Origin of the sequence: Pseudomonas sp. B21-015, assembly GCF_024749285.1 — a bacterium.
Lineage (GTDB): Bacteria > Pseudomonadota > Gammaproteobacteria > Pseudomonadales > Pseudomonadaceae > Aquipseudomonas.
The window spans coordinates 5,434,691-5,665,376 of sequence record NZ_CP087196.1; the positions used below are offsets into that span (position 1 = coordinate 5,434,691).

Sequence of the window (230,686 nt, forward strand, 5' to 3'; positions counted from 1 at the left end):
GCGCCGTGGCCACCGACTCGGCGGCGAAGGCCTGTTGCTTGTCCATCGACTCGCGGCGGATCAACTGGTCGGAGATGTTCTTCAGCGCGTTGACCAGGGTCTGGTTGTACCTGGCCACGGCGATGTCGTAACCGGCCGAGGCCTCGCCCAGTTCTGAACGCAAGCGGCCGCCGTCGAAGATCGGCAATGAAATCGCAGGTCCCACGCTGTAGTTGAGCTTCTTGCCCGTGAGGAACTCCAGCGCCCCGCCGCCGGTGGCCATGTAGCCGAGGCTGCCGACCAGATCGACGTTGGGGTAGAAACCGGCGTGAGCGACATCTATGCCTCGCGCCTGGGCCGCCACTTGCCAGCGACTGGCAACCACGTCCGGGCGTTGACCGAGCAATTGCGCCGGCAGCGACGACGGCAACTTCAGCGCCGCGCCCAACGACAGCGTCGGCCGTTGCAACTGCGCGCCCTCCCCCGGGCCCTTACCGGCCAAGGCCGCGAGCTGGTTGCGGCTGAGGGCGATTTCTTCGTCCAGCGCATCGAGTTGGCGATGGGTTTCCGGTAGCGGCGTTTCGGCCTGACTGACTTCGAAATGCGTGCCGATGCCACCGTCCAGACGTTTTTGCGCCAGATCGAGGATTTGCTGTTGCTGCTTCAAGGTCGCGGCGACGATGTCCCGTTGCGCGTAATGCAACGAGAGTTCGATATAGGCGCGCACGATGTTGTTCTGCAGTTCGAGCCGGGCCTGCCGCGCCTCGGCGGCGCTCATGTGGGCCATGTCCACGGCGCGTTCGGTGGCGTTGCTTTCGCGACCCCACAGGTCGAGGGCATAGCTGAAGCCCAGCGCGGCGTTATTGTCCCAGGTGGTGGTGTTGGCCAACTCGCCGGGGCCGTAGAACTGATCGGTGGGCCAGTTGTGGCGCTTGAGGGTGGATTGGCCGTTGATCTGCAACGACTCGGCGGACTCGGCAACGCCAGCCATGGACCGGGCCTGATGCACTCGCGCGGCGGCCATGGCCATGCTCGGGCTGCCTTGCAGGGCGAGGTCGATCCAGCGGTTCAGTTGTGGGTCGCCGTAGGCTTGCCACCATTGGGCGGTGGGCCAGTGAGCGTCCTGGGCGGCGTTCTGGATGGCTTCGTCGGTGGCCAATGAATTAACCTCCAGTGCCTTGCCCTGTGGGGCAATGCCGCCGGTTCCGATGCAGCCGCTGATTGCCAGGGTTAAAGCCAAAACACTGAGCGTCTTGAGCGCTCTGTTGATGCGACGCGGCACTGCTGCGATTTCCTGAGATGAGGGAGATCCCCTGTAGGTGGGCGCAATTCTAGGGGTGGGCTCTGTTGGCGATAAGCCGGGAATCCTGTGAATCTTTGTTACCGTTAACGCGATAATCCCTTGGTCGCGTCTTTAGTCGCCTGTAAAAAAGCAGAAACTTCGTGTCACAATTTGCCATTCGCCTAGAGAGCACCCCATGGACACTTTGCAAAACATGCGCGCCTTCAGTTACGTGGCCGAGGCCGGCAGCTTCACCGCCGCCGCCGTGCAACTCGACACCACCACGGCCAACGTCTCGCGCGCGGTCTCCAACCTGGAGGCCCACCTGCAAACCCGTCTGCTCAACCGCACCACCCGCCGTATCGCTTTGACCGAAGCCGGCAAGCGCTACTTATTGCGCTGCGAGCAGATCCTGGCCTACGTCGAAGAAGCCGAAGCCGAGGCCAGCGACGCCCACGCGCGCCCGGCCGGGCAACTCAAGGTGCACACCATGACCGGCATCGGTCAGCACTTCGTGATCGACGCCATCGCCGGCTACCGCAAAACCCACCCGGACGTAACCTTCGACCTGACCATGGCCAACCGCGTGCCGGATTTGCTCGACGAGGGCTACGACGTGTCCATCGTGCTCGCCAGCGAACTGCCGGATTCGGGCTTCGTCTCCCAGCGTTTGGGCATCACCTACAGCATCGTTTGCGCATCGCCGGCCTATGTAAAAGCCAACGGCTGTGCGCACAAACCCAGCGACCTGCTCAACCACGCCTGCCTGCGCCTGGTGAGCCCGGTGATCCCGCTGGAGAAGTGGGCCTTCGACGGCCCCGACGGCCAGGAAATGGTCACCATCAACAGCTCACCGTTTTTGGTGAACTCGGCTGATGCGATGAAGACGGCGATCACCAGTGGCATGGGGGTTGGGGTGTTGCCGGTGTACGCGGCGATCGAAGGGCTGCGCAACGGCACGCTGGTGCGGGTGATGCCGAAGTACCGCTCGCAGGAATTGAACCTGTACGCGATTTATCCGTCGCGGCAGTATCTGGATGCGAAGATCAAGACGTGGGTGGAGTACTTGCGCGGGTCGTTGCCGGAGATATTGGCGGCGCATCAGGCGGAATTGGCGGCGTATGAGTTGAGTGGGAGTTTGGGTGGGGTTCGGTTGGCGAATTGAGCTACAGACGGTCCTACAAATCGCCAATGTTCGGGGATGCTTCCCACGTGTTTTGACGGTTGGTGTGTGGGACGGGAGATGGGTAGGCTTTGGGGGTCGCTGACGCATCAGCGATCAGGTCTGGAAAACCTGGATCAATCTTTACCTCAGCACATGGCATACTGCGGCGCTTTTTTCTGCTCGCAATGTTATGGCGGCTGTGCGCGGGAGACCTTCGGGTCTGCCGGGTTGTGGTTGGGATTGACCGGTTTTTCCAGTCCGCGCACGGCTGCCACCTTTTGTCTGGAAAACAAAAAGTGGCAGCTCCATCAATCCCAGCATGGAGTAATGCACTTATGTTCAAGCCGACGCCAAATCCCCCTCACATACCCAGCCACTTGTTCCAGGTTGCCCCCGACGCCACCACCGAAACCTTATTGGTCTACGCCTGCGAATCCCTCGCCTCGGCCAGCGTCATGGCCAGTGACTTCGCCGGGTTTCTCGAAGGCACTCATCGCAACACCATGCTGGGCATCCAGCAGGTCATCATGCTGGGCGAACTGGCGGTGAATCGAGTACTGGACAACATCGACCCACAAGACTGACCCGTACCTGTAGGAGCTGCCGAAGGCTGCTCCTACGCACAACAGCGAAAAAGAATGTTAGCGTGCTTGGCATTCTCCAAGCCCGACGAGCCGCCTCCAATGAAAAAAACCGTCCTCGCCTTCAGCCGCATCACCCCACCGATGATCGAACGTCTGCAACAAGACTTCGACGTGATCGTGCCGAACCCGAAAAACGGCGACATCAACGCCCAATTCAACGAAGCCCTGCCTCACGCCCACGGCCTGATCGGCGTAGGTCGCAAACTCGGTCGTGCGCAACTGGAAAACGCCAGCAAACTGGAAGTGGTCTCCAGCGTCTCGGTCGGCTACGACAATTACGACCTCGCCTACTTCAACGAACGCGGGATCATGCTCACCAACACACCCGACGTACTCACCGAAAGCACTGCCGACCTGGCCTTCGCCTTGCTCATGAGCAGTGCCCGCCGTGTCGCCGAACTGGACGCCTGGACCAAGGCCGGCCAATGGCAGGCCACCGTCGGCGCACCGTTGTTCGGCAGCGATGTGCATGGCAAAACCTTAGGGATCGTCGGCATGGGCAACATCGGCGCGGCCATCGCACGGCGTGGTCGGCTGGGCTTCAACATGCCGATTATTTACAGCGGTAACAGCCGCAAGACCGAACTGGAACAGGAGCTCGGCGCGCAGTTGCGCAGCCTCGACCAATTGCTGGCCGAAGCCGATTTCGTCTGCCTGGTGGTGCCGCTCAGCGAAAAAACCAGGCACCTGATCAGTCACCGTGAACTGGCGTTGATGAAACCGAGCGCCATTCTGGTGAACATCGCCCGCGGCCCCGTAGTGGACGAACCGGCGCTGATCGAAGCCCTGCAAAACAACCGGATTCGCGGCGCCGGCCTGGACGTCTATGAGAAAGAACCGCTGGCCGAGTCGCCATTGTTCCTACTGAAAAACGCGGTGACATTGCCGCACATCGGCTCCGCGACTCACGAAACCCGCGAGGCCATGGCCAACCGCGCACTGGCCAACTTGCGCAGCGCCTTGTTGGGTGAGCGGCCGCAGGATCTGGTGAACCCGCAAGTGTGGAAAGGCTGATCAAAACGGGCAGGCGTTTTAAACGCCTGCCCGACTGAAGATCGAGCGCCGAGGCAGACCGCGCTCGATCATTATTCAGCTCAAGCCAACTTGCCGTTCCCCTGCACCATCGGGGCCTTGGGTTTACGAAACACCAACACGTTACCCAACATCACCAACACCAACCCCACCAGTGCCGGCGCGGTCCATTGATAACCCTCGGCAAACGCCGACACATTCAGCGCCACCACCGGGAACAACACGGTGCAATACGCCGCCCGCTCCGGCCCCATGCGTCCGACCAGCGTCAGGTAGGCGGTGAAGCCGATCACCGAGCCCGGGATCACCAGATACAGCAACGAGCCGATGTAACGGGCATTCCATTCCATATCGAACGGGACACCTTTGACCAGGCACCACACCGACAACATCGCCGCGCCGTAAGCCATGCCCCAGGCGTTGGTGGTCAGGGGTTTGAGGCCTGCTTTCTGTTGCAGACTCGACAGCATGTTGCCCGCCGAGAAGCACAAGGTTCCGAGTAACGCCAAACCCAATCCGAGCAAGGTTTCCGGGCTCGCGGTATGGCCGGCCAGCTCTGGCCAGAACAGCAGGCCAAGTCCGAGCAAGCCCAACGCGCCGCCCATCAGCACGTTACGGGCAATTTTCTGACCGAAGAACACCCGCGCATTAAAGGCGTTCCACAGCGTGGCGGTGGAAAACACCACGGCGACCAGACCGCTGGGGATCCACTGGCTGGCCGTGAGGAAGCACATGAAATTGATGCAGAACAGGCACAGACCCTGCGCCAGGCAAATCAGATGCCCGCGACGGTTCATCACTTGCAGGCGCCGGCTGAGCAACAGCATCACGAACAGCACCAGCGCGGCGAGGCCAAAGCGGTAGACGATCGATACTGGAATGGCCACAACGCCCAGTTGCCATTTCAAGGCGATCCAGGTGGTGCCCCAGATCAGCACGGTCAGCAGGTATAACGAGAGATTCATGACCAGACTCCTGAATAGGCCTTCAGTGTCCAACGTGCCCCCCTTTTGCACTTGCATAAACTTGCGCTTTTGTCGGCCGCCGGGCTGGCAGGCCAACGTCTACGGAGTAGGATGCAAGGCGTTGGAGAGAACCGATCATGGCCGCACTGGAAACGCTGCAAGTCTTTCAAGCCCTCAACCGCTCGCCCAATGCTCGCCTGGAGCACAGCGCCGAGCTCGGTGACGGTATGGCTGCAGCCTTGTGGAACAACCACCACGACGCCCAGGACTACGAAGCGCCGAGCCATCACACCTTGTCGTGCTACATCGCCGGCGGCACCGGCACCTTTCGCCGCGATCAGCCCGGCAACAAGGGCGGCCCGGACAAGCTGTGCATTCTGCCGGCCGACCATCAGTCCGGCTGGGTGATCAACGGCGACATTCGCCTGGCCCACCTGTATTTCAGCGCCGAACAATATGCCCTTGGTTGCGTCACGCTACTGGATCGCGAACCCCGGGAATTACAGTTGCACGAGCGCACGTTCCTCGAAGACCCGCAGCAGGCCCGGCGCTTTCGGCAGTTGATCGCCCTCAACTGGGACGAACCGGGCGAACGCCTGCTCACCAGCAGCCTGGCCCACGAGATGCTCAGCCATACGTTGCTCAGCCAGGTCGGCGTGCGTCAGGGCTTGCGCCTCAAGGGCGGATTGGCCGCGCACCAGCGGCGGCGGTTGGTGGAGTTCATCGACAGTCAGTTGGCCGAAGCGATCAGCCTCGGACAGTTGGCGGCGTTGTGTGCGCTGTCGGAATATCATTTTGCGCGGATGTTTCGTGTGAGCTTCGGGCTGCCGCCGCATCAGTATGTGTTGGCGCGGCGACTGAGTCGGGCGCGGGAGTTATTGCGCGGGACGTCGCGGCCATTGGGGGAGATTGCATTGGCCTGCGGGTTTGCCAGTGCGAGTCATTTCACCAACCGGTTTCGGCAGGCTTTGGGAGGAGCGCCGGGAGAATATCGGCAGGCGTTTTTGCGGTAGCGCGGCAGTCCTGAGGTTTTTCGGTGCCTGTACAGCCGCCTTCGCGAGCAAGCCCGCTCCCACAGGTTCCGTACCTGTTGACTGGCATTGGAACACGCCCAGGAATCACTAAATCCAGAAACAAGAACGGGCCTGCAATGCAGGCCCGTTTTTTTAGTGGGAAGGTAAAAGCAGCCTCAGGCCTCAGCCGTTGAGCGCAGCCTGTTCGTTCTCGAGAAATTCTTCTTCCAGCAGGACGTCAGCATGAGCGCCCCTCTCGAACGGCACGACAGCGGCACGTGGTTTGCCGCGTAATTTGCCAAACATATGCTCCAGCGCATGTTCAAGTTTTTCGGCCGCCCCGTCGATCGCCAGTTCCAGGGAGTCGGCTTTATGGGTAACGGAAATCGGCTGGTGGCCTTTTGGCCGCGCTTCCAGCTGGCAGCGTATGTCATGGGGGCCCGGCTTGTCGCCGTTCTCGTCCCGCAGATGGACCTCGACGCGGGTCAGGTCCTCTTCATAACGTTCGAGCGTGCTCTCAATGGTAGTACGTACCCACTCCTCCAGTCGTTTACTGCTTTGAATATGGTTATCGCTATTGACTTGGATTTGCATAGTTCATCCCTTATTTCAGCTAGCTCGCGAGAGGCCGGTCAGTTAGCCCTTGGGCGTCATCACCGTGACCTCTTGGTTACACAATCGGTGTGTACGCTGGATAATTCAACCCCTAAAAAAAGATAAATATTCATACGTAAAAAAAGCCGGACAACGGGCAAAAGCGCTGTTAATGTCGGGAGTTCGGTCGCCCCTGCTTGATGTCTTAGCTGCTCACATCTGCCGCTCCGCCAGCGGGTGCAGACTACGAAATATCCCCGCCTCCTCCACCAGCCAGTCATGCACCGCGCGTACGCTCGGATGGCTCAGCGCGCCCGGTGCATAGAGCAGCACGTAACGCTTGTGATTCGGCACCGCCAAGCCAAACGGCACGATCAACGTCCCGCGTTCCAGTTCGTCATTGAGCAGCGTGCGCCGCGCAATCGCCACGCCCATCCCGGCAATTGCCGCTTCGATGGTCAGGTGATTGCGATTGAAGGTATGCCCGCGCCGTACATCCGCGCCTTCGAAGCCGATGGCGTTGAGATAAAACTCCCATTCCGCGTACTCGTAACTGCCGCGCCAGGCGGTGATGTCGTGCAGTAGCGGAAAATGCATCAGGTCTGCCGGGCCGTGCAGCGGCGGGCGCCCGCGCAACAGGCTCGGGGCACACACCGGAAAGATTTGTTCGTCCAGCAAGGCTGTGGATAACAATCCGGGATAACTGCCGTCGTTCAGATCGATCGCCAGATCGAAGTCGCCTTCGTGCAACGAGACGCTGCTGTCCTCAGCCACCAAACGCAGTTGGATATCCGGAAAACGCTGCTGCAAACGTGGCAGGCGCGGAGTCAGCCATTTGCTCAGGAACGACGGGATCGAGCGCACCCGCAGAATCCCGCTGATCATTCCCGCATCCAATCGTCGCAATTCTGCGTCGATGCTGCCGTAGGCCTCGTTGACAGTGATGGCCAGTCGCTGGCCTTCAGCGCTCAATTCCACGCCACGGGCGCGCCGATGAAACAGGCGAAAACCCAGCCGCTCTTCCAGTTGCCGAATTTGCTGACTGACCGCCCCCGGCGTGATGTGCAGTTCTTCGGCGCAGCGGGTGAAGGACAAGTGCCGCGCGGCACAGGAAAACACGTGCAGCCAGACGTAAGTCTGGGCATGCAATTGGCGACTCATCGTTTAGTCCTGCTAAAGGCTTTCTTAGGAAGTTTCGTTGGTCACGTAGGACCGAGGTAGGCAGTATCGCCGACATTGCGCTTGTCCTACAAAAATGGCAGCGATTTCTCTTCCATTGCTTGTATAGGCTTTAGCATGGCTATCAGTGTTTTCGATCTCTTCAAAGTCGGCATCGGTCCGTCCAGTTCCCACACCGTCGGCCCGATGCGCGCCGCCGCGACCTTCGCCCAAGCCCTGATCGATCAAGCTTTGCTGGACGACGTACGGCGGGTAGAAATCCGACTCTATGGTTCGCTTTCGGCCACCGGCGTCGGCCATGCCACCGACCGTGCCTGTATCATGGGCCTGATGGGCGAATGGCCGGACAGCATCGATCCCACGTCCATCGACAGCCGAATCCAAACCTTGCGTGAGACCGGCGAACTGAGTCTGGCAGGTCAATCGATCATCCCCTTCAACTGGAAGAGCGATCTCCTGCTGCTCGACGAGAGCCTGCCCTACCACCCTAACGCCATGTCCCTGACAGCCTTCGGTGAAACCGGTGAGCTGTTCGAGCAGACGTATTACTCGGTGGGCGGCGGTTTCATCATCGAAGCGGCCGAAGCCGAGTCAGGCATGGCACCGGCTAGCGACGTGGTGCTGCCGTACGATTTCTCCAGTGCCGCCGAATTGCTCATGCTGTGCAAGCAGCACGGCCTGCGGGTTTCCGAGCTGATGATGGCCAATGAACGGGTCTGGCGCAGCGACGCCGAGATCCGCCAGGGGCTGCTGCACATCTGGTCGGTGATGCGCGAGTGCGTCGAGCAAGGGTTGCGTCACGAAGGCATCCTGCCGGGCGGGCTGAATGTTCCGCGCCGCGCCGCGAAATTGCACCGCAGCCTGTTGGAAATCGGCAAACCGAATGTCATCAGCTCCACCCTGTCGGCCATGGAGTGGGTCAACCTGTTCGCCCTTGCCGTGAACGAAGAAAACGCGGCGGGCGGGCGCATGGTCACCGCGCCTACAAACGGGGCGGCGGGGATCATTCCCGCCGTGCTGCACTACTACATGAAATTCAACCCGGACGCATCGGACGATGATGTCGTCGCGTTCTTTTTGGGCGCCGCCGCTGTAGGCATTCTCTGTAAGAAAAACGCTTCGATCTCCGGCGCCGAAGTCGGCTGCCAGGGTGAGGTCGGCTCGGCATGCGCCATGGCCGCCGCCGGTCTGGCGGATGTGCTCGGCGCCACCCCGGAGCAACTGGAAAACGCCGCCGAAATCGGCCTGGAACACAACCTCGGCCTGACCTGCGACCCAGTCGGCGGCCTGGTGCAAGTGCCGTGCATCGAGCGCAACGCGATTGCCGCCGTCAAGGCGATCAACGCCACGCAAATGGCCCTGCGCGGTGATGGCAAACACTTCATTTCCCTGGACCGGGTGATCCGCACCATGCGCGATACCGGCGCCGACATGCACGACAAATACAAAGAAACTTCACGGGGCGGCCTGGCGGTGAGCTGGGTGGAATGCTGAGGCGCATTTTCTGACCGTTTCGCGTGAGCCCGAGCAAAAATAATAACGAGGCGATACCGATGACCGAAATACATACACCTGCCGCCGATAATCCTGCTGTAGACCTGACACGTAATCGCGAAATAACCCACAAGGGCTGGAGCAAGCACGACACCACATGGATGCTCGGCCTCTATGGCACGGCGATTGGCGCCGGCACGCTGTTCCTGCCGATCAACGCCGGCGTGGGTGGTTTCTGGCCACTGCTGATTCTGGCTGTGCTGGCATTTCCGATGACATTCTTTGCCCACCGCGGCCTGACGCGTTTCGTGTTATCCGGTCGTTCCGGGGACATCACCGAAGTGGTGGAAGAACACTTCGGCATCGGCGCCGGCAAGCTGATCACGCTGCTGTATTTCTTCGCGATCTTCCCGATTCTGCTGGTGTACAGCGTGGCGCTGACCAACACCCTGAGCAGCCTGATGGAGCACCAGTTGCACATGACGCCACCGCCTCGGGCGATTCTATCGCTGGGGCTGATTCTCGGCCTGATGGCCATCGTCCGTTGCGGTCAGGGCGTCATCGTCAAATGCATGAGCGTGCTGGTTTACCCGTTCGTCGCGGCGTTGTTGCTGCTCGGTATCAGCCTGATTCCAAACTGGAACGGCGCGTTCTTCGCCACCGCCAGTGAAGGCATGCCCATGCCGTTGTTCTTCCAGACGCTGTGGCTGGCGATCCCGGTAATGGTGTTCTCGTTCAACCATTCGCCGATCATCTCCGCCTTCGCCGTCGATCAGAAACAGCGTTACGGCGAGCAAGCCGAACGCAAAAGCAGCGGAATTCTGGCGATCGCGCACGCCATGATGGTCGTCACGGTGATGTTCTTCTGCTTCAGCTGCGTGCTGGCGTTGTCCCCGGCGGATCTGGCCGCTGCGAAGGCACAGAACATTTCGATCCTGTCGTACCTGGCCAACCATTTCCAGACACCCATCATCGCTTACGCCGCGCCGCTGATTGCGCTGGTGGCAATCACCAAATCCTTCCTCGGCCATTACATCGGCGCCAGCGAAGGCTTTCAGGGCCTGATCGTGAAAAGCCTGCGTGGCCGTGGTCGAGTCATGTCCGCCCGTTGGCTGAACCGCATCACTGCGCTGTTCATGATCCTCAGCTGCTGGGCCGTGGCGACTTTCAATCCGAGCATCCTGGGCATGATCGAAACCCTCGGCGGGCCGATCATCGCGTGCCTGTTGTTCCTGATGCCGATGTACGCCATCCGCCGCGTGCCGGCCTTGCGCCAGTACTCGGGCCAGGCCTCGAACGTGTTCGTGGTGTTGATCGGCTTGATTGCACTGTCTGCGATCATCTACTCATTCATGCCCTGAAACGGGCAGGCAAAAAGAAGGCGGGCCAGAGTGCCCGCCTTCTTTTTGCCGTGTTCACTACCCCATCGTTTTCCCGGCATGCCCCTTGCTTTGCCTCCTACGTTGCACGGATGGAAGTACATGAACATGGAAGGCCGGTGGTCTGGTGTCGCGAACTAATCCCGATCACGGCCGTCAACAACTGCACGTTCAATCAGGCGGTGACGCATTATGGACAACCCTTTTCAGATCATTACCGATGCCTTTGCTCCGGAGTATCAAATCAACCTGAGCATTCAGGGTCTGGACGGCAGCATCATGCTGACCCTCTCCAAAAGTGGCCGCGTGGCGGCCAAACGGATGATCAGCGCCGAACAGCGCAATGACCCCAAGCGCCTGAAACGCCTGGTGCAGAGCATTCAGTTCGGCATCGCCATCGAACAAGGCCACAGCGCCGTGGCCATCCTCGAAGCCATGACCGACGGCGACAATCGCAACCCGCCGCCGCCCTTGGTCAAATCCCGGCCCTGGCCCGCCATGGGGCTTTAAAGCTCGCCCTTCTCCACTTCAGGATGTTCACCGGAACCCGCACCGATCTTGCGCTGCGGGTGTTCGATCTTCACCGAAGGGAACTGCGACGAGGCGTAACGCACCACCAGAATCGAAAACGCCAGCAGCAGAATCCCGCCGCACAGGTAGATGATCCCCAGGTCCGGCGGATTGTGGTGCGAGACGTTGGAGATCAGCAGCCGCGTCAGCGCGGTGATCGCCACATAGATCAGGAAACGCACCGGCATGTGGTTGGTCTTGAAGTAAATCCCGACCATCGCCCCCAGTTCCAGGTAGATGAACAGCAGCAAGATGTCATCGATCTTGATGTTCCCTTTCTCCAGCATCCCGAGGAATTCCATGACCGCAGCCCAAGCGGTCACCGCACCGATGGCGAACAGCGCCAGGTAGTGGAAGGTCTCGACGAACAGGTTGCCCAGGGACTCGGCCAGTTGGTGCACGTTCTGCCGCAGGTTCTCGGCCCAGTTGATTTTCACGATGATTTTTCCTTAGCTCGGTTCGAGCGGATGATGCGGGTTGGACGTGACGGTTGTTCTGCATGCAGAAAAAAGGCCAGAGGCTGTGGGGTGAGATGGCGATGGGCTGCTACTGGACACTTCTGTGGTGTCTGCTCGCGATGGCTGCGCCACGGTTCACCTGACAAACGCCGATTACGGTCTACATTAAAAAGCCACTACCCAAAGCGCAGGGATTCGCTTATCCTTTTCGCTGTATATAGATACAGTAGTCGCAAAGACAACTAAATGTGAAGGCATGTGAGGTGGTGAATGGCCGTCGAAGTGGTATACCGCAGCAGCCGAGATCTGGAGCGCTTGTTCATGGATAAAGCCGAAGCTGACCGTCATGACAAAATGCTCGAACTGGCCGAATTGCTGGCTGAAGTGTTGCAAAAAGCCGTTCCGTCCCTGACCGAACAGCAAGTGGAAGAAGCCGGGATCTACATGGCGAAGAACCGTGATGTGTTCGCCAAGGCATTCAAGAGCCAGCCGGACGCGCTGTCCGAACTGCTGAATGTGCCGGCTGAAGTCGTTGAAAAGGCTGCACCCGTTGAAGTCGCTGCACCTGTTGAAGTGGCGCCCGCTGAGCCGACCAAGCCAGCCAAAGCCGCCAAGACGCCAAAGTAAGCAATGCCCGAATTGAATAGGCCCTGAGTCCAATGGCTCAGGGCCTTTTTCATGCCCGCAAAACGTCAGGCCTCGGGTTGTTCCAGCGCCGTCACCAGAGCCTTGAAGAACCGCGCAGCCTCGCCGCCAGTCACTACACGGTGATCGAAGGTCAGGGACAGCGGCAGGATCGGATGCACCGCCACCGCGCCCTCGACCGCCACCGGTTCATCGCGGATCGCCCCGGCGGCGAGGATCGCCACTTGCGGCGGCACCACCACCGGGTTGGCATAGCGGCCGAACAAGGTGCCGAAATTCGACAGGGTCAGCGTCGCGCCCATCATCTCCTTGGGCGGGATCGAGCGCGCCTGCACATCGGCCCGCAGGCGCATCACGCCTTCTTTCAAGTCTGCTGACGTGCGATTGCCGACATCGCGCAACACCGGCACGAACAAACCGTCCGGCGTATCCACAGCAATGCCCAGATCGAGCCGTTGGTGTTGTTTGAGCGACAGGGTTTTGCCATCGAAGGCGCTGTTGAGTACCGGCTCCACCGCACAGGCCGCCGCCATGGCCTTGGCCAGACGAATCAGTGGTTCTCGCGCCAGCCCCCAGCGATGCAGATCGGCATCGCCGAAAATCGTCACCGGCACCACTTCGGCATGGGACCTGGCCATGTTCAGCGCCATGCTGCGTCGCACACCGCGCAGCTTCTCACCGCCGAAGCGCTCACGTTCCGTCTGAGCCGCATTTTCCACATCGCTGCGGGTGATCTGGCCGTCCTGGCCGGAGCCGACCAATGCGCTCAGTTCAACGCCAAGCTGCCGAGCCAGTTGACGCACTGCCGGCGTGGCACGGCTGGCCAGGTGTTCGCGGGTCGAAGGCGCGGCGCCGATAAAAAATGCATCCTCCTGATTCGTACCGCCGCCCTCAAGGCGTCCCACCACGGTGCCCGCATCCGCTTCACCTTCGTAACCGAGCAGCGGCTCTCCAACGTGCAGAATGTCGCCCTCGCCGCCGAAGGTTTTCGCCACCACGCCGTCGTAGGGCGCGGGAATGTCCACCAGCGCCTTGGCGGTTTCCACCGACACCAGCAATTGGTCAGCCTTGACGGTATCGCCGACCTTGACGTGCCAGCGGACAATTTCCGCCTCCTGCAAGCCTTCGCCCAGATCCGGCAGTTTGAAATATTTCATCACAACCTCCTCGGCCTCTGGCGTCTCTTCAGGGGTGATGCAGCACGGTGTTGCAGGCGTGCAGAATGTCTTCGACGCTGGGCATGTACAGCGATTCCAGCCGATACAGCGGCGGTGGAATGTCTGGCGCGGTGACTCGCAGGATCGGTGCCTGCAACTCCAGCAACACCCGTTCGTAGAGACTGGCGGCGATTTCCGCGCCGACCCCGCAGGAGCGCGGCGCCTCATGCACAATCACGCAGCGACCGGTCTTGCGCACCGAGGCCTCCATTGTGTCGAGGTCCAGCGGCTTGATACTGGCGACATCGATCACTTCCGCCGAAACGCCCTGTTCAGCCAACACCGTCGCGGCCTGCAGGGTTTCCATCACACTGGCGCCCCAACTGATCAAGGTAAGGTCGCTGCCTTCGCGCAGGGTGAAACAGCTGTCCAGCGGCAGGCGCTTGCCATCATCCAACAGCGGTTGCGGGTTCATTCGATAGAGTCGGGTCGGTTCGAGAAAGATCACCGGATCCGGGTCATCGATGGCCGCAAGCAACAAGCCATAGGCCCGGGCCGGCGAGGACGGGATCACCACCCGCAGCCCCGGAATGTGCGCGAACAGTGCTTCGGTGCTTTCACTGTGGTGCTCCGGCGCGCGAATCCCGGCGCCCATCGGCGAGCGCAGCACCATCGGGCAGGTGATCCGCCCGCGCGTACGATTGCGCATGCGGCTGGCGTGGGACACCAGGTGTTCCATGGTGGCGTAGATGAACCCCATGAACTGGATTTCCACCACTGGTTTCAGGCCTTGGGCCGCCATGCCCACCGCCAGCCCGCCGAGCATGGTTTCGGCCAGCGGCGAGTCGATCACCCGCTTGAAACCAAAGCTGTCGCGCAGGCCCAGCGTGGCGCGAAATACCCCACCGTTCACCCCGACGTCTTCACCCAGGACGATGACGTTCTCGTCTTCGCGCATGGCCCGATGCAACGCCAGATTCACTGCTTCCAGCAGCGTCACCTTACCGTTACTCATGGACCGAACCTCCCGTCCGGCGCGCCACTCGTTCGAGGAACTCTTCGCGCTGTTCGGCCAGAGCCTGCGGCCACTGCGCGTAAACATGATCGATCACCGATTCCGGCGCCTGCAAACCCGCCGCGTCAAAGTTATCCACAGCACTTTGCACCAGCGCCTGGCATTCGCCGATCAGCGCCTGTTCGCGGCCTTCGTCCCATACACCTTGCCCGGCCATGAACCGTTGCAGGCGTTTGATCGGTTCTTCGAGCCAGGCCTGCTTGACCTCGTCCGCCGAGCGGTAGCGCGTGGCATCGTCGGCCGTGGTGTGATCGCCGAGGCGATAACTCAGGCATTCGAGCAACACCGGGCCTTTACCGTGGCGCGCCCGTTCGAGGGCCGCTAGCACGCGGTCATAAACGGCGAGTATGTCGTTGCCGTCGACCTGCTCGCCGTGGAAGCCCGCGCCAATGGCTTTCTGCGCCAAAGTGGGGGCACCGCACTGAATTCGCCGCGGTACCGAAATCGCCCATTGGTTGTTGTTGACTATAAACACCACCGGCAACTGCCAGGCGCCTGCGACATTGAGGGCTTCCAGGAAGTCACCTTTGCTGGTGCCGCCATCGCCGCAGGTGGTGACGGCGACCCGATGCTCACCGCGGATTTTAAACGCGCTGGCCACGCCGCAGGCATGCAGAGCCTGAGTAGCGATCGGTACGCAGATCGGGAAATCCTGAGCCACCGCCGGGTCGACAAAGTCGCTGCCACGCTCGTCGCCGCCCCAATACAGCAGGATTTCTTCCATGCGCACGCCACGCATCAACTGCACGGCGGTGTCACGGTAATACGGGATCAGCACATCTTCGGCGTGCATCAGGCTGCCGACCGCCACGCCAATGGCTTCCTGGCCCAGGGTCGGCGCATAGGTGCCGATGCGTCCGGTGCGTTGCAGGGCGACAGCTTTCTGATCGAAAAGGCGGGTCAGGACCATCTGCCGATACAGGCGCGTCAGCAGATTGAAATCGTCGGCCCAGGCGGGAAGATCGCCAAGCAACTGGCCATCAGGGGATAAAAAACGGGTGTAAGGCAGCTCAACCTTGTGAAGCATCACAGGGCTCCTGGCACGCGGGGTCGGCGTGCAATGATCAGGCCCGACGCTTGTGGCGCAGGGCTTGGGGAGCAAGTGGGCCGGATAGGCGCTCACTCCCTTGTCGATTCAAACTTTTCACCCGTACAGCATCACCGGTACAGCACTTTCTCCGCCAACTCATCCGCCACCCGGGCCGGGGAACGTTTTTCTGCCTGGGCATGGGCGAAGACTTCGGTCAGTCGTGAACTGATTTTCGACAGGTGCGCGGTGATGGTTGTCAGCTCTTCCCCGCGGTGCTTGAGCGACACGTAGATCAGCCCGCCGGCATTGATCACGTAATCCGGCGCATACAAAATGCCCCGGCGTTCCAGCTGATCGGCGATTTCCAGATGGATCAACTGGTTGTTGGCCGAACCTGCGACCGCCGCGCAGCGCAATTGCGACACACTATTGCTGTTAAGCACACCACCCAGGCCGCAGGGCGCGAGTATGTCGCACGGTGTGCTGAGCAGCGCATCGTTGGCAATTGGATGAGCGCCCAACTGCTCCATGGCCAGTTGCACCTTGCCATGATCGATGTCGCTGACCAACAACTCGGCCCCAGCCGCGTGCAACTGTTCGGCCAAGGCATAACCGACATTGCCCAGGCCTTGAATGGCGATGCGCAGTCCTTCGAGATTGTCGCTGCCCAAGCGGGCCATCGCGGTGCTGCGGATGCCGGCGAACACGCCCATGGCCGCGTGGGGTGCAGGGTCGCCCGCGGCGGTGGTACTGGTGACGAATTGCGTCTGCTGGGCGATGCAATCCATGTCCGCCACTGAGGTGCCGGCGTCGATGGCGGTGATGTAGCGACCGTCGAGCTCGTTAATGCAGCGCCCGAACGCTTCGAATAGCGCGGCGCGACTCTCCACATGGGCCGGGCGAATAATCACCGCAACGCCACCGCCCTGGGCCAGGCCGGCCAAGGCCGCCTTGTAACTCATGCCTTGGGCGAGGCGCGCAGCATCCTCGATCGCGGATTCATCGCTGGGGTAGGCAAGGTAACGACAACCGCCCAAGGCAGGCCCCAGACGGCTGTTATGGATGGCAATCACCGCCTTCAATCCGGTGACCGGATCGACGCTCAGGTGCAGCGATTCAAGGCGAGTGCTTTGCATGAGAGCGAACATCGTAGGGCTCCCGAATCACTTCTTGTAGTCGCCAGTATAGGCTTGCGCACAAAAATTGCAGAAGCGCGCCGGAATAAGCGGCACCGCTTTCGAAGTTTTCGGACATAACCTGTTACCGCCTGTGTGCGGTACTGGACGAAAGCGTGGGACGGGGCTAAAACGAGGGCATTCCCCGGAGATTTTGATGACCCCGCGCCAACGCTTTTTCGACTGTCTGCAACGATCACCGCCCGCGCTGTTCGAGGCGGCGCTGTGGATTGCCGCCGAACACGATAATGAACTCAATCCCGAGGCGGTACTGGCAGACTTCAAGGACCTGCAACAGCGAGTCAGCTACGGGTTGCCGATGCTGCCGGTAAATGAGTTGGCGCAACCGTTGTTGCGGCGGATGAATGACCTGGGGTTTGCCCAGGACGACTTCACGCCCTTGCGCCCGCAAGTGGCGTTACTCCATAAAGTGCTGGAACGCCGAAGAGGCCAGCCACTGGCACTGGGCCTGATCGCGCTGGAACTGGCCAGAAGGCTGGAGATTCCTATGGTCGGGGTCAACTTCCCCGGGCATTTCCTGCTGCGGGTGCAAGGCGCCGACCACCTGCTCGACCCGTGCGGTGGGCGCCGGCTGTACCCCAACGATTGTCGTGAACTGCTGCAACGCCAGTACGGCCCGAACATGAAGCTCAGCGCCGAGCATTTGCAGACCGCAGAACCTACGCAGATGCTGCAACGGCTGTCACGCAACCTGCGCCAGTTGCACCTCACGAACGATGACTACATCGACGCCCTGGTCGACGCCGAGCGCGTGCTGGAACTGGGCAACGCCAGTGCCTCCGACTACCTGGCCCGGGCCAGCCTCTATCAACGGCTGGACTGCCCGAATGCCGAGCGCTTTGACCTGGAACACGCGCTGCTGCTCTGCGACGACCCGATCCAGCGGATTCGCCTGACCGAACGGCTGGGGCATTTGCCACCCAATTCGGTGGTGCACTGATCCCTTGTGGGAGCGGTGTGAAGCTTCAAGGGATGTCTGGCTGGTTCGCCGGATGCGCCTTGATGAACGCTGGATGCTGCACCGCCAACGCTGCCACTCGACGAATTCGCGGGTAGGCTTGCAGTGAAATATTGAAGCGCTCGGCCGCATACAACTGCGGGATCAAATAGACGTCCGCCAGCCCCGGTTGATCGCCAAAGCAGTAACCGGCGTCACCGATCAATTGCTCCACCGTCGCCAACCCTTGGCTGATCCAGTGCCCGATCCACTCCACCACCTGCGGCTCATCGTGCCCCAACTGCCGCAGCTTATTGAGCACGCTGACGTTGTGCAGCGGGTGAACATCGCAACCGATCACCGCCGCCACGCCACGCTCATGGGCGCGGGCGGCGAGGTCTTTCGAGAGCAACGGCACCTGTGGATAACGTTCCTCCAGATACTCGATGATCGCCGGTGACTGGATCAGCAATTCGCCTTCGTCGGTGCGCAAGGCTGGCACCCGGCCTTGCGGGTTGATGCCCAGATACGCCGGTTGCCGATGTTCGCCACCTTGCGGCGCGATCAGGTTGATCGGTAGCGCCTGGTAATCCAACCCCTTCAGCGCCAGTGCAATGCGCACCCGGAAAGACGAGGTCGAACGGTAGTAGGTATAGAGTTCCATGACCCGATCCTCTTAGCGTGCCGGCAACACTTTGCCACGGCATTCGCCGAAACCGATGGAAGCAAAACCCTCGCGGCTGCAACGCGCCCGCAGGATGATTTCGTCGCCGTCCTCGAGGAATTTACGCACCTCGCCCGAGGCCAGTTCGATCGGCTTTTTACCGCCCTCGGTGATTTCCAGCAGGCTGCCGAACTGACCGTTTTCAGGGCCGGACAACGTGCCCGAGCCAAACAGATCACCGGCCTGCAACTGACAGCCGTTGACGCTGTGGTGCGCTACCATCTGCGCGACAGTCCAGTACATGTGTTGGGTATTGCTCAGGGTCAGACGATGGGCCGGCAAATTCTGCTCGCGCAGCCCTTCGGTGAGCAGCAGCACTTCCAATTCGATGTCGAAGGCACCGGCGGCCTGATCGCGTTTGTCGAACAGGTACGGCAACGGCTGTGGATCGCCTTCAGGGCGCGCAGGCTGTGCACGACGGAACGGCTCCAGCGCTTCGGCCGTCACCACCCACGGCGAAATGCTGGTGATGAAACTCTTGGACAGGAACGGCCCCAGTGGCTGGTATTCCCAAGCTTGGATATCCCGCGCCGACCAGTCGTTGAGCAGGCAGAAACCGGCGATGTGATCGGCGGCGTCACCGATGGCGATCGAGTCGCCCATGGCGTTGCCCTGACCGATCCAGATACCCAGTTCCAGTTCGTAGTCCAGACGTGCGCACGGGCCAAACGTCGGCTCGGTCTGGCCGGCCGGCAAGGTCTGACCTTTCGGACGCCGCACGTCGGTGCCGGACGGGCGGATGGTCGAGGCGCGGCCGTGGTAACCGATCGGCACATACTTGTAGTTCGGCAGCAACGGGTTATCCGGGCGGAACAGTTTGCCGACATTCTGCGCGTGCTCGATGCCGACGTAGAAGTCGGTGTAGTCGTTGATCTTTGCCGGCAGGTGCATCTGGCAATCCGCCGCCAGTGGCAGCAGTTTTGCGCCTTGGGCTTCGATCTTGCCGTGCAGGGTGCTGCCTTCCTTGAACAACTCGATCAAGCGTTCACGCAAGGCGACACGTGCCTCGCGCCCCAACTCGAAAAACGCATTCAACTGACCGCCACGGGTGGCTTCGACTGCTGTCCGCGCGGCACCGTCGTCGAACAGCCCGGCATCGAGTGCCGCTCCCAGATCAAAGATATGGTCGCCGATGGCCACGCCACTGCGCGGCGCGGCGCCCTTCACGCTGAACACGCCCAACGGCAGGTTTTGCAGCGGAAAATCCGCGTGGCCGTTGGCGGAGGCAACCCAGCTACGAGTGATGGAAGTCTGAGTCATGGGTTATCTCCGGGTCGGGTCGAAAGTGGCGGGCAGCGTGGCCCAGCAAGCGTCGTAATCGTTTTGCAGTTGCGGGCAATCCAGGGCGAATCGGCTCGGACGCAGCACCTGGCTGGTTTCGAACATGAAAGCCATGGTGTTGTCGATTTTAGCCGGCGCCAGTTCAGCGTTGATCGCCTTGGTGCAGGTCTCGCCGTCGGGGCCGTGAGCGCTCATGCAGCTGTGCAACGAGGCGCCGCCGGGCACGAAACCCTCGGCCTTGGCATCGTAGGCGCCCTGGATCAAGCCCATGTATTCATTCATCAGGTTGCGGTGGAACCACGGTGGGCGGAAGGTTTTCTCGGCCACCATCCAGCGTGGCGGGAAGATCACGAAGTCGAGGTTGGCCAGACCGTGCACGCTGGTCGGCGAGGTCAGGACGGTGAAAATCGATGGGTCAGGGTGATCGAAACTGACGGTGCCGATGGTGTTGAAGCGGCGCAGGTCATATTTGTACGGCACGTTGTTGCCGTGCCAGGCGACCACGTTCAGCGGCGAATGATCGAGCTCGCAACCCCACAACTGGCCGAGGAATTTCTGTACCAGGGTGGTCGGTTGCTTGAGGTGTTCGTAATGGGCCACCGGGGTCAGGAAGTCCCGCGCATTGGCAAGACCGTTGCTGCCGATGGGGCCCAGATCCGGCAGGCGCAATGGCGCGCCGTGGTTCTCGGTAATGTAACCGCGCGCTTGCGGGTCGAGCAGTTCGACGCGGAATTTCAGCCCGCGAGGCAGGACGGCGATTTCCAGTGGTTCCAGTTCCAGCACGCCCAGCTCGGTGGCGATGCGCAGGCGGCCCAGTTCCGGCACCAGCAGCAGTTCGCCGTCGGCGTTGAAGAACACCCGCTCCATGGAACGGTTGGCGCGGTAGTTATAAATGCTGATCCCGGCCGGTTTATCCGCGCCTGAATTGGCGGCCATGCTCACCAGCCCGTCGATGAAATCGGTGGGCTCGGTCGGAATGTCCAAAGGGTTCCAGCGCAGGCGATTGGGGGTCACTTCACCCAACGGGCCGCCGGCCAGTTGCCGATCCAGTTTGACGAATGCCGGGTGATTGGCCGACGGCTGAATGCGGTACATCCAGGTCCGCCGCGCTTCACTGCGGGGCATGGTAAAGGCCGTGCCGGAGAACAGTTCGGTGTACAGGCCATACGGCGCTTTTTGTGGGGAGTTCTGGCCAACGGGCAGTGCGCCGGGCAACGCTTCGCTGCTGAATTCGTTGCCAAAGCCTGACTGATAAGCCAGCGCTGGCGCCGTTGAATCGAGGTTCATGGAGCCTCCTGAACGGGAAGTTATTTTTATCGTAATTCAATTACGCATAACGTAATTTGATTGGTATTGACCGTCAAGCTATAAAGACGCCCATTCGTCCCGGGATCACACCGCCTCCATGACCAGCGAAAGCAACGGTAAACAGAAAGTCCGCTCGGCCGAGGTCGGCACCGACATCCTCAAGGCACTCGCCGAGCTGTCGCCCTCCACCTCGTTGTCGCGCCTGGCCGAACACGTGCAGATGCCGGCAAGCAAGGTTCACCGCTATTTACAGGCGCTGATCGCCAGCGGTTTTGCCGAGCAGAACCCCGCCACCAACCATTACGGTCTGGGCCGTGAAGCGTTGCGCGTAGGCCTTGCTGCGCTGAACAGTATGGACGTGCTGAAAGTCGCCGCCCTGCCCCTGGCCGAGTTGCGCGATGAACTGAACGAAACCTGTTTTCTGGCGGTGTGGGGCAATCAGGGTGCAACGGTGGTACACATCGAACCGGCGGTGCGCGCGGTGACGGTGGTGACGCAATTGGGCTCGGTGTTACCGCTGCTCAGCTCCTCCACCGGTCTGGTATTTGGTGCGTTTCTGCCCAAGCGCGAAACCATCGATTTACGCGAGCAGGAACTGCAAATCGGCACCGCTCATGCCTTGGCCGACGATCAGGCCTACGCGATGTTGTGCGAACAAATCCGCGAACGCGGCCTGCATCATGTGCATGGCTTATTGATGCCGGGAGTGGATGCATTATCGGCCCCGGTGTTTAACGCAGTCGGTCAAGTGGCGGCAGTGATGACCATCGTCGGCCCGACCTCATTGTTCCACGCCGACGAAAACGGCCCGGCGGCGCAACAATTGCTGGCGGCAACCCGAGCCGTGAGCTGGCGGATGGGTTATCAGAGCGAAGACGCCTGTCGTTAATGCGATTGACGTCGATACCACGTCTTACACGTTACTCCCACAATCCCAACAGCTTGGCTTTGGCTACCGCCTGGGTTCTGCGCTCGACGCCCAACTTTCCATGTATGCGTCGGGCATGGGTTTTCACTGTATGCAATGAAATGAACAATGTATCGGCAATCTGCTGATTGGAATTACCCAGGGCAATCAACTTCAGCACTTCCAGCTCACGCTGGCTGAGTGGATTGGACTGTTGCGGGGTTACATCACTTCCAGCGGGCGATCCCGACGCAGTCAATGCCTCGAGCAATGGTGCCTGACGCAGACGTAACTCGTGCAACACCTGATGCCCCTGAAAACGCGCGACCATGCGCAAGCCTTCGCGCAGTGCCTCAATGGCCTGCAGGGTGTCGCCACTCAGCCATAACACCTCCGCCATGACCAACTGCAGTTCGGTATCGAGCGCATGCATCCCGCGTTCCCGGGCATGCGCCAACAGAGACTGAAGGGAGGCCAGCGCCAGGGCATTGGCCGGTCCGCTCTGAACCTCGGCCAATATCAACAAGTACTCGATCCGCGGAATCAACTCCAGTGTCGCCGGTGGTGCTTGCCGCGCCCCAGGTCCACGATAGTGTTTGAGCACTCGGCCCAATGCCTCATGCGCCAATTCCGGGCGGCCTTGTTGCAACCAGAAATGGCTACTGACTTGCAGCAGAACGCTACGGTAGACGGTGTCGGGAATGTGCCGCTGTTGCATCAAACGCTCAGCGTCGCGCAACCGGACAAACGCCTGGGCGTAATCGCCCTTGTTTGCAGCCAGTTGCGCCTGACCGAGAAACCCATACAGCACCCGCTTGTCGTGGTTGCGCAAGCAATCGTCCAGGCCTGCCTGAAAGAACTCGGCAGCGCGCTCGTCTGCGCCCAGGCACAGGGCCAGCCGCCCACGACGCAACGCAATTCGTCCCAGCAAGGGTGCAGGTAGATCCGATCGCTGACGAAGCAACTCATCGATATTGCAGAGCAGACTTTCAGCACGCGTCGCCGCGCCCCGTTGTTCCAGCAATTGCGCATGATCTAGTTCCATCAGGCCCTCAAACACCAGCGAACCTTGCGCCCGCGCCAGGCACAACGCCTCGCGGTTATGGGCTTGCGCTACGTCGAGTTCGCCCCTTAGCAGGGCCTGTTGCGTCAGACCGGACAAACACATCAGCCGCGCCGTCCAGCATTCGGGATCGAGTGCGCTCAACGCGTCAAGAAAGTGCGCGCGCGAAGTCTCCATGCCCCCCTGCAAATGCAGTAACCAACCCTGCAGGGACTGCCAGCGTGCAATCAATTGACACTGAAGCACTGCCGAGGGTTGGGGCGTGAAATGCGCCAAACGAGCGATGCAGGCGCTCGCCTGTTCGAAACGTCCGGCGAACAACAGCGCGGCCGTAATCAATCCGACCAACTGCGGACTGCCCAGCGTCAGCTCCTCGCCTTGCTGCTCATGCAAACGCAACAGCAGCACCACCGTCTGCTCCTCGAACAACTGCTCGAAGCTGAAGTGCTGCAACAGGCTGACTGCCACTTCGTACTCCTCGGCGAGCAAGGCCTGTTCGAAGGCCAACTTCCAGTCCTGTTCGGCACAGAACCACTGGCAGGCACGCCGATGCCAGGAGCGTCCCGCCGGCCATTGCTCATCGCGCAACAACTGGGTGAAGGGGGTGAAAATCTGTAGCCAGTCGGTGGAGTCGCGCCAGGGTTCGATAAAACAGCCCAGTGCCTGCAAGGTCCTCAGGTACTGCGCGCCCTCCCCGGCCCCAAACAGGTGGTCGCACAGCCGGGCATTGAAGCGCGGCAAATGGGCCAGCACGCGCCAGGCCTCGCTCAACTCAGGCGTCAGTGAGCTGAATAATTCGTGCTCCAGATAATCGAGCAAGGTCTTCGTCCGTCCCTGGGGGTTGTCCTGACGCGACCAATCGCATTTTTGCAGCAGCGCTATCCGCACGCCGGCACACCAGCCACCGGTGCGCTGCAAAATATTTCCGGCCACCTTGTCGGCCTGTACCGAAGGCAGGTGAAACAAAAACTGTGCAATCTCTCCCTGCGTGAGCGCCAGCGTCGCGCCTTCGCACTCATATAACTCGTCATCGAGCAGCAACCTTGGCCAGTTGCAGGGCGGCCGGCGGCGGGCCCCCAGCCACCAGGTCAGCATCGGACTGCTGATCGCCAGCATGCGATCCAGTAGCTGATCCAGTTCCGGGTTCGGGAGACGGCAGTAGTCATCGAGAAACAGCCAGGTCGGTGTCTGCAACCGCGCCAGACAACCAAGCAACTCGGCTTCGTCCGTCGAAGCCAACCCCAACGTCCCTGCCAGGCGATGACGAAAATCCGCCGCGCTCGACGCCACGCCAGACAACGGCAACCAATGCACCCGGCATTGGGTTGGCGCCTGCAACAGGCATTCGGCGAGCAGCGCAGTCTTGCCACTGCCGGCGGGCGCGCAGAGCAATTTCACCCGTGCCGTGGAGGCCAGTAACGGCTCGATCAAGCGAGCCCGTGACAGGTGATGGGAGGAAAGTCTGGGCAAGAATCCGGGGCGATCCAGACATGCAGTCATGGCGGTCATCGGGTGAGCCTTTTTATAGTTGTGAGATCACCCTAGCCCTCTCCAGCCAGCTTGTTGACGAGTATTCAGCGTGCTGATTGGCAGCTATAAAAAAGGCGACCGTGTGGTCGCCTTTCGCTCAGCCAATGTATCAAAACCCTTACCGAACACCCTCGGCGCGCAGGGCCGACGGGGTGTAGTCGGCAGCCTTGGCATCGAAGCCGAATTCGAAACTGTGCTTCTCTTCGTTCTTCATTCCCAGGGCAATGTATCGGCCAGCAATGATGTCGTAGAGCGCCTCGAGGGTGTAGGCCGGAGTCTGGTGATCGTAGTAGTACTGGGCGTGACCTTCGGCCACTCGCCACAGTTGGCCACGACCGTCGTAGTGATCCACCAGCGCCACTTGCCAGCTGTCTTCGTCGAGGTACATGTGGCGTTTGGCGTAGATATGCCGCTCGCTCGGCTTGACCGTGCCGACCACTTCCCAGACCCGGTGCAACTCGTAGCGGGTCAGGTCCTGGTTGATGTGCCCGGCCTTTACCACGTCATCGTACTTGAGGCTCGGCGAGTCGAGTTTGTAGCTGTTGTAGGGGATGTACATTTCCTTTTTGCCGATCAGTTTCCAGTCGTAGCGATCCGGCGCGCCGGAAAACATGTCGAAGTTGTCCGACGTGCGCAAGCCGTCAGCGGCGGTGCCCGGCCCGTCGTAAGCCACTTGCGGCGCACGACGCACACGGCGTTGACCGGCATTGTAGATCCACGCCAGACGCGGCTCTTTCACCTGGTCGAGGGTTTCGTGTACCAGCAGTACGTTACCCGCCAGCCGCGCCGGAGCGGTCACCGACTGTTTGAAGAAGGTCAGTACGTTGGCGGCTTTGTCCGGGTCCAGTTCCTTCATCAGTTGCGGTACGGCGATCTCTTCCTCGAAGCGGATCGGCGTGTAGCTGCCGTTGGTTTGCGGGGTCACCTGGGTGATGATGCGTCGCAGGTTGCCGCCGTGGTAGCGCGTGATGTGGTTCCACAGCACCTCGACGCCATTCTTCGGAATCGGGAACGCGTAGTAGCGGTTACCGGTGAAATTGGCCAGGCCGTTACCGTCGTTGATGCTGGTCACGTTCAGCGCACTGCGCTTGGCCGACTCGTAGATTTCCGGCGGTACGGCCACGGTACGGTGGGTCGGATAGACCGGGATCCTGTAGGTTTCCGGGTAGCGTTTGAACATCGCCACCTGACCGTCCGAGAGCTTGTCCTTGTACTTGTCGACGGTCGCGGCGGTGATGGTGAACAGCGGTTTTTCACTGGCGAACGGGTCGGCCAGAAAGCCTTTGCTGTCGACAGCGCCGGCGTTTTTCGGGATGCCACCGGTCCACGCCGGGATCGAGCCATCGGCGTTACCGGCCTTCTCGGCGCCCAGCGGCGTGAGGGTGGTGCCGAGCTTGTTGGCTTCTTCCGGCGAGACCGCAGCCATTACGTTGGCGGCCAGCAGGCTCAGGGCCAGGGCGCCGCATTGCAGAATCATCTTGCGCATTTAAATCATCCTTCTCAGCCAGATCAGAAGTTCACGCCGAAGCTCAAGGCCACGAAGTCGCGGTCAGTCAGGGTGTTGTAGTCCCCGCCAAAAAAGTCGGTGTAACTCAAGCTCGCGGTATAAGTGTTGCGGTAGTCGGCATCGACACCGACGCTGACCGCCTTGGCGCCTTCGTTGAACAGCCCGTTGGGGCCGTAGCCGGCGACGTCATGGGACCAGGACAGGTTGGGTTTGAGGTTGATCCCGCCGATCACGTTGGCGTAATCGAGGATCGCCCGGGCACGGTAGCCCCAGGAGGTCGAGGTGACGAAGCCGTCGGTATCGCCGCCAAAACCGTACTGGCCGTAGACCGAGTCACGGCCGTAACGCAGCTTGGTCTTCGACTCCAGACCACCGACCCGCACCACCGCCGCTTCACCGACCAGGGTCAGGCGTTCGGCGCCCAGCACTTGATCGAAGAAGTGCGTCAGGGTGCTTTGCACCTGAGTCACTTCCTTGCGGCGGTAACCGGTGTTGTTGGCACCTGCCGTGGTGGCGATAGGCGATGCGGCGCCGCCGGCGATCGGGTTAAGCAATGCCAGGGTCAGGTCGTTGGTGTTGACCTGCACCGGAGCGTTGGGCCGGTAGCTGATTTCGCCAGTCCACGCCGTACCGGTGGGCAGGGTGGTGGAGAAACTCGCACCGTACAGGCGAATGTCTTCCGGGTATTCGAGGTAGTACTGGCCGCGCCCGAGCATCACGCTTTGGGCCAGACCCGAACCGCTGCCCGGCGCCAGACGGTTGGCGGTGCTGACCATGCCCGGCAGGCTGGCCAGTGTCGACAGCCCGGCGGTGGTGGTGCCGACGGTCGGTGTGCGACTGTGGTAGTTCATGAAGTAGAGGCCATATTCGGTGTCGTCACCGAGCCAGCGCAAGGCCGTGCCCCATTGCCCCGAGTCCCGTGCATCACGGTCGCCACCACGGGGCACGATCACACCCTCACGGGTGACCTGGATAGGTTGGCCAAAGGCTGCCGCCAGCGGCGCCAACGGGGCGATCGCCGGGCTGCCGACGGTGTAACCGGTGGTGCAACCATCCGCCGCCACGTCACCGCCGAAGAAGGTGCCGCAATTGTCGAGAACCGTCTGATCCCACTCCAGTTGGTAGAAACCTTCCACCGTGAGTTGATCGGTCAAGCCCTGGGAAGCGAACAGCATGTTGACCGGAATCAGACCTTCCTTGATCTCCGCGCCAGGACGCCGGAACGCCGAAACGTCGATCGGGTTGATGCTGTTGATCGAGTTGCCGATGAAAGTACTTTCACCCCAACTGACCACCTGCTTGCCAGCGCGCACGGTGCCCGGCAGATCGGCAATGGAATAGTTGTGATAGACGAACGCATCGAGGATCTGCGCGCCCGAAGACTTGGCGCCTTCCTTACGACCGCTGTCGCTGATCTGTTTGAACTCGCGGTCTTCGTCCTTGAGCTCGAAGTCGTACCAGTACTTGCCACGGACAAACACACCCGTGTCGCCGTACTTCAATTCGAGGTCGTGGATGCCCTTGAAGATCTTGGAGAAGGTTTCGCCTTTCTTGAAGTTCAGGCGTCCGTCATCACCGGTCGAAGACTGGCCGGTGCCGCCGTTGACGGTGCCCACCAGAGACTTGTCGGCATCGCGCATGCCCCAGCTCGCGCCGACGGACAACGAAGAATCGAACTGCCCCTCGATTTCGCCGATGTTGAATGAAACAGCCTGCGCCTGGGCACAGCAGCCCAAGGCCACCGCAGCGGCCAGCGCTTGCGGTTTGAAGATGGCGCGCATTGTTGTTTTTGTCATGCGTCTTCCCCGGTGAGTGACAGAAGGCCCCACCCTACTGCCGCACGCAGGGAGCGATAAGCGCACCAAGGAGGTATTCGTGGTGTACCTCTAAAGGATGAATGCCCGCATGGGATGGCGGTTTGCGCGGGGTATGGATGAGCTGGATGGGGGGTTATCAATGCAGCGCATGGGACTGGGTGAAGCCGGGGGGTGTAGCCGCTACCGAAGGCGGCTACAGGGGTCAACCCGAGACTGTTGCTCAGCCTGCAACAGTGCATGTCTGGAATCGCTATTTTTCCTTTGTACTCAAGGCCTTATTCTTGCCGGGCTTTCACGGCAAACGGCCGAAAGCACGAAGCGATGGAAATGATAGACACGCCCCATCGGCAACAGAATCCAGATGATTTGAAGTGTATTTTTCGACTCATCGCCCGGTGTTCACTGACGTTGATCTATTGCTCCTTGATCCACGTCTTGCTTTGGCCGCTGCGTTTGCAGCGGCCTTTTTTATGGGCGAAAGATTTTAGGAGAGAGTCATCAAGGGGCAGATGGCAGGATGTCGCGCAATCAGATGGAATACTTCTGCAAGTTCTCCATCATTTCCTTCAACGCCTCAATATTGTCCTTCGGATGCGCCGCACCTTCGAAATCACAAATCTGCTGCCATTGCGCCGCGACATCTTCCGGCGAAAACCCCACCCGTGGATCAAACCCGGCGCCCAGGCTGCGCTCCCAGCGCACCTTGCCCATCCAGCCGCCACCCACTTCGAACAACCCGGACGTTTCCTGACAATGCTCACTCGCCAGGTACACCACCAGCGGGCTGACCAGTTCCGGTTTGAGTTGTTCGAACATGTGCGGCGGGATCAGGCCTTCAGTCATGCGGGTGCCGCCCGTGGGGGCGATGGCGTTGACCAGGATGTTGTTCTTGCGGCCTTCGATAGCCAGTGTGCGGGTCAGGCCGTAGAGGCCGAGTTTGGCCATGCCGTAGTTGGACTGGCCGAAGTTGCCGTAAATGCCCGAGGTCGACGCAGTGAAGATCACGCGGCCATAGTTTTGCTCGCGCATGTGTGGCCAGGCGGCGCGGGTGACTTTGTAGGCGCCTCCGACGTGAACGCGGTAAACAAGGTCCCAGTCGCTGTCGTCCATTTTGTGAAAGGTCTTGTCGCGCAGGATGCCGGCGTTGTTCACCACGACATCGATACGACCGAACGTATCAAGGGCGTGCTGGACGATTTTGTCACCGTCGGTGACAGAGTCATGGTTAGCCTCGGCGGTGCCGCCCGCTTCGCGAATTTCCGCCACCACTCGATCGGCCGCCGACGCATTGGCGCCTTCACCTTGAGCCGAACCGCCGAGATCATTGACCAGCACTTTGGCGCCCTGTTTTGCGAACAGCAGCGCGTGCGCCCGCCCCAGACCGCCGCCCGCACCAGTGACGATCACGACTTTATCTTCGAAGCGCACAGACTCATTCATGGGGAATTCCAGCAGGCCAAGGGACAGTAAGTGCGAGTGTCAGGTACAGGGCTGCTGGTCACAATAAACACGGAGGAAGCTGAATGGTGTGCAATAAGGCAGCGCGATAGTCAGGAACACGCCACCTTGCGCGGCGGTGAAAACAGCTGATCGCGAAACTCCAGATAGTGCTTGAGCACCTGCGCCGGCGCTTCGATCTGTGGGTAATGGCCGATCTCGGACAGCAGGACGGTGTCCGGGGCAGGAATCAGTTGCCGATAGCGCGCCACCATGTGCGCGCCGGAAACCGGATCGACCTCGCCATCGATGACGCGCAGCGGCACCTCGCCACGCTGCATGGCGCTGACCCAACGCTCACGTTGGACCCGCCGCTGCGGGATATAACCGATCAACTTGTGCATGATCCGCTGCCCGTGATTGCTATCGACCAGGCTCCAGAAATCATCCAGCTCACTTTCGGTAGGCCGGGTCTGCGGCCCGAAGACCTGCTTGAAACTCTTCACCAGCGCGTCACGGGTAAAGGCTAGCCCGATCATCCAGCCCAAGGGGCTGAGCAGGAGTTTTTGCATCAACACCGGGCGATGGGTTTCGGGAAACAGTCCACCATTGAGGAACACGCAACTGGCGATATGAGCGCGCGCTTCATAGTGCCGGGCCAACAGTTCCTGAGCCACGCTGTCGCCATAATCGTGTGCCAATACATGAACGGGTTGCTCGACGCTCAGATGCGCCAGTAAGGCCTGTTGCAGATCGGCCTGTTCCAGCAGGCTGTAGTCATGATTCAGCGGTTTGGCCGAATCGCCGAAACCAAGCATGTCGCAGGCAATCACCCGATAGCGCTGCGCCAACGGCTGCCACAGGTAATGCCAGTCCCAACTGGCCGTCGGAAAGCCATGGATCAGCAACAGCGGCTCGCCCTGCCCCGCAGTCCAATAGCGGATACTCTGACCGCGAAATACGAACGTCTGGCCGCGTTTGCGCCAGACACACAGGGGAATCTCGGCGAGTGCCATTTAGAGTTTATAACCCGGGTCTTGTTTATCGAGTTTGCGCAGCAGCGCCGGCCAGGCCAGCGCGCCACCCATCCCTTGAGCACTTTTGGTGACGCCGGCGATCATCGCCTTGGCACCCGCCAGAATCTGCGGTTCGATGGCAATCAGTTCCGCACCACCGTTTTGCGCCAGCACCTGAATTTCGCAGGCACGCTGGAAGGTAAACATCATCAGGAATGTGTCGGCGATGGTGCCGCCACAGGTCAGCAGACCGTGGTTGTGCAGCATCAGGAAATTGTTTTCTCCAAGGTCGGCTTGCAGCCGCGCCTTCTCGTCATGGTTCAGTGCAACACCTTCGTAGGCGTGATAAGCCAGGCTGGAGAGGACGAACAATGACTGCTGGCTGATCGGCAAGATGCCCTGCCTCTGCGCTGATACCGCCACCCCTGCCGCCGTATGAGTGTGCAGCACACACACGACGTCATGACGGACTTCATGCACGGCGCTGTGGATGGTGTAACCCGCCGGGTTGATCTCGTAAGGGCTGTCCATCAACTTGTGGCCGGCCTGATCGACCTTCACCAGGCTCGAGGCGGTGATTTCGTGGAACATCAGCCCAAACGGGTTGATCAGGAAATCTTCAGTGCCCGGCACCTTGGCCGAAATGTGCGTGAAGATCAGATCGTCCCAGCCGTGCAGGGCGACCAGACGATAACAGGCAGCCAGGTCGACGCGGGTCTGCCACTCGGCGGCACTGACCTGGCCTTTTACACTGTGTGGCGATTGGGCGGGGGCTACGCTCACGGCAAGACCTCTGATTTTTATTTTTCTGGGTTCTTATCGTTTTACCGACGTTACAGCAGTCTAGTCAGCCCCCGGACTTCGTGTAGTTGCATTGGCAGCCAGCTTGATGGCCGAGCGAGTCAGTGCGCGGGTGAGCCTGGATCCATGTCAAGGCACCCGCCCAATAAAGGCGCGTAGGCCTTAATGCCCGTAAGTTAAGTTAAGCCGCGCAAACTTGTGGGAGCGAGCCTGCTCGCGATGACGGCGGCACCTTCAGCATCAATGTTGCCTGACCCGCCGCTATCGCGAGCAGGCTCGCTCCCACAAGTCAGCCCCGCAGAGCGCTGACGAGGTTCGCCAGCCAAGGTTCGGCGTCGGTTTCCGGGGTCACGGTTTCACTGGCGTCCAGGCGCAGCATCGGCAGGACTTCGCGCACGCCCAATTCGCCGAACAACTCGCGCATTTGCTCGCCGCCGCCGCAGAACGTATCGCCATAACTCGAGTCGCCCAAACCGATCACCGCACCTGGCAAACCGCGCCAGCCGGCGGGCAATTGATCGCGGATCATTGAATACAGTGGTTGCAGGTTGTCTGGCAACTCGCCCATGCCAGTGGTCGAGGTCACCGCCAGAAATGCTTCGGGGCCAAACGCCAGAACATCAGCGAGTGTCGCGCGCGGGTTGTGCCAGGTTTCAAAACCGGCGACGTTCAAAATGCTTGCAGCGTGGCGGGCAACTTCTTCAGCCGTGCCGTACACCGAGCCGGAAAGGATGGCGACTTTCATCAATCTGATCCTGAAGCTGAGTAAAAGATCGAGATATTAACAGCACCGCCTTCATTGATCTTTTAGAATGCAGCGCATCAATCAATACGCAAAGGACGCTGCGATGATCAATGCCCAACTGCTGCAAATGGTGATCAACGCCTCCAACGACGGCATCGTGATTGCCGAAAAGGAAGGCGAGCAGGACAACATCCTGATTTACGTAAACCCGGCATTCGAACGCCTGACGGGTTATACCAGCGAAGAAATCCTCTACCAGGATTGCCGTTTTTTGCAGGCAGGAGACCGGGATCAGTCCGCCCTCGCCTTGATTCGCCAAGCGTTGGATAATGACGGTTCCTGCCGGGAAATCCTCAGGAATTACCGCAAGGACGGCACACCGTTCTGGAACGAACTGTCGCTTTCCACGGTAAAAAACCCGCACGACGGACAGACCTATTTCGTCGGGGTGCAGAAAGACGTCACCGGGCAGGTCAAGACTCAGCGGCGAGTCGCGCAACTGGAGGCGCAATTGGCCGAGGTACAGGCTGAACTTTGCGCACTCAAACGACGAACGGCTCAAACCAATCTGCGAATTAACGGTCATTTACTACAATCACCGATGACTTTGTGACTATTCCTTTCGAGCAAATCATGCAGCGCGACGCACTCCTGACCCAGGATGAGCTGGATTTTATCCAGACCATGCAACACAACCCGCAACTCAATGTACGGGATGCGACGTCGAGCCTGCTCGTCAACGGTGGTTCGCAGATTCGTGACTTGCTCACTCGCCTGGCCGCTCATGAACAAGTCACCATCCAGGCCAATTTCGAAAATCAGCAAATGACCTTCCCGCTGCACCTGGTGGAAGATGAATTCCATGCGATGCATCTGCGCCTCGGTGTCCCCAGTATTTATGAAGACGGGCCGATGATTCGGCCATGGCGCCTGGCGCTCGAAGAACCCGTGGCGCTGGAAAATGCCAAAGGCCAACCCGGCACGATGTGGGTGCATGAAATATCGTTCAAAGGGGTCTTGCTGGAGGTTCGTAACAAGACCAAGGCACCAAAACATTTCGCGTTGTGGTTCAGTCCGTCAGGCTATGAACGAATTGCGTTGCGCGGCACCTTCGAGCGCGAAACCGAGCAGGGTTTCTACGCCTATGAGTTGAGCCAGAGCGACACGGATGAAACCGAACGTCTGCGTCAGTACATTCTTCAGCAACATCGCCTGACCCATCCCGCACTGCATCTCTGAATCTCAGGTATCCAGATTCCCCGCCAGGAACTGTTTCAGACGCTGGCGCATCAACACTCCCTCGTTTCCCAGGCAACCGATCGACGATCCGGCCAGGCTCTCCTGCGCCAGGTCCGATGCATCCCCGGCCAGCAACACCTGACAATCCAGGCTCATGGCCAGACGGTTCAAACGTCGAGGCAGTTCGGCGGCAGGTGCGTGATTGGAAACCAGCACCAGTGCCTTGGGCTTGATCTTCTCGCAGACCAGGATCAACTCGTCGAAGGGCTGACCGATCGCCAACAGCTGAATAGCCGAATCGACGCTGCTCAGATACAGCGCCGTGACCAGTACATCAAGTTCACGACATTGATCGGCCAGGGTGCAGACAAGCACTCGTCGCGGTTCCATGACACGTACCAGCAGCAAGCGTTGCAACACTCGAGCACGCAGAAAACCATCCAGAAAAAGCCACTCGCTGGCCTGACCGAACGCTTCATGGCGTTGTAGCAGTTGCTTCCAGATCGGAATCAGAATGTCCTGAAACAGCACCGTCAGCGGGTACCTGGAAAAAATCTGACCGTAGACTTGCTCCAGTCGAACTTCGTCAAAAACGCTCACCGCCGCCTTGACCTGCTGCTGCCATTGGTCGCAGTCAGCCTGAGCGAGTTCGTTGGGAGAGGTCTGCACCAGCACCTTGAGCGGTTCGGTCTTGGCCAGTATCTTGCCGACCTTGCTGACTGCGACACCGCGTTCGATCCAGCCAACGATGCTGCGAACCCGCTCGATATCGGTCAACGAATACAAACGATGCCCACTTTCGGTGCGAGTGGGCTGTATCAACCCGTACCGTCGCTCCCATGCTCTTAGTGTGACCGGGTTGACTCCCGTCAAGCGCGCAACCTCACGAATCGGAAACAGCTCTTCTCGAATCAGGGAGGTACTGGTGGGAAAGCTAGGCGCAAGGTTGCTCAGCACAGGCATCTTTGAATCTACATCCATGTATAAATTTGGATATATTATAACTCTCCTGCCGCGACAGCATTCAACACGTTGTTGAAAGAAGCAGGTACTGATGTCCATGACATAATCAGGAATAATCCTTGCTTGTCCCGAGATGCAGCCCACCACCCCGGCGCTGTGTCTGGCGAAGCTCTTATCCGGAGCGACGCGTTAGTAATATGGAGATACACAATGTCTACTTCACCCGTCACGCTGATGGTTGCGCGCCGCGTCGCCGATGGGCGTTATCAGGACCTGATGGCCTGGTTGCGCGAAGGCGAACAACTGGCCACCGACTTCCCCGGTTATCTCGGCTCTGGCGTGCTCGCTCCGCCGCCCGACGATGACGAATTCCAGATTATCTTCCGCTTCGCCAACGAGCAGACCATGCACGCCTGGGAGCATTCCGCGTCGCGTACCGCCTGGTTGGGGCGCGGCAGCGATCTGTTTGCCCATCCCTTGGAGCATCGGGTCAGTGGCATCGATGGCTGGTTTGGTGCGGTCGGCCAACGCCCACCACGCTGGAAACAGGCCGTGGCAATCTGGCTGGCATTCTTCCCGGTGTCCCTGTTGTTCAACTTCGTCCTGGGGCCGCTATTGGCTGAAACGGGTTTGCTGACCCGAGTATTCGTCAGCACCCTGTGCCTGACGCCACTGATGGTTTACTTCTTCATTCCGCTATCGACCCGTCTATTGGCTAACTGGCTGCACAGTACACCGGCACATCCGTTGCCCGCCGAACCCTCAACCGAGCATCACTGATCCCCCTGTGGCAGCGGGCTTGCTCGCGAAGACGGCGGCACAGTCAACATAGATGTCGCCTGACACACCGCTTTCGCGAGCAAGCCCGCTCCCACAATAGGTGTACGCCTCCCGTCGCTGGTATAGTTTTGCTCTAACCGCGACGCGAGCCGTTCATGACCTCTTCCGCAGCCCCAATCCTCATCACCGGTGCCGGCCAGCGTGTCGGCCTGTACTGTGCGCAGCGTTTGCTCGAAGACGGCCATCCGGTAATCTTCAGCTACCGCAGCGAACGCCCCGGCGTAAAGACTCTGCGCGACTTGGGAGCGATTGCGGTGTTCGCGGACTTTTCCAGCGAGGCCGGAATCTTCGCGTTCATCGGCGAACTTAAGAACCACACCGACAGCTTGCGGGCGATTGTCCATAACGCCTCCGAATGGCTGGCCGAAACCCCAGGTGCCGAAGTCGAAGCCTTCACCCGCATGTTCAGCGTGCACATGCTGGCACCCTACCTGATCAACCTGCACTGTGCCGACCTGCTACGGCGTTCAAGCCCCGCCGACATCATCCACATCAGCGATGACGTGACCCGCAAGGGCAGCAGCAAACACATCGGCTACTGCGCCAGCAAAGCCGGGCTCGACAGCCTGACCCTGTCCTTTGCCGCCAAGTTCGCGCCGGGCATCAAGGTCAACGGTATCGCGCCAGCCCTGCTACTGTTCAATCCCGACGACGACGCGGCGTACCGCGCCAGGGTCCTGGCCAAATCCGCACTGGGCATCGAACCGGGCAGCGAAGTGATCTACCAGAGCCTGCGCTATTTGCTCGACAACCCTTATGTCACCGGCACGACCCTGACCGTCAACGGCGGACGGCACGTCAAATAAGCCGCCCCCGCGAGGATGTCCCATGACGTTATCCCTGCCCCGGAACACGCTGTCCCAGAGCTATCGCGAGATCCTCGTCGGCCTCGGTGAAAACCCCGACCGCGAAGGCCTGCTCGATACGCCGGTGCGCGCCGCGAAAGCCATGCAGTACCTGTGTCATGGTTACGAACAGAGTGTCGAAGAGATCGTCAACGGCGCGCTGTTCGCCTCCGACAACGATGAAATGATCATTGTCGACAACATCGAGTTGTACTCACTGTGTGAACATCACATGTTGCCCTTCATCGGCAAGGCGCATGTGGCATATATTCCAACGGGCAAAGTGCTGGGCCTGTCGAAGATTGCGCGGCTTGTGGATATGTTCGCCCGCCGCCTGCAAATCCAGGAAAACCTCACCCGGCAAATCGCCGACGCCGTGCAGCAAGTGACCGACGCCGCCGGTGTCGCGGTGGTCATCGAAGCCCAGCACATGTGCATGATGATGCGCGGCGTCGAGAAACAGAATTCGACCATGAACACCTCGGTGATGCTCGGTGCCTTCCGCGAGTCGAGCAACACCCGTCAGGAGTTCCTGCAATTGATTGGACGGAGCAAGTAGCAATGCCACAACTTCAACCAGGAATGGCACGCATCCGGGTCAAGAACCTGTGTTTGCGAACTTTCATCGGGATCAACGAGGACGAAATCCTCAACAAGCAGGATGTGCTGATCAACCTGACCATCCTGTATGCCGCCCAGGAGGCAGTGCGTGACAACGATATCGATCACGCGTTGAATTACCGCACCATCACCAAGGCGATCATCGCCCACGTGGAGGGCAATCGCTTTGCCTTGCTCGAGCGCCTGACCCAGGAGTTACTGGACCTGATCATGGCCAATGAGTCGGTGCTGTACGCCGAAGTCGAAGTCGACAAGCCCCACGCCCTGCGCTTCGCCGAGTCGGTGTCAATCACCCTGGCCGCAAGCCGCTGACAGCGTCTGGCGCATCGCTCGCCAGGCTTTTATCATCCGCGCCACGATTTGATTGCACAGAGCCCATCATGAACGATCAACAACGCCTGGAACTTGAAGCCGCCGCCTTTCGCCGGCTGGTTGCCCACCTGGACAGCCGCAAGGACGTGCAGAACATCGACCTGATGAACCTCTCGGGTTTCTGCCGCAACTGCCTGTCCAAGTGGTACAAGGCCGCCGCCGACGAACGCCAGATCGACGTCAGCCTCGACGAAGCCCGCGAAGTGGTTTACGGCATGCCGTACGCCGAGTGGAAAGCCCAATACCAGAAAGAAGCCAGCGCCGACCAACAAGCGGCGTTCGCCAAAGGAAAACCCAATGAGTGATTTGAACACCCTGCGCGCCAGCCTCAAGAGCGGCGAGCATGCTTTCGCCGACACCCTGGCGTTCATTGCCGCCGGTTACGACTATCAGCCTCAGTCGTTCAATAACGGCGGCGTGGAAAACGCGGCAGGGCAGAACGAAGGTTCGTGCAAGACCTTGGGCCTGGCATTGCTGGAAGGTCTGAGCAATGAAGAAGCACTGTTGGCGTTCGGCGAGCATTACCGTTCGGTGGTGGCCACACCTGAAGGCAGCGACCACGGCAATATCCGCGCGCTGATTGCCCATGGGTTGGCGGGTGTGAAGTTCGCGCAGCAGCCGCTGACTCGCCGCTAAAAAGCTTTTTGCAGGAGCACGGCTTGCCGGCGAAGGCGATCTCAAGAACGCCATCGCCGGCAAGCCGTGCTCCTACAGGTATTAGCGGCACATCCCGACTTTTAAGATTGACCCGGCAACTTTATTTCGTTTGCCGGGTACCACTGCTCGCGGCTTAGATAAAAAGAAGCATCCCTTCTTCTGAGTCCGGTATCCATGAGCAGCGAAAACATCAGTCGGTCGATCAACATCGTTCATCCCGTCACGCTCAGCCACGGCAAAAATGCCGAGGTCTGGGACACTGACGGCAAACGCTACATCGATTTTGTCGGTGGGATCGGCGTGCTGAACCTCGGCCATTGCCATCCGCGCATCGTCGAGGCCATTCGCGAACAGGCCACCCGCCTGACCCACTACGCGTTCAACGCCGCCCCGCATGTGCCTTACCTCGAACTGATGGATCGCCTCACTGCGTTTATTCCGGTGGACTATCCGGTCAGCGGCATGCTCACCAACAGCGGTGCGGAAGCGGCGGAAAACGCCCTGAAGATCGTCCGTGGCGCCACCGGTCGCACCGCAGTCATCGCCTTCGATGGTGCCTTCCACGGTCGCACGCTCGCCACTCTGAACCTCAACGGCAAAGTCGCGCCCTACAAACAGAAAGTCGGTGTGCTGCCGGGGCCGGTATTTCATCTGCCATTCCCCAGCAAAGACAACGGCGTGACCTGTGCCGAGGCCCTGAAAGCCATGGACCGTCTGTTCAGCGTCGAAATCGACGTTGATGACGTGGCCTGTTTTATCGTCGAACCGGTGCAGGGCGAAGCGGGCTTCCTGGCGATGGACGTGGAGTTTGCCCAGGCGCTGCGACGTTTCTGTGATGACAAAGGCATCCTGCTGATCGCCGATGAAGTCCAGTCCGGCTTCGGCCGTACCGGCCAGCGGTTTGCGTTCTCGCGATTGGGCATTGAGCCGGACCTGATCCTGCTGGGTAAAAGCATTGCCGGCGGCGTGCCGTTGGGTGCGGTTGTCGGGCGCAAGTCGCTGCTCGATAACTTGCCCAAGGGCGGATTGGGCGGCACCTATTCGGGTAACCCCATCGCCTGCGCCGCCGCGTTGGCGACACTGGACGAAATGAGTGATGCACACCTGCACGCCTGGGGCACGCAACAGGAAGAAGCGATTGTCGGCCGTTATGAATCCTGGCGAGCCCGCGAACTGTCACCGTATCTGGGTCGCTTGACCGGCGTCGGTGCAATGCGCGGCATCGAGCTGATCAATGCCGACGGCACACCGGCTTCGGCACAACTGACGCAGCTACTGGCACTGGCGCGAGATTCGGGCTTGCTGCTGATGCCCAGCGGCAAGTCGCGCCACATCATTCGTCTGCTGGCGCCACTGACCACCGAGGCCGCCGTGCTGGAGGAAGGGCTGGATATCCTCGAGGCGTGCCTGAAGAAATTGGCCTGAGCGTTGAAGTCGACGCACATCCTGTGGGAGCGGGCTTGCCCGCGATAGCGATTTATCATTCAACATTAATGTCGCCTGACCCACCGCCATCGCGGGCAAGCCCGCTCCCACAGGTTTACTGCACTTTTCTGAAGGCACAAAAAAACCGGCCGAAGCCGGTTTTTTGCTTTCTACAGAATCAGAATCAAGCGTTCTGCAGATCATCGAGGTAGCGCTCGGCATCCAGTGCCGCCATGCAACCGGCACCGGCCGAGGTAATAGCCTGACGGTAAACGTGGTCAGCCACGTCACCGGCGGCAAAGATACCTTCGACACTGGTGGCGGTGGCGTTGCCATCACGGCCACCCTTCACAACCAGGTAGCCGTCTTTCAACGTCAACTGACCTTCGAACAACGAAGTGTTCGGGGTGTGGCCGATGGCGATGAACACGCCGTCGACTTTCAGCTCGTCGAAGCTGCCGTCGTTGTTCTTCAGGCGAGCACCGGTCACGCCCATGTTGTCGCCCAGCACTTCGTCCAGGGTCGAGTTCAGCTTCAGGATGATCTTGCCTTCGGCAACCCGGGCATTGAGCTTGTCGATCAGGATCTTCTCGGCACGGAAGGTTTCGCGACGGTGGATCAAGGTTACGGTGCTGGCGATGTTGGCCAGATACAGGGCTTCTTCTACAGCAGTGTTACCACCACCCACCACAGCCACTGGCTTGTTGCGATAGAAGAAACCGTCGCAGGTCGCGCAGGCCGACACGCCTTTGCCCATGAACGTTTCTTCCGACGGCAGGCCCAGGTAACGGGCGCTGGCACCGGTGGCGATGATCAGTGCATCGCAGGTGTAAGTCGCGCTGTCGCCAATCAAGGTGTATGGCTTGGCGGCGAAGTCCACGGCATTGATGTGATCGAACACGATCTCGGTTTCAAAGCGCTCGGCGTGCTCTTTCATGCGTTCCATCAGCGCCGGGCCGGTCAGGCCATGGACGTCGCCCGGCCAGTTGTCGACTTCGGTGGTGGTGGTCAGTTGACCGCCCGCCTGCATGCCGGTGATCAGCAGTGGCTTGAGGTTGGCACGGGCGGCATAGACCGCTGCGCTGTAACCGGCAGGGCCGGAACCGAGAATAATCACTCGCGAATGACGAACTTCAGACATGACCTGCTCCTGTTGACCGGCCCGAAACACTGGGCGCGGAACGCCGGATTGCCGGCGGGAATAAAAAAGGACCGTTGAAAGCACTTGGGAAAGGGTTGAGCTCGACAGTCCTGTAAAAAGAATGGGTGCAGCGTATCGAGGGGACGAAGATTAAGGAAATACGGTTTAACAATCCAGCTCATAGGCGGTCTCTATTCCGTTGCAGTGAATGTATAGACGCCTTTGTTACAGTTAATGTCGATGCCGCTACCGCGCTTTCGCCCGTCAGGCAAAGCCGGTAAGGTCGGCGCGTTTTCCTCTTGCTCGGAGCACGTTATGCCCGCCCCTGTTCTGTCCGGCCCGCAATATTTGCGCGAGGGCCTCAAGCTGGTCCTGAGCCCAAGCCTGCGCTTGTTCGTGTTGTTACCGCTGGCGATCAACCTGGTGCTGTTCGTCGGATTGATCTATCTGGCCGGTCATCAGTTCAGCCTGTGGGTCGATACGCTGATGCCGTCCCTGCCCGACTGGCTGAGTTTTCTCAGTTACATCCTCTGGCCACTGTTCGTCGTGCTGGTGGTGCTGATGGTGTTCTTCACCTTCACCATGCTCGCCAACGTCATCGCCGCGCCGTTCAATGGCTTCCTCGCGGAGAAAGTCGAAGTGGTGGTGCGCGGCACCGACGACTTCCCGACCTTCAGCTGGGGCGAACTGATCGCCATGATCCCCCGCACCCTGGCCCGGGAAATGCGCAAACTCGGCTACTTCCTGCCAAGAGCCATCGGGCTGTTCATCCTGTCGTTCATCCCGGTGGTCAACATCATCGCCGCGCCGCTGTGGCTGCTGTTCGGGGTGTGGATGATGGCGATCCAGTACATCGACTACCCGGCGGATAACCACAAACTGGGCTGGAACGAGATGCTCGCCTGGCTGCGCCAGAAGCGCTGGCAGAGCATGAGCTTCGGCGGGATCGTTTATCTGGTGCTGCTGATTCCGGTGGTCAACATCCTGATGATGCCAGCGGCGGTGGCTGGCGCGACGCTGTTTTGGGTGCGTGAGCGTGGCGCGGAACACCTGGTGGCACAGCGCAGTTAATCGCGTCACAAATCCATCATCCCAACGTCACAATGACGACATGGCCTCAGCCGACACTGAGGTCATGACGACAGCTCTGCATATCACTCTGATCACCGAAACCTTCCCACCGGAAATCAACGGCGTGGCCAATACCCTGGGTCGCTTGTTCGATGGTTTGCGCGCACGCGGGCATCAGGTCGAGTTGGTGCGGCCACGTCAGGATTGCGACCCGCTCATAGGCAACAATGATGAGTTGCTGCTGTGTCGGGGCTGGCCGCTGCCGGGTTATCCCGGCCTGCAATGGGGTCAGTCGTCGATGCACAAGCTGCTGCGGCGCTGGAAGCGCCATCGCCCGGATGTGTTGTACATCGCCACCGAAGGACCGCTGGGGTTGTCCGCGTTGCGCGCCGCACGGCGTTTGGGGATTTCGGTGGTCAGTGGCTTTCATACCAACTTCCAGCAGTACTCCAGACAGTACGGCCTGGGACTGCTGACGCGCTTGCTGACCCACTACCTGCGCTGGTTTCACAATCGCTCGACCCTGACCCTGGTGCCCAGCGCCAGCCAGCGACTGGAGCTGGAGCGTCGCAGTTTCGAGCGCCTGGCGTTGCTCTCTCGAGGCGTCGACAGCCAGTTGTTTCATCCGGCCAAACGGCTGAAGCCGCTGCGCGAGCAATGGGGGCTGGCCGAGGATGATATTGCCTTCATCCACGTAGGACGCCTGGCCCAGGAGAAGAATCTTGGCCTGCTCAAGCGCAGTTTCGACACGTTGAAAACTACTTATCCACAGCGGAACATGAAATTGATTGTGGTCGGTGACGGTCCGCTACGAGCGACGCTGGAAAAGGAATTGCCCGAGGCGATTTTTTGCGGCTCACAACGCGGCGAAGCGCTGGCCAATCACTATGCGTCGGGGGATGTGTTTCTGTTTCCGAGCCTGACCGAAACCTTTGGCAATGTAGTGCTTGAGGCATTGGCCTCGGGGCTGGGGGTAGTGGCGTACGATCAGGCGGCAGCAGCCCAGCATATTCGCCATGGCTACAACGGCGTACTGGCCATGCCCGGGGATGAAGAGGCGTTCTGCGATGCGGCGCGTTGGCTGCTGGAGGAGCGCGAAACCTTGCGTTGCGTGCGCCTTAATGCGCGCCAGCATGCGAGCCGTCAGGGCTGGGCGGCGATTATCGAGCAGTTCGAGGGGCAGTTGCGCGGGGCTTGCGTTGGGGAGCAGGTGGTTCCTAATGCTCAGACATTACCCTGAATCTTTGCTGACCTTGAGGCCATCATCGCGGGCGAGCCCGCTCCCACAGGATTTGTGTGTGACGCAGAACACTGTGGGAGCGGGCTTGCCCGCGATGGGGCCCTTCCAGACGCTACTTAAACCAACGTCATCAACGCTTCACGGCTAAACGGCAGGATGTCTTCCTCACGTCCGTCCCGCACTTTCTGCGCCCAGTCCGGGTCCACCAGCAACGCACGGCCTACCGCCACCAGATCGAACTCATCGTTGTTCAAACGCTCCAGCAGTTTTTCCAGGCTGGCCGGTTGTGCGATCTTGTCGGTGTTGACCATGAACTGCAGGAACTCGCCGTCCAGGCCAACGCTGCCCACGGTGATGGTCGGTTTGCCGGTGAGCTTGCGGGTCCAGCCCGCCAGGTTCAGTTCGGAACCGTCGAACTCAGGCTCCCAGAAACGCCGCGTCGAGCAGTGGAAAATGTCCACGCCGGCGTCGGACAACGGCTTGAGGAACTCGCCCAACGCCTCTGGCGTCTGCACCAGGCGGGCGGTGTAGTCCTGCTGCTTCCACTGGGAGAAACGGAAGATGATCGGGAAACCCTCGCCGACCGCTGCACGCACCGCCTCAATCAGTTCGATGGCGAAGCGCGAGCGGTTAGCCAGGCTGCCACCGTATTCGTCGGTACGCTGGTTGCTGCCTTCCCAGAAGAACTGATCCACCAGATAACCGTGAGCACCGTGGATTTCCACGCCGTCCATGCCGATGCTCTGGGCGTCTTCGGCCGCTTGGGCGAACGCGGCGATCACGTCCTGGATGTCCTGGCGGGTCATGCCGTGAACCACCACCTGACCGTCCTTCAATTTATCCGACGGGCCGTAACCCGGCACGCTGGCATCCGGCTCGGTGCCGATGCGCCGCACGCTGCCCACATGCCACAGTTGCGGAACGATCTTGCCGCCTTCGGCATGCACCGCGTCGACGACTTTTTTCCAGCCAGCCAACGCGGCTTCACCGTAGAAATGCGGCACATTCGGGTAGCCGTTGGACGCCTTGTGACCGACGGTGGTGCCTTCGGTGATGATCAGGCCAACCCCGGCGGCGGCACGGCGACGGTAGTATTCGATCACTTTGGAGTTGGGCACACCGCCCGGCGAAAACGAGCGGGTCATCGGCGCCATGACGACACGGGTCGGCAGTTCGAGAGCGCCGAGTTGAAAAGGTTTGAACAGGGCTTTGACGGGCACGGGACGCTCCACGGGACATAGGCTTTATGACGGCGATAATATGGAGAGCAACCAGCCTTGAACAGCACTATTGATTTAAGTGATTAAGGATTAGAAACGAAAAGATCACAGCCTTCGGCAGCTCCTACAGAGGAATGTGAACACCTGTAGGAGCTGCCGAAGGCTGCGATCTTTTGATCTTGATCTTCGCTTTTAACTCAGAGCTTTTTCAATCGCCTGAATCACAGCCGGATCATCCGGCGCCGTACGAGGCGAGAACCGCGCCAATACACGACCGTCCTTGCCCAGCAGGAATTTTTCGAAGTTCCAGGTGATGTCGCCCGGGAATTCCGCCCCCTCGCCCGCCAGCAGACGGTACAGCTGATGACGCTCATGACCGTTGACCTCCAGCTTGCTGGACAACGGAAAGGTCACGCCATAGTTGAGGCTGCAAAACTCCTGGATCTCTTTCTCTGTGCCCGGTTCCTGCCCGGCAAACTGGTTGCACGGCAGGCCCAGCACACTGAAACCCTTGTCCTTGTATTGCTGGTAGAGGTTTTCCAGCGCCGCGTATTGTGGGGTCAAGCCACATTTGGAGGCGACGTTGACCACCAGCACGACGTGCCCTTTGAAGGGCGCCAGAGGTAACTCCTGGCCATCCAAAGTTTTCAATGTAAGGTCGTGAAAAGCACTCATGACGGACTCCAAATTTCCCGTGTTCTTCTCGAAACAGCCACTTGGTCATGTCGCCAAGGACAGCCGCGGACTAAAAAGGCGCCCTCGGGCGCCTCTCCAGTTCTCGAAAGCTTAGCGCAGAAAATCAGTGGTGATGGCCACCTTCGCCATGGACGTGACCATGAGCGATTTCTTCCTGGCTGGCGTCACGGATGGCGACGATCTTGACCTGGAAATTCAGGCGCTGACCGGCCAACGGGTGGTTGCCGTCGACGGTGACATCATCGCCGTCCAGATCGCGAATGGTGACGATCTGCATCTGGCCGTCCGGAGCGGAAGCGTGGAACTGCATGCCCACTTCCAGTTCGTCGACGCCTTCGAACATGCTGCGGCTCAGGGTGCTGACCAGTTCGGCAGCGTATTCGCCGTAGGCATCTTCAGGTTCTACGGCGACAGTCAGTTCTTCACCGACGGCTTTGCCTTCCAGTGCCTTTTCCAGGCCCGGGATGATGTTACCTGCGCCTTGCAGGTAGACCAGCGGCGCGCCGCCGGCGGAGCTGTCGATGACCTCACCAGCGTCGTTGGTCAGGGTATAGTCGATGGAGACAGCCTTATTGGCGGCGATCAGCATGGGGCGAGACCTTTTGCATAAGAATGATGAATGTCCAAGTTTAGCGAAGCAATCGTCCGAAAGCGAACACAACCCGGACAGACGGATTGCGGCGAAAGGCTCGACGGTCACAGGCTTTCATCAGGACGAGGACGGGCACTGGGTGGCCGAGCTTTCCTGCGACCATACCCAACACCTGCGGCACCAGCCACCGTGGCAATCCCGGGCCTGGGTGCTGGACCCTTTGCTGCGCAATGAAAAAATAGGCCAGCCCTTTGATTGCGGTTGGTGCGCACAGGGCTCGGTTAGCGATAACCTTGGCGACTGAATATCGGTAGAGCGCCAGCCATAGGCGTTCACCATTGCAGAGAATCCGCATGCAAACTTTTTTTATCGCGCCCACCGATTTTGGTGTGGGTCTGACCTCCATCAGCCTCGGGCTGGTGCGTACCCTCGAGCGGGCCGGCCTCAAAGTCGGCTTTTTCAAACCGATTGCCCAGCCACACCCGGGTGACACGGGCCCTGAACGCTCCACCGAACTGGTGGCCCGCACTCACGGTTTGAAACCGCCACAGCCGTTGGGCCTGGCCCACGTCGAGCGGATGCTCGGCGACGGTCAGCTGGACGAGTTGCTCGAAGAAATCATCACCCTCTATCAGCAAGCCGCTGTCGGCAAAGATGTGCTGATTGTCGAAGGCATGGTCCCCACCCGCAGCGCCAGCTACGCCGCGCGGGTCAACCTGCATTTGGCCAAGAGCCTCGACGCCGAAGTGATTCTGGTCTCGGCGCCGGAAAACGAAGTGCTGACCGAACTCTCTGGTCGGGTGGAATTGCAGGCGCAATTGTTCGGCGGGCCGAAAGACCCGAAAGTCCTTGGCGTGATCCTCAACAAGGTCAAAACCGACGAGAGCATGGAGGCCTTCGCCTCGCGCCTGAAAGAACATTCGCCATTGCTGCGCAGTGGCGACTTCCGCCTGCTCGGCTGTATCCCGTTTCAACCGGAACTGAACGCCCCTCGCACTCGCGACGTGGCCGATCTGATGGGCGCTCAGGTGCTCAACGCCGGCGACTACGAAACCCGGCGCATGACCAAAATCATCATTTGCGCCCGCACCGTGCGCAACACCGTGGAGCTGCTCAAGCCCGGCGTGCTGGTGGTGACCCCTGGCGATCGCGACGACATCATCCTCGCGGTCAGCCTCGCGGCAATGAACGGCGTGCCCCTGGCCGGCCTGTTGCTGACCAGCGACACCCTGCCAGACCCGCGCATCATGGACCTGTGCCGTGGCGCCTTGCAGGCCGGTTTGCCGGTGTTGTCGGTCAGCACCGGTTCCTACGAAACCGCCAACCAGTTGAACGGTTTGAACAAGGAAATCCCGATCGACGACCGCGAACGTGCAGAGATCATCACCGATTTCGTCGCCAGCCACCTCGACGCCAACTGGCTGCACCAGCGCTGCGGCACGCCACGGGAAATGCGCCTGTCGCCAGCGGTGTTCCGCTATCAACTGATCCAGCGCGCCCAGTCCGCCAACAAGCGCATCGTGTTGCCTGAAGGCAGCGAGCCGTTGACCGTACAAGCCGCCGCGATCTGCCAGGCACGGGGCATTGCCCGTTGCGTGTTGCTGGCCAAACCGGCGGACGTCGAAGCCGTGGCCCGCGCCCAAGGCATCGAGTTGCCGCCGGGGCTGGAAATCCTCGACCCGGACCTGATCCGCGAGCGTTACGTAGAGCCAATGGTCGCCCTGCGCAAAAGCAAAAGCCTCAATGCACCCATGGCCGAGCAGCAACTGGAAGACACCGTGGTGATCGGCACCATGATGCTGGCGCTGGATGAAGTCGACGGGCTGGTGTCCGGGGTCATTCACTCCACCGCCAACACCATCCGCCCGGCCCTGCAACTGATCAAGACCGCGCCGGGCTGCACCCTGGTGTCGTCGGTATTTTTCATGCTGTTTCCGGAAGAAGTGCTGGTTTACGGCGACTGCGTGATGAACCCGCACCCGAGCGCCAGCGAACTGGCCGAGATCGCGTTGCAAAGCGCCGATTCGGCAGCGGCGTTCGGCATCACTCCGCGGGTGGCGATGATCAGCTACTCCAGCGGTGAATCGGCCAGCGGCGAAGAAGTCGAGAAGGTTCGCGAGGCCACCTTGCTCGCCCACGAACAGCAAAACGCTCTGTTGATCGACGGCCCGTTGCAGTACGACGCCGCCGCCAACGAAACCGTGGCCCGGCAACTGGCGCCGAACAGTCAGGTGGCCGGTCGTGCCACGGTGTTCGTGTTCCCCGACCTGAACACCGGCAACACCACCCACAAAGCCGTGCAGCGCAGCGCCGACTGCGTCAGCCTCGGGCCGATGCTGCAAGGCCTGCGCAAACCGGTGAACGACCTGCCGCGTGGCGCGCAAGTCGACGACATCGTCTACACCATCGCGTTGACCGCGATCCAGGCTGCCAACCGACCTATGGATGTTTAAATGCTGGATTTTCTACCTGCCCCCGTGCGCGGCGTGATCGCCTCGCTGCTGTTGGCGCTGAACACGATTGCCTGCTGCACCCCGCTGTTCGTGGTGGCGATCTTCAAACTGCTGCTGCCCTTCCCCGCCGCCCAGCGTCTCACCAACTGGCTGATGGGCCATATCCACGAAACCTGGATCAGCAACAACAAAGCCTGGATGGACTTGCTCGGGCACACGCGCTGGCAACTCAGCGGGCTGGAAGGTCTGGACTATCAGCACTCGTACCTGATCACCAGCAACCACCAGAGCTGGGTCGACATCATGGTGTTGCAGTACGTGCTCAACCGTCGCATCCGCCCGCTGAAGTTCTTTCTCAAACAGGAACTGATCTGGGTCCCGGTGATTGGTCTGGCGTGGTGGGCGCTCGGTTTTCCGTTCATGAAGCGTTACTCCAAGGCCTATCTGGAAAAGCACCCGGAGAAGAAAGGCAAAGACCTGGAAACCACCCGCAAGACCTGCGACAAGTTCCGCAATAACCCGGTGGGGATTTTCAACTTCGTCGAAGGCACGCGCTTCACCGAGGGCAAACACGTACAGCAGAGCTCACCGTTCCGCTACCTGCTCAAGCCGAAAGCGGGCGGCATTGCGTTCGTGCTGGATGCCATGGGGGACCAGCTGGAAGGCATCATCAACGTGACCATCCACTACCCGGCGGGGCGCCCGGGTTACTGGGATTTGCTCTGCGGTAATGTAAAAGACGTGGTGGTGCACTTTCAGGAGCTGAAGATTCCACCGCAGTTCATCGGCAAGAACTACGACCAGGATGGGGTGTATCGCCTGGAGTTTCAGGGCTGGATCAATCAGCTGTGGAATGACAAGGATGCGCTGCTGGGGCAGATGCACCGTGAGCACACCGCCAAGGTTTGAGGCGCTTGTACCGGCCTCTTCGCGGGCAAGCCCGCTCCCACAGTGGTTCTCTGTGAAACGCAAATTCTGTATCCGCTAAAGATCCCTGTGGGAGCGGGCTTGCCCGCGATGGCGATCTCAAGGACACAAAAAAACCCGCAGACGATCACTCATCTGCGGGTTTTTTATTTGCAGCTAACGCTTAGATCGCACCACGCTTACGCAGCAGATCCAGCACTTGCTTGACGCTTTCTTCCAGCGACAGCGACTGGGTGTCGATCACCAGATCGGCATTCAGCGGCACGTCGTACGGGAAGGATTCGCCCGGGATGTTATCGCCACCCGCCGCGTACAGACCTTGCGGATCACGCTCGGCACAGACCGTCGGAGAGGCCTGGACGTAAACCGTCAGCAGACGCTCCTTGCCGATCAGCTCCCTGGCCTGCTCACGACCTTCGGCACTCGGGGCAACAAACGCCGCCAGTGTCAGCAAACCGGCTTCGTTGAACTGACGCGCAACGTGCGCCGCACGACGCCAGTTTTCGGTACGCCCGGCGCGATCATTTGGCAGACCTTTGTTCAGGTCATGACGCAGGTTCTGGCCATCGAGCACAAACACCGCACGGCCCAGGTCGAACAGCTTGCGTTCAACCGCGTAGGCCAGGGTGCTTTTGCCAGCACCGGACAGGCCGCTGAACAACACAGTGGCCGGTTGCTGGCCGAAGCGCTGAGCGCGTTCTTCGGTGGCCACGTGCGCCAGTTTGCCGTGGTGGGTGCTGCTGCCATGGCTCAACGGCTGGGCGATGATCATGCCGGCCGCGACCGTGCCGTTGGTCAGTCGATCGATGACGATGAACGAACCAGTGGTGCGGTTGCTGTCGTAACCGTCCAGCGCGATAGCCGCGTCGAGGCTGATCTTGACCCGACCGATCTCGTTCAGTTGCAGCGAGCTGGCTGGCCCTTCGGCCAAGGTGTTCACGTCCACGCGATTAACGATGCTGGTGATCGAACCCGGCACGTAAGTCGTGGCACGCTTGATGTCGTATTTCTTGCCCGGCAGCATCGGCTCTTCGGCCATCCACACCAGCATGGCGTCGAAGGCGTCAGTCACTTGCGGCTTGTTGTCGGCGTGCACCAGCAAGTCGCCGCGGGAGATGTCGATCTCGTCTTCCATGGTCAGCGTCACCGCTTGACCAGGGCCTGCATGCTCCAGCTCACCTTCGAAGGTGACAATGGATTTCACGCGGCTGCTCTTGCCCGACGGCAGCACAACGACTTCGTCGCCCTTGTGCACGATGCCGCTGGCCAGGGTGCCGGCGAAACCACGGAAGTTCAGGTTCGGACGGTTGACGTACTGCACCGGGAAACGCAGGTCGGTGTAGTTGCGGTCGCTGGCGATTTCGACGGTTTCGAGGATTTCCATCAGCGACTGGCCGGTGTACCACGGCGAGCGCTCGGACTTGTTCACCACGTTGTCGCCCTTGAGCGCGGACATCGGCACGAACGCCATGGTGCTCGGCTTGAACGCGATGCCTTCGGCGAACTTCAGGTAATCGGCCTTGATCGACTCGAACACGCTTTCGTCGAAGCCGTTGAGGTCCATCTTGTTGATGGCGACCACGATGTGCTTGATGCCCAGCAACGAGGCGATAAAGCTGTGGCGACGGGTCTGGGTCTGCACGCCGTAACGGGCGTCGACCAGGATGATCGCCAGGTCACAGGTGGACGCACCGGTGGCCATGTTGCGGGTGTACTGCTCATGGCCGGGGGTATCGGCGATGATGAATTTGCGCTTGGCGGTAGAGAAATAGCGGTAGGCGACATCGATGGTGATGCCCTGCTCACGCTCGGCCTGCAAGCCGTCGACCAGCAACGCCAGGTCGATGTCTTCGCCGGTGGTGCCGACTTTTTTCGAGTCGCGGGTAATGGCTTCCAGGTGATCTTCGTAGATCATTTTGGAGTCGTGCAGCAGGCGCCCGATCAGGGTGCTCTTGCCGTCGTCGACGTTGCCACAAGTCAGAAAGCGCAGCATTTCCTTGCGTTCGTGCTGGCCCAGGTAGGCGAGGATGTCCTCGCTGATCAAATCAGATGCGTGCGACATGACAACCCCTTAGAAATAACCCTGACGTTTCTTTTCTTCCATGGAACCGGCGCCATCGTGATCGATGACTCGGCCCTGGCGTTCGGAAGTTCGCGTCAGGAGCATTTCCTGAATGATGTCGGTCAGGCTGGTGGCCTCGGACTCGACAGCACCGGTCAACGGGTAGTCGCCCAGTGTACGGAAACGGACCTTTTTCTTGACGATGCGCGCCTTGTCTTCGTCGCTCAGGTGATTGAGCAGGCGCTCGTCGTCGATCATGATCCAGGTGCCGTTCATCTCGATGACATCACGCTCGGCAGCGAAATACAGCGGCACGATCGGGATGCCTTCGAGGTAGATGTACTGCCAGATGTCCAGCTCGGTCCAGTTCGACAACGGGAATACGCGGATCGATTCGCCCTTGTTGACCTTGCCGTTGTAGACGTTCCACAGCTCCGGGCGCTGGTTTTTCGGGTCCCAGCGGTGCTTGCTGTCACGGAAGGAATACACGCGCTCTTTGGCCCGGGACTTCTCTTCGTCGCGACGGGCGCCACCGAATGCGGCATCGAAGCCATACTTGTCGAGGGCCTGTTTGAGGCCTTCGGTCTTCATGATGTCGGTGTGCTTGGCACTGCCGTGGGTGAGCGGGTTGATACCCTGCGCAACACCCTCGGGGTTGACGTGTACCAGCAGGTCCAGGCCGAGCTCTTCGACCATGCGGTCGCGGAACGCGTACATTTCCTTGAACTTCCACTGGGTGTCGACGTGCATCACCGGAAACGGAAGTTTGCCCGGGAAGAATGCCTTGCGCGCAAGATGCAGCATTACGGCGGAGTCTTTACCGACGGAGTACAGCATCACCGGGTTATCGAACTCGGCGGCGACCTCGCGGATGATGTGGATGCTTTCGGCCTCCAGCTGTTTCAGATGCGTCAGTTTGTCGACCATGGCTACTCACGAAAACGATCTTATGGACGGCCTTCGGGCCGTGTTCGAGCGGGGAATCCTAGCACAGCGCCCCCTTCTAATCAGGACGGCGGCTAGATCGAAAGAGTATATGAATATACCTGCCCGTTCGGGTGTATGAGCACCTGTGGGAGCGAGCCTGCTCGCGATAGCGGTGTGTCAGTGACATGAATGTCGAATGTGACGCAGCCATCGCGAGCAGGCTCGCTCCCACAGTTGAATTGCGGTGTTAAGTGAAAATCTGTACAGCATCAAATAGGGTTCGGGCAATCGATGAAGATGTGCTCGAGGGCAAAACGTCGCGCCAGGTAATCGCCCAACGCCTGCACACCGTAACGCTCGGTGGCATGGTGGCCGGCGGCGATGAAGCTGATGTCGTTTTCCCGGGCGCTGTGGAACGTCTGCTCGGAGGCTTCGCCGCTGAGGTACAGATCGACGCCAGCCAACACTGCCTGATCAATGTAACCCTGGCCGCCACCGGTGCACCAGCCGACCCGACGAATCATCTCGCTGCCTTCGATCAGCAACGGCTCGCGCCCCATGACTTCCTGCACGCGGCGGGCGAAATCGCGGGGGGTCATCGGTTCGCTCAACGAGCCGACCAGCCCGACGACTTTCAGATTGTCCGGATCCAGCGGGCCTTCGACGGTGATGTCCAGTTGCCGGGCAAGCTGCACGTTGTTCCCGACTTCCGGGTGCAGGTCCAGCGGCAAGTGATAAGACAGCAGACTGATGTCGTGCTTGAGCAGGGTTTTCAACCGGCGCTGCTTCATGCCGGTGATGCACGGGTTCTCGCCTTTCCAGAAATAGCCGTGATGCACCAGCACCAGATCGGCCTGGGCCTCGACCGCGGCGTCCAGCAGCGCCTGGCTGGCGGTGACACCGCTGACGATGCGCATCACTTGCGGCCGGCCTTCGACCTGCAAGCCGTTGGGGCAGTAATCGGCGATCTTCGCACTTGCCAGGTAACGGTCGGCTTCTTCGACCAGGGTGCTCAGGGCGACGGCCATAAAAGACTCCTAAATATCCCGTTCAGAGGCACGCGCGGCCTCGTATAATGCGCCACATTATGGGCGGTCTCATACCGCCTGCAACCTCTCAGGACGTGCTTAATGCTCAAGGCGCTGCGTTTTTCCGGCTGGCCGCTGTTGGCCGGCGTGCTTGTCGCTCTACTGATTATTCAGCGTTACCCGCAGTGGGTCGGGCTGCCAAGCCTCGACGTCAATCTGCAACAAGCCCCGCAAACCATCGGCCTGCAACAGGGCCCGGTGTCCTACGCCGACGCAGTGACCACGGCCGCGCCGTCGGTGGTCAACCTGTACACCACCAAAGTGGTCAACAAACCCAGCCATCCGCTGTTCGAAGATCCGCAGTTCCGCCGCTTCTTCGGCGACAACTCGCCCAAGCAGAAGCGCATGGAGTCGAGCCTCGGTTCGGGCGTGATCATGAGCCCGGAAGGTTACCTGCTGACCAACAACCACGTGACCAGCGGTGCCGACCAGATCGTGGTGGCACTCAAGGATGGCCGTGAAACCCTGGCCAGGGTCATCGGCAGCGACCCGGAAACCGACCTCGCGGTGTTGAAGATCGACCTGAAAAACCTGCCGTCGATCACCGTCGGCCGCTCCGACAACCTGCGCATCGGCGATGTGGCCCTGGCCATCGGCAATCCGTTCGGCGTCGGCCAGACCGTGACCATGGGCATCATCAGTGCCACGGGGCGCAATCAGTTGGGCCTGAACAACTACGAAGACTTCATCCAGACTGACGCCGCGATCAACCCCGGCAACTCCGGCGGGGCGCTGGTGGATGCCAATGGCAACCTGACCGGGATCAACACGGCGATCTTCTCCAAGTCCGGCGGTTCTCAGGGCATCGGCTTCGCGATCCCGGTCAAACTGGCGATGGAAGTGATGAAGTCGATCATCGAACACGGCCAGGTGATTCGTGGCTGGCTCGGCATCGAAGTGCAACCGTTGAGTCAGGAGCTGGCGGAGTCGTTTGGCCTGTCGGGACGCCCGGGGATTGTGGTCGCGGGGATTTTTCGTGATGGCCCGGCGCAGAAGGCTGGCCTGCAACTGGGCGACGTGATCCTCAGCATTGATGGCGAACCGGCTGGCGATGGTCGCAAGTCAATGAACCAGGTTGCGCGAATCAAGCCGACCGACAAGGTCACGATTCAAGTCATGCGCAACGGCAAAGAGCTCAAGCTCACGGCAGAAATCGGCCTGCGCCCGCCTCCCGCGCCAGTCAAGGAAAAAGAAGAAGAGTAAGCCCGTAGGCGCTGCCGAAGGCTGCGATCTTTTTACGCCTTCAGCAGCCCTATAACGCCCGAACTGTTAACAGCATACATTCTCATTAAGCATGTTATATTGTTTCAATATCACTATTGGGAACAACATAACATGTCGTCTCGAACAATGGCTTCCCTGGCCGGTTTGGCCCTCGGTCTGCTGGGGGATCCAGTCTTCGCCGAAGAACCCCAAACCGTTGAACTGGACGCCATCAGCGTCACCTCCGATTACGAGTCCTCCACCGGCCCGGTCAAGGGCTATCGTGCAACACGCTCTTCCAGCGCGACCAAAACCGACACCGCCCTTCGCGACATCCCGCAATCGATCAGCGTGATTCCCGTCAGCGTGCTCAAGGACCTGGGCAGCACCCATGTCGAGCGCGCGCTGGATTTTGCCGGCGGTGTGTCGAAGCAGAACAACTTCGGCGGCCTGACGCTCTACGAATACAGCGTACGCGGCTTCACCACCTCGGAGTTCTACAAGGACGGCTTCAGCGCCAACCGCGGCTATCCAAGTACGCCGGACGTGGCCAACATCGAACGCATCGAAGTGCTCAAAGGCCCGGCCGCCAGCCTCTATGGGCGCGGCGATCCGGGCGGTACGGTGAACATCGTCACCAAGAAACCCCAGCCCGAGGCATTCACCACGCTGCAAACCAGTGCTGGCAGTTGGGATCGTTATCGCACCGCCGTGGACGTCAACACACCGCTGGATGATGCCGGCAACGTTCTGTCCCGGGTGAACCTGGCTGTCGAGGACAACCACAGCTTTCGCGATCACGTCGACAGCCAGCGCGTGTTCGTTGCACCTTCGTTCAGCTGGCAGCTGAACCCGGACACCAGCCTGTTGGTCGAGAGCGAGTTCGTCCGCCACAGCTCGACATTCGATCGTGGCATCGTCGCGCCAGACAATAAGTGGAGCGGCGTCTCCCGCTCGACCTTCCTCGGCGAACCCAACGACGGCAACATCGACAACCACAACAACCTGCTGCAAGCCGCGCTCGAACATCAGCTCGACGACAGCTGGAAGCTGCGCCTGGCCAGCCATTACAAGGAAGGCAAGCTCTGGGGCTTCGCTTCCGAAAATCGTCCATTGAACGCCGACGGCCACACCCTCAACCGCCGCTACCGCGAGCGCGATACCAACTGGCATGACAGCATTACGCAACTCGAACTGCGCGGCCTGTTCGACATCGGCAGCTGGCAACACGAACTGCTGATCGGCAGCGAGTACGAGAATTTCCGCAAGAACGAACGGGTCACGACCATTGCCGGCGGCCCCTACGCCATCGATATCTATCAGCCGATCTACGGCCAGCCGAAACCCAATGGCGTGCGCTCGGGGAGCGACTTCTTCGAGCATGTCGAAAGTCAGGCGCTGAATCTTCAAGACCAGATCGTTTTCACCGACAAACTGCGCGGCATGCTCGGTGTGCGCTTTGAACATTTCGAACAAAGCATCGACGATCACAGCCGCAATGCGACCAGCCGCCAGCGCCACGATGCGCTGACTCAACGGGCTGGCCTGCTCTACCAACTGACGCCCGAAGTGGGGTTGTTCGCCAACGCTTCCACCTCGTTCAAACCGAACAATGGCCTGGATGCCGCCGGCAAATCCTTCGATCCGGAAGAAGGCGTCGGCTATGAAGTCGGGATCAAGAGCGAGCTGTTCGACGATCGCTTGAGCAGCACCCTCGCCGTCTTCCATATCGACAAGGAAAACGTCCTGGCCCTCGACCCGGGCACCGACTCCAGCCGTGCCATGGGCAAGGCCCGCAGCCAGGGCGTCGACCTGCAAGTCACCGGGCAAGTGACCGACGCCGTGCGAGTGATCGGTGCCTTCGCTTACATCGACGCCGAAGTCACCCAAGGTGACAAAGTCATTCCCACCGGCAGCCGGATTCTCGGCGTGGCTAAGCGCAGCGGCAGCTTGCTGGGGGTTTATGAATTTCAGGATGGTCATTTGCGCGGCTCGGACCTCGGCGCCGCGTTCACCTATGTCGGCGATCGCTCGGGGGAAGCCGGCAGCGATTTCGAACTGCCGGCCTACCACACCGTCGACCTGCTGGCCCATTACAAGGCCAGCGAAAACGTCACCGTGGGCCTGAACCTGAACAACCTTTTCGACGAGAAATACTTCGAGCGCTCCTACAGCAACTACTGGGTCAACCCCGGCGAGCCGCGCAATTTCACCGTCAGCCTGACACTCAACCTGTAAAAGGAAAAATCACCATGCAACAAGCTAAATCACTGGTTCTGCTGGGGCTGCTCGGCACGATGTTTGCGACTCACGTCGCGGCCCATGGCCTGTGGACAGAACAACGTCGCGGCAATATCGAAGCCATCTATGGTGATGGCGCCGAGGACGACGCCTTCAACGCGCAGAAAATCAGCGGTGCCTGGGCCTATGACGTCAACGGCAAAATGATCCCGGTGAGCGTGCAGCGCCTGGCCGACCACGCCCGCCTGCAACCGTTGAAACCACCGGCAGTGATGGCCGTGGCGCTGAACAACGGCATGTGGTCGCAGACCGCCGACAAAAAGTGGATCAACGAAGGGCGCAGCAAGGTGCCGGGGGCCATTGAGTCGACCCATACCTTCAAATACAGCCTGGCGATTTACCAGCCGGGGGCGAAGCTGCCGAAGCTCGATCAGATGAAATTGCTGATTCTGCCGGAGGTCGATCCGCTGACCGTTGGGCCGGGTAAGTCGTTGCCGGTTCGAGTGCTATTGGACGGTAAGCCGGCGGCGGGTGTAAAGCTGGTGGGCGACTATCGCAGCGCGCCCAATACCTTGAGCACAGAGACCGACGCAGAGGGTCGGGCGCAAGTATTGGTGCGTAATGAGGGGTTGAATGTGATTGCGGCGCAGATAGAAGTGCAGCTCAAGGACAATCCGGATGTGGCGACGCGCGGGCTCTTCAGCTCGTTGACGTTCCTGGGCGAACCGCATCACGAGTAACCCACAAAACCTTGTGGGAGCGAGCCTGCTCGCGATAGCGGTTTTGCATTCAACATCAATGCTGAATGTTATGGCCTCATCGCGAGCAGGCTCGCTCCAACAGGATCGGGGAAGCCTTACAGGTCGCCGAGGCCGTCGATCAGTGCCTGGTTCTGCTCCGGTGCGCCAATGGAGATCCGCAGGAACTGGGCAATCCGCTCCTGCTTGAAGTGCCGAACGATCACGCCCTGTTCACGCAACTTCGCCGCCAGCCCTGCCGCATCGTGCTTCGGGTGACGGGCGAAAATGAAGTTCGCCGCCGACGGCAACACCTCAAACCCCTTCGCTTCCAACTGCGCGACCACCTGCTCGCGACTCTCGATGACCAACCGGCAGGTCTTGTCGAAATACTCGCGATCTTCGAACGCCGCCGCAGCCCCGACAATCGCCAGGCGATCCAGCGGGTAGGAGTTGAAGCTGTTCTTGATCCGCTCCAGCGCCTCGATCAGGTCCGGGTGCCCCACCGCCAGGCCAACCCGCAGGCCCGCCAGCGAACGGGACTTGGACAGGGTCTGAGTCACCAACAGGTTCGGATAACGGTCCACCAGCGTGATCGCCGTTTCGCCACCGAAATCGATGTAAGCCTCATCCACCACGACCACTGAATCCGGGCTGGCCTTGAGGATTTGCTCGACAGCGTCCAGCGCCAGCAGGCAACCGGTCGGTGCGTTCGGGTTAGGGAAAATGATCCCGCCATTCGGCTTGGCGTAGTCCGCCGGGTTGATCTGGAACTGCTCGTCCAGCGGCACCGCGTCGAACGCAATGCCGTACAGCCCGCAGTAAACCGGATAGAAGCTGTAGCTGATGTCCGGGAACAGCAGTGGTTTATCGTGTTGCAGCAAACCGTGAAAGATGTGCGCCAGGACTTCATCGGAACCGTTGCCGAGGAACACCTGATTGCTTTGCACGCCGTAGTATTTGGCAACGGCTTGTTTGAGCACGTCGCTGTTCGGGTCCGGGTACAGACGCAGGTTGTCGTTCAGCTCGGTTTGCATCGCCGCCAAGGCTTTAGGCGATGGGCCGTACGGATTTTCGTTGGTGTTGAGTTTCACCAGTTTCGCCAGTTTCGGCTGCTCGCCCGGCACGTAAGGCACCAGATTCTTGACGAACGGGCTCCAGAATTTACTCATGTTCAGTTCCCCTGCCCTTGAAGAAAGTCTTCGTCAACGATGCGGTATTCGGCGCTACGCGCGTGAGCGGTCAACGACTCGCCACGGGCCAGCACGGAAGCAGTCTTGCCCAGTTCGGAGGCACCCTGCTCGGAGCAGAAGATGATCGACGAACGCTTCTGGAAGTCATACACACCCAGCGGCGAAGAGAAGCGCGCGGTGCCGGACGTCGGCAGCACATGGTTCGGGCCTGCACAGTAGTCTCCCAGGGCCTCGGAGGTGTGACGGCCCATGAAGATCGCCCCGGCGTGGCGGATCTGCGGCAGCCAGGCCTGCGGGTCGGCGACCGACAACTCCAGGTGCTCCGGCGCGATGCGGTTGGCCACTTCGATGGCTTGTTCCATGTCGCGAACCTTGATCAGCGCGCCACGGCCATTGATCGAAGTTTCGATGATCTCGGCGCGTTCCATGGTTGGCAGCAGTTTGGCGATGCTCGCCGCGACCTTGTCGAGGAACTCGGCGTCCGGGCTGACCAGAATCGCCTGGGCATCTTCGTCGTGCTCGGCCTGGGAGAACAGGTCCATGGCAATCCAGTCCGGGTCGGTCTGGCCGTCGCACACCACCAGAATCTCCGATGGACCGGCGATCATGTCGATACCGACCTGGCCGAACACATGGCGCTTGGCAGTGGCGACATAGATGTTGCCCGGGCCGACCACTTTGTCGACTTTCGGCACGCTTTCGGTGCCATAAGCCAGCGCCGCAACCGCTTGGGCGCCGCCGATGGTGAACACCCGGTCGACGCCGGCGATGCAGGCCGCGGCCAGCACCAGTTCGTTGACTTCACCGCGCGGGGTTGGCACGACCATGACCACTTCGGTCACGCCCGCCACCTTGGCTGGAATCGCGTTCATCAGCACCGACGACGGGTAGGACGCCTTGCCGCCCGGTACGTACAGACCGGCGCGGTCCAGCGGTGTGACCTTCTGGCCCAGCACCGTGCCATCGGCTTCGGTGTAGCTCCAGGAATCCTGCTTCTGTTTTTCGTGGTAGCTGCGCACACGGGCCGCTGCCTTCTCCAACGCTTCACGCTGAGGCGCGGTGATGCGGGTCAATGCCAGTTCCAGGCGTTCACGAGGCAGGATCAAATCCGCCATGGATGCTACTTGCAGGCCATCGAACTTCTGGGTGAACTCGACCACCGCCGCGTCGCCACGCTCGCGTACAGCCTTGATGATGTCCAGCACCCGCTGATTGACCGAGTCGTCAGACACACTTTCCCAGCTCAGCAGATGATCCAGATGATGTGCGAAATCCGGATCAGCAGCATTGAGTCGGCGAATTGCAGTCGGTGCGGTCATAGCGAGAGCCTCATAGGATTGGCAAAAACTCAGGCGCCCTAACTTAGCAGTCGTTTCCGCTTGGGCACCTGAGAATTCTGGCTATGAGGCGGATAGACGGGCGCGACTCAAGGTCGCGCAGGTGAATCAGCCGCGGTGTCGAGACTCCACTGCCTTGCGCAGGGTGTCGATCAACGCCTGGATACGGGCGTGTTGCATTTTCATCGAAGCTTTGTTGACGATCAGCCGGGAGCTGATGTCGGCAATGAAATCCTGGGGTTCCAGGCCATTGGCACGCAGGGTGTTACCGGTGTCGACCACGTCGATGATCTTGTCCGCCAGACCGATCAGCGGCGCCAGCTCCATCGAGCCGTAGAGCTTGATGATGTCGACCTGACGGCCCTGCTCGGCGTAGTAACGCTTGGCGACGTTGACGAATTTGGTCGCCACCCGCAGACGGCCCTTGGGCTCGACATCGCCGACACGGCCGGCGGTCATCAGCTTGCAGAGGGCAATTCGCAGATCCAGAGGCTCGTACAGACCCTGGCCACCATATTCCATCAGCACATCTTTACCGGCGACGCCGAGGTCCGCGGCACCATGCTCGACATAAGTCGGCACATCGGTGGCGCGCACGATCAGCAAGCGCACATCGGCCTGGGTCGTGGGGATGATCAGCTTGCGGCTCTTGTCCGGATTCTCGGTCGGCACAATGCCCGCTTCAGCCAGAAGCGGCAGGGTGTCGTCAAGGATGCGGCCCTTGGACAGTGCGATAGTCAACATGGGAAACGTCAGTCCTTATCAAGGTACTCATGCCCGGTCGCAAACGGCGCCGGACACACATCGAGCCGGAAACCGGCTCGACTTCAACAAATCAACGGGCAGCGTCCTTGCGCCCATGCAGCAGAAACTAGCCCGGTACGCGGCGGATCTTGGCGCCGAGCATCTGCAGTTTCTCTTCGATGCACTCGTAACCACGGTCGATGTGGTAGATGCGGTCGATCAAGGTATCACCTTCGGCGATCAGCGCCGAAATCACCAGGCTGGCCGAAGCACGCAGGTCGGTGGCCATGACTGGCGCGCCCTTGAGCTTTTCGATGCCGGTAACGATGGCGGTGTTACCTTCGACCTGGATGTGAGCCCCCATACGGTGCAGTTCGTAAACGTGCATGAAGCGGTTTTCGAAGATCGTCTCGATCACCGCACCGGTGCCTTCGGCAATGGCGTTGAGAGAGATGAACTGTGCTTGCATGTCGGTCGGGAACGCCGGGTATGGAGCGGTCCGCACGTTAACGGCTTTCGGCCGCTTGCCGTGCATGTTCAGCTCGATCCAGTCTTCACCGCAGGTGATTTCAGCACCCGACTCGCGGAGTTTCTCCAGAACAGCTTCGAGGATGGTCGGATCGGTGTCCTTGACCTTCACACGCCCGCCGGTGACCGCTGCCGCCACCAGGTAGGTGCCGGTTTCGATACGGTCAGGCATCACTTTGTAAGTGGTGGTGTGCAGACGCTCGACGCCATCGATGGTGATGGTGTCGGTGCCGGCACCGGAAACCTTCGCGCCCATGGCGTTCAGGAAGTTCGCCAGGTCGACGACTTCAGGCTCGCGAGCGGCGTTTGCCAGCACGCTGCGGCCCTTGGCCAGAGCGGCGGCCATCATGATGTTCTCGGTACCGGTCACGCTGACGGTGTCGAAGAAGAAGTGCGCACCGCGCAGGCCGCCTTCAGGGGCCTTGGCCTTGATGTAGCCGCCTTCGACGTCGATGACCGCGCCCATGGCTTCAAGGCCACGGATGTGCAGGTCGACTGGACGCGAACCGATGGCGCAACCGCCAGGCAGTGCGACTTCGGCTTCACCGAAACGGGCAACCATCGGGCCCAGCACCAGGATCGAGGCACGCATGGTTTTCACCAGTTCGTACGGCGCGATCAGGGTCTTGATGGTGCGCGGGTCGATTTCGACGCTGAGTTTCTCGTCGATCACCGGCTCAATGCCCATGCGACCGAACAGCTCGATCATGGTGGTGATGTCGTGCAGGTGCGGCAAGTTGGCCACGGTCACCGGGCCATCGCACAGCAAGGTGGCAGCCAGGATCGGCAGGGCAGAGTTCTTTGCCCCGGAGATGCGGATCTCGCCATCAAGACGAGCGCCACCGGTAATAATCAATTTATCCATAAGAATCTCGACGCCCTTGGGCTCAGGTGCGCTCGGCCCAGGCCGCGCTGCTGAAAAATTTCATAGTGACCGCATGGATGCTGCCATCGGTGATCCATGGGTTCAAATGGGCATAGATCTGCTGCTGACGCTTGACCGGGCTTAACGCCGCCAGTTCATCGCTAATCACGTTCAGCTGGAAATTGCAGCCTTCGCCCTCAACTTCTACCAGCGTTCCGGGCAGCTTTCCTTCAAGGAAGCTCTTCACTTCTACGGCCTGCATGCTCAACCTCAATCGGCGCCCTGTGCGCGCGGGTCGGACATCATACAAAAAAGCCCCGCGCCTGCGAACCCCGCGAAGCAGGACTCTGACGGGGGGCTTCTTTATAGATGTGGTTCAGGGATGCGCCAACAGCTCGGTCAATTCGCTGACCTGAGCGATTTCACGCATGTCTTCGGGCATCGCGCGAATGCTCAAGGCCTTGCCGGCCGCCTGAGCATCGCGCATGAAGCACAGCAGCAGCGACAAGCCGACGCTGCTGGACTTCTCCACCGCGGAGCAATCGACCACCAGCGCAGCCGCTTTGCTGGACTTGATCAGCGCCTGACCCTGCTTGCGCAGGCTCGGACCCGTGCGGTAATCCAGCACGCCGCTGAGCAACAGCTCGCTGGCTTCGCTCATGCGAATGGCCGACTCACTCATTGGGCTTGTTTCTCGGTGGATTTTTCGGTGGCTTCCTTGGCTTTGGCGACTTCCCCGGCCCAACCGTTGATGGTCTTGTCCAGGTCGTTGCCATTGCGCTGCATCGCGTCAGCGAACTGATCGCGGAACAGCTTGCCGATGTTGATGCCATTGATGATCACGTTGCGCAGCTTCCACTCGCCATTGATCTTTTCGAGTGTGTAAGACACAGGATAGATCGCGCCGCTGCTGCCTTTGACCGACATGCCAACGCTGGTACGGTCTCCCGACTCATCCTTGGCAGGCTCGACGACGATACCCTGGTTGTCGTATTCCAGCAGGGCATTGCCATAGAACTGAAACAGGCCTCTTTTGAAGTTTTCTTCAAACGTGCGCATTTGCTCAGGAGTGGCTTTGCGCGAATACTTGACCGTCATGATGCTCTTGGAAATGCCCTCGGCATCGACTACAGGGCCAACGATGGTGTTCAGCGCCGAATAAAAGTCTTGCGGATCCTGCTTGTACTTTGCTTTGTTGGCGGAAAGATCCGCCAGCAGCCGGGAGGTGGTGTCCTGTACCAGATCGTGCGCGGAAGGCGCCGCCACGGCGTTAGCCATCAACGGCAAGGCCGCGAGTATTACCAACAGGCCACGTCGCAAGATAGAGATCATTCAAAAGCTCCTCATTTGGCGTCTTTGCTAACGGTATTGAGCAGAAATTTACCGATCAGGTCCTCGAGCACCAGCGACGACTGCGTGTCGTGGATGGTTCCACCATCCTTGAGCAGGGTTGCTTCCCCGCCCACGCTGATACCGATGTATTTCTCACCCAACAGACCAGCGGTCAGGATAGATGCAGTGGAGTCAGTCGGCAGATTATCTACGCGCTTTTCCAGTTGCATGGTCACCCGACCGGTGAAGCTGTCGCGGTCCAGATCGATCGCCGTGACCTTGCCGATGGTCACACCGGCCATGGTCACTTTAGCTCTGACCGTCAAACCGGCGATATTGTCGAAATACGCATAAAGTTTATAAGTATCGGTGGTTGCGCTCGGGGACAGACCACTGACCCGCAACGCAAGCAACAGCAAAGCCAGGATGCCAGCCAGCAAGAAAAGGCCGACACCGATTTCCAGGGTGCGGTTTTGCATCAGAAATCTCCAAACATCAAGGCGGTCAGAATAAAGTCCAGGCCGAGTACCGCCAAAGAGGCGTACACCACGGTCTTGGTAGTGGCACGACTGATCCCCTCGGAAGTGGGCTCGCAGTCATAGCCTTGGAATACGGCGATCCAGGTCACGACGAAGGCAAAAACGATGCTTTTGATAATACCGTTGAGCACATCGTCGACAAACGTCACGCTGTTTTGCATGTTCGACCAGTAAGAGCCTTCATAAACCCCCAGCCAGTCGACGGCCACCCACGAACCGCCCCAGATACCCACCACGCTGAAAATCATTGCCAGCACTGGCAGGGAAATGAAGCCGGCCCACAGGCGCGGGGCAATGATGTACTTGAGCGGGTCGACCCCGATCATTTCCAGGCTGGACAACTGCTCGGTGGACTTCATGTTGCCGATTTCGGCGGTCAGCGCCGAACCCGCACGCCCGGCGAACAACAACGCAGTGACCACCGGCCCCAGTTCCCGCAACAGCGTCAGCGCAACCATCTGCCCGACCGCCTGCTCCGAACCGTAGCTGGACAGAATGTTGAAGCCCTGCAGTGCCAGCACCATGCCGATGAACACCCCGGAGACCACAATGATCACCAGGGACATCACGCCCACCGAATGCAGTTGCTTGACCAGCAGGCCAAAACCGCCACCGATGCCGCCACGACCGAGCAAGGCATGAAACAGGAACAGCGCCGAACGCCCGAACACCGCCAGCACTTCGATGCCGGCATAACCGAACCGACGTACTCTTTCTATCAGTGAAATCTTGCGCATCAGCGCGTCCCCAGAAGATCTGCGCGGTAATCCGTCGCTGGAAAGTGGTATGCGACCGGGCCGTCGGGTTCGCCTGTCATGAATTGACGAATACGTGGCTCGTCGGAGCTCATCAATTCCTTGGGCGTGCCCTGCCCCAACACTTGTCCGTCGCCCACCACAATGAGGTAATCGGCGATGCTCGCGGTCTCGGCCAGATCGTGGGAGACCACGATGCTGGTGATGCCCAGCGCATCGTTGAGCAGGCGGATCAGGCGCACCAGCACGCCCATGGCGATCGGGTCCTGACCGACAAAGGGCTCGTCATACATGAGAATTTGCGGATCGAGGGCAATCGCCCGGGCCAGCGCGACGCGACGCTTCATACCGCCGGATAATTCGTCGGGCATCAGGTCGATGGCACCACGCAAGCCCACGGCCTGCAATTTGAGCAGGACAATGTCGCGAATCATTTCTTCCGGCAGCGCGGTATGAACGCGCAACGGAAAGGCGACGTTCTCGAACACATCGAGATCGGTAAACAGTGCGCCGCTCTGAAACAGCACGCCCATATGCTTGCGCGCATCGAACAAATCGCTGCGCGACAACGTAGGCAGGTTCTGGCCGTTGACCCAGACTTCGCCGCTGGTGGGACGCAATTGTGCGCCCATCAGCCGCAACAGCGTGGTCTTGCCACACCCGGAAGGCCCCATGATGCCGGTGACCTTGCCGCGCGGGATGCGGATATCGACGTTATTGAGAATGCTGCGCGAACCGCGCTTGAAGGTCAGTCCCTTCAGCTCGACCGCGTAGGCGTTATCGGCACTCATCTAAACTCCTTGCGATGCAGCCTCTCACTCGGACGCCTGGCTTTCTGGCGAAAGCACATACCTCCCCGGGCAGGCCGAACTGGCGGCGAACTATATCACTGCAAAGGCCAAGCGCCCAAGGCCCAAGCCGGGCACGTTCAGCAACATGACGGCCTGAAATCATCTATTTAGAGGGATTCGGTAACAAGGAATGACAAACCGCGACGAACTTGCGTGAGGGTTTCGATCATTACCGCTATAATCGCCGCCTTTTCATCAGGCTATATGATTTCCGACATGAACCAATCCAGCGACCTGATTCAATCAGCACAACGTACCATCCGCCTCGAACTGGAAGCCGTACAAGGCTTGCTACCCCATATCGACGCAGATTTCGTACGCGCTTGCGAGATGATTCTGGCCAGCAAAGGCCGTGTGGTCGTGGTCGGCATGGGCAAATCGGGGCACATTGGCAACAAGATTGCCGCCACCCTGGCCAGTACCGGCACCACAGCCTTTTTCGTGCACCCGGCCGAGGCCAGCCACGGCGACATGGGCATGATTACCCGTGACGACATCATTCTGGCGCTGTCGAACTCCGGGTCTACCAACGAAATCGTCACCTTGCTGCCGCTGATCAAGCGCCTGGGCATTCAAATGATCAGCCTGACCGGTAACCCCGAGTCGCCGCTGGCCAAGGCAGCGGAAGTCAACCTCAATGTAAGCGTCGAACACGAAGCCTGCCCGTTGAATCTGGCACCCACCTCATCGACCACCGCTGCGCTGGTCATGGGTGACGCCCTCGCCGTTGCCTTGCTTGAAGCTCGCGGTTTTACCGCTGAAGATTTCGCTTTTTCCCACCCGGGTGGCGCCCTTGGCCGCCGCTTGTTACTGAAAGTGGAAAACGTCATGCATGCCGGCGCCGAGTTACCGCAAGTGGTGTGCGGTACGCTGCTCAAGGATGCCTTGATGGAAATGACCCGCAAGGGGCTGGGCATGACCGTCGTACTGAACACCGATGGAAAGCTCGCCGGGATCTTCACTGATGGCGATCTGCGCCGCACTCTGGACCGCACCATTGATATCCACAGTACGACCATTGACGAAGTGATGACTGCCCACGGCAAGACCGCCCGCGCCGAGATGCTCGCCGCCGAGGCGTTGAAAATCATGGAAGACCACAAGATCAACGCGCTGGTAGTGGTCGACAGCGAAGACCGCCCGGTCGGCGCCTTGAACATGCACGACTTGCTGCGTGCGGGAGTAATGTAATGAGCACGGACCTGCTGCAACGCGGCAAACAGATCAAACTGGCGGTATTCGACGTCGACGGCGTGCTGACCGACGGGCGCCTGTACTTCCTCGAAGACGGTAGCGAGTTCAAGACCTTCAACACCCTCGACGGCCAGGGCATCAAGATGTTGATGGCCGCCGGCGTGCAGACCGCTATCATCAGCGGCCGCAAGACGCCGGTGGTCGAGCGGCGTGCGAAGAACCTCGGCATTCCACATCTGTTCCAGGGCCGGGAAGACAAACTGGTGGTGCTCGACGGGCTTCTTGCCCAGCTCAACCTAAGCTATGAACAAGTGGCCTACCTCGGCGACGACCTGCCAGACCTGCCGGTGATTCGCCGTGTTGGCCTGGGCATGGCGGTGGCCAACGCTGCCAGCTTCGTGCGCGAACATGCCCATGGCATCACCCAGGCCCGTGGTGGCGAAGGCGCCGCTCGTGAATTCTGCGAATTGATCCTGCGCGCCCAAGGCCATCTCGATGCGGCCAACGCCGCATACCTGTGAGCCCATCATGCTGAGCAAAAAGATTCGCAACATTCTGATATTCGGTTGCATCGCAGCGCTGTTCGCCGCGGTCGGCTACTGGAACATCAGCCCGGAACGCTTCCTCGACAAGCCGGTGGCGCCTGTCGATGAAGCGGCGATCGACTATTACGCGATCCACGCCCACAGCGTGCAGTACTTGCCGGACGGCAAATTGCAGTACGAAATGACGTCCGACAAGGTCGAACACCTGAAAGCGACCGAAGTGACGTTGCTGACCAATCCTGACCTGAACATGTTTCGCGGCACCGAGTTCCCCTGGCACGTCCAGAGCGAGCGCGGCGAAGTCAACCCGGACGGCACTCAGGTCGAGCTGATTGACTCGGTACGTATCACGCGCTTCGACGAAAAAAACCGCAAAACCCTGATTACCAGCACCCGTATGACCGTGTTCCCGCAGCAGCAATATGCGCAGACCGATCAACCCGTTAGAATCGACGGCGCCGGCGGTGTATCGACAGGCAACGGAATGAAAGCGTACTTGAAAGAAAGCAGGATACACCTGCTATCGAACGTAAGAGGACAGTATGAGGCTCGTTAAAACTCTCCCTATTTTGCTCAGTCTGGGCGCAGCACTGGGAAGCGTGAGCGCCTGGGCTCTGCCGAACGATCAAGAGCAGCCTATCCGCATTCAGGCCGACGACGCCCAACTGGACGACAAGAATGGCGTTGCCACCTATAAAGGTGACGTGATCATCACCCAGGGCTCGATGAAGGTCACCGGCAACACCGTGACCATCACCCGCACCCCGACCGGCGACATCGACGTGGTGACTTCGGTGGGCAACCTCGCCTACTTCGAGCAACTCCAGACCCAGGGCGACACCAAGCCTGTTCAGGGCTGGGGTGTGACTATCCAGTACCACGCTTCGCAGAACCGCGTCGTGCTGATCGATCGCGCGAAAGTCATCGATAAGGACAACAACACCACTCAGGGCGAGAAAATCGTCTACGACACGGTCAAGAAGCTTGCGAGCGCCGGCCGCGCCACCGGCAACAAGGTCACCGAGCAGCGTCCGCGCATCGATATGGTGATCCAGCCGAAGAAGAAAACCGACGAGCAGAAGGCCCAGTAATGGCAACTCTGAAAGCTCAGCATCTGGCCAAGAGCTACAAGAACCGCCAGGTCGTGCGTGACGTCAGCCTGTCCATCGACAGCGGTCAGATTGTCGGCCTGCTTGGCCCCAACGGCGCCGGCAAGACGACTTGCTTCTACATGATCGTCGGCCTGGTACAGGCCGACCAGGGCCGCGTACTGATCGACGACCTGGACGTCAGCCACCAGCCTATGCACGGCCGTGCGAAGGCCGGTATCGGCTATCTTCCGCAAGAAGCGTCGATCTTCCGCAAGCTTTCGGTGGCCGACAACATCATGGCCATCCTCGAAACCCGCAAGGAACTCGACAAGGCCGGTCGCCGCAAAGAGCTGGAAAGCCTGCTGCAGGAATTCCACATCCACCACATCCGCGACAACCTCGGCATGAGCCTGTCCGGTGGTGAACGCCGCCGTGTGGAAATCGCCCGGGCATTGGCCACCAACCCGAAATTCATCCTCCTCGACGAACCCTTCGCCGGCGTGGACCCGATTTCGGTCGGCGACATCAAGCAGATCATCCATCACCTCAAGGCCAAAGGCATTGGCGTACTGATCACTGACCACAACGTCCGTGAAACCCTGGATATCTGCGAAACCGCCTACATCGTCAACGATGGTCAGCTGATCGCTGAAGGTGACTCCGCCACCATCCTGGCCAACCAACTGGTCAAGGAAGTGTATCTGGGCCACGAGTTCCGCCTGTAAGCACTGAGGTGTCTGGCTGATTGTCCGAGCGCTTGTCTCGATAAAAAATCAATAGGTTTTTATTGTTACAGCGCTCTAGGCAAACGCTGCAGTTTCGGGCATATAATTTGCTTAAGTTTGGCGCTTCGGCGCCCTGTAGTGGATGGCGCATGTGCGCCGGCGAATAAGGTGTTAAGCCCCTGCCATGAAACCATCGCTAGTCTTGAGAATGGGCCAGCAGCTGACGATGACACCGCAGCTGCAACAGGCCATCCGCCTGCTCCAATTGTCGACCCTGGACCTGCAACAGGAAATCCAGGAGGCCCTGGAGTCCAATCCGATGCTCGAACGCCAGGAAGAAGGCGACGACTTCGATAACGCCGATCCCTTGGCCGACAAAGCCGAACAGCAACCCAACGCTGACATTCAGGAACCCTCCTATCAGGAAACCGCCCCGACGGTGGATAACCTCGAGGAAGGCGACTGGAACGAGCGCATTCCCAACGAACTGCCCGTCGACACGGCCTGGGAAGACGTCTACCAGACCAGCGCCAGCAGCCTGCCGAGCAACGATGACGACGAGTGGGATTTCACCACCCGCACATCGGCCGGTGAAAGCCTGCAAAGCCATTTGCTCTGGCAACTGAACCTGGCACCGATGTCTGACACCGATCGCCTCATCGCCGTAACCCTGATCGACTGCATCAACAATCAGGGCTACCTGGACGAAACCCTCGAGGAAATCCTCGAAGCCTTCGATCCGGAACTGGATATCGAACTGGACGAAATCGAAGCCGTCCTGCACCGCATCCAGCAATTCGAACCCGCCGGCATCGGCGCCCGCAACCTCGGCGAATGCCTGCTGCTGCAACTGCGCCAACTGCCCGCCAAGACCCCTTGGCTGGCCGAGGCCAAGCGCCTGATCACCGATTACATCGACCTGCTCGGCAGCCGCGACTACAGCCAGCTGATGCGCCGCATGAAGCTTAAGGAAGATGAACTGCGCCAGGTGATCGAACTGGTCCAGAGCCTCAACCCGCGCCCGGGCTCGCAAATCGAGTCCACCGAAGCCGAATACGTCGTTCCTGACGTGATCGTGCGCAAGGACAACGAGCGCTGGCTGGTGGAGCTGAACCAGGAATCGGTACCACGCCTGCGGGTCAACGCCCAATACGCCGGTTTCGTGCGCCGCGCCGACACCAGCGCCGACAACACCTTCATGCGTAATCAGTTGCAGGAAGCTCGCTGGTTCATCAAGAGCCTGCAAAGCCGCAACGAAACCCTGATGAAAGTAGCCACCCAGATCGTCGAGCATCAACGCGGCTTTCTGGAGTACGGCGATGAAGCCATGAAGCCGTTGGTGCTGCATGACATCGCCGAAGCGGTGGGCATGCACGAATCGACGATTTCACGGGTGACCACGCAAAAATTCATGCATACCCCACGGGGCATCTATGAACTGAAATACTTTTTCTCCAGCCACGTCAGTACCTCCGAAGGCGGTGAATGCTCGTCCACAGCGATCCGCGCGATCATCAAAAAACTGGTTGCCGCGGAAAATCAGAAAAAGCCGTTGAGTGACAGCAAGATCGCTGGTTTACTGGAGGCACAAGGCATTCAGGTAGCCCGTCGCACCGTCGCCAAGTACCGCGAATCCCTGGGGATCGCGCCTTCCAGCGAACGGAAGCGGTTGATGTAGCCGCCGGGCTCGCCACAGCGTTCCAGTGGCAGGTATTTCTGCCTGCCGCTTTATGCACTGGCAACGAAGGAGAAGCTGTATGCAAGTCAACATCAGTGGACACCAACTGGAAGTGACCGAACCTCTGCGCACCTACATCGGCGAAAAACTCGACCGATTAGAGAGGCATTTCGACAAGATCACCAACGTGCAAATCACGCTGAACGTCGAAAAGCTGCTGCAAAAGATCGAAGCCACGCTGCATATCCCCGGCGGAGAAGTGGTCGCCAATGCCGAGCATACGGACATGTATGCCGCCATCGACCTGTTGACCGACAAGCTGGATCGCCAACTCAAAAAGCATAAGGAAAAGACCCAGAGCCTCCTCCAGGGCGCAACCGGTCGTTAACACCCCCAATCCATGATCCGACTTGAAAACATCCTGACCCCCGGCCGTTCCCAGGTGAACGTGCCGGGCGGCAGTAAAAAGAAAGCCCTCGAGCAAATTGCCAACCTGATCGCCCGGGAAGTGCCGGATCTGGAGATGCAAGATGTCTTCGAGGCTCTTATTGCCCGTGAAAAACTCGGTTCGACCGGTTTTGGCAACGGCATTGCCATACCCCACTGTCGCCTGAAGGGCTGCAACTCGCCCATCAGTGCCTTGATGCACCTAGATGCACCCATCGATTTCGACGCCATCGACGGCGCCCCGGTTGACCTGCTGTTCGTGCTGCTGGTCCCGGAAGCCGCCACCGATGCACACCTGGAATTGCTGCGCCAGATCGCCAGCATGCTTGACCGCAAGGAAGTGCGCGAAAAACTGCGCAGCGCCCCGAGCAACGAAGCCTTGTATCAGGTTGTCCTGGACGAGCAAAACGGTCACTAATCATGCGCTTGATCATTGTCAGCGGCCGCTCCGGCTCAGGTAAAAGCACCGCCCTCGATGTTCTCGAGGACAACGGCTATTACTGCATCGACAACCTGCCTGCCGGCCTGCTACCGGAACTGGCCGAGCGAGCGCTGATTCACACCGAACTGGCACAACCGCTGGTGGCCGTGTCCATCGATGCGCGTAACTTGCCAAGCCACCTGTCACGGTTTCCCGAGCTGTTGGAAGAGGTCCGCAGCCGGCATATCCAGTGCGATGTGCTGTATCTGGACGCCGATGAAGAAACCCTGCTCAAACGCTTCTCGGAAACACGCCGTCGTCACCCGCTCAGCAGCGCCAATCGCTCGCTGGCGGAAGCGATAGAGGACGAAACCAATCTGCTGGGGCCTATCGCCGATCTGGCCGACCTCAAGGTCAACACCACCAATCTGAACCTGTATCAGCTGCGCGATACCATCAAGCTGCGCTTGCTGAATCAGCCGGAGCCCGGCACTGCGTTCCTGGTCGAGTCTTTCGGGTTCAAGCGTGGCATGCCGGTGGATGCCGATCTGGTGTTCGACGTGCGCTGCCTGCCCAACCCTTACTGGAAGCCGGAGCTGCGCGCGCAGTCCGGGCTCGATCAACCGGTGGCCGAGTACCTGGCGGCACAGCCGGACGTCGAAGAGATGTTCCAGGACATTTCCTCGTACCTGCTCAAGTGGCTGCCCCGCTTTGCCGCCAGCAACCGCGCCTATGTCACCATTGCCATTGGTTGCACCGGCGGGCATCACCGCTCTGTCTACCTGACCGAACGTCTGGGTCAGGTCCTGCAACAATCCCTGAAGAACGTCCAGGTTCGCCACCGCGACCTCAGCTAAAGGATTCAAATCGCGATGCCTGCTCTGGAAATCGAAATTATCAACAAGCTGGGCCTGCATGCCCGCGCGTCTGCCAAATTTGTCGGAGTCGCCGGTCAGTTCAAGGATTGCACGATCAGGGTAGGACGCACGCCAGAATCCGCGGTCGACGGCAAAAGCATCATGGCCATGATGATGCTGGCCGCTGGCAAGGGCACCAAAATCCACCTGAGTACCGAAGGCGAACAGGAACAGGAAGCGCTGGATGCATTGGTGGCGCTGATCAACAACTTCTTTGACGAAGGCGAATGAACATCAAAAGATCGCAGCCTTCGGCAGCTCCTACATGGGATTGCGGACACCTGTAGGCGCTGCGATCTTTTTTCTCAAGCGAGCGCTGTATCCATCACCATCATCAAGCAAAACCCGATCAGCAGTCCGAGGCTGGCCAGTTTGTCGTGACCATGGCGTCGCGACTCGGGAATGACTTCGTGAGTCACCACCAACAGCATCGCCCCGGCTGCCAGCGCCAAGCCCAAAGGCAACAGCAGTTCAGCCAGGCTCACCAGCCAGGCGCACAGCAGTGCAAAGACCGGCTCGACCACCCCTGACGCGGCACCGATCAGGAATGCCTTGATCCGCGACATCTCTGCTCCGGCCAACACCAACGCGATCACCAGCCCTTCGGGTACATCCTGCAAGGCGATGCCCATGGCCAGGCTATCGGCGTCAGGCATGCCACCACCGGCCGAGACGCCGACTGCCATGCCTTCGGGAATGTTGTGGGCGATGATGGCAAATACAAACAACCAGACTCGCGGTGGAATCAACGGCCGCTCCAGCGTCCCCACATGCATTTCAGGCGTGGCGCCAGACACCTTGCGATCCACCAGAAACAGCCCGAATGCGCCCAACATAATGCCGAAGCTGATCAGACCACTGGCCGCCCAAGGCGTCAGCCCGAGGTTTTCGGCCGCCGCAATGCCTGGCACGATCAGCGAAAACGCCGTCGCCGCGAGCATCACTCCGGCCCCGAAACCCAGTAGCGTGTCGCTGACAGCCTGAGGCATCCGCCGAATCACCAGCACCGGCACCGCACCCAAGGCTGTGCCCAAGGCGCAAATGGCCCCGCCTTGCAGGGCGCGCAACAGTTTCGGTTCGAGGTCCAGCCACATCAGCCCCTGGGCCACCAATAACGTCATGCCTGCCAGCAGCAACAGCGATCCCAGTGCGTAACGAAACATCCGCCCGCTTCCGATCGCCAGTGTTTCAGTGCCCATAGTCAGCCTTGAATTGTTTTAAGCCAGTGCAGCCTGATAGCGCGCAGCGACTTCGGGCCAATTGATCACGTTGTAGAACGCATTGATGTATTCCGGGCGGCGGTTCTGATAGCGCAGGTAATAAGCGTGCTCCCAGACATCCAGGCCGAGAATTGGCGTATTGCCGTTCATCAGCGGGCTGTCCTGGTTGCCGCTGCTTTCAACGACCAACGTCTTTTGCGGCGTCACGCTCAACCAGGCCCAACCGCTACCGAAACGGGTCAACGCGGCTTTGGTGAAGGCTTCCTTGAAGCTGCCGAGACCACCCAGTTGCTCGTCGATCGCCTTGGCCAGCGCACCTTCAGGCTGGCCGCCGCCGTTGGGCGCCATGACTTCCCAGAACAGTGAATGGTTGGCATGCCCACCACCCTGATTGATCACCGCCGCACGGAGTTTTTCCGGCAATTGCTGGACAGCCGCCACCAGTTTTTCCACGGGCCATTCGGCGAATTCGGTGCCTTCGACTGCAGCGTTGAGGTTATTGATGTAGGTCTGGTGGTGTTTGGTGTAGTGAATTTCCATGGTCTGCGCATCGATGTGTGGTTCCAGGGCGTCGTAGGCGTACGGCAAGGCAGGCAAGGTAAAAGCCATTTCAATGAATTCCATGTTGTAGGGGTGCAGGCTGATGCGCGGGCGACGTCTTGGTGTGCAGCAATCGCTGAGTGCGCGGATACTCGCCGTGCTCGCTGATGAAATTCAGCAGTTCGACATAGGTTTTGCTGCTCTGGCGCAGCGCGGCTTCACGCAAGGCCGGTGACAGCCGTGGGTCCTGCATGGTCTGCAACAGCCGTTGATGGATTGCGCACAGGTACTCGACGCTCTCCTCGGGCTGGTTCAGACGCAAGTGCAGGTCTGCCAGGTTGTGGTGAGAAATCACGCAGGCCGCCACCGCTTCGTCGGCATCCGCCCAGCGCTCGAACAACACCTGGGCCAAGGCCAATGCCTGTAAGTAAGCCTCGCGGGCATCGACCAGTTCGCCCAGCATGAAACAGCGATTTGCTCTTTCGATCGTGCGTTTCCAGTGCTCCATGGTGAGCCTCCAAAGCGCTAGCAGTGATTACACGCCACCTGCGGTGAGCTTTTCCGGATCAAGCAAAACCTCAAGCTGGCTGCGTGTCAGGTCGGTGTGTTCCAGGGCGACATCGATCACCGGCCGCCCCTGCTGATAAGCCTTCTTGGCAATTTCAGCAGCTTTTTGGTAACCAATGATCGGGTTGAGTGCGGTGACCAGAATCGGGTTGCGCGACAGCGCTTCCTTGAGCCGGGCCTCGTTGACCTTGAAGCTGGCAATGGCCTTGTCGCCCAGCAGACGACTGGCGTTGGCCAGCAATTCGATACTGCTCAGCAGGTTCTGGGCGATGATCGGCAGCATGACGTTCAATTCGAAATTGCCCGACTGACCGGCGACAGTGATGACCGTGTCGTTGCCAATCACCTGAGCGGCGACCATCGCGGTGGCCTCCGGGATTACCGGGTTGACCTTGCCGGGCATGATCGATGAGCCCGGCTGCAAAGCTTCGAGTTCGATTTCACCGAGGCCGGCCAACGGGCCGGAATTCATCCAGCGCAGGTCGTTGGCGATTTTCATCAGGGAAACCGCCGTGGCCTTGAGCTGCCCGGAAACGCTGACCGCCGTGTCCTGCGAGCCAATCAGCGCAAACAGGTCCTTGCCCGGTGTGAACTGCACCTGAGTCAGTTGACTGAGCTGCTGACTGAAACGCGCCGCAAACTCTGGATGGGCATTGATCCCGGTGCCCACTGCAGTGCCGCCCTGGGCCAGGGATTGCAGGCTCGGCAGCAGATCCTGCAAGTGACCGATATTGGCCTTGAGCTGTTGCGCCCAACCGTTGAGCACCTGGCTCATGCGCACCGGCATGGCGTCCATCAAATGGGTACGCCCGGTTTTGACGAACGGATGAACCTGCCCGGCCTTGCGCTCGATCACCTGCACCAGATGCACCAGCGCCGGCAGCAATTGCTCATGCAAAGTCAATGCAGCGCTGACGTGAATGGTGGTCGGGATGATGTCGTTGCTGCTCTGGCCGCAATTGACGTGATCATTGGGATTCACCGGCTCGCCCAACAAACGACTGGCCAGGGTGGCGATCACTTCGTTGGCGTTCATGTTGGAACTGGTGCCGGAACCGGTCTGGAAGATATCGACCGGGAAGTGCTGCATGAAGTCACCTTCGAGCAGGCCTTGAGCGGCGTCGACGATGGCTTTGCCCTGGGATTCGCTGATCTGCTTGAGCTCGACGTTGGCTCGGGCAGCGGCGGCCTTGGCCAGGATCAGCGCCCGGATGAATTGCACGGGCATCGGCTTGCCACTGATCGGGAAGTTATCCACCGCGCGTTGGGTTTGCGCGCCATACAAAGCATCAATCGGGACCTGTAGCTCGCCCATGCTGTCGCGTTCGATACGAGTGTTATTCATCAGGAAATCCTTGCACCAGTTCTATGAGAGGGATGGAGGGTTGCAATTCGCAGGTCGCCAGTTGCCAGGCGTAGCTCCGCCAGCGCTTGAGGCGGCATTTGCAGAGTGATTGCCGTTCGAGATCACGCAGCGGTCGCCAGGCCTGGTCGAGACACAGGCTGCGCCAGTGCCAGGGCAGCGCGACGTCGGCAGCTGTGTCGAGCAATAAACGCAAGGAGGTTTCGGCGATGGTCCAGGGTGAGGTCGCCGTGCAACAAGCCAGGTATCGGCCCTCGGCCAGATAATGCTCGATCAGGCGCGGCTCGTCGGGGTCCATGGCGCAGCGGATCTGGCGACTCATCCAGCGCCAGCTTTCGAGGTAAGGCTGCTCGTGCAAGGCAGAACTCATAATCCGGGCTCATTCGGTAATGAGATTTATTATTAGATGATAATGAGAACCAAAACAAGTACAGCAAAGCATTGAGCATTTTGTGGGAGCGGGCTTGCCCGCGATGACGATAGAAGATTCAACATCGATGTCGACTGAAATGACGCTATCGCGGGCAAGCCCGCTCCCACAGGATCTGGGTTGCGACCAATAAAAAAGGCGCGCCATCCGATAGATGACGCGCCTTTTTGTGCAGCGGTCGGAGTTTAGCTACCCGCCACCGTCATTCGCTCGATCAACACCGAACCGGTGCGAATGTTGCTACGCAGCTCCAGGTCATTACCGACCGCCACGATCTGCTTGAACATGTCGCGCATGTTGCCAGCGATGGTCACTTCCTGGACCGCGAACTGGATTTCGCCGTTCTCGACCCAGAAACCCGCCGCACCACGGGAATAATCGCCAGTGACCATGTTCAGGCCCTGCCCCATCAGTTCGGTAACCAGCAGGCCGCGGCCCATGCGGCGCAGCAAGGCGGCCTGATCTTCGTCGCCATGGGTGACGAACAGGTTGTGCACGCCGCCGGCGTTGGCGGTGCTCGGCATGCCCAGCTTGCGGCCGGAGTAGGTGCCGAGTATGTAGGACACCAACTCGCCCTTCTCCACGAACGGCTTGGCGTACGTCGCCAGGCCGTCACCGTCGAAGGCCGAGCTGCCCAGGGCGCGCATCAAGTGCGGACGTTCATCGATGGTCAGCCATTCCGGGAACAGCTTCTGCCCCAGGGTGCCTTCGAGGAACGACGATTTTCGATACAGGCTGCCGCCGGAAATCGCCGAGAGGAAACTGCCGAACAAGCCACCGGCCAGTTCCGCGGAAAACAGCACCGGCACTTCGCAGGTCGGCACCGGGCGGGCGCCCAGACGGCTCGCCGCCCGCTGCGCGGCACGTTGGCCGATGCTCTCCGGAGAAGCCAGCAAGTTGCCCTGACGGTTCACGTCATACCAGTAATCGCGCTGCATCTGGCCTTCGGCTTCGGCAATCATCACGCAACTGAGGCTGTGACGGGTCGACGCATAACCACCGATAAAACCGTGGCTGTTGCCGTAAACCCGGCAGCCCTGGTGAGTGCTGAGGGTGGTACCGTCGGCGTTCTTGATCCGGCTGTCGGTGGCAAACGCTGCTGCTTCACAAGCCAGGGCCTGCTCAATGGCTTGCTCCGGGGTGATGCCCCATTGGTGGAACAAATCGAAATCCTGCAGATCCTTGGCCATCAGCGCGGCATCCGCCAGGCCTGAGGCTTCGTCTTCGGAGGTGTGCTTGGCAATGGCCAGCGCGGCGGCAACGGTTTCGCGAATCGCCTCCGAACCGCTGGCCGAGGTGCTGGCCGAACCCTTGCGCTGCCCTACATACAAGGTGATGCCAAAGCCCTGGTCGCGGTTGAACTCAACGGTTTCGACTTCCCGCTGACGCACCGTGGTCGACAAGCCCTGCTCCAGCGACACGGCCACTTCACAGGCACTGGCGCCCTGGCGCCTGGCTTCAGCGATGATCTGCTCGACTTGTTCTTGCAGTGCCGGCAACGCTTGTGGGCCGACGCTTTCAACTGCACTCATGCTGTTCTCCACTCAAATTCTGCTTTCGGTAACGGTCATCGAGCGACCGGGCCGGACAAGCGGCCCCCGACTGGTTATCATGGCGGCGTTTCTTTGCGGACGGCCACCATGGTTGATTCTTACGACGACTCCCTCGATACGGGAGAAAAAAGCAAATCCCAGGTCAAACGCGAGCTGCATGCTCTGGTTGACCTCGGCGAGCGCCTTACAACACTCAAGCCTGACCTGCTGGCAAAACTGCCCTTGACCGACGCTTTGCGCCGGGCTCTGGCCGATGCGCCCAAGCACACCGCGAACATCGCGCGTAAACGGCACCTTCAGTTCATCGGCAAGCTGATGCGCGATCAGGACACTGACGCCATTCTCACCCTGCTCGATCAACTCGATGCCTCCACCCGGCAGTACAACGAACGTTTCCACGGCCTGGAACGCTGGCGCGATCGCTTGATCGCGGGCGACGACGCCGTCCTGGAGAAATTCGTCGTCGATTACCCGGAGGCCGATCGTCAACAATTGCGCTCCCTGATCCGTCAGGCCCAGCACGAACTGGCGACCAACAAGCCACCGGCTTCGAGCCGTAAAATCTTCAAGTACATCCGTGAGCTGGACGAGACTCAACGCGGTTTGCGTTAAGTCCCGAATCGGGTGAGCCACCTAGCGGCTCACCCGAAGCTCCATTTCTTACGCGCCCGTGCCACCCACGGTAATCGCATCGATTTTCAGCGTTGGCTGGCCGACACCCACCGGCACCGACTGCCCATCCTTGCCACACGTTCCCACACCGCTGTCCAGCGCCAGATCGTTACCGACCATCGACACCCGACTCATGGCTTCCGGCCCGTTGCCGATCAACGTCGCGCCTTTGACCGGGGCGGTAATCTTGCCGTCTTCGATCAGGTACGCCTCGCTGGTGGAGAACACGAACTTGCCGCTGGTGATGTCCACCTGACCGCCGCCGAGGTTGGCGCAGTAGATGCCTTTTTTCACCGAGGCGATGATTTCCGCCGGGTCGCTTTCGCCACCGAGCATGTAGGTGTTGGTCATGCGCGGCATCGGCAGGTGCGCGTAAGACTCGCGACGACCGTTGCCGGTGCGGGCCACGCCCATCAGGCGCGCGTTGAGCTTGTCCTGCATATAACCTTTGAGCACACCGTTTTCGATTAGCGTGGTGCACTCGGTCGGGGTGCCTTCGTCGTCGACGCTCAGCGAACCACGGCGCCCGGCGAGGGTGCCGTCATCGACGATAGTGCAGAGCTTCGATGCAACCATCTCGCCCATGCGCCCGCTGTAGGCCGAACTGCCCTTGCGGTTGAAATCGCCTTCCAGACCATGGCCGACCGCTTCGTGCAGCAGCACACCGGACCACCCCGAACCCAACACCACCGGCAACGTACCGGCCGGGGCCGGAATGGCTTCCAGGTTTACCAGCGCCTGACGCAACGCTTCACGGGCATAGCCCATGGCGCGGTCGTCGCTGAGGAAATAGCGGTAGTCGGTACGACCGCCGCCGCCATGACCGCCGCGTTCACGGCGACCGTTCTGCTCGACGATCACACTGACGTTGAAACGCACCAGCGGCCGCACATCCGCCGCCAGGCCGCCATCAGTGGAGGCTATCAAAATCCGCTCCCAAACCCCGGCCATGCTCACGGTGACTTGCTGGATACGCGGGTCGAGGGCGCGGGTCGCCACGTCGATACGCTTGAGCAGCTCGACTTTCTCGGCACGGGTCATCACTTCCAGCGGGTTGTCTGGCCCATACAACTGGGTAACATCCTGGGTGGTGAACGCCTGCACGGTGCCGTTCTGCCCGGCCCGGGAGATCGAACGGGCCGCACCGGCTGCCGCCCCCAACGCTTCGAGGGTGATCGCATTGCTGTAGGCGAAACCGGTTTTTTCACCCGATTGCGCACGCACACCAACACCCTGGTCGAGGTTGAAGCTGCCTTCCTTGACGATCCCGTCTTCCAGTGCCCAGGACTCGGAAATCTGCCCCTGAAAATACAGGTCGGCGGCATCGATGCCCGGGCCGGCCAGATCACCGAGCACACCTTGCAGGCTCTCGATCGTTACGCCGCCGGGCGCCAGGAGGTGTTCACTGACTGAGGACAACAACTCGCTCATATGCTTTACGCCTTAAATTCGTCGTTCTGATGCAGGTCGCTGGGCGCCCTGCGAGAAAAAGCGCCGGTGAGTGGACACCGGCATCCGCGCCCTGATGGACGCCTGTTCGCTGCTGTCGCGTTCGGCCAGCAGCACGGCCTCGCCCTGATCCTGTTGTGCCAGCACACGCCCCCAGGGGTCAACGATGGCGGCATGACCAAACGTTTCTCGTGGCCCTGGATGCGTCCCACCCTGGGCGGCCGCGAGCACGTAACACTGAGTCTCGATGGCCCGAGCGCGAATCAGCACGTCCCAATGCGCCGCACCCGTCACCGCGGTAAAAGCCGACGGTGCGGTAATCAATTCCGCGCCGGTTGCACGCAGTTCGCTGTACAGCTCCGGAAATCGCAAGTCGTAACAGACGGTCAGGCCAACTCGACCGACCGGCGTATCAGCAACCACCACACCACTGCCATAAGCATAGTCATCGGATTCGCGATAACGCCCGCGATTGTCCGCCACGTCCACGTCGAACAGGTGCAGCTTGTCGTAACGCGCCACAGTCTCGCCCTGGTCATCGACCAGCAACGAACACGCATGCGATTTGGCCATCGGTTGATCCACCGGCGGCAACGGTAACGTACCGGCCACTATCCATAACTTGAGGTCGCGGGCGGTCTGTTTCAACCACGGCAGGATCGGGCCTTCGCCCAAGGCTTCGGCGCGGCCGATGTCGGCAATGTCGCGACGGCCCATGGCGGCGAAGTTTTCCGGCAGCACAGCAAGTCGCGCACCACCGGTCGCCGCCTGCTCCAGCAGACGACGGGCCTGGGCCAGATTGGCCAGCACGTCGCTCTGGCTGACCATTTGAATCACCGCTACAGACATGGCCATTTCCTTATCTGGAATCAACACATACCTGTAGGAGCAGCCTGCGGCAGCTCCTACAGGGGGCTTACGGCCATGCTACTCCATAGGCCTGGAAAGTGGCTTTTCAAAAAGGCTTGTCGAAGGTGATTTTCGGTTCTTTCCATGGGCCTTTGACGGTGTATTTGACGCTGGCGAAACGCGCCACGCGGTCACCGATCAGCTTATCGATCAGGAACAGCGCCCCGCCGACAGCCGGTGCTCCGACGATCAGCGCGGCAATTGGCAGATTGTTGGTCACCGGCAAGGTCACCAGCAACCTGGCATCGACCTGATCCGCCACCAGGTCCAGTTTGCCGTTGAGTTCCAGGTTGCTCGACGGGCCGGTCAGCAAGATCGGCTCACGGGTCACGTACACCCCGTTGGTCGCGACCAGCAGGCCTTTGACCCGGTCATAGCTCAAGCCTTTGCCAAACAGGTCGGAAAAGTCCAGGCGCAAGCGGCGGCCGATGGAGTTGAAGTTGAGCAGGCCGAATACCCGTAGAGCCTGGGCGCTGCCCTCGATTTCAACGAACTGACCTTTATTGAGCGATGCGTCAAGAGTGCCGGAGAAGCGTTTGGTAGCCAGCCACGCCGGTGAGCCGGGCCAGCGACCGTCGACATCCATGTGAAACTCTTCACTGGTGACGCTCGGCGCAAAACCCCAGCCCTTGAGCACGTCGGCGAGGTTCTTGCCACTGACCCGCCCCTTGTACCAACTGCTGGAATTACCCGGCATGCCTTCCCAACCGCCGCTGCCTTGCAAGAGGATGCCCTTGAGGCCCAGATCCAGGGTATTGAGGGCAATGCCTTTGGCGGTCGGGCGGACTTTCAACTGCCAGCCACCCACCAGATCCTGCCCCTGGAACAGCTGATTGATGGTGATATCCAGCGCCGGGATCTTCGTCGGGTCTACGGTGGCCAGCGGATCCGGCGAGTTCTCGTCGGCCAGCGCCGTCGGGGCGGGTGCCGGTAAACGTACGTATTGCAGATTGACCGCAATCGGTGCCGCTTTCGCATCGGGGATGCCGACGGTGCCCTTGGCCTGCTGACTGTCGAGTTGCAAGGCCCATGCGGTTGGCTTGCGCGTCAACTGCACCGACGCCTGATCGAGGGTGGTGCCGAAACCGCTGAGCTTGCCAACCTTGATATCCGCGCCACTGAGCAACTGCTTGGCACTGCCGCCCGGATTCTGCCCGGCATACCTGGTCACCAGATCCTGCCAGGGTGCGACATCCAGCTCGGACAGTACACCGCGCACTCGCAAGCCTTTGGCGCCGGGCAACACGGCATTGCTGCCACCGAGAAACAGCTCGCCGCGACCGTCGACGAAATTGCCGGTCGGGGCCGCAAACGTGAAGTTCGCCAGTTCACCGTAGTTGACCCAGTAACGCCGCTCCGGTCCTTGCAGGGTCATGCGGAACACGGTGTCGCGCCCGACATCGGCCGCCATGCCGAACGGCGCCGGCAAATCCACCGCCACACCTTTGAGACTGGAGCTGACCATCAATTGGCTGTCGGCGCCATCAAGGTTCAGTTGCAACTGATAAGGGATCAAGCCCGTCACCGGCAACGGCTGAGTGACGTTCAACCATTCAGTGAGCTTCTTGACCTCGACTTCCCCCGATGCGGCGACCCGAGTATTGAGCTTGCCCGCACCGCCATCGGCGAAAATCTGTGCGGTCACTGGCTTGTCGAACGCGCGCGCCGTGATCTTTTGCCCGCTCAAACCCTTGATACTGTCGAAACGGAAATCGCCCTTGAGTTGCGTCAGTTCCAGGGGAGGCTCGCTGAGCTTCAAGCGGGCCTTGTCGGTCTTGAAGTCGACGAGAATTTTCGGCCGCTCGCCTTTGACCAGCGGGATATCGAGTTTGAGCTTGCCTTGCAGGTCGCCATCGCCTTCCCAACCGGCGAACGTGTCGGCGGTGCCGATCGGCGCTTCCTGCAGAATTTTCAGGCCATCGCCCAACCCGCCAGCGAACCCGCCGCCGAGGAACAAATGAGTGCTCTGCCCGACAGGCGCATGGGGAATATCGACGTAGATGTTGCTGACCTGTGTATCGAGCAATTGCCCCTTGCTGGCCAGAATCCTCACGCCGCTGTCTTCGACGAACACATCGCCGGTGACCTTGCGGACATGTGGCCACCCTGGCTGAAACGCCAGCTCGGCATCGTGAACCTTGAAAAACAGGCTGATGCTGCGAGCCGTTTCGGCGGCGCCATGGTTCAGCGAACCCTGGTACTGGAAGAAACCTTCATCCACCGCGCCTTTGAGAATCGCCGTGCGCAGCCATTCGTCCAGCGCCGGGCTCAACATTTGCGGCAGGTATTTGGCGGTGTAACGGCCGTCGCCGTCGACCAGACCGACCCGCAGGTCCATGTAGTCTTCCTGGGTGTGATCGAAATGCAGGCGAATCAGGAAGTCGCCGGCAATCTTGCCCTCTTCGCCCAGCACCTTCAGGTACGGCGCGATCAGGGTGAAACCTTCTTTGTCGAGTTTCCAGGTCAGCCGGGCGTTGGCCTGAATGTACTGCCATGGTTTGGCGAAAATCGGGTCCAGGTGCAGGGAAAAATCCTTGCTGTCCATCCGCAACTCACCCTGCCCGAGGTCGCCGCTGATGCTGCCGCTGACATTTCGCGCCGCCGGCGCACCGTGATAAGCGTCGAAGCCGACCCGTTCCAGATTGGCGGCAAAGCTGAATTTGCTGTCATCGGTAGCCGCGGGGCGGAGGTCGATCAGTACATTGCGCAATACCCCGGTGACCTTGAGCCGCTCGACCGCCGTAGCGACACCTTCCGGAAGTGGCCCCAAGGCATTCAGCAACGGAGTGAGCGGTGTGAGGTCGATGCGGTCGGCTTGCAGATGCAAGAACTCTGGCGCCTTGTCGGTCGCCGCCATTTGTTGAAATTGCAGCTTCGATTCCCAGCGGGTTTCTCCCAGGTTCATGGCCAGAGAATCCAGGGTCACCAGGACGCCTGTGGAGCTGCGCTGGAAATACCCGTTAAGCGCCAGATTGTTGATCTGGATCGGCTTGCGCTCGGCGTAGGCACCCTTGAGTTGCGGCGCGTTCAAACGGATCGCGGCGCTTTGCAGGGCGCCCTCGCTCCAGTTCAGCCATAGCTCGCCACCGGCCTTGATCTCGGAGAAATTCCATTGTTGGGTCAGGCGCTCAGGCAACCATTTCGACCAATCGCTTTGCGGCAGGCTCAGGTAAGCCTCGGCCTCGCCGTTCTGCCACTGACTGGCGTGGATACGGGTGCGCACACTCATCGCAACCGGCTGACCATCGGGCAGGTTCAGGCGCACATCGAGTCGCTGACGCGACACGCCGGTTCTCAGGTTCAGGCCGACGTAAGTCAGGGTCAGCGGTTGCTGTTCCAGAGGCTGCAAGGTCACCTGACTGTCGAGCACCGACAACTGCTGAACCGTTTGCATGCGATTGAGCAACTGCTCCGGATCGAGCGGCTGATCCTGCTGTACCGGCAAACCTTCCAGCGCCCAATGACCGTCCTCGCCTTCCTTGAGGCTGATCTTCAGGCCGCTAAGCTCCAGATGTGCGATGCGCACTTCGCGCGCCAGCAGGCTGGCCCAGAGATCGGGCACCGCGCGCACCTGATCCAGACGCAGGGCATTGGAACCCTCGCCGACCATCACGTCATGGGCCAGCAAAACCGGGGCGAGGCCGCTCCAGTTGCCTTCCAGCGCACCAATACGCAGCCGCATGCCCAAGACATCGCTGGCTTTGGCTTCAACGTCGGCACGGTATTCGGCTACCAGCGGCGTCAACTCCCGGCCAAGGCTGACGAACAACGCCATCAGCACCAAAACCAACGCACACAGGCCCAGCCCCCAGCGGGTCAGTGCGGCAAAAATAAGTGTCAGACGGTCCATGTCAGTTGGCTCCCATGGCAAAAATACTGCAAAAAGCTGAGGCCAGCCGTTCTAGTGGGGTTGAAACACAACGATTCAGAGCAGCACCACGTCGTATTGTTCCTGGGAATACATGGTTTCTACCTGAAACCGAATGGTGCGCCCGATAAACCCTTCGAGCTCGGCGACGTTGCCCGACTCTTCATCGAGCAAACGGTCGACCACTTTCTGGTTCGCCAGCACGCGATAGCCTTCGGCCTGATAGGCCCGGGCCTCACGCAGGATTTCGCGGAAGATCTCGTAGCACACGGTTTCCGGAGTCTTGAGCTTGCCGCGTCCCTGACAGCTGCTGCACGGTTCGCACAGCACTTGCTCAAGACTTTCGCGGGTGCGCTTGCGGGTCATCTGCACCAGGCCCAGTTCGGTGATGCCGATGATGTTGGTCTTGGCATGATCGCGTTCCAACTGCTTCTCGAGGGTGCGCAGCACCTGACGCTGATGCTCTTCATCTTCCATGTCGATGAAGTCGATGATGATGATCCCGCCCAGATTGCGCAGACGCAGCTGACGGGCAATGGCGGTGGCGGCTTCGAGGTTGGTCTTGAAGATGGTTTCTTCGAGGTTGCGATGACCGACGAAGGCTCCGGTGTTGACGTCGATGGTGCTCATGGCTTCCGCCGGATCGACCACCAGATAACCGCCGGACTTGAGCGGTACCTTGCGCTCCAGAGCCTTTTGGATTTCGTCTTCGACGCCGTACAGGTCGAAAATCGGCCGTTCACCAGGGTAATGCTCCAGACGATCGGCGATTTCCGGCATCAGTTCGGCGACGAACTGCGTGGTTTTCTGGAAGGTTTCCCGGGAGTCGATCCGGATCTTCTCGATCTTCGGGCTCACCAGGTCGCGCAAGGTACGCAACGCCAGGCCGAGGTCTTCGTAGATCACACTCGGCGCGCTGATGGTTTTGATCTGGACGTTGATCTGATCCCAGAGCCTGCGCAGGTAGCGGATGTCCATGAGGATTTCATCGGCCCCGGCCCCTTCGGCAGCGGTGCGCAGAATAAAGCCGCCGGCTTCCTTGATGCCTTCTTTGGCCACGCAGTCGGTGACCACTTGCTTGAGGCGCTCACGCTCGGCTTCGTCCTCGATCTTCAGGGAAATGCCGACGTGGGCGGTGCGCGGCATGTACACCAGATAGCGCGACGGAATCGACAATTGCGTCGTCAGGCGTGCGCCTTTGGAGCCGATCGGGTCCTTGGTGACTTGCACCACCAGGCTCTGACCTTCGTGAACCAGCGCGCTGATGCTCTCCACCGCCGGACCTTCGCGCAGGGAAATTTCCGAGGCATGAATGAATGCGGCGCGATCCAGACCGATATCGACGAAGGCGGCCTGCATGCCCGGCAATACCCGCACGACCTTCCCTTTATAGATGTTGCCGACGATCCCGCGCTTTTGCGTGCGCTCGACATGGACCTCTTGCAGCACACCGTTTTCGACCACCGCCACGCGCGATTCCATCGGCGTGATGTTGATCAGGATCTCTTCACTCATGGCAGGGTCTCGTTCAGGCATGTTCACGATAATGGCCGCATCTTGTCAGTACGACGCTCAGCGCGCGTTAAGGGTTTGCCAACAGGGTATGCCGAAATGGCCGAGTAGTTCTGCGGTTTCGCACAGCGGCAATCCGACCACCGCCGAGTAGCTGCCATTGAGCCCGGCGACGAACACCGCGCCCAGCCCTTGAATCCCATAGCCACCAGCCTTGTCCCGAGGTTCGCCGCTGGCCCAGTAGGCCGCCGCTTCATCGCGGTCGATAGTGCGAAAACGTACCAGACTGCGCACCACCAAAGACTCGCAGCGCTCGCCGTCCTGCACCGCAATCGCCGTCAACACTTCATGTTCACGGCCGGACAACAGCATAAGCATGGCGCACGCCTGGGCTTCATCCACCGGTTTGCCGAGAATTTTCCCGTCCAGCACCACAGCGGTGTCGGCGCCCAGCACGCAGAAATTCGCGTCGGACACGACCGCCCCGCGCCCGGCTTCGGCCTTGCCGCGCGCCAGACGCTCGACATAGGCCGATGGAGATTCTTGAGGTAAAGGGGTTTCATCGATGTCCGCGCTGATGGCGGAGAACGGCACGCCGATCTGCCTGAGCAGTTCACGCCGACGTGGCGAGCCTGAGGCGAGGTATAACGATTTCATCAAGACATCTCCCTGTCTAGTGCCCTGTCTCACAAATACTGTTCCTTTTTGGCGGCGTCTGCTGTTGCCATACTGCGTTGCCGCTCCTCGCCATAGCGAGCCATGACTCGTCGCGGCGCCTTGTCTTGCAACAACAGCCACTCGCCAAAAAAGGAACGTATTTGCGAGACAGAGCACCGGTGCGGGCACATGCCTGACCGAATCAAGTGATTTTGTAGCGTCGACGCAAACCCCGCAAACCGAAGCTGATCCATGGCCAGAGCAATGCACTGACCAGCGCCGGCAACACCAGCGCCAGGGTCGGCTGACGATTGCCGGTCAGAGCACTCAGCCACAACTGAACCAGTTGGGCGAGGCCGAAGATCACCAGGATCACCAGGCTTTGTTGCCACATCGGGAACATGCGCAGGCGCTGTTGCAGCGACAGCACCAGAAACGTAATGAGCGTGAGGATCAACGCATTCTGGCCCAGCAACGTGCCATACAGCACGTCTTCGGCCAACCCCAGGCACCAGGCGGTCACCATGCCGACTTTCTGTGGCAAGGCCAATGCCCAGAAGGCCAACAGCAAGGCCAGCCACAGAGGACGCAGGATTTCCATGAATTGCGGCAGCGGCGAAACGCTGAGCAGCATGCCGATGGCGAACGTCAGCCAGACCATCCAGCCGTTACGAGATGCAGTTGTACCGCCCATTATTCTCTTCCCCCAGTGGTGGCCGGCGCGGAGACAGGCGGTTTGGCAGCAGGCTTCACGGCAGCGGGCTGGGCCGCCGGTGGTTTAGTAGCCACTGGCGCCACCGCGGGCGGTTTGGCGGCCGCAGGGTGAGCAGCGCCAGGCTTGACCGGGGTCGCCGCGGCAGGTGCAACAGGTGCAGCTGCCGGCACAGCCGGAGCAGCAGCCGGGATCACCGACGCGGCCGGTTTCGGCACGGTCGCAGGAATGATCGGCCCACCGCCGTGCTGGTCCAGAGCTTCCTGAGCCTGGGCGGCTTCGTTGGCGCGCTCCTCGGCTGTGCGACCGTCACTGAACACCAACAGCAGATAACGGCTGCGATTCAACGCGGCGGTCGGCACTGCACGGACGATGGCGAACGGCTGACCGGAATCGTGAATCACTTCCTTGACCGTCGCCACCGGGTAACCCGCCGGGAAACGCTGACCAAGGCCGGAGCTGACCAGCAGATCGCCTTCTTTGATATCGGCGGTATCGGCCACATGACGCAGCTCAAGGCGTTCCGGGTTGCCGGTGCCGCTGGCAATCGCCCGCAGGCCATTACGGTTCACCTGCACCGGAATGCTGTGGGTGGTATCGGTCAGCAATAGCACGCGGGAGGTGTACGGCATCAACTCCACCACCTGACCCATCAGGCCGCGAGCGTCGAGCACTGGCTGACCGAGGATCACACCGTCGCGCTCACCTTTATTGATGATGATGCGATGGGTAAAGGGGTTGGGGTCCATGCCGATCAACTCGGCCACTTCGACCTTCTCGTTGACCAGTGCAGAAGAATTGAGCAGCTCGCGCAGCCGAACGTTCTGCTCGGTAAGGGCAGCAAGCTTTTGCATGCGCCCCTGCAACAGCAGGTTTTCGGTTTTGAGTTTTTCGTTTTCGGCGACCAGTTCGGTCCGGCTGCCGAATTGGCTGGCCACACCTTGCCATAGCCGCTGCGGCAGGTCGGTGATCCAGTAAGACTGCATCAGCACCAGCGACATTTGGCTACGCACTGGCTTGAGCAGTGTGAAGCGGGCATCGACCACCATCAGCGCGACCGATAGCACGACCAGCACCAACAAGCGCACGCCCAGTGAGGGGCCTTTGGTGAAAAGCGGTTTAATAAGCCGCTCCTCCCAGGCAAATGTTCTCTTTATTCATACGGCATCAAACCGGCCTGGATGCAGACTGACAGAAGATAAACGCCAACAGGCAGCACTGCAAAGTGCTGCCTGCGGGTCCACAGCATAGATGCAACCCAACGATTTATTCGCTGGAAAGCAGGTCCATGGTGTGTTTATCCATCATTTCCAATGCACGGCCACCGCCGCGAGCAACGCAGGTCAGCGGGTCTTCGGCGACGATCACCGGCAGACCGGTTTCCTGGGCCAGCAACTTGTCGAGGTCGCGCAGCAAGGCGCCACCACCGGTCAGTACCAGACCACGTTCGGCGATATCCGATGCCAGCTCCGGAGGCGATTGCTCCAGCGCGCTTTTCACAGCCTGAACGATGGTGGCCAGGGACTCTTGCAGAGCTTCCAGCACTTCGTTGGAGTTCAGGGTGAATGCACGTGGAACGCCTTCGGCCAGGTTACGGCCACGAACGTCGACTTCGCGAACTTCGCCGCCCGGGTACGCCGTACCGATTTCCTGCTTGATGCGCTCGGCGGTGGACTCGCCGATCAGGCTGCCGTAGTTGCGACGCACGTAGGTGATGATCGCTTCGTCGAAGCGGTCGCCGCCAACCCGTACGGATTCGGCATAGACCACACCATTGAGGGAGATCAGCGCGATTTCAGTGGTACCGCCACCGATATCGACCACCATCGAACCACGGGCTTCTTCAACCGGCAGGCCGGCACCGATCGCGGCAGCCATCGGCTCTTCGATCAGGAACACTTCGCGTGCACCGGCACCAAGGGCCGATTCACGGATGGCACGACGCTCAACCTGGGTGGATTTGCATGGAACGCAGATCAGCACACGAGGGCTAGGCTGCAAAAAGCTGTTTTCGTGAACCTTGTTGATAAAGTACTGCAGCATCTTTTCGCAGACGCTGAAGTCGGCGATCACGCCGTCCTTCATCGGACGAATGGCAGCAATATTGCCCGGCGTACGACCGAGCATGCGCTTGGCCTCGGTGCCGACAGCCACGACACTTTTCTGGTTACCGTGTGTCCGAATAGCCACAACGGAGGGCTCATTCAGGACGATACCGCGCTCGCGCACGTAAATAAGGGTGTTGGCAGTGCCCAGGTCAATGGAGAGATCGCTGGAAAACATGCCACGCAGTTTCTTGAACATGGGAAAGGGACCCTAGGCAACGCGTGGGTAAAAAAGTGCGGCAAACTCTAACAACGACAGGGATTTTGGGCAAGGCGCCAATATGTTAAATTGGCCGCTTTTCTGTGCACCAAGCCCCACAATCGCGGCCTTGAGACCGTAGAAATGCGGTAGTGTTCCGACAATCTAACACACGGACGCCGTCCGTTCTGTTTTCCACTGGAGAATCCCATGGCGCTTGAACGCTCCGACGTGGAAAAAATCGCTCATCTGGCCTGCCTTGGCCTCGATGATGCCGATCTTCCACACATCACTTCGGCCCTGAACAGCATTCTCGGGCTGGTCGACGAAATGCAAGCGGTCAATACCGACGGTATCGAGCCGCTGGCCCACCCACTGGAAGCCAGCCAGCGCCTGCGTGCAGACGTCGTGACCGAAACCAATCATCGCGAGGCCTATCAGTCCATCGCACCAGCGGTCGAAAACGGCCTGTACCTGGTTCCGAAAGTCATCGACTAAAGGGAAAGAGCCTGCAATGCATCAATTGACTCTGGCCGAGATCGCCCGCGGACTCGCCGATAAAAAGTTTTCTTCCGAAGAGCTGACCAAAGTCCTGCTGGCGCGCATCGCCCAGCTCGACCCGCAGCTCAACAGTTTCATCAGCCTCACCGAAGACCTGGCGCTTGAGCAGGCGAAAGCCGCTGACGCTCGTCGGGCCAATGGTGAGAGCGGCGCCCTGCTCGGCGCGCCGATCGCCCACAAAGACCTGTTCTGCACCCAGGGCATCCGCACCAGCTGCGGCTCGAAGATGCTCGACAACTTCAAAGCACCGTACGACGCCACCGTGGTCGCCAAACTGGCCGCTGCCGGGGCCGTGACCCTGGGCAAGACCAACATGGACGAATTCGCCATGGGGTCGGCCAACGAGTCGAGTTACTACGGCGCAGTGAAAAACCCGTGGAACCTGGAACACGTTCCGGGCGGTTCGTCTGGTGGTTCGGCTGCTGCAGTTGCCGCTCGTCTGTTACCGGCCGCGACCGCCACCGATACCGGCGGCTCGATCCGCCAACCGGCAGCGTTCACCAACCTCACCGGTCTGAAACCGACGTACGGTCGCGTTTCGCGTTGGGGCATGATCGCTTACGCGTCCAGCCTCGATCAGGGCGGCCCATTGGCCCGCACCGCCGAAGACTGCGCGATCCTGCTGCAAGGCATGGCCGGTTTCGACCCGCAGGACTCCACCAGCATCGACGAGCCCGTGCCAGATTACTGCGCCGGCCTCAACGGTTCGCTGCAAGGCCTGCGCATCGGCGTGCCGAAGGAATACTTCAGCGCCGGTCTCGACCCACGCATCGCCGACCTGGTCATGGCCAGCGTTGAAGAGCTGAAAAAGCTCGGCGCCGTGGTCAAGGAAATCAGCCTGCCGAACATGCAGCACGCAATCCCTGCGTACTACGTGATCGCTCCGGCGGAAGCGTCTTCCAACCTGTCGCGTTTCGACGGCGTGCGTTTCGGCTATCGCTGCGAAGCCCCGAAAAACCTGGAAGACCTGTACAAGCGTTCCCGTGGCGAAGGTTTCGGCCCGGAAGTGCAGCGCCGGATCATGGTCGGTGCCTACGCGCTGTCGGCCGGTTACTACGACGCCTATTACCTGAAGGCACAGAAGATCCGTCGCCTGGTGAAGAACGATTTCATGGCTGCCTTTAATGAGGTCGACGTCATCCTCGGCCCAACCACGCCGAACCCGGCCTGGAAGCTTGGTGCCAAGAAAGACGATCCTATTGCCGAGTACCTGGAAGACTTCTACACCATCACCGCCAACCTCGCCGGTCTGCCGGGCTTGTCCATGCCAGCAGGTTTTGTCGATGGCCTGCCGGTCGGCGTGCAGTTGCTCGCCCCGTATTTCCAGGAAGGCCGCTTGCTCAATGTTGCCCATCAGTACCAACTGAACACTGACTGGCACACTCGCACCCCAACCGGCTTCTGAGGAGAAACACATGCAATGGGAAGTCGTGATCGGGCTGGAGATTCATACCCAGCTCACCACCCGGTCGAAAATCTTTTCCGGTAGTTCCACCACCTTCGGTTCCGAGCCGAACACCCAGGCCAGTCTGGTAGACCTGGGCATGCCCGGCGTATTGCCGGTGCTGAACCAGGAAGCGGTGCGCATGGCAGTGATGTTCGGCCTGGCCATCGATGCCGAGATCGGTCAGCACAACGTGTTCGCCCGTAAAAACTACTTCTACCCGGACCTGCCCAAGGGCTACCAGATCAGCCAGATGGAATTGCCGATCGTCGGCAAGGGCCACTTGGACATCGCCATGGAAGACGGCACGATCAAACGTGTCGGTGTGACCCGTGCGCACCTGGAAGAAGACGCCGGCAAAAGCCTGCACGAAGAGTTCAACGGCGCCACCGGCATCGACCTGAACCGCGCCGGCACGCCGTTGCTGGAAATCGTTTCCGAGCCGGACATGCGCAGCGCCAAGGAAGCCGTGGCCTACGTCAAGACGATCCATGCGCTGGTGCGTTACCTCGGCATCTGCGACGGCAACATGGCCGAAGGCTCGCTGCGTTGCGACTGCAACGTGTCGATCCGTCCAAAGGGCCAGGTTGAATTCGGTACACGCTGCGAGATCAAGAACGTCAACTCGTTCCGCTTCATCGAAAAGGCGATCAACAGCGAAGTGCAACGTCAGATCGAGCTGATCGAAGACGGCGGCAAGGTGATCCAGCAGACCCGTCTGTACGATCCGAACAAGGACGAAACCCGTCCGATGCGCAGCAAAGAGGAAGCCAACGACTACCGTTACTTCCCCGATCCGGACCTGTTGCCGGTGGTTATCGAGGACTCATTCCTCGACGACGTACGCGCCACCCTGCCGGAACTGCCACCGCAGAAACGCGAGCGCTTCCAGGAACAGTTCGGTCTGTCGGTCTACGACGCCAGCGTCCTGGCCACCAGCCGCGAACAAGCCGATTACTTCGAGAAAGTCGTGAGCATCGGCGGCGACGCCAAACTGGCGGCCAACTGGGTGATGGTTGAACTGGGCAGCCTGTTGAACAAGCAAGGTCTGGACATCGACCAGTCGCCGGTGTCGGCCGAGCAACTGGGCGGCATGCTGTTGCGCATCAAGGACAACACCATCTCCGGCAAGATTGCCAAAGTGGTGTTTGAAGCCATGGCCAACGGCGAAGGCAGCGCGGACGAGATCATCGACAAGCGCGGCCTCAAGCAAGTGACCGACACCGGCGCAATCTCGGCGGTGCTGGACGAAATGCTCGCGGCCAACGCCGAACAGGTCGAACAATACCGCGCGGCAGACGAAGCCAAACGCGGCAAGATGTTCGGCTTCTTCGTCGGCCAGGCCATGAAAGCCTCCAAAGGCAAGGCCAACCCGCAACAGGTCAACGAACTGCTTAAAAGCAAGCTCGAAGGCTGATTGCGATCAATGGTGAGGGTGGGATGTTGTGTCCGACTCAAACCTTGTGGGAGCGGGCTTGCCCGCGATGGCGGTGTATCAGATACATTGCCATCGCGGGCAAGCCCGCTCCCACATTTATTTTGGGAGCCTTTTAAATGAAGCGTCTGCTCAGTGCCTGCGCCCTGCTCTCTCTGCTGGCCGGTTGCGCCAGCACGGACACCATCGATCCACACGGCTACGACAAAACCGGCGTAGCGTCCTACTACGGCGCCAAACACCAAGGTAAACGCACCGCCAGTGGCGAGCGTTTTGACAAGAACTCCCTGACCGCCGCCCACCGTCAGTTACCGTTCGGTACGCGGGTGAAAGTCACCAATCTGAATAACGACAAATCCTGCGTGGTGCGTATCAACGATCGCGGGCCGCACACTCGTGGGCGTCTGATCGATGTTTCACACGAGGCCGCGGAACAACTGGGTATGCTCAGAAGTGGCACCGCGCAGGTTCGCGTGCAAGCCCTCGACGACTGATAGACGGAGCGCTGACTATTTTCGGACTTGCCGATTTACCCCTGATCAGCGTGATTGAATTGCTCAGCGGTCTGTTTTTACTGATCGCCGGCGCAGAACTGATGGTACGCGCCGCCGTTCGCCTGGCTGCGCGACTGCATGTGCGGCCGCTGATCATCGGCCTGACCATCGTGGCCCTCGGCAGCAGCGCGCCGCAGATGGCGGTCAGCCTGCAAGCCACCCTGGCGCAAAACGCCGACATCGCCGTCGGCAGCGTGATCGGCAGCAGCATCTTCAACATCCTCGTCACCCTCGGGCTCTCGGCACTGATTATTCCGCTGCGGGTTTCGCGGCAATTGGTGCGCCTGGATATTCCACTGATGATCGGCGCCAGCCTGCTGGTGTTCGTGCTGGCGTGGAATGAAGAACTGACTCGGGTCGACGGTGTGATGCTGCTGACAGCGCTGGCTCTGTATCTGGGCTTGCTACTGCGCCAGTCGCGACACTCGGCCCGTCCGCTATCGGGGGCTCATGAAGCGCCGCAGGCACCGTGGTTCAGCAGCCTGCTGATGATCGTCGCCGGGCTGGCGATGCTGATATTCGCCGGGCACTTGCTGCTCGGCGCCGCCGTTGCGGTCGCCACCGACCTGGGGTTGTCGGAGCGGATCATCGGCCTGACCATCGTCGCCGTCAGCACCTCCCTGCCGGAGCTCGCCACGTCTTTGATCGCCGCATTGCGCGGTCAGCGGGACATTGCGGTGGGCAATGTGATCGGCAGCAACCTGTTCAACCTCTTGGGGGTGCTCGGGCTTACCACATTGGTCGCGCCGTCGCCGCTGTCGGTCTCGCCGAATGCCCTGGATTTCGACCTGCCGGTGATGCTTGGTGTCGCGGTGTTGTGCCTGCCGGTGTTTTATTCCGGCTACCGGGTGACTCGCGCCGAAGGCCTGCTGTTTTTGGGCTTGTACCTGGCCTATGGGCTGCATGTGGTGTCGTTCACTACCGGCATGCCGCTGGCCGGCAAGCTTGAACACCTGATGCTGTTTTTCGTCCTGCCGGCGCTGATGGCGTTTTTGCTGTTCACCTCGCTGCGCGCCTGGCGTCGCCAACACCACAAGAGGGAATTGCCATGAGCACTGATAAAAAGGCTGGGGTTGAAGTCCGCCGCCAAGTGATGGGCGACGCTTTCGTCGACCGCGCCTTGGGCAATGCCACCGAGTTCACCCAACCGTTGCAGGATTTCGTCAACGAACACGCTTGGGGCGGTGTGTGGAATCGCGAAGGTCTGCCGCTGAAAACCCGCAGCCTGATCACCCTCGCTGCGCTGACCGCGTTGAAGTGCCCGCAAGAATTGAAGGGCCATGTGCGCGGAGCGCTGAACAACGGCTGCACCGTGGAAGAGATCCGCGAGGCACTGCTGCATTGCGCGGTGTATGCCGGCGTGCCGGCGGCGATCGATGCGTTTCGGGCGGCGCAGGAAGTGATTGATACCTACCAGAAGCCGGAGTGAGCCCCTGGGTTTTCGCCGTCAGTGGCATCGCCATCGCGGGCAAGCCCGCTCCCACAGGGATCTGCCTTGTTGCATGAATTGCATAAGCACTGAAGACCTTTGTGGGAGCGGGCTTGCCCGCGATGAGGCCCTGGAGAACATTGCAGCTCCCGAGGTTAAATCCACCCACCCCACTGCAACAAAAAGATCCCGACGTTGGTGGTGACCGCCGCCATCAGCGTGGTAATCACGATGATCGCCGCCGCCAGCTCATGATTGCCATTGGCCTGTCGGGCCATGACGAAACTGGCCGCGGCGGTCGGGCTGCCGAAGTACAGAAACAGAATCCCCAACTCCGCCCCGCGAAAGCCCCAGAGCCAGGCGCCCAGTGTCGCCAGCACCGGCAGGCCGATCATCTTCACCAGGCTTGAACTCAGCGCAATCGTGCCGCTTTTGCGCATTGCCGCCAGCGACAACGTGCCGCCGATGCAGATCAGCGCCAAGGGCAAGGTGGTTTGTGCCAGGTATTGGCCGGACGTTTCCAGCCACCCCGGCAGGCTGATCTTGAACCAGGCAAACGGTGCCGCCGAAAACACGCTGATGATCAAGGGGTTCATCATCACGCTCTTGCAGATGCTCCACGGATCAGACTTGATCACCGGGCTGTAGACCGCCAGCACGATGGTCGAGAGCGTGTTGTAAAACAGGATCACCAGCGCCGCGAGAATCGCCCCGAGGGAAATCCCGTAGTCGCCGTACATACTCGCCGCCAGGGCCAGACCGATAACGCCGTTGTTGCCGCGAAACGCGCCTTGGGTGTAGATGCCTCGGTCTTCGCGCGGGCATTTCCAGATCGCCCAACCCCAGGCAATCGCAAAGCACATCAGGGTCGCGATCGAGAAGTACATCAGCAGCGCCGGTTGCAACGCGGCGTGCAGGTCGGCATGCAAGATGCCCAGAAACAGCAACGCCGGCATGCTGACGTTGAACACCAGGGCCGACGCGGTATGAATGAAATTGTCGTTGATCCAGTCGATGCGCTTGAGCAGCGCCCCCAGAAACAGCATGGCAAACACCGGCGCGGTGATATTCAGGGTTTCGAGGAAAATTGCCAGCATGCCGGGGGGAACCTTGGGTGGGCGTCGTTAGGGGGCTAATGATAAGCCACTTTCACCCGGATCGTTCCCACGCTCTGCGTGGGAATGCCTCTTGTGACGCTCTGCGTCACGCTTTTGGGACGCAGAGCGTCCCGGGCTGCATTCCCACGCAGAGCGTGGGAACGATCACTCGGTCTCAGGTAATCGGCGCCGGGTTGAACAGGGTGATGTCGTTATGCAGCTTATGCCGCTGCGCCCACGTCTGTTTCTTGCCGCTGGCCACGTCCAGGTAGTAGTGGAACAACTCCCAGCCGAGGTCTTCGATCGACGCCCGCCCGGTCGCAATCCGTCCGGCATCGATGTCGATCAGGTCCGGCCAGCGCTGCGCCAGTTCGGTCCGGGTCGACACCTTCACCACCGGCGCCATGGCCAAACCGTAAGGCGTACCCCGCCCGGTGGTGAACACATGCAGGTTCATCCCTGCCGCCAATTGCAACGTCCCGCAGACAAAATCACTGGCCGGGGTCGCGCAGAAAATCAGCCCTTTGCGCTTGAACCGTTCACCAGGGCCGAGCACTCCGTTGATCGCGCTGCTACCGGATTTGACGATCGAGCCCAACGACTTCTCGACAATGTTCGACAACCCGCCCTTCTTGTTCCCCGGCGTGGTGTTGGCACTGCGATCCGCTTCGCCCTTGGCCAGGTAACGGTCGTACCAGTCCATTTCCCGCACCAGTTCCTGAGCGACTTCCTCAGTTTCGGCGCGGGACGTCAGCAGGTAAATCGCATCACGCACTTCGGTGACTTCGGAAAACATCACCGTCGCCCCCGCCCGCAGCAGCAAATCCGAGGCATAACCCAGCGCCGGGTTGGCGGTGATCCCGGAGAACGCATCGCTGCCGCCGCACTGCATGCCGAGGATCAGTTCGGACGCCGGCACGGTTTCCCGACGACGCAGATCGAGCTTCTTCAAACGGGTTTCGGCCAGCGCCATGATCTGCTCGATCATCTCGGTGAAACCGTGGCTGGAATCCTGCAAGCGGTACAACCACGGCTCGCTCAAATCCACCGAGCTGTCGTTCTCGTGCATCACCTGTCCGGCCTGCAATTTCTCGCAGCCCAGGCTGATCACCAGCGCTTCGCCACCCAGGTTCGGGTTGCGCGCCAGATTGCGCACGGTGCGGATCGGGATGTACGCATCGGTAGCGGTGATCGCCACGCCACAGCCGTAACTGTGGGTCAGCGCCACCACGTCATCGACGTTCGGGTATTTAGGCAGCAACTCGTCCTTGATACGTTTTACCGCGTGATCCAACACGCCAGTGACGCACTGCACGGTGGTGGTGATACCGAGAATATTGCGCGTGCCGACGGTGCCGTCGGCGTTGCGATAACCCTCGAAGGTGAAGCCTTCCAGCGGTGCCTGCGTGGCCGGCACTTCGGTGGACAGCGGCAAGCTGTCCAGCGGTGGTGCGGTGGGCATGCGCAGTTGATCTTCCTTGACCCAGCTACCGAGCGGGATCGGCTGCAACGCATAGCCGATGGTCTGGCCGTACCGAATCACCTGGCCGCCCTCGGGAATATCTTCGAGGGTGACCTTGTGGCTCTGCGGCACGAAATCCACGGTGACCAGGCCATCGGGGAATTCGGTGCCGGCCGGCACGCCCTGATCATTGACCACAATCACTACGTTGTCCCGCTCGTGCAGGCGGATGTAGCGCGGCGAGTCGGAATGTTCAATCAACTGCATGACGCCGCTCCTCAGGAATGCGCTTCAGATAACTTGTTGTTCGTTTCAGGACCGCTGACTGGCGGCTCTTTGAGCACAACGCGTTTGATCGGGCCAACGATCACCAGATAGCTGAATACTGCTACCAGCGCGTTGCAACCGACGAACACCAGCGCCCACTTGAACGAACCGGTGGAGCTGATGATGTAACCGATAACGATCGGCGTGGTGATCGACGCGATGTTGCCGAAGGTGTTGAACAGGCCACCGCTCAGACCAGCAATCTGTTTCGGCGAGGTGTCGGACACCACCGCCCAGCCCAACGCACCGACGCCTTTGCCGAAGAAGGCCAGGGCCATGAAGCCGACGACCATCCATTCAACGTCCACATAGTTGCAAGCCACGATGCTACTGGAAACCAGCAAGCCAGCGATGATCGGCGCCTTGCGGGCGAACGTCAGCGAGTGACCTTTGCGCAGCAGGTAATCGGAAATCACCCCGCCGAGCACACCACCGATAAATCCGCAGATCGCCGGCAGCGAGGCAATGAAACCGGCCTTGAGAATGGTCATGCCGCGCTCCTGCACCAGGTACACCGGGAACCAAGTCAGGAAGAAGTAGGTGATGCCGTTGATGCAGTACTGGCCCAGATACACGCCAAGCATCATGCGGTTGGTCAGCAGCTGGCGGATGTAATCCCACTTCGGACCGTCGCCTTTTTTGCCTTTGCCTTTGTCCGAGTCCATATCGACCATGCCGCCGTTGTCGGCGATGTGTTTGAACTCGGCGTCGTTGATCATCGGGTGTTGGCGCGGGCTGTGGATAACCTTCAGCCAGATCCCCGAGAAGATGATGCCGATCACCCCCATGACGATGAACACGTGCTGCCAACCGAAGCTGTAGACGATCCAGCCCATCAGCGGTGCAAACAACACGGTGGCAAAGTACTGCGCCGAGTTGAAGATCGCCGACGCTGTACCGCGTTCAGCGGTCGGAAACCAGGCCGCCACGATGCGTGCGTTGCCGGGGAAGGATGGCGCTTCGGCCAGGCCCACCAAAAAGCGCAGCATGAACAGCGCAACCACCGCCGTGGACATGCCGAACTCACCAACATAGCCCTGCAGCACGGTGAACAGCGACCAGGTGAAGATGCTCAGCGCATAGACTTTTTTCGAACCGAAACGGTCCAGCAGCCAGCCACCGGGAATTTGCCCGGCCACGTAGGCCCAACCGAATGCGGAGAAGATATAACCGAGGGTGACCGCGTCGATGCCGAGGTCTTTTTGCAGGCTGGAGCCGGCAATTGCGATGGTGGCCCGGTCGGCGTAGTTGATCGTGGTCACCAAAAACAGCATGAGCAGGATCAAATAGCGGACGTGAGTCGGCTTGGTCGATTGCATTGTAGATGTACTCCCACTGATTATTTTTATGCGCGGGTGAATCTTCTTTGGTCTTTTGTGGGAGCTGGCCTGCCAGCGATGACATCACCGCGATGCAACTGACAGACCGAGGTGCCCGCATCGCTGGCAAGCCAGCTCCCACAGGTATTGCGTGTATCAGGAGCCGATGTAGCTGGTCTTCACGACCGTGTAGAACTCTTGCGCATAGCGACCTTGCTCACGTGATCCATAGGATGAACCTTTACGCCCACCAAACGGAACGTGGTAATCCACGCCGGCGGTCGGCAGATTGACCATCACCATCCCGGCCTGGGAGTGGCGCTTGAAGTGGTTGGCATACTTCAGCGACGTGGTAGCGATGCCCGCCGACAGGCCGAACTCGGTGTCGTTGGCCATGGCCAGCGCTGCCTCGTAATCGGCGACGCGAACGATATTGGCCACCGGGCCGAAGATCTCTTCGCGGCTGATACGCATCGCAGCTTCGCTGTCGGCAAACAGCGTCGGGGCGAGGAAGTAGCCTTCGGTGTCGCATGTGACCAAGCCACCGCCGCTGACCAGACGCGCACCTTCGGACTGGCCGATGTCGATGTACTTCATGTCTTGTTCAAGCTGAGCCTGCGAGACGACCGGACCGATATCGGTACCGGTTTTCAGCGCGTGGCCAACCTTGATCGACTTCATGCGCTCGGCCATGGCTTCAACGAATTTGTCGTGAATCCCGGCGGTGACGATGAAGCGGCTCGACGCGGTGCAACGCTGGCCAGTGGAATAGAACGCGCTCTGTACCGACAGCTCGACTGCTTGTTTAAGGTCGGCGTCATCCAGAATGATCTGCGGGTTCTTGCCGCCCATTTCCAGCTGAACCTTGGCCTGACGCGACACGCAGCTAACAGCGATCTGACGACCCACGCCCACGGAACCGGTGAAGCTGATGCCGTCGACTTTCGGGCTCCGCACCAGCGCATCGCCAACCACTCGACCGCTGCCCATCACCAGGTTGAACACGCCGGCCGGGAAACCGGCGCGGGAGATGATTTCCGCCAGCGCCCAGGCACAGCCCGGAACCAGATCAGCAGGTTTCAGGACGACGCAGTTGCCGTAAGCCAGAGCCGGAGCGATTTTCCACGCAGGGATCGCGATCGGGAAGTTCCACGGGGTGATCAGGCCGACCACACCCAACGCTTCACGGGTCACTTCAACGTTGACGCCCGGACGCACCGACGGCAAATAGTCGCCGGACAGGCGAAGGCATTCACCGGCGAAGAACTTGAAGATGTTGCCGGCGCGAGTCACTTCGCCGATGGCTTCGGGCAAGGTCTTGCCCTCTTCCCGGGCCAGCAAGGTGCCGAGTTCTTCGCGGCGGGCGAGGATTTCGCTGCCGACTTTATCCAGGGAATCGCTGCGCGCCTGAATGCCCGAAGTCGACCAGGCCGGGAATGCGGCGCGAGCGGCGTCGACGGCGGCGTGGACCTGAGCCAGATCAGCCTTGGCGTAGTGGCCGATGGTATCGGTCAGCTCGGACGGGTTGATGTTGGCGCAGTAATCACTGCCCGCCACCCATTCGCCGTTGATGTAGTTATCGAAACGCATTGCATCTGCCATCTGGAAATCTCCTCACGCAAAAGGCCGCTGATCACTCAGCGGCCTTATTTAATCGGGTGTGTTACTGCGCACCTTGCTTGTCGATCAGCGCGGCGAGCATTTCGTACTCTTCGCCCGTCAGATCGGTCAGCGGCGCACGCACAGGACCTGCGTCATAACCGGCGATTTTCGCCCCGGCCTTGACGATGCTCACGGCGTAACCAGCCTTGCGGTTACGGATGTCCAGGTACGGCAGGAAGAAGTCGTCGATGATCTTGCCGACGGTGGCGTGATCTTCGCGAGCAATGGCGTGGTAGAAATCCATCGCGGTTTTCGGGATGAAGTTGAACACCGCCGAGGAGTAAACCGGCACTCCCAGCGCCTTGTAGGCCGCGGCGTAGACTTCAGCGGTCGGCAAACCGCCCAGATAGCTGAAACGATCACCGAGGCGGCGACGGATCGACACCATCAACTCGATATCGCCCAGGCCATCCTTGTAACCGATCAGGTTCGGGCAGCGCTCGGCCAGACGTTCCAGCAGCGGCGCGGTCAGGCGACAGACGTTGCGGTTGTAAACCACCACGCCGATGTTCACCGATTTGCACACGGCTTCAACGTGGGCCGCAACGCCGTCCTGGCTGGCTTCGGTCAGGTAGTGCGGCAGCAGCAACAGGCCTTTGGCGCCCAGACGCTCGGCTTCCTGAGCATATTCGATGGCCTGGCGGGTGGCGCCACCGACACCGGCAAGGATCGGCACGCTGGTGGCGCAGGTGTCGACGGCAGTCTTGATGATTTCCGAATATTCGCTGGCCGCCAGAGAGAAGAACTCACCGGTGCCGCCCGCGGCGAACAATGCCGAGGCGCCGTATGGGGCCAGCCATTCGAGACGTTTGATGTAGCCCGCGCGATGAAAATCGCCCTGAGCATTGAAGTCGGTGACCGGGAACGACAGCAGGCCGGAAGAGAGGATGGACTTCAGTTCTTGTGGATTCATTATTCGAACACCCTGGGTAGCACGTTGTGTGAAGAAATCGTTCAGCCTTCGCTGAAGTTGTAGGTCATCGTACAACTTAAAATACAACCGTCAACTGCATTTCATCGCCGCCCTCAGAATTTGAGTCAGAAATGTCAGGTCTACACGCTCAACCGAAGGAATACACCCGACAGATCATTGCCGATCTGGATGATCTTTTTACTGAGCACGGCATCGCCGTTTCCGGCGATGGCGCCACGCTTAAACGCTGGCGAGTTGGCCGTGAGGGTGGATCGTTCGATCCTGACACAAGGCTCAGCCATCACAACCGGAAACGGTTGGTCATGATCATTTTCGGCACACCTGGCAAGAGCCTCCTACAGTGATAAAACCGCCGTGAAGGAATCATGGCCCACCTCGCATGGAGAGCGAACCCATCATGACTTTTGCCCCACCCATTCTTCCCCAGCTTCTGAAACACGAACCTGAAAAAGCAACCGTCAAACTGTCGCACCTGGGCGATGACTTGATAGTCCGCGTCCCGGATCCGAACGATATTCCGCCGAATTGGGAGGTCTATCCAATCCTCGGCGCAGATACGGAAGAGCCCGACTGGAAGGGCCTCGAAGAGCCTACCGGCGCCTGGGATGACGCCAGTGACGACATGGCAAAGCTGACAGGAATTGAATTGCGAATCCCGAAAGTTGAGCTGGAAAAGTACAAGAACACAGAAGTCGAATTGCGTTACAAATTCGCGGATGAGTCCAGTCTGGAGCCGTGTTCTGAGCCCCTGAGACTGTATATCGAAACCTGATCTCTCTTCGCGCCTGATCGTTTAGCGGTCAGGCGCGTTTTTGTGCCAGGCGTCTTCCTGGCACGCGCAATTTAACGCTGGGCCTGCGCCTCTTCATGGGCCTGGCGCAGCCGTTCGCGGCTATTGGTCAGGTGCAAGCGCATCGCCGCCCGCGCCGCATCGGAGTCCTGCCGCGCGATCGCGTCATAAATCTCTTCATGTTCACGGCTCAGGCGACTCATGTAGTGCTGCTGGTCGTCATGGGCCAGGCGCGCGGAGTTGAGGCGTGTGCGCGGAATGATGCTGGTGCCCAGGTGGGTCATGATGTCGGTGAAGTAGCGGTTGCCGGTGGCCAGGGCGATTTGCAGGTGGAACTGGAAGTCTGACGCCACGGCATCGCTGGCATGCGAGACACTTTCATTCAACGCGTCCAGCGCCGCTCGCATCAACGCCAACTGTTCAGGGCTGCGACGTTGCGCGGCAAGGCCGGCGGATTCCACTTCCAGGCTGATGCGCAGTTCCAGAATCGCCAATACGTCGCGCAAGGTCACCACGGTGGCCGGGTCGATACGAAAACCGCTCGGGCTTGGGGTGTCGAGCACGAAGGTGCCGATACCGTGACGGGTTTCCACCTGGCCTGCGGCCTGCAAACGGGAAATCGCTTCGCGCACCACGGTGCGGCTGACGCCGTGGGCATCCATGATCGCCGACTCGGTGGGCAACTTGTCGCCACGCTTGAGCTGACCGTCGCGGATCTGCTCGGAGAGCACCGTCACCAGTTCCTGAGCGAGGCTGCGGCGCTTGCGAGGGAGGCGAGGTGCGTCGATCGGGTTTTCCATGGTGAACATCTGTCTCGAAAAAACGGCTGAACCCGCATCATAGCTCAACACGGTTGTACGATCACCGTCAGCATCCACTATCCCCTGTGGGAGCGGGCTTGCTCGCGAAGGCGGTGTGTCAGACACCTCAATACTGGATGTCAGACCGCTTTCGCGAGCAAGCCCGCTCCCACAAGGGGATTGCGGTGTTCAGGCGGTCACGGTTTGGTCCACCAAATGGCCATTCTCGATACGCACATGCCGTGGATGGAAACGCTTCAGGCTGCTGCGATGCCCGACGCTGACAATGCTCAGCCCCGGCAATTCATCGATCAACGCCTGATACAGCGACGCTTCATCCTCCTCATCCATCGCCGAAGTCGCTTCATCCATGTACAGCCATTGCGGCGCATAAAGCAGCGCTCGGGCGAAAGCCAGGCGTTGCTGCTCACCCGGCGAGAGCATGCGCTGCCAGTGATTGGCTTCATCCAGACGCGAAACCAGGTGCGGTAAGCGACAGGCTTCCAGTACGTGGACGTAGCGCTCGTGCGGGTAGGTGTCGCCGGGCTGTGGATAACTCAGCGCCTCGCGCAAGGTACCAATCGGCAGATACGGTTTTTGCGGCAGGAACAGATAACGCCCTGTCGGCAGGCGGATGCCGCCGTGCCCGGCCGGCCAAAGGTGCCCCATCGCCCGCAGCAAGGTCGATTTGCCGCTGCCGGAACGACCGCTGAGCATGACGCGCTCGCCCTCCTCCACGGTCATGTCGGCGTTGGTCAGCAGATGACGGCCGTCAGCCAGGTCGAGGCCAAGGTTATGCACCCGTAGCGCCGAACCCTGATTCTGCACATCGATGGCCGGTGCGCGTTCTTCGTTGTCGGTCATGGCCTGACGGAAACTCAGCAGACGATCACAAGTGGCACGCCACTCGGCGAGATCCTGGTACGCACTGATGAACCAGCTGAAGTTCTCCTGCACGTTACCGAACGCCGAGTTGATTTGCATCAGCTCACCGAGTTCGATCTTGCCGGCAAAGTAACGCGGCGCCGCGACCATGAACGGGAAGATGATCGCGATCTGGGCATAACCGGAGGTGAAGAAGGTCAGGCGCTTGGACACTTTCATGATGTCCCAGAAGTTGTGCCAGACCAGGCCGAAGCGGCTGCTCAGACGACGGTTCTCATTGGGCTCGCCGTTGTACAGCGCAATGCTTTCGGCGTTCTCGCGGACCCGCACCATGGAGAAACGCAGGTCGGCTTCGAAACGTTGCTGGTTGTTGTTGAGGCCAATCAGGCGACGACCGATCAAATGCGTGAGCCAACTGCCGACGGCGGCGTAAACCAGTGCACACCAGAACATGTAGCCGGGAATCGTGAAGCCAAGCACTTCGATACTGCCCGACACGCCCCACAAAATGATCGAGAACGACACCAGGCTGACGATGTTACGGATCAAACCCAAGCCCAGGCCCAAGGTATTGGTGGTGAACTTGTTGAGGTCTTCGGAAATCCGCTGGTCCGGGTTATCGGTGTAACCGCCCTGCTCCAGCTGGTAGTAGTTCTTGTTGCCGAGCCAACGGGCAAAGTGCTTCTCGGTGAGCCAAGCCCGCCAGCGAATCGTCAGCATCTGGGTCAGGTAGAGCCTGTACACCGCGCCGAGGATCGCCACGGCCGCGATGCCGCAAAAGTACAGGATCAATTGCCAGAACGCTGCTTCGTCTTTCTTCTGCAGGGCGTTATAGAAATCCTTGTACCAACTGTTGATCCACACCGAAATCGCCACGCTGAACAATGACAGCGCGATCACGGCGATCAACAGCGTCCAGGCCTTGCCCTTCTCTTCGCTGCGCCAGTAAGGCGTGGTCATCGCCCAGACTTTGCGAAAAAACTGCCCGCGCACAGCATCGTTGACCGCGGAATATTCAGCGTTCTGATTCATGAATAAGGCTCGATAAAGAAAAGAACACACACGAGCCGATCATAAATGAACGGCTCGGCTTGTAGCGAAGTGTGACAACAATTGTTCAGCGCCGTTTCAGCGACGGACCGGACGCTTTTGCAGTTTGCGCTGCAGCGTACGGCGGTGCATGCCCAAGGCACGGGCGGTGGCGGAGATGTTGCCTTCGTGCTCGGTCAATACGCGCTGGATGTGCTCCCACTGGAGGCGGTCCACGGACATCGGGTTTTCCGGCACCAGGGTGTCGAGGTCGGCATGCTCGGAGAGCAACGCGGCCAGCACGTCATCGGCGTCCGCCGGTTTGCACAGGTAATTGCAGGCGCCGCGCTTGATTGCCTCGACGGCGGTGGCAATGCTCGAGTAACCGGTGAGGATCACCACGCGCATGTCCGGGTCGAGCTCCAGCAGTTTGGGCAGCAACACCAAACCCGAATCGCCGTCCATTTTCAGATCAAGGGCGGCGTAATCCGGGATGTCAGCCTGGGCGATGGTCAGGCCTTCTTCGGCAGAACCTGCCGTGCTGACGCGAAAACCGCGGCGGGCCATGGCGCGGGCCATCACGCGGGTGAAGGTTGCATCGTCGTCTACCAGCAGCAAATGCGGCAGTTCTTCGCCTTCGACTTGGATCTCGTCACTCATGTTCGTCTCCTCGGGCGACACGGGGCAGGCGCAGCTCGGTGAGCGTGCCACCTTCCTCATGACTGTAGAGTTTCACTGAGCCGCCGGCGCGTGTCACGCTGGCCTTGCTCAAAAACAGGCCCAGGCCGAAACCTTTGCCCTTGGTAGTAAAAAACGGTTTGCCGATCTGCTCGGCAATGGCCAATGGCACACCAGCGCCATGGTCGCGAATGCTGATGGTCAGGTCCTCGGCATTCCAGTCCAGGGTCACTTGCAAGCCTTCGGGGCAGGCATCGGCAGCGTTGTTCAGCAAATTCAGCAGGGCCTGGGTCAGGTCCGGCGGTGGCGCCATGCGCGGCACGGTCCCTTGGCCCAGGCGCTGGAAGCGATAACTGGCTTCCGGGCGCATCAGGTGCCAGCGGTTCAGGGCTTCGTCGAGCCAGTCGGTGACGTCCTGCATCTCCACCGCCAAACGACGATTGGCTTCCGCCGCCCGTACCAGCTGCTGCAAGGTTTCTTTGCAGAGTTTGACCTGATCCTGCAACACGCTCAAATCGTCCTGCAGCAACGGGTCGGGATGATCCTGGCGCATTTCCTTGAGCAATACACTCATGGTCGCCAGCGGCGTGCCCAGTTCATGGGCGGCGCCGGCAGCCTGGGTCGCGACAGCCAGCAATTGTTGATCGCGCAGGCCTTCTTCGCGACGAATGGCACGCAGTTCCTCCTGACGGCGCAACTCTTCGGCCATGCGCGCGGCGAAGAACGTGATGACCGCCGCCGCCAGGGCGAAGCTCAGCCACATGCCGTAGATCTGCAGGTTCTCCCGGGCGATCGGGAACGTTTCCAGCGGGTAGAACCGCGCCAGCAGCAACGTATACAGCGCCAGGGCAATACCGGACAGAATCACCGAAAAACGCCATGGCAAGGTCACGGCGGCGATGGTCAGCGGCACCAGGTAATAAGAGACGAACGGGTTGGTCGAACCGCCGGAGAAGTACAGCAAGGCACTGTGGATAAACAGATCGCAGGCCAGTTGCACGGCGTACTCGAGCTCGGTCACCGGCCACGACGTGCGCAGGCGAATCGCGGTCAGGGCGCAGAGCACCATGGAAAAACCGAGGGTGATCGCCAATTGCATCCACGGCAACGGCAGCAGGTGGAACCAGTAGGCCAGGCCCACGGAACCGGCCTGCGCGGCCAGCACCAACGTGCGGATGAACGTGAGCCGCCAGAGGTTCTGGCGAGTGGCGGAAGTGATTTGAACGGGGGCGAGCATGAGCTCTCCTGATGAGCGCTCCAGGCGGATCGCACGGAGTATAACCAAGCCACGAGCCTGAGAGGCGAAAGTGCGGCAAACGACCACAGCCAAAGACCATTGATCTGTGGAAATGCATCTGTGGCGAGGGAGCTTGCTCCCGCTCGGCTGCGCAGCAGTCGTAAACCTGTATGCAAGGTGAACCAGGCTCACTCGGTCGACTGACTTGGGCCTGCTTCGCAGTCCAGCGGGAGCAAGCTCCCTCGCCACAGAAGCCCCACTCACCACCGAAGTTCTTGTTGGTTGTCGATCTGTATAGAAGTTGTAACTGGGCGAACCGGACCATTGAAGCTAGAGTCTGATGGTTTCACGCAGGTTCGGACCTTAACCCCTGCGCACTGTCCAAGGAGCTTTTCATGCACACATTGCGCCGCAGCGCCGCCCTTCTTGCCTTAAGCGTTGGCACCGTCGCCAGCCTCCCGGCCCTGGCCGTCGACGAACTGCATTACAACCAGATCTCCCTGCGCGCCGAAGTCAGCCAGGAAGTGGCCCGCGACCTGATGATCGTGACCCTCTACACCGAAGAGCAAAACACCGACCCGGCCAAACTCGCCGCCGACGTCAGCACCACCATGAACAAGGCATTGGCCCAGGCCAAACAGGTCAAAGACATCACCCTGCGTCAGGGCAGCCGCAACAGCTACCCGATCTACGACACCAAAGGCCAGAAAATCACCGGCTGGCGTGAACGCGCCGAACTGCGCCTGGAAAGCTCGGACTTCGCCGCCCTGTCCAAACTGACCGGCGAACTGCTCACCGACCTGAAAATGGGCGGCATGGACTTCGCCATCGCCACACCAACCCGCAAGGCCAGCGAAGACGCCCTGCTCAAAGAAGCCGTGACCGCCTTCAAGGCCCGCGCTCAACTGGCCACCGACGCACTGGGCGGCAAGGGCTACAAAATCGTCAACCTGAACCTCAACAGCAACGGTTATCCACAACCGTACATGCGCGGGCCGATGATGATGAAAGCCGCCGGCATGGATTCCGCGCCGGTGACGCCGGAGGTTGAAGCAGGGACCAGCCAGGTCAACATGACGGCGGATGGGGCGATTGAAGTGTTGATGCCTTGATGCGGTGGTGGATCAGTCAGTTTTGCAGTGACCGATCCGCCGCCTTCGCGGGCAAGCCCGCTCCCACAGTTGATATGTGTCGTACGCTGAATCTGTGAACGACGATGAACCACTGTGGGAGCGGGCTTGCTCGCGAAGAACGATAACGCGGTCTACCTGACTGAACGCCTGCTTAGCCCTGCGGATCGACGTTATCCAACGCCCGGTTCACCGCCAACCCCGCCAGCATGATGATCTGTTGAATCGCCAACGCCGTATTGCGCTGCAGGCCGATCAGGTTTGTTGCGAAATCGCTGGCCAGGACACTGGCCGAGGCCAATGACTCGCAAGCTTGAGCCAAGAGACTTTCGTTGTCGCTGTCCGGGGAAACCAGGAACATCGTGCTGGGGCGACGAGGTTTTGCGGAGTAAGGCCTGGGCGAATCGAGGTAGTAGTCGAGCGCACGTTTTATGACTTCGCGGTCTTTGAGTAGCTCTTCGGTACGCAAAGCTTCGGCGTTGGGTGTGGAGGTGTTGAAGGGTAGGTCGGGGATTAACTTATCCATACAAACTTCCTTTTGATATTGGAGCCATCAATTTCCGATCTCACTCGGCGAAGAGGTGGCAGCTATGTGCGGTGTGAGATTACCGGCAAAAGGAACCCGGCCCGGGAAAGGTCTGCGCACTGAGACATCAATTAAACATTCAAAAGCGGAACGCGGAGCATCCCTGGCGGCGTTCCCACGCGGGAGCGTGGGAACGATCATTGAGCATCAGCTCTGGATAGATCTATGGGAAGCTCTGATGGCATCAATCGCCTCTTGAGTGAGCGTCATAACAGTCGTTGTGCTTACTTCAATCCGACTGATGATGTCTGCTCTCGGACCTTGCTTCCAATCAGTACTTGAGTAAAAAAGATCTTGAGAGGCTTGCCGATGATTCTCGCTCTCGTAGGAGCGAATTAAGTGATAACTGTCATCGTCATGTAAAGAGCCGCCATAAGAAACAACATCCATACCCGCCTTTAAGTGAAGCGGAACGCTTACTTCCCGCATTATTCGATGGAAATCCAATCCTGATCCCGGTTTCAAGGTGTACATCAGGATTTCAACAATTCGAGTCATTCCAGATCTTCCATGTGGGATTTCAGTTCCTGCCTAAGGATATGTGCTGGCTGATCCGCCGCCTTCGCGGGCAAGCCTCGTCCCTACAGTAGGACGGTGTACATCTGGGGGAGATTGAGACTGTCAGGCCGCCAAGATCAAGGTCAAAAGATCGCAGCCTTTGGCAGCTCCTACCGTCCCATCAACGTAAAAACCGGCCAACTATGCCCGGATAGAGGGGTCCCCCTCAAAAAACGATATTTCCGCCCGCCCCGCCAACAACGCTACCCTCAGGAAAACACCGCCGCCACGCCCTCGGGGACTCCATGGAAAGAACCACCGTCAAACCACTCCTGCTCGCCCTCGCCCTCGCCACCACCGCACCACTCGCCCAAGCCGCCACGACCCTGGTCTATTGCTCCGAAGCCAGCCCCGCCGGCTTCGACCCCAGCCAATACACCAGCGGCACCGACTTCGACGCCTCGGCCGAAACCGTCTTCAACCGCCTCACCCAGTTCAAACGCGGTGGCACCGAAGTCGAACCCGGCCTCGCCACAAGCTGGGATGTCTCGAAGGACGGCCTCGCCTACACCTTCCACCTGCGCGACGGCGTGAAGTTCCACACCACCGACTACTTCACCCCCACCCGCGACTTCAACGCCGACGACGTGCTGTTCACCTTCCAGCGCTTGCTCGACCCGGAAAACGCATTCCGCAAAGCCTATCCCGCCGAATCGCCGTACTTCACCGACATGGACCTGAACAAAACGATCAAGAGTGTCGACAAAATCAACGATCACACCGTGCGTTTCAGCCTGAACAACATCGACGCCGCGTTCATCCAAAACCTGGCCATGAGTTTCGCCTCGGTCCAGTCCGCCGAGTACGGCGCGCAGTTGTTAAAAGAAGGCAAAGCGGCGGACATCAACCAGAAACCGGTCGGCACCGGCCCGTTCGTCTTCAAGCGTTATCAAAAGGACTCGCAGATCCGCTATGCCGCCAACAAGGCCTACTGGAAACCCGAGGACGTGAAACTCGACAACCTGATTTTCTCGATCACCCCGGACGCCGCCGTGCGCTTGCAGAAGCTCAAGGCCGGCGAGTGTCAGGTCAGTGGCTACCCGCGCCCGGCGGACATTGAAGTGATGGAGAAAGACCCGAACCTGACCGTGCTCAAGCAGGCCGGTTTCAACCTCGGTTTCCTCGCCTACAACGTGACCCACCCGCCGCTGGACCAACTCAAGGTGCGTCAGGCGCTGGACATGGCCATCGACAAGCCCGCCATTATCAAAGCTGTCTACCAGAGTGCCGGGCAACTGGCACAGAACGCCTTGCCACCGGCGCAATGGTCCTATGACCCGACCATCAAAGACGCACCCCACGATCCGGCCAAAGCCCGCGCGCTACTAGAAGAAGCAGGAGTTGCACCCGGCACCACCATCGATTTGTGGGCCATGACTGTGCAGCGCGCGTCCAACCCCAACGCGCGGATGTCGGCACAGATGATCCAGCAGGATTGGGAGAAAGTCGGGATCAAGGCCAACATCGTCAGCTATGAGTGGGGCGAGTACATCAAACGCGCCAAGAATGGCGAACACGACGCAATGATCTACGGCTGGACCGGCGACAACGGTGACCCGGACAACTGGCTCGGCGTGCTCTACAGCTGCGCTGCGGTGAAAGGTAGCAACTACGCCAAATGGTGTGACCCGGCCTACGACAAACTGGTGCAGCAAGCCAAGGTGTCCACGGACAAACAGCAGCGAGTCAAACTGTACCAACAGGCACAGCAAATCCTTAAGCAACAAGTACCTATCACACCGATTGCCAACTCGACGGTGTTCCAGCCACTGCGCAAGGAAGTCACCGACTTCAAGATCAGCCCGTTCGGCCTCACCCCCTTCTATGGCGTGGGTATAAATAAGTAACACCAGGCTCCAACCGGGTGCGTCACACGCCCCGGACGCCCCTTATCAGTGCGCGTTTTGCACCGTAAAAAACCTGCGCAAACGGTCAAATATGTCGCTATTTATACATATGCGACATTAAGGTACGTTCGTGCCACTCTTTAAGGCTTGTGGCCATTCAGGATCTTGCAATGGGTACGGCCCCTGCATAAGTATCCGCAGGGTCGACTCACGAGGTCGTCCTCTAATTCCAAAAATGACAACAAATCATGAGGCCACCATGCTTAAACACGCGGTCATTCCGTTTTTAGTCGGCGCAAGTCTGTTAGCCAGCGCACCTTTCGCCTTCGCTGCGACTAACCTGGTGTTTTGCTCCGAAGGGAGCCCGGCCGGTTTCGACCCTGGTCAGTACACCACCGGAACCGACTTCGACGCGTCTGCAGAAACCATGTTCAACCGCCTGACCCAGTTCGAGCGCGGCGGCACCGCCGTGATTCCTGGTCTGTCGACCAAGTGGGACATTTCCGATGACGGCCTGACTTACACCTTCCACTTGCGTGAAGGCGTCAAGTTCCACACCACCCCGTATTTCAAGCCGACGCGTGAGTTCAACGCCGACGACGTGCTGTTCACCTTCAATCGTATGATTAACAAGGATGACCCGTTCCGTAAGGCGTACCCGACCGAATTCCCGTACTTCACCGACATGGGGATGGACACCAACATCACCAAGATCGATAAAGTCGACGACCACACCGTCAAGTTCACCCTCAAGGATGTAGACGCCGCGTTCATCCAGAACATGGCCATGAGCTTCGCCTCGATCCAGTCCGCCGAGTATGCTGCCCAGCTGCTCAAGGAAGGCAAGGCCACCGACATCAACCAGAAGCCAATCGGCACTGGCCCGTTCGTGTTCAAGAGCTACCAGAAAGACTCCAACATCCGCTACACCGGGAACAAGGACTACTGGAAGCCTGACGACGTGAAGATCGACAACCTGATCTTCGCCATCACCACCGACCCGTCGGTACGCATCCAGAAGCTGAAGAAGAACGAGTGCCAGATCACCCTGTTCCCGCGCCCAGCCGACCTGAAAGCGCTGAAAGAAGACAAGGATCTGAAGCTGCCTGACCAGGCCGGTTTCAACCTGGGTTACATCGCCTACAACGTGATGGACAAGGTCAAGGGCAGCAACGAGCCGAACCCGCTGGCCGACCTGCGTGTTCGTCAGGCGCTGGACATGGCCGTCAACAAGCCGCAGATCATCGACTCGGTTTATCAGGGCGCGGGCCAACTGGCCGTCAACGCCATGCCGCCGACCCAATGGTCCTACGACACCACCATCAAGGATGCCAAGTACGATCCTGAGAAAGCCAAGGCGCTGCTCAAGGAAGCCGGCGTCAAGGAAGGCACCGAAATCGTTCTGTGGGCGATGCCGGTACAGCGTCCGTACAACCCGAACGCCAAGCTGATGGCTGAAATGCTGCAGTCCGACTGGAAGAAGATCGGCCTGAACGTCAAGATCACTAGCTACGAATGGGGCGAGTACATCAAACGCTCCAAAGGCGGCGAGAACCAGGCGATGATCATCGGCTGGAGCGGCGACAATGGTGACCCGGACAACTGGCTCAATGTGCTGTTCGGCTGCGACTCGCTGAGTGGCAACAACTTCTCCAAATGGTGCGACAAGAAATTCGACGGCCTCGTCAAGGAAGCCAAACGCACCACCGATCAGGCCAAGCGCACCGAACTGTACAAACAGGCGCAACACGTCCTCAAAGATGCTGTTCCAATGACACCTATCGCTCACTCGACGGTGTTCCAACCCATGCGCGCCAACGTGCAGGACTTCAAGATCAGCCCATTCGGCTTGAACTCCTTCTACGGCGTCAGCGTCAGCAAATAAGAAAAAGCAGCGGCGACGTTTTCAGCGTCGCCGCTGCTTTTTTCTGCCCAGAAGCTAGGAATTTGCCTACATCCAAATCCGCTGTCTGACGCAGCCAGGGGTTAGGACGCGTTGCCTTTTCCTACGAGTCTTTAGGACTCAGCGCATTTACTGCCAGACCCACGGCACCTACCGTCGGGTTCTGACCAGTGACTGCGTGGGCTATCGGTTTGCTGCCCCGTATTGGTTTGAGCTCAATGCAGCCACAACGTCCCCGGACGGGATCCCGGCGCATTGAATAACACTACAAAAAGAGGGAGCGTCATGCGCCATACCTTGGTTTTATCCGCATTGCTGGGCACCGGCCTGCTGGCCGCCACTTCCATCAGCCAGGCCGCCAACAACAGCCTGGTGTTCTGCTCCGAAGGCAGCCCCGCCGGTTTCGATACCGCGCAGTACACCACTGCGACCGATAACGACGCCGCTGAGCCGCTGTACAACCGATTGGCAGAGTTTGAAAAAGGCGCCACCAACGTCGTACCAGGCCTGGCAACGAACTGGGATATTTCCGAGGACGGTCTCAAGTACACCTTTCACCTGCGCGAAGGGGTGAAATTTCACACGACCAAATACTTCACGCCGACCCGCGACTTCAACGCCGACGACGTGCTGTTCACGTTCAATCGCATGCTCGATCCGCAGCAACCCTTCCGTAAGGCTTATCCGACCGAGTTCCCGTATTTCAACGGCATGAGCCTGAACAAGAACATCGCCAAGGTCGAGAAGACCGGGCCGCTGACCGTGGTGATGACGCTCAACAGCGTCGACGCCGCGTTCATCCAGAACATCGCCATGAGCTTCGCCGCCATCCTGTCCGCCGAGTACGCCGACAAACTGCTCGCCGAAGGCAAGCCGAGCGACATCAACCAGAAGCCGATCGGCACCGGGCCGTTCGTGTTCAAGAGCTATCAGAAAGACGCCAACATCCGTTACAGCGGCAACAAGCAGTACTGGGACCCGAGCCGGGTCAAGCTCGACAACCTGATTTTCGCCATCAACACCGACGCCTCGGTGCGCGTGCAGAAACTCAAGGCCAACGAATGCCAGATTACCCTGCACCCGCGCCCCGCCGACGTGACCGCGCTGAAGAACGACCCGACCCTCAAGCTCATCGAGAAGCCCGGCTTCAACCTCGGCTACATCGCCTATAACGTGCGCCACAAACCGTTCGACCAGCTCGAAGTGCGCCAGGCACTGGACATGGCGGTGAACAAACAAGGCATTCTCAACGCTGTCTACCAAGGTGCCGGTCAACTGGCGGTCAACGCCATGCCGCCGACCCAATGGTCCTACGACGAAACGATTAAAGACGCCGCCTACAACCCGGAAAAAGCCAAGGAACTGCTCAAGGCTGCCGGCGTCAAGGAAGGCACCGAGATCACCCTTTGGGCCATGCCGGTTCAGCGTCCGTACAACCCCAATGCCAAGCTGATGGCCGAAATGCTCCAGGCGGATTGGGCGAAGATCGGCCTCAAGGTCAAGATCGTCAGCTACGAATGGGGCGAGTACATCAAGCGCACCAAGAACGGCGAGCACGACATCAGCCTGATCGGCTGGACCGGTGACAACGGCGACCCGGACAACTGGCTCGGCACGCTCTACAGCTGCGACGCCATTGGCGGCAACAACTACTCCATGTGGTGTGATCCAGCCTACGACAAGCTGATCAAGCAGGCCAAAGTCGTCACCGATCGCGACCAGCGCACCGTGCTCTACAAACAGGCGCAACAGTACCTCAAGCAGCAGGTGCCGATCACGCCAGTCGCCCATTCAACGGTTAACCAGCCGTTGAGCGCCAAAATCGAAGGATTCAAGGTGAGTCCTTTCGGTCGCAACGTGTTCTCGGGTGTCAGTATCGACCAATAACCCATTAGCCAGAAACGCTGGGGGCGGATTCCGCCCTCACGCAAGCGTATTGCCGTAATTCGTCAATCTGGCCTGTAGCAAACGTTTGCGATGCCTTGAATGTGTTCTGAACCAAATAGCCGGATCACCCAAAAAGACCGGCATTAAAAAAGAAAGAAAGGAGCTTCACCCATGAAACTGAGCAGCACCGCGTTATTGGCCTTGGCCATCAGCAGCGTGACCGCCACGGCGTACGCAGAATCCCAGAGCCAGGCGTTCACCCCGGTTACCGTGAAAGAGAAAAGCGCCCAAAGCGAAGCCACTGGTTTTGTCGAAGGCCAGTCGATCACCGGCAGCACGCGTAACTGGTACGCCAACGAGCATTTCAAGCGGGGTGCGACACTCAACTACCGTCAGAATGGTGAAACGCGCCAGACTGACCGTCGCATCAACTGGCTGCAAGGCACAATCATCAAGTACAACTCGGGGTTCACTGAAGGCACCGTCGGCTTCAGCACCGAAGTAGCGGCCTACAACGCCATTGCCCTGGATCGTGATCGCAAGGATCTGGCGTCCAACAACGGCGGTGCGCCGACCACGCGTCCTGGCGCGGGTAACAACCGTACGCTGACCAAAGAAGGCGGCGACGCCGTCGGCCAGTGGAGCAAACTGGGCCTGGCCAACGTCAAGGCCCGTATCTCCAACACCACGCTGACCGCCGGTCGCCAGAACTTCAGCAGCCCGCAGGTAGACGTTATCGGTAACCGTGCCCTGCCTTCGAGCTTCGAAGGTGTGACCCTGCACAGCGAAGAGCTGGAGAACCTGTCCTTCGACCTCGGCACCTTCGACCGCAACTCACCGCGTACCGAACAAAGCCAGCGCAAGTTCCGTTCCGAATACGGCGACACCAATGCCGAGGCCGATCACGTCCACACTGCCGGTATCACCTACCAGCCGTTCGCCAGCCTGACCACCAGCCTTTGGGGCACCCAGGCTGAAGACTTGTGGAATCAGTACTACTTCGGCGCCACCCATGTACTGGGCGACAGCCAGGTCCTGAGCCTGACCACCGGCCTGAACTACTACAAAACCGTGGATGAAGGTAAAGCCAAGCTCGGCCAGATCGACAACGACACCTACTCCCTGTCGTTCGGCCTGACCCACCAGGCCCACAGCCTGACCTTCTCGTACCAGGAAGTGAACGGTAACGAGTACTTCGACTACCTGCACGAAACCAACGGCATCTACCTGGCCAACTCCCTGCTGTCGGACTTCAACGGCCCGAACGAGAAGTCCTTCCAGATCGCCTACGGCCTGAACATGGCCGAATACGGCGTGCCAGGCCTGAAGTTCAACATCTACCAGGCTCGCGGCTGGGGTATCGACGGTACTCACTACAACAGCACCGGCTACACCGATGTGAAGGCGATGGACGGCGAGCACCACTATGAATACGGCATCGGTGCTTCGTACGCCGTGCAGAGCGGCCCACTCAAGGCCACCGCTATCCGTGCGACGTACACCGCGCACCGTGCCAGCGAAAACCAGGCGGACGGCAGCCTCAACGAGTTCCGTCTCGTGACCACCATCCCGTTCAACATTTTGTAAAACCCATGCCTGCGGCTGACTCATGACGAGTCGGCCGCCTGGCTTTTCCGTTCAACCGATTGCAGAGGGCTCTAGATGAAAATGCTTCCCCTACGAGCAGCCATCGCTGCCGCGTTGCTGAGTGTCGCCGTTGGCGTCTCGGCCAAACCCTTGGTGGTCTGTACCGAAGCCAGCCCGGAAGGCTTCGATATGGTCCAGTACACGACTGCAGTCACAGCCGATGCGGTGGCCGAAACCATCTTCAATCGTCTGGCGGACTTCAAGCCCGGCACCACTGAAGTGATCCCGGCACTGGCCGAGTCCTGGGACATCAGCGACGACGGTCTGACCTACACATTCCACCTGCGCAAAGGCGTCAAGTTTCACACCACCGACTACTTCAAGCCGACTCGCGACATGAATGCCGACGATGTGGTCTGGAGCTTCCAGCGCCAGCTGGACCCGAATCATCCATGGCACAAGAAATCGAGCGTGGGCTTCCCGTACTTTGAAAGCATGGGCTTCAAGGAACTGCTCAAAAGCGTCGAGAAAGTCGACGACAATACGGTCAAATTCAACCTGACCCGCCGTGAAGCGCCGTTCCTGGCCGACATCGCCATGGCCTTCTCCTCGATCTACTCCGCCGAGTACGCCGATCAGTTGCTCAAGGCCGACAAGACCGGCGACCTGAACAACAAGCCAGTCGGCACCGGCCCGTTTGTCTTCCAGCGTTACGCCAAAGACGCTCAGGTCCGCTTCAAGGCCAACCCGGACTACTTCCGTGGCAAGCCACCGGCTGACGCGCTGGTGCTGGCGATTGCCACCGACAACAACGTACGCCTGCAAAAGCTCAAGGCCAACGAGTGCCAGATCGCGCTGTATCCGAAACCGGATGACATCCCGAGCATCAAGAAAGACGCCAACCTGAAGGTCGATGAACTGAACGCGATGACCGTTTCCTATATCGCCATGAACACCACCCACAAGTACATGAGTGATGTGCGGGTGCGCAAAGCGATCGACATCGCGTTCGACAAAGAAGCTTATGTCAACGCGCTGTTCGGCAAAGGCAATGCGACAGTGGCGGTCAACCCCTACCCGGACACCCTTCTGGGCTACAACCATAAACTGACCAACCCGCCTCGCGACCTCGACAAGGCTCGCGCCCTGCTCAAGGAAGCCGGTGTACCGGATGGCACCACGTTCACCCTGTTCACCCGTAACGGCGGCGGCACGACCAACCCGAACCCGATGCTCGGTGCGCAGATGATGCAGGCCGACCTGGCCAAGGTCGGGATCAAGGTCGATATTCGTGTCATGGAATGGGGCGAAATGCTCAAGCGCGCGAAAAACGGCGAGCACGATATGGTGTCCGCTGGATGGGCTGGCGATAACGGTGACCCGGATAATTTCCTGACGCCTATGCTCAGTTGTGAGGCGGCCAAGAACGGCGAAAACTACGCTCGCTGGTGCAATGAAAAGTTCCAGGCGCTGATCGACGAAGCGAGGGCTAAAGTGAACCCGGACGAACGCGCGGCGCTCTACGAACAGGCCCAGGCCATTTTCAACCAGGACCAGCCATGGATCAGCATGGCGCACACCCGCATGTTCACTGCAATGCGCACCAATGTAGAGGGCTATCAAATTAGCCCCCTCACCACTAATAACTTCGCCACCACCCAGGTGAAGTAGATAAAAAACGCCCGGCATCGCTGACCCCAGCGCCGCCGGGCACGCCTAACCGGCTGATGAGGTACAACACACGATGTTTAGTTTTATTGCCCGCCGACTGGGATTACTGATCCCCACGTTCTTCGGCATCACCTTGCTGACTTTCGCGTTGATCCGCATGATTCCTGGCGACCCCGTAGAAGTGATGATGGGAGAACGTCGGGTCGACCCCGAAATGCATGCTCAGGCAATGGAACGCCTAGGTCTGAACAAACCGCTGTATGCCCAATACCTGGATTACATTGGCAAACTGGCCCACGGCGATCTCGGCGAATCCCTGCGTACCCGTGAAAGCGTGTGGAGTGAATTCAAGGTGTTGTTCCCGGCCACCTTCGAGCTGTCGATGGCGGCCCTGTTATTTGCCGGAGTCCTCGGACTGCTGGCCGGTGTAATCGCCGCGTTGAAGCGAGGATCCCTGTTCGACCATGGGGTCATGGGCATCTCCCTCACGGGATACTCGATGCCGATCTTCTGGTGGGGCCTGATCCTGATTATGTTCTTCTCGGTCAGCCTGGGTTGGACGCCGGTCTCCGGGCAGAACGACTTGTTGATCGACGTGGAGCGCAAAACCCATTTCATGCTGATCGACACCTGGCTCAGCGATGAACCGGGCGCGCTACTCGACTACCTGCATCACTTGATCCTGCCGGCCATCGTGCTGGGCACCATTCCGCTAGCGGTGATTGCCCGGATGACCCGTTCCTCCATGCTTGAAGTGCTGCGTGAGGACTACATCCGCACCGCTCGGGCCAAAGGCCTGTCGCCGGCACGCGTCGTGTTTGTCCATGGCCTGCGCAACGCGTTGATTCCGGTGCTGACCGTGGTCGGCCTGCAAGTCGGCACACTGCTGGCTGGCGCTGTTCTGACCGAAACGATCTTCTCCTGGCCCGGCATCGGCAAATGGCTGATCGAAGCCATCGGCGCCCGGGACTATCCCGTCGTGCAAAACGGCATCTTGTTGATTGCCTGCATCGTGATCCTGGTTAACTTCGTGGTGGATATCCTCTACGGCTTTGCCAACCCACGCATTCGTCACCAGCGCTGAGGTAAATACCCATGAGCACTCCAACTTCCTCAGCAGTCACGTCTACCTCCGCCGTGGATCAAAGCCTGCTGTATCCATCACCGTACAAAGAGTTCTGGCATGCATTTTCGAAGAATAAAGGCGCCGTGGCCGGCCTGATGTTCTTCACCCTGATTGTGTTCTGCGCGATTTTTGCCCCTTGGGTTGCGCCGCACAATCCAAGCGAGCAATACCGTGATTTTCTGCTGACGCCTCCGGTGTGGCTCGATGGCGGGCAATGGCGCTTTTTCCTCGGCACCGATGAACTGGGCCGCGACCTGCTGTCGCGCTTGATTCACGGCTCGCGCCTGTCGCTGTTGATCGGCCTGTCCTCGGTGGTCATGTCGCTGATTCCCGGCATCATGATGGGATTACTGGCCGGGTTCTTCCCACGCGTGCTCGGCCCGACCATCATGCGTCTGATGGACATCATGCTGGCGCTGCCGTCCCTGCTGCTGGCCGTGGCGATTGTCGCCATCCTCGGCCCTGGCCTGATCAACACCGTGATCGCCATCGCCGTGGTGTCCCTGCCGTCCTATGTTCGTCTGACCCGCGCCGCGGTGATGGGCGAGCTGAACCGCGACTACGTGACCGCCGCGCGCCTGGCCGGTGCCGGTCTGCCACGCCTGATGTTCATCACCGTGCTGCCCAACTGCATGGCGCCGCTGATCGTGCAGGCAACCCTGAGCTTTTCCTCGGCGATTCTCGATGCCGCGGCACTGGGCTTCCTCGGCCTTGGCGTACAACCGCCAACCCCTGAGTGGGGCACCATGCTGGCTTCGGCCCGCGACTACATCGAACGCGCCTGGTGGGTGGTGAGCTTGCCTGGTTTGACCATTTTGCTCAGCGTGCTGGCAATCAACTTGATGGGCGACGGCCTGCGCGATGCGCTGGACCCGAAACTCAAGAACGCCGCCTGAGGAGATTCAAATGTCACTGTTAGAAATCAAGAATCTCAACGTTCGCTTCGGCGACGCCAACGCTGTTCCGGTGGTCGACGGTCTCGACATAACCGTGGACAAGGGCGAAGTGCTGGCCATTGTTGGCGAATCGGGTTCCGGCAAGTCCGTGACCATGATGGCGCTGATGGGCCTGATCGAGCACCCGGGGATCGTCACTGCCGATGCCCTGAATTTCGACGGCAAGAACATGCTCAAGCTCAGCAACCGTCAGCGTCGGCAAATCGTCGGTAAAGACCTGGCCATGGTCTTCCAGGACCCGATGACCGCACTGAACCCGAGCTACACCGTCGGTTTCCAGATCGAAGAAGTGCTGCGTCTGCACCTGAAGATGTCCGGCAAGCAAGCCCGCAAGCGCGCCATCGAACTGCTGGAAAAAGTGGAAATCCCGGGCGCCGCCAGTCGTATGGATGCCTACCCGCATCAGCTCTCCGGCGGTATGAGCCAGCGCGTGGCGATTGCCATGGCGATTGCCGGCGAACCGAAACTGCTGATCGCCGACGAACCGACCACCGCGCTCGACGTCACGATTCAGGCGCAGATCATGGACCTGCTGCTGGCCCTGCAGAAAGAGCAGAACATGGGCCTGGTGCTGATCACTCACGACCTCGCGGTCGTGGCCGAAACCGCCCAGCGCGTGTGCGTGATGTACGCCGGCCAAGCGGTTGAAGTCGGTCAGGTGCCACAGCTGTTCGATATTCCGGCGCATCCGTACAGCGAAGCACTGCTGGCGGCGATTCCGGAACACAGCATGGGTGCCGCGCGCCTGTCGACATTACCGGGCATCGTTCCCGGTCGTTACGACCGCCCGCAAGGCTGCCTGCTGTCGCCGCGCTGCCCGTATGTGCAAGACAACTGCCGCGTGCAACGTCCGGCCCTTGACCAGAAAAGTAACAGCCTCGCCCGCTGCTTCTACCCGTTGAACCAGGAGGTGGCGTAATGGCCGTCGTACTTACCGCCCGCGACCTGACCCGTCACTACGAAGTGTCCCGTGGCCTGTTCAAGGGCCATGCGATCGTGCGCGCCCTCAACGGTGTGTCGTTCGAACTGGAAGCCGGCAAGACCCTCGCCGTTGTGGGCGAATCGGGCTGCGGTAAATCCACCCTGGCCCGCGCCCTGACGCTGATCGAAGAACCGTCCTCCGGCTCCTTGAAAATCGCCGGGCAGGAAGTCGCCGGCGCTAACAAGGCCCAGCGCAAGCAACTGCGCAAAGACGTGCAGATGGTGTTCCAGAGCCCGTACGCGTCGTTGAACCCACGGCAGAAGATCGGTGATCAGCTTGCAGAGCCATTATTGATCAACACCAACCTCAGCGCCTCGGAACGTCGCGACAAAGTCCAGGCGATGATGAAGCAGGTGGGCTTGCGTCCCGAGCACTACCAGCGCTATCCGCACATGTTCTCTGGCGGTCAGCGCCAGCGGATCGCCCTGGCCCGCGCAATGATGCTGCAACCGAAAGTGCTGGTGGCGGACGAACCGACCTCGGCGCTGGACGTGTCGATTCAGGCACAGGTGCTCAACCTGTTCATGGATTTGCAGCAAGAGTTCAACACCGCCTACGTGTTCATCTCCCACAACCTCGCCGTGGTGCGCCACGTCGCCGATCACGTGATGGTGATGTACCTCGGCCGGCCGGTGGAAATGGGCCCGAAAGAGGACATCTACACCCGTCCTCTGCACCCGTACACCCAGGCGCTGCTGTCGGCCACTCCGACCATCCACCCGGATCCGGACAAACCGAAAATCAAGATCGTTGGCGAATTGCCCAACCCGCTGAACCCGCCGTCCGGCTGCGCCTTCCACAAGCGCTGCCCGTATGCGACCGAGCGCTGTGCCATCGAAGAGCCGGCCCTGCGCCTGCTCGACACCCGCCAGGTGGCTTGCCACTACGCCGAGCAATTCCTCGACGGCGCGGCATAAAAAATGTGGGAGCGAGCCTGCTCGCGATAGCGGTGTGCAGACTGTCATGACGCCTTCGCGAGCAGGCTCGCTCTCACAGGGATACTTGACCTGTTCACCACCCCCTTCCGCCGGATTGCGCATCAGTCCGGCAGGAGGGGTTTTCTTTTGTCTGTCATTTACGTTTGCTTGTCTTCCTCATCCTCATCGGTGTCTGGGTCGTCAGTGGTCGAGTCGTCATCGTCTGTTTGGGACGCAGCGATCATCAACTGGCTGTGCGTACCTTGCCCGTACCAGGCCTGCTGCTCATCATGGTTCGTGCATTGCGCCCATGCCGCCGACGTGCCGATGGACAGCATCACCAAAACCTTAAGCAGCAACATAATGCGTTGAAAAATGCTCATAGCCGATTCCATCCTTTGTTGGGTGAAGCATGGGACGCCTGACAGGTGCTGAGTGAAATCTAGTTCCGATTGACCGGGTTCTCCAGACAGGACGCTACCGGGTAGCAGAAAATGCCACTGGCAAGGAGATTTGTTTGGAATAGGTGTTATGCCGAACCGATATTACTGTGGCCCGAGGCAGATACCAAAAAGCCCCGCAGCTTTCGCAACGGGGCTTTTGATTTTCGCAACTCAGCGCTTAGTGATGCTCACGCGTCGCACGGAATTTCACGTCCGGCCAGCGCTCTTCCATCAGCGCCAGGTTGACCCGGGTCGGGGCCAGGTAGGTCAGGTGACCGCCGCCGTCCAGTGCCAGGTTTTCCACAGCCTTGTTGGAGAATTCCTCAAGCTTCTTCTTGTCGCTGCACTCGATCCAGCGCGCGGAATACACGGTGATCGGCTCGTAGGAGCACTCGACCTTGTATTCCTCTTTCAAGCGGCTGGCGACCACATCGAACTGCAGCACGCCGACCGCGCCGAGGATGATGTCGTTGCTGCGCTCGGGGAAGAACACCTGGGTGGCGCCCTCTTCCGCCAACTGCTGCAAGCCCTGGCGCAGTTGCTTGGATTTCAGCGGATCACGCAGGCGCACGCGACGGAACAGTTCCGGGGCGAAGTGCGGGATGCCGGTGAAGCCCAGGGCTTCACCTTCGGTGAAGGTGTCACCGATCTGGATGGTGCCGTGGTTGTGCAGACCGATGATGTCGCCAGCGAAGGCCTCTTCCAGTTGCTCACGCTCGGAGGAGAAGAAGGTCAGCGCGTCGCCGATCCGTACGTCCTTACCAGTGCGTACGTGGCGCATCTTCATGCCTTTTTCGTACTTGCCGGAGCAAATGCGCATGAAGGCGATGCGGTCGCGGTGTTTGGGGTCCATGTTCGCCTGGATCTTGAACACGAAACCTGAGAACTTCTCTTCCACCGGTTCCACGGTGCGCTCGTTGGCGACTCGGGCCAGCGGTTTCGGTGCCCAATCGACCACGGCGTCGAGCACGTGATCGACACCGAAGTTGCCCAGTGCGGTACCGAAGAACACCGGGGTCAGTTGGCCGTCGAGGAATTCCTGTTGATTGAATTCGTGGCAGGCGCCCTGCACCAGTTCCAGCTGTTCGACGAAGCGATCGTACTCGTCGCCCAAGTGCGCGCGGGCTTCGTCGGAGTCGAGCTTCTCGATGATTTTCACATCGGTGCGCTCGTGGCCGTGGCCGGCGGTGTAGACAATGATGTAGTCGTCGGCGAGGTGATAAACGCCCTTGAAGTCGCGGTAGCAACCGATCGGCCAGGTGATCGGCGCCGCCTTGATTTTCAGGACCGCTTCGATTTCGTCGAGCAGTTCGATCGGGTCGCGGATATCACGGTCGAGTTTGTTGATGAAGCTGACGATCGGCGTGTCACGCAGACGGCAGACGTCCATCAGCGCGATGGTGCGTGGCTCAACACCTTTACCGCCGTCGAGCACCATCAAGGCCGAGTCCACCGCCGTCAGGGTGCGATAGGTATCTTCGGAGAAGTCTTCGTGGCCCGGGGTGTCGAGCAGGTTGACCATGTGGTCGCGATACGGGAACTGCATGACCGACGTGGTAATGGAAATACCCCGTTGTTTTTCCATTTCCATCCAGTCGGAGGTGGCATGGCGGTCGGACTTGCGAGACTTCACCGTGCCGGCTACCGCAATCGCCTTGCCCATCAGCAAGAGCTTCTCGGTGATGGTGGTTTTACCGGCATCGGGGTGGGAAATAATGGCGAAAGTGCGGCGTTTCGCGACTTCGGCGGCCTGTTTGGTCATGGGAAATCGCCTGGCGGTGATTCAAAAAAGGGCGGCGAGTATAGCTTAAAAAGTGACCTACGGACCACCATCCACAGGGCTGACGGAGGTTGCGATCCAACGTAGGAGCTGCCGAAGGCCGCGATCTTTTGATCTTCGCTTCTAAAAGCAACATCAAAAGATCGCAGCCTTCGGCAGCTCCTACGCGGTGGCTAAATGCTGCTGATTATGGAACCTTTTAAAAGGTGGAGGCGTCCACTCCCCTGTTACGACCCATCGTCAGGGGCTGAAAAATCAGCAAGTCAGCCTGACGAGGCTGCGCTTATGGCTCGATTTCATGCGGTTTCATCAGCGTGTAGAGCTGCTTCTCGCGAACGTTGTTTTCCCGGCAGCCAGGCATGGCATTGCCACTCGGGACTGCGTCCGCCGACTGAAAAAAGGAGTCCGCCTGTGGCTATTCGCTATGGCAAAGGGCTGACAGGAGGTGCGGTTGTCGTCGCCCTTCTGGCCCTGCTGATCCACTGGATTGGCATCAACACGATCGAACAGTACCGCGACGATTTGTTGTTTTACCTGCAAGCTCATCTGATTCTCGTCCTCGTTTCCATGCTGGCCGCCCTTGTAGTGGGCATACCCGCCGGCATCTTCCTCAGCCGCCCGACCATGGTTGGCCGCGCCGAACGTTTCATGCAGATCTTCAACATCGGCAACACCGTGCCGCCTCTCGCCGTACTGGCCATCGCCCTGGGTATCCTCGGCATTGGCAGCGGTCCTGCGATTTTCGCTTTGTTCCTCGCCTCACTGTTGCCGATTGTGCGCAACACCTACGAAGGGCTGAAAAACGTCCAGGGTTCACTCAAGGAAGCGGCCGTCGGCATCGGCATGACGCCGACTCAGGTGCTGTGGCGGGTCGAACTGCCGAACGCCGTGCCGATCATCATCGGTGGCGTGCGCGTGGCGCTGGCGATCAACGTCGGTACCGCACCGCTGGCGTTCCTGATCGGCGCCAACAGCCTGGGCAGCCTGATTTTCCCCGGTATCGCCCTGAACAATCAGCCGCAACTGCTGCTCGGCGCGGCGTGCACCGCCCTGCTGGCCTTGCTGCTCGACGGTCTGGTGACACTCGCCAGCCGCCTCTGGCTCGAACGCGGCCTGCGCCCGTCTTAAGCCCCGGCAAAGGAATTTTCATGAAGACATCAAGCTTTTTACTAGGCTGCGTTCTGCTGTTCGCAGGATTTGCCCAAGCCGCTGAAAAACCCGTGATCCGCATTGGCGCCCGGGTGTTCACCGAACAAACCCTGCTGGCGGAAATCACCTCCCAATACCTGCGCGCCAAAGGTTACGACACTCAAGTGACGGGCGGTCTGGGCAGCAACCTCGCCCGCAGCGCCCACGAAAGCGGTCAGCTGGATTTGATGTGGGAATACACCGGCGTGTCGCTGGTGGCTTACAACCACGTCACTGAAAAACTCGACAGCGCTCAGTCCTACGCCAAGGTGAAAGCACTCGACGAAAAAAAAGGCCTGATCTGGCTGACCCCGTCGAACTTCAGCAACACCTACGCCCTGGCGCTACCGGAAAAAACCGCGAAGGCTTACCCGCAGATCAACACGATCAGCGAGCTGAACACAGTGTTGCAGGCTGAGCAGAAGCAAAATCATCTGGTAGCGCTGGATACCGAATTCGCCAACCGCTCCGACGGTCTGGCCGGCATGGTTGACCTCTACGGCATGAACCTGACCCGCAACAACATCCGCCAGATGGACGCCGGGCTGGTCTACACCGCCCTGCGTAACGGCCAAGTGTTTGCCGGTCTGGTTTACACCACCGACGGTCGCCTGAACGCCTTCAAGCTCAAGTTGCTCGAAGACGACAAGCATTACTTCCCGGACTACACCGCCGCGCCGGTGGTGCGCCAGGCCTACCTCGATGCCCACCCGAAACTCACCGAAGAGCTCAAGCCACTGGCCCAGCTGTTCGACGACGCCACCATGCGCCAGCTCAATGCACGGGTCGATGTCGATCACGAAAGCCCTTCATCGGTTGCCGCAGATTTCCTGCGCCAGCATCCGTTGAACTAAAGAGGAAAAGTCATGGAATTTCTCAACGCCTTTTCCCATCTCGACGGGCCGCAGGTTTTGCACCTGACCTGGCAGCACATCACCCTGGTCGGCATCGCGGTAACACTGGCGATTCTGGTCGGCGTGCCACTGGGCATCCTGATGACACGCTTCCCGACACTGGCCGGCCCGTTGCAAGCCAGCGCTACGGTGTTGCTGACCGTGCCATCGATTGCGCTGTTCGGCCTGCTGCTGCCGTTCTACTCGAAATTTGGCCAGGGCCTCGGCCCGATGCCGGCGATCACCGCCGTGTTTCTGTATTCGCTGCTGCCGATCATGCGTAACACCTACCTGGCACTGACCGGCGTGGAACCCGGCATTCGCGAAGCCGCCCGTGGTATCGGCATGACCTTCGGCCAGCGCCTGCGCATGGTCGAACTGCCCATCGCGGTGCCGGTGATCCTCGCCGGCGTACGCACCGCCGTGGTGATGAACATCGGCGTGATGACCATCGCCGCGACCATCGGCGCCGGCGGCCTTGGTGTACTCATTCTCGCTTCCATCAGCCGCAGCGACATGTCGATGCTGATTGTCGGCGCCGTGCTGGTCAGTCTTTTGGCCATCTTCGCCGACCTGCTTCTGCAATGGCTGCAACGCACGCTGACTCCAAAAGGACTGCTCAAATGATCGAACTTCAAAACCTCAGCAAGACCTTCCAAAGCAACGTCAAAGATGTGAAAGCCGTGGACTCGGTGAGCCTGACCGTCAATGAAGGCGAGATCTGTGTGTTCCTCGGGCCATCGGGCTGCGGCAAAAGCACCACGCTGAAAATGATCAACCGTCTGATCAAGCCGACCTCGGGCAAGATCCTGATCAACGGTGAAGACACCACTGACCTCGACGAAGTGACCCTGCGTCGCAACATCGGTTACGTGATCCAGCAGATCGGTCTGTTCCCGAATATGACCATCGAGGAAAACATCACCATCGTTCCGCGCCTGCTCGGCTGGGACAAACAGAAATGCCATGACCGCGCCCGCGAGTTGATGAGCATGATCAAGCTTGAGCCCAAGCAGTACCTGACTCGCTATCCCCGTGAATTGTCCGGTGGCCAGCAGCAACGGATCGGCGTGATTCGAGCGCTGGCGGCGGATGCGCCGCTGTTGCTGATGGACGAACCGTTCGGCGCGGTCGACCCGATCAACCGCGAGATGATCCAGAACGAGTTTTTCGAAATGCAACGGGCGCTGAACAAGACCGTGATCATGGTCAGCCACGACATCGACGAAGCGATCAAGCTCGGCGACAAGATCGCGATTTTCCGCGCCGGCAAACTGTTGCAGATCGACCACCCGGACACCTTGCTCGCGCATCCGGCGGACGACTTTGTCAGCAACTTCGTCGGCCAGGACAGCACGCTCAAGCGTCTGTTGCTGGTGAAGGCTGAAGATGCGGCGGACAACGCGCCATCGGTAAGCCCGGAAACCCCGGTGGCCGATGCACTTGAATTGATGGACGAACTGGACCGTCGCTACGTGGTGGTCACCTGCGCCGAGAACAAGGCCTTGGGCTACGTGCGTCGGCGCGACCTGCATCGCCAGGCCGGCACCTGCGCGCAATACCGGCGCGAGTTCAACGCCACCGCGGCCTACGACGAACACCTGCGCATCCTGTTGTCGCGCATGTACGAGTTCAACCGCTCGTGGCTGCCGGTGATGGACGCCGAGCGGGTGTTTCTGGGGGAAGTGACTCAGGAATCGATTGCCGAGTATTTAAGCTCTGGCAAGTCCCGTGGGGGCAAGACCAGCATTGTTTCGCCGGCTGAGACTGCTGTCGCCTGATCTGACGCCTTCGCGGGCAAGCCCGCTCCCACAGGGTTCTTGGCGTACACAAGATTTGTGTACGACAGAAATCACTGTGGGAGCGGGCTTGCCCGCGATTGGGGGCACTACAAACCCCTCTGACACTCCTCAAATATCCCTTCTACGGGAACATCACACTGTCATGCAGGTCGGTTACATCAGTAGCTGTCGGGGACCGCACGACGGAAGCGTGCAAAAACGCGACATTTTTTGTTGATCTCAAGCCCCTCACGCCCTAAAGTTCGCGCCGAACGTCCATGCTGGAAACGATCCATCCGGCTCAAGTACTGACGACGAGACAGCAAGGCCAAGGGAAAGCACCGCCTCCCATGGCCTTTTTGCTTTCGGCGACATGCCTTGGGAAGTAGGCGAACCAAAGTGGGGATACGGAGGACGTTCATTTGCACCCATTGTTAATTTCAGTTTGCCAGTAGGAGTTCCCAGCATGTCGATCAACGTCGAAGACTATTTCGCGCGCGATACCTTCAACAAAATGAAGGCCTTCGCCGACAAACAAGAAACCCCGTTCGTGGTGATCGACACCGCGATGATCGCCCAGGCCTATGACGACCTGCGCGCCGGTTTCGAATTCGCCAAGGTCTACTACGCGGTAAAGGCCAACCCGGCCGTGGAAATCATCGACCTGCTCAAAGAGAAAGGCTCGAACTTCGACATCGCCTCGATCTACGAGTTGGACAAAGTGCTGAGCCGCGGCGTCGGCCCGGATCAGATCAGCTACGGCAACACCATCAAGAAATCCAAAGACATTCGTTACTTCTACGACAAAGGCGTTCGCCTGTACGCCACCGACTCCGAAGCCGACCTGCGCAACATCGCCAAGGCAGCTCCGGGCTCGAAAGTCTACGTACGTATCCTGACTGAAGGCTCGACCACCGCCGACTGGCCACTGTCGCGCAAATTCGGCTGCCAGACCGACATGGCCATGGACCTGCTGATCCTCGCTCGCGACCTGGGTCTGGTGCCATACGGCATCTCGTTCCACGTCGGTTCGCAGCAACGCGACATCAGCGTCTGGGACGCGGCGATCGCCAAGGTCAAAGTGATCTTCGAACGCCTGAAAGAAGAAGACGGCATTCAACTGAAGCTGATCAACATGGGCGGCGGCTTCCCGGCCAACTACATCACCCGCACCAACAGCCTGGAAACCTACGCTGAAGAAATCATCCGTTTCCTCAAGGAAGACTTCGGCGACGACCTGCCGGAAATCATCCTGGAGCCAGGCCGCTCGCTGATCGCCAACGCCGGCATTCTGGTCAGTGAAGTGGTGCTGGTGGCGCGTAAATCCCGTACCGCCGTCGAGCGATGGGTGTACACGGATGTGGGCAAGTTCTCCGGCCTGATCGAAACCATGGACGAAGCCATCAAGTTCCCGATCTGGACCGAGAAGAAAGGCGAGATGGAAGAAGTGGTCATCGCCGGCCCAACCTGCGACAGCGCCGACATCATGTACGAAAACTACAAGTACGGTTTGCCGTTGAACCTGGCTATCGGTGATCGCTTGTACTGGTTGTCGACCGGTGCTTATACCACCAGTTACAGCGCTGTTGAGTTCAATGGCTTCCCGCCGCTGAAGTCGTTCTACGTGTAAACGTAACGCGCCCACAAAAAAGCCCGTGATAAATCACGGGCTTTTTTGTGGGCGATAGTTTTTAAAAAACATTAACTAACAACAACTAAAAACCGGTTACAGACAAAACATACACTTATTCTGAAAGCACCATTACCTTAGCCACTCGGACCACATATTAAATGGAATTAGACAAATGCAAACCCATAGCAACCCACCGACACCCATCATTACTAAAGACGACATCCAAAAAATCAAGCGCTATGTAACCACCGCCAAGGCCCTGCCCATTACCCTGAACGAAGTTGAGCAACAATTAAACGCCCAAAAGACCGGCATTATCGGACTGGAACCGTTTGATGTGCTCAGCCTATATCACAAGATCATCAACAACGCCAATTCGTGGACAGATATAGAGTCTTCCATGAAGCGCGTAAGTGGCAGTCTTGCGACGTTCTCGGAAGATCTGGAAAGTTTTGGCCAGGACATTATCGACGCCATTGTGACCATGCCAGGTTATCAGAACTACATAGGCACGCTCGACAATATGAGCGAGGAAGAGATCAGCCTTCTTCCCCCGCTCGAAATTGGTCGAACGAAAAAAAACCGCTTTGGTTCAATCCAGGAATCTCTGAAATTTATCGCCAGTTCGATTGATGAAAAAAAGTTGAGCAGCCTGGATGTCCTGACCCGTCTGAAGTTTTTCAAGGACGAGATGAGTAACGAAGTCCAGCCCGGCATCGGCTCCAAATTGAAACTGGCCAATAGTGAAGACATCAACAGGCAAATCACGGCGCTGAACAAGGTAATCGACGAAGCCCAGAAGCGCATCGACGAAAAGATGCGGGAAACCTCGCCCAATTTCTTTGATTACATTTTCTCCGGCTACAGCCCGGTAGGTTTCCTGCACTCCGGCAACCTTGAACTATTGCAGAAAACCCACGTGGCGCCGCTGCTCAGGCAGCGTGAACAGCTGACGCAGCAAATCAAACAGAAAAGCATTCTCGCCGGCACCCTGGTGGAACTTCACGGCGACCTGGACAGTTTACTGACCTACGTTCAGGGTGCAATCACCAGCACCGCACAACTTGAAACCTTATGGATCTCGATCTCTGAATACATTAATGCCTCCAGAAACAAAGTTGCAGGCATTAACGACTTTCTAACCCTGAGAAGTTTTGTTTCCAGTCTCAAGATCATTCTCAAAAACTGGAAAACCATTCAGAACAATGCGAACACGATGATTGTCGCGTTCGACTAACCACGCCTTATAAAAACCGAAAAAAGGATTTCCCCATGACTAATTTTGCTTATGCTATTCCTGACTTCGCCCAGCTTCGTGAAAGCCGCGCGGCCATTCGTTATCAGTCGATCGTCGGTTCCGCCAACCTGTACATCAAAGCTTTGAGTGACGAATTGATCAGCCTCAACGCCGCTATCAGCAGCACCGATCAACTGGTCGCCAACGCCATTACGTCAGCTATAACCGCGCTGGAAACCGATGATCTTCGCGAAAACCTGGAAGCGCTGGCGGTATTGAACGCTCGTGAGCCAGACCACAATACTAAAAAAGCAATTGCGCTCTATTCGAAAATTGCCAACCAACTGATGGAAATGTGCACTGACCAACTGTCACAACTGCACATTAAATTACACACCGGACTGTTCAATGTTCAGAGCGTGTCCATCAGTGACAATCGGTTCAGGCTTGCCGAACTGGCTGATTCCCGGATCGGCCTGGCCAAAGAACTGAGCGTCGAACAGGCGGCGCTGAACGAAGTGGTCAGTGACGAACGCATCTTGAATGAAGCGATCAAGCTGTTCGAAAAGATGACGTTTATCGATCGTATCAAGCCCCTTTTTGAACAACTGGCTGGACTGGCCGGCAAGCCTCAAACACCGGAGACCGCCGCGATGGAAGCTGGATTGGCAGTCGCCTTCAAGTTTCTGGATGAGGCCAATGAGTTGGTCAAGTACAGGGATTTGCTGAGGGCACGGCAGATTGTCCAGACTCGCATTGGCCAGCGACAGGAACGAGTGTCATCGCTGGAACAACAACTGCGCACCAACGAAAACCACACTCGACAGCTCAATGACACGCAGAAGGTCATTCCTCACCAACACACCTACGTCAGTGAAACCACCAAACTGGTCGATACACTGTCGATGTTCCTTAAGTCGATCATGCCTGGCACTGACGATGACATGTTGAAAACCGGTGAGCGCCTGATCGAACGTAGTCAGAGTTTGCTCGCGTACATGAATATTCTGCAGGGTCGCTGGTTACGCGGTTGATCTCATCCGTTGCCGCCCATCTGACGGTGGGCAGCAACGGAAGATGTCGGCTAACGCCCGGAAAGCTTAGCCATATGCGTGCGATAAGCCTGGCCCATCGCACGTATCTGCGGATGACAAGCGCCGAGCAGCGACTCACTGCTGACCCGCAGAAAATTCAGATTGCCGCCGACCAGCGCCCTCTCCAGCCACACGAGCGCTTCATCGACATGGCCTTCATCAGCCAGCACCGTGGCATAACTGAACTGCCCCCGAAAATCCCCACCCTCGGCCGAACGCCGATACCAGTCGCGAGCCCCTGCCAGATCCGCCGGGCACACCTGCCCTTCTTCCAGATAACGCCCCAGCAGATTCATCGATTTGGCGTGGCCTGCCTCAGCGGCGCGTTGATACAACGCCAGTGCCTGAAGATGATCCTCAGCCACACCGCGCCCGGTCGCCAGCAGATTGGCGAAGTTGTACATCGCCCAATCCAGTCCGGCCTCTGCCGCGACTCGATAATGCCGTGCAGCCACCGAAGCATTGACCAGGCAACCCCAACCCTGTTCATGGCAACGCCCAAGCATATTGCGCGCCATCAGATGACCTTGGCCCGCGGCGATCTCGAACCAGCGCAGAGCCAACGGTTGATCCTGAGCGATGCCCTGACCGTCGAGCAGAATCTGCCCGAGCAACGCCTGCGCTTCGAGCACGCCTTCGCCGGCGGCCAGCAGAATCGCCTGGGCCGCGCGGGCCGGGCTTTCTGCGAGCATGGCCGTAAACCGCTCGCCGTCGAGGACTTCCTCGCGGCGCAAACGAAAGTCCGCCACTTTACACCTCGACCCAGCGGCGCAACAGGTTGTGGTAGGTGCCAGTGAGACGAATCAGTGAAGGATGCTCGGGCATGTCCTGGGTCAGCTGCTGAATCGCCCCGTCCATCTCGAATAGCAAGGCGCGCTGGCTGTCTTCACGCACCAGGCTCTGGGTCCAGAAAAACGAGGCGTAGCGGGTTCCGCGCGTAACCGCGTTGACCTTGTGCAGGCTGGTGCCGGGGTACAGGACCATGTCGCCGGCCGGTAACTTCACGCGCTGGGTGCCGAAGGTGTCCTGGATTTCCAGTTCGCCGCCGTCGTAGTCCTCCGGTTCACTGAAGAACAGCGTCGCCGACAGGTCGGTGCGCACCCGCTCGATGCTGCCCTTGGGCTGACGCACGGCGTTGTCGATGTGGAAGTCGAAACTGCCACCGGCCGTGTAACAGTTCAGTAACGGAGGGAAGACCTTGTGCGGTAACGCCGCTGACATGAACTGCGGATTTTTCCACAACCGTTCGAGCATCGCAGCACCGATCTCCTGGGCCAGCGGGTGACCTTCAGGCAGTTGCAGATTGTGCTTGGCCTTGGCCGACTGGTAACCGGCGGTAATCTTGCCATCGGCCCAATCCGCCTGCGCCAGGGCCTCGCAAATGCGCTGCACTTCTTCTTTCGCGAACACGCCGGGAATGTGCAGCAACATGGACAGACACCTGAAGGCAAAGGGATGCCAATGGTATTGATTCTTATTGCCTGTGTAAAACCCGAGTGACGAATGAAACCGTAAAAACCGTAAAGGTAAATTGTAAAGAATGTAAATTCGTCGCGAATAGCAATGTTTCGCAATTGATACAAATACGTATTTACCCTATATTCCGCGGCCTCAAATCCTTGGGGAGGGGAATTCACATGTCACGCCAACAACTACAATTACCGGTCGGTTCACCACGTTTGCTCGCGTCTGCAATTGGCGTGGCGATCACCGCCGGCTCTGCGGGCCATATGGTTTTCGCGGCCGAGAAGACCGATGAAAAGGCACCCGGCAATACGATTTCCCTGGACGCGACCAGCGTTGTAGGCGAGCAGGATGACACCTCCTACAAGACCGATACCTCGGCCTCCAAGAAGTACACCGCGCCACTGCGCGAGACGCCGAAAAGCGTCACCGTGATCCCGCAACAAGTGATTCGCGACACCGGCGCCACCAGCCTGGTCGACGCCCTGCGCACCACCCCGGGCATCACCTTCGGTGCCGGCGAGGGCGGCAACCCGGCCGGCGATCGTCCGATCATTCGCGGCTTCAACGCCGAAAGCGACACGTTCGTCGACGGCATGCGCGACCCGGCGTCCCAGAGCCGCGAGATCTTCAACGTTGAATCGGTCGAAGTCAGCAAGGGCCCGGGGTCAGCCTTCACCGGCGCCGGTTCCACTGGTGGCAGCCTGAACCTGGTGAGCAAGACCGCCAAGCTGGGCAACGCCTATAACGGCGGCTTCACCTGGGGCTCGGACCAGACCAAGCGCACCACCCTCGATCTGAACCAGCAGATGACCGACACCTCGGCCGTGCGCCTGAACCTGATGAAACACGAAGCCAACGTCGCCGGCCGTGATGCCGTGGACGTCAGCCGTTGGGGTGTGGCGCCGTCCTTCGCCTTCGGCCTGGGCACCGATACCCGTCTGACCGTCGGCTACTACCACGTCGAAACCGACGACATGCCCGACTACGGCATCCCGCTGACCTTGAGCCCCAACCGCAGCAAGTACAACGTCGACAAGCCGGCCAACGTTAACCGCGACAACTTCTACGGCCTCACCGGTCGCGACTATCGCCAGACCAGCAACGACAGCGGCACGATCAAGATCGAACACGATCTGAACGATAGCCTGACCGTGTCGAACAGCTTCCGCATGTCCCGTTCGACCCTGGACTACATCGTCACCAACCCTGACGACAGCAAGGGCAACGTGGCCAATGGCAGCGCTTACCGTGGCGCGAAGACCCGTAACTCGACGTCCAGCGGCTGGATCAACCAGACAGACCTGAGCGCCAAGTTCAACACCGGCGCTATCGAGCACAGCCTGGTGACTGGCCTGGAGTTCTCCTATCAGGACACCCACAACCGCCCGTACCTCCTGACCTCCACCGCCAGCGGCACCCGCTGCAACCGCGCCCTGTTCAACTCCGGCGACTGCACCAGCCTGTACAACCCGACGCCTGGGGATAACTGGAATGGCACGATCACCGACAGCAACGCCTTCACCGACACCGACACCAAAACCGCCGCGGCGTACGTGTTCGACACTCTGAAGTTCAACGAGCAATGGTCCCTGAACCTGGGCCTGCGTTATGACAACTATCAGGTTGAATCCAGCGGCTTCGCCAACGCCAGCAGCACGGCCCCAGCGGGCAGTTTCTCCCGTGAGAACACCAGCGACCTGGTGAACTACCAGATCGGCGTGGTCTACAACCCGTTGCCTAACGGCAGTATCTACGCGGCGTACTCGACCTCCAGCAACCCGGCCGGCGAAACCAGCGGCAACGGTGGCCTGGAACTGGCGGCGAACAACAGCAATCTGGACCCGGAAAAAAACCGCAACTACGAGATCGGCACCAAGTGGGACTTCTTCAATGACAACCTGTCGCTGACCGCCGCGCTGTTCCGCACCGAGAAAACCAATGCGCGTATCAACGATCCAAGCGGCGGCACCACTCAAGTGCTGGACGGCGAACAGCAGGTCAATGGCCTGGAGCTGGGCTACACCGGCAAGCTGACCCATAACTGGAGAGTCTTCGGCGGCTACACCTACATGGACAGCGAAGTGGTCAAAACCACCCTCGCCGCCGATGAAGGCAACCACATGCCAAGCACCCCACGGAACAACTTCACGTTCTGGTCGACCTACGACCTGGTGCCGGACAAGTTGACCGTCGGTGCCGGTGCGACCTTCGTCGATTCCCAGTTCGGCAACGTCGCCAACTCGGTGGAGATCCCGTCCTACTGGCGTTACGACGCAATGGCCAGCTACCGCCTGACCAAGAACGTCGACCTGCAACTCAACGTCCAGAACCTGACCGACAAGCGTTACTTCGACCAGATACTCCAGAACCACTACGCCCACGTGGCGGCGGGCCGTACCGCCCTGCTGAGCGCCAACTTCCACTTCTGATCCTGTGGGAGCGAGCCTGCTCGCGAATACGGTGTCTGTCGCACTTTATCTGTCGTGGCTGACATAGCCTTCGCGAGCAGGCTCGCTCCCACACTAGAGTGGTGGGCAAGACGCCCTGGCCCCGTTCATCGAACTGAACGGGGCTTTTGTGTGTAAAAAAGAATGTTTCTCGACAACTCACGGCATAATGCGCGCCGTGATGATGACTTTTGAACGAACAAGGCGAGCGACGTGTTGAAGAAATCCCTGTTCCAGTTGCACTGGTTTTTCGGCATCAGCGCCGGACTGGTCCTGGCCCTGATGGGCATCACCGGGGCGACGGTATCGTTCCAGGATGAAATCCTGCGGGCGTTGAACCCCTCTGTGCTGCACGTCGAGAAGCAGATTGCCGGCGTACTGCCGCCTGCCGAGCTGGTGGAGAAAATCGAAGGGGCTTCGGGCAAGAAAGTCTCGATGCTCTGGGTCGAGACCGACAGCGGCAACGCCGCGCGGGTGATTTTCACCGCGCCACCCGGTGAACGTCGCGGGCCGATGCGTTACTTCGACCCGTACACCGGCGAGTTCATGGGCGACGTCACGGGCCAGGATTTCTTTGGCCTGATGCTGCAACTGCACCGGGTCCTGGCCATGGGCGATATCGGCCGACAGATCACCGGCGCCTGTACCCTGATTCTGCTGTTCTTCTGTCTGTCTGGCCTGTACCTGCGCTGGCCGCGCCAGTGGAAAAGCTGGCGCGCGTGGCTGACCCTGGACTGGAATAAAAAGGGTCGCAGCTTCAACTGGGATCTGCACTCGGTGGCCGGTACCTGGTGTCTGGTGTTCTACCTTTTGGCGGCGCTGACCGGGCTGAGCTGGTCGTACGAGTGGTACAACAAAGGCCTGACCCGGCTACTTTCCGATTCGCCGCAGAACGAACGTGTGCGCAGTGGTCGCGGTCCTGCGCCAAGCGGCCCGGCCCCCACTGCCGATTACGCCGCAATGTGGAGCAGCATCTACAGCGCCGCCGGCCCTGGGCTTTCGTCCTACAACGTTCGTATGCCGCCTGTGGCCGGGCAACCGGCAACCGTGTTCTACCTGCTGAAGAATTCACCCCACGACCAGGCACGGAACCAGCTCACCCTCGATCCGGCGACCGGCATCGTCAGCCGTCATGACCGTTACAGCGACAAGAGCCTCAAGGCGCAGCTGCTGACCAGTATCTATGCGCTTCACGTCGGCAGTTATTTCGGGATTATCGGGCGGATTATCCTGACAATCGCCGCACTGGCCATGCCACTGTTTTTCATCACAGGCTGGTTGCTGTACCTGGACCGTCGACGCAAGAAACGTCAGATCAAGGACGCCCGCAATGGCCTCGCGCAACCGGGCAGTGATGCGCCGGCATGGCTGATCGGCTTCGCCAGTCAGAGCGGATTCGCCGAACAGCTCGCCTGGCAGACCGCCGGACAATTGCAGGCCGCCGGGTTGCCGGTGAAGGTCCAACCGTTGGCCAATGTCAGCGAACAGGACCTGCAGGATTCCAGCAACGCGCTGTTTGTGGTCAGCACCTTCGGCGACGGCGAAGCGCCGGACAGCGCACGAGGATTCGAACGCAAAGTGCTGGGTCGTGCGCTGAGCTTCGACAGCCTTAACTATGCCGTGCTCGGCCTCGGTGACCGCCAGTATCAACACTTCTGCGGCTTCGCCCGCCGCTTGCACACCTGGCTGGGCGAGCACGGCGGCAAGACCTTGTTCGCCCCGGTGGAAGTCGACAGCGGCGACCCTTACGCCTTGCGTCACTGGCAACAACAACTCGGCCTGCTGACCGGCCAGGCGCCGGTGGATACCTGGCAAGCGCCAAGCTACGACAACTGGACCCTCACCCGCCGCGAATTGATGAACCCGGACAGCAGCGGTTCGCCCGTGTACTTGCTCGGCCTCAGCGCCCCCACCACCAGCAGCTGGCTGGCCGGGGATCTGGTGGAAGTGCTGCCGCGCAATTGTTCGTGGGCCATCGAGCATTTCCTCGACGGCCTGGGGATTGACGGTCGGGCCACGGTTGAGTTCGATGGTCTGTCGCAAACACTGGAACAAGCCTTGGCCAGCCGCCAACTGCCCCAGAACCGCGCCCATCTGGTCGGCCTGCACGCGCAAGCACTGGCGGACGCTCTGGTGCCGTTGGCCATGCGCGAATACTCCATCGCTTCGATTGCCGCCGATGGCGTGCTGGAATTGATCGTGCGCCAGGAATTGCACCCCGATGGCAGCCTGGGTATCGGCTCCGGCTGGTTGACCGAACACGTCCCTGTGGGTAGCAGCATCAGTTTGCGGGTGCGGCGCAACAGCGGCTTCCATCTACCGAACGAACCGGTGCCGATGATCCTTTTGGGCAACGGCACCGGCCTGGCCGGGTTGCGCAGTTTGCTCAAGGCTCGGATTGCCGACGGGCAGCAGCGCCACTGGCTGCTGTTCGGCGAGCGCAACCGCGAGAACGACTACTTGTGCCGTGCGGAACTGGAAGAGTGGTTGATCAACGGTGATCTGGCGCGTCTGGACCTGGCGTTTTCCCGCGATCAGGCACACAAGATCTACGTGCAGGATCGCCTGCGCGAGTCTGCCAGCGAGTTGAAAAAATGGCTGGCCGATGGTGCCGTGATTTACATCTGCGGCAGCTTGCAGGGGATGGCTTCAGGGGTGGATCACGTGCTCAACGAATTGCTGGGCATTGAAGAAGTCGACCGCTTGATCGAACAGGGCCGCTACCGTCGCGACGTGTACTGACACCTTTGATCCCCTGTGGGAGCGGGCTTGCCCGCGATGAGGCCATCACATCTAACATTGATGTTGCTGACAGTCCGCAATCGCGGGCAAGCCCGCTCCCACATTTGATTGATGTCCACTCAAACGATAGTTGCCAGCCTCACACCGGCTGCAACTTGCGCTCAAACACTCCCACCCCATCCAGATCCCGCAACACAACGGTCAGCTCCCCCGTCTGCCCATCGATATTCACCTCGCCAAAAAACTGAAACCCGGCAAACGGCGAGGTGTTCTGCGCCGCTGGTGCCTTCTCGAACACCACTTCAGGGCCGAAGGTTTTATCCAGCGCATTAGGCCCGAAGCTCCCCGCGTTCAGCGGCCCCGCGACAAACTCCCAGAACGGTTCGAAGTCCTGAAACGCCGCGCGGTCCGGGTGGTAATGATGCGCCGCGCAGTAATGCACATCCGCCGTCAGCCAGATGAAATTGCGCACCTGCTGCACTCGCAGAAAACCGAGCAATTCAGCGATCTCCACTTCACGGCCCTGAGCCGGGCCCGGATCACCGTTGGCCACCGCTTCCCAACGCGCCACGCCGGGGCTGACTTCACCGTCCGGCACGCCGAGGCCAATGGGCATGTCGGCGGCGATGACTTTCCATTGGGCCTGGGAGCCTTTCAATTCACGTTTGAGCCAATCCAATTGCTCTCGACCGAGGAACGGCTTGGCGGCACCGAGGTTATCGTCATTGGCACCGCGATAACTGCGCATGTCGAGCACGAACACGTCGAGCAGCGGCCCATAGCTGAGCTTGCGATAAATCCGTCCGCCACCGTCGGCGCTCTGCAAACGCATCGGCGCATATTCGAGCCAGGCCTGCCGCGCGCGACCCACCAGGCTGTGAATATCTTTGCTCTTGTAGCGATCATCCAGTTGCTTGCCCGGCGACCAGTTGTTCACCACTTCGTGGTCGTCCCACTGCCAGATCTGCGGCACTTCGGCGTTGAAGCGGCGGATGTTTTCGTCCATCAGGTTGTAGCGGTAATTGCCGCGATAGTCGTCGAGGGTTTCGGCGACTTTGCTCTTGGCTTCGCTGGTGAGGTTGCGCCACATCCGGCCACTTTCGGTGGTCAGTTGCGCCGGCACCGGGCCGTCGGCGTAGATGGTGTCGCCGCTGTGGATAAAAAAGTCCGGCAGGCGCAGGCGCATGGCTTCGTAGATGCGCATGCCGCCGATGTCCGGGTTGATGCCGAAGCCCTGGCCAACAGTGTCGCCACTCCAGACGAACCGAATATTCCGTCGGGCGGCGGGCACACTGCGCAGATGGCCGAACCAGGGTTCACTGGCGACACCGCTCTGGGCGTCTTCGAACGTCACGCGATAGAAAATTGCCTGATCGGCGGGCAGGCCAGTGAGCTCGACCCGGACGGTGAAGTCGGTACGGGCATCGGCCAAGGGCGAGACGAATCGACGAGGGTTACTGAACAGGCTGCGCGTATCCCATTCCACCACCATCCGCGCCGCACGGTCGCTACGGCTCCAGATCATCACCCGGTCACCCAACAGGTCACCGGACTGCACGCCATCGGTGAGTTGCGGCCGATCCTTGACCGAAGCAATCACCGCCGGCGCCAGGCCAGGCATCAACAGCCCGGCCCCAACGACCTGCATGACACGACGACGGCCGAGGTCGAATTCGCTCATGGTGTTCTCCCTGAAAAAGGAAAACTTAAGCATGGCTGTATGACTGCGGCATGACACAAAAATCTGCCAACACAGCAGATTCCTGTGGGAGCGGGCTTGCTCGCTCCCACAAGGGATAGGGGTCAGGCGCTGACTGGCTCTCCTGCCAACTCCACCGTCTCAGGCCGCTTGAGCAGCGCATACGCCACCGCCGTCAGCAAACTCCCGGCCACGATCGCCAGCAGATACAACAGCGCATGGTTGATCGCATTCGGAATCAGCATCACGAACAAGCCGCCGTGTGGCGCCATGAGCTTGCAGCCGAAGTACATCGACAACGCGCCGGTCAACGCACCGCCAGCGATGCTCGCCGGAATCACCCGCAGCGGGTCTTTGGCCGCGAACGGAATCGCCCCTTCGGAGATAAAGCACAGCCCCAGCACCAGCGCCGCTTTACCGGCCTCGCGTTCAGCCTGGGCGAACTTGCGTCGGGCAATGAACGTGGCGATGCCCAGGCCAATCGGCGGCACCATGCCGGCAGCCATGGTCGCGGCCATCGGTGCATAACTTTGTGACGCCAGCAGCCCCACCGAAAATGCGTAAGCCGCTTTGTTGATCGGCCCACCGAGGTCGACGCACATCATGCCGCCCAGCAGCACACCCAGCAGAATCGCGTTGGTGGTGCCCATGCTGTCGAGGAAGTGCGTGAGCCCCGCGAGCATCCCGGCCACCGGTTTGCCGACCACGTAGATCATCACCAGACCGGTGAACAGGCTCGCCAGCAACGGGATGATCAGGATCGGTTTCAGCGCCTCAAGACTTTGCGGCAAGCGCGCATAGCGATTGATCGCCTGGGCCGCATAGCCGGCGATGAAACCGGCAATGATCCCGCCGATGAAACCGGCACCCAGGGTGCTCGCCAGCAAACCACCGATCATCCCCGGCGCCAGGCCTGGGCGGTCAGCGATCGAGTAGGCGATGTACCCCGCCAACAGCGGCACCATCAGCTTGAACGCAGTCTCGCCGCCGATCTGCATCAGCGCGGCCGCGAGCGTACCTGGCTCCTTGAACGCGGTAATGCCGAACACGAAGGACAAGGCAATCATCAGACCGCCCGCCACCACCATCGGCAACATGAACGACACACCGGTCAGCAGGTGTTTGTAGATACCGGTCTTTTCTTGCTTGGCCGGGCCTTTGGCGCCGGTCGACGCGCTTTCCTGCTTGCCTTCGGCCAGGGCTTTGTTCAACGTCGCTTCGGCTTGTTTCAGCGCAATGCCGGTGCCGCATCGGTAGATTTTCTTGCCGGCGAAACGCTCGGTGGCGACTTCGATGTCTGCCGCCAGCAGCACCACGTCGGCATCGGCAATCGCCGCCGCGCTGAGTGGATTACGCGCGCCGACCGAGCCTTGGGTTTCCACTTGCAGGTCATAGCCCAGACGCTTGGCCGCTTGCTGCAAGGCTTCGGCGGCCATGAAGGTGTGGGCGACGCCGGTCGGGCACGCGGTGACAGCCACCAGGCGCGGTGCATTTTTAACCACCGCAGCAGGCTCGGCGGTGGCTTCGGACGCGACGTAAACCTCGGCCTCCTCCACCCCGCGACGCAGCAGCGCTTCGACATCTTGCAGGGCCTGGGCCGGGGTGCTCTGGAATACGCGTTTGCCGACGAACCGCGACATATCCACTGGCCCGCTGGTGACCAGCAATACCCACTCGGCGGCCTCGAGGGTCGCAGACGACAGTTGGCGTTCCGGATGGGCCGCATCAACGACTTCGACACTGGTGCTCCAGCCCTGACGCTGGGCGGCTGCATCGAGCAGACGAGCACACAGCACACTGGTGACCATGCCGTTCGGGCAGGCCGTAACAATGGCTAACTTCATGTCAAACCCTCTTATTGTTCTGTCAGGGGGCGCAGGCGCACACCCTGTTCGAGGTGCGCCAGCTGCGCGGCGTCGCCGATACCAAAACCGATCTGGGTAACGGCCATGGCGGCAATCGCGGTGGCGGTGCGCAAGGTTTGTTCCGGCGTATCGGCACTGAGCAAACCGTGCAGCATGCCCGCCAGCAACGAATCCCCGGCACCGACAGTGCTGACCACGCTGACCTTGGGCGGCGTGGCGTGCATGGCCGAGCCGACACTGAACCAGTTCACCCCGTCCGCACCGTCGGAAATCACCACGTGCTCGATGCCATGAGCATGCAAACGGCTCGCCGCCTCGGCTTGGGCACCCACGGAAACCACCTCGCACCCCAGCGCTTGCGCCAGTTCTTCGGTGTTAGGTTTGATCAGCCATGGACCGGCCGCCAAACCTGCGCGCAAGGCTTCACCGCTGGTGTCGAGCGCCACCTTCAAGCCGCGTTTTTTCAAGCGATGGATCAGTTCCCGCAACCACTGAGGATTCACGCCACGGGGCAAACTGCCGGCCACCACGACCGCGTCATGCCCGGGAGCAATCTGGTCGAGACGATCGAGCAAGGCCTGCTGCGCCGCTTCACTGACCCTCGGCCCCGGACCGTTGATGTCGGTGATGCGCCCATCGCTTTCCGCCAGTTTGATATTGCTGCGGGTCTCGCCGGGGACACGGATAAACGCGTCGGTGAAACCGCGTTTGGCAAACAGGGTTTCGAACGCCTGAAGATTGTCTTCCCCGAGAAAACCACTGACGGTCACTTGATGCCCGAGGTCGGCCAGCACCTGCGCCACGTTTACCCCTTTGCCAGCGGCGTGGGTGTGCATTTCGTCGCTGCGGTTGACCTGACCGGGTGCAAGTACCGGCAACTGAACGGTGAGGTCCAGTGCCGGGTTGAGGGTCAGGGTTAAGATCTTGGCCATTACAGGGCCTCCACTAATGCGCGGACTTCGTTCGCGCTGCCCACGGCCAGGGCCTGTTGGGCAAGGGTTTGAGTCTGGGTCAGGCTGAGTTCACGAATACGCGCCTTGACCTCGGCAATGCTGCGGCCCGACACGCTCAACTCATCCACACCCAGGCCCACCAGCACCGGCACCGCCAGCGGATCGGCCGCCAGTTCACCGCACACGCCGACCCACTTGCCATGAGCATGAGCCGCACGCACGGTGATGTCGATCAGTTGCAGCACTGCCGGGTGCAAGCCGTCAGCCTGGGCCGACAAGGTCGGATGACCACGGTCGATGGCCAGGGTGTATTGCGTCAGGTCGTTGGTGCCGACGCTGAAGAAGTCCACTTCCTTGGCCAGCACCGGCGCCAGCAAGGCGGCCGACGGCACTTCGATCATGATCCCCAGTTGCAAATCGGCTACCGGAATTTCCAGGCGCAGACGTTCGGTCATGTCCCGAGCCTGACGCCACTCATCGACGCTGCCGACCATCGGGAACATGATCCGCAAGGGACGGTTATCCGCCGCACGCAGCAAGGCGCGCAACTGCGCTTCCATGACCTGCGGACGTTGTAGGGTCAGGCGAATGCCACGCACGCCGAGGAACGGGTTTTCTTCTTTGGCGATCGGCCAGTACGGCAGCGGTTTGTCGCCACCGACGTCGAGGGTGCGCACCACCAGCGGTCGGCCGGCCAGGCCATCGAGTACGCGACGGTATTCGACTTCCTGGGTCGCCTCGTCCGGCGCTTGTGGGTGGGCCATGAAAATCAGTTCGGTGCGCAGCAGGCCAATGCCTTCGGCGCCTTGCTCCACCGCGCTGGTGACGCCGGCGCTTTCGCCGATGTTGGCGAACACTTCCACCGGGTGGCCATCGGAGGTCAGCGCCGGTTGATGGCGTTGTTCGGCGGCGGCCTTCAAGCGCAGTTCGCGGGTGTCGCGCTCTTCGGTGGCACGCTGCAAGGTCGCGGCATCGGCGTCCACGTGCAGGCGACCGCGTTGACCATCGATCAACAGCGGTGTGCCCGGCTTCAGCAGCAACACGGCGGCACCGGCGCCCACCAGCGCTGGAATACCCAGAGCCCGGGCGACGATAGCGCTGTGGGCCGTGGCACCACCGCGAGCGGTGAGAATGCCGGCCACGCGCGTCGGATCAAGACGCGCAACGTCCGACGGGCCGACTTCGTCCATCACCAGAATGTACGGCTGCGCAGGCTCGGCCGGTGTTTCGACGCCACTCAATTGCGCCAACACCCGACGACCAATGTCGCGCAAATCGGCGGCACGTTCGGCGAGCAATGCGTCCTGCAGCGATTCCTGTTGTTTGGCGGCGGCTTCGATCACCGTCATCCACGCCGCTTCGGCGCTTTCACCTTGCTTGAGGCGGGTGGCGACTTCGTCGGTCAGTTCCGGGTCGTCGAGCATTTCCTGATGGGTGATGAAAATCTCGCGAATCGCTTTGGCCTTGCTGCGTTCGATCAGGCCTTCGATGTCGCGACGCACATCCACCAACGCTTGCTTGAGACGTTCGCGCTCGATGGCGGCAGACTCACCGCGCAGCGGGTAATCGATAACTTGCAGCACTTGAATATGCGCCGGGCCGATGGCGATCCCCGGCGCGGCGGCAATCGCCTGAATCAAACTGCCGGAGGCCGGTGCAAGCAGCACTTCGGCAACATCAGCGATCACTTCGCGCTGTTGGCTCACTACCGGCAGCGGCTCGACTTCTTCACCGAGGCCTTCTTCGATGGCCGCCAGCAAGGCGGGCAAGGCGTCGGCAGCGATAGTTGGTTCGGCAATGAATTCCAGCACCTGACCGCGACGGGCACCAAGGCTGAGCAGCTTGCTCAAACTTTTCACCGACACCGCGCTGTCGTGACCGTCGACGATGCGTACGCGAACTTCGCCTTCAAAACTTTTCGCCAGTTGCGCGAGGATCTTCGCCGGGCGCGCATGCAAGCCGTGGGCGTTGGCCAAGGCAATGCGTGCGCTCGGCCAATCCGCCGGCACTTCACCACCCAACACTTCCAGCACCGCGCGGCTGCTGGTGGCGCGGCCCAATTCATGACCACGACCTTCGATCAACAACGCGCAAAGGCGTTCGAGCAGCGCCTGATGGGCTTCACCGAGGCTGGCCAGGCAGAACAGACCGCTCAGCGGCTGACCGAGGTAGCGAATGGGTTTGTCCGGGGTAACGAAGGCCAGACCTGGACGCTTCACCGTTTGCTCGCTGTGCAGCCACCACAGGCCATCACCCAGGGGCAGCGCCTCGACCTGCTGCAGGACGCCGGCAAAACCGTTGCTCACGCAATCGGCCTGACGCAGCAAACGGGCACCGCGCCAGACCAGCTCTTCGAAGTCATCGGCGGACACACTGAGGCCGATCATCTGTGCGTCCAGTGCCAGCTCTTGCGGCGCGCCTTGCAGCAGCTTCAGCAAGGCTTCGGCGGAACTGGCGCGGCGCAGGGCCTGGCCCAGGTCGGTTTCACCGAGGGCACGGGTCAGCAGTTGCAGCAAGCGCAGGTGTTCATCGGATTTGGCAGCAATACCGATGGCCAGATAAACGATCTGGCCATCGCCCCAGTCCACGCCATCAGGAAACTGCATCAGCCGCACGCCGGTGGCGAACACCTGATCGCGGGTTTGCGGGGTGCCGTGGGGGATGGCAATACCTTGACCAAGAAAGGTCGAGCCCTGGGCTTCCCGGGCCTGCAAGCCGGCGAGGTAACCGTCGGCCACCAGGCCATCGGTCACGAGTCTGTCAGCGAGTAATTGCAAGGCGCTGGCTTTATCCACAGCCGACTGGCCCATGGATATCTGCTCTATGGTGAGCTCGAGCATGCTTTCTCCTTTTTGGCGCCGTGTGACGCCAGGTATTGTTTTGATTGATTCAGCTTAGGCGTTTGGAAACACCTTTTCAGGGGCAATTTTGGCGGTTTCGCGGCAGAACCGACCAAAGCGACCTATAACGTAGAAAATACGCTTGCTGAAACGTTTAATCTAGAATGTTAGGCACGTTACTCGATAATGTCTCATCCTTGAAGTCCAATTGTCGGATGTGCTGCGACAATGGTCGTCTGCCTGAATCAGGTAGGATCGGCGAAAATGTCGGGCAAACTCGAATAAAAAAGGAAAACCCGGGTTGAAACTCAGTGATATTGCACAGCTGGCCGGCGTCTCCGTGACCACCGCCAGTTATGTCATCAACGGCAAGGCCGAACAGCAACGCATCAGCAGCGCCACCGTCGAGCGCGTGCGGGCGGTGGTCGAACTACATGGCTTCACACCCAATCCTCAGGCCGCCGGGCTGCGCAGTCGGCACACCCGCACCCTGGGGTTCATTCTGCCGGACCTGGAAAACCCCAGTTACGCACGAATCGCCAAACTGCTGGAGCAAGGCGCCCGGGCTCGCGGTTATCAGCTGCTGATCGCCAGTTCCGACGATGCGCCAGACAGTGAACGGCAACTGCTGCAACTGTTCCGTGCCCGCCGCTGCGATGCGTTGATCGTCGCCAGTTGCCTGCCGACCGGCGACGACAGCTATCGCCTGTTGCAGGCCAAAGGCATTCCGATCATCGCCATCGACCGGGTGATGGAACCCGAGCACTTCTGCTCGGTGATCAGCGATGATCGCGAAGCCAGTCTGCACCTGACCCGCAGCCTGCTGGACCCGCTGCCAAAACAGATCGCGCTGATCGGCGCACGCCCCGAATTGAGTATCAGCCAGGAGCGGGCGGCGGGTTTCAAGGAAGCGCTGAACGGCTTTAAAGGCGAAGCGATGATCGAACACGGTGAGTCGTTCAGCCGTGAGTGCGGCAAACAATTGATGGAAGAGTTGCTCCAGCGTCTGGGCCATTTGCCGGATGCGCTGGTGACCACCTCCTATGTGCTGCTTCAGGGCGTGTTCGATGCCTTGCACGACTTCCCGCTCAAATCCCGCCCGCTGCGCCTGGGCACCTTCGGTGATACGCAGTTGCTGGACTTCCTGCCGCTGCCGGTCAACGCCATGTCCCAGCAGCACCAGCTGATCGCCGACAAAGCCCTGGAGCTGGCATTGGCCGCCATCGAACAGGCCGATTACCAGCCCGGCGTGCAGGCCATCGCACGGACCTTCAAGCAGCGTATTCATCAGGATTGAACCGTGGAACTGATCGACACCCACACTCATCTGGATTTTCCGGATTTCGACCCGGATCGTCGGGCGCTGCTGGCCGAAAGCCGCGCCCTCGGCGTGCGGCGGATGGTGGTGCTGGGGGTTTATCAGGCCAATTGGCAGCGGGTCTGGGAGCTGGTGCAAAGCGATCCCGATTTGCATGGGGCGTTCGGTTTGCATCCGGTGTATCTGGATGACCATCGCCCTGAGGATTTGACCGAACTCGGTGACTGGCTGACTCGATTGGCGGGCCATCGCCAGCTATGCGCGGTGGGCGAGATCGGTCTGGATTACTTCATCGAAACCCTGGATCGTGAACGTCAGCAAACACTGTTCGATGCCCAACTGCAACTGGCGGCGGACTTCAATCTGCCGGCGCTGATTCATGTGCGACGCAGCCACGCGGCGGTGATTGCCACGCTCAAACGTTTTCGCTTGAAACGGGCGGGCATCATTCATGCGTTCGCCGGCAGCCAGGAAGAGGCTCGCGAATACATCAAGCTCGGTTTCAAACTCGGCCTCGGCGGCGCCGCGACCTGGCCGCAAGCCTTGCGCATGCACCGGGTGATCGCCGGCTTGCCCCTTGAAGCGGTGGTACTGGAAACCGACTCACCGGACATGGCCCCCGCCATGTTCCCCGGCCAACGCAACAGCCCGGCCCATTTGCCGGCGATCTGCGAGGCACTGGCCGCCATCATGGCAATCAGCCCCGAACAACTGGCTACCGTCAGCACCGCCAATGCGTGTGAGTTGTTCAACTGGTAGTCCGCTGATTCACGCAATACCTGTGGGAGCGGGCTTGCCCGCGATGACGGACTGTCAGTCAACATTGATGTTGAATGGTAAGACGCTATCGCGGGCAAGCCCGCTTCACATTGGATCTGCTGCGTGGCATCAAACCCGGAACGCGCTGATCAATTGCTTGAGCTCCACCACCTGCGCCGACAATGCTCGGCTGGCATTTTCAGTCTGGTGCGCGCCGTCGGCGGTACGCTCGCCGGCGCGGTTGATCTCGACGATGTTCTGGTCGATGTCGTGAGCCACCGCGGTCTGCTGTTCTACCGCGGCGGCGATCTGCTGGTTCTGGTCGACGATCATGCCGACGGCGCCGAGGATGTTTTCCAGCGCCTGCTGGACCTTTTCGGACTGCCCGACCGTGCCGTTGGCCATTTGATGGCTGGTGCCCATCGCCTTGACGGCTGCACCGACACCGCTATGTAGCTTGGCAATCATCTGCTCAATTTCTTCGGTCGATTGCTGGGTGCGCTTGGCCAGGGTCCGAACCTCGTCCGCCACCACCGCAAAACCACGGCCCTGCTCGCCCGCGCGCGCGGCTTCGATAGCGGCATTAAGAGCCAGCAGGTTGGTCTGTTCGGCAATACTTTTGATCACTTCCAGCACACGGCTGATGGATTGGCTGTCGCTGGCCAGTTGGTTGATCACCCGTACAGATTGATCGATTTCACTGGCCAGTGCAGCGATGCTGCCCTGCTGGGACTCCACCAGCCCACGACCGCTGATGGTCTCGTCATTGACACTGTGGGCACTGCTGACGGCCGCAGAGGCACTGCGCGCCACCTCCAGGGAAGTGGCCGACATCTGGTTCATCGCCGTGGCGACCTGTTCGATCTGTGTGCGCTGCCCCGCCACCGCCTGGTTGCTCTGGGCGGACACGCTTTCGACCTGCCCAGCCTGACGCTCGACCTCGCTGACGGTCTGGCCCACTCGCTCGATCAGGTCATGGATTTTCTTCACGGTGCCGGTAAACACCTCACCCAACTCGCCCAGTTCATCGCGGCTGTTGGCGCTGAAAGTCACGGTCATGTCACCGGCCGCCACCTTGTCCATCACCGCGCCAAGACGCTTGAGGGTGGTGCGGGTCGAGGCGTAGAAACCGCCATAGAGGTAAAAAATCAACACAAACACCAGCGCCAGCGCCACTGCCTGCAAAACCATGTGGGTGCGGTGCTGCTCCAGCCGCTGCTGCAACTGAATATCGAGAAACTTCAGGGTGGCTTCATTGAGGTGGTAGGTCTGGTCCATCAGGCCCGTGACCTGATCGTAAAAAGCCAGCCACGGCGCATCGAGGGTATCGGCCATCACCACCTGTTCTTCGAACAATTCACTGGCCTTTTTCAGGGAGGCCTTGCTGCTGTCGGCCTGGGCAGCCAGGGTTTCACGCGCGGCTTTACTGGAGCCCAGTGCGTCCTGCAATTTCAGACCGTATTCGGCCTGAAGTTTTTCGATCTGCGCCAGCAACTCTTCGAAACGGGTGCTCGACGCCGAATTGAGAAAGCCCTGCCCCAGCGAGTAAGCGCCCATCGCCCGGCCTTCGCCGAGCGTCTGGGTGACGGCCGGCGTGACGTTGGTAATGAGTTCGCTCAGCTGCCGCATGTCGCTCTGGCTGTCACGGCTCAGGCCTGCCTGACTGGCGATGATCTGGCTGAAAATCTGCGCGTTGCCGAGCAACTTGCCGATCAGCGCACTTTTGCTTTGCAGGGAGTTTTCCGCTTGCTGGGCCTTGAACGCGACGATCATTTCATCGCGCTTGCCATCGAAAAACGTGATTTGTTCCGGGTCAGTGGTCATCGCCGCCAGCCCTTGCAAACGGGTCAGAACGCTTTGCTCCAGGGCACTGATCGTCGATTCGACATGACCGGCCTTGCCGGACTGGCCGAGGGTGACGTTGATCTGCACCAGGTTATTCAGGGTTTCCAGATCCCGGCGCAGGCTCAGGCCGCTGCCCAGCAGGTCGAGGCTCTGCAACTCGACCTGGGTGCCCTGGAATTCGCGGTAGGAATCGCGTACCAGATAGAAATTGGTCACCAGCATTGGCACAAGGAACAGCACGCTGATCAGACTGAACTTCATGCCGAAGCTCAGGCGGTTCATCAGCGCGACGGCGGGATAGAGCAAGCTCTTCACTGTGAAGTCTCCCTTTGATTTTTTATTTTTATTGGCAGGCGCGCAGAGACAGCAGATAGCCACTATTGGCGCTATCTCTGTATAGCTTAATTCGGAGGAAGGTTTTGTAACTTAAGGTTAACGACAGGTCGCCGTTGTTGGAGCGGATGAGCCCCTGTGGCGAGGGAGCTTGCTCCCGCTCGGCTGCGAAGCAGTCGTAATTCCAGACAACTTAGTCTGCCTGGATGGGCGCCGGGGGCCGCTTCGCGACCCAACGGGGGCAAGCCCCCTCACCACAGGTGTTGTGGATTACGACAACACCGTCCACAACGCAAACCCGGCATACCAAAGCACCGCCGCGCGCAGCAGCAGTTCCCAGATCCGGTCCAGGCTGTTGATGCCGTCCGGGCCGACCACCGGCGCCGGAATTTCACCGGCCACCAACCCGACCTTCTCGATCAGTTGGGCGGCGCTGATGTTCCAGTTCAGCAGTTCATGCAGCATCACCCGGCTGACCGCGACAAAGTTGCCAACCAGCGCAAAACTCGCCGCCAGCAGTCGCACCGGCACCCAATCGAACGCATGACGCAGCTGCGCGGCACGCTCGACCACGGCCGGGTTCTGACCATGCTCTTCGGCTAGCGCCAGCAGTCGATAGCTCAGGGCCGCAACCGGGCCCAGCAGGAAGTACCAGAAGATCACCGCGAAAAAGCTCTGATAGGCCTCCCACAGCAGATACCCTTGCACCCGTTCCAGCAGCTGCTCGCCGTTGTCAGCGCAGATATCCAGGTCACGTTTGGCGACATGGGCGGCGGCCTGCAGGTCTTCCCGGCGCCAGGCATCGCGAAACGGCCCAAGCCCGGCCAGCAGATCACCACGGCCCAGGCTGTAAATCACCACCAGCAGATGCACCGGCAACGCCAGCAAACCGTAGGCCACCGGCTCCAGCACCACCAACAGCAACCCCAGCAGCGCCACCGGCAACAACACCAGCACCGCCAGTATCAGCCACGGACGGTTGCTCATGCGTGGGCTGGCTTCAAGCTTGTTCAGCTCGCGAACCCAACCGCCATCACGTTGAACCCGATGGCGCAGGGCCGAGAACTTCTCGATCCACACCGCCAGAAGCAGCACCAGAAAACTCATTGTGATCCCTCTTTTGCCAGAGCCGCGCGATAGCGTGCCCAGTCGAACGCCGGTCCCGGGTCTGTCTTGCGCCCGGGTGCAATGTCGCTATGCCCGCAGATGCGTTGCGCGGTGATGCCCGTGAAGGCGCCTTGCAGCTGTCGGGTCAGGGTCGTCAACGCCTGATATTGCGCATCGGTGAACGGTAGATCATCCGTGCCTTCAAGCTCGACGCCCACGGAAAAATCGTTACAGGTGTCCCGTCCTTCAAAACACGAGACGCCAGCGTGCCATGCGCGCTCAAGACAAGAGACAAACTGAGTGACAGCACCGTCACGCTCAATCAGAAAGTGCGCAGACACCCGCAGGTCAGCGATCCCCGCAAAGTAGGGATGTTCCGTGACATCCAGACGATTCTGGAAAAATTCCTGCACCTTGCCGGTCAGAAACTGCGCTGGCGGCAGACTGATGTTGTGGATCACCAACAGGGAAATTTCGCCCTCGGGGCGCGCATTGAAGTTGGGCGAGGGGCATATGCGCACACCCTGACACCAACCGCTCGCGGGGTCCAACTGCATACAGGTTCCTTCAACGACGACTGTGTTGGCGCCCAGTATGCCGCGATAGACCCTCGGCGCGCGATCACTTGCCGCGATTGAGACGCCGCAGGTTGCCCAGCACCGACTCCAGCGCCCGATCGAACAGTAAGGTGTCGTCCAGCGTTCGCACCGCGCCACGCCGGAACTCCAGGGCCAGACCGGTACGGCTGTGCTCCAGCACTTTCATCCCGGTACGGTTGACGAAGATGTATTTGTCGGTGGCTTCAATGATCGCCGCCAGCTTGCAGCGCAGGGTGTTTTCCTCGTCTTCCTGAAACTCGACCCAGCAGCCCAGGTGCAGCTGATCGACCTGAAGCAGAGCAACATCGTCCTCCGGCAAACGCATCGATGCCGTTTCGACCGGGCCTTCGTCAGCGGTGCGAAGCACGATTTCCTGCTGCACTTCGACCATCAGCGGTGCGTCAACAGCCGTGCTTTTCTGGCCCGGGCGTTCGAACAACTGAAGGTGCAAAACTTCCAGCTCGCTGAAAAACTCACCGGTGGCGAACGGGTCGAATGCCGAGCTGTTCAAGCCATCGCGCAACGACTTGAGCAACCCCGGCACCAGTGCCAACAGGCGCAGGCTCGCATCGGGTTCGTCATGGCGTTGCACGCTCCAGATCAATTGCGCCATGGCCTGCACATCGGCATGCCATTCGGTGGACTGATCAGAGTGCTTGAGGCAGGTCAGCAACAGCACTTTGCTCCAGGCCTCCTGGACAAACGCCACCACGCTGTGCGGGAGCACCTTGCCCAGCAACGCCTGGTTCAGTGCCTGCTCGACGCGCTGACGCGCCAGTTCGGTCCTGGCGCGGCCTTCTTCGGCATCGCGGGTGCGCTGCTCCAGTAATTCGCTGCGACGGCGCTCGTCACTGGTGAAGGCGAGAAAATCCGCCAGCAATTCGGAAAAGATCGCCGGGTCATCGACAAAGTCGTTCAGCAAACGCTGCACCACTTGCTCGATGCGCAGATACAGGCTGTCGCGCTCATAGTCATCGCACTCGCCCCAGCCCATGGCCGCAGCGGCGATTTCGTTGAGTAAGCGCCGGGCCGGATGGCTGCTGCGGCTGAAGAAGCTCTTGTCGAGCACCGCGACTTTCAGCATCGGGATCTGCAAACGGCCGATCAGCGCCTTGAGGGAGTCCGGCAGGTTGCGGTCATCGAGGATGCATTCGAAGAGCATGGCGATCAGGTTGATCACGTCTTCGTCGGCCACCCCGACTACACGCGACCTGCCGCTCTTGACGCTGACCCGGGTCAGCAATAGTTCGAGCTGGTTACGCAGATCGAAGTCGTCCTGAGCCGCCAGCGCCGGCACGTATTGCTGCAAGTGCGAGAGCAGGCGCAACAGATCGCGGGTGGAAATGGGCTGGGTCTGGGCACTGACTTCCAGGGTCGGCGCAACGCTGCCGCGCACATGGAACAGCAACTCCTGCAGGGCGGCGAAAACTTCCTGCACCCCATCGTCAATCTGAGAATTACCGGAGCGCCCCCCAGCCTCAGCGGGGTCGGCGTGAACACTGGCCGCCGCCCGATCGGTGGCACGCCGCGCCGGGGCGGGCTTGAGGTCCGGCAGCACGCCGGTGGCGATCAGCAGTTGATTGGCTTCGGCGTAGAGCTGATCAGCATTGCTGAGCACATAGCGCTCGAACAGTTTGAGGATGATCAGCTTGACCTTGATCTCCATGCCCAGATTGCGTCCGGCCTGCAAGAAATACTCACAGAGCAGCGTCGGCCCCAAGGGGTTGTGCTGTTCGACCAGCGTCTTGCCCAGCAGCGTGCTGAGACGGGCCGTGAGTTGGTCGAGGGCGAAACCGTCGCGGTTCAGCACTTTGCCGACCATGACCTCCACCGCCACATTACGCTCCATGTCGTCACGGGATAGCGGCACCGAGGTATCGAAAGCCAAGGCCTGAGGCAAGGCAGCCTGAGCGATGTCGTGCTGCGTGAGGCTGACGAAAGCCTCGAAAAATTGCTCGAGAAAACCGCGTTCGATGCTTTTGCGTTTGAGGCGCAAATCGCGCATGGCTTCGAAGAAGATGTTTTGCTCGACGTCGTTTTGGGCGCGATCGGCCATTTCGAACAGGGTGTCGTCGGCGTTATCGAACAGCTCCTGCAAGCCCTGCTTGAGCTGTTGGGCTGCCTTGTCGCGCACCTGAAGCAGAATCACGGGCAGGCGGGCGAGCGGCGAGTGAGTCGCCTGGTCGGTAGTCGCCTTGTGCAAAGGCACTACATTCCCGTCGTTGTGCATCCAAGCCTCCTGAAACGGTGATTCTTCGGTTCGGTTCGGTAAGAAAGATCGAGTTCACAGGCCACACAGCCGGCGCTAAGCGTGGAACAACACTCACCCGCTGCCATTCAATAATCGGGAACCCAAAGCCACGTCAAAGCTATGACGTCAAACGAAAGGCGGATTATCGACAAAAGACCTTCCTTGTGCCAGTAGACTCTGCGCCCCCAAAAAAATAGACACTTATGAAAGACCCCTTGCTCAGGATTGCTCGCGCGAATCGACCAAATACAGGTTTACGAACGACGGGATGGCCGCTGATGCCTTGGGTTGCCTTGCGCCATGGCCCTATAATCGGGCCACTTTGTTTGTGGAGCCCGTTATGCCGAATCTACGTCTCGCCGATTTGACCGCCGAAATCGAAGCCAACGTGCGCCGTGCGTTGCTCGAGGACATCGGCAGCGGCGACATCACCGCGCAACTGATCCCGGCCGAACGCCTGGCCAAAGCCACCATCATCACCCGCGATGCGGCTGTCATCAGCGGCACCGCGTGGGTCGATGCCGTGTTTCGGCAGCTGGATCCGCGGGTCGCCGTGCACTGGCAGGTGAGCGATGGCGAACGGGTAAAGCCCAATCAGGTGTTGTTCCACCTCGAAGGCCCGGCACGCTCGCTGCTTACGGGCGAGCGCAGCGCACTGAATTTCCTGCAACTGCTTTCCGGCGTGGCCACTCGCGCGCAGTACCTGGCCGATTTCGTCGCCCAAACCCAAGTGAAGCTGCTCGATACCCGCAAAACCCTTCCGGGGCTGCGTCTGGCCCAGAAATACGCCGTGACGTGCGGCGGTTGCCATAACCACCGCATCGGCCTGTATGACGCCTTCCTGATCAAGGAAAACCATATCGCCGCCTGCGGTGGCATCCCTGAGGCTATCGCTGCCGCGCACAAGATCGCCCCGGGCAAACCAGTAGAGATCGAAGTAGAGAACCTGGCGGAGCTCAAAGAAGCCCTGGCGGCGGGTGCCGACATCATCATGCTCGATGAGCTGAGCCTGGACGACATGCGCGAAGCCGTGCGCCTGAACGCCGGCAAGGCAAAACTGGAAGCCAGCGGCGGCATCAACGAAAACACGCTGCTGCCAATCGCCGAAACCGGGGTGGATTACATTTCGATTGGTGCGATGACCAAGGATGTGAAGGCGGTAGACCTGTCGATGCGTTTAAGCCTCTGATCGAGAAAACGCCCGTTTCAAATGTGGGGGCGGGCTTGCTCGCGAAAGCGGTGAGTCAGGCGACATTTACGTCGACTGATACGCCCTCTTCGCGAGCAAGCTCGCTCCCATAGATCAGACCACCAGATTATTCATCTCGCAGTACTCTTCCCACTCGACGCCCAACACCTCGGCCGCTTCCTTGTGCAGCGCCAGGCGCGCGGCCTCGTACTCTTCGGGGCTTGAGGTGTACTTGAGCGTCAGCTCCCACGGCTGCAAGCCCTGGGATTCAGCCTCATCCTCGAATGCCCACTGGATCTGGTCTTTCTGATCGTCGGCGGGCAAGTCCTTGATCTCTTCCATCAATTCATGCGCGTCCAGCGCGTACTTCTTGAGGGCTTCTTCGTGTCTGGCTTCTTGGGTCAATTCTTTAACGGTCATGGCGTTCTCGCTGATCTGGGGAATGGAAGATGGATCTGGATCATCAAGGATCTCTCTGACGCAAAGAAACCGTTTGAAGCCCGGTTTGTCTGGCCTTCAGAACCATTCGGGATCATCTGAAAACTGCTGGGCGATGCTCATGCAGGCAACGAATATAGGACGTTTTGCCGATGATTTACACGGGTCTTTACATCTATCCCACAAAAAGCTGCGTGCGAGAGGATCTGAAGACCTCGGGAACATAAATCCAAATCCCAAGTCATAGCGATGTGCCATGTCGGCACTTCACAAGGACCCCAGTGATGCGCAGTTTTTCGAAGCTTTCGTCTACCCGGCTTGCCACCGCTACCCTGCTGCTCGGCAGCCTGACATTGGCCAGCGCCGCTCAAGCGGCTGTCGAAGTCACCTCTGACCCTTCGCTGTACTCCGACAAAATCTCCGCCCTCCACAATTCATTCGGCAAGGACACACTCGTCAGAACCAGCGTCAGTATCGATGATCTGGAAAACCTGCAAAAAACCGTGAAGGCCAATGCCAGCGAACTGGAAAGCCAGAAGCGCACCATCAGCGAGCAGGCCCGTCAGATCGAAGAACTCAAACGCAACAGCGGTTCCAGCTCCAACTCCAGCAGCAAGGAGATTGACGATCTCAAGCGCACGGTCAATGAACAGGAACGCGACCTGAATAGCCTCAGCAAGCAAGTGGAAGAGCTAAAGCGCAACAGCGGTTCCAGCTCAAGCTCGAACAACAGCGAAATTTCCAGCCTCAAACGGGAGATCAGCGATCAGGATCGCGCGATGGATCAGCTCAAGCGCACCGTCGAGGATCTGAGCAGAAAGGTGAAGTGAAGAAGAGAATGGTGCCCGAGACAGGAATCGAACCTGCGACCTTCGCGTTACGAGTGCGCTGCTCTACCGGCTGAGCTACACGGGCTGTGGGCTAAACCTAGCACTGGCTTCGGGGTCCGGCAACTTGGCGCACCGCAAAATCAAAAGATCGCAGCCTTCGGCAGCTCCTACATTGGGCTTGTGTAGGAGCTGCCGAAGGCTGCGATCTTTTGATCTTCCTGCACATAAAAAAATGCCCCGCCGTTTTCACGGCGGGGCATTTTTATAACGTTGAAGCGGTCAGGCTAAGGGGGTGATTAAACGCCCGAAGCCTTGGCTGCTGCTACGTCTTTGATGGACAGCTTGATACGGCCGCGGTTGTCCACGTCCAGTACCAGAACTTCCACTTCCTGGCCTTCTTTCAGAATGTCGGTCACTTTCTCTACGCGAGCATCGCTCAGCATCGAGATGTGAACCAGACCGTCCTTGCCCGGCAGGATGTTGACGAATGCGCCGAAGTCGACGATGCGCTCAACCTTACCGACATAGATCTTGCCGATTTCAGCTTCAGCGGTGATGCCCAGAACGCGCTGACGTGCCGCTTCAGCCGCTTCCTTGGTTTCGCCGAAGATCTTGATCGAGCCGTCGTCTTCGATGTCGATCGAAGCCTTGGTCTCTTCACAGATCGCACGAATGGTCGCGCCGCCTTTACCGATGACATCACGGATTTTGTCGGTGTCGATTTTCATCGCGATCATGGTCGGAGCGTTTTCCGACAGCTCGGTACGCGACTGGCCAATGATCTGGTTCATCTGACCGAGGATATTCAGGCGCGCTTCCAGGGCTTGGCCCAGAGCGATTTCCATGATTTCTTCGGTGATGCCCTTGATCTTGATGTCCATCTGCAGCGCGGTCACACCCTTGGCGGTACCGGCTACTTTGAAGTCCATGTCGCCGAGGTGATCTTCGTCGCCCAGGATGTCGGTCAGAACAGCGAATTTCTCGCCTTCTTTAACCAGACCCATGGCGATACCGGCAACCGGTGCCTTCATCGGCACACCGGCGTCCATCAGAGCCAGCGAAGCGCCGCAGACCGAAGCCATGGAGCTCGAACCGTTGGACTCGGTGATTTCCGACACTACACGGATGGTGTACGGGAACACGTCGGCAGCAGGCAGCATGGCCTGAACCGAACGACGGGCCAGACGGCCGTGACCGATTTCACGACGACCAGCGCCACCCATGCGACCACACTCGCCCACCGAGAACGGAGGGAAGTTGTAGTGCAGCATGAACGGGTCTTTTTTCTCGCCTTCCAGGGTGTCCAGCAGTTGTGCATCACGGGCGGTGCCCAGCGTCGCGACGACCAGAGCCTGGGTTTCGCCACGGGTGAACAGCGCCGAACCGTGGGTCTTCGGCAGAACACCGACTTCGATGTTCAGTGGACGTACGGTGCGGGTGTCGCGACCGTCGATACGTGGCTTGCCGTTAACGATGTTTTCGCGAACGGTGCGGTATTCGATTTCACCGAACGCCGCTTTGACTTCGCTGGAAGAAGGCTGACCTTCTTCACCGGACAGCTTGGCAACCACCTGGTCTTTCAGCTCGCCCAGACGTGCGTAACGGTCGGCCTTGACGGTGATGGTGTAAGCCTGGGAGATCGCCTCGCCGAACTCGGCGCGGATAGCGCCCAGCAGTTCGGTAGCTTCAGCCTGAGGAGCCCAGGTCCAGGTTGGCTTGGCAGCTTCGGCGGCCAGTTCTTTAACGGCGTTGATCACCACCTGGAACTCGTCGTGAGCAAACAGTACCGCGCCCAGCATCTGGTCTTCGGTCAGCTCTTTAGCTTCCGATTCAACCATCAATACCGCTTCCGAAGTACCGGCAACGACCATGTCCAGGCTCGACGCTTTCAGTTGTTCGTAAGTCGGGTTCAGCAGGTAGCCGGTGCTTTCGTGGAACGCAACGCGGGCAGCGCCGATCGGGCCATCGAAAGGAATGCCGGAGATGGCCAGGGCAGCCGAGGTACCGATCATCGCAGCGATGTCCGGATCGGTCTTCTTGCTGGTGGAAACGACGGTGCAGACAACCTGCACTTCGTTCATGAAACCTTCTGGGAACAGCGGACGGATCGGACGGTCGATCAGTCGGGAAGTCAGGGTTTCTTTCTCGGAAGGACGGCCTTCGCGCTTGAAGAAACCGCCAGGGATCTTACCGGCAGCGTAAGTCTTTTCCTGGTAGTGAACGGACAGAGGGAAGAAGCCCTTGCCTGGATCGGCTTGCTTGGCACCGACGACGGTCACCAATACGCTAACGTCGTCGTCAACGGTGACCAATACTGCGCCGGAGGCTTGACGGGCGATACGGCCAGTCTCGAGGGTAACGGTCGACTGACCGAACTGGAATTTTTTGATTACCGGGTTCACGGTGTCCTACCTTCTTTGTGGCTCTTGGGGAACTTGTCTTCTTGCGAAATTCTTGGGCAATGCCGGGAATCGGCCCGACTTTCATTGTCCAGGTAAAGCAGGTATCCAGATAAAACTTGAGGCTGGGAGCCTGTCATGCGCCAGCGGAAACCCGCTGACGCACGACAGACAACCAACCTCTAGCGCAATCGCTTATTAGCGACGCAGACCCAGGCGAGCGATCAGAGCGCTGTAACGGCTCACGTCCTTGCCTTTCAGGTAGTCCAGCAGCTTACGACGCTGGTTTACCATGCGGATCAGACCACGACGGGAGTGGTGATCTTTACCGTTGGCCTTGAAGTGACCTTGCAGTTTGTTGATGTTGGCGGTCAGCAGTGCAACTTGCACCTCTGGCGAACCAGTGTCACCAACAGCTTGCTGGTAGTCAGCTACGATTTGAGCTTTTTCTTGAACGTCGAGAGCCATGAGGCAATCCTTTTATCAGGAAACCATCCAAGGGACGGTTTCAACAGGCCAGGGACAAATCCCTGTATCTAAAAATGAGTAGTGACCGTGCCTGTTAACAGCCACCCTCGTCCGGTCATTCTGACCGAATCAGTCGACGCGGCGCGATGCGCCCGTCTTCGCTCACTTCACCGATACCGATGAAGCGACCATTGTGATCCTGTACCCGTACCATGCCGAACTTCGGTGCATCCGGGGCGCGTACCGGTTGGCCGTTGAGCCAGTAAAACGCGCTGTGTTCCGAGAACTGCAACAGCGGCCAATCCAGCAGGCCGCTGTCCGATGGCATCAGGAAACGGTCGACCGCTTCGTTACCGCCTTCGGCATGTACCGCTTCCAGCTCTTCCAGAGTGACGGTCTGTGCAAGCGTGAAAGGCCCGGCCTGGGTACGTCGCAATTCAGCCACGTAAGCACCACAACCGAGTTGCTCACCGATATCTTCCACCAGGGTGCGGATATAGGTGCCTTTGCTGCAATCTACCGCAAGCCGCGCAGTATCACCCTCAAAGGCCAGTAATTCCAAGCGCGCAATAGTAACAGAACGCGGTTCGCGCTCCACTACCTCACCTGCACGAGCCAGCTTGTACAGCGGCTGACCGTCGCGCTTGAGCGCCGAGTACATCGGCGGTATCTGACTGATTTGCCCACGAAATTTCGGCAGCACAGCTTCCATGTCGGCGCGACCAACGGTCACCGGGCGCTCCAGCAAAACTTCACCTTCGGCATCCGCCGTGGTGGTGGTCTTGCCCAGTTGCGCCAGGGTTTCATAACCCTTGTCGGAATCGAGCAGGTATTGCGAGAACTTGGTGGCCTCGCCGAAGCACAACGGCAGCACGCCGGTGGCCAGCGGATCGAGACTGCCGGTGTGCCCGGCCTTCTCGGCATTGAGCAACCAGCGGACCTTCTGCAACGCCGCGTTGGAGGTGAACCCCAGCGGCTTGTCGAGCAGGATGATGCCGCTGACGTTACGACGGATACGTTTGACCTGAGCCACCGATTACTCCTTGGCGTCTTCGGGTTCAGCCGCTACCGGGTGCTGATTGTCTTCAGCCACCGCACGTTCGATCAGGGCCGACAGGTGCGCGCCACGCACGACGCTTTCGTCGTAGTGGAAGTGCAACTGTGGAACGCTGCGCAACTTCATTTCGCGGGCCAACTGCATGCGCAGGAAACCGGCGGCGGAGTTGAGCACTTTAATGCTTTGCGCGATGTCTTCGGCGTTGTCCTGCCCCATCACAGTGATGAAAATCTTGGCGTGACCGACGTCACGGCTGACTTCAACAGCGGTAATGGTGACCAGACCGACGCGCGGGTCTTTGACTTCACGACGGATCAGCTGTGCCAGCTCACGCTGCATCTGATCGCCGATACGTTGGGTACGGCTATATTCTTTTGCCATGTCTTGTTACCTGTTACTGCCCCACGGTGAAACCCGTGTGGTCTGAAAGCGGCAAACGCCCGGCCTGACAGAAGCCAGACCGGGCGTTGCGTTTAGAGTCCGACTGATGCGCCGCGCAGTTGCATGCGGCTGGACATCACGGCTCTTGAAGTGCGCGAGTTAGAGGCTGCGAGCAACCTGAACCTTCTCGAAGACTTCGATCTTGTCACCGACCTTAACGTCGTTGTAGCTCTTCACGCCGATACCGCATTCCATGCCGGCACGTACTTCGGAAGCGTCATCCTTGAAGCGGCGCAGGGATTCCAGCTCGCCTTCGAAGATAACGATGTCTTCACGCAGTACACGGATTGGACGGTTACGGTGAACAACACCTTCGATAACCATGCAACCGGCGATCGCGCCAAACTTCGGCGAACGGAACACGTCACGCACTTCAGCGGTACCCAGGATGTTCTCGCGAACATCGCTGCCCAGCATACCGGTGAGGGCTTTCTTGACGTCTTCGATGATGTCGTAGATCACGTTGTAGTAACGCATATCCAGACCTTCCTGCTCGACGATCTTGCGAGCGCCGGCATCGGCACGCACGTTGAAGCCAAACAGTACAGCATTGGAGGCCAGTGCCAGGTTGGCGTCGGACTCGGTGATACCACCAACACCGCCACCGACCACACGCACTTGCACTTCGTCGTTACCCAGGCCGTTCAAGGCACCGTTCAACGCTTCCAGCGAACCACGGACGTCGGATTTGAGGACGATGTTGAGCGTCTTCTTCTCTTCCTGACCCATGTTCTCGAAGATGTTTTCAAGCTTGCCAGCGTGAGCACGGGCCAGTTTGACTTCGCGGAACTTGCCTTGACGGAACAGAGCCACTTCACGGGCTTTCTTCTCGTCGGCAACCACGCTCATCTCGTCGCCAGCGTCCGGGGTACCGTCCAGGCCGAGGATCTCGACAGGGATGGAAGGACCGGCTTCCTTGATTGGCTTGCCGTTCTCGTCGAGCATGGCGCGAACGCGGCCATAGTTCGAACCGACCAGCACCATGTCGCCTTGGCGCAGAGTACCGTCCTGAACCAGAACGGTTGCAACCGGACCACGACCTTTGTCGAGACGGGATTCAACCACAACGCCACGGCCAGGAGCCGAAGGGGTCGCTTTCAGTTCGAGAACTTCAGCTTGCAGCAGAACAGCTTCGAGCAACTCGTCCACACCAGTACCGACTTTCGCCGAAACCGATACGAACGGGGTGTCGCCGCCCCACTCTTCCGAGGTCACGCCGTGAACCGACAATTCGCTACGGATGCGATCGAGATCGGCGCCCGGCTTGTCGATTTTGTTCACTGCAACAACCAGCGGAACACCGGCAGCCTTGGCGTGCTGAACGGCTTCAACGGTCTGCGGCATGACGCCGTCGTCCGCTGCAACCACCAGGATCACGATGTCGGTCGCCTTGGCACCACGGGCACGCATGGCGGTAAACGCGGCGTGACCAGGCGTGTCGAGGAAGGTGACCATGCCGCGTTCGGTTTCAACGTGGTACGCACCGATGTGCTGGGTGATACCGCCGGCTTCGCCAGCCGCTACCTTGGCACGACGGATGTAGTCGAGCAGCGAGGTCTTACCGTGGTCAACGTGGCCCATTACGGTCACAACCGGTGCACGGGAGAACGCTTCACCTTCAAATTTCAGGGACTCGGCCAGGGAATCTTCCAGGGCGGTGTCGCTGACCAGGGTCACTTTGTGGCCCAGCTCTTCGGCAACCAGTTGAGCAGTTTCCTGATCCAGTACCTGGTTGATGGTCGCTGGGGTACCCAGTTTGAACATGAACTTGATGATTTCAGCAGCCTTGACCGACATCTGCTGGGCGAGATCGCCAACAGTGATGGTCTCGCCGATCTTCACTTCGCGCACAACAGGGCCGGTTGGGCTCTGGAAACCGTGGGCGTTGCGTTTCTTCAGCTTGGCCTTGCCGCGACCACCACGACGGAAGCCATCGCTTTCTTCGTCGGTAGTACGTGGCGCAACACGTGGAGCAGGCGCTTTTTCCTTGACCGAAGCACGATGAGGAGCGTTTTTGCGCTCGCCATCGCCACTGCCACGACGATTGTTATCGTCGGCACGTGGTTTGTCCGGACGACGCTGTTCGTCGCGTTTGCGAGTGTCGGCTGCAGGTGCAGCGGCCACGACCGGCGCGCTTTCACGCACGGGTTCGGCAACCGCAACAGGCGCTGCGACAGCTTCGGTAGTCGCGGTTTGCGCAGCAGCAGGCTGGCGACGCGCTTCTTCTTCGGCGCGACGCTTGGCTTCTTCTTCAGCCTTCTGACGTGCAGCATTTTCTACTGCGCGACGTTCTTCCAGTTCGCGTTTGCGCTCGGCTTCGATTTCTTCCGGGCTGCGCTGTACGAAAACTTTCTTTTTACGGACTTCAACGCTGATGCTTTTGCTGCCAGCAACACGCAGGGTGCTAGTGGTTTTACGCTGCAGCGTGATCTTGCGTGGTTCTTCCACTTTCGCCTTGTGGCTGCTTTTCAAGTGAGTCAGCAAAGATTGCTTCTCACTGTCAGTCACATGTTCTTCGGCGGCGGTGTGCGGCAGACCTGCCTCACGCATCTGCTGCAACAGGCGCTCTACCGGTGTTTTGACCTCATCGGCCAGTTGTTTCACCGTGACTTGCGTCATGCACTTCTCTCCTCAGGCCGCGCCTAATTACTCGAACCAGTGGGCTCGGGCGGCCATGATCAACTTGCCGGCACGATCATCGTCAATGCCGTCGATGTCGAGCAGGTCGTCAATAGACTGCTCGGCCAGGTCTTCGCGGGTAATTACGCCGCGCACCGCCAGTTCCATCGCCAAATCCTTGTCCATGCCCTCAAGCGAGAGCAGGTCTTCGGCCGGATGGGCGTCTGCCAGCTTTTCCTCAGTAGCGATGGCTTTGGTCAACAAACGATCCTTGGCGCGAGCGCGAAGCTCGTTGACGGTTTCTTCGTCAAAGCCGTCGATGTTGAGCATTTCTTCCAACGGTACGTAGGCAATCTCTTCCAGGCTGGTGAAGCCTTCATCTACCAGCACCTGCGCCAGGTCTTCGTCGACTTCCAGCTCGTCGATGAAGTTGCGCAGGATGTCGCCGGTTTCTGCTTGCTGCTTAGCCTGGATGTCCGATTCGGTCATCACGTTCAGGGTCCAGCCAGTCAACTGGCTGGCCAGACGCACGTTCTGACCACCGCGACCGATGGCCTGAGCCAGATTGTCTGCGCCAACGGCGATGTCCATTGCATGGGCATCTTCGTCAACGATAATTGCCGCCACTTCAGCCGGCGACATTGCATTGATCACGAACTGAGCCGGGTTATCGTCCCACAGGACGATGTCCACACGCTCACCACCCAACTCGCCGGACACTGCCTGGACGCGCGAACCGCGCATACCGATGCAAGCGCCTTGCGGGTCGATGCGTTTGTCCTTGGAGCGGACCGCAATCTTGGCGCGCGAACCCGGGTCACGGGATGCAGCCATTACTTCGATCAGGCCTTCAGCGATTTCCGGCACTTCGATTCGGAACAACTCGATCAGCATTTCCGGCGCGGTACGCGACAGGATCAGCTGCGGGCCGCGGTTCTCGGTGCGGATTTCCTTGAGCAGCGCACGCAGACGCACGCCAACCCGGAAGGTTTCACGGGAGATGATGTCTTCACGGGCCAGCAACGCTTCAGCGTTGTTGCCCAGGTCGACGATCACGTTGTCGCGGGTAACTTTCTTCACGGTGCCGGAGATGATTTCCCCCAGGCGCTCGCGATAGGCGTCAACAACTTGAGCACGCTCGGCTTCGCGAACTTTCTGCACAATGACTTGCTTGGCAGTCTGTGCAGCAATGCGGCCGAACTCGATGGACTCGATCTTTTCTTCGACAACGTCACCGACCTTGGCGCCGGGATGCGTTTCTGCAACCTTGCTCGGCCAGGTTTCAATAGCCGGATCGTCCAGATCGGCTTCTTCGACGACCGTCCAGCGACGGAATGTCTCATAAGCACCGGTGTGGCGATTGATTTCCACACGCAGATCGACTTCGTCCTCGAAACGCTTTTTGGTAGCAGTGGCCAGAGCCAGCTCCAGCGCTTCAAAAATTACGTTTGCCGGTACGCCCTTTTCATTGGATACCGACTCAACAACCAGCAGTACTTCTTTGCTCATCGTACGCCTCGCCTTTCGCAAGCCATTGGATCCGCGGGATCCGCGTCTCAGTCAAAACTGGGAATAATGTTGGCCTTGTCGATCATATCGATCGGCAACAGGAACTCATGGTCTTCAACCTGCACCACGACGTCCTGCTCTTCTACACCGCGCAGAAGGCCCTGAAAGTTGCGCCGGCCTTCAAAAGGCGAGCGCAGCTTGATCTTCACTTGTTCACCGGCAAATTTTGCAAACTGCTCAAGAGTGAACAGTGGGCGTTCCATGCCAGGCGAGGAAACTTCAAGGGTGTATTCAACGGCGATAGGATCTTCAACATCCAGCACACCGCTGATCTGGCGACTGACGATGGCACAATCGTCCACCAGTACGCCGCCTTCTTTATCGATATAAACGCGCAACATTGAGTGGCGACCTTGAGCCGAAAACTCAATACCCCAGCATTCATAGCCTAGGGCCACGACCACCGGGGCCAGCAAGGCCTGCAACTCTTCTAGCTTGCTCGACACCTGAACCCCCTCGTGCATGTATGTGCATGCTGTGCAAAATAAAAAAATGGGCGAAACGCCCATCCTTGAAAACGCCGTCGAACAGCGGCGTTGAAAGTGTCCAGCTAACAAAAAGCCCCTGAAAAGGGGCTCCTTAAACTGGTTGCGGGGGCCGGATTTGAACCGACGACCTTCGGGTTATGAGCCCGACGAGCTACCAGACTGCTCCACCCCGCGACAAAGCTGGGGCGGAAGTATACGACCGATCCCTGACAGGGTCAATGTAACCTTCCACCTACAAGAAAGCCCGCAACAGCGGGCTCTCTTGATAATTGGTACCGAGAAGGGGACTCGAACCCCTACACCCTATGGGCACAACCACCTCAAGGTTGCGTGTCTACCAATTCCACCACCTCGGCAATACTACGTTTGAAACTCTTCTTACTTCTGCTCTTGAGCTGGAGGCACGTCAGTCGCTGGAGTAGCCGACTTTTGCTCTTGAAGCACCGGGACATCATCAGAAGCCGGTTGTTGCTTAGGAACTTCCAACACTGCTGGATTTGGCAAACCTACTTGAGTCAGCTGATGAGCCTTCTCTTTAGCAAAGTAACCTAACCCCAAGCTGGTTATGAAGAAACCGGCGGCAAGTATAGCAGTAAACTTACTAAGAAAGGTAGAGGAACCTTGGCTTCCGAACACAGTATTTGAAGCACCTGCTCCGAAAGATGCGCCAGCGTCCGCACCCTTACCCTGCTGCAGCAATACCAGAGCAACTACGCCCAATGCACCCAGCAGATGAAAAACGACTACGACTGTTTCCAGCATTTTTTCAGTTTCCCGCGGCGCGACAAATCGCACCGAACTCATCTGCATTCAGGGAAGCTCCACCAATGAGCCCCCCATCGATATCCGGCATGCCGAACAGTTCGACCGCATTGGCCGCCTTCACGCTGCCGCCGTATAGAAGCCGCACACCTTGTGCGACTTCAGAATTCTCTGCCGCCAACTGCGCGCGAATGGCTGCGTGCACATCCTGCGCTTGTTGCGGCGAAGCAGTCAGCCCGGTACCAATAGCCCAGACCGGCTCGTAAGCGATTACTGCCTTTGCAAAAGCACCGACACCCAGCTCCTCGATGATGCTACCCAGCTGACGCCCGACAACCTCAAGAGTTTTCCCGGCTTCGCGCTGCTCGAGGGTTTCCCCTACACACAACACCGGAATCAAGCCACATGCCTGCGCTGCCGCGAATTTGCGACTCAGCGTTCCGTCAAGCTCGCCCATTATCTGGCGGCGCTCGGAGTGCCCGACAAGCACCAGGGAACAACCTGCATCCACTAACTGACTCGGCGAAATCTCACCTGTCAACGCACCCTGCCCGGATTCAATCGCAGAGTTCTGCGCGCCGACCGAGATCGACTTACCTTGCAAGCCATCAATCACTTGACTGATATACAAGCTAGGCGGGAACACCGCGACATCAACACCGCTCGACAAGGCCAGATGACGAAGGCCGTTGATCAGCTCAGCGACGCTGGCGCGGGTACCGTGCATCTTCCAGTTACCAGCTACCATAGGGCGACGCATGCTGTACCTCGTCGGTCAAAGTGGGCGCAGATGTTACCCAACACAATCATGGCTGGCAAGCCGAAATCAGGCAGAAACTTCAGTTACCAGTTTTGCCAGCTCTTCGGCGTAACCGCGAACCTGAATTTCGTCCTCACCTTCGACCATCACGCGCACCAGCGGCTCTGTCCCGGACTTGCGCAACAGCACGCGCCCACGACCCGCCATCGCTTGAGTGACACGATCACTGGCCTCCTTGACTGTCGGATGTTCGAGCGGGCTCGCACCGCCGCCAAACCGCACATTGATCAGCACCTGAGGGCACTTGCGCAGCGCCTGACGGGACTGAGCCAGGCCTTCTACGCGCCTCTTCAACGCCATCAGCACCTGCAACGCGGCAATGATCGCATCACCGGTGGTGGTATGACTGAAGCAGACAATATGCCCCGAGTTTTCCCCACCCACCTGCCAATCGCGCTCCAGCAACTCGGAAATGACGTAACGGTCGCCAACGTTGGCGCGCACAAAAGGAATCGCCAGATCCGCCAGGGCCAACTCCAGCCCCAGATTACTCATCAGCGTACCGACCACACCGCCTTGCAACTTGCCGCGCTCATGCAGATCGCGAGCAATGATGAACAGCAACTCGTCGCCGTCGACGACAGCACCAGTGTGATCAACCATCTGGACCCGGTCACCGTCACCGTCAAAGGCGATACCCAAATCGGCGTGCTCGGCCAATACGGCAGCTTGCAACGGCTCCATATGGGTTGAACCGCAATTTTCATTGATGTTCAGGCCATTAGGATTAGCAGAAAGCACAACAACGTCGGCCCCCAGCTCACGGAACACACTAGGCGCCACCTTATAGGTCGCGCCGTGAGCACAATCGAGCACGATCTTCAGGCCGGCAAAACTGGTGCCGGTCGGGACGCTGCTCTTGCAGAATTCGATATAACGGCCCGAAGCATCGTTGATTCGCGACACCTTGCCGATCTTGCTCGACTCAACCACAGTCATCGGGGTGTCGAGCAGCTCTTCGATCATCAGTTCGACTTCATCCGGGAGCTTGGTACCCTTTCCAGAGAAAAACTTGATGCCGTTGTCGTCATGAGGGTTGTGCGAAGCGCTGATCACGATGCCAGCTTCGGCATGAAAGGTTCGCGTCAGATAGGCGATAGCTGGCGTCGGCATCGGCCCCAACAGCATCACATCAGCACCTGCCGAGGTCAGCCCGGCCTCAAGTGCCGACTCGAACATGTAACCGGATATCCGGGTGTCCTTGCCCACGAGCACCTTGCAGGCACCCATGCTGCGAAATGCCATGCCTGCAGCCCAGCCAAGCTTGAGCATGAAATCAGGAGTAATCGGGTATTCACCGACCCGACCACGAATGCCGTCGGTGCCAAAATATTTCTTACTCATAAGTACTCCATCATTCTTATTCGGCTGATTCTACGGCAGCGATCATCCGCACCACATCGACTGTTTCGGCCACATCATGGACGCGCAATATACGCGCGCCCTTGACCAAAGCTAGCGCCGCGAGCGCCAGGCCGCCATGCAGGCGCTCTCCCACCGGCCGATTCAAGGCCTGCCCGATCATGCTCTTTCGTGAAACCCCGACCAACAGGGGCCGCCCCAAGGCATGCAGGGCCTCCATATGCTTAAACAAGCTCAGGTTGTGCTGCAAAGTTTTCGCAAAGCCGAAGCCCGGATCGAGGATGATCCGCTCAGGGGGAATACCCACCGATGCACACTGGACCATGCGTTCAGCGAGAAACTCACCGACCTCTTTCGTAACATCCCGGTACTGCGGATTGTCCTGCATGTCGCCCGGCTCGCCGAGCATATGCATCAGGCACACCGGTAAGCCGGTTGCTGCTGCTGCATCCAGGGCACCGTCTCGACGCAACGAGCGCACGTCATTGATCAATCCCGCCCCCAGCCTTGCGGTTTCACGCATGACCGCCGGCGTGGAGGTATCGACCGAAATAATCACATCGAGTTCACGATGAATACGCTCGACGATGGGCGCTACGCGCTCCAGCTCTTCAAGTGGTGAAACCGTCCTGGCACCGGGCCTGGTCGATTCGCCACCGACGTCGATCAGCGTCGCGCCAGCCACAACCATCGCTTCGGCGTGGCGCAAGGCCGCATCCAGCTGACTGTATCGGCCGCCATCGGAAAAGGAATCGGGGGTGACATTGAGAATACCCATGACATGCGTCTGGGCCAAATCAAGAACCCGGCTGCCGCAAGGCAACCGGGTCGAGGACTGAACAGAAGTCATTTCAAACCTTATACGTCAGCAGCCGGGCCACCGATTGGTGTTTCCGGACGCCCATCCTGCACCGCCGGAGGCGTGCCGGAAGCATCGTTACCGCCAGACCAGTCGCGAGGTTCGCGCGGTGTACGACCTGCCATGATGTCATCGATCTGATCGGCATCGATCGTCTCGTACTTCATCAAGGCATCCGCCATGGCGTCAAGCTTGTCACGGTTATCCGTAAGGATCTGCTTTGCCGTGCCATAGCACTGATCAATGATGCTGCGCACTTCGGAGTCGATCAGCTTGGCCGTCTCGCCGGAGAAACTGGCATGCTGACCACCGCCGCCGCGACCGAGGAACACTTCACCCTCTTCTTCGGCATACATCAACGGACCGAGTTTTTCCGACAAGCCCCACTTGGTCACCATGTTCCGTGCAATCTGGCTGGCACGCATGATGTCGTTGGACGCGCCGGTGGTGACGCCATCGAAGCCCAAGGTCATCTCTTCAGCGATACGACCGCCGTACAGCGAGCAGATCTGGCTGATCAGCGCACGCTTGGACAGGCTGTAGCGATCTTCTTCCGGCAGGAACATGGTCACGCCGAGCGCGCGACCGCGCGGGATGATCGACACCTTGTAGACCGGGTCATGCTCAGGCACGACGCGGCCGACGATAGCGTGGCCTGCTTCGTGATAAGCAGTGTTCTGCTTCTCTTTCTCGGACATGACCATGGATTTGCGCTCGGCGCCCATCATGATCTTGTCTTTGGCCAGTTCGAACTCTTTCATCTCGACGATGCGCTTGCCGGCACGGGCAGCGAACAACGACGCCTCGTTCACCAGGTTGGCCAAGTCAGCACCGGAGAAACCAGGCGTACCACGAGCGATCACTGCTGGAGCGACGTCATCACCCATCGGTACTTTGCGCATGTGGACTTTAAGAATCTGTTCGCGACCACGGATATCCGGCAGACCGACCACTACCTGACGGTCGAAACGGCCTGGACGCAGCAGTGCAGGGTCCAATACATCCGGACGGTTGGTCGCGGCGATGACGATGATGCCGTCATTCATTTCGAAGCCGTCCATCTCTACCAGCAACTGGTTGAGAGTCTGCTCGCGCTCATCGTGACCGCCGCCCATGCCGGCGCCACGGTGGCGACCAACGGCGTCGATTTCATCGATGAAGATGATGCATGGCGCGTGTTTCTTCGCCTGTTCAAACATGTCACGAACACGGCTGGCACCGACACCGACGAACATTTCGACGAAATCGGAACCGGAAATAGTAAAGAACGGTACTTTGGCTTCGCCGGCAATCGCCTTGGCCAGCAAGGTTTTACCGGTACCCGGAGGCCCCACCATCAGCACACCGCGAGGAATGCGACCGCCCAAGCGCTGGAACTTGCCTGGATCACGCAGGAATTCGACCAGTTCGCCGACTTCTTCCTTGGCTTCATCACAACCTGCAACGTCAGCCAGGGTGGTTTTCACCTGATCTTCGGAGAGCAGGCGCGCCTTGCTCTTGCCGAAGCTCATCGGCCCACCCTTGCCACCGGCACCGCCCTGCATCTGCCGCATGAAGAACATGAAGACGGCGATGATCACCAGGATCGGGAAGCTTGCGACCAGGAGTTGAGTCCAGATGCTTTGCTGTTCAGGCTGCTTGCCTTCGACCACAACGTGGTTATCCACGAGGTCGCCGATCAGACCGTTATCCTGGATCGCAGGACGAATGGTCTTGAAGCTGTCGCCATCGTTGCGCTTGCCGGTAATCACGTAGCCATCAACCGCTACGCGCTCGACCTTGCCATCCTTGACCTGCTGGATGAAGTCGGAATAGTTGAGGGTCTGCGGCTCGTTAGGGCTGGAGAAGTTGTTCATCACCGTCACCAGGACAGCCGCGATGATCAACCACAGGATCAGATTCTTTGCCATATCGTTCAATTAACTACCCTCTGAAGCAAGCTCCGCTAATGGCGCGCGCTTCGCATGATATTCACCGGCCTAACTTACTACATTACCTACGGCTCTGGCAGGCGCCGTCTGTAACCCTTTGTGAAACACTTTCTACACAATATTCGCTAATGCTCACGGGGCGAAATACGAAAATCCTATCGACCCGCAAAAAAACCTCGATTTACTCACTACGGCCGCGGTAGCCCCAAGCCAGCATGTATTGCTCGCGGGAACTGCCACGGGAAGAGTCCGGCTTGATCATCTGGACCTTGTCGAATTTCTGACGAGCGTCCTTCACGTAAGCATCAAACCCTTCGCCCTGAAACACCTTGATCACAAAATTACCACCCGGCTTGAGTATCCGAGCCGCCAGATCAAGAGCCAGCTCACATAGAAACATGGCTTTTGGCATGTCCACCTCAGGCGTACCACTCATATTGGGGGCCATATCGGAAATCACAAGGTCCACCTGCGAATTACCCACGGCTTCAAGGATCTGAGCGAGCACTTCGTCCTGGGTGAAGTCACCCTGGATGAAAGTCACGTCCGGAATGCTGTCCATTTCCAGGATGTCCGAGGCGATCAGACGCCCCTGACCACCGATCAGCCGACTAGTGACCTGCGACCAGCCGCCGGGCGCTGCACCCAGGTCGACAACGCTCATGCCCGGACGGATCAGCTTGTATTTCTCCTGGACCTCCAGAAGCTTGTAACTCGCACGCGAGCGGTAACCATCCTTCTGCGCCTGCTTCACATATGGATCATTGACATGTCTTTTCAGCCAACCAAGGCTTGTCTTGGAACGCGCCATTGGGCACCTCGATGATAAGGGTCGTGATTAATTGGGCGGATCCACGAACCCTCGGGTAAAATGGCCGCCATTTTACAGAATCCAGACTAAAGGGTCAGATTATGCCGCTCACTCAAGAGCAGAAGAAACAGTACAAATCCATTGGCCACCATCTGAAACCAGTTTTGATTGTGGCTGACAACGGCTTGACTGAAGGTGTGTTAGCCGAACTTGAACGCGCTCTGGCGGATCACGAGCTGATCAAAATCAAGCTCAACATCCTCGATCGCGAATCGCGCCTGGCGGCCATTGCAGAACTCTGCAAGGCCGGCAAAGCGGATCTGGTTCAGGTCATCGGCAAGATGGCACTGATTTACCGCAAGAACTTCAGCGTCAACAAGCAGCTGTCGAACGTCCATCGCTTCAAGTGATGGCAAGGGTCAAGGGTGTGCTTCGCGCACCCTGACACTCCACCCAGGCACCGGCTGCATCACCAGCACCAGCCCGGAAAAGCCCAGGACAAGATAGCTGAACAACTGCCAATGCAGCGCCTGAGGCCAACCGAAGCGCACTGCGAAATACATCGCGCACCCATACAGCGCCATCAGCAGCAGTTGCCCGCGAATATCCCGCCATAGACTGGCAAGGCCCTCGGCCTGTACCAGCACCAAAGCCTGAAAAATCACACTCGCCGTGGCGAATCCCACCATCAGCGTATTCAGCGCGCCTGCAATTTCGTCGATCAGCAGCGGCGCCAGGCCGATTTGCCCCAGCACCGGCAGCAGACCGATGTGCAACAACCACACGCCGCCAACCCACAACATTTGGGTTAGCTGCCAAAGCATGGCGCCCGCACGTAGCGGGCGCCTTCTTTCAGATGTGGCGAACTTCGACAATCTCATACTCGATAACGCCACCCGGCGTTTTCACGGCGACCACGTCACCCTCTTCCTTGGCAATCAAGGCGCGGGCCAGTGGCGAACCCACCGAAATCTTGCCGAGTTTGAAGTCAGCCTCATCCTCACCCACGATGTGGTAAGTGACGCTTTCATCAGTCTCGACGTTGGCGATTTCAACGGTGGTGCCGAAAATCACTTTGCCGGTATGAGGAATAGTCGTGACATCGATGATCACCGCGTTCTGCATGCGGCCTTCGATATCGCGGATCCGCGCCTCGACCATACCCTGCTGCTCGCGAGCAGCGTGGTATTCGGCGTTTTCTTTCAAGTCACCCAACTCGCGGGCCGTACCGATGTCCTGGCTGAGCTTCGGACGGACGACTTTGGTCAGGTGAGCGTGCTCTTCTTCCAGGGCTTTCGCGCCCTGAACGGTCATTGGGTACTTGGTTATGCTCATGCCTTCAATCCTGCGTGTAGATCCTGCAAGCGGCGCACGGTCTTCTCAGGACCGAACTTCAGCGCTTCACAGATAGCTTCGCCAGCAGCAATGGTAGTGGTGCAGTAGATCTTGTGCTGCAAGGCATTACGACGAATGGAGTAGGAATCGGCGATCGACTGGCGACCTTCGGTGGTGTTGATGATCAGGGTGACTTCGTCATTCTTGATCATGTCGACCACGTGCGGACGACCCTCGGTCACCTTGTTCACACGACGCACTTTCAGGCCTGCGGCTTCGATCAGCTTGGCAGTACCGGCAGTGGCGACCACTTCGAAGCCCAAGTTGATCAGATCACGGGCCACGCCTGCAACCAGTGGCTTGTCATCGTCACGCACGCTGATGAACGCGGTGCCGCCGGTCGGCAGCACTTCACTGGCGCCCATCTGGGCTTTGGCAAAGGCTTCGCCGAAGGTATCGCCCACACCCATCACTTCACCGGTGGACTTCATTTCCGGGCCCAGGATCGGGTCCACACCAGGGAATTTGGCGAACGGGAACACCGCCTCTTTCACGCTGTAGAAGTTCGGAATGATTTCCTTGGTGAAGCCGATTTCCTTCAGGGTTTTACCGGCCATGACGCGTGCCGCGATCATCGCCAGGGAAACACCGATGCACTTGGAGACGAACGGCACAGTACGGGAAGCGCGCGGGTTGACTTCGATGACGTAGATGTCTTCGCCTTGCAGCGCCAACTGAACGTTCATCAGGCCGACCACACCCAGTTCCAGGGCCATTTTCTTGACCTGTTCGCGCATCTCGTCCTGGATATGTGCAGGCAGCGAGTACGGCGGCAGGGAGCATGCGGAGTCACCGGAGTGAACGCCGGCCTGCTCGATGTGCTGCATGATCGCGCCGATCACCACGTCAGTGCCGTCGCAGACCGCATCCACGTCCATTTCGATGGCGCAGTTGAGGAAGTGGTCCAGCAGCACCGGGCTGTCATTGGATACTTGAACCGCTTCACGCAGGTAGCGCTTGAGTTCTTCTTCTTCGTAAACGATTTCCATCGCGCGGCCGCCCAGTACGTAGGACGGACGAACCACCAGCGGGTAACCGATCTTGGCCGCGGCACGAATCGCTTCGTCTTCGCTGCGCACGGTGGCGTTTGGCGGCTGACGCAGGTTCAGACGCTCAACCATTTGCTGGAAGCGCTCACGGTCTTCGGCACGGTCGATGGCGTCAGGGCTGGTGCCGATGATCGGCACGCCGGCCTCTTCCAGGGCACGCGCCAGTTTCAGCGGAGTCTGGCCGCCGTACTGGACGATCACGCCTTTAGGCTTCTCGACACGGACGATTTCCAGTACGTCTTCCAGGGTCACTGGCTCGAAGTACAGGCGGTCGGAAGTGTCGTAGTCGGTGGAAACGGTTTCCGGGTTGCAGTTGACCATAATGGTCTCGTAACCGTCATCGCGCAGGGCCAGTGCCGCGTGTACGCAGCAGTAGTCGAACTCGATACCCTGGCCGATACGGTTAGGACCGCCGCCGAGGATCATGATCTTGTCGCGGCCCGACGGCGCGGCTTCGCACTCTTCCTCGTATGTCGAGTAGAGGTAGGCGGTGTCGGTGGCGAACTCGGCCGCGCAGGTATCAACGCGCTTGTAGACCGGGAACACTTCGAGCTTGTGACGATGACGACGCAGGCTCTTCTCGGTCACGCCCAGCAACTTGGCCAGACGCATGTCGGAGAAGCCCTTGCGCTTGAGACGGAACATCGTGTCGCGGTCGATGCTGGCCAGACCAAGGGTCTTGACCTTCTCTTCATCCTTGATCAGATCTTCGATTTGCACCAGGAACCACGGATCGATCATGTTCATGCCGAAGATGTCTTCGACCGACAGACCGGCGCGGAAGGCGTCAGCCACGTACCAGATACGCTCGGCACCCGGCACGGTCAGTTCGCGCTTGAGGATACTCATGCTTTCCGGGTTGCTCAGGTCGAGCTTCTCGTCCAGGCCGCAAACGCCTACTTCCAGACCGCGCAGGGCTTTCTGCAGGGATTCCTGGAAGGTCCGGCCGATGGCCATGACTTCACCGACCGACTTCATTTGAGTGGTCAGGCGTGCGTCGGCTTTCGGGAACTTCTCGAAGGCGAAGCGTGGCAGCTTGGTGACGACGTAATCGATGGACGGTTCGAAGGACGCCGGGGTCTTGCCGCCGGTGATGTCGTTCGACAACTCGTCGAGGGTGTAACCGACGGCCAGTTTTGCCGCGACCTTGGCGATCGGAAAACCGGTGGCTTTCGACGCCAGGGCCGAGGAACGGGATACCCGCGGGTTCATCTCGATGACCACCATGCGGCCAGTGTTCGGGCAGATGCCGAACTGGACGTTGGAGCCGCCGGTTTCCACGCCGATCTCACGCAGCACTGCCAGGGAGGCATTACGCAGGATCTGGTATTCCTTGTCGGTCAGGGTCTGTGCTGGGGCAACAGTGATCGAGTCACCGGTGTGCACGCCCATCGGGTCGAAGTTTTCAATGGAGCAGACGATGATGCAGTTGTCCTTCTTATCGCGGACAACCTCCATCTCATATTCTTTCCAGCCGATCAGCGATTCGTCGATCAACAGCTCTTTGGTCGGCGACAGGTCCAGACCGCGAGCGCAGATTTCTTCGAACTCTTCACGGTTGTAAGCGATACCGCCACCGGTGCCGCCCATGGTGAAGGACGGACGGATGATGCACGGGAAACCCAGACGATCGAGAACCGCGTTGGCCTCTTCCATGCTGTGGGCAATACCCGAACGCGGGCAGTCCAGACCGATGGATTTCATTGCCTTGTCGAAGCGCGAACGGTCTTCGGCCTTGTCGATGGTGTCAGCGTTGGCGCCAATCATCTCTACGCCGAACTTCTCCAGAACGCCTTCGCGCTCCAGGTCCAGGGCGCAGTTCAGAGCAGTCTGGCCACCCATGGTCGGCAGCAGCGCGTCCGGACGCTCTTTCTCGATGATCTTGGCAACGGTCTGCCACTTGATCGGCTCGATGTAGGTGGCGTCGGCCATGGCCGGGTCGGTCATGATGGTCGCCGGGTTGGAGTTCACCAGGATGACGCGGTAACCCTCCTCGCGCAGGGCTTTACAGGCCTGGGCGCCGGAGTAGTCGAATTCGCAGGCCTGGCCGATCACGATCGGGCCAGCGCCGAGAATCAGGATGCTTTTAATGTCTGTACGTTTTGGCATGGGTTGTCACTCAAATCCGCAGGTCAGTCGGCAAGCCGTCTTGTTCAATCTCTGAAGCCTTGAGGGGGCCGCCGGTTTCGGGACCGCCCTCAGGCTTCGCTACATCAGGGCGAGCGATTAGCGTCGCTTGGCCATTTCGTTGATGAAGCGATCAAACAGTGGCGCTACGTCGTTCGGGCCAGGGCTGGCTTCAGGGTGACCCTGGAAGCTGAAGGCGCTCTTGTCGGTACGTTCGATGCCTTGCAGGGTGCCGTCGAACAGCGATTTGTGGGTCGCCCGGACGTTGGCTGGCAAGGTCGCTTCGTCTACCGCAAAACCGTGGTTCTGGCTGGTGATCATTACCACACCGGTATCCAGATCCTGGACCGGGTGGTTGGCACCGTGGTGACCATGACCCATTTTCAGGGTCTTGGCGCCGGAAGCCAAAGCCAGCAGCTGGTGGCCGAGGCAGATACCGAATACCGGAATCTCGGTTTCCAGCACGTCTTTGATGGCCTGGATCGCGTAGTCGCATGGCTCCGGATCACCAGGGCCGTTGGACAGGAACACGCCGTCCGGCTTCAGTGCCAGCGCTTCGGCGGCCGGAGTCTGTGCAGGCACCACGGTCACGCGGCAACCGCGCTCGACCAGCATGCGCAGGATGTTCAGCTTGACGCCGTAGTCGTAGGCCACCACGTGGTACGGCAACTCGGAGGCTCCGATGGTTGCGTGGCTGTCGGTTTTCAGATCCCAGACAGTCGAGCGCCATTCGTACTTCTCTTTGGTGCTGACGACTTTTGCCAGGTCCATGCCTTTGAGGCCAGGGAAGCCCTGAGCGGCGGCGATGGCGGCTTCTTCGGAGATGTTGTCACCAGCCATGATGCAGCCGTTTTGTGCGCCTTTCTCACGCAGGATGCGTGTCAGGCGGCGAGTGTCGATACCGGCGATTGCCACCACATTGTTGGCTTTCAGGTAATCGGACAGTGACATCGTGTTGCGCCAGTTGCTCGCAACCAGTGGCAGGTCACGGATGACCAGGCCAGCGGACCAGACGCGATCGGACTCGGCGTCTTCCGGCGTGGTGCCGGTGTTGCCGATGTGCGGGTAAGTCAGGGTAACGATCTGTTGGGCGTAGGAAGGATCGGTAAGGATTTCCTGATAGCCGGTCATTGCGGTGTTGAACACCACCTCACCAACGGTTTGACCGTCGGCTCCAATGGCTTCGCCGCGAAAAATGCTGCCATCAGCAAGGGCGAGTATGGCTGGCTTAGTCAAGAAGACCTCCCGTAAATAAAGCCTGAAAGGGCGATCGCAGGTTGTAAAAAAGCGGAGTGACGTATGGACACGTCACCCCGCTTCTTCACTGAATTATTCTGCGCGCTTTTAGTGGACACACTAAAGCTGTAGCTTACAGAAAAAGGCATTTTTGGTCTACCGCCAATGAGCCTTAAAGACCGAGGAATGCGACAGGACGTCGCTTGGCGGTTTAAAACCGGGCTTCAAAGCTATGTTTGAACCCGGTTTCGGCTGCATCTTAACGCAGATCGAGCACATCTTGCATGTCGTAGAGGCCTGGCTCGCGACCATCCAGCCACAAAGCTGCACGTACCGCGCCCTTGGCGAAGGTCATGCGACTGGATGCCTTGTGCGTGATTTCCAGTCGCTCGCCTTCACAGGCGAATAGCACCGTATGATCACCGACCACATCACCACCGCGAACAGTGGCGAAGCCGATCGTTTCTCGCTCGCGCACACCGGTGTGCCCCTCACGACCATAGACCGCGACCTTTTGCAGATCACGATCCAGCGCACTGGCGATCACTTCACCCATGCGCAGGGCCGTACCTGAAGGCGCATCGATCTTGTGCCGATGGTGAGCTTCGATGATTTCGATATCAGCATCATCACCCAGCACACGAGCCGCCATATCGAGCAGCTTCAGCGACAGGTTTACACCGACACTGAAATTGGCCGCGAACACAATCGCAATGTCTTTGCTCGCCTCGACCAGCAACTGCTTCTGCGCGGCGTCCAATCCCGTGGTGCCGATCACCATGGCCTTGCCCGCCTCGCGACAGAACGCCAGGTTTTTCAGCATGACTTCAGGAAGCGTGAAGTCGATCAACACATCGAACTCATCAGCCACCGCATCCAGCTTACCGGACAGCGGCACACCGATTCGCCCCAGCGATGCCAGCTCACCGACATCCACGCCAATCAACGTGCTGCCAGGACGCACAATGGCTGCCGTCAACCCCGTCAGCGGCGCGCGTTGCTGCACCGCCTCGACCAGAATCTTGCCCATGCGGCCGGCGGCCCCCATCACAGCAATACGTCGCATGCCCGTCTCCTTACAAATCGCCGAAGAAGCGCTTCACGCCTTCGAACCAACCAGTGGTTTTCGGAGAATGGCTGTTGTCGTCCGCCAGCGAGCCGCGGAACTCTTCCAGCAATTCGCGCTGACGACGACCCAGGTTGACCGGGGTTTCGACCGCCACGCGGCACATCAGATCGCCAGCACCACCGCCGCGAACCGGCGCAACGCCTTTGCCGCGAACACGGAACTGCTTGCCGGTCTGAGTTCCCTCAGGGATCTTCAGTTTGACCCGACCATCAAGGGTCGGAATTTCCAGCTCGCCACCCAGCGCTGCGTCGACAAAGCTGATCGGCACCTCGCAGAACAGGTGCTTGCCGTCACGCTGGAAGATCGCGTGCTCGCGCACATTGATCACTACATACAGGTCACCGGTCGGACCACCCTGCGCACCCGCCTCGCCTTCGCCAGACAGACGAATACGGTCACCGGTATCGACACCGGCCGGCACTTTCACCGACAGAGTCTTGTACTCTTCGACACGGCCTTCGCCGCGGCAGGAATCGCATGGGTCGGAGATGATCTTGCCCTGACCATGGCAGCGCGGGCAGGTTTGCTGCACCGAGAAGAAGCCCTGCTGCATGCGCACCTGACCGATACCGCCACAGGTCGGACAAGTGATCGGCGAAGAGCCTTTCTTGGCACCCGAGCCGTCGCACGGCTTGCAGTTGACCAGCGTCGGAACGCGGATATTGACGGTCGTGCCGCGCACCGCCTCTTCCAGGTTCAGCTCCAGGGTGTAACGCAGATCGCTGCCGCGCTGGGCACCACCACGGGCACCGCCGCGACCACCACCGAAGAAGTCGCTGAAGACATCGCCAAAGATGTCGGAGAAGTTCTGACCGCCAAATCCGGCACCGCCGCCACCCATGCTTGGGTCGACACCTGCATGACCGTATTGGTCATAGGCTGCGCGCTTGCTGGAATCGGACAGCACTTCATAGGCCTCATTGGCCTCTTTGAACATATCTTCCGACGCTTTGTCATCGGGATTACGGTCCGGGTGGTGCTTCATCGCCAGGCGACGGTAGGCCTTTTTCAGGTCCGATTCGCTTGAACCACGCTCAACACCCAATACTTCGTAATAGTCACGCTTTGCCATAAGTCTTTGCACTCTTAAGGACGTCCGGCAAACCTCTCCTGAGCCTCGCCAAACTCGTTGAGCCCCAATACAGGCCCGGACCCAACTCACGTCAATTCAACGATCCTGGTCTTTGATTCGATGCGGTACCTGTGGGCCGAAAAGCAGGAGCATTCCCGACCGTACCGCCAGCATCCGAGCGTTGTCGCATGCTGTAAAAATTCGCTTACTCCAGACACGCCAACGCGGGAGCAAGCTCCCGCGCGGCGACATCCTACCAGTCACCGCCTGAAGGCAGTCAACCGGGCGACCAACAACTTACTTGTGGTCTTTGACTTCTTCGAACTCGGCATCGACGACGTCGTCAGCTTTTTCAGCTTTTTCGTCGTGCGGTGCCGCGCCTTCAGCTGGCTGAGCCTGATCGGCGTACATTTTCTGAGCCACTGGCGCGGAGACCTTGGACAGCTCTTCAACCTTGGCTTCGATAGCCGCCTTGTCGTCGCCTTTAACGGCAGCTTCCAGGGCAACCACTGCAGCTTCGATTGCAGTCTTCTCTTCAGCGCTTACTTTATCGCCAGCATCGGCGACCATTTTGCGCGTCGAGTGAACCAAGGCATCGCCCTGATTACGGGCGCTGGCCAGCTCTTCGAACTTGCGGTCTTCTTCAGCGTTCACTTCAGCATCGCGAACCATCTGCTGAATTTCTTCCTCGGACAGACCGGAGTTGGCCTTGATCACGATCGACTGAGTCTTGCCGGTAGCCTTGTCTTTCGCGCCGACGTGCAGGATGCCGTTGGCGTCGATGTCAAAGGTCACTTCGATTTGTGGCACGCCACGTGGTGCTGGTGGAATCTCGGCCAGGTCGAACTTGCCCAGGGACTTGTTCTGTGCGGCTTGCTTGCGCTCACCTTGCAGCACGTGAATGGTCACGGCGCCCTGATTGTCGTCGGCAGTCGAGAACACTTGCGATTTCTTGGTAGGAATCGTGGTGTTTTTCTCGATCAGCGCGGTCATCACGCCGCCCATGGTTTCGATACCCAGAGTCAGCGGGCTGACGTCGAGCAACAGAACGTCTTTTACGTCACCAGCCAATACCGCGCCCTGGATAGCAGCACCCATGGCAACAGCTTCGTCAGGGTTGACGTCTTTACGTGCTTCTTTACCGAAGAAGTCGGTCACCAGTTTCTGAACCAGTGGCATGCGGGTCTGACCGCCGACCAGGATCACGTCGTTGATCGAACCAACGTCGATACCGGCGTCTTTCATGGCGATGCGGCAAGGTTCGATGGTGCGTTGAACCAGGTCTTCAACCAGCGCTTCGAGCTTGGCGCGGGAAATTTTCACGTTCAAGTGCTTAGGACCGGTAGCGTCTGCAGTGATGTACGGCAGGTTCACGTCGGTCGACTGGCTCGAGGACAGTTCGATCTTGGCTTTCTCAGCGGCTTCTTTCAGGCGCTGCATGGCCAGCGGGTCACCCTTGAGGTTCATGCCGCTTTCTTTCTTGAATTCGTCGACGAGGTAGTCGATCAGACGAATGTCAAAGTCTTCACCGCCCAGGAAAGTGTCACCGTTAGTGGCCAACACTTCGAACTGGTGCTCGCCATCGACTTCAGCGATCTCGATCACGGAAACGTCGAAAGTACCGCCGCCCAAGTCGTAAACGATCACGGTGTGATCGCCCTTGGCCTTGTCCATACCGTAAGCCAGAGCAGCTGCGGTTGGTTCGTTGATGATACGTTTTACGTCCAGGCCCGCGATGCGGCCGGCGTCTTTGGTGGCTTGGCGCTGGCTGTCGTTGAAGTAGGCCGGAACGGTGATCACCGCTTCGGTCACTGGCTCGCCGAGGTAGTCTTCGGCGGTCTTCTTCATTTTCTTCAGAATTTCGGCCGAGATTTGTGGCGGTGCCATTTTCTGGCCGTTCACTTCAACCCAGGCGTCGCTGTTGTCAGCCTTGACGATCTTGTAAGGGACCATCTGGATGTCTTTCTGTACGACTTCTTCGTCGAAACGACGACCGATCAGACGCTTCACCGCATACAGGGTGTTATGCGGATTGGTCACGGCCTGACGCTTGGCCGACTGGCCAACCAGGATTTCACCGTCGTTGGCATAAGCGATGATCGACGGCGTGGTACGCGCGCCTTCAGCGTTTTCAATAACTTTGGCCTTGCCGTTTTCCAGCACGGAGACGCAGGAGTTGGTAGTCCCCAGGTCGATACCGATAATTTTGCCCATGTTCACTCTCCCGAAACTTTGGATTTGGATGCCGCAGCAGTGGTGGCTGACTGCGGTAGCACTTAAACGCTTGACTTCTAAATGGGGGCCTTGCGGCTAATTTCAAGCCTGCTCGTCAATCGAAGGCGAAACCGGTGCAGGCGCCTTGCTGACCACAACCATGGCCGGGCGCAGCAGGCGACCGTGGAGCTGGTAACCCTTCTGGAACACCTTGAGTACGCTGTTTGGCTCGACGTCGGCGCTTTCCTGCATGGCCATTGCCTGATGATGCGAAGCATTGAAGGGTTCGCCTTCAGGATCGATCGCTTCCAGGTGATAGCGTTTCAGGGTGTCCTGGAACATTTTCAGGGTCAGCTCGATCCCTTCGCGCATCGGACGAATGTTTTCGTCTTCAGGGTTGGACAGTTCCAGGCCACGTTCCAGGCTGTCAATGATCGGCAGCAGGTCGCCAGCGAACTTCTCCAGCGCGAATTTGTGGGCCTTCTCAACGTCCTGCTCGGCACGACGGCGGACGTTCTGCAGATCGGCGGCTACACGCAAAGCCTGATCCTGCGCACCAGCCAATTGCTCTTCGAGCACTTGTACACGAGCCGCCAGGTCTTCACCCGAAGCCTCGGGGCCCTGGTTGGCGTCTAGATTTTGCGTATCCACTGTCTGTTCGTCAGCCATAGATTTCTCCTTCCAATATCGTCCGCGAGCTCAACTCGCGCTTCTGCCCCGGTATATGGGGCCGTAAAATTCAGCTTCAAGGGCTGTTTGATGATTGACCCTACAAAAAACAGCTGCATTGTCATTCCCAGGCGAACTAAGTATTTCTTTCAATCAAGCAAATCGACCTAAGAGAGGGCATTGTCAGCCAGAAACAAAACACTGTATAAATAACCAGACCTAAAGCCTGGGAGCGGCCTTTATGCTGGTGCACCTGTCCGTACACAACTACGCCATCGTTGAACATCTCGATCTCGAACTCGATCGCGGGATGAGCGTGATCACAGGGGAAACCGGCGCCGGCAAGTCGATCATGCTCGACGCCCTCGGCCTGACCCTGGGCGATCGCGCCGACAGCGGCGTGGTCCGCCCGGGCGCCGACAAGGCCGATATCCTGGCCACCTTCGACCTGATCGACATCCCGGAGGCCAGCGCCTGGCTGGCCGAGCGCGACCTCGAGAACGACGGCCCGTGCATCCTGCGCCGAGTGATCACCGCCGAAGGGCGATCGCGCGGCTATATCAATGGCACCCCCTGCCCCCTCGGTGACCTGAAGGCCCTGGGCGAGCTGTTGATCGATATCCACAGCCAGCACGAACACCAATCCCTGCTCAAAACCGATACCCACCGCCGCCTGCTCGACGAGTACGCCGGTGCCACGGACCTGGCCCGCCAAGTACAGCTGGCCGCCCAACGCTGGCGCCAGACCCGCCAGGAACTGGAACGCCTCTCCAATTCCGGTGACGAGCAACGCGCGCGTCATCAGTTGCTCAGTTATCAACTCGAAGAACTGGAAAACCTCGGCCTCGGCGAAAGCGAGCTGGAGCAGTTGGAACAGGAACACAAGAACCTGACCAACGCCGAAACCCTGCTGGGCATTTGCCGGCAAGTGGTCGAACAATGCAGCGAAAGCGATTCTGGCAATGTATTGAACGCACTCACCGCCAGCCTCAACCGCTTGTCGAGCGTAAACAATTCGATCGGCGCCCTGGGCGAAGCCAGCAGCCTGCTGACCAGCGCGCAGATTCAGGTTGAAGAAGCCGTGGGCGAGCTGAACCGTTTTCTCGACAATTTCGACGCTGACCCAGCCCGCCTTCAATACCTGGAAGAGCGCCTCGATGCCATCTACACCCTGGCGCGCAAACACCGCATCCAGCCGACCGAAGTCGCCGAGATGCAGCAGAAGCTGCTCGATGAAATCGAAACCCTGAATGCCAACGATGAATCCATCGAACGACTGAGCGATGAGCTGGCCTCCTACGCCCGTCATTATCAGGAGAAAGCTCGGGCACTGAGCGACCTGCGCCATCAAGCCTCGAGCAGCCTGGCCAGTGCCGTGGAACAGGAAATCCAGCGCCTGGGCATGCCCGGTGGCCGCTTCACCATCGAACTGCGCCCCAACAGCAGCGATGAACTGCTGCCCAACGGGCTCGAACAGGTAGAACTATTGGTGAGCGCCAACCCGGGGCAACCCTTGAAAGCCCTGGCAAAAGTAGCATCGGGTGGCGAGCTGTCGCGTATCAGCCTGGCCATTCAGGTGATCACTGCACAGACCTCGCGCGTACCGACGCTGGTGTTCGACGAAGTGGACGTGGGCATTGGCGGCCCGACCGCCGAGATTGTCGGCCAGTTGCTGCGACGCCTCGGGGAGCGCGGACAGGTGCTGACCGTGACTCACTTGCCGCAAGTGGCAGCGCAAGGGCATCAACATCTATTTGTGCACAAGGTCCGCGGTGAAGAGGCCACGCATACGGCCGTCTCCAAGCTGAGCAAGAATGATCGTGTGGAAGAAGTGGCGCGGATGCTGGGCGGCATCGACCTCACCAAGGAGTCCCTGGCACACGCGAAGAAAATGGTCGTTACCGCGAAAATCTAAGAACGGTAGAAAGCACGAAGGCGACCCTGGGGTCGCCTTCGCTCGTTTCGCGAACCTGAAGTTCGCGCGACATGCTTACTTTTTCTTGCGCACGTACAGTACAAGATTGTGATCAACCATCTCGAAGCCATACTTGTCGACGATGGCTTTCTGCAGCCGCTCGATTTCTTCGTCGAAGAATTCGATCACTTCGCTGGTTTCGACGTTGACCATATGGTCGTGATGCTTGCCATCGTCCAGCTCGAAGACCGCATGGCCTCCGTCGAAGTTGTGCCGCACCACAAGGCCAGCTGCCTCGAACTGGGTCAGAACACGGTAAACCGTGGCCAGACCGACGTCCTCACCAGCCTCCATCAGCGCCTTGTAGACGTCCTCGGCACTCATGTGGCGTTGCTCGGCGGAATCGAGCATTTGCAGAATTTTGACCCGTGGAAGGGTCACTTTGAGGCCGGCTTTGCGTAGTTCGCTATTTTCAACCATGGTCAGCTTTCTCGCGATGCTGCTTCGCAGCTTCTCTTAATGCGGGTATGATCGGCGTTTACGTTGTCCCAGCCAAGATAGTGGAAGTCGCCCACCGATGCAAAACACCAAGCTCTTGCTAACCAGTTTCACCTTTGTGGGACTGCTCGCACTCGCCGGTTGTTCATTCCCCGGGGTTTACAAAATCGACATCCAGCAGGGCAATGTCGTCACGCAGGACATGATAGACCAGTTACGCCCGGGAATGACCCGCCGGCAAGTACGGTTTATCATGGGCAACCCTCTGCTGACCGACACGTTCCATGCCGATCGCTGGGATTATCTGTATAGCCTGCAACCGGGTGGCGGTGAACGCCAACAGGAACGCATTAGCGTTATCTTCAACCCAAATGACCAACTTGTCAGCCTCTCTGGCGACTTCATGCCAGGCGTGAGCCGCGACGAGGCCATTCTCGGCAAGGACAGCGGCACTACCGTGAGCGCGCCTGCAGAAAACGCCGAAAAGTCGAAGCCAGAAAAACCGGTCAAGCCAGGTTCGTTGCTGGACCAGATCCAGAAGGATGTGGACAACGTAGAAACCGTTCCAGTCCCGACGCCAGAACCGCTGGAAACCTCGCCGCAATAATTTGCGACGCATAAAAAACCCGGCATGTCCGGGTTTTTTATCGCCTGGCATTTAGCCGAATCACTGATTCCGGGCTTTTGCCTCGGCCGCTTTGGCGGCACGCAACCGGCGCACTTCTTTCGGATCGGCGAGTAGCGGCCGATAAATCTCGATGCGGTCCCCTGCCTGAACCGCTCGAATGGCCGGCTCAGCGATCACTTTGCCAAAGATCCCAACCGGACAACTGGCCAGATCCACCTCAGGGAATTCGCTGTTGAGGCCGGATTTGAGCAACGCATCCCGTACCGTTGCGCCCACTGGCACCGTTACGGTCAGCAGCACCTGACGGTCAACGGCGGCATACACCACTTCGACCTTGATCACGACCTCAACCATGCATCTGCTTCGCACGTTGGCAAAACGCGTCCATCAGCGTATTCGCCGCCTGATTAAACAGAGGCCCCAACGTCGCACGCACCAGCGGCCCCGAGTAGTCGAACGACAAATCCAGACTGATCTTGCAGGCTTTCTCGCCCAACGGCTTGAACACCCAGACGCCGTGCAACTGGCTGAACGGACCTTCCTCGAGGTTCATCTCGATCGAACGCCCGGGCACCAGGGTGTTGCGCGTCACGAAATGCTGACTGAGACCACCCTTGGCCACGCCGACGCTGGCGCGCATGAACTCAGGAGAGCTTTCCAGAACTTCGGCCGACGAGCACCACGGCAGGAATTCCGGATAGCGAGCCACGTCATTGACCAAGTCATAAAGCGCTTGTGCCGGATACGGCAGCAGGGCCGAACGTTGAATGTGTGTCGTCATGTCAGCGTTACTTCCACAACTGGGCGGCAAACACTACAAGAATGCCGATGGGCGCCACATAGCGCATCAAGAACAGGGACAGGGCGAACAATACCGGACTGCGGATCGACAACTCGTCGCGCACCGCTTCACGCCCCATCACCCAACCCGCAAACACCACGAAACACAAACCACCGAGTGGCAGCATGATCCGCGAGGTGAAGAAGTCGATCACACCAAAGAAGTCGAGACCACCGGCGACTCCCCATTGGTAGAGATGGAACATCCCGCCTTCGTTCACGAAAAACTTGGCTTCCTTCCAGATATTGAAGGAAAACACAGTACCCAGACCGACGAACCAGCAGATGAATGCCAGCCAGAAGGTGACCCAGGCGCGGCTGATCTTCGTGCGTTCAACCAGGTAAGCCACCATCGGCTCGAGCAGGGAAATCGCCGAACTCCAGGCCGCAATCGCTACCAGCACGAAGAACACTACGCCCATCAACTGGCCGAACGCTACGTTACCAAAGGCAAATGGCAGGCTGACGAACATCAGGCCTGGGCCTTCACTCGGGTTCAGGCCAGCAGCGAACACAATCGGAAACAATGCCAGGCCGGCCAACAGCGAAACGAAGGTGTCGAGCAGCGCCACACCGACGATGGTTCCGGAAATAGACGAATGCTTCGGCATGTAGGCGCCGTAGATCATGATCGAGCCGACGCCCACGCTCAGGGAGAAGAACGCGTGCCCCATGGCAGGCAGCAAGCCATCAAGCACCTTGTCCGGGTGGAAGTCGAACATGAAATGCACGCCCTCCATGAAGTGACCCGTGGTCATGCTGTAACCCAGCAGGACAATCACCATCACGAACAGCAGCGGCATCATGATCCGCAGGCTGCGCTCCAGCCCTGCGACCACGCCTTTGGCAATCACCACCGCGGAGAGGAGCATGAAAATCGTGTGCCAAAGTGTCAGACGCCACGGATCGGCGATCACATTGCCGAAATACGCGCCGACCTCGCCTGCCGTCACACCCTGGAAATCGCCACGCCCCATATCAATGATGTAATCCAGCGACCAACCGCCGACCACACTATAGAAAGACAGGATCAGCAACGCCGTGATCATCCCGGCAAATGCGCCCCAGGACCACTTCGCCGAATGCCCCGCTTCCAGCGCCAGAACCTTCAAGGCATTGGCCGGGCTCTGCCGTGCGCGGCGGCCGATCAGGGTTTCGGCCAGCATCACGGGCATACCGATCAGCGCGATACAGGCCAGGAACATCAGCACGAAGGCTCCGCCACCGTAGACGCCGACCATGTAAGGGAATTTCCAGATACTACCCAACCCCACGGCCGAACCGGTCGCGGCGAGTATGAAGACCCAGCGGCTAGCCCAACTGCCGTGGACAGAAACCTTGTCTGTCGACATCGTTATCACGCCCAAGCGTTCAAAAAAGAGGCCGCATTGTCCGGGATTCAATCAACCTGCTCAAGCACGTAGCGATACCGTAGCCGACTCGCGTGCAACTCCCTATAATGCCGCCCCTATGGCTAAACAGAAGAAACACCCAACAGGGACCATCGCGCAAAACAAAAAGGCGCGACACGATTACTTCATCGAACATCGGTTCGAGGCTGGTCTGGTCCTGGCCGGCTGGGAAGTAAAAAGTCTGCGGGCAAGCAAGCTACAACTGGTTGACAGTTACGTACTGCTCAAGGATGGCGAAGCCTGGCTGCTCGGTAGCCACATCACGCCCCTGACGACCGCCAGCACCCACGTCATTGCCGATCCGGTCCGCACCCGAAAGTTGCTGCTGAACCGGCGCGAGCTGGAGAAGCTGGCCGCGGCCGTGCAACAAAAAGGCTACGCCTGCGTGTGCCTGTCCTGGTACTGGAGCAAGCACATGGTCAAGTGCGAGATCGCTCTGGGCAAGGGCAAGAAGGAATACGACAAGCGTGATACCGAACGCGAGCGCGACGCCGGTCGTGAATTGCAGCGTGCGGTGCGGAACAAGGGCAAGGAAGATTAATCTTTCGGCCTGATCGCGGCTTTTGTGGCGAGGGAGCTTGCTCCCGCTCGGCTGCGAAGCAGTCGTAAACGATCTGCTTAACGGTGTGCTGGCCCGGGGGCCGCTTCGCGCCCCAGCGGGAGCAAGCTCCCTCGCCACAATAAACTGACTACATCCCCTTGCGCCGCTCGGCCCGAGCCATTCGCTGCACTTCCTGACGCACCTCTTCCAGCACTTCCTGCACATACAGAATGTGCCGACTGGAAACTTCCCGCGCCTGCTCTGCCCTGCCTTCGATAATCGCCAGGTACAACTCCCGATGCTGTGCGATCAGCATGTCGCGGGTTTCAGAACGTTGCTTGTACATGCCGCCAATGTTGGTCACCACGTTGCGCTTGAGTAGATCGAACAGCCCGCGGATGGTGTGCAGCAACACTGCGTTATGACTGGCCTCGGCGATCGCCAAGTGAAAATTTGCATCCGCTGTGCCCTCTTCCGCCCGGCTCACTTCATCGTGACGTGAATAGCAGTCCTGCAATTCATCGAACGCCGCCGTCAGCCGTTCGCGATCGACGTCGGTGGCGCGCAATGCCGCGTAATAAGCACAGGACGCTTCCAGGGTATGGCGAAACTCCAGCAAATCGCGCTGGGCCTCGGGGTTGCTTTCCAGCAGATGCAGCAGTGGATCGCTGAACGTCGAGCCCAGGGATTCCACCACATAATTGCCGCCGCCCTGACGACTGACCAGCAGCCCTTTGGCCACCAGTTTCTGAATCGCCTCGCGCAACGAAGGACGTGACACGCCGAACTGCTCGGCCAACGCACGCTCCGCCGGCAGGCGTTCGCCAGCCTTCAAGGTGCCCTCGAGAATCATCCCCTCGAGTTGCTCGACAATATCGTCAGACAAACGGCGCTGCCGAATCTGATCAAACCCCATGACTCAATTCTCCACGATCCCGGCGGCTCGCCGGGCTCTCTATTCTGGCCTATCGGCGCTGCGCCAGCACCTACCAGACGACGCTTGATCGAACAGATCAGATGCTCTCTGCACCGCTCATTCGACAAAAGTTTTAGGGCGGCAAATTGACACACCGCCTCCAAGGCTTTTACCCTAGCCAACAGCGATTGTAAATTGGTATTACCAATTATCCAAGAACGCTGACCAGTGCCTGACCAACAACAATTAGGGGCCACCCCATATGCAAACCTGGCAACAGCTCTACAGCCCGCTCGGCAGTCTCGGCGTGTCCGCACTCGCGGCCGTCATCCCCATCGTATTTTTCTTCCTGGCCTTGGCCGTGTTCCGCCTCAAAGGTCACGTGGCCGGCAGCATCACCCTGACGCTGTCGATTGCCGTGGCAATCTTCGCGTTCCAGATGCCGGTCGACATGGCTTTCGCCGCCGCCGGATATGGCTTCGCCTACGGCTTGTGGCCGATTGCCTGGATCATCGTGGCTGCGGTGTTTCTCTACAAACTGACGGTCAAAAGTGGCCAGTTCGAAGTGATCCGCAGCTCGGTGCTGTCGATCACCGACGACCAACGCCTGCAGGTGCTGCTGATCGGCTTCTGCTTCGGCGCGTTTCTGGAAGGTGCCGCCGGTTTCGGCGCACCAGTAGCGATTACCGCCGCGCTGCTGGTTGGCCTGGGTTTCAACCCGCTGTACGCCGCAGGCCTGTGTTTGATCGCCAACACCGCGCCGGTGGCCTTTGGCGCATTGGGGATTCCGATCATCGTCGCCGGGCAAGTCACCGGTATCGACGCGTTCAAGATTGGCGCCATGGCCGGTCGGCAACTGCCATTGCTGTCGGTGTTCGTGCCGTTCTGGCTGGTGTTCATGATGGACGGCCTGCGTGGCGTTCGGGAAACCTGGCCTGCCGCACTGGTGGCCGGTTTGAGCTTTGCCGTCACCCAATACTTCACTTCAAACTTCATTGGCCCGGAGTTGCCGGACATCACCTCGGCGCTGGTCAGCCTGATTTCTCTGACCCTGTTCCTGAAAGTCTGGCAGCCAAAACGCGCCGCAGGTGCACACATCGTCGGCGCCGTCTCGGCTTCCGTGGTGTCCAGCGCCGGTGGTTTCGGCCAACCGCGCACCACCGTGGCTTCGCCTTACAGCCTGGGGGAAATTTTCAAAGCCTGGTCGCCGTTCCTGATCCTCACCGTACTGGTCACAATCTGGACGCTGAAACCGTTCAAGGCCATGTTCGCCGCAGGTGGCTCGATGTATGGCTGGGTGTTCAACTTCGCGATCCCGCACCTGGATCAAATGGTGATCAAGATCGCACCGATCGTGACCGCCCCGACGGCGATGCCGGCGGTGTTCAAACTTGATCCGGTTTCCGCGACCGGCACGGCCATTTTCTTCTCCGCGCTGATCTCGATGCTGGTGCTGAAGATCAATTTCAAAACTGGTCTTACCACTTTAAAAGAGACGTTCTACGAACTGCGCTGGCCGATTTTGTCCATCGGCATGGTGCTGGCGTTCGCCTTCGTCACCAACTACTCGGGCATGTCGTCGACCATGGCTCTGGTATTGGCAGGCACCGGCGCGGCGTTCCCGTTCTTCTCGCCATTCCTCGGCTGGCTCGGTGTGTTCCTGACCGGCTCCGATACCTCATCCAACGCGCTGTTCAGTTCGCTGCAAGCGACCACCGCGCACCAGATCGGCGTCAACGACACCTTGCTGGTGGCGGCGAACACCAGCGGCGGGGTGACCGGCAAGATGATCTCGCCGCAATCGATCGCCGTGGCTTGCGCCGCGACCGGGCTGGTGGGCAAGGAATCGGATCTGTTCCGCTTCACCCTCAAGCACAGCCTATTCTTTGCAACGATCGTCGGCCTGATCACCTTGGCCCAGGCTTACTGGTTCACCGGCATGCTGGTGCACTAAGCACTACACACGACATGGAAAAAACCGATGCCGGATTACGCCCCCGGCGTCAGCTATTCACAACCGGGTCTGCAAGGCTGCTGAAAGCTTCCCTCTCTATATTCAGCAGCCTCAGCGGACGGATAACCGGGACCACCCGGAGACACACCTGATGAGCGAGCTTTTTTACAACGCCGTGCCGAACGCGACCCGCGTCGCCCCACCACTGCCCGAACCTCGGCAATACCCCAGCGAAAAACCGTCACGGGTTTACCTGTTCGGAACCTGCGTGGTGGATCTGTTCTACCCCGAAGCCGGGATGGACGCGATCCACCTGCTGGAACGCGAGGGCATTCGTGTCGAATACCCGCAAGGGCAGAGCTGCTGCGGGCAACCGGCCTACACCTCGGGTTACACCGAACAGGCCCGGACCGTGGCGCGCTCGCAACTGGCATTGTTTGCCGGGGATTATCCGGTGGTGGTGCCGTCGGGCTCTTGCGCGGGCATGTTGCGCGAACACTATGCCGACTTGTTCAAGGACGAGCCGCAAACGCTGAAACAGGTTCAGGCCCTCGCGGCACGAACTTACGAACTTGCCGAGTTCCTGCTGTTTGTCTGCAAGGTGCAACTCAAGGACAGCGGCGAACCGGTGAAAGTGGCGTTGCACACGTCGTGCTCGGCACGCCGTGAAATGAACACCCACCTGCATGGCCGTGAGTTGTTGGCGCAGCTGAGCAATGTGGAGCGAGTCGACCACAGCCACGAAAGTGAATGCTGTGGCTTTGGTGGGACTTTCAGCGTCCGTATGCCAGATATTTCCGGCGCGATGGTGGCTGACAAGACCCGCGCGTTGAAGGAATCCGGTGCGCACAAGGTACTCAGTGCCGATTGCGGTTGCCTGATGAACATCAACGGCTCGCTGGAGAAACAGCAGGAAGCGTTGCGCGGTCAGCATCTGGCCAGCTTCCTTTGGCAGCGAACCGGAGGTGCCCGATGAGCAGCTCCACGATTATTCCTACGGTCGCCGTAGAAGAAGATTTCCGCAGCCGGGCTCACAAGGCTTTGGCTGACACGCAATTGCGAAACAACTTTCGCACGGCGATGGACTCACTGATGAGCAAACGGGCAGCGTCTTTCAGCGATGCCCATGAAAGAGAACATTTGCGAGCGCTGGGCAATGCGGTCCGCGCCCGTGCATTATCCAAGTTACCCGACCTGCTCGAGCAGCTTGAACAGAGCCTGACCCGCAACGGTGTGACAGTGCACTGGGCGGAAACGGTGGACGAAGCCAATGGCATCGTCTTATCGATCATCCGCGCTCACGAGGGGCGGCAAGTGATCAAGGGCAAATCGATGGTCAGCGAAGAGATGGAGATGAACCATGTCCTCGAAGCTCAAGGCATTGAATGCCTGGAGTCGGACATGGGCGAATACATCGTCCAGCTCGACCACGAGAAGCCTTCACACATCATTATGCCGGCGATCCACAAGAATGCCGGTCAGGTCGCGTCCTTGTTCCACGACAAACTTGGCGTGGAGTACACCAAGGACGTTGACCAACTCATTCAGATCGGTCGCAAAGTCTTGCGGCAGAAATTCTTCGAAGCGGACATCGGCGTCTCCGGCGTCAACTTCGCCGTGGCCGAAACCGGCACCCTGCTGCTGGTGGAAAACGAAGGCAACGGGCGCATGACCACCACGGTACCGCCGGTGCACATCGCCGTCACCGGTATCGAAAAAGTCGTGGAAAACCTGCGCGACGTGGTGCCGCTCTTGTCGCTACTGACCCGCTCGGCCCTGGGCATCCCGATCACCACCTACGTCAACATGATCTCCGGCCCGCGCAAGGAACATGAGCTCGACGGCCCTCAGGAAGTGCACCTGGTACTGCTCGACAATGGTCGCAGCCAGGCGTTTGCCGACAGCGAATTGCGCCAGACCCTGAACTGCATCCGCTGCGGCGCCTGTATGAATCATTGCCCGGTCTACACCCGAATCGGCGGCCATGCCTACGGCGAGGTTTACCCTGGGCCTATCGGAAAAATCATCACCCCGCACATGGTGGGCCTGGCGAAAGTCCCCGACCACCCGAGTACGTCTTCGCTGTGCGGCGCTTGCGGTGAAGTCTGCCCGGTAAAAATTCCGATCCCCGCATTGCTGCGTCGCCTACGGGAAGAAAACGTCAAAGCCCCGGACAGCCCGCATCAAGTGATGCGCGGTCAGGGCAGCAAGTATTCGCGCAAAGAACGGTTTATCTGGAACGCCTGGGCGAAGCTCAACAGTTCGCCAACGCTTTATCGCCTGTTCGGTTTCTTCGCCACCCGCCTGCGAGCGATGACGCCGAGCAATGTCGGCCCGTGGACCCAAAACCACAGCGCACCGAAACCCGCGGCCCGCTCACTGCATGACATGGCCCGCGAGCATCTGGCCAAACAGGGAGACCGTTGATGAACGCCAAGCAAAACATCCTCGCCAAGTTGCGCAACAGTCTGACGGGCACCACGCCGGTGGCTGACAACTTCGATGTCGAACTGCTGACCGAGCCCTACACCTACACGCCAGAGCAACGCATCCCGCAACTGCGCAAACTGATGGAAGCGGTGCACACCGAAATCCATCTGACCTCCAAAGAAGGCTGGCCCGAATTACTGGCGCAACTGCTGCAGGATCGCCAGTTGCCGAGCCTGTTGATTGCGCCGACGACACCTCACGGTCAACGTGTCACTCAGCATTGGGCGAAAAATCCTGGCCTGCCAGCGCTCAAAGCCTACGACCGTCCGGTCGAGGAATGGAAAGCCGAGTTGTTCAATGACACACCGGCCAGCCTGACCACCACCCTCGGCGCGATCGCCGCGACCGGTAGCCTGATTCTCTGGCCGACGCGGGAAGAACCGCGTCTGATGAGCCTGGTGCCGCCGGTGCATTTCGCCCTGCTCAAGGCCAGTGAAATCCGCGACAACTTCTATCAGGTGCAGCAGGAATTCGAATGGGCCCAAGGCATGCCGACCAACGCCTTGCTGGTGTCCGGCCCGTCGAAGACCGCCGACATCGAGCAAGTGCTGGCTTACGGCGCCCACGGCCCGAAAGACCTGGTGGTTCTGATTCTGGAGGACCAATGAGTCTACCGGCGGCTTTCCTGCGCGATGCGCAGCAACTGATTCCTCAAACGCGACGTTTCGACGACCCGCTGTCGACCCTGGCCTTCGGCACCGACGCCAGTTTCTACCGGCTGATTCCGAAACTGGTGATTCGCGTCGAATCCGAAGATGAAGTGGTGGCGCTGCTCAAACTGGCGCAACGGGACCAGGTCCCGGTGACCTTCCGCGCCGCCGGTACCAGCCTGTCTGGCCAGGCCATCAGTGATTCGGTGCTGATCGTGTTGGGGGATAACTGGAACGGTCGCGAGATCCGTGGCCAGGGCACGCAAATACGTCTGCAACCGGGCGTGATCGGCGCCCAGGCCAACGCCTGGCTGGCACCGTTCGGACGCAAGATCGGTCCGGATCCTGCGTCGATCAACGCCTGCAAAATCGGCGGCATCGTCGCCAACAATGCCAGCGGCATGTGCTGCGGCACGGCGCAGAACACCTATCACACCCTGGCCGGGATTCGTCTGGTGCTGGCGGATGGCAGCCGTCTTGATACCGAAGACACCACAAGTGTTGCGGCATTCCGAGAGAGCCACGCCGAACTGCTGGAGCGTCTGGCGACGCTGAGCCGCGAGACCCGCGCCAATGTCGAACTGGCTGCGAGAATTCGCCACAAATACCGTCTGAAAAATACCACTGGCCTGTCACTCAATGCCCTGGTGGATTTCGACGAGCCTGTGGATATCTTGAGCCACTTGCTGGTGGGCTCCGAAGGCACCCTCGGGTTCATCAGTGCGGTGACCTACGACACAGTGATCGACCACCCGAACAAGGCGTCGGCGCTGATCGTGTTCCCGGATGTGGAAACCTGCTGCAACGCCGTCACCGTGCTGAAAAGCCAACCGGTGTCGGCCGTGGAGTTGCTGGACCGTCGCAGCCTGCGCTCAGTGCAGGACAAGCCCGGCATGCCGGCTTTCGTACAACAACTGTCGACCAATGCCTGCGCCCTGCTGATCGAATCCCGCGCCGCCTCTTCCACTTTGCTGCAGGAACAACTGACGCAAATCATGGCGTCACTGACGAGTTTCCCGGTAGAGAAACAAGTCGACTTCACCGAAGACCCTGTGGAAAACGCCCGCCTCTGGGCGATCCGCAAGGACACCTTCCCTGCCGTCGGCGCGGTGCGCAAAACCGGCACCACGGTGATCATCGAAGACGTGACCTTCCCGGTCGAACAACTGGCCAGCGGCGTCAACCGCTTGATTGAGCTGTTCGACAAACATCACTACGACGAAGCGATCCTTTTCGGACACGCCCTGGAAGGCAATCTGCACTTCGTCTTCACCCAAGGCTTCAACAGCGCGGAAGAAGTCGCACGCTACCAGGCGTTCATGGACGACGTGGCGCAGTTGGTGGCCGTTGAATTCGGTGGCTCGCTGAAGGCCGAACACGGCACCGGTCGTAACATGGCGCCCTTTGTCGAACTGGAATGGGGCCGCGACGCCTACCAGTTGATGTGGCAGCTCAAACGCCTGCTCGACCCCAACGGCATTCTCAACCCGGACGTGGTGCTCAGCGACGATCCGCAGATCCACCTCAAACACCTGAAACCGCTGCCCGCCGCCGATGAGATTGTGGATAAGTGCATTGAGTGTGGCTTTTGCGAACCGGTGTGCCCGTCCAAAGGCCTAACCTTGAGCCCACGCCAGCGCATCGTGATCTGGCGCGACATCCAGGCGAAGCAACGCGCCGGCATAGACACCGCCGAACTGGAACAGGCCTACGAATATCAGGGCATCGATACCTGCGCCGCCACAGGCCTGTGTGCACAACGTTGCCCTGTAGGCATCAACACCGGCGAGCTGGTGAAAAAGCTCCGTGGCCGTAAGGCAACCCATACGAAAACTGCCAACTGGATTGAAGGCAATTTCGCCACTGCGTTGCAAGGCGCGCGGTTCACCCTGCATGTGGCCAACGGTGCGCGGATGCTGTTGGGGGCGCCACGTTTGGCAAAGCTGTCGGCAACATTGACGCGCTTATCCAAAGGCCAGGTCCCGCAATGGACCAACGCCATGCCACAGCCGGAAAGGGCCATTCGCTTCAGCCCGACGGTATCGGATGAGCGACCTCGGGTGGTGTACCTGGCGGCTTGCGTGTCGCGGGTCATGGGCCCGGCGGCGGGTGATAAAGAGCAAATGTCGCTGTACGACAAAACCCGTGGCCTGCTGGAAAAGGCCGGTTACCAGGTCGTCTTTCCAGACAATCAGGACAACCTCTGCTGCGGTCAGCCATTCGCCTCCAAAGGCTACGCCGAACAGGCCGAACACAAACGCCAGGAACTGATCGGCGCGCTACTGCACGCCAGCCGCGGCGGGCTCGACCCGATCTATTGCGATACCAGCCCCTGTACCTTGCGGCTGGTTCAAGACCTGGGCGATGTTCGACTGGACCTGTACGACCCGGTGCGGTTCATCCGTACTCACTTGATGGATCGTCTCGATTTCACACCCCAGGAAGCGCCGATCGCGGTGCATGTCACCTGCAGCACTCAACATCTTGGCGAGAGCCAGGCGTTGATCGATCTTGCGCGCAAGTGCAGTAACAACGTGGTCATTCCGGAAGGCATTCACTGTTGCGGATTTGCCGGCGACAAGGGCTTTACCACGCCGGAATTGAACGCCCATTCGTTACGCACACTGAAAGACGCGGTACAGCAATGCAGCGAAGGGATTTCCACCAGCCGCACCTGTGAGATTGGTCTGACGCAACACGGTGGGATCGACTACCACGGGCTGGTCTACCTCGTGGACCGGGTCACCCAGGCCAGAGCGGTCTGACACCGAGGCACCAAAAGAAGCGCGTTTTGGCTAATGCCAGTCAGAAAGGGCACCGCAGTCCCTGTGGGAGCGAGCCTGCTCGCGATAGCGGCGGGTCAGGCAACATAGATGCTGAATGTACCGCCGTCATCGCGAGCAGGCTCGCTCCCACAAGTTGCGCGTCTTAACTGACTGGCACCAGTCATTTTTGCCTCTTTTTCGCATCCACCTCCCGGAAAAATCTTTCACTCCGTCGCAAGCGAAAATAGAACCCTTGCACGCCGTCACAGTCCATTTGTTAAGCCCCAATCAGCGTGGCCCAATCCCACCCCCGTTCCAGGAGATACCCATGAAGCGTTCCGCCCTGGCTGGACTGCTCATCGCTGCAACAATGCTGGCCTCCTCCGCATACGCATCAAACGACAGCGACCAATGCGTAATGAAGCTCCAGGAGGTCAATAGCAAACTGTCCAGCGCCACCACGCTGGACGCCGCCACCAAAGGTGTCGTCATCACCAAAGCCGAACAAGCCAAGGCCGCCCACGCCTCCAACAACGACAGAGAGTGTGTTTCCCTGACGCAGCAAGCGCTTCAGGACATTCAAAGCCACATGAATAGCCATTAGGGCCGGGCCAGAGCCAATCCGGCGTCGGCCCTGACGTTCAGGTAAGGACAGAAGGTCGACTCGCCGCGCGCATTGGCGTACACTGCGCTTACCTGCTGGTTACACACAGCAGGTTCGGGGCCGTTTAGGATTCGACGCCGGTTGCGAAACTTTAGGTGCATGCCGAGTTGGTAACAGAACTCGTAAATCCACTGTTGCAACTACTTATAGTTGCCAATGACGAAACCTACGGCCAGGAATTCTCTCTCGCTGCGTAAGCAGCCTTAGATCCTGAGCTTCTGGTACCTTCGGGTCCAGCAATCACCAGGGGATGTCTGTAAACCCAAAGTGATTGTCATATAGAACAGAATCGCCGTGCAGTACGTTGTGGACGAAGCGGCTAAAACTTACACAACTCGCCCAAAGCACCCTGCCCGTCGGGTCGCTGAGGGTTAACTTAATAGACACGGCTACGCATGTAGTACCGACAGCGGAGTACTGGCGGACGGGGGTTCAAATCCCCCCGGCTCCACCAATCCGAAAACGACAAGGCCCGCCAAGTGCGGGCTTTGTTGCATCTGGGGTTTGGCAATCGATGGCTCCCCCCCCTGTGGGAGCGGGCTTACCCGCGAAGAGGCCAACCAGACCAGCACAAATCCCCCGCGGCCAAAAATGCAACCGCCGCCGCGACCGCCCTCGGAAATGCCCTGCGCCAAGCCCTTCTGATCATCGACATGCAACCCAGCTTCGCCCCTTCCCAATGGCTCATCGACGGTATCCAGGCACTCATCGGAACCCTGCCCGGAGACCTGCTGCCTGGCGGCTGGGCTTGCGCTGTTTGAAGAGAGGTTACAGACGACGCTGATTACCGATTTGACGGTGGGTTCGTCACTGGATCGGGCGACGTGGTGAGTGAGGTGCGATGGGAGCTGCCGTAGAGTGTTCAGGAGCAGGACACGATTGGATGATCATGCCGGTACTGAATTAATCGTGGTCTGGCCCCGTTTTTTTGGCCATCGCCAAGGCCTTGGATTACAGCCTCAAACGCTGGATAGCGCTGACGCGCTATCTCTATGACGGCGCTGTACCCATCGATAATAGCTGGTGCGAGAATAAAATTCGGCCGTAGGCTCTTGGGCGTTCGAACTGGCTGTTTGCGGGCTTATTACGCAGTGGTAAACGTGCGGCTGCGATCATGAGTTTGATCCAGTCGGCACGGCTCAATGGCCATGATCCGTATGCTTACCTGAAAGACGTTCTCACGCGCCTGCCGACGCAGCAGGCGAGTGAAGTTGCTGACCTGTTACCGAATAATTAGGCAATCAAATCACAGGATTAAAGGGAATTAACGATGGAAATAGATCACATTTTTATCTGTGTGAATGATGACGGTCGAGGCGCTGACGCACTGAAAGCTCTCGGGCTTGCTGAAGGGACACCAAACGTACACCCAGGCCAAGGCACTGCCAATAGAAGGTTTTTCTTCCGAAATTCTTTCATTGAGCTTTTACATCTCACCGATGAGTTAGAAGCTCAAAGTCCATTAACAGCGCCAACCCAACTCTTTGACCGCCTCAAGTGCGCAGATGGAGTCGCCGCGCCCTTTGGAATTTGCTTCAGACCATCCACCGTAGGCGAGAAGCCAATGTTTCCGGTTTGGGAATATCGACCTGTTTACTTACCAGCTACCCTGAAAGTCGACGTGGGACATGCGCCTATATCCGAACCGATGTGGTTTTTTCTTTCGTTTGCCAAGAGACCAGATGAGGCTCCGATTGAACGAGCGCAGCCGTTTGAACATCCCAACGGCTTTCGCGACATTACATCTGTGCAAGTTACCACCCCCAACAGCCAAGCTTTTTCTACCCCTGCCAACTGCGCAAACCAGCTGAAAGGATTTGAAATTGTTCATGGTGATGAGCATCTGGTCGTATTGGAAATCGATCATGGCGTAAGCGGCCAGACACACGATTTCCGTCCAGGATTGCCGATGATTATGAACTGGTGATGCATTGACCTAACCACTCAGCCAACATCTCGTTCTGATCCCAACGCTGGGGGCACTACTGTGTGCTTCACTGAGGTTTGGACTCAGGAGGGTGTGTTGGCCCGGCGCTTACGAACTCATCGGCACCCTGCCCTATCAAAACAGCTCGCCCATTAGGAATCATCGTGACGATGGTCATATGCAAATTCAGCGATCAGCGCACACTGGAACTGATCGGAGTGTGAACTCAGAATTTAGTTGTGTTGCATCGACCAGTTGAATCCACATCCTATAGCGGACATCCCTCAGGACTACCCTTCAGGTATCACGATATTCGATTCGATTTTTTTCCCCATGCTGATGCGTGGCTCGGTCGAGTAGCCCAGAGATTCGTAGAAGGTTTTGACGCCTTCATTTGCGCTGACAATTTGCAGGTTGATTTTCATGCACCCTCGCGCCGTCAAGGCGCCCTCTGCATGACGGACCAGTTTTACCCCGATGCTTTTTCTGCGATGTGATGGATGCACCGCAACCGAATACAACCATCCACGATGGCCGTCGTATCCCGCGAGGACGGTGCCTTTTTTTCTTCAAGCTTAAAATCGAAGAAATCTAAAACCCTCACTGCAAGCTCACAGCCTGCTGGCGATTTCCTTCCAGATGTAGGCGTAGTTGTATTTCAGCCAGCGAACCAGCACTTTATCGAACTGCCGGCGAAACCAATTACATTCTCTTGCCGCCAGCCTTTCCTCTATCGATTCTCTAAGTATGTCGGGATCGAAGCCCGTCCATACTGGGGGCACCGCGGCCACCAGATTGGTGAAACACACCGGTGCGACTTCTGAATAGAGGATTTCGTACAGTATGTCAGGATCAACGCCTCTGACCTCATTCGCTACATAGTCATATTCGACTGGGAAATCGTTGAATGGCTCGGAGAGTGCGGCTCGGACCTTTGTCAGTTGCGGTTCAGTAAGAAGATGTCCCAATGTGTAAATTCCTCCAGCTCTTCATCCAGTGAGCTCGCCACCGCTTCGCCTGCGACACCACCGACGATGATGCCTTGGCGCGCAGCTTCTTTGGGTTTGTTTTCAGCATTCAATATTTGATAGGTCGCCAGAACGGCGGTTCAAACGAACACGGCACCACTTCAACATCTAAAGACGTCCACGGACGTCTTTTTTGTGCCTGAAATCCATCAATGAAATCTGGTTCGCCCCTCTTGTGCGAGCCTATCCTCAAGCATTAACAAAGCCCGTCTTGCACGGGCTTTGTTGCATCTGGGATTTTGTCTATTGCGTGCATGCTCAAGGCGCGGGGGCCAACGCCATATCAGCTCGCCCAACGCCCGGCACCTCAACGGGACTGGCACAGGCGACAAAATCCTCCTTGCGCAACAGCACCAACGCAATCAACGACACCACCCCCGTACCTATGTAAAAGTACCAGGGCGACGTAATGTCTCCGGTCAGCTTGATCAGCCAGGTAGAAATCAGCGGCGCGCTACCACCGAATACCGCCACCGGAATGTTGTACGCCACCGCGATACCGGTGGAGCGGATTCGAGTGGGCAACAACTCGCTCATTAATGCGTAAGTCGACGAGGCATACAGGCCGAACAGGATGGCCACCGCCATCAACGGGTAGATAAACGAAGCAGGCGTCGCCGTGGGGGCCGATTTGAAGAGCCAGTACATCGCCAAGGTGGCCAGGGTGCCGACCACCAACAGAAACGGCTTACGCCCGTTTCTATCCGTGAACGCACCGCCGAATGGCATGACGACTGCGGCCGATAAGCTGGCAACGAAGACGTAGAGCAAGGTCGTGCCGCTGTCGAACTTGAGAATGCTCGACATGTAGGTCGAGACAAAGGTCAGCACCAGATAGAAGATCGAGCTGTGCAGGGTAATGATGAAGAACACCAGGGCAATCGCCCGTTTCCACTGCCAGACTTCTCGCAGAGGCGCCTTGGAGGTTTCCCCCGCGCGCTGCAATGCCAGGAACTCGGGACTGTCTTCAAGCTTCAGACGAATGTACATCGAGATCAGGCCCAGAGGCGCCGCAATCAGAAATGGAATGCGCCAACCCCAGGCTTGCATCAGGTCGGCGCCCATGACCCAAGTCATGCCGTTGGCCACGGCACCGCCCAGTAACAGTCCGAGCACCGCCGTTACCATCAACCAGCATGTGGCGAAGCCGCGTCGCCCAGGCCCGGCGTACTCGGAGATGAAACTGGTGATGGTGCCGATCTCGCCACCGGCCGAGAAGCCCTGTACACAGCGGATCAACACCAGAATGATCGGCGCTGCAATCCCTATCGAGGCATAGGTCGGCAGCACCCCCAGCAAGAAGGTCGAACCGGCCATCAGCACCAGCACGGTGATCAGGGTTTTGCGCCGACCGATCTTGTCCGCCAGCGGACCGAAAAACAGCCCTCCCAGAGGCCGGATGAAAAAGCTCAAGGCAAAAGCCGCAAAACTGGCGAGCAGGCTGGTGGTCGGGTCATCAGAGACGAAGAACGCCTTGCCGATATAGACGGCGAGAAAACCATAGACGCCGTAGTCGTACCACTCGATCAGGTGGCCGGACGTTGCACCGATAAACGCCCGACGCCGTTGCCGGGCCGGTTTTTTCTGTTGAATGCCCACGTGAGGGACTCCTGTCTGATTTTATCCATGGGAAACACAACTCAGGGAACTGCAGTGCCGTTCGCGACCTCCTTCAACCAGAGGCGCAGCTCGCTCTTGAGGATCTTGCCGTAACTGTTCTTGGGCAGCTCCGTGCAAAATACGTACTTCTTCGGTTTTTTGAATGACCCCATGCGCTCGACGAACCATGCGTTGAGCAAAGATTCATCGAGCGATCCTGCTGCACGGGGAACGACGAACGCTACCACCATTTCCCCCCACTGCACATCCGGCTCGCCAACCACACAGACCTCAAATACTTCCGGGTGCTGCGCCAACACTTCTTCTACTTCCCGAGGGTACACGTTGCAGCCGCCGGAAATGATCACATCCTTGGAGCGATCGGTCAGCGTCAGATAACCCGCGTGATCAAGAAAGCCGATGTCGCCGGTTAACAGCCAGCCATCCACCAAGGTCTGGCGAGTCGCCTCGTCGTTGCGCCAGTAGCCTTGCATGACGGTAGGACCACGCACGGCGATTTCCCCTGACTGGCCGGGAGGCAACGGCCGGTGCTCAGGATCCAGAATCCTGATCTCCATGCACGAATGTGCCCGCCCGACGGAAGCTGCCAGAGACGCCCAGTCGGGACGGTTTCGATCCGCAATCAACTCACGCGACAAAGCGCTGATCGTCATCGGGCTCTCCCCCTGACCATAGATCTGCACCAGCCGCGCGCCAAAGGTCTCGACCGCTTCTTGCAGATCCCTCAGGTACATCGGCGCGCCACCGTAGACAATTGTTTTGATCCCGTCGCCGCCGTAGCCTTGGCGCCGCGCCTGTTCAACCATGCGCTTGACCATGGTTGGCGCGGCGAACAACATGAGATCGCGCAGCCCGCTCGCCAGCTCGAACAGCTCGTCGGCCTTGAAACCACGGGATTCGGGGACCACATGGCGAGCCCCGCAACGCACATGGATAAAGTTGTAGAGGCCGGCGCCATGGGACATCGGGGCCGCGTACACCACCGCATCATCCGGACTGACCGGATTAACGTCGAGCGGATAACACAGCGACATGGCCATCAGGTTGCCGTGGGACAGCATCACCCCCTTGGATCGCCCGGTGGTGCCGGAGGTGTAGAACAGCCAGGCAAGGTCATCGGCATCACGAGAGCAAGGATCTTCCAACGTCGTCGCATCGAACGAAGCACACACCACACTGTCCGCTTCATTCAGTTCACGACAGCCCTGCGGCAACATCTCGGGCGAGAACACCTTGCCGCACTCGGTGAAGATCAGACGGGCTTGCGCATCGTCGGCGATCCAGCCAGCTTCAACAGGGTGCAGCTTGCAGTTGATCGGCACCGCGACCGCGCCAATCCACCAGACGCAATAGAGTAATTCGAGATATTCGCAACTGTTCTTCATGAACAGCGCCACACGGTCGCCGGGCGCAATGCCGTGCTCGCCTATGAGCTGCGCGGCACGACTACGGACATGAGCGACAAACGTGGCGTAATCGGCGACTTGCCGCTGCCCCTCAAATAACGCTGGGCGTTCTGGCCAGCGTCGACCGGCGTCGTTCAACCAGTTGGCAATGTTCATGCTCAAGCCCTGTGAGCCTGAAGCACCGAGGCGTAATTGGCGACCGCCATGCCACCCATGTTGAACAACAGACCGAACTCGGGGTTCGGCACGGCCAGGCCGACAGGCTCGCCCGTCAACTGCCAAAAGGCCATAGCGTGCATCGATACCCCCGTGGCGCCCACAGGATGCCCCTTGGCCTTGAGCCCGCCAGACAGGTTCACCGGCAAACGCCCGCCCACCCGCACAATACCGTCATCCAGCGCTCGGTGCCCCTCGCCTCTGGGGGCCAGGCCCATGGCTTCGTAGATCAGCAGTTCGGCAATGGTGAAACAGTCATGGACCTCGGCAAAACTCAGATCGCCCAAGGTGACATTAGCCTCGCGCAAAGCCGCATAGATCGCGCGCCGTGGGCCTTCAAACGCGATGATGTCACGCTGGGCAATCGGCAGGAAGTCGTTGACTTGAGCCACCGAGCGAATCAGCACCTCACGACGAAACTGCCTGGCTCGCCTGGACGAGGCCAGCACAATGGCGGCAGCCCCATCGCTGATTAGCGAACAGTCGGTCAGGCGCAGCGCCTGCGCCACATACGGATTGGTTTTGGACACATTGTTGCAATGTTCGAAATCCATGACCCGGTGCATCTGCGCCAAGGGGTTGGCCATGGCGTTGGAGTGGTTTTTGGTGGCGATGGCGGCCATCGATGCCATCGGGCACTGGTAGCGGTCACGGTACTGTTGCGCAGCCAGGCCGAACAACTGCGGAAAACTGAGCCCGACCTCTTGGGCGTCGTTCTGATAACCGGCACCGGTCAGGGCCTTGGTGACCTCGGCTGTAGAGTTGGAAGTCATCTTCTCGGCGCCCACGATCAACACCAGCTCAGCAGAGCCTGAAAGGATCGCGTTGATCCCCGCGTGAATCGCCGCCGAGCCCGAGGCGCAGGCGTTTTCACAGCGGGTGGCAGGCTTGAAGCGCAAGCCTGCGTCGGCTTGCAGCATCAATGAAGAGGGAAAACCATCCGCAACCATCCCCGAATTGAAATGCCCGAGGAACAGGGCGTCGACTTCTGAGGCGTCGATGGCGGCATCCGCCAGGGCTTCGCGGGTAACCTGCACGATAAGGTCTTCCAGCGTAGAACCGTCCAGACGACCAAAACGGGAGTGAGCGGCAGCGACGATGGAAACGGAATGGGGCATCGAGATTTTCTTCTGTGCTTGGATCAGGTATTCATTACAATGACCTACCGTCCGGATCACTCGCTAGTTAGTACAACTACGTACTCGCATAAGTAACCGCACTGACCCACGGTATCGTTAGTAAGGGATTGTAAGTCGAGGCAGGATGCCCAATGACCGTCTTCGCAAAGCAACTCAAAGACCTTGAACGTCTGGCGTTCCAGGTGTCACCCGCCCCGCAGCTCATCACCGGCAGCCGCGTGATGCTCGACTGCAACGAGGCATTTCTGGAGCTGTTCGGTTACGCTCGCGAGGAGCTTCTGGGTCATCTGACCCTGCTGATCTACCCCTCCCAGGCGGACTACAAGGCCATTGGCAACCGCAGCCAGAACTGGTTGCTCAACAGCCAGAGCGGCTCCTACTCCGATGAACGCTTCATGCAACATAAAAGCGGCGAGGTGTTCTGGGCCAGGTCCCACGGCTATACCCTGACTCTGGACGATCCGTTCAAACTGATGGTCTGGCACTTCGAACGCATGGACCGACCGCACCACGCGACGGTAAACCTCACGCCCCGCGAACGAGAAATCTCGATGCACATCGTCAATGGACTGACCTGCAAGGAAGTGGCAAAAAAACTGGCGATTTCCCACAGAACCGTGGAAGTCCATCGCGCACGCCTAATGAAAAAGCTACAGGCCAAGAACAGCGCGGAGCTGGTTTCGAAGATTATTGTTGTGAGTTGACGGGCAAGTAATAGAGAGAAGTTCTTTCATATACATCGGGAGGTCGAGATTCAAGGAAATACGTTCAGGGAACTTCCCGCGAAAGCCTCCAGTCACGGCTATATGTGGCATGCAGCGGCCTGCACCCGCGCGGCACTGCCAAAGTGAACTGGCCAACCGATAGTGCTGCTGCCTGCGCCGTATTCCTTCGAGACTTGTTGCGATGATCCGCATCGATGCCATCTGGCTCGCCACCGAGCCCATGGATATGCGCGCCGGCACTGAAACGGCGCTGGCCAGGGTTATCGCGATATTCGGTGCGGCGAAGCCACACCGCAAGACGGGATTGCCGGGCGCGTACGTTTTTTTGAAAGCAGGCTGAGCAAATAAGAAAACCGGAATACTGAAAAAGGGCCTTTAAAGGCCCTTTTCTCTTTCTACCTGATGACTTTATTTTTTTCTGCACATCTCAATATCGCTCTGCGTTTTCAGATCCGTATCGATTCCCAGCCGATACCGGCAGTAGTCAATGATCCACTTTCGCTCTTCGTCCGTGAGTCGTTCGACGTGCCTGATCTCTCCATCGTTGGCGTGAATGTTGTAAAACTTCATCTGGAACGTGGGGTGTTTCTTGATGAACGGAATGGTCTCAATGTCGCCATCTTCAAGGGCTTCGTAGTAGCCGACGTAGAGCACAGCCAATACCGCCAACACTGCAGCAATCAATAGCCTTTTCATTCTTGCGGCGCCGGTGGAGGCAACAGTTGACAACTCGGGACGACTTTACAAGGCTGGTGTCGATAAAATTGACTACCACATACCTGAGCGCCACACGCGGGCCGATCTAGCGGCCGAGCTCGGGTTACCATCAGGAGCGCATTCATGATTTCGATTAAGCTAGGCTTAGCCAAGGGTGTTAAAAGCCCATTTGCCGACTTTATTCGTAACGCGAAGTCAGAGCAAAAAAAAGCGCGTTTACAGTGAAGTTTTGACCGAGGCGACCAAGCAACAAAACCTCGTGATGATGCAGGCCGAGGCAAAGCAAGCCTGATAGACCTGCATAGAATCGAAGAGAAGCCCGGCCAGATGCCGGGTTTTTTATTGCCTGACAGACTCGCACTCACCGTCCTAGGAAATTTCCCTCAAAACGTATCGCCTTCCATGAACTAGCAGGCGCTGCTCGTCGAGGATAGCCTTCAGGTGTCGCTGCAAATCAGCGATTGGGCTTTGACAGGCCGAAAAGTGTAACCTTTCACTCCTCCTGATCAGGCAGCATGCTCACGCGCATGCAGTCTCGTTTATGGCGGCTGTGCGTGGGTCATCTTCGGGTGCACCGGGTTCCTACACTACCGGTCTGTCAACCCGCGCACAGCTGCCACCCAATCCTGTTTGACAGCAGAGGGGTGGCCGCCTCCAAAACTAGTGTAGGAGCATCAACATGAAGAAGATCACCCCCAACCCTCCAGAATCCGATACCCCCTCAGAACCCGAAACCCTCGACCTGACCCAACTCTCCAAAGCCACCCAACGCGCCGTCAGCGCCCGCTTGCGCAACCCGAAACAGCCCGATCCCGTGAGCCATGTTTTCACCATCCTCCCCGACGTCGACACCCCCACCCTGCTCGCTCACGCCAGCGAAACCCTGGCCTCCCTGAACGTCATGACCACCGACCTGGCCGATCAGCTCGAAGGCTCGCATCGCAACGTGGCATTGGCGATGCAGCAACTGGCCGTGCTGGCCGAGATGTTGATCAATCGAGCGCTGGACAACCTCGATTCGCCCATGCCGGCGGTCACGCCCGTCTGCCACTGAGTGAGCTCGCTCGTTGATCGAATGGAGGTTTTGTCATGGATCGATACATGCCGATCACCGGCATCGACTGCACTATCGCGTCGCTGCTGATCGACACCGAAGCGCCGCTGGATGTGCTGCATGAAACGGCGGCCTACCGCATCCGCACCGCGACTCAATTGCTGGAGAGTTTCGCTGTGAACGAAGGCGTTCACAGTGAACTGGCGCGGGTGTTGGTGACTTCGTTGCGCGATGGTTGCGATTTACTGGATGTGGTGGGGCGACGGTTGCAGAGGCAGGTTTCAGCGTCTTAACGAATCCGGCATAGGACATCGTTGCCGCGCCCCAACGTAAAAAGGCACCTGACGAGCCTCTCGCAGGTGCCTTTTTTGTGGATTCGATTCAATGCGCTATCGATGCATGACGAGTATCGTGTTTCTCAATATTGCCTTTGGCTACGGAACAGATGATGAACAAAAGCGTTTTATACGCCTTGGGTGCTGCAGCCCTCTTTGGTGCCAGTACACCGCTTGCCAAGGTCCTGGGGCTGAACGTTTCCCCCGTCTTGCTCGCCGGTTTGCTTTACCTGGGAAGCGGCTTGGGTCTCACGGTCACCAGGCTGATCCGTGATCGCGGCTGGCAGCCTGTCGGCTTAACAATATCCGAATGGCCATGGCTCATTGGCGCTATCGCGTTCGGCGGGGTGCTGGGGCCGGTGTCTTTAATGTTCGGCCTTACCCTCACATCGGGTACCACGGCTTCGCTGTTGCTAAACCTTGAAGCGGTGTTAACCGCTCTGCTTGCCTGGGTGGTGTTCAAGGAGAACGCCGACCGGCGGATCGTCGCTGGAATGATCGCTATAGTGGCGGGTGGCGTGCTCTTGGGCTGGCCTCAAACTTCCGCACAGACCCATGGTTGGGTTGGCCCGGTCGCCGTGGCGATTGCATGTTTTTGCTGGGCCATCGATAACAACCTGACCCGGAAAGTTTCCGCATCGGATGCATTGTTCATCGCTGGTATCAAAGGATTGGTCGCCGGGGTCGTCAACTGCGTTTTAGGGATTGCTCTTGGCATGCATCTCCCTGAATGGTCTCTGCTAGGGCCAACACTACTCGTCGGCTTTTTAGGCTACGGCGTTAGCCTGGTGCTATTCGTTTTGGCTTTACGGGGGCTTGGAACAGCACGCACAGGTGCGTACTTCTCTACTGCACCGTTCTTGGGGGCCGCCATTTCAATCCTGTTGTTAGGCGAAGCAGTGACGTGGGTGTTTTGGGTTGCAGCAGGCCTGATGGGGCTTGGCGTCTGGATACACCTTACCGAGAGCCATTCTCACGAGCACCAACACGATCCGCAAACCCATGACCATCCGCATGTTCACGATGAGCACCATCAACATGAACATGCCTTTGAGTGGGACGGCACTCAACCTCATAGCCATTTACATGACCACGCTCCCATCCAACACAGTCATCCGCACTATCCCGATATCCATCACAGGCACTCACACTGAGCAACTGAGAGGGACGGCAGTGTGCCGCAACAACCATTCGGTCAACACATTTTCTCAAATGCAGTGGCTTTGACTTTGCAATCTGGTACGGGCACAGTCTGTGCGCTACATGAGGATGGATGCCTCGGTGAAGCTTAAGGAGAATGCCGTGTTTCCGATCAATATTTGGCTTGCCTATACTGCCGCGTGCTTGCTGTTGGTACTCGCACCAGGCCCGGACAATCTGCTGGCCGTAGGCCGAGGACTCAGTCAGGGCAAGATAGCCGCTATCGTATCGGGCATGGCATCTGGGGCGGGAATTCTCTTTCATGTGGCAACCGCTTCGCTAGGGCTGACTTTGCTTATGCAGACGTCCGCAGTTGCCTTCTGGGTCATCAAGCTCATCGGTGCAGGTTATCTACTTTGGCTTGGCATAAAAGTCCTGCGCTCTCGTAGCCTGATCAGCTTCCAGCCAGCGACTCGGCAATCACTGCCGAGCATTTTCCTCACAGGATTACTCTCGGCAGCACTCAATCCGAAGCCTGGGTTTTTCGTCCTTGCGTTCATCCCGCAGTTCGTCGACCCACAACGCGGCTCAGTGAGCGTGCAGATGCTGGTGTACGGCATATGGTTCGCCGCACTTACGGCAGTGGGATTCGCACTGATGGGCGTATTTGCCTCTGCACTGTCCCGATTCTTGCGTCAGAGGCCACGACTGGTAAATGGCCTGAACGTAGGGGCAGGACTCACCTTCGTTGCTTCTGGAGTATCGATAGCGGCACTCAGCCAAAAATAGGATCAGTGTATTGGCGTCGCGGGGCTAAGATTCCAGCCTCGCCGAGCCTCGATGATTATGAAAGCTGACGCCTTCAAGACCGCCCAAGTGCCCACGGCCGGATTTGGTTCTCGCACCCATTATTGTCAATGGGTACAACCCGCCATCGAGATAGCGCAGTCATAAACGACTTATGAGCAACCCGGGAACGGCGCGTGCATCCTTTGCACTCGCCGGGCCCCAGACAAGGACGTGATTACAATGGAAAGGGAAATCATCTTAATGCGTCATGGCCAGCCGAATCTGGCTGTGATTGACAAGATTTCATCACTCGATATGAAACACTGGATCGAACAATACGACCTGTCCGAAATCATCAACCAGCTCGCCCCTGAGGCGAGTGTGGAGGTGGCCGCTACCGCCAAAGTGATCGTGTCGAGTACTGCGCCTCGGGCGTTGACATCCGTTCGGGCATTGGGCCTTCAGCCCAGCCTTGTAGATGAGATCTTCTGCGAGGCGCAGTTGCCCTATGGGCGATGGACACGGCCGCGCCTTTCACCGTTTACGTGGGCATTTATTCTTCGAATCCTATGGTTGTGCGGTTTCTCAGGGACGGTAGAGTCTGCCCGCAAGGCTAAAATACGGGCCAATACGGCCGCTCAACAACTTCAATCGCTTGCCAGCGAAGGGCCGGTTCTCCTGCTCGGTCATGGATTCATGAATCGAATGATCGCCAAGCGGTTGGAGGCTGCCGGATGGACTCGCCATAAAAGCAATGGTAGCCGGTACTGGAGCGCGACGGCCTATCGGATGAATCAGCGTTAAGGCACGGCGACAGCCCTGCCTCGAAGGGTGATGGTCGCTCCGGGTTATGCGGGCTGAATGTAGCTAAAAAGGATTTCTCTGACAGATTAGAGCCACGTCATCCTGGGAAATTTCCCGCAACCCGTAGCGACTTCCATGAACTGGCGAACAAGGTTTCCGGACGATAGTCTTTACGCTTCGCTGCAAACCCTGCGGACGGTTTTGACAAGCCGAAACAGCGTAAGGATCCCTAACCCCATGGAACGCCCTTATGAAAAAAATCACCCTGCATTTAGTTGAAAATCCGGCCACTTCAGCCCCTGAAACCCTCGACCCAACCCAACGTCCCCACACCACCGAACGCACCGTCAGCGCCCGCCGGCGCAACCCGAACAGGAACATCTTCAGCGTCCGCCCCGACGTCGATACGACCACCCTGCTCGCTCATGCCAGCGAGACCCTGGCGTCCCTCAACGTCATGACTTTGGACTTTGCCAACCAACTCGAAGGCTCGCAGCGCAATGTGGCGCTGGCTCTTCAGCAGTTGACAATGTTGACCGAGCTTTTGGTCAACCGAGCGCGGGAGAACCTCGATCCGAACGGGTCGGTGGCCGTGGGCAAGCCTCCCGTTTTTCACTGAGTGATCGCGCTCGTTGATCAAATGAAGGTTTTGTCATGGATCGATACACGCGACGGTTACAGACGCAGGTTTCTGCGTAGAAAAGCAAAATGGGCGGCCTTATAGAGGTCGCCCATTTTTGCTGATGCCGCAAACCATTAGCTGGTTGGGTTTTGAGTGTGACTGCATGCCCATGACTCTACAGAAGGTTTCACTTTGTGTAACTTACTGTTGAGTACGCTCAGCAACGATTTTTCGCCGAGCCCGTGCAAATGGATTGCTACCCAAAAGTCAGTGCAAATGGCGCCGCCGCTTTTTGGATGGCAGCTCCAGCACGTAGCCTTCCGGCAAGTTCATCTGAAAGATAGGGTGCAGGTCTCGTCGGCGAAATTCGTCGGGGCGAACGGGCATCGTCAAGCTGATTGCCATGTTGGGCAATGCATCTTCGTCGTAGCGGAAAATGAAATCCTCCGCGCTGGTGAGGATTCGGCCGCTGCTCCCTTCGGGGGTACTGACTTTGAGCGAGGCCATTTTCATTTAGAACAGCTCACCAAGTTCTTCCAGGGTCGGCATGGCTGCCGGAATGACAGAAAATTCGCAATCCAGAGGCCGATTGGCGGCGGATCCATTTACCTTAAACAGCTGAGGTACCGGACACGCCGGAGGGTAGCCATCCACATGAATTTTTCTTCACCCCATCACCGCCCTCCAACCTGTACATTCCCCTCGCTCATTCAAGAAACTACGGTTTGCCCGCCCTCCCGCGGGCTTTTTTTTGTCTGCGATTTGGTTAACGGTCAGTTCAAGTGACCGCACCCACAATCATTTCAACCGATACAAATACGTATCCTGCTCCTCATGCGGCTGCAAACAAGGCCTCTGATAACACCTTCTGATCAAACCAAAACCAGTCGCTTCGGCCAGTCGCTGGCTCGCCACATTGGCCGAGGCGATGGTCAGGTAAAACGTGAAACCGGGCATGCTTTTAATCAACGCTTCAAGCGCCGTGCGCATATAGCCCTTGCCCGAATACTCGGTATTGACCCAGTAGCCAACGACATATCGGCTACGGCGCCGGGGCTTCAAGCCAATGCAGCCGATGATCGCGTGCGCGGTATCGTCGACGATGAACAGCCGCCGCTCACCGGTTTCGCTTTTGAATTCTTCGACCGCCCGTGCGAGGAACGATCGGGCCTCGTCCTCGGTGGTGTAGGGTTTGGCCCAGGGTAGAAATTCGCAATGGGCGGTAAAACTGGCATTCAGCGCGTGCTGCAACGCTTTACACCATTCGGGGTCAGGGGCGCTCAATCTCAATGTGTGAGTGCCCACCGTCAGCGCAAGCTCCATTGCATCGTCCTTAAATACAAACTCCATGACGTCAGACAGTAACAGCGCCAGGACGGACGCTGCCACTCAGGGGTGCAACTCACATTGTTTCGATCACCATGAAGCTGGGACGTCAGGCTTACCACTTTGTAACCCTGTAAACGGCTCAACGACGGGGAGCGCATCCTTCTGCAACAACGGCAGCTCCAGCCGCGCCCGCCCATAGAACGCCAATGCTGTCAGCAAACACGTCAGCCACACGAAGATCCCGGCCCAGAAGGTGTGGGACATGTAGTGCCAGCCTTGTAGAACCCGTGTCGTGCCGTAGACGAAACCGAGCAGCAGCGAGCCGTACATCACCGCTTTGGCGTACCGCCAGCGGTAGCGGCGAGCCACGAAGTACAGCGCGAGCATCGTGAAGCCGCCCGACGCATGCCCACCCGGCCAGCAGCGACCGTCGCCGGCGACTTTCAGCAGGTCGAAGTTCTGGTACCACTCCTTGTGTTCGATTTTCCCGGCGTACTGGGTTGTTTCGACCGGGCAATACACACTGGTGTGGCCCTTGAGGTAGTGGATAACGCCGGTACTGATGGAAAACGCGAACACCACATACAGGAAGTCCCGACGGTGTTTGGTAGCGAACCGAAGTACCGGCGCAACTTTGATTTTTTCCAGGAACGCGATGATCTTCGAATGCTTTTCAGCCTTCAATCGCGGCCAGAGAAACGACAGCAAGGCACCGATGATCGCGACCTCACCAGTCCAGTTCGGGATGATCCGCGCCCATTTATGGGTGATCTGCTCGAACAGACGGACATGCTCCAACGGGAACACTTGGGTCACCGGATCATAAAAAAGATCGCTGAAGGCGATGTCGATTTTAGTCATGTCAAACAGCAGGAACACCACGACCGCGCAGGCCAGTGGAATACCAAAGTTCACCCAGTAAAAGCGGTAACGGGAAGAAGTCAGCATCGTACGTCCTGATCCAGAGGGATGATGAAGAAGCTCATTCGGTGCTCACCGAATGCCAGTCAGAGGCTTCAATGGAACCGAGCATGCGTGGTGCCTGAGGTTTTTCAGCGGAGATAAACAGAGAGGCGCCGTAGCCGAGCGTAGCAGTTGGCAGCTTGAGGTCTTTTTCGAGTTGCGCCATGCACTCGCTGTGGGTCACCAGAATCAGGTTACGCCCGGCCACTTTATGTGCCAGGGCATCGCGCAACATGGTGCCCTTGCAGTTGATCAACCAGTCTTCGCCGACGCCGACCTTGTTGAACATGTAACTCGAGGTCTGTGCCGCACGGATGATCGGACTGTTATAGATGTCGGCTCTGCCCAGGCCCAGATGTTCAAACCGCGCGCCGACACTCGCCGCCACGCTGCGTGAGCGATCCGTAATGCCATCGTTACCAATCAGGCAGGCTGCGGTGGAGTGATCGCAGCGCTCGACGTGACGCACCAGCACGATCATGTCGCCCTTGGCCCAGCCGGCAGCCAACGCGCGGGCCCCCGTCACATTGCCATGGGCCAGGTCCGGGACAGCGGCGGGTCGCAGTAGCCACACGGTCAGGGGAATCACCAGCAGCAGCGAGGCCACGATGACCGCTGCGTTTCGATAACGGGCCAAGCGGCTCAGATCGATCGAGCGTTTTACCCCGAACAGACTCAGTCTCAATTCCACGTCTAGCCGCCTCGCCAGCATGCATCACAATCATACAAAGCCGCGAGAGTAGAGAGCCTCGCGTTGGCATCCGGTGAAACCCATGTGAAAAAAAGCTTAAGAACGGCCTGAAAACCTTATTACAAGCATCTGCCCGACAAAATCCATTCAGCTCTCGGAATTGCTGCCGATATATACCTGTTACATACCTTGCTGGCTCCTAATAACAAAAATCTTCCAGCCAACCGACGATCAAAAGCGCAACGTTCCTGGAGGAATTTGATGAATAGCTGGTTCGGCAACATCAGCGTGAACCTGAAGCTGGGCCTGGGATTCGGCCTGGTCCTGGCCCTGACCTGCGTACTCGCCCTGACCGGCTGGACCAGCCTGGGCGGGTTGATTGACCGCAGCAACTGGATGAGCGACATCACTCAGCTCAACGCCGGCCTGACCAAGCTGCGCGTGGTTCGCCTGCAATACATGCTGACCAACGGTGACGAAACCGCCGCACAGAATGTGCAGACCACCCTGGACAGTTTTGTTGCTCAGCAAACAGCACTGTTGGGCAGCTTCAAAAACCCTGAAAACGTCAAAATGCTCAAAGAGCAGGCCGCGACCATCGCCGCTTATCAGACGTCGCTGAACAAGATGCGCAGCGCGTACCGCACCGGCAACAGCGCCCGCGACGCCATGGGCGCCAATGCCGAAACCGCCAGCAAGCTGATCGACGCGATCAATACCCGTGTAAAGCAAATGCCCTTGAGCGATCAGCGCTTCGAACAGTTCCAGGCCATCACCGCCGCCAAGGAAGCGTTCATGCTGGCCCGCTACGAAGTGCGCGGCTACACCGCCAACACCAACGCCGAGACCGAGCAAAAAGCCGTCGGCCAACTGGATGTGGCCATCGCCAGCCTGACGCCACTGAACGTGTATTTCGCCGAGACCCAGCAAGACGCCCTGCGCCAGCTGGAAACCGCGCTGAGCAACTACCGCAGCGCCTTGCAGGCTTACAAAGCCGTCAACAGCGATGCGGTGCAGGCGCGCAAGGAAATGACCGATCAGGGCGCCGCCATCGTGACCCTGAGCGATCAGCTGTATCAATTCCAGCTCGACCGCCGTGATGCCGAAAGCGCCCAGGCCCGCACGCTGCAACTGATCAGCACCTTGCTGGCGTTGCTGGTGGGCATCGTTGCCGCCGTGCTCATCACCCGCCAGATCACAGGCCCGTTGCGCGATACCCTGGCAGTGGTCGAGCGCATCGCCGGTGGCGATCTGTCTCAGGACATCAAAGTGACTCGCCGTGACGAACTCGGCGTGTTGCAGCAAGGCATCGCGCGTATGGGCGTGACCCTGCGGGACTTGATCAGCGGCATACGCGACGGCGTCACCCAGATCGCCAGCGCCGCCGAAGAGCTGTCAGCCGTGACCGAGCAAACCAGCGCGGGTGTGAACAGCCAGAAAGTGGAAACCGATCAGGTGGCCACCGCCATGCACGAGATGACGGCCACCGTGCAGGAAGTCGCACGCAACGCCGAAGAAGCCTCCCGGGCCGCAGCCGCCGCTGACGGCGAAGCTCGCGAAGGCGACAAAGTGGTCAACGAAGCCATCGCCCAGATCGAACGCCTGGCCAGCGAAGTGGAGCGCTCCACCGAAGCCATGAGCGTGTTGCAGAAGGAAAGCGACAAGATCGGCAGCGTCATGGACGTGATCAAGGCCGTGGCCGAACAGACCAACCTGCTGGCCCTCAACGCCGCCATCGAAGCCGCTCGCGCCGGTGAAGCCGGTCGTGGTTTTGCCGTGGTGGCCGACGAAGTCCGTGGCCTGGCGCAGCGTACGCAGAAATCCACCGAGGAAATCGAAGGCCTGGTGGCCGGCTTGCAGAACGGCACTCAACAAGTGTCGGCGGTGATGAACAACAGCCGCACCCTGACCGACAGCAGCGTGGCGCTGACCCGCAAGGCTGGCGTATCACTGGAAAACATCACCCGCACGGTGTCCAACATCCAGTCGATGAACCAGCAGATCGCCGCCGCCGCCGAGCAACAAAGCGCCGTGGCCGAAGAGATCAGCCGCAGCATCATCAACGTCCGCGACGTGTCCGAACAGACCGCCGCCGCCAGCGACGAAACCGCTGCGTCCAGTGTTGAACTGGCGCGGCTGGGCAATCAGTTGCAGATGATGGTGAGTCACTTCCGGGTATAAAGCCTGCGCCCTTGCCCCGTCAGTGCCGGTACTGGCGGGGATCTCGGGGACGTCCGGCCATACCGTGTTTGAAAATCCTACAGTTTCCCCTTCCCCCTTCCCCAGCCAAGCAGCGAAAGTTCTGGCCCCCGCCCCATGGAGTGGCTGACAGCGCTCCCCCATGCCATGTCGTAGTGTCGTCAGCTCTATCAAAGGAGGCTCATCGGCATGGACGACAATCCCTTACTCCAGTCACTGCTCGGGGCCTACGGCACCGAGCAAACAAAAGCAGCACTTGAAAAGTTTTTTAAAGACACGCTGAAACTCACCTCAGTATTCGACATCACTCGGCTCACCGAAGCCGAATTCAAGGATCGCTTCAATACTGCAATCCAAAACAGCCCGCTCAAAGATCACGCGTCCAGCATTGACACAAGAACGCTCTACGACAACGTCAAATGCCTCGCCGCCCAGATCAGCCACCTGTATCGGGAGCAGCAAACTTCAGACGCAAACGTACAGCACCAGTGGCACCCTCCAGGCATTCGCGCTATCGAGAACCAAGGCCCCACTTACACCAATCTGTTCAAGGAGAACTGGAACGACGCCTGCAAAGTCGATTCGATCGCCGCCATCGACTCACCGGTCGCCTACCTCAGAGCGCTGTACCTGTTTGCCCTGCAACTGGAATCCAGCGTCTCGGAATCGGTGCCTGAAAAAGACAACCGAATCCTGTTGGGCAAACGGCGCCCCGATCTGGCAAAGCTCTCGATTGATCAGCAAAGCACTTTCACTGCGCAACCGATGCTCAAGATTGTCAACGACATTCTGGACAAAAGTATTCAGGCAGGGCTGGAGTCCACTGACGACAAAGGCAAATCGACCTATGAAGTGCTGGCGCAAACGCGCTACCCCTTCGCCCTTCCGTATGAGTTTTTCCACCATCAGTGCCTGTTGGGCCTTGGCGCAAAAAAAACGGCGCTGGGAGAGCTGAACTACCTCGTCAGCGACAATCTTCCCGTCACCCAGAGCCTCAATACGCTCTATGGCAGTGTGCTGAGCGCCTCCTCTGCCGAAGCTCAAATGCTGATGTCCGGGCTTGGCCCAAAACGGCAGGCACTGCTGACAGATACGGCGAACACTCATCTCCCCCCCGAGGAAAAGAACAACTGGAAAGACATCTACGGCACCGCGTCAACTTCCGACCTGAAGAAAATAAACATCTTTCTGGAGCGAACCGAACTTGAAGCCGAACAAATGGAGGCATTGCTGGCGCAAGGCAAATATGCACCACGCACATCGCCTCACTACTCATTGTCGGCGCCTTATTCCCAGCCCTATGGAGCCCGTTACGTAAACGGTTCTGTCGCTGACAACGCCAGCATCATGTTTCTGGACAGAGGCGAAAGGCCCGGGGAAATCACTAACGCGACCGCGGAACGACTCGAACGCTTGCATCGAATCATCCGCCTTCAACGCTGGCTCGATATCCCGTTCACCGAACTGGATACGCTGATCTGCAGCGTTTTTGAATCGCAACGGCCACTCAATACATCGATGCAGCTCGATCGCCATGTCATGCGTGCCCTCGGGGTCTATCGCTATCTGAACCGCCGGTACTCCCTCTCGGCCGAGGAGTTCGGGGCGCTGCTGCACCAGATGTCACCCTATGCCTGCGGCGATCACACCGCCCTGTTCGATCAGCTATTCAACCAGGCCCGGCTGTTCGATACACCCTTGATACTCGATGGTCGCGCCTTCAAGGCGGATGACTCGGATCCTGTCTCGCACACCATTCTCCAGCACTTGAGCGCCTGCCTTGGCCTGCCTTTGACCGAAGACTCGCTCTTGCGAGTCGTCAAAAACACGGAGAAATTCCTTGGCTCGCTCAAGTGTGACTTGCCCACACTCTCATCGATTTATCGGCAGGCACGCATTGCCCGAATGTTCGGCCTTTCGATTGCCGAGAGTTCAACGCTGGCAAGTTTGCTGGGCGGGGAATCCATTTTCAGATGCCTGGCGAGTGGCGACTCAGGTATGCGCCGCCTTCGAATAAAAGCCAGCAAAGACGTTGAAAATGCCGAGCTGAGCGTACGCTTTCGGCTGTCGGCACAAGGTGATGCGCAATATTCTGACCTGCTTTGCGGGTCAACCCTGCGGATGAACACGTCACGGTTCGCCAGGAAAGACACAATCAATGAGTTCCGCGTCCTGATGACCCCGACTCAAGCCGGGGATCTCCCCTTTATCAGCATCAGCCAGATCCCGACCGTTAGCGCAAATAAAGAAACGACTCTGGAAGAGGCTGTCATCCAGTTCAAGGGTGGCACCCTTGATGAACTCCTGCGCCGAAACCCTGTGTATGTTCAGCTGATCACAACACCGCGCAATAACATAGACATAACGACTACCTACCTGACTGTCACCCTGAGAGAAGAGGAACACCAGGGGCTTGATGCATTCAACCTGCTCGACGTGCTGATGCAAATGGACTGGATTACCCGCTGGATCAAGGAGTCGGTCTACGACATCCCCAAACTGCAACAACTTCTTGAGCCGACGACCGACAACGATCATGCCCCGGGAGATTTGCAGCAGCACCTCACCAAACTGCGCGCCGAGACGCTCCAGTGCGCAGTAACACCACAAGAGTTGGCAGCATTGTCATTGCCGGAAAATATCAGCTGGCGCACAACGCTGGCTCGAACCCTGCTCGATACAACAGGCCTGGTGAAAGCTTTCGCATCGGCAATCAATGACGATGTTCCACAGAAGCTGGCCGCTGAGCTGGACAACGTCGTCGATGCGTTAAAGCTGGATGCCAACTCCGGCAAAAACCTGAAGCTCCAGGCCGACTGCAAGCAGAAACTCAAACGCCTTCTACTACTGGCCCATGATCGACAGCAGCATCTGATCGAGAAGTTTTTGCAGGAAACCACTCTGCTGCCCATGAATTGTGCAAAGGGGGTGTTGGTTTGGGCGCAAACCTCTGTACACCAGGTCCTCGTCGCTGCTCTGCAAACAGAAGAACCACTCAACCTTCACAAGATACTGCGTCCGGTTTTACGCCACGCCGAGGCCGCTGTCCGACTGCAATTGAGCAACAGGGCTTTGCGCGTGTTCCTGCACCGCCCGCACTTGCTGGATAAGCAGAACACAGCACTGACACTGACGCTCAGCAGCCTGTACCTGCTCGATCGTTTCAACCATTGCAGGGTGACCTACCAGCAGACAGAGGAAAGCCTTCTGAGCTACCTGGAATTCGCCAACGACTCCGCTTCCACAACACCCGCCATCAATGACCGCCTGGCCCAGCTTCTGAACTGGACGACGACTGAGGTCACCGTACTGACCGCGCGGCTGGATCTTGCAAAGGCCCGAACAATGAAGGACATCGATTGGGTCATGCGCTGCCATAAAACCTGCAAAGCCACAGGGCTTGGCGCAGCCGCCCTGCTCAATGCCACGGCGCTCAAAAACGACAGCCCGGCCACGGCCTGGAAAACGGTCGGTGAAGCGGTCATGGCGGCCAGTCACTGATCCCACTGCATGCTCAAGGAATGAACATGTCTGCAACCATTGAAAAACAATTGAACGAAAGCCTGCGTGATGCGCAGCTCGGGCTCTATCTGTCAGCGATCGTTCCTCAAGACGAGACACTGAAAGCCCTGAAAATCGCAGAGCACCTCAAGACGGCCAATGACCTGTATCACTACTGGCTGCTCGACGTGTCGGTCTCCCAGGAGGTGCCCACTACCCCGGTGGCCTGCGCCACTGCCAGCCTGCAGCAATACATCAACAGCATTCTGACCAACATGGAACCGGGATATCACACGGCGCAGATTCCGTCCGATCAGGTCGAAACCTGGCGCACCGTCATGCATCACTATCCGACCTGGGTAACCCATCAGCGGTTGCACTATTTCCCTGCGGTCTATCTTGACCCGACCCTTCGCAAGACAAAAACCGACAGTTTTCAGCAACTGGAAAACGACATCGACCAGAACCAACTGACAACCGAGTCGGTTCAAACTGCGGTACTGGCCTATCTGGCAAGGCTTGAAGAAGTGGCCAATCTGACCACGATCAATGGCTATATCGACGGGGATGATTTTGCCAACAGCACCTATTACTTCATCGCCAAATCCACCATCGCCAACACCTACTACTGGCGTTCGCTGGACATGGCGTGCCGCCCTTCGGTCTCAGGTGTTTCCGGCGCTAAATACGATGCCCCCGAACCACAGGCCTGGTCGGACTGGAAACGCGCCAACCTGCCGATCTCCGAAAGCGCCATCGAACACACTATTCGCCCGGTCGTGTTCAACAATCGCCTGTACGTGATTTGGGCCGAATGCATCTTCCAGGACAAGGCGGCTGTAACCAAGACGGCGCAGAGCCAAAACGACAGAATCAACCCGCTGTTCCGTTTGAACCTCTGCTACAAAAAATACGACGAAAGCTGGAGCACACCGCAGGCCTGCCTGCAGGGTTACGGTTCGCACGATTTGCTTCACGACCTGACCTCGAGCGAGCTCAGGAAAAAAACACGAACCATTGCCATTCATGAAAAGTCGGGGACTACGGATTCACTTTTCATTGCACTCTATGTTGATGGCGAGCACTACCAAGCAAGGTCCGGCCTGCCGCTCCTGGTTTCGATGTCAGCCCATATAGATAAAGACTCGAAAACCACGCAAGAGCTCAACCTCACACCCGATGACTTGAGCAAATCAAAAGCCTCGGATACGTCACAGTTTGCATTGGTACGAAACCGGTCTTCCGGCACGGAAAAGAAACTTCAATTCAAGTACTCGACCACAGACAAGACACTGTCCCCACCCAAAATCAGCTCACGTAAGGACACAGCCTCAGGTACGGCAGAGTTCATCGACTTTGCAGGCTCGACAATCGAACTCAGTGACGACAGAAACCGTTCGAACGGGAAGCGTGCGCCCATCCGAATGAACATCACGTTCGCCAAACACTTGATCGAGCGCGCCGAATCGAGCATGGACACGTTGCTGAGCTGGGGTTCCCAGCACTTGCCGGAGCCATCTTTAAAAGAAGGAGGCGCGACAGAACCAATGGATTTCTACGGCGCCTATGGTCGCTACTTTGTCGAGTTGTTCTTGTACCTTCCATGGCTGGTAGCGCACCGCTTCAAGGCTGAGCGCCAATACAGCGAAGCCGAACGCTGGCTGCATTACCTGTTCAATCCCGGCCGCAAAAAGGTCACTGGCATGAACCCCGACTACTGGAATGCGGTGCCGTTGATCAGCTCCACCATTCCAGCCCCCGGTCAAACCACCTACGCCATCCAGGGCCCACAAGATCCGCATCAAATTGCCCTCAGTCATCCGGTGCACTTTCGCAAAGCGTTGTACCTGCTCCATGTCGATATCCTGCTCAACCGCGGTGACACGGCGTTCCGAACGCTGACCCCAGAGGGTCTGACGGAAGCGAAATCATGGTACATCCGCGCCCTGGACCTGATGGGCCCCCGTCCGGACCTCAAACAAACCGATCCCTGGGCTACTGTCCCGCTGGAAAATTTCAGTGGCGATACCAACGAGGGACTGCGAACGTTTGAACAACAACTTGGCAAAGACAAAAAACACCAGTCCGCTTCCTCCGCAGTAGTGCCGCAAATATGTGTGCGTCCTTATGCATCCCCTCCCTCGGTCCATGCCATTGATACCCCCCATTTGCGTTTACCGTTCAACCCGGTACTGATCGCGCGCTGGGAGAAACTGGAAAGCCGTCTGCATAACCTCAGGCACAATCTCGACATTGTCGGTCGTCCATTGAAGCTCCCACTCTTCGCTCCCCCCATAGCACCCGGCGACCTGCTCGGCTCCAATCCCCCACGCGCCGCGGAGCCCGGCATCGCCCAGCACCTGGGCTCAGAGATTCCGGCGTACCGTTTCAGTGCCCTGTATGCCCATGCCATGAGCGCGGTCGACACGGTGATTCAATTCGGCACCACCCTGCTGTCGTACATCGAACGCAGCGAGCAGGCCAGTTATCAAGAGCTTCAGCAGCACCATGTCTGGGACATCGCCAACATGGCAGTAGACCTGCAGACCCAGGCCCTGAAGGTCGACGAGAAAAACCGGGCAGCCTTGCTGGCCAGTAAAGCCATCGTCGAATGCCGGCGGGATTACTACAGTCAGCGGGTCAACGAGGTCATCAATCCGGAAGAAGTGGCAGCTGCCGTTTCACATCTGACAGGGCGCATCGCAGAAGCAAGCGCCCACGCGGCCCAGGTACTCGGTCAAGGCCTGAAAGTCGCGCCCAACATTTTTGGCCTGGCAGACGGTGGTCATCGCCTGGAGGGTGTGCCCTTCGCCATGATGGCCGGGGCTCAAGGCGTGGCGGCCGCCGCCCATGGCGCTGGTGATGCCCTCGAACGGGCCGCGCAATACCGTCGTCGCCATCAGGAGTGGACACTCGCCCGCGACCAGGCAAAGCTGGAGATCGAACAGATTGATGCACAACTGGCGCTGGAGGCCGAAAGAGAGACCGCCTCGCGACTGCTGTTACGACAGACTCAAACGTCCCTGACCCAAGCCCGGGCCTCCTACGACTTTCTCAGCAAGCGCTTTACCAACGCGCAGCTTTACCAGTGGTTCACCAATCAACTCTCAAGCTTCTACTACCAGGTGTATGACTCGACCTTTTCGCTGTGCCAGTTCACCGAACTGAGTTGGCGCTACGAGATGATCGACTACACCACACAACCGTTCTTCCAGCACCAGACCTGGAACAGCACCTATCGTGGGCTCGGCCCTGGCGAGCGTATGAAGTTGAGTTTGCTCAAGATGAAGAACGCTTATCTTCTGGGCAACGAACGTGAGCTGGAAATCCGCAAGACCGTGTCGTTACGTCAGCTCAAGGCGAAGGAGGAGAGCAAGGGCACGCCCCCGACATCGATCAATAAACCCTGGGAAGATACGCCCGGAGCAGACGGCACGGCGACAACCGACGGGATCAAGTCGGAGCTTGTAAAGACCGGCTCATGCGAGTTTGAACTGACGCAGTCCCTGTTCGACAACGACTACCCCGGCCACTGCCTGCGCCGGATCAAGAGCATCGGCATTTCCCTGCCGGCCGTCCTGAGCCCTTATGAAGACATCCGCGCCACGCTGACCCAGACGGGTAGCGAAGTCGTCATGCCGGGTACCGACAAGCCCCCCATTAAAAGTCTGCGGGCCAATCAGCAAATAGCGCTCTCGACGGGCATCGACGATAACGGCCTGTTCACCCTGAGTTTCCAGGACGAACGTTACCTGCCTTTCGAATACACGGGCGCGATTTCGAAGTGGAAGCTGTCGTTTCCCAATCATGCTGCTCAGAAGTCCATGCTCGAATCGCTCACCGACATCATCGTGCACGTGAGCTACACGGCCAGAGCAGGCGGAGGTTCGCAATGAGCGAACAAACAGCATTGCCTGTTATCACGCCGTCACTGCCCAAGGGTGGCGGTGCCATCCAGAGCATTGGCAAAGGCTGGGGTGCCATCGGCGCCCACGGCGCAGCCTCTTATGAGATTGCCTTGCCGATTTCACCAGGTCGCGGCTTTGCACCTTCCTTGTCACTCAGTTACGGCAGTTCGGTCGGCAACAGTGTGTTTGGCATCGGCTGGGGGATGTCATTGCCCACTGTTGCGCGACGCACCAGCAAGGGTGTACCGGCCTATGCCGAGGATGACGAGATTGTCGGCCCCAGCGGTGTCGGGTGGCTGCCCGAGCGCGATCAAAAGGGCGTCATCACCTCAACCCGCATCGATCGTTACAACGAGCTGGAACTGGGTACAACCTATACTGTTGTGCGCCACTTCCCGAGAATCGAAAGCAGCTTCGACCGGATTGAACATTGGTCTTCGGAGAACGACAAACCGGGTTTTTGGTTGGTGCACGGTGCCGATGGCAGCCTTCACCTGTACGGAAAAAATCCGGCATCGCGTCGTGCCGATCCCCAGGACACGAGCCGCGTCGGCGAATGGTTGCTAGAGGAGAGTCTGAATTCACACGGCGAGCACATCCTTTACCAGTACAAGAGAGGCGCAACAGCCCAGCGCTACTTGAGCCGTGTGAGCTACGGCAATTTCAAGGCCGATGCACACCTTTACTCATGGCAAGCAGATCGGCTGAAGCCTGTGCAATGGCATTTCGAGTTGATACTCGACTACGGCGAACGGAGTACAGAGTACGAACACAAACCGCTATATGAAGGCCAACAGTGGCAAGCCCGTAGCGACGCGTTTTCCAGCTTCGCCTACGGTTTTGAATTACGTACCGAACGCCTGTGCCGCCAGGTTCTGATGTTTCACCGCTTTCCCGATGAGTTAGGCACCGCACCCGTTCTGATCCGACGCCTGCTACTCGATTACCGCCAGACGCCTCTGGGTTACCACCACCTGAGTGCTGCTCATGACCAGGCGTTTGGCAACTCGGCAACCGCCGATAGCCGTCCCCCCATTGAATTCAGCTACAGCGAGTTCAAGCGCCTGCCTGATACCCACGCCTGGCAGCGCTTTCAGAACATGCCGGGGCTCAACGACAGCCACGGTTATCAACTGGTGGACTTGTACGGCGAGGGCCTGCCGGGCGTGCTCTATCGAAATGACAGTGGCTGGTATTACCGCGAACCCATGCGAGCCGAAGCCAAAAGCGATGAAGTGGCTTACGATCAGTGGCGAGCGTTACCCAACATTCCCGTTGCCGACACCGCAAAACCTGTGCGCCAGTCACTGAGTGACCTCACGGGCGATGGTCGGCTGGACTGGGTCATTGCTCAGCCGGGGTTGAGCGGTTTTTTCTCCCTCGGCCCCGACCGAAACTGGTCGGATTTCGCCACGTTCAATGCGTTCCCTGTGGATTTTTTCAATCCGCAAGGGCAGTTGGCCGATCTGATCGGCGAAGGGCTCAACGATCTGACGCTGATAGGCCCACGCAGTGTTCGCTTGTACGCCAATCAACGAGAACAAGGTTTTTCAGCTGCCCGTGACGTGGCTCGTAAAGAGGACGAAGACGCCCTTCCTTTACTTACCTCTTCGCCCACCGAACTGGTGGCCTTCAGTGACATCCTGGGCAGTGGCCAGCAGCACCTGGTGCGCATTCGTCACAACGAGGTGAAGTGCTGGCCAAACCTGGGTCGTGGACGTTTCGGTAAAGGCATCGTGCTGGGCTCTCCTGGCCTTGCATACGAAACATTCGACGCCTCGCGAATCCGTCTGGCGGATCTGGACGGCTCTGGCGCCGCCGACCTGATCTATCTGGAAACGGATCAGGCGCGGATTTTCATGAACCGCAGCGGCAATGGTTTCGCCCCTTCAGTGGCCCTGCCATGGCCGGAAGGTGTGCGCTACGACCGTTTCTGCCAGGTGAGCATCGCCGACCTGCAAGGACTTGGCTGCTCCAGCCTGATTCTGAGCCTGCCGCACATGACACCCCGTCATTGGCGCTACGACTTCGTCAGTGCAAAACCGTATTTACTCACCGACACCAATAACAATATGGGCGCCGCCGGCAGCATCAGCTACCGCAGCTCGGCGCAGGAATGGCTGGATGAAAAAGCGGAGAAAATCAAAGCCGACAAGCCCCGCACCTGTCATGTGCCAATGGCCCTGCATCTGGTATCGAAACAGACCCGGCTCGACGAGATTACCGGTAATCGACTGACCCAGAGCTTCTCTTACCGCCAAGGCTACTACGACGGCATCGAGCGGGAATTTCGCGGATTCGGCCTGTTGCTGCAAACCGACAGTGAAACCAACCCCGATGATGCCGACTCGCAAGGTTTCACCACGCCATGCCAGACAAAGAGCTGGTTCCACACCGGGCAAGCGGTGGATCTGCCCCGCACCGGTTATCACAGCGCTGACAAAGCAGCGGTGGCATTGGGTAAGGCACTGCTTTGCCAATACCAGCCAGAGCTCAAGAACGACACACGCATCACATTCCCAGACACGGCAACAACCCTCGAAATGGCCCGCGCCCTGAGTGGGCATTTATTGCGCATCGAGACCCTCGGAATCGATAAGCGCCTGAAAACCAGAACGCTTTATTCGGTTCAGGAAAACCGCTATCAGGTACGTTTGCTACAAACACCTGAGGGTAGTCGGCGCTATGCCCGGATGTTGCCGCTGCTGCTGGAATCCATCCGTTATCAGTACGAAGGCATTGCCGATGATCCGCAATGCCGGCACACCCTTAATCTGCAGCACGACCTGTTCGGCACATTGACCCACAGCGTGAACGTCCATTACGCCCGACGTAAAACCCGCAGCAATACACCGCCGTTCAGCGATGCCGACCAGCAACAATGGTGGCGCGACGCTCATGATCCGGCACAGCAGTTCTACTACCTGAACGAAAGCCTTGCCGAATTCATTCATCTGGATAGCCCCCAGGAATGGCGGCTGGGTCTGCCTTATCGCCAGCGTACCAATGCGTTGAAGCGACCCAAGGCGCCCGAGGCTGGAGGGCTGACCACAAAGGATATGACTTACGAAAAGCTCATCGAACTCGTCAAACAAACCGCCTGGACGACCCAACACGTCCTCACCGGACTGTCCGTGCAACGCTACAAAAACACCTCAACCGCAGAAGCCCTGCCGAACGGCGTCGCCCACTTCGAAGCCTTGGCCGACCATCTGGAAACCGCCGAGCTGGACGAAACAGCCCTGAAAGCCTTCGACGTGTTGTCGCCAGCGGCTCGCCCCAAGGGAAGACTGCTCGAACGAAGTGGCTATTACCGGATGAACGATTTCCTTCCCGTAGCCACGTCTCCCAGAAAACTCTGGTCAGTCAAAAGCAGTTTCTCGACCTACGCCGCACTGGAGGGTTTTTACAAGACACAGACCCTGCGGTCGAGTAAGAGCCATGGTGTGACCGAGGTCAGCTACGACAACTATCACTGTCTCATCACCGCGCTCAAACGGCCCGATGGCTGTGTCACCAAGGCTACCTACGATTACCGCTCACTCCAGCCCCGGTGCATCACTGACCCGAACGGGAACATTCATGAAGGGCTCCATGATGATTTCGGCCAAGTGCTGGCCACCAGCATTTACAGCAACAAGAGCAATACGCTCATAGGTTTCAAACCTATCGCTCAATACAAGCGTCCGGAGTTCACCAGCCCGACCGAAGCGATCAACAATGCAAAGGGCGCGCTGCTGGACGCCGCCAATGCCATCTACTACGCGCCATTCAGCTGGATGGGGCGCGTCTCGGACGCAGCGCTGAAGGACCACGACTGGCTGATGCGCTGCGTGGCCAACGGTGATGTGCTGCCAACCGGATACATCTGCGCTTCGGTCCGCAGTCGCCTGGCAGGCCTTGAAACACTCTTGGCCGATGAAGCGAAACTGAAAACCGAACTCGCAACCTCGGCCCGTGAGCCGATACACATCGCCACCCTGGTCGCCGATCGCTACCCCAGTGACAACCAGAGACAAATCCGCATCACCGTCACCTGCTGCGATGGCTTCGGCCGAACACTGCAAAGCAAGCAACAAGTCGAATCGGGTACGGCCTACGTCGTCAACGCCAAGGGAGAACTGACCCTCGAGGACGGAACACCGAAGGAGCTGACCGCAGCAAAGCGCTGGCGTATCAGCGAACGGGTGGAATACAACAACAAGGGATTGGCGATCCGGACCTACCGCCCTTACTTCGCCGATCAGCATGACTACATCAACGATGTGTCCTTGCGACAGTTCGGCCATTGCGATCTGCAGTTTTACGATGCGTTGGGGCGCCCTACGCGTACACGTCTGGCAAAACAAAATGGCCTTTCCTATCTGCGGCGGCAAACCCGTCATCCCTGGTACACCGTGGATGAAGACGAGAACGACACGCTGCAAGAGGTCATGTCCGAACAACTCCCGACAACCGGAGGTGAGGCATGAGCGCACGCCTTCACTGCAAGACACCGACGATCAACGTAGTCGACAGCCGAGACCTGACGGTCCGGCATGTCGCTTATTGGCGTAGTGACGCAGCCAAGGCTGCGCAGGCGCGCATTACCCGTCAGCAGTACGACACTGCCGGACGCCAGATTGCGCAGTGGGACCCTCGACTGTTTGGTAAAACGCCAAAGGCCAATCTGACGACCCTCTACAGCCTGTCCGGCAAAGCGCTGTTAGTGGACAGCGTCGACGCCGGGTGGCGCCTGAGCTTGCCTGGCGACGCCGGACAGACACTGCGTAACTGGGATCAGCGTGGCAATCATTGGCAAACAACCTACGACAATCAGCTAAGACCGACCGAAATCCAGGAGCAGGCAGCAGGCCAGGATCTGCGGGTGGTCGAACGCTTCAGCTATGGCGATAGCTCATCTGAATCCGCCAGACACAACCGCTGTGGCGCGCTGACTCGCCACGATGACAGCGCCGGTACCCTGCTCATCGATGAGTACGCACTCTGCGCCAAACCTTTGAGCCAGACACGACACTTCCTTCTGGACGCTGAACGGCCGAACTGGCCAGCGGATGAGCAGGAACGCAATGGATTGCGCGAAGAGGGTGATGGCTACAAAACGGTCTGGGACTACGACACACAGGGAGAAATCATCCGACAGATCGATGCCGGTCAACACCAACAGCGCTTCTCGTTTGATGTCGCCGGCCAGCTCAAGTCCGTGAACCTGAAAATAAAAGACGCTGCGAGCGAAAAAACCATCGTGAAGGATCTCGTCTACAACGCGTTTGGCCAGGTCGAATCCCAGACGGCCGGGAACGGTGTGATCAGTCGCGCCGTGTTCGATTCGGCCAGCGGCCGCTTGATCTCACTCACCGCATCCGTATCTGCCAACACCTTGCAGGATTTTCACTACACCTATGACGCGGTGGGCAATGTGACGCGCATCGAGGACAAGGCCCAACCGGTGCAGTTCGGCAGTAACCAACGGGTCGAAGCGGTCAGCACCTTCACCTATGACAGCCTCTACCAACTGACCGGCGCGACGGGCCGTGAAGCGGCGGGACCGCACAACCAACCCCACCTGCCCATCTTCAGCAGAACACCGATCGACGCCCGGCAACTGTTCAACTTTACCGAGCACTACAAGTACGACACCGGCGGCAATCTGACCGAACTGCGCCATGTCCGCGACCGCAGCAACTACACCCGGACCCTGAACGTTGCCGCCGCAAACAATCGCCTTCTGTCCTGGAGCAAGGGCGACTCAACACCTGACATTGCAGCAAGCTACGATGACAACGGTAACCAGCAGGCGTTACATCCGGGTCAGGCGCTGGAATGGAACCCCCACAATCAGCTTGCCAGCGTGATGCTGATCCAGCGTGAAGAGGGACGCGATGACATTG

The 230,686-nt window shown here is 59.2% G+C and carries 202 protein-coding genes, 3 tRNA genes, 1 other RNA gene and 8 pseudogenes (2 of these 214 cut by a window edge); 97 read left to right on the forward strand and 117 right to left on the reverse strand.

The genetic code is table 11. The features are described from left to right. Window positions 1-1,261 carry the 5' portion of an efflux transporter outer membrane subunit gene (locus LOY38_RS24905; RefSeq protein ID WP_258697483.1) on the reverse strand. It extends 239 nt beyond the left edge of the window, so only the first 1,261 of its 1,500 coding nucleotides appear in the window; its start codon is at window positions 1,259-1,261; its stop codon lies off the left edge, out of view. Between the two features lie 196 nt (window positions 1,262-1,457). Between LOY38_RS24905 and LOY38_RS24910 the strand changes: the two genes are divergently transcribed. From LOY38_RS24910 to LOY38_RS24920, 3 genes are all read left to right on the forward strand, one after another. Continuing rightward, complete coding sequence (locus LOY38_RS24910) at window positions 1,458-2,426, forward strand: LysR family transcriptional regulator (RefSeq protein ID WP_258697484.1); 969 nt, start codon at window positions 1,458-1,460, stop codon at window positions 2,424-2,426. A gap of 335 nt (window positions 2,427-2,761) precedes the next feature. Then, the gene (locus LOY38_RS24915) at window positions 2,762-3,010 is read left to right on the forward strand and encodes a DUF6124 family protein (protein WP_052966667.1); all 249 of its coding nucleotides are present in this window, start codon (window positions 2,762-2,764) and stop codon (window positions 3,008-3,010) included. A 99-nt stretch (window positions 3,011-3,109) separates the two neighbouring features. Then, the gene (locus LOY38_RS24920) at window positions 3,110-4,084 is read left to right on the forward strand and encodes a D-glycerate dehydrogenase (protein WP_258697485.1); all 975 of its coding nucleotides are present in this window, start codon (window positions 3,110-3,112) and stop codon (window positions 4,082-4,084) included. Between the two features lie 80 nt (window positions 4,085-4,164). Here LOY38_RS24920 and LOY38_RS24925 read toward each other — a convergent pair whose 3' ends face one another. Continuing rightward, a complete protein-coding gene (locus LOY38_RS24925) occupies window positions 4,165-5,067 on the reverse strand; it encodes a DMT family transporter (RefSeq protein ID WP_258697486.1) in 903 nt (300 codons plus the stop codon). Between the two features lie 137 nt (window positions 5,068-5,204). On the opposite strand from LOY38_RS24925, the gene LOY38_RS24930 reads away from it, so the two are divergent. Next, window positions 5,205-6,080, forward strand: a complete 876-nt coding sequence (locus LOY38_RS24930) for a helix-turn-helix domain-containing protein (protein ID WP_258697487.1) — start codon at window positions 5,205-5,207, stop codon at window positions 6,078-6,080. 183 nt (window positions 6,081-6,263) lie between these two features. Here the strand turns inward: LOY38_RS24930 and LOY38_RS24935 are convergent, their stop codons facing one another. Both LOY38_RS24935 and LOY38_RS24940 read right to left on the reverse strand, forming a co-directional pair. Then, complete coding sequence (locus LOY38_RS24935; RefSeq protein ID WP_258697488.1) at window positions 6,264-6,674, reverse strand: HPF/RaiA family ribosome-associated protein; 411 nt, start codon at window positions 6,672-6,674, stop codon at window positions 6,264-6,266. Window positions 6,675-6,887: 213 nt separating this feature from the next. Continuing rightward, a complete protein-coding gene (locus LOY38_RS24940; RefSeq protein WP_258697489.1) occupies window positions 6,888-7,835 on the reverse strand; it encodes a LysR substrate-binding domain-containing protein in 948 nt (315 codons plus the stop codon). A 135-nt stretch (window positions 7,836-7,970) separates the two neighbouring features. On the opposite strand from LOY38_RS24940, the gene LOY38_RS24945 reads away from it, so the two are divergent. From LOY38_RS24945 to LOY38_RS24955, 3 genes are all read left to right on the forward strand, one after another. Then, window positions 7,971-9,347 (forward strand): L-serine ammonia-lyase, encoded by a 1,377-nt coding sequence (locus tag LOY38_RS24945; protein ID WP_258697490.1) that lies wholly within the window; start codon window positions 7,971-7,973, stop codon window positions 9,345-9,347. 59 nt (window positions 9,348-9,406) lie between these two features. Continuing rightward, the gene (locus tag LOY38_RS24950) at window positions 9,407-10,708 is read left to right on the forward strand and encodes a serine/threonine transporter (protein WP_258697491.1); all 1,302 of its coding nucleotides are present in this window, start codon (window positions 9,407-9,409) and stop codon (window positions 10,706-10,708) included. Between the two features lie 210 nt (window positions 10,709-10,918). Next, window positions 10,919-11,236: a DUF3509 domain-containing protein gene (locus LOY38_RS24955; RefSeq protein WP_258697492.1), complete on the forward strand. Its 318-nt coding sequence runs from the start codon at window positions 10,919-10,921 to the stop codon at window positions 11,234-11,236. Here LOY38_RS24955 and LOY38_RS24960 read toward each other — a convergent pair. Then, entirely contained in the window at window positions 11,233-11,733 is a 501-nt protein-coding gene (locus tag LOY38_RS24960; RefSeq protein WP_258697493.1) for a phosphate-starvation-inducible protein PsiE, read from the reverse strand. The genes LOY38_RS24955 and LOY38_RS24960 overlap by 4 nt on opposite strands. Before the next feature lie 291 nt (window positions 11,734-12,024). On the opposite strand from LOY38_RS24960, the pseudogene LOY38_RS24965 reads away from it, so the two are divergent. Then, window positions 12,025-12,264 (forward strand): annotated as a pseudogene (locus LOY38_RS24965) (YebG family protein); the annotation flags it as partial. A 182-nt stretch (window positions 12,265-12,446) separates the two neighbouring features. Here the strand turns inward: LOY38_RS24965 and LOY38_RS24970 are convergent. The 4 genes from LOY38_RS24970 to LOY38_RS24985 form a co-directional block, all read right to left on the reverse strand. Then, a complete protein-coding gene (locus LOY38_RS24970) occupies window positions 12,447-13,556 on the reverse strand; it encodes a dihydrolipoamide acetyltransferase family protein (protein ID WP_258697494.1) in 1,110 nt (369 codons plus the stop codon). Between the two features lie 28 nt (window positions 13,557-13,584). Next, window positions 13,585-14,571: an alpha-ketoacid dehydrogenase subunit beta gene (locus LOY38_RS24975; RefSeq protein ID WP_258697495.1), complete on the reverse strand. Its 987-nt coding sequence runs from the start codon at window positions 14,569-14,571 to the stop codon at window positions 13,585-13,587. Then, on the reverse strand, window positions 14,564-15,658 hold the full coding sequence (gene pdhA, locus LOY38_RS24980; RefSeq protein ID WP_258697496.1) for a pyruvate dehydrogenase (acetyl-transferring) E1 component subunit alpha: 1,095 nt from the start codon (window positions 15,656-15,658) through the stop codon (window positions 14,564-14,566). Before pdhA ends, LOY38_RS24975 begins: the two co-directional genes overlap by 8 nt. A gap of 131 nt (window positions 15,659-15,789) precedes the next feature. Next, window positions 15,790-16,809: a Glu/Leu/Phe/Val dehydrogenase dimerization domain-containing protein gene (locus tag LOY38_RS24985; protein WP_258697497.1), complete on the reverse strand. Its 1,020-nt coding sequence runs from the start codon at window positions 16,807-16,809 to the stop codon at window positions 15,790-15,792. A 184-nt stretch (window positions 16,810-16,993) separates the two neighbouring features. Here LOY38_RS24985 and LOY38_RS24990 point away from each other — a divergent pair, with 184 nt between their 5' ends. Next, window positions 16,994-17,797 carry a SirB1 family protein gene (locus LOY38_RS24990; RefSeq protein ID WP_258697498.1) on the forward strand — a complete coding sequence of 268 codons (804 nt, stop codon included), beginning with the start codon at window positions 16,994-16,996 and terminating at the stop codon, window positions 17,795-17,797. Between the two features lie 25 nt (window positions 17,798-17,822). On the opposite strand, the gene maiA is transcribed toward LOY38_RS24990, so the two are convergent. Genes maiA through hmgA form a run of 3 tightly spaced genes read right to left on the reverse strand, consistent with a single transcriptional unit; the run spans window position 17,823 to window position 21,086 of the window. Then, entirely contained in the window at window positions 17,823-18,458 is a 636-nt protein-coding gene (gene maiA / locus LOY38_RS24995; RefSeq protein WP_258697499.1) for a maleylacetoacetate isomerase, read from the reverse strand. Window positions 18,459-18,470: 12 nt separating this feature from the next. Beyond that, window positions 18,471-19,778, reverse strand: a complete 1,308-nt coding sequence (fahA, locus tag LOY38_RS25000; RefSeq protein ID WP_258697500.1) for a fumarylacetoacetase — start codon at window positions 19,776-19,778, stop codon at window positions 18,471-18,473. Between the two features lie 3 nt (window positions 19,779-19,781). Continuing rightward, a complete protein-coding gene (gene hmgA / locus LOY38_RS25005) occupies window positions 19,782-21,086 on the reverse strand; it encodes a homogentisate 1,2-dioxygenase (protein ID WP_258697501.1) in 1,305 nt (434 codons plus the stop codon). A 118-nt stretch (window positions 21,087-21,204) separates the two neighbouring features. Between hmgA and LOY38_RS25010 the strand changes: the two genes are divergently transcribed. Continuing rightward, a complete protein-coding gene (locus tag LOY38_RS25010; RefSeq protein WP_258697502.1) occupies window positions 21,205-21,996 on the forward strand; it encodes an IclR family transcriptional regulator in 792 nt (263 codons plus the stop codon). A 31-nt stretch (window positions 21,997-22,027) separates the two neighbouring features. Here LOY38_RS25010 and LOY38_RS25015 read toward each other — a convergent pair whose 3' ends face one another. The 7 genes from LOY38_RS25015 to LOY38_RS25045 form a co-directional block, all read right to left on the reverse strand. Continuing rightward, window positions 22,028-24,586 carry a LuxR C-terminal-related transcriptional regulator gene (locus LOY38_RS25015; RefSeq protein WP_258697503.1) on the reverse strand — a complete coding sequence of 853 codons (2,559 nt, stop codon included), beginning with the start codon at window positions 24,584-24,586 and terminating at the stop codon, window positions 22,028-22,030. Between the two features lie 139 nt (window positions 24,587-24,725). After that, window positions 24,726-26,093, reverse strand: coding sequence for a DUF1329 domain-containing protein (locus tag LOY38_RS25020; protein ID WP_258697504.1), 1,368 nt, complete (start codon window positions 26,091-26,093; stop codon window positions 24,726-24,728). 23 nt (window positions 26,094-26,116) lie between these two features. Beyond that, window positions 26,117-27,910 carry a DUF1302 domain-containing protein gene (locus LOY38_RS25025; RefSeq protein WP_258697505.1) on the reverse strand — a complete coding sequence of 598 codons (1,794 nt, stop codon included), beginning with the start codon at window positions 27,908-27,910 and terminating at the stop codon, window positions 26,117-26,119. Between the two features lie 549 nt (window positions 27,911-28,459). Continuing rightward, complete coding sequence (locus LOY38_RS25030; protein ID WP_258697506.1) at window positions 28,460-29,371, reverse strand: SDR family oxidoreductase; 912 nt, start codon at window positions 29,369-29,371, stop codon at window positions 28,460-28,462. Between the two features lie 110 nt (window positions 29,372-29,481). Beyond that, a complete protein-coding gene (locus LOY38_RS25035; protein WP_258697507.1) occupies window positions 29,482-30,384 on the reverse strand; it encodes an alpha/beta fold hydrolase in 903 nt (300 codons plus the stop codon). Next, window positions 30,385-31,167, reverse strand: coding sequence for a class II aldolase/adducin family protein (locus LOY38_RS25040; RefSeq protein WP_258697508.1), 783 nt, complete (start codon window positions 31,165-31,167; stop codon window positions 30,385-30,387). Window positions 31,168-31,474: 307 nt separating this feature from the next. Further along, the gene (locus LOY38_RS25045; protein ID WP_258697509.1) at window positions 31,475-31,930 is read right to left on the reverse strand and encodes a flavodoxin; all 456 of its coding nucleotides are present in this window, start codon (window positions 31,928-31,930) and stop codon (window positions 31,475-31,477) included. Between the two features lie 103 nt (window positions 31,931-32,033). Between LOY38_RS25045 and LOY38_RS25050 the strand changes: the two are divergent. Next, window positions 32,034-32,509: pseudogene (locus LOY38_RS25050) on the forward strand (PAS domain-containing protein). Window positions 32,510-32,563: 54 nt separating this feature from the next. Then, window positions 32,564-33,169 carry a hypothetical protein gene (locus LOY38_RS25055; protein WP_258700792.1) on the forward strand — a complete coding sequence of 202 codons (606 nt, stop codon included), beginning with the start codon at window positions 32,564-32,566 and terminating at the stop codon, window positions 33,167-33,169. 3 nt (window positions 33,170-33,172) lie between these two features. Here the strand turns inward: LOY38_RS25055 and LOY38_RS25060 are convergent, their stop codons facing one another. Then, a complete protein-coding gene (locus LOY38_RS25060) occupies window positions 33,173-34,150 on the reverse strand; it encodes a MerR family transcriptional regulator (RefSeq protein ID WP_258697510.1) in 978 nt (325 codons plus the stop codon). Between the two features lie 192 nt (window positions 34,151-34,342). Between LOY38_RS25060 and LOY38_RS25065 the strand changes: the two genes are divergently transcribed. The 7 genes from LOY38_RS25065 to LOY38_RS25095 all read left to right on the forward strand — a co-directional run bounded on the left by LOY38_RS25065 (window position 34,343) and on the right by LOY38_RS25095 (window position 38,892). Then, window positions 34,343-34,912 (forward strand): antibiotic biosynthesis monooxygenase, encoded by a 570-nt coding sequence (locus LOY38_RS25065; RefSeq protein ID WP_258697511.1) that lies wholly within the window; start codon window positions 34,343-34,345, stop codon window positions 34,910-34,912. A 155-nt stretch (window positions 34,913-35,067) separates the two neighbouring features. Further along, window positions 35,068-35,778, forward strand: coding sequence for a dihydromonapterin reductase (gene folM / locus LOY38_RS25070; RefSeq protein WP_258697512.1), 711 nt, complete (start codon window positions 35,068-35,070; stop codon window positions 35,776-35,778). 22 nt (window positions 35,779-35,800) lie between these two features. After that, on the forward strand, window positions 35,801-36,376 hold the full coding sequence (folE, locus tag LOY38_RS25075) for a GTP cyclohydrolase I FolE (protein ID WP_258697513.1): 576 nt from the start codon (window positions 35,801-35,803) through the stop codon (window positions 36,374-36,376). A gap of 2 nt (window positions 36,377-36,378) precedes the next feature. Then, the gene (folX, locus tag LOY38_RS25080; RefSeq protein ID WP_258697514.1) at window positions 36,379-36,750 is read left to right on the forward strand and encodes a dihydroneopterin triphosphate 2'-epimerase; all 372 of its coding nucleotides are present in this window, start codon (window positions 36,379-36,381) and stop codon (window positions 36,748-36,750) included. A gap of 68 nt (window positions 36,751-36,818) precedes the next feature. Continuing rightward, window positions 36,819-37,115 carry a DUF1244 domain-containing protein gene (locus LOY38_RS25085; RefSeq protein WP_018927179.1) on the forward strand — a complete coding sequence of 99 codons (297 nt, stop codon included), beginning with the start codon at window positions 36,819-36,821 and terminating at the stop codon, window positions 37,113-37,115. Next, on the forward strand, window positions 37,108-37,446 hold the full coding sequence (locus LOY38_RS25090) for a HopJ type III effector protein (protein WP_258697515.1): 339 nt from the start codon (window positions 37,108-37,110) through the stop codon (window positions 37,444-37,446). The genes LOY38_RS25085 and LOY38_RS25090 overlap by 8 nt, the downstream gene beginning before the upstream one ends. Before the next feature lie 195 nt (window positions 37,447-37,641). Next, a complete protein-coding gene (locus LOY38_RS25095) occupies window positions 37,642-38,892 on the forward strand; it encodes an aspartate aminotransferase family protein (RefSeq protein WP_258697516.1) in 1,251 nt (416 codons plus the stop codon). Between the two features lie 184 nt (window positions 38,893-39,076). Here LOY38_RS25095 and trxB read toward each other — a convergent pair whose 3' ends face one another. Further along, a complete protein-coding gene (gene trxB / locus LOY38_RS25100) occupies window positions 39,077-40,033 on the reverse strand; it encodes a thioredoxin-disulfide reductase (protein WP_258697517.1) in 957 nt (318 codons plus the stop codon). 315 nt (window positions 40,034-40,348) lie between these two features. On the opposite strand from trxB, the gene cysZ reads away from it, so the two are divergent. Together cysZ and LOY38_RS25110 are read left to right on the forward strand one after the other, a co-directional pair. Next, on the forward strand, window positions 40,349-41,104 hold the full coding sequence (gene cysZ / locus LOY38_RS25105) for a sulfate transporter CysZ (protein WP_258697518.1): 756 nt from the start codon (window positions 40,349-40,351) through the stop codon (window positions 41,102-41,104). A gap of 40 nt (window positions 41,105-41,144) precedes the next feature. Then, a complete protein-coding gene (locus LOY38_RS25110) occupies window positions 41,145-42,344 on the forward strand; it encodes a glycosyltransferase family 1 protein (protein ID WP_258697519.1) in 1,200 nt (399 codons plus the stop codon). A gap of 116 nt (window positions 42,345-42,460) precedes the next feature. Here LOY38_RS25110 and LOY38_RS25115 read toward each other — a convergent pair whose 3' ends face one another. The 3 genes from LOY38_RS25115 to LOY38_RS25125 all read right to left on the reverse strand — a co-directional run bounded on the left by LOY38_RS25115 (window position 42,461) and on the right by LOY38_RS25125 (window position 44,849). Further along, window positions 42,461-43,564 carry an NADH:flavin oxidoreductase gene (locus LOY38_RS25115; RefSeq protein ID WP_258697520.1) on the reverse strand — a complete coding sequence of 368 codons (1,104 nt, stop codon included), beginning with the start codon at window positions 43,562-43,564 and terminating at the stop codon, window positions 42,461-42,463. 192 nt (window positions 43,565-43,756) lie between these two features. Then, window positions 43,757-44,239: a glutathione peroxidase gene (locus LOY38_RS25120; RefSeq protein WP_258697521.1), complete on the reverse strand. Its 483-nt coding sequence runs from the start codon at window positions 44,237-44,239 to the stop codon at window positions 43,757-43,759. Window positions 44,240-44,363: 124 nt separating this feature from the next. Further along, on the reverse strand, window positions 44,364-44,849 hold the full coding sequence (locus LOY38_RS25125; protein ID WP_095193885.1) for a peptidylprolyl isomerase: 486 nt from the start codon (window positions 44,847-44,849) through the stop codon (window positions 44,364-44,366). On the opposite strand from LOY38_RS25125, the gene LOY38_RS25130 reads away from it, so the two are divergent. Genes LOY38_RS25130 through LOY38_RS25140 form a run of 3 tightly spaced genes read left to right on the forward strand, consistent with a single transcriptional unit; the run spans window position 44,818 to window position 48,214 of the window. Continuing rightward, window positions 44,818-45,156, forward strand: coding sequence for a DUF3565 domain-containing protein (locus tag LOY38_RS25130; protein WP_258697522.1), 339 nt, complete (start codon window positions 44,818-44,820; stop codon window positions 45,154-45,156). The two genes, LOY38_RS25125 and LOY38_RS25130, sit on opposite strands and share 32 nt — an antisense overlap. A 49-nt stretch (window positions 45,157-45,205) precedes the next feature. Continuing rightward, entirely contained in the window at window positions 45,206-47,305 is a 2,100-nt protein-coding gene (gene pta, locus LOY38_RS25135) for a phosphate acetyltransferase (RefSeq protein WP_258697523.1), read from the forward strand. Next, window positions 47,306-48,214: an acyltransferase gene (locus LOY38_RS25140; protein ID WP_258697524.1), complete on the forward strand. Its 909-nt coding sequence runs from the start codon at window positions 47,306-47,308 to the stop codon at window positions 48,212-48,214. It begins immediately after the preceding gene. 181 nt (window positions 48,215-48,395) lie between these two features. Here LOY38_RS25140 and cysN read toward each other — a convergent pair whose 3' ends face one another. The 3 genes from cysN to LOY38_RS25155 form a co-directional block, all read right to left on the reverse strand. Beyond that, window positions 48,396-50,294: a sulfate adenylyltransferase subunit CysN gene (cysN, locus tag LOY38_RS25145; protein ID WP_258697525.1), complete on the reverse strand. Its 1,899-nt coding sequence runs from the start codon at window positions 50,292-50,294 to the stop codon at window positions 48,396-48,398. A gap of 9 nt (window positions 50,295-50,303) precedes the next feature. Further along, a complete protein-coding gene (gene cysD, locus LOY38_RS25150; RefSeq protein ID WP_007941268.1) occupies window positions 50,304-51,221 on the reverse strand; it encodes a sulfate adenylyltransferase subunit CysD in 918 nt (305 codons plus the stop codon). A gap of 269 nt (window positions 51,222-51,490) precedes the next feature. Continuing rightward, entirely contained in the window at window positions 51,491-52,249 is a 759-nt protein-coding gene (locus LOY38_RS25155) for a Nif3-like dinuclear metal center hexameric protein (RefSeq protein ID WP_007901591.1), read from the reverse strand. 102 nt (window positions 52,250-52,351) lie between these two features. On the opposite strand from LOY38_RS25155, the gene algW reads away from it, so the two are divergent. The 3 genes from algW (at window position 52,352) to LOY38_RS25170 (ending at window position 56,493) form a co-directional block, all read left to right on the forward strand. Next, complete coding sequence (gene algW / locus LOY38_RS25160; RefSeq protein ID WP_258697526.1) at window positions 52,352-53,512, forward strand: Do family serine endopeptidase AlgW; 1,161 nt, start codon at window positions 52,352-52,354, stop codon at window positions 53,510-53,512. A gap of 132 nt (window positions 53,513-53,644) precedes the next feature. Continuing rightward, window positions 53,645-55,750, forward strand: a complete 2,106-nt coding sequence (locus LOY38_RS25165) for a TonB-dependent siderophore receptor (protein ID WP_258697527.1) — start codon at window positions 53,645-53,647, stop codon at window positions 55,748-55,750. Between the two features lie 14 nt (window positions 55,751-55,764). Further along, window positions 55,765-56,493, forward strand: a complete 729-nt coding sequence (locus LOY38_RS25170; protein ID WP_258697528.1) for a DUF4198 domain-containing protein — start codon at window positions 55,765-55,767, stop codon at window positions 56,491-56,493. Window positions 56,494-56,609: 116 nt separating this feature from the next. Here LOY38_RS25170 and hisC read toward each other — a convergent pair whose 3' ends face one another. The 10 genes from hisC to LOY38_RS25220 all read right to left on the reverse strand — a co-directional run bounded on the left by hisC (window position 56,610) and on the right by LOY38_RS25220 (window position 64,574). Continuing rightward, a complete protein-coding gene (hisC, locus tag LOY38_RS25175; protein ID WP_258697529.1) occupies window positions 56,610-57,662 on the reverse strand; it encodes a histidinol-phosphate transaminase in 1,053 nt (350 codons plus the stop codon). Between the two features lie 2 nt (window positions 57,663-57,664). Further along, the gene (gene hisD / locus LOY38_RS25180) at window positions 57,665-59,002 is read right to left on the reverse strand and encodes a histidinol dehydrogenase (protein ID WP_258697530.1); all 1,338 of its coding nucleotides are present in this window, start codon (window positions 59,000-59,002) and stop codon (window positions 57,665-57,667) included. Window positions 59,003-59,128: 126 nt separating this feature from the next. Beyond that, complete coding sequence (gene hisG / locus LOY38_RS25185; RefSeq protein WP_007901570.1) at window positions 59,129-59,764, reverse strand: ATP phosphoribosyltransferase; 636 nt, start codon at window positions 59,762-59,764, stop codon at window positions 59,129-59,131. A gap of 127 nt (window positions 59,765-59,891) precedes the next feature. Next, window positions 59,892-61,157 carry a UDP-N-acetylglucosamine 1-carboxyvinyltransferase gene (gene murA, locus LOY38_RS25190; RefSeq protein WP_008070575.1) on the reverse strand — a complete coding sequence of 422 codons (1,266 nt, stop codon included), beginning with the start codon at window positions 61,155-61,157 and terminating at the stop codon, window positions 59,892-59,894. A gap of 22 nt (window positions 61,158-61,179) precedes the next feature. Beyond that, the gene (locus LOY38_RS25195; protein WP_007912386.1) at window positions 61,180-61,419 is read right to left on the reverse strand and encodes a BolA family protein; all 240 of its coding nucleotides are present in this window, start codon (window positions 61,417-61,419) and stop codon (window positions 61,180-61,182) included. Window positions 61,420-61,533: 114 nt separating this feature from the next. Further along, entirely contained in the window at window positions 61,534-61,839 is a 306-nt protein-coding gene (locus LOY38_RS25200; RefSeq protein ID WP_258697531.1) for a lipid asymmetry maintenance protein MlaB, read from the reverse strand. After that, complete coding sequence (locus LOY38_RS25205) at window positions 61,836-62,489, reverse strand: phospholipid-binding protein MlaC (RefSeq protein WP_258697532.1); 654 nt, start codon at window positions 62,487-62,489, stop codon at window positions 61,836-61,838. The genes LOY38_RS25200 and LOY38_RS25205 overlap by 4 nt, the downstream gene beginning before the upstream one ends. A gap of 11 nt (window positions 62,490-62,500) precedes the next feature. Then, the gene (gene mlaD / locus LOY38_RS25210; protein ID WP_258697533.1) at window positions 62,501-62,968 is read right to left on the reverse strand and encodes an outer membrane lipid asymmetry maintenance protein MlaD; all 468 of its coding nucleotides are present in this window, start codon (window positions 62,966-62,968) and stop codon (window positions 62,501-62,503) included. Beyond that, window positions 62,968-63,765, reverse strand: coding sequence for a lipid asymmetry maintenance ABC transporter permease subunit MlaE (gene mlaE, locus LOY38_RS25215; RefSeq protein WP_258697534.1), 798 nt, complete (start codon window positions 63,763-63,765; stop codon window positions 62,968-62,970). Before mlaE ends, mlaD begins: the two co-directional genes overlap by 1 nt. Continuing rightward, complete coding sequence (locus LOY38_RS25220) at window positions 63,765-64,574, reverse strand: ABC transporter ATP-binding protein (RefSeq protein WP_258697535.1); 810 nt, start codon at window positions 64,572-64,574, stop codon at window positions 63,765-63,767. Before LOY38_RS25220 ends, mlaE begins: the two co-directional genes overlap by 1 nt. Before the next feature lie 276 nt (window positions 64,575-64,850). Between LOY38_RS25220 and LOY38_RS25225 the strand changes: the two genes are divergently transcribed. From LOY38_RS25225 to LOY38_RS25270, 10 genes are all read left to right on the forward strand, one after another. After that, window positions 64,851-65,825: a KpsF/GutQ family sugar-phosphate isomerase gene (locus LOY38_RS25225; protein ID WP_258697536.1), complete on the forward strand. Its 975-nt coding sequence runs from the start codon at window positions 64,851-64,853 to the stop codon at window positions 65,823-65,825. Continuing rightward, entirely contained in the window at window positions 65,825-66,349 is a 525-nt protein-coding gene (locus tag LOY38_RS25230; RefSeq protein ID WP_258697537.1) for an HAD family hydrolase, read from the forward strand. The genes LOY38_RS25225 and LOY38_RS25230 overlap by 1 nt, the downstream gene beginning before the upstream one ends. Window positions 66,350-66,356: 7 nt before the next feature. Continuing rightward, window positions 66,357-66,929: an LPS export ABC transporter periplasmic protein LptC gene (gene lptC / locus LOY38_RS25235; protein ID WP_258697538.1), complete on the forward strand. Its 573-nt coding sequence runs from the start codon at window positions 66,357-66,359 to the stop codon at window positions 66,927-66,929. Further along, window positions 66,916-67,464 (forward strand): lipopolysaccharide transport periplasmic protein LptA, encoded by a 549-nt coding sequence (gene lptA / locus LOY38_RS25240; protein ID WP_258697539.1) that lies wholly within the window; start codon window positions 66,916-66,918, stop codon window positions 67,462-67,464. Before lptC ends, lptA begins: the two co-directional genes overlap by 14 nt. After that, window positions 67,464-68,189 carry an LPS export ABC transporter ATP-binding protein gene (gene lptB, locus LOY38_RS25245; RefSeq protein WP_258697540.1) on the forward strand — a complete coding sequence of 242 codons (726 nt, stop codon included), beginning with the start codon at window positions 67,464-67,466 and terminating at the stop codon, window positions 68,187-68,189. Before lptA ends, lptB begins: the two co-directional genes overlap by 1 nt. A 184-nt stretch (window positions 68,190-68,373) precedes the next feature. Continuing rightward, window positions 68,374-69,867: an RNA polymerase factor sigma-54 gene (locus tag LOY38_RS25250; RefSeq protein WP_258697541.1), complete on the forward strand. Its 1,494-nt coding sequence runs from the start codon at window positions 68,374-68,376 to the stop codon at window positions 69,865-69,867. 79 nt (window positions 69,868-69,946) lie between these two features. Next, entirely contained in the window at window positions 69,947-70,255 is a 309-nt protein-coding gene (gene hpf / locus LOY38_RS25255; RefSeq protein ID WP_258697542.1) for a ribosome hibernation-promoting factor, HPF/YfiA family, read from the forward strand. A gap of 12 nt (window positions 70,256-70,267) precedes the next feature. After that, a complete protein-coding gene (gene ptsN / locus LOY38_RS25260) occupies window positions 70,268-70,732 on the forward strand; it encodes a PTS IIA-like nitrogen regulatory protein PtsN (protein WP_258697543.1) in 465 nt (154 codons plus the stop codon). A gap of 2 nt (window positions 70,733-70,734) precedes the next feature. Continuing rightward, complete coding sequence (rapZ, locus tag LOY38_RS25265; protein ID WP_258697544.1) at window positions 70,735-71,592, forward strand: RNase adapter RapZ; 858 nt, start codon at window positions 70,735-70,737, stop codon at window positions 71,590-71,592. Window positions 71,593-71,607: 15 nt separating this feature from the next. Then, complete coding sequence (locus LOY38_RS25270) at window positions 71,608-71,883, forward strand: HPr family phosphocarrier protein (protein WP_258697545.1); 276 nt, start codon at window positions 71,608-71,610, stop codon at window positions 71,881-71,883. A 74-nt stretch (window positions 71,884-71,957) separates the two neighbouring features. On the opposite strand, the gene LOY38_RS25275 is transcribed toward LOY38_RS25270, so the two are convergent. From LOY38_RS25275 to pmbA, 6 genes are all read right to left on the reverse strand, one after another. Next, window positions 71,958-72,851, reverse strand: a complete 894-nt coding sequence (locus LOY38_RS25275; protein WP_258697546.1) for a ZIP family metal transporter — start codon at window positions 72,849-72,851, stop codon at window positions 71,958-71,960. 18 nt (window positions 72,852-72,869) lie between these two features. After that, a complete protein-coding gene (locus LOY38_RS25280) occupies window positions 72,870-73,481 on the reverse strand; it encodes a superoxide dismutase (protein ID WP_258697547.1) in 612 nt (203 codons plus the stop codon). Window position 73,482: 1 nt separating this feature from the next. Further along, entirely contained in the window at window positions 73,483-73,920 is a 438-nt protein-coding gene (locus tag LOY38_RS25285; protein ID WP_258697548.1) for a hypothetical protein, read from the reverse strand. 27 nt (window positions 73,921-73,947) lie between these two features. Continuing rightward, window positions 73,948-75,324: an aspartate ammonia-lyase gene (locus tag LOY38_RS25290; protein WP_258697549.1), complete on the reverse strand. Its 1,377-nt coding sequence runs from the start codon at window positions 75,322-75,324 to the stop codon at window positions 73,948-73,950. After that, on the reverse strand, window positions 75,317-75,712 hold the full coding sequence (locus LOY38_RS25295) for a FagA protein (RefSeq protein ID WP_258697550.1): 396 nt from the start codon (window positions 75,710-75,712) through the stop codon (window positions 75,317-75,319). Before LOY38_RS25295 ends, LOY38_RS25290 begins: the two co-directional genes overlap by 8 nt. A gap of 245 nt (window positions 75,713-75,957) precedes the next feature. Further along, a complete protein-coding gene (pmbA, locus tag LOY38_RS25300) occupies window positions 75,958-77,304 on the reverse strand; it encodes a metalloprotease PmbA (protein ID WP_258697551.1) in 1,347 nt (448 codons plus the stop codon). A 108-nt stretch (window positions 77,305-77,412) separates the two neighbouring features. Here pmbA and yjgA point away from each other — a divergent pair, with 108 nt between their 5' ends. Next, window positions 77,413-77,937: a ribosome biogenesis factor YjgA gene (gene yjgA, locus LOY38_RS25305; protein ID WP_258697552.1), complete on the forward strand. Its 525-nt coding sequence runs from the start codon at window positions 77,413-77,415 to the stop codon at window positions 77,935-77,937. A 48-nt stretch (window positions 77,938-77,985) separates the two neighbouring features. Here yjgA and tldD read toward each other — a convergent pair whose 3' ends face one another. The 8 genes from tldD to mreB form a co-directional block, all read right to left on the reverse strand. Continuing rightward, a complete protein-coding gene (gene tldD / locus LOY38_RS25310) occupies window positions 77,986-79,428 on the reverse strand; it encodes a metalloprotease TldD (RefSeq protein WP_258697553.1) in 1,443 nt (480 codons plus the stop codon). A gap of 12 nt (window positions 79,429-79,440) precedes the next feature. Beyond that, a complete protein-coding gene (locus LOY38_RS25315; RefSeq protein WP_258697554.1) occupies window positions 79,441-80,295 on the reverse strand; it encodes a carbon-nitrogen hydrolase family protein in 855 nt (284 codons plus the stop codon). A 106-nt stretch (window positions 80,296-80,401) separates the two neighbouring features. Then, the gene (locus tag LOY38_RS25320) at window positions 80,402-84,205 is read right to left on the reverse strand and encodes a YhdP family protein (protein ID WP_258697555.1); all 3,804 of its coding nucleotides are present in this window, start codon (window positions 84,203-84,205) and stop codon (window positions 80,402-80,404) included. A gap of 75 nt (window positions 84,206-84,280) precedes the next feature. Continuing rightward, window positions 84,281-85,738: a ribonuclease G gene (gene rng / locus LOY38_RS25325; RefSeq protein WP_258697556.1), complete on the reverse strand. Its 1,458-nt coding sequence runs from the start codon at window positions 85,736-85,738 to the stop codon at window positions 84,281-84,283. A 57-nt stretch (window positions 85,739-85,795) separates the two neighbouring features. Further along, complete coding sequence (locus LOY38_RS25330) at window positions 85,796-86,392, reverse strand: nucleoside triphosphate pyrophosphatase (RefSeq protein WP_258697557.1); 597 nt, start codon at window positions 86,390-86,392, stop codon at window positions 85,796-85,798. A 202-nt stretch (window positions 86,393-86,594) separates the two neighbouring features. Then, window positions 86,595-87,086: a rod shape-determining protein MreD gene (gene mreD, locus LOY38_RS25335; RefSeq protein WP_258697558.1), complete on the reverse strand. Its 492-nt coding sequence runs from the start codon at window positions 87,084-87,086 to the stop codon at window positions 86,595-86,597. Continuing rightward, entirely contained in the window at window positions 87,086-88,228 is a 1,143-nt protein-coding gene (mreC, locus tag LOY38_RS25340; RefSeq protein ID WP_258700793.1) for a rod shape-determining protein MreC, read from the reverse strand. Before mreC ends, mreD begins: the two co-directional genes overlap by 1 nt. 142 nt (window positions 88,229-88,370) lie before the next feature. Beyond that, complete coding sequence (mreB, locus tag LOY38_RS25345; RefSeq protein WP_002555108.1) at window positions 88,371-89,408, reverse strand: rod shape-determining protein MreB; 1,038 nt, start codon at window positions 89,406-89,408, stop codon at window positions 88,371-88,373. 210 nt (window positions 89,409-89,618) lie between these two features. On the opposite strand from mreB, the gene gatC reads away from it, so the two are divergent. From gatC to LOY38_RS25375, 6 genes are all read left to right on the forward strand, one after another. After that, window positions 89,619-89,906, forward strand: a complete 288-nt coding sequence (gene gatC / locus LOY38_RS25350; RefSeq protein WP_007941222.1) for an Asp-tRNA(Asn)/Glu-tRNA(Gln) amidotransferase subunit GatC — start codon at window positions 89,619-89,621, stop codon at window positions 89,904-89,906. 16 nt (window positions 89,907-89,922) lie between these two features. Continuing rightward, window positions 89,923-91,374 carry an Asp-tRNA(Asn)/Glu-tRNA(Gln) amidotransferase subunit GatA gene (gatA, locus tag LOY38_RS25355; protein ID WP_258620073.1) on the forward strand — a complete coding sequence of 484 codons (1,452 nt, stop codon included), beginning with the start codon at window positions 89,923-89,925 and terminating at the stop codon, window positions 91,372-91,374. 10 nt (window positions 91,375-91,384) lie between these two features. Continuing rightward, window positions 91,385-92,830, forward strand: coding sequence for an Asp-tRNA(Asn)/Glu-tRNA(Gln) amidotransferase subunit GatB (gene gatB / locus LOY38_RS25360; RefSeq protein WP_008008595.1), 1,446 nt, complete (start codon window positions 91,385-91,387; stop codon window positions 92,828-92,830). Window positions 92,831-92,967: 137 nt separating this feature from the next. Next, entirely contained in the window at window positions 92,968-93,342 is a 375-nt protein-coding gene (locus LOY38_RS25365) for a septal ring lytic transglycosylase RlpA family protein (RefSeq protein ID WP_258697559.1), read from the forward strand. 50 nt (window positions 93,343-93,392) lie between these two features. Continuing rightward, on the forward strand, window positions 93,393-94,454 hold the full coding sequence (locus LOY38_RS25370) for a calcium/sodium antiporter (RefSeq protein ID WP_258697560.1): 1,062 nt from the start codon (window positions 93,393-93,395) through the stop codon (window positions 94,452-94,454). Then, window positions 94,451-94,831, forward strand: a complete 381-nt coding sequence (locus LOY38_RS25375) for a carboxymuconolactone decarboxylase family protein (RefSeq protein ID WP_048396581.1) — start codon at window positions 94,451-94,453, stop codon at window positions 94,829-94,831. The genes LOY38_RS25370 and LOY38_RS25375 overlap by 4 nt, the downstream gene beginning before the upstream one ends. A 155-nt stretch (window positions 94,832-94,986) precedes the next feature. Here LOY38_RS25375 and LOY38_RS25380 read toward each other — a convergent pair whose 3' ends face one another. The 5 genes from LOY38_RS25380 to kdgD form a co-directional block, all read right to left on the reverse strand. Continuing rightward, window positions 94,987-95,928, reverse strand: coding sequence for an AEC family transporter (locus LOY38_RS25380; protein WP_258697561.1), 942 nt, complete (start codon window positions 95,926-95,928; stop codon window positions 94,987-94,989). Window positions 95,929-96,103: 175 nt separating this feature from the next. After that, the gene (gene garD, locus LOY38_RS25385) at window positions 96,104-97,657 is read right to left on the reverse strand and encodes a galactarate dehydratase (RefSeq protein WP_258697562.1); all 1,554 of its coding nucleotides are present in this window, start codon (window positions 97,655-97,657) and stop codon (window positions 96,104-96,106) included. An 11-nt stretch (window positions 97,658-97,668) separates the two neighbouring features. After that, the gene (locus LOY38_RS25390) at window positions 97,669-99,036 is read right to left on the reverse strand and encodes an MFS transporter (RefSeq protein WP_123355908.1); all 1,368 of its coding nucleotides are present in this window, start codon (window positions 99,034-99,036) and stop codon (window positions 97,669-97,671) included. Between the two features lie 156 nt (window positions 99,037-99,192). After that, complete coding sequence (locus tag LOY38_RS25395) at window positions 99,193-100,638, reverse strand: aldehyde dehydrogenase family protein (protein WP_258697563.1); 1,446 nt, start codon at window positions 100,636-100,638, stop codon at window positions 99,193-99,195. A 61-nt stretch (window positions 100,639-100,699) separates the two neighbouring features. Continuing rightward, entirely contained in the window at window positions 100,700-101,611 is a 912-nt protein-coding gene (gene kdgD / locus LOY38_RS25400) for a 5-dehydro-4-deoxyglucarate dehydratase (RefSeq protein WP_258697564.1), read from the reverse strand. 131 nt (window positions 101,612-101,742) lie between these two features. On the opposite strand from kdgD, the gene LOY38_RS25405 reads away from it, so the two are divergent. Both LOY38_RS25405 and LOY38_RS25410 read left to right on the forward strand, forming a co-directional pair. Further along, window positions 101,743-101,976 carry a hypothetical protein gene (locus LOY38_RS25405; RefSeq protein ID WP_258700830.1) on the forward strand — a complete coding sequence of 78 codons (234 nt, stop codon included), beginning with the start codon at window positions 101,743-101,745 and terminating at the stop codon, window positions 101,974-101,976. Window positions 101,977-102,029: 53 nt separating this feature from the next. Continuing rightward, on the forward strand, window positions 102,030-102,404 hold the full coding sequence (locus tag LOY38_RS25410; protein ID WP_258697565.1) for a hypothetical protein: 375 nt from the start codon (window positions 102,030-102,032) through the stop codon (window positions 102,402-102,404). 71 nt (window positions 102,405-102,475) lie between these two features. Here the strand turns inward: LOY38_RS25410 and LOY38_RS25415 are convergent, their stop codons facing one another. From LOY38_RS25415 to LOY38_RS25430, 4 genes are all read right to left on the reverse strand, one after another. After that, complete coding sequence (locus tag LOY38_RS25415; protein WP_258697566.1) at window positions 102,476-103,222, reverse strand: FadR/GntR family transcriptional regulator; 747 nt, start codon at window positions 103,220-103,222, stop codon at window positions 102,476-102,478. 189 nt (window positions 103,223-103,411) lie between these two features. Then, on the reverse strand, window positions 103,412-105,139 hold the full coding sequence (locus tag LOY38_RS25420; protein WP_258697567.1) for an ABC transporter ATP-binding protein/permease: 1,728 nt from the start codon (window positions 105,137-105,139) through the stop codon (window positions 103,412-103,414). A 96-nt stretch (window positions 105,140-105,235) separates the two neighbouring features. Then, complete coding sequence (locus LOY38_RS25425) at window positions 105,236-105,796, reverse strand: response regulator transcription factor (protein WP_017336511.1); 561 nt, start codon at window positions 105,794-105,796, stop codon at window positions 105,236-105,238. Further along, window positions 105,789-107,051, reverse strand: coding sequence for an ATP-binding protein (locus tag LOY38_RS25430; RefSeq protein WP_258697568.1), 1,263 nt, complete (start codon window positions 107,049-107,051; stop codon window positions 105,789-105,791). Before LOY38_RS25430 ends, LOY38_RS25425 begins: the two co-directional genes overlap by 8 nt. A gap of 395 nt (window positions 107,052-107,446) precedes the next feature. Here LOY38_RS25430 and LOY38_RS25435 point away from each other — a divergent pair, with 395 nt between their 5' ends. Next, the gene (locus LOY38_RS25435) at window positions 107,447-108,163 is read left to right on the forward strand and encodes an SIMPL domain-containing protein (RefSeq protein ID WP_258697569.1); all 717 of its coding nucleotides are present in this window, start codon (window positions 107,447-107,449) and stop codon (window positions 108,161-108,163) included. A 172-nt stretch (window positions 108,164-108,335) separates the two neighbouring features. Here the strand turns inward: LOY38_RS25435 and LOY38_RS25440 are convergent, their stop codons facing one another. Then, window positions 108,336-108,707 carry a DUF6124 family protein gene (locus LOY38_RS25440; protein ID WP_258697570.1) on the reverse strand — a complete coding sequence of 124 codons (372 nt, stop codon included), beginning with the start codon at window positions 108,705-108,707 and terminating at the stop codon, window positions 108,336-108,338. Window positions 108,708-108,914: 207 nt separating this feature from the next. Then, complete coding sequence (locus tag LOY38_RS25445; protein WP_258697571.1) at window positions 108,915-109,265, reverse strand: NIPSNAP family protein; 351 nt, start codon at window positions 109,263-109,265, stop codon at window positions 108,915-108,917. A 305-nt stretch (window positions 109,266-109,570) separates the two neighbouring features. Here LOY38_RS25445 and LOY38_RS25450 point away from each other — a divergent pair, with 305 nt between their 5' ends. The 9 genes from LOY38_RS25450 (at window position 109,571) to LOY38_RS25490 (ending at window position 122,201) form a co-directional block, all read left to right on the forward strand. Continuing rightward, window positions 109,571-111,172, forward strand: coding sequence for an ABC transporter substrate-binding protein (locus LOY38_RS25450; protein WP_258697572.1), 1,602 nt, complete (start codon window positions 109,571-109,573; stop codon window positions 111,170-111,172). A 259-nt stretch (window positions 111,173-111,431) separates the two neighbouring features. Further along, complete coding sequence (locus LOY38_RS25455; RefSeq protein ID WP_258697573.1) at window positions 111,432-113,057, forward strand: ABC transporter substrate-binding protein; 1,626 nt, start codon at window positions 111,432-111,434, stop codon at window positions 113,055-113,057. A 303-nt stretch (window positions 113,058-113,360) separates the two neighbouring features. Continuing rightward, window positions 113,361-114,962 carry an ABC transporter substrate-binding protein gene (locus LOY38_RS25460; protein ID WP_258697574.1) on the forward strand — a complete coding sequence of 534 codons (1,602 nt, stop codon included), beginning with the start codon at window positions 113,361-113,363 and terminating at the stop codon, window positions 114,960-114,962. A gap of 171 nt (window positions 114,963-115,133) precedes the next feature. Continuing rightward, window positions 115,134-116,549 carry an OprD family porin gene (locus tag LOY38_RS25465; RefSeq protein ID WP_258697575.1) on the forward strand — a complete coding sequence of 472 codons (1,416 nt, stop codon included), beginning with the start codon at window positions 115,134-115,136 and terminating at the stop codon, window positions 116,547-116,549. Between the two features lie 75 nt (window positions 116,550-116,624). After that, the gene (locus LOY38_RS25470; RefSeq protein ID WP_258697576.1) at window positions 116,625-118,220 is read left to right on the forward strand and encodes an ABC transporter substrate-binding protein; all 1,596 of its coding nucleotides are present in this window, start codon (window positions 116,625-116,627) and stop codon (window positions 118,218-118,220) included. Between the two features lie 73 nt (window positions 118,221-118,293). Further along, window positions 118,294-119,304, forward strand: a complete 1,011-nt coding sequence (locus LOY38_RS25475; protein ID WP_258697577.1) for an ABC transporter permease subunit — start codon at window positions 118,294-118,296, stop codon at window positions 119,302-119,304. Window positions 119,305-119,315: 11 nt separating this feature from the next. Further along, window positions 119,316-120,242: an ABC transporter permease subunit gene (locus LOY38_RS25480; protein WP_258697578.1), complete on the forward strand. Its 927-nt coding sequence runs from the start codon at window positions 119,316-119,318 to the stop codon at window positions 120,240-120,242. A gap of 10 nt (window positions 120,243-120,252) precedes the next feature. Next, complete coding sequence (locus tag LOY38_RS25485) at window positions 120,253-121,221, forward strand: ABC transporter ATP-binding protein (protein ID WP_258697579.1); 969 nt, start codon at window positions 120,253-120,255, stop codon at window positions 121,219-121,221. Continuing rightward, window positions 121,221-122,201 (forward strand): peptide ABC transporter ATP-binding protein, encoded by a 981-nt coding sequence (locus tag LOY38_RS25490; protein ID WP_258697580.1) that lies wholly within the window; start codon window positions 121,221-121,223, stop codon window positions 122,199-122,201. The genes LOY38_RS25485 and LOY38_RS25490 overlap by 1 nt, the downstream gene beginning before the upstream one ends. 158 nt (window positions 122,202-122,359) lie before the next feature. Here the strand turns inward: LOY38_RS25490 and LOY38_RS25495 are convergent, their stop codons facing one another. Together LOY38_RS25495 and LOY38_RS25500 are read right to left on the reverse strand one after the other, a co-directional pair. Beyond that, entirely contained in the window at window positions 122,360-122,584 is a 225-nt protein-coding gene (locus LOY38_RS25495; protein ID WP_258697581.1) for a hypothetical protein, read from the reverse strand. 238 nt (window positions 122,585-122,822) lie between these two features. Next, window positions 122,823-124,406 (reverse strand): peptide chain release factor 3, encoded by a 1,584-nt coding sequence (locus tag LOY38_RS25500; protein ID WP_258697582.1) that lies wholly within the window; start codon window positions 124,404-124,406, stop codon window positions 122,823-122,825. Window positions 124,407-124,835: 429 nt separating this feature from the next. Between LOY38_RS25500 and LOY38_RS25505 the strand changes: the two genes are divergently transcribed. The 7 genes from LOY38_RS25505 (at window position 124,836) to LOY38_RS25535 (ending at window position 132,190) form a co-directional block, all read left to right on the forward strand. Continuing rightward, complete coding sequence (locus LOY38_RS25505; RefSeq protein WP_258697583.1) at window positions 124,836-125,552, forward strand: ABC transporter permease; 717 nt, start codon at window positions 124,836-124,838, stop codon at window positions 125,550-125,552. 20 nt (window positions 125,553-125,572) lie between these two features. Continuing rightward, window positions 125,573-126,466, forward strand: a complete 894-nt coding sequence (locus tag LOY38_RS25510) for a glycine betaine ABC transporter substrate-binding protein (protein WP_258697584.1) — start codon at window positions 125,573-125,575, stop codon at window positions 126,464-126,466. Between the two features lie 12 nt (window positions 126,467-126,478). Next, a complete protein-coding gene (locus LOY38_RS25515; protein ID WP_258697585.1) occupies window positions 126,479-127,132 on the forward strand; it encodes an ABC transporter permease in 654 nt (217 codons plus the stop codon). Then, window positions 127,129-128,286, forward strand: a complete 1,158-nt coding sequence (locus tag LOY38_RS25520) for a betaine/proline/choline family ABC transporter ATP-binding protein (protein WP_258697586.1) — start codon at window positions 127,129-127,131, stop codon at window positions 128,284-128,286. The genes LOY38_RS25515 and LOY38_RS25520 overlap by 4 nt, the downstream gene beginning before the upstream one ends. A 466-nt stretch (window positions 128,287-128,752) precedes the next feature. Beyond that, the gene (locus LOY38_RS25525) at window positions 128,753-129,916 is read left to right on the forward strand and encodes a type III PLP-dependent enzyme (protein ID WP_258697587.1); all 1,164 of its coding nucleotides are present in this window, start codon (window positions 128,753-128,755) and stop codon (window positions 129,914-129,916) included. Window positions 129,917-130,091: 175 nt separating this feature from the next. After that, a complete protein-coding gene (locus LOY38_RS25530) occupies window positions 130,092-131,156 on the forward strand; it encodes an alpha-xenorhabdolysin family binary toxin subunit A (RefSeq protein ID WP_258697588.1) in 1,065 nt (354 codons plus the stop codon). A gap of 35 nt (window positions 131,157-131,191) precedes the next feature. Then, entirely contained in the window at window positions 131,192-132,190 is a 999-nt protein-coding gene (locus tag LOY38_RS25535; RefSeq protein WP_258697589.1) for an alpha-xenorhabdolysin family binary toxin subunit B, read from the forward strand. A gap of 50 nt (window positions 132,191-132,240) precedes the next feature. Here the strand turns inward: LOY38_RS25535 and LOY38_RS25540 are convergent, their stop codons facing one another. Further along, complete coding sequence (locus LOY38_RS25540; protein WP_258697590.1) at window positions 132,241-132,999, reverse strand: tetratricopeptide repeat protein; 759 nt, start codon at window positions 132,997-132,999, stop codon at window positions 132,241-132,243. 1 nt (window position 133,000) lies between these two features. Further along, entirely contained in the window at window positions 133,001-133,681 is a 681-nt protein-coding gene (locus LOY38_RS25545; protein WP_258697591.1) for a Fe2+-dependent dioxygenase, read from the reverse strand. A 206-nt stretch (window positions 133,682-133,887) separates the two neighbouring features. Between LOY38_RS25545 and LOY38_RS25550 the strand changes: the two genes are divergently transcribed. Continuing rightward, window positions 133,888-136,146, forward strand: coding sequence for a TonB-dependent siderophore receptor (locus LOY38_RS25550; protein ID WP_258697592.1), 2,259 nt, complete (start codon window positions 133,888-133,890; stop codon window positions 136,144-136,146). Between the two features lie 231 nt (window positions 136,147-136,377). Then, window positions 136,378-138,906 (forward strand): sulfite reductase flavoprotein subunit alpha, encoded by a 2,529-nt coding sequence (locus LOY38_RS25555; protein ID WP_258697593.1) that lies wholly within the window; start codon window positions 136,378-136,380, stop codon window positions 138,904-138,906. Window positions 138,907-139,045: 139 nt separating this feature from the next. Here the strand turns inward: LOY38_RS25555 and LOY38_RS25560 are convergent, their stop codons facing one another. The 4 genes from LOY38_RS25560 to ptsP all read right to left on the reverse strand — a co-directional run bounded on the left by LOY38_RS25560 (window position 139,046) and on the right by ptsP (window position 146,263). Further along, window positions 139,046-140,587 carry an alkaline phosphatase gene (locus LOY38_RS25560; protein ID WP_258697594.1) on the reverse strand — a complete coding sequence of 514 codons (1,542 nt, stop codon included), beginning with the start codon at window positions 140,585-140,587 and terminating at the stop codon, window positions 139,046-139,048. 122 nt (window positions 140,588-140,709) lie between these two features. Then, window positions 140,710-142,449: a PTS fructose-like transporter subunit IIB gene (locus LOY38_RS25565; RefSeq protein ID WP_258697595.1), complete on the reverse strand. Its 1,740-nt coding sequence runs from the start codon at window positions 142,447-142,449 to the stop codon at window positions 140,710-140,712. A gap of 11 nt (window positions 142,450-142,460) precedes the next feature. Then, a complete protein-coding gene (gene pfkB / locus LOY38_RS25570) occupies window positions 142,461-143,402 on the reverse strand; it encodes a 1-phosphofructokinase (RefSeq protein ID WP_258697596.1) in 942 nt (313 codons plus the stop codon). Further along, complete coding sequence (gene ptsP / locus LOY38_RS25575; RefSeq protein WP_258697597.1) at window positions 143,402-146,263, reverse strand: phosphoenolpyruvate--protein phosphotransferase; 2,862 nt, start codon at window positions 146,261-146,263, stop codon at window positions 143,402-143,404. Before ptsP ends, pfkB begins: the two co-directional genes overlap by 1 nt. 301 nt (window positions 146,264-146,564) lie before the next feature. Between ptsP and cra the strand changes: the two genes are divergently transcribed. Both cra and LOY38_RS25585 read left to right on the forward strand, forming a co-directional pair. Next, window positions 146,565-147,560, forward strand: coding sequence for a catabolite repressor/activator (cra, locus tag LOY38_RS25580; RefSeq protein WP_258697598.1), 996 nt, complete (start codon window positions 146,565-146,567; stop codon window positions 147,558-147,560). Between the two features lie 3 nt (window positions 147,561-147,563). Beyond that, on the forward strand, window positions 147,564-148,340 hold the full coding sequence (locus LOY38_RS25585; RefSeq protein ID WP_258697599.1) for a TatD family hydrolase: 777 nt from the start codon (window positions 147,564-147,566) through the stop codon (window positions 148,338-148,340). A gap of 129 nt (window positions 148,341-148,469) precedes the next feature. Here LOY38_RS25585 and LOY38_RS30400 read toward each other — a convergent pair whose 3' ends face one another. From LOY38_RS30400 to LOY38_RS25605, 5 genes and pseudogenes are all read right to left on the reverse strand, one after another. After that, window positions 148,470-149,183, reverse strand: a complete 714-nt coding sequence (locus tag LOY38_RS30400; protein ID WP_408980639.1) for a methyl-accepting chemotaxis protein — start codon at window positions 149,181-149,183, stop codon at window positions 148,470-148,472. Window positions 149,184-149,327: 144 nt separating this feature from the next. After that, window positions 149,328-150,467, reverse strand: a pseudogene (locus tag LOY38_RS30405) (HAMP domain-containing protein); the annotation flags it as partial. Between the two features lie 321 nt (window positions 150,468-150,788). Then, window positions 150,789-151,625, reverse strand: a complete 837-nt coding sequence (gene ampE / locus LOY38_RS25595; RefSeq protein ID WP_258697601.1) for a regulatory signaling modulator protein AmpE — start codon at window positions 151,623-151,625, stop codon at window positions 150,789-150,791. Then, entirely contained in the window at window positions 151,622-152,182 is a 561-nt protein-coding gene (gene ampD, locus LOY38_RS25600; RefSeq protein WP_258697602.1) for a 1,6-anhydro-N-acetylmuramyl-L-alanine amidase AmpD, read from the reverse strand. Before ampD ends, ampE begins: the two co-directional genes overlap by 4 nt. 64 nt (window positions 152,183-152,246) lie before the next feature. After that, window positions 152,247-154,454 (reverse strand): DUF1631 domain-containing protein, encoded by a 2,208-nt coding sequence (locus LOY38_RS25605; protein ID WP_258697603.1) that lies wholly within the window; start codon window positions 154,452-154,454, stop codon window positions 152,247-152,249. A gap of 361 nt (window positions 154,455-154,815) precedes the next feature. Here LOY38_RS25605 and nadC point away from each other — a divergent pair, with 361 nt between their 5' ends. Next, window positions 154,816-155,664 (forward strand): carboxylating nicotinate-nucleotide diphosphorylase, encoded by an 849-nt coding sequence (nadC, locus tag LOY38_RS25610; RefSeq protein ID WP_258697604.1) that lies wholly within the window; start codon window positions 154,816-154,818, stop codon window positions 155,662-155,664. A gap of 114 nt (window positions 155,665-155,778) precedes the next feature. On the opposite strand, the gene LOY38_RS25615 is transcribed toward nadC, so the two are convergent. Beyond that, window positions 155,779-156,084 (reverse strand): DUF6388 family protein, encoded by a 306-nt coding sequence (locus tag LOY38_RS25615; protein WP_008067218.1) that lies wholly within the window; start codon window positions 156,082-156,084, stop codon window positions 155,779-155,781. A 302-nt stretch (window positions 156,085-156,386) separates the two neighbouring features. Between LOY38_RS25615 and LOY38_RS25620 the strand changes: the two genes are divergently transcribed. Next, the gene (locus LOY38_RS25620; protein ID WP_258697605.1) at window positions 156,387-156,932 is read left to right on the forward strand and encodes a hypothetical protein; all 546 of its coding nucleotides are present in this window, start codon (window positions 156,387-156,389) and stop codon (window positions 156,930-156,932) included. Window positions 156,933-156,941: 9 nt separating this feature from the next. Here LOY38_RS25620 and LOY38_RS25625 read toward each other — a convergent pair. The 16 genes from LOY38_RS25625 to rlmE all read right to left on the reverse strand — a co-directional run bounded on the left by LOY38_RS25625 (window position 156,942) and on the right by rlmE (window position 172,518). After that, window positions 156,942-157,017 (reverse strand) — tRNA-Thr (locus LOY38_RS25625). A 211-nt stretch (window positions 157,018-157,228) separates the two neighbouring features. Next, window positions 157,229-159,334 (reverse strand): polyribonucleotide nucleotidyltransferase, encoded by a 2,106-nt coding sequence (pnp, locus tag LOY38_RS25630; RefSeq protein WP_258697606.1) that lies wholly within the window; start codon window positions 159,332-159,334, stop codon window positions 157,229-157,231. A 195-nt stretch (window positions 159,335-159,529) separates the two neighbouring features. Then, window positions 159,530-159,799 (reverse strand): 30S ribosomal protein S15, encoded by a 270-nt coding sequence (gene rpsO / locus LOY38_RS25635; protein ID WP_011332409.1) that lies wholly within the window; start codon window positions 159,797-159,799, stop codon window positions 159,530-159,532. Window positions 159,800-159,914: 115 nt separating this feature from the next. Further along, the gene (gene truB, locus LOY38_RS25640) at window positions 159,915-160,832 is read right to left on the reverse strand and encodes a tRNA pseudouridine(55) synthase TruB (protein WP_258697607.1); all 918 of its coding nucleotides are present in this window, start codon (window positions 160,830-160,832) and stop codon (window positions 159,915-159,917) included. Window positions 160,833-160,835: 3 nt separating this feature from the next. Next, on the reverse strand, window positions 160,836-161,237 hold the full coding sequence (rbfA, locus tag LOY38_RS25645) for a 30S ribosome-binding factor RbfA (RefSeq protein WP_007942872.1): 402 nt from the start codon (window positions 161,235-161,237) through the stop codon (window positions 160,836-160,838). A gap of 159 nt (window positions 161,238-161,396) precedes the next feature. After that, a complete protein-coding gene (gene infB / locus LOY38_RS25650) occupies window positions 161,397-163,916 on the reverse strand; it encodes a translation initiation factor IF-2 (protein WP_258697608.1) in 2,520 nt (839 codons plus the stop codon). A 27-nt stretch (window positions 163,917-163,943) separates the two neighbouring features. Continuing rightward, window positions 163,944-165,425, reverse strand: coding sequence for a transcription termination factor NusA (gene nusA / locus LOY38_RS25655; RefSeq protein ID WP_007900474.1), 1,482 nt, complete (start codon window positions 165,423-165,425; stop codon window positions 163,944-163,946). Window positions 165,426-165,472: 47 nt separating this feature from the next. After that, window positions 165,473-165,931, reverse strand: a complete 459-nt coding sequence (rimP, locus tag LOY38_RS25660; RefSeq protein WP_007993601.1) for a ribosome maturation factor RimP — start codon at window positions 165,929-165,931, stop codon at window positions 165,473-165,475. Window positions 165,932-166,070: 139 nt separating this feature from the next. Beyond that, window positions 166,071-166,147, reverse strand: a tRNA-Met gene (locus tag LOY38_RS25665). A 96-nt stretch (window positions 166,148-166,243) separates the two neighbouring features. Further along, window positions 166,244-166,329: transfer RNA gene (locus tag LOY38_RS25670), tRNA-Leu, on the reverse strand. A 22-nt stretch (window positions 166,330-166,351) separates the two neighbouring features. Further along, a complete protein-coding gene (gene secG / locus LOY38_RS25675) occupies window positions 166,352-166,735 on the reverse strand; it encodes a preprotein translocase subunit SecG (protein ID WP_017336473.1) in 384 nt (127 codons plus the stop codon). Between the two features lie 4 nt (window positions 166,736-166,739). Then, the gene (tpiA, locus tag LOY38_RS25680) at window positions 166,740-167,495 is read right to left on the reverse strand and encodes a triose-phosphate isomerase (protein ID WP_258697609.1); all 756 of its coding nucleotides are present in this window, start codon (window positions 167,493-167,495) and stop codon (window positions 166,740-166,742) included. 66 nt (window positions 167,496-167,561) lie between these two features. Continuing rightward, window positions 167,562-168,899: a phosphoglucosamine mutase gene (glmM, locus tag LOY38_RS25685; protein ID WP_258697610.1), complete on the reverse strand. Its 1,338-nt coding sequence runs from the start codon at window positions 168,897-168,899 to the stop codon at window positions 167,562-167,564. A 16-nt stretch (window positions 168,900-168,915) separates the two neighbouring features. Next, entirely contained in the window at window positions 168,916-169,767 is an 852-nt protein-coding gene (folP, locus tag LOY38_RS25690; protein WP_258697611.1) for a dihydropteroate synthase, read from the reverse strand. A gap of 8 nt (window positions 169,768-169,775) precedes the next feature. Next, window positions 169,776-171,686 carry an ATP-dependent zinc metalloprotease FtsH gene (ftsH, locus tag LOY38_RS25695; RefSeq protein ID WP_258697612.1) on the reverse strand — a complete coding sequence of 637 codons (1,911 nt, stop codon included), beginning with the start codon at window positions 171,684-171,686 and terminating at the stop codon, window positions 169,776-169,778. A gap of 202 nt (window positions 171,687-171,888) precedes the next feature. Continuing rightward, window positions 171,889-172,518, reverse strand: a complete 630-nt coding sequence (gene rlmE, locus LOY38_RS25700) for a 23S rRNA (uridine(2552)-2'-O)-methyltransferase RlmE (protein ID WP_007900501.1) — start codon at window positions 172,516-172,518, stop codon at window positions 171,889-171,891. Between the two features lie 101 nt (window positions 172,519-172,619). On the opposite strand from rlmE, the gene LOY38_RS25705 reads away from it, so the two are divergent. Beyond that, a complete protein-coding gene (locus LOY38_RS25705) occupies window positions 172,620-172,928 on the forward strand; it encodes a YhbY family RNA-binding protein (protein ID WP_007900503.1) in 309 nt (102 codons plus the stop codon). 9 nt (window positions 172,929-172,937) lie between these two features. On the opposite strand, the gene LOY38_RS25710 is transcribed toward LOY38_RS25705, so the two are convergent. From LOY38_RS25710 to grpE, 8 genes are all read right to left on the reverse strand, one after another. Beyond that, window positions 172,938-173,342: an MFS transporter gene (locus LOY38_RS25710; RefSeq protein WP_258697613.1), complete on the reverse strand. Its 405-nt coding sequence runs from the start codon at window positions 173,340-173,342 to the stop codon at window positions 172,938-172,940. Between the two features lie 28 nt (window positions 173,343-173,370). Then, window positions 173,371-173,847 carry a transcription elongation factor GreA gene (greA, locus tag LOY38_RS25715; protein WP_033058235.1) on the reverse strand — a complete coding sequence of 159 codons (477 nt, stop codon included), beginning with the start codon at window positions 173,845-173,847 and terminating at the stop codon, window positions 173,371-173,373. Between the two features lie 2 nt (window positions 173,848-173,849). Further along, a complete protein-coding gene (gene carB / locus LOY38_RS25720; RefSeq protein WP_258697614.1) occupies window positions 173,850-177,071 on the reverse strand; it encodes a carbamoyl-phosphate synthase large subunit in 3,222 nt (1,073 codons plus the stop codon). A 117-nt stretch (window positions 177,072-177,188) separates the two neighbouring features. Then, window positions 177,189-178,325 carry a glutamine-hydrolyzing carbamoyl-phosphate synthase small subunit gene (carA, locus tag LOY38_RS25725; RefSeq protein WP_258697615.1) on the reverse strand — a complete coding sequence of 379 codons (1,137 nt, stop codon included), beginning with the start codon at window positions 178,323-178,325 and terminating at the stop codon, window positions 177,189-177,191. A gap of 259 nt (window positions 178,326-178,584) precedes the next feature. Then, on the reverse strand, window positions 178,585-179,391 hold the full coding sequence (gene dapB / locus LOY38_RS25730) for a 4-hydroxy-tetrahydrodipicolinate reductase (RefSeq protein ID WP_258697616.1): 807 nt from the start codon (window positions 179,389-179,391) through the stop codon (window positions 178,585-178,587). Window positions 179,392-179,401: 10 nt separating this feature from the next. Beyond that, entirely contained in the window at window positions 179,402-180,526 is a 1,125-nt protein-coding gene (gene dnaJ, locus LOY38_RS25735) for a molecular chaperone DnaJ (RefSeq protein ID WP_258697617.1), read from the reverse strand. A 297-nt stretch (window positions 180,527-180,823) separates the two neighbouring features. Beyond that, window positions 180,824-182,740, reverse strand: coding sequence for a molecular chaperone DnaK (gene dnaK, locus LOY38_RS25740; RefSeq protein ID WP_258697618.1), 1,917 nt, complete (start codon window positions 182,738-182,740; stop codon window positions 180,824-180,826). A gap of 102 nt (window positions 182,741-182,842) precedes the next feature. After that, window positions 182,843-183,409 (reverse strand): nucleotide exchange factor GrpE, encoded by a 567-nt coding sequence (gene grpE, locus LOY38_RS25745; protein WP_258697619.1) that lies wholly within the window; start codon window positions 183,407-183,409, stop codon window positions 182,843-182,845. A 241-nt stretch (window positions 183,410-183,650) separates the two neighbouring features. On the opposite strand from grpE, the gene recN reads away from it, so the two are divergent. Next, window positions 183,651-185,324: a DNA repair protein RecN gene (gene recN, locus LOY38_RS25750; protein WP_258697620.1), complete on the forward strand. Its 1,674-nt coding sequence runs from the start codon at window positions 183,651-183,653 to the stop codon at window positions 185,322-185,324. 75 nt (window positions 185,325-185,399) lie between these two features. Here the strand turns inward: recN and fur are convergent, their stop codons facing one another. Then, a complete protein-coding gene (gene fur / locus LOY38_RS25755; protein ID WP_003197684.1) occupies window positions 185,400-185,804 on the reverse strand; it encodes a ferric iron uptake transcriptional regulator in 405 nt (134 codons plus the stop codon). Between the two features lie 97 nt (window positions 185,805-185,901). Between fur and LOY38_RS25760 the strand changes: the two genes are divergently transcribed. After that, window positions 185,902-186,429: an outer membrane protein assembly factor BamE gene (locus tag LOY38_RS25760; RefSeq protein WP_258697621.1), complete on the forward strand. Its 528-nt coding sequence runs from the start codon at window positions 185,902-185,904 to the stop codon at window positions 186,427-186,429. A 60-nt stretch (window positions 186,430-186,489) separates the two neighbouring features. On the opposite strand, the gene LOY38_RS25765 is transcribed toward LOY38_RS25760, so the two are convergent. The 3 genes from LOY38_RS25765 to LOY38_RS25775 are packed head-to-tail and all read right to left on the reverse strand — an operon-like array spanning window position 186,490 to window position 188,642. Next, window positions 186,490-186,804: an RnfH family protein gene (locus LOY38_RS25765; protein WP_258697622.1), complete on the reverse strand. Its 315-nt coding sequence runs from the start codon at window positions 186,802-186,804 to the stop codon at window positions 186,490-186,492. Further along, window positions 186,797-187,231, reverse strand: coding sequence for a type II toxin-antitoxin system RatA family toxin (locus LOY38_RS25770; protein WP_258697623.1), 435 nt, complete (start codon window positions 187,229-187,231; stop codon window positions 186,797-186,799). Before LOY38_RS25770 ends, LOY38_RS25765 begins: the two co-directional genes overlap by 8 nt. Window positions 187,232-187,238: 7 nt before the next feature. Next, window positions 187,239-188,642 carry a sodium-dependent transporter gene (locus LOY38_RS25775; RefSeq protein WP_258697624.1) on the reverse strand — a complete coding sequence of 468 codons (1,404 nt, stop codon included), beginning with the start codon at window positions 188,640-188,642 and terminating at the stop codon, window positions 187,239-187,241. Between the two features lie 118 nt (window positions 188,643-188,760). Here LOY38_RS25775 and smpB point away from each other — a divergent pair, with 118 nt between their 5' ends. Then, complete coding sequence (smpB, locus tag LOY38_RS25780) at window positions 188,761-189,243, forward strand: SsrA-binding protein SmpB (protein ID WP_008057382.1); 483 nt, start codon at window positions 188,761-188,763, stop codon at window positions 189,241-189,243. 148 nt (window positions 189,244-189,391) lie between these two features. Here the strand turns inward: smpB and LOY38_RS25785 are convergent, their stop codons facing one another. Further along, the gene (locus LOY38_RS25785; protein WP_258697625.1) at window positions 189,392-190,159 is read right to left on the reverse strand and encodes a GntR family transcriptional regulator; all 768 of its coding nucleotides are present in this window, start codon (window positions 190,157-190,159) and stop codon (window positions 189,392-189,394) included. A 262-nt stretch (window positions 190,160-190,421) separates the two neighbouring features. Between LOY38_RS25785 and LOY38_RS25790 the strand changes: the two genes are divergently transcribed. The 10 genes and pseudogenes from LOY38_RS25790 to LOY38_RS25835 all read left to right on the forward strand — a co-directional run bounded on the left by LOY38_RS25790 (window position 190,422) and on the right by LOY38_RS25835 (window position 200,609). After that, window positions 190,422-192,113, forward strand: coding sequence for a lactate permease LctP family transporter (locus LOY38_RS25790; protein WP_258697626.1), 1,692 nt, complete (start codon window positions 190,422-190,424; stop codon window positions 192,111-192,113). Window positions 192,114-192,264: 151 nt separating this feature from the next. Further along, on the forward strand, window positions 192,265-193,089 hold the full coding sequence (locus LOY38_RS25795) for a (Fe-S)-binding protein (protein ID WP_018929467.1): 825 nt from the start codon (window positions 192,265-192,267) through the stop codon (window positions 193,087-193,089). Then, the gene (locus LOY38_RS25800; RefSeq protein WP_258697627.1) at window positions 193,086-194,540 is read left to right on the forward strand and encodes a LutB/LldF family L-lactate oxidation iron-sulfur protein; all 1,455 of its coding nucleotides are present in this window, start codon (window positions 193,086-193,088) and stop codon (window positions 194,538-194,540) included. The genes LOY38_RS25795 and LOY38_RS25800 overlap by 4 nt, the downstream gene beginning before the upstream one ends. Beyond that, window positions 194,540-195,211: a lactate utilization protein C gene (locus LOY38_RS25805; protein WP_258697628.1), complete on the forward strand. Its 672-nt coding sequence runs from the start codon at window positions 194,540-194,542 to the stop codon at window positions 195,209-195,211. Before LOY38_RS25800 ends, LOY38_RS25805 begins: the two co-directional genes overlap by 1 nt. Next, window positions 195,208-198,018, forward strand: a complete 2,811-nt coding sequence (locus LOY38_RS25810; protein ID WP_258697629.1) for an FAD-binding and (Fe-S)-binding domain-containing protein — start codon at window positions 195,208-195,210, stop codon at window positions 198,016-198,018. The genes LOY38_RS25805 and LOY38_RS25810 overlap by 4 nt, the downstream gene beginning before the upstream one ends. Before the next feature lie 328 nt (window positions 198,019-198,346). Next, complete coding sequence (locus LOY38_RS25815; RefSeq protein ID WP_258697630.1) at window positions 198,347-198,622, forward strand: hypothetical protein; 276 nt, start codon at window positions 198,347-198,349, stop codon at window positions 198,620-198,622. Between the two features lie 116 nt (window positions 198,623-198,738). Beyond that, window positions 198,739-199,136, forward strand: a transfer-messenger RNA (tmRNA) gene (ssrA, locus tag LOY38_RS25820). Between the two features lie 172 nt (window positions 199,137-199,308). Continuing rightward, window positions 199,309-199,504: pseudogene (locus LOY38_RS25825) on the forward strand (hypothetical protein); the annotation flags it as partial. Between the two features lie 109 nt (window positions 199,505-199,613). After that, a pseudogene (locus LOY38_RS25830) lies at window positions 199,614-199,919 on the forward strand (transposase domain-containing protein); the annotation flags it as partial. Window positions 199,920-199,952: 33 nt separating this feature from the next. Beyond that, window positions 199,953-200,609, forward strand: a complete 657-nt coding sequence (locus LOY38_RS25835) for a VOC family protein (RefSeq protein WP_258697631.1) — start codon at window positions 199,953-199,955, stop codon at window positions 200,607-200,609. Between the two features lie 290 nt (window positions 200,610-200,899). On the opposite strand, the pseudogene LOY38_RS25840 reads toward LOY38_RS25835, so the two are convergent. The 6 genes and pseudogenes from LOY38_RS25840 to LOY38_RS25865 all read right to left on the reverse strand — a co-directional run. Further along, a pseudogene (locus tag LOY38_RS25840) lies at window positions 200,900-201,142 on the reverse strand (GNAT family N-acetyltransferase); the annotation flags it as partial. Window positions 201,143-201,220: 78 nt separating this feature from the next. Continuing rightward, entirely contained in the window at window positions 201,221-201,577 is a 357-nt protein-coding gene (locus LOY38_RS25845; protein ID WP_258697632.1) for a hypothetical protein, read from the reverse strand. Further along, the gene (locus LOY38_RS25850) at window positions 201,547-201,690 is read right to left on the reverse strand and encodes a hypothetical protein (RefSeq protein ID WP_258700831.1); all 144 of its coding nucleotides are present in this window, start codon (window positions 201,688-201,690) and stop codon (window positions 201,547-201,549) included. Before LOY38_RS25850 ends, LOY38_RS25845 begins: the two co-directional genes overlap by 31 nt. A gap of 205 nt (window positions 201,691-201,895) precedes the next feature. Next, window positions 201,896-203,236, reverse strand: coding sequence for an MFS transporter (locus LOY38_RS25855; RefSeq protein WP_258697633.1), 1,341 nt, complete (start codon window positions 203,234-203,236; stop codon window positions 201,896-201,898). Window positions 203,237-203,277: 41 nt separating this feature from the next. Continuing rightward, complete coding sequence (locus LOY38_RS25860; RefSeq protein ID WP_258697634.1) at window positions 203,278-204,819, reverse strand: class I adenylate-forming enzyme family protein; 1,542 nt, start codon at window positions 204,817-204,819, stop codon at window positions 203,278-203,280. Window positions 204,820-204,821: 2 nt separating this feature from the next. Further along, a complete protein-coding gene (locus LOY38_RS25865) occupies window positions 204,822-205,997 on the reverse strand; it encodes an acetyl-CoA acetyltransferase (protein ID WP_258697635.1) in 1,176 nt (391 codons plus the stop codon). A gap of 152 nt (window positions 205,998-206,149) precedes the next feature. On the opposite strand from LOY38_RS25865, the gene LOY38_RS25870 reads away from it, so the two are divergent. Both LOY38_RS25870 and LOY38_RS25875 read left to right on the forward strand, forming a co-directional pair. After that, window positions 206,150-206,722 carry a LuxR C-terminal-related transcriptional regulator gene (locus LOY38_RS25870; protein ID WP_258697636.1) on the forward strand — a complete coding sequence of 191 codons (573 nt, stop codon included), beginning with the start codon at window positions 206,150-206,152 and terminating at the stop codon, window positions 206,720-206,722. A 202-nt stretch (window positions 206,723-206,924) separates the two neighbouring features. Further along, on the forward strand, window positions 206,925-207,083 hold the full coding sequence (locus LOY38_RS25875; protein WP_258697637.1) for a hypothetical protein: 159 nt from the start codon (window positions 206,925-206,927) through the stop codon (window positions 207,081-207,083). A gap of 68 nt (window positions 207,084-207,151) precedes the next feature. On the opposite strand, the gene LOY38_RS25880 is transcribed toward LOY38_RS25875, so the two are convergent. Continuing rightward, complete coding sequence (locus LOY38_RS25880; RefSeq protein WP_258697638.1) at window positions 207,152-207,439, reverse strand: hypothetical protein; 288 nt, start codon at window positions 207,437-207,439, stop codon at window positions 207,152-207,154. Window positions 207,440-208,139: 700 nt separating this feature from the next. Between LOY38_RS25880 and LOY38_RS25885 the strand changes: the two genes are divergently transcribed. The 4 genes from LOY38_RS25885 to LOY38_RS25900 all read left to right on the forward strand — a co-directional run bounded on the left by LOY38_RS25885 (window position 208,140) and on the right by LOY38_RS25900 (window position 210,778). Next, window positions 208,140-208,514 (forward strand): DUF6124 family protein, encoded by a 375-nt coding sequence (locus LOY38_RS25885; RefSeq protein ID WP_258697639.1) that lies wholly within the window; start codon window positions 208,140-208,142, stop codon window positions 208,512-208,514. A gap of 35 nt (window positions 208,515-208,549) precedes the next feature. Beyond that, a complete protein-coding gene (locus LOY38_RS25890; RefSeq protein WP_028939924.1) occupies window positions 208,550-208,807 on the forward strand; it encodes a hypothetical protein in 258 nt (85 codons plus the stop codon). Between the two features lie 155 nt (window positions 208,808-208,962). Continuing rightward, window positions 208,963-210,003: an EamA family transporter gene (locus LOY38_RS25895; protein WP_309475859.1), complete on the forward strand. Its 1,041-nt coding sequence runs from the start codon at window positions 208,963-208,965 to the stop codon at window positions 210,001-210,003. Between the two features lie 115 nt (window positions 210,004-210,118). Next, window positions 210,119-210,778: a LysE family translocator gene (locus tag LOY38_RS25900; protein ID WP_258697641.1), complete on the forward strand. Its 660-nt coding sequence runs from the start codon at window positions 210,119-210,121 to the stop codon at window positions 210,776-210,778. A 73-nt stretch (window positions 210,779-210,851) separates the two neighbouring features. On the opposite strand, the gene LOY38_RS30410 is transcribed toward LOY38_RS25900, so the two are convergent. Then, window positions 210,852-210,941 (reverse strand): transposase, encoded by a 90-nt coding sequence (locus tag LOY38_RS30410; protein WP_408980542.1) that lies wholly within the window; start codon window positions 210,939-210,941, stop codon window positions 210,852-210,854. A gap of 77 nt (window positions 210,942-211,018) precedes the next feature. Between LOY38_RS30410 and LOY38_RS25910 the strand changes: the two genes are divergently transcribed. Both LOY38_RS25910 and LOY38_RS25915 read left to right on the forward strand, forming a co-directional pair. Continuing rightward, complete coding sequence (locus tag LOY38_RS25910) at window positions 211,019-211,582, forward strand: histidine phosphatase family protein (protein ID WP_258697642.1); 564 nt, start codon at window positions 211,019-211,021, stop codon at window positions 211,580-211,582. Window positions 211,583-211,832: 250 nt separating this feature from the next. After that, entirely contained in the window at window positions 211,833-212,201 is a 369-nt protein-coding gene (locus tag LOY38_RS25915) for a DUF6124 family protein (protein WP_258697643.1), read from the forward strand. A gap of 306 nt (window positions 212,202-212,507) precedes the next feature. Here LOY38_RS25915 and LOY38_RS25920 read toward each other — a convergent pair. The 4 genes and pseudogenes from LOY38_RS25920 to LOY38_RS25935 form a co-directional block, all read right to left on the reverse strand. Then, window positions 212,508-212,717, reverse strand: a pseudogene (locus LOY38_RS25920) (HipA N-terminal domain-containing protein); the annotation flags it as partial. A gap of 285 nt (window positions 212,718-213,002) precedes the next feature. Beyond that, window positions 213,003-213,527: a GNAT family N-acetyltransferase gene (locus LOY38_RS25925; protein ID WP_258697645.1), complete on the reverse strand. Its 525-nt coding sequence runs from the start codon at window positions 213,525-213,527 to the stop codon at window positions 213,003-213,005. Window positions 213,528-213,620: 93 nt separating this feature from the next. Beyond that, the gene (locus LOY38_RS25930; protein WP_258697646.1) at window positions 213,621-214,481 is read right to left on the reverse strand and encodes a phosphatase PAP2 family protein; all 861 of its coding nucleotides are present in this window, start codon (window positions 214,479-214,481) and stop codon (window positions 213,621-213,623) included. 34 nt (window positions 214,482-214,515) lie between these two features. Further along, window positions 214,516-215,187, reverse strand: coding sequence for a histidine phosphatase family protein (locus LOY38_RS25935; protein ID WP_258697647.1), 672 nt, complete (start codon window positions 215,185-215,187; stop codon window positions 214,516-214,518). A gap of 396 nt (window positions 215,188-215,583) precedes the next feature. Here LOY38_RS25935 and LOY38_RS30415 point away from each other — a divergent pair. The 6 genes and pseudogenes from LOY38_RS30415 to LOY38_RS25960 all read left to right on the forward strand — a co-directional run. Next, window positions 215,584-216,462, forward strand: a pseudogene (locus tag LOY38_RS30415) (methyl-accepting chemotaxis protein); the annotation flags it as partial. Between the two features lie 201 nt (window positions 216,463-216,663). After that, window positions 216,664-217,368, forward strand: a complete 705-nt coding sequence (locus LOY38_RS30420; protein ID WP_408980640.1) for a methyl-accepting chemotaxis protein — start codon at window positions 216,664-216,666, stop codon at window positions 217,366-217,368. A 207-nt stretch (window positions 217,369-217,575) separates the two neighbouring features. Next, entirely contained in the window at window positions 217,576-220,887 is a 3,312-nt protein-coding gene (locus LOY38_RS25945; RefSeq protein WP_258697649.1) for a Tc toxin subunit A, read from the forward strand. Window positions 220,888-220,913: 26 nt separating this feature from the next. Beyond that, a complete protein-coding gene (locus LOY38_RS25950) occupies window positions 220,914-224,783 on the forward strand; it encodes a neuraminidase-like domain-containing protein (protein ID WP_309475860.1) in 3,870 nt (1,289 codons plus the stop codon). Further along, window positions 224,780-229,267 carry a SpvB/TcaC N-terminal domain-containing protein gene (locus tag LOY38_RS25955; RefSeq protein ID WP_258697651.1) on the forward strand — a complete coding sequence of 1,496 codons (4,488 nt, stop codon included), beginning with the start codon at window positions 224,780-224,782 and terminating at the stop codon, window positions 229,265-229,267. Before LOY38_RS25950 ends, LOY38_RS25955 begins: the two co-directional genes overlap by 4 nt. Then, window positions 229,264-230,686, forward strand: the 5' portion of a protein-coding gene (locus LOY38_RS25960) for an RHS repeat domain-containing protein (RefSeq protein ID WP_258697652.1). The gene runs 1,412 nt beyond the window's last position; 1,423 of the gene's 2,835 nt are visible here — the first part of the coding sequence; its start codon is at window positions 229,264-229,266; its stop codon lies off the right edge, out of view. Before LOY38_RS25955 ends, LOY38_RS25960 begins: the two co-directional genes overlap by 4 nt.

Bases quoted from the DNA above. Each gene is read 5' to 3' on its own strand.
- LOY38_RS24910 (WP_258697484.1), top strand. From the start codon at position 1,458: ATGGACACTTTGCAAAACATGCGCGCCTTCAGTTACGTGGCCGAGGCC.
- LOY38_RS24915 (WP_052966667.1), top strand. From the start codon at position 2,762: ATGTTCAAGCCGACGCCAAATCCCCCTCACATACCCAGCCACTTGTTC.
- LOY38_RS24920 (WP_258697485.1), top strand. From the start codon at position 3,110: ATGAAAAAAACCGTCCTCGCCTTCAGCCGCATCACCCCACCGATGATC.
- LOY38_RS24925 (WP_258697486.1), bottom strand. From the start codon at position 5,067: ATGAATCTCTCGTTATACCTGCTGACCGTGCTGATCTGGGGCACCACC.
- LOY38_RS24930 (WP_258697487.1), top strand. From the start codon at position 5,205: ATGGCCGCACTGGAAACGCTGCAAGTCTTTCAAGCCCTCAACCGCTCG.
- LOY38_RS24935 (WP_258697488.1), bottom strand. From the start codon at position 6,674: ATGCAAATCCAAGTCAATAGCGATAACCATATTCAAAGCAGTAAACGA.
- LOY38_RS24940 (WP_258697489.1), bottom strand. From the start codon at position 7,835: ATGAGTCGCCAATTGCATGCCCAGACTTACGTCTGGCTGCACGTGTTT.
- LOY38_RS24945 (WP_258697490.1), top strand. From the start codon at position 7,971: ATGGCTATCAGTGTTTTCGATCTCTTCAAAGTCGGCATCGGTCCGTCC.
- LOY38_RS24950 (WP_258697491.1), top strand. From the start codon at position 9,407: ATGACCGAAATACATACACCTGCCGCCGATAATCCTGCTGTAGACCTG.
- LOY38_RS24955 (WP_258697492.1), top strand. From the start codon at position 10,919: ATGGACAACCCTTTTCAGATCATTACCGATGCCTTTGCTCCGGAGTAT.
- LOY38_RS24970 (WP_258697494.1), bottom strand. From the start codon at position 13,556: ATGAAATATTTCAAACTGCCGGATCTGGGCGAAGGCTTGCAGGAGGCG.
- LOY38_RS24975 (WP_258697495.1), bottom strand. From the start codon at position 14,571: ATGAGTAACGGTAAGGTGACGCTGCTGGAAGCAGTGAATCTGGCGTTG.
- pdhA (WP_258697496.1), bottom strand. From the start codon at position 15,658: ATGCTTCACAAGGTTGAGCTGCCTTACACCCGTTTTTTATCCCCTGAT.
- LOY38_RS24985 (WP_258697497.1), bottom strand. From the start codon at position 16,809: ATGTTCGCTCTCATGCAAAGCACTCGCCTTGAATCGCTGCACCTGAGC.
- LOY38_RS24990 (WP_258697498.1), top strand. From the start codon at position 16,994: ATGACCCCGCGCCAACGCTTTTTCGACTGTCTGCAACGATCACCGCCC.
- maiA (WP_258697499.1), bottom strand. From the start codon at position 18,458: ATGGAACTCTATACCTACTACCGTTCGACCTCGTCTTTCCGGGTGCGC.
- fahA (WP_258697500.1), bottom strand. From the start codon at position 19,778: ATGACTCAGACTTCCATCACTCGTAGCTGGGTTGCCTCCGCCAACGGC.
- hmgA (WP_258697501.1), bottom strand. From the start codon at position 21,086: ATGAACCTCGATTCAACGGCGCCAGCGCTGGCTTATCAGTCAGGCTTT.
- LOY38_RS25010 (WP_258697502.1), top strand. From the start codon at position 21,205: ATGACCAGCGAAAGCAACGGTAAACAGAAAGTCCGCTCGGCCGAGGTC.
- LOY38_RS25015 (WP_258697503.1), bottom strand. From the start codon at position 24,586: ATGACCGCCATGACTGCATGTCTGGATCGCCCCGGATTCTTGCCCAGA.
- LOY38_RS25020 (WP_258697504.1), bottom strand. From the start codon at position 26,093: ATGCGCAAGATGATTCTGCAATGCGGCGCCCTGGCCCTGAGCCTGCTG.
- LOY38_RS25025 (WP_258697505.1), bottom strand. From the start codon at position 27,910: ATGACAAAAACAACAATGCGCGCCATCTTCAAACCGCAAGCGCTGGCC.
- LOY38_RS25030 (WP_258697506.1), bottom strand. From the start codon at position 29,371: ATGAATGAGTCTGTGCGCTTCGAAGATAAAGTCGTGATCGTCACTGGT.
- LOY38_RS25035 (WP_258697507.1), bottom strand. From the start codon at position 30,384: ATGGCACTCGCCGAGATTCCCCTGTGTGTCTGGCGCAAACGCGGCCAG.
- LOY38_RS25045 (WP_258697509.1), bottom strand. From the start codon at position 31,930: ATGAAAGTCGCCATCCTTTCCGGCTCGGTGTACGGCACGGCTGAAGAA.
- LOY38_RS25055 (WP_258700792.1), top strand. From the start codon at position 32,564: ATGCAGCGCGACGCACTCCTGACCCAGGATGAGCTGGATTTTATCCAG.
- LOY38_RS25060 (WP_258697510.1), bottom strand. From the start codon at position 34,150: ATGGATGTAGATTCAAAGATGCCTGTGCTGAGCAACCTTGCGCCTAGC.
- LOY38_RS25065 (WP_258697511.1), top strand. From the start codon at position 34,343: ATGTCTACTTCACCCGTCACGCTGATGGTTGCGCGCCGCGTCGCCGAT.
- folM (WP_258697512.1), top strand. From the start codon at position 35,068: ATGACCTCTTCCGCAGCCCCAATCCTCATCACCGGTGCCGGCCAGCGT.
- folE (WP_258697513.1), top strand. From the start codon at position 35,801: ATGACGTTATCCCTGCCCCGGAACACGCTGTCCCAGAGCTATCGCGAG.
- folX (WP_258697514.1), top strand. From the start codon at position 36,379: ATGCCACAACTTCAACCAGGAATGGCACGCATCCGGGTCAAGAACCTG.
- LOY38_RS25085 (WP_018927179.1), top strand. From the start codon at position 36,819: ATGAACGATCAACAACGCCTGGAACTTGAAGCCGCCGCCTTTCGCCGG.
- LOY38_RS25090 (WP_258697515.1), top strand. From the start codon at position 37,108: ATGAGTGATTTGAACACCCTGCGCGCCAGCCTCAAGAGCGGCGAGCAT.
- LOY38_RS25095 (WP_258697516.1), top strand. From the start codon at position 37,642: ATGAGCAGCGAAAACATCAGTCGGTCGATCAACATCGTTCATCCCGTC.
- trxB (WP_258697517.1), bottom strand. From the start codon at position 40,033: ATGTCTGAAGTTCGTCATTCGCGAGTGATTATTCTCGGTTCCGGCCCT.
- cysZ (WP_258697518.1), top strand. From the start codon at position 40,349: ATGCCCGCCCCTGTTCTGTCCGGCCCGCAATATTTGCGCGAGGGCCTC.
- LOY38_RS25110 (WP_258697519.1), top strand. From the start codon at position 41,145: ATGGCCTCAGCCGACACTGAGGTCATGACGACAGCTCTGCATATCACT.
- LOY38_RS25120 (WP_258697521.1), bottom strand. From the start codon at position 44,239: ATGAGTGCTTTTCACGACCTTACATTGAAAACTTTGGATGGCCAGGAG.
- LOY38_RS25130 (WP_258697522.1), top strand. From the start codon at position 44,818: ATGGAGACAGCCTTATTGGCGGCGATCAGCATGGGGCGAGACCTTTTG.
- LOY38_RS25125 (WP_095193885.1), bottom strand. From the start codon at position 44,849: ATGCTGATCGCCGCCAATAAGGCTGTCTCCATCGACTATACCCTGACC.
- pta (WP_258697523.1), top strand. From the start codon at position 45,206: ATGCAAACTTTTTTTATCGCGCCCACCGATTTTGGTGTGGGTCTGACC.
- LOY38_RS25140 (WP_258697524.1), top strand. From the start codon at position 47,306: ATGCTGGATTTTCTACCTGCCCCCGTGCGCGGCGTGATCGCCTCGCTG.
- cysN (WP_258697525.1), bottom strand. From the start codon at position 50,294: ATGTCGCACGCATCTGATTTGATCAGCGAGGACATCCTCGCCTACCTG.
- cysD (WP_007941268.1), bottom strand. From the start codon at position 51,221: ATGGTCGACAAACTGACGCATCTGAAACAGCTGGAGGCCGAAAGCATC.
- LOY38_RS25155 (WP_007901591.1), bottom strand. From the start codon at position 52,249: ATGGCCGTCGCCCTGAGCACCCTGGTCGAAGAAGCCGACCGTTACCTG.
- algW (WP_258697526.1), top strand. From the start codon at position 52,352: ATGCTCAAGGCGCTGCGTTTTTCCGGCTGGCCGCTGTTGGCCGGCGTG.
- LOY38_RS25165 (WP_258697527.1), top strand. From the start codon at position 53,645: ATGTCGTCTCGAACAATGGCTTCCCTGGCCGGTTTGGCCCTCGGTCTG.
- LOY38_RS25170 (WP_258697528.1), top strand. From the start codon at position 55,765: ATGCAACAAGCTAAATCACTGGTTCTGCTGGGGCTGCTCGGCACGATG.
- hisC (WP_258697529.1), bottom strand. From the start codon at position 57,662: ATGAGTAAATTCTGGAGCCCGTTCGTCAAGAATCTGGTGCCTTACGTG.
- hisD (WP_258697530.1), bottom strand. From the start codon at position 59,002: ATGACCGCACCGACTGCAATTCGCCGACTCAATGCTGCTGATCCGGAT.
- hisG (WP_007901570.1), bottom strand. From the start codon at position 59,764: ATGTTGACTATCGCACTGTCCAAGGGCCGCATCCTTGACGACACCCTG.
- murA (WP_008070575.1), bottom strand. From the start codon at position 61,157: ATGGATAAATTGATTATTACCGGTGGCGCTCGTCTTGATGGCGAGATC.
- LOY38_RS25195 (WP_007912386.1), bottom strand. From the start codon at position 61,419: ATGCAGGCCGTAGAAGTGAAGAGCTTCCTTGAAGGAAAGCTGCCCGGA.
- LOY38_RS25200 (WP_258697531.1), bottom strand. From the start codon at position 61,839: ATGAGTGAGTCGGCCATTCGCATGAGCGAAGCCAGCGAGCTGTTGCTC.
- LOY38_RS25205 (WP_258697532.1), bottom strand. From the start codon at position 62,489: ATGATCTCTATCTTGCGACGTGGCCTGTTGGTAATACTCGCGGCCTTG.
- mlaD (WP_258697533.1), bottom strand. From the start codon at position 62,968: ATGCAAAACCGCACCCTGGAAATCGGTGTCGGCCTTTTCTTGCTGGCT.
- mlaE (WP_258697534.1), bottom strand. From the start codon at position 63,765: ATGCGCAAGATTTCACTGATAGAAAGAGTACGTCGGTTCGGTTATGCC.
- LOY38_RS25220 (WP_258697535.1), bottom strand. From the start codon at position 64,574: ATGAGTGCCGATAACGCCTACGCGGTCGAGCTGAAGGGACTGACCTTC.
- LOY38_RS25225 (WP_258697536.1), top strand. From the start codon at position 64,851: ATGAACCAATCCAGCGACCTGATTCAATCAGCACAACGTACCATCCGC.
- LOY38_RS25230 (WP_258697537.1), top strand. From the start codon at position 65,825: ATGAGCACGGACCTGCTGCAACGCGGCAAACAGATCAAACTGGCGGTA.
- lptC (WP_258697538.1), top strand. From the start codon at position 66,357: ATGCTGAGCAAAAAGATTCGCAACATTCTGATATTCGGTTGCATCGCA.
- lptA (WP_258697539.1), top strand. From the start codon at position 66,916: ATGAGGCTCGTTAAAACTCTCCCTATTTTGCTCAGTCTGGGCGCAGCA.
- lptB (WP_258697540.1), top strand. From the start codon at position 67,464: ATGGCAACTCTGAAAGCTCAGCATCTGGCCAAGAGCTACAAGAACCGC.
- LOY38_RS25250 (WP_258697541.1), top strand. From the start codon at position 68,374: ATGAAACCATCGCTAGTCTTGAGAATGGGCCAGCAGCTGACGATGACA.
- hpf (WP_258697542.1), top strand. From the start codon at position 69,947: ATGCAAGTCAACATCAGTGGACACCAACTGGAAGTGACCGAACCTCTG.
- ptsN (WP_258697543.1), top strand. From the start codon at position 70,268: ATGATCCGACTTGAAAACATCCTGACCCCCGGCCGTTCCCAGGTGAAC.
- rapZ (WP_258697544.1), top strand. From the start codon at position 70,735: ATGCGCTTGATCATTGTCAGCGGCCGCTCCGGCTCAGGTAAAAGCACC.
- LOY38_RS25270 (WP_258697545.1), top strand. From the start codon at position 71,608: ATGCCTGCTCTGGAAATCGAAATTATCAACAAGCTGGGCCTGCATGCC.
- LOY38_RS25275 (WP_258697546.1), bottom strand. From the start codon at position 72,851: ATGGGCACTGAAACACTGGCGATCGGAAGCGGGCGGATGTTTCGTTAC.
- LOY38_RS25280 (WP_258697547.1), bottom strand. From the start codon at position 73,481: ATGGCTTTTACCTTGCCTGCCTTGCCGTACGCCTACGACGCCCTGGAA.
- LOY38_RS25285 (WP_258697548.1), bottom strand. From the start codon at position 73,920: ATGGAGCACTGGAAACGCACGATCGAAAGAGCAAATCGCTGTTTCATG.
- LOY38_RS25290 (WP_258697549.1), bottom strand. From the start codon at position 75,324: ATGAATAACACTCGTATCGAACGCGACAGCATGGGCGAGCTACAGGTC.
- LOY38_RS25295 (WP_258697550.1), bottom strand. From the start codon at position 75,712: ATGAGTTCTGCCTTGCACGAGCAGCCTTACCTCGAAAGCTGGCGCTGG.
- pmbA (WP_258697551.1), bottom strand. From the start codon at position 77,304: ATGAGTGCAGTTGAAAGCGTCGGCCCACAAGCGTTGCCGGCACTGCAA.
- yjgA (WP_258697552.1), top strand. From the start codon at position 77,413: ATGGTTGATTCTTACGACGACTCCCTCGATACGGGAGAAAAAAGCAAA.
- tldD (WP_258697553.1), bottom strand. From the start codon at position 79,428: ATGAGCGAGTTGTTGTCCTCAGTCAGTGAACACCTCCTGGCGCCCGGC.
- LOY38_RS25315 (WP_258697554.1), bottom strand. From the start codon at position 80,295: ATGTCTGTAGCGGTGATTCAAATGGTCAGCCAGAGCGACGTGCTGGCC.
- LOY38_RS25320 (WP_258697555.1), bottom strand. From the start codon at position 84,205: ATGGACCGTCTGACACTTATTTTTGCCGCACTGACCCGCTGGGGGCTG.
- rng (WP_258697556.1), bottom strand. From the start codon at position 85,738: ATGAGTGAAGAGATCCTGATCAACATCACGCCGATGGAATCGCGCGTG.
- LOY38_RS25330 (WP_258697557.1), bottom strand. From the start codon at position 86,392: ATGAAATCGTTATACCTCGCCTCAGGCTCGCCACGTCGGCGTGAACTG.
- mreD (WP_258697558.1), bottom strand. From the start codon at position 87,086: ATGGGCGGTACAACTGCATCTCGTAACGGCTGGATGGTCTGGCTGACG.
- mreB (WP_002555108.1), bottom strand. From the start codon at position 89,408: ATGTTCAAGAAACTGCGTGGCATGTTTTCCAGCGATCTCTCCATTGAC.
- gatC (WP_007941222.1), top strand. From the start codon at position 89,619: ATGGCGCTTGAACGCTCCGACGTGGAAAAAATCGCTCATCTGGCCTGC.
- gatA (WP_258620073.1), top strand. From the start codon at position 89,923: ATGCATCAATTGACTCTGGCCGAGATCGCCCGCGGACTCGCCGATAAA.
- gatB (WP_008008595.1), top strand. From the start codon at position 91,385: ATGCAATGGGAAGTCGTGATCGGGCTGGAGATTCATACCCAGCTCACC.
- LOY38_RS25365 (WP_258697559.1), top strand. From the start codon at position 92,968: ATGAAGCGTCTGCTCAGTGCCTGCGCCCTGCTCTCTCTGCTGGCCGGT.
- LOY38_RS25375 (WP_048396581.1), top strand. From the start codon at position 94,451: ATGAGCACTGATAAAAAGGCTGGGGTTGAAGTCCGCCGCCAAGTGATG.
- LOY38_RS25380 (WP_258697561.1), bottom strand. From the start codon at position 95,928: ATGCTGGCAATTTTCCTCGAAACCCTGAATATCACCGCGCCGGTGTTT.
- garD (WP_258697562.1), bottom strand. From the start codon at position 97,657: ATGCAGTTGATTGAACATTCCGACTCGCCGCGCTACATCCGCCTGCAC.
- LOY38_RS25390 (WP_123355908.1), bottom strand. From the start codon at position 99,036: ATGCAATCGACCAAGCCGACTCACGTCCGCTATTTGATCCTGCTCATG.
- LOY38_RS25395 (WP_258697563.1), bottom strand. From the start codon at position 100,638: ATGGCAGATGCAATGCGTTTCGATAACTACATCAACGGCGAATGGGTG.
- kdgD (WP_258697564.1), bottom strand. From the start codon at position 101,611: ATGAATCCACAAGAACTGAAGTCCATCCTCTCTTCCGGCCTGCTGTCG.
- LOY38_RS25405 (WP_258700830.1), top strand. From the start codon at position 101,743: ATGTCAGGTCTACACGCTCAACCGAAGGAATACACCCGACAGATCATT.
- LOY38_RS25410 (WP_258697565.1), top strand. From the start codon at position 102,030: ATGACTTTTGCCCCACCCATTCTTCCCCAGCTTCTGAAACACGAACCT.
- LOY38_RS25415 (WP_258697566.1), bottom strand. From the start codon at position 103,222: ATGGAAAACCCGATCGACGCACCTCGCCTCCCTCGCAAGCGCCGCAGC.
- LOY38_RS25420 (WP_258697567.1), bottom strand. From the start codon at position 105,139: ATGAATCAGAACGCTGAATATTCCGCGGTCAACGATGCTGTGCGCGGG.
- LOY38_RS25425 (WP_017336511.1), bottom strand. From the start codon at position 105,796: ATGAGTGACGAGATCCAAGTCGAAGGCGAAGAACTGCCGCATTTGCTG.
- LOY38_RS25430 (WP_258697568.1), bottom strand. From the start codon at position 107,051: ATGCTCGCCCCCGTTCAAATCACTTCCGCCACTCGCCAGAACCTCTGG.
- LOY38_RS25435 (WP_258697569.1), top strand. From the start codon at position 107,447: ATGCACACATTGCGCCGCAGCGCCGCCCTTCTTGCCTTAAGCGTTGGC.
- LOY38_RS25440 (WP_258697570.1), bottom strand. From the start codon at position 108,707: ATGGATAAGTTAATCCCCGACCTACCCTTCAACACCTCCACACCCAAC.
- LOY38_RS25445 (WP_258697571.1), bottom strand. From the start codon at position 109,265: ATGACTCGAATTGTTGAAATCCTGATGTACACCTTGAAACCGGGATCA.
- LOY38_RS25450 (WP_258697572.1), top strand. From the start codon at position 109,571: ATGGAAAGAACCACCGTCAAACCACTCCTGCTCGCCCTCGCCCTCGCC.
- LOY38_RS25455 (WP_258697573.1), top strand. From the start codon at position 111,432: ATGCTTAAACACGCGGTCATTCCGTTTTTAGTCGGCGCAAGTCTGTTA.
- LOY38_RS25460 (WP_258697574.1), top strand. From the start codon at position 113,361: ATGCGCCATACCTTGGTTTTATCCGCATTGCTGGGCACCGGCCTGCTG.
- LOY38_RS25465 (WP_258697575.1), top strand. From the start codon at position 115,134: ATGAAACTGAGCAGCACCGCGTTATTGGCCTTGGCCATCAGCAGCGTG.
- LOY38_RS25470 (WP_258697576.1), top strand. From the start codon at position 116,625: ATGAAAATGCTTCCCCTACGAGCAGCCATCGCTGCCGCGTTGCTGAGT.
- LOY38_RS25475 (WP_258697577.1), top strand. From the start codon at position 118,294: ATGTTTAGTTTTATTGCCCGCCGACTGGGATTACTGATCCCCACGTTC.
- LOY38_RS25480 (WP_258697578.1), top strand. From the start codon at position 119,316: ATGAGCACTCCAACTTCCTCAGCAGTCACGTCTACCTCCGCCGTGGAT.
- LOY38_RS25485 (WP_258697579.1), top strand. From the start codon at position 120,253: ATGTCACTGTTAGAAATCAAGAATCTCAACGTTCGCTTCGGCGACGCC.
- LOY38_RS25490 (WP_258697580.1), top strand. From the start codon at position 121,221: ATGGCCGTCGTACTTACCGCCCGCGACCTGACCCGTCACTACGAAGTG.
- LOY38_RS25495 (WP_258697581.1), bottom strand. From the start codon at position 122,584: ATGAGCATTTTTCAACGCATTATGTTGCTGCTTAAGGTTTTGGTGATG.
- LOY38_RS25500 (WP_258697582.1), bottom strand. From the start codon at position 124,406: ATGACCAAACAGGCCGCCGAAGTCGCGAAACGCCGCACTTTCGCCATT.
- LOY38_RS25510 (WP_258697584.1), top strand. From the start codon at position 125,573: ATGAAGACATCAAGCTTTTTACTAGGCTGCGTTCTGCTGTTCGCAGGA.
- LOY38_RS25515 (WP_258697585.1), top strand. From the start codon at position 126,479: ATGGAATTTCTCAACGCCTTTTCCCATCTCGACGGGCCGCAGGTTTTG.
- LOY38_RS25520 (WP_258697586.1), top strand. From the start codon at position 127,129: ATGATCGAACTTCAAAACCTCAGCAAGACCTTCCAAAGCAACGTCAAA.
- LOY38_RS25525 (WP_258697587.1), top strand. From the start codon at position 128,753: ATGTCGATCAACGTCGAAGACTATTTCGCGCGCGATACCTTCAACAAA.
- LOY38_RS25530 (WP_258697588.1), top strand. From the start codon at position 130,092: ATGCAAACCCATAGCAACCCACCGACACCCATCATTACTAAAGACGAC.
- LOY38_RS25535 (WP_258697589.1), top strand. From the start codon at position 131,192: ATGACTAATTTTGCTTATGCTATTCCTGACTTCGCCCAGCTTCGTGAA.
- LOY38_RS25545 (WP_258697591.1), bottom strand. From the start codon at position 133,681: ATGTTGCTGCACATTCCCGGCGTGTTCGCGAAAGAAGAAGTGCAGCGC.
- LOY38_RS25550 (WP_258697592.1), top strand. From the start codon at position 133,888: ATGTCACGCCAACAACTACAATTACCGGTCGGTTCACCACGTTTGCTC.
- LOY38_RS25560 (WP_258697594.1), bottom strand. From the start codon at position 140,587: ATGAGCGAATTCGACCTCGGCCGTCGTCGTGTCATGCAGGTCGTTGGG.
- LOY38_RS25565 (WP_258697595.1), bottom strand. From the start codon at position 142,449: ATGAAGTTAGCCATTGTTACGGCCTGCCCGAACGGCATGGTCACCAGT.
- pfkB (WP_258697596.1), bottom strand. From the start codon at position 143,402: ATGGCCAAGATCTTAACCCTGACCCTCAACCCGGCACTGGACCTCACC.
- ptsP (WP_258697597.1), bottom strand. From the start codon at position 146,263: ATGCTCGAGCTCACCATAGAGCAGATATCCATGGGCCAGTCGGCTGTG.
- LOY38_RS30400 (WP_408980639.1), bottom strand. From the start codon at position 149,183: ATGAACCAGATGTCGGCCACTTCCCTGGAGGTGGCGCGCAGTGCCTCT.
- ampE (WP_258697601.1), bottom strand. From the start codon at position 151,625: ATGAGTTTTCTGGTGCTGCTTCTGGCGGTGTGGATCGAGAAGTTCTCG.
- ampD (WP_258697602.1), bottom strand. From the start codon at position 152,182: ATGCAGTTGGACCCCGCGAGCGGTTGGTGTCAGGGTGTGCGCATATGC.
- LOY38_RS25605 (WP_258697603.1), bottom strand. From the start codon at position 154,454: ATGCACAACGACGGGAATGTAGTGCCTTTGCACAAGGCGACTACCGAC.
- nadC (WP_258697604.1), top strand. From the start codon at position 154,816: ATGCCGAATCTACGTCTCGCCGATTTGACCGCCGAAATCGAAGCCAAC.
- LOY38_RS25615 (WP_008067218.1), bottom strand. From the start codon at position 156,084: ATGACCGTTAAAGAATTGACCCAAGAAGCCAGACACGAAGAAGCCCTC.
- LOY38_RS25620 (WP_258697605.1), top strand. From the start codon at position 156,387: ATGCGCAGTTTTTCGAAGCTTTCGTCTACCCGGCTTGCCACCGCTACC.
- rpsO (WP_011332409.1), bottom strand. From the start codon at position 159,799: ATGGCTCTCGACGTTCAAGAAAAAGCTCAAATCGTAGCTGACTACCAG.
- rbfA (WP_007942872.1), bottom strand. From the start codon at position 161,237: ATGGCAAAAGAATATAGCCGTACCCAACGTATCGGCGATCAGATGCAG.
- infB (WP_258697608.1), bottom strand. From the start codon at position 163,916: ATGACGCAAGTCACGGTGAAACAACTGGCCGATGAGGTCAAAACACCG.
- nusA (WP_007900474.1), bottom strand. From the start codon at position 165,425: ATGAGCAAAGAAGTACTGCTGGTTGTTGAGTCGGTATCCAATGAAAAG.
- secG (WP_017336473.1), bottom strand. From the start codon at position 166,735: ATGCTGGAAACAGTCGTAGTCGTTTTTCATCTGCTGGGTGCATTGGGC.
- tpiA (WP_258697609.1), bottom strand. From the start codon at position 167,495: ATGCGTCGCCCTATGGTAGCTGGTAACTGGAAGATGCACGGTACCCGC.
- glmM (WP_258697610.1), bottom strand. From the start codon at position 168,899: ATGAGTAAGAAATATTTTGGCACCGACGGCATTCGTGGTCGGGTCGGT.
- folP (WP_258697611.1), bottom strand. From the start codon at position 169,767: ATGACTTCTGTTCAGTCCTCGACCCGGTTGCCTTGCGGCAGCCGGGTT.
- ftsH (WP_258697612.1), bottom strand. From the start codon at position 171,686: ATGGCAAAGAATCTGATCCTGTGGTTGATCATCGCGGCTGTCCTGGTG.
- rlmE (WP_007900501.1), bottom strand. From the start codon at position 172,518: ATGGCGCGTTCCAAGACAAGCCTTGGTTGGCTGAAAAGACATGTCAAT.
- LOY38_RS25705 (WP_007900503.1), top strand. From the start codon at position 172,620: ATGCCGCTCACTCAAGAGCAGAAGAAACAGTACAAATCCATTGGCCAC.
- LOY38_RS25710 (WP_258697613.1), bottom strand. From the start codon at position 173,342: ATGCTTTGGCAGCTAACCCAAATGTTGTGGGTTGGCGGCGTGTGGTTG.
- carB (WP_258697614.1), bottom strand. From the start codon at position 177,071: ATGCCAAAACGTACAGACATTAAAAGCATCCTGATTCTCGGCGCTGGC.
- dapB (WP_258697616.1), bottom strand. From the start codon at position 179,391: ATGCGACGTATTGCTGTGATGGGGGCCGCCGGCCGCATGGGCAAGATT.
- dnaJ (WP_258697617.1), bottom strand. From the start codon at position 180,526: ATGGCAAAGCGTGACTATTACGAAGTATTGGGTGTTGAGCGTGGTTCA.
- dnaK (WP_258697618.1), bottom strand. From the start codon at position 182,740: ATGGGCAAAATTATCGGTATCGACCTGGGGACTACCAACTCCTGCGTC.
- grpE (WP_258697619.1), bottom strand. From the start codon at position 183,409: ATGGCTGACGAACAGACAGTGGATACGCAAAATCTAGACGCCAACCAG.
- recN (WP_258697620.1), top strand. From the start codon at position 183,651: ATGCTGGTGCACCTGTCCGTACACAACTACGCCATCGTTGAACATCTC.
- fur (WP_003197684.1), bottom strand. From the start codon at position 185,804: ATGGTTGAAAATAGCGAACTACGCAAAGCCGGCCTCAAAGTGACCCTT.
- LOY38_RS25760 (WP_258697621.1), top strand. From the start codon at position 185,902: ATGCAAAACACCAAGCTCTTGCTAACCAGTTTCACCTTTGTGGGACTG.
- LOY38_RS25765 (WP_258697622.1), bottom strand. From the start codon at position 186,804: ATGGTTGAGGTCGTGATCAAGGTCGAAGTGGTGTATGCCGCCGTTGAC.
- LOY38_RS25770 (WP_258697623.1), bottom strand. From the start codon at position 187,231: ATGACGACACACATTCAACGTTCGGCCCTGCTGCCGTATCCGGCACAA.
- LOY38_RS25775 (WP_258697624.1), bottom strand. From the start codon at position 188,642: ATGTCGACAGACAAGGTTTCTGTCCACGGCAGTTGGGCTAGCCGCTGG.
- smpB (WP_008057382.1), top strand. From the start codon at position 188,761: ATGGCTAAACAGAAGAAACACCCAACAGGGACCATCGCGCAAAACAAA.
- LOY38_RS25785 (WP_258697625.1), bottom strand. From the start codon at position 190,159: ATGGGGTTTGATCAGATTCGGCAGCGCCGTTTGTCTGACGATATTGTC.
- LOY38_RS25790 (WP_258697626.1), top strand. From the start codon at position 190,422: ATGCAAACCTGGCAACAGCTCTACAGCCCGCTCGGCAGTCTCGGCGTG.
- LOY38_RS25795 (WP_018929467.1), top strand. From the start codon at position 192,265: ATGAGCGAGCTTTTTTACAACGCCGTGCCGAACGCGACCCGCGTCGCC.
- LOY38_RS25800 (WP_258697627.1), top strand. From the start codon at position 193,086: ATGAGCAGCTCCACGATTATTCCTACGGTCGCCGTAGAAGAAGATTTC.
- LOY38_RS25805 (WP_258697628.1), top strand. From the start codon at position 194,540: ATGAACGCCAAGCAAAACATCCTCGCCAAGTTGCGCAACAGTCTGACG.
- LOY38_RS25810 (WP_258697629.1), top strand. From the start codon at position 195,208: ATGAGTCTACCGGCGGCTTTCCTGCGCGATGCGCAGCAACTGATTCCT.
- LOY38_RS25815 (WP_258697630.1), top strand. From the start codon at position 198,347: ATGAAGCGTTCCGCCCTGGCTGGACTGCTCATCGCTGCAACAATGCTG.
- LOY38_RS25835 (WP_258697631.1), top strand. From the start codon at position 199,953: ATGGAAATAGATCACATTTTTATCTGTGTGAATGATGACGGTCGAGGC.
- LOY38_RS25860 (WP_258697634.1), bottom strand. From the start codon at position 204,819: ATGAACATTGCCAACTGGTTGAACGACGCCGGTCGACGCTGGCCAGAA.
- LOY38_RS25865 (WP_258697635.1), bottom strand. From the start codon at position 205,997: ATGCCCCATTCCGTTTCCATCGTCGCTGCCGCTCACTCCCGTTTTGGT.
- LOY38_RS25870 (WP_258697636.1), top strand. From the start codon at position 206,150: ATGACCGTCTTCGCAAAGCAACTCAAAGACCTTGAACGTCTGGCGTTC.
- LOY38_RS25875 (WP_258697637.1), top strand. From the start codon at position 206,925: ATGATCCGCATCGATGCCATCTGGCTCGCCACCGAGCCCATGGATATG.
- LOY38_RS25880 (WP_258697638.1), bottom strand. From the start codon at position 207,439: ATGAAAAGGCTATTGATTGCTGCAGTGTTGGCGGTATTGGCTGTGCTC.
- LOY38_RS25885 (WP_258697639.1), top strand. From the start codon at position 208,140: ATGAAGAAGATCACCCCCAACCCTCCAGAATCCGATACCCCCTCAGAA.
- LOY38_RS25890 (WP_028939924.1), top strand. From the start codon at position 208,550: ATGGATCGATACATGCCGATCACCGGCATCGACTGCACTATCGCGTCG.
- LOY38_RS25895 (WP_309475859.1), top strand. From the start codon at position 208,963: ATGAACAAAAGCGTTTTATACGCCTTGGGTGCTGCAGCCCTCTTTGGT.
- LOY38_RS25900 (WP_258697641.1), top strand. From the start codon at position 210,119: ATGGATGCCTCGGTGAAGCTTAAGGAGAATGCCGTGTTTCCGATCAAT.
- LOY38_RS30410 (WP_408980542.1), bottom strand. From the start codon at position 210,941: ATGACTGCGCTATCTCGATGGCGGGTTGTACCCATTGACAATAATGGG.
- LOY38_RS25910 (WP_258697642.1), top strand. From the start codon at position 211,019: ATGGAAAGGGAAATCATCTTAATGCGTCATGGCCAGCCGAATCTGGCT.
- LOY38_RS25915 (WP_258697643.1), top strand. From the start codon at position 211,833: ATGAAAAAAATCACCCTGCATTTAGTTGAAAATCCGGCCACTTCAGCC.
- LOY38_RS25925 (WP_258697645.1), bottom strand. From the start codon at position 213,527: ATGGAGCTTGCGCTGACGGTGGGCACTCACACATTGAGATTGAGCGCC.
- LOY38_RS25930 (WP_258697646.1), bottom strand. From the start codon at position 214,481: ATGCTGACTTCTTCCCGTTACCGCTTTTACTGGGTGAACTTTGGTATT.
- LOY38_RS30420 (WP_408980640.1), top strand. From the start codon at position 216,664: ATGACGGCCACCGTGCAGGAAGTCGCACGCAACGCCGAAGAAGCCTCC.
- LOY38_RS25945 (WP_258697649.1), top strand. From the start codon at position 217,576: ATGGACGACAATCCCTTACTCCAGTCACTGCTCGGGGCCTACGGCACC.
- LOY38_RS25950 (WP_309475860.1), top strand. From the start codon at position 220,914: ATGTCTGCAACCATTGAAAAACAATTGAACGAAAGCCTGCGTGATGCG.
- LOY38_RS25955 (WP_258697651.1), top strand. From the start codon at position 224,780: ATGAGCGAACAAACAGCATTGCCTGTTATCACGCCGTCACTGCCCAAG.